We start from the raw sequence: 227,332 nt of genomic DNA, 5'->3' as shown, positions 1-227,332 counted from the left end.
ATGAACATTTTGCGCTTGAGGAATATACAGTACCTGCCAATTATAGAAGTGTAAACATCTGGACGTCTAAATAACGAATTTCACAAGGGGCATACCATGACAATCCGCAATCACACTCTCGGTTTCCCTCGCGTTGGCCTGCGTCGCGAGCTGAAAAAAGCGCAAGAAAGCTACTGGGCGGGGAACGCCACCCGTGAAGAACTGCTGGCGGTGGGGCGCGAGCTGCGCGCCCGTCACTGGGCGCAGCAGAAGCAGGCGGGGATTGACCTGCTGCCGGTGGGCGATTTCGCCTGGTACGACCATGTTCTGACGACCAGCCTGCTGCTTGGCAACGTGCCGGCTCGTCATCAGAACAACGATGGATCGGTAGATATCGATACCCTGTTCCGTATCGGCCGTGGCCGTGCGCCAACGGGTGAGCCAGCGGCAGCGGCGGAAATGACCAAGTGGTTTAACACTAACTATCACTATATGGTGCCGGAGTTCGTAAAAGGTCAGCAGTTCAGGCTGACCTGGACGCAGCTTCTGGATGAAGTGGACGAAGCGCTGGCGCTGGGCCACCAGGTGAAACCCGTACTGTTGGGGCCGGTGACCTATCTGTGGTTGGGGAAAGTCAAAGGCGAGCCGTTTGACCGGCTCAGCCTGCTGAAGGACATTCTGCCGGTCTACAAACAGGTGCTGATTGAACTGGGCAAACGCGGCATTCAGTGGGTGCAAATCGACGAGCCCGCGCTGGTGCTCGAGCTGCCTCAGGTTTGGCTTGATGCTTTCAAACCGGCTTACGATGCACTCAACGGACAGGTGAAGCTGTTGCTTACCACCTACTTTGAAGGTGTGACGCCGAACCTCAGCACCATCACCAGATTGCCGGTGCAGGGTCTGCACGTTGACCTGGTGCACGGCAAAGATGACGTCGCAGAACTGCACAAGCGCCTGCCGGCAGACTGGCTGCTCTCCGCCGGTCTGGTCAACGGCCGTAACGTCTGGCGTGCCGATCTGACCGAGAAATACGCGCAGATCAAGGACATCGTCGGCAAACGTGAGCTGTGGGTGGCCTCGTCCTGCTCCCTGCTGCACAGCCCGATCGATTTGAGCGTGGAAACCCGTCTTGATGCTGAGGTGAAAAGCTGGTTTGCCTTCGCCCTGCAAAAATGTGAAGAGCTGGCGCTGCTGCGCGATGCGCTGAACAGCGGCGACACGGAGGCGATTAACGCATGGAGTGCACCGATCCAGGCACGTCGTCACTCGGCGCGCGTGCATAACCCGGCAGTGGAAAAACGCCTGGCGGCCATCACCGCCCGGGACAGCCAGCGTCAGAGCCCGTATGAAGTCCGTGCCGAAGCCCAGCGCGCCCGGTTCAACCTGCCCGCGTGGCCAACCACCACTATCGGTTCCTTCCCGCAGACCACCGAAATCCGCGGCCTGCGTCTGGACTTCAAAAAGGGAAATCTGGATGCGAATCACTACCGCACCGGGATTGCCGAACACATCAAGCAGGCGATTATCGAGCAGGAGCGGCTGGGGCTGGACGTGCTGGTGCACGGCGAGGCCGAGCGTAACGACATGGTGGAATACTTCGGTGAACACCTGGACGGGTTCGTCTTTACCCAGAACGGCTGGGTGCAAAGCTATGGCTCCCGCTGCGTCAAGCCGCCGGTGGTCATCGGTGACGTCAGCCGTCCGGAGCCGATCACGGTTGAGTGGGCGAAGTACGCCCAGTCCCTGACCGACAAGCCGGTAAAAGGCATGCTCACCGGTCCGGTGACCATTCTTTGCTGGTCCTTCCCGCGTGAGGACGTAACCCGCGAGACCATCGCGAAGCAAATCGCGCTGGCGCTGCGTGATGAAGTGTCGGATCTGGAAGCCGCAGGCATAGGCATCATCCAGATTGACGAACCGGCCCTGCGCGAAGGTCTGCCGCTGCGCCGCAGCGACTGGGATGCCTACCTGAAGTGGGGCGTGGAGGCATTCCGCATCAACGCCGCGGTGGCGAAGGACGACACGCAGATCCACACCCACATGTGTTACTGCGAATTCAACGACATCATGGATTCGATAGCCGCGCTGGACGCTGACGTGATCACCATCGAGACCTCGCGTTCAGACATGGAGCTGCTGGAGTCGTTTGAAGAATTCGACTACCCGAACGAAATCGGTCCGGGGGTGTACGACATCCACTCTCCGAACGTGCCGAGCGTGGAGTGGATTGAGTCGCTGCTGAAAAAAGCGGCCCAGCGCATTCCGGCAGAGCGTCTGTGGGTGAACCCGGACTGCGGCCTGAAAACTCGCGGCTGGCCGGAGACGCGTGCCGCGCTGGCGAACATGGTGAAGGCGGCGCAAAACTTGCGTCAGGCTTGATGATGCGTAGGCCCGGTAAGGCGTAGACGCCACCGGGCTTTTTTTTACGCTTTTTTACCGCCGTACTGGCTGAACCACGCCAGCATTCTCTGCCAGCCGTCTTTGGCTGATTCCGCGTGATAGCTCGGACGATAATCCGCGTTAAACGCGTGCCCGGCATCCGGATACACCACGATCTCCGCCTTCGCATTGGCCGCACGGAGCGCATGGCGCATGGTCTCTACCGAATCCAGCGAAATACCGGTGTCCTGACCGCCATAAAGCCCTAACACAGGCGCATTTAACTCCGTGGCGATATCCACGGGATGTTTCGGTGAATTGAGCGTTTTTTCACCTACCAGTTTACCGTACCAGGCCACAGCGGCTTTAAGCTGCGGGTTATGCGCGGCATACAGCCAGCTGATGCGTCCGCCCCAGCAGAAACCGGTGACCAGCAGACGATGGGGATCGCCCCCGTTGCGCGCCGCCCAGCTGGCGACGTGGTCGAGATCGGCCAGCACCTGCGCGTCCGGGACTTTGCTGACCAGGTTGCTGAGCAAGGTGGGAATATCGCTGTAATCGTTCGGATCGCCCTGGCGAAAGTAGAGCTCTGGCGCAACGGCCAGATAGCCTTCCAGCGCCAGCCGGCGGCAGAGGTCGCGAATGTGTTCGTGAACGCCGAAAATTTCCTGAACCACGATCACGATGGGCAGCGGACCGTCTGCCGATTTTGGTCGTGCGTGGTAAGCAGGCATATTCTCTCCCTGCGAGGGAATAGAGGTCTCACCCGCCGTGATGGCCTCTTCAGACGTTGAGACGATGGTTGAGGCATGCGGGGCCGCAGCAGGTGCAAAACCGGTTTTTTCAGTCATGGCATTCTCCGTACCAATGAGTTAGCGCAAAGGTAAATATAGTCACCAGGTTAACAACTCACAGTGCCTTAAACGGTCTATCTTTTGTGCAGCACCTGACGATATAACTTGTTAATGTGATGTAAATCACCTTTTTATGGAAATTCAATGCAATCATTTTCATTCATGGTGAGATGTGTCACGAAATTATGCTTTCCGCTTCTGTAAAGTACCGTTTTACTTCTTCTGACTAACCGACCCACAGAGGAGTCACCTATGTCTAAGTCTGATGTTTTTCATCTCGGCCTCACTAAAAACGATTTACAAGGGGCTACGCTCGCTATCGTCCCTGGCGATCCGGAGCGTGTGGAAAAGATCGCCGCGCTGATGGATAAGCCGGTTAAGCTGGCAGCCCATCGTGAATTCACCACCTGGCGCGCAGAGCTGGATGGTAAAGCCGTGATCGTGTGTTCTACCGGTATCGGTGGCCCGTCTACGTCTATTGCTGTTGAAGAGCTGGCACAGCTGGGCATTCGTACTTTCCTGCGTATCGGTACGACCGGTGCTATTCAGCCGCACATCAACGTGGGCGACGTGCTGGTCACGACCGCGTCCGTGCGTCTGGATGGCGCAAGCCTGCACTTTGCGCCGATGGAATTCCCGGCAGTAGCAGACTTTGAATGTACCACCGCGCTGGTTGAAGCCGCGAAATCCGTTGGCGCGACCACTCACGTGGGTGTAACCGCTTCGTCCGATACCTTCTATCCCGGTCAGGAGCGTTACGACACCTTCTCTGGCCGCGTGGTAAGCCGCTTCAAAGGCTCTATGGAAGAGTGGCAGTCCATGGGCGTGATGAACTACGAAATGGAATCCGCCACGCTGCTGACCATGTGCGCAAGCCAGGGCCTGCGTGCCGGTATGGTGGCGGGCGTTATCGTCAACCGTACTCAGCAGGAAATCCCGAACGCTGAAACCATGAAGCAGACCGAAAGTCATGCGGTGAAAATCGTGGTTGAAGCCGCGCGTCGCCTGATCTAATCCTCTCCTTTCGAAATCAAAGGCCGACACGTTCGGCCTTTATTTTTTGCGTAGCGCCTCGCAGGAAAACCCTTTCAAACTGGACGTTTATACAGCACAATCTTATTTTGTGCGGGTAATACGTTGATGCAGGGGGCATTGTGGATATCTCAGTCCTGATTTATGCGGTGATTGCGCTGGCGGGCGTGGCGATAGGCTGGCTCATTTCCAGCTATCAGCATGCACAGCAGAAGGCCGATCAGCTGGCTGAACGCGAAGAGATCGTCGCCGAATTAAGCGCGGCAAAGCAGCAGCTTGCGCTGAGTGATCACTGGCGAGAGGAGTGCGAGTTACTCAACAACGAGCTGCGCAACCTGAGAGATATCAACACCTCGCTGGAGGCCGATCTCCGCGAAGTGACCACCCGGCTGGAATCCACTCAACTGCATGCGGAAGATAAAATCCGCCAGATGATCAACAGCGAGCAGCGCCTCAGCGAACAGTTTGAAAACCTCGCGAACCGTATTTTTGAGCACAGCAACCGCCGCGTTGACGAGCAGAACCGCCAGAGCCTGAACAGCCTGCTGACGCCCCTGCGTGAACAGCTGGACGGCTTCCGCCGCCAGGTACAGGACAGCTTTGGTCAGGAAGCCCGAGAGCGGCACACCCTGGCGCATGAAATCCGCAATCTCCAGCAGCTGAATGCCCAGATGGCGCAGGAGGCGGTCAACCTCACCCGCGCGCTTAAAGGGGATAACAAAACCCAGGGCAACTGGGGAGAAGTGGTGCTGACCCGCGTCCTGGAAGCCTCTGGCCTGCGGGAAGGGTATGAATACGAAACCCAGGTGAGTATCGAAAACGATGCCTGCTCGCGAATGCAGCCGGATGTGATTGTGCGGCTGCCGCAGGGCAAAGATGTGGTGATTGACGCCAAAATGACGCTGGTGGCGTATGAGCGTTACTTCAATGCGGAGGATGACTACACCCGAGAATCGGCGCTGCAGGAGCACATTGCCTCGGTGCGTAATCATATTCGCCTGCTCGGCAGGAAAGACTATCAGCAGCTACCGGGGCTGCGCTCGCTGGACTATGTCCTGATGTTTATTCCGGTCGAGCCCGCGTTTCTGCTGGCACTCGACAGGCAGCCTGAACTCATCACCGAAGCGCTCAAAAATAATATTATGCTGGTCAGCCCCACCACGCTGCTGGTGGCATTACGCACGATTGCGAACCTGTGGCGCTACGAGCACCAGAGCCGCAACGCGCAGCAGATTGCCGACCGCGCCAGCAAGCTGTACGACAAAATGCGCCTCTTCGTGGACGACATGTCCTCAGTCGGGCAGAGCCTGGACCGCGCGCAGGATAACTACCGTCAGGCGATGAAAAAACTCGCCTCAGGACGTGGCAATCTTCTGGCGCAGGCCGAATCATTCCGCAGCCTGGGGGTTGAGGTGAAACGCGAGATTAATCCGGAATTGGTTGAACAGGCTACCGCCCAGGATGACGAGTTTCGCCTGCGTGAAGGGGCAGAAGAACAAAAGACAAACAGTGAAGACAATGCGTTAGCGGCCGATTTATCACCGAACGAACCCCCGGCGCGTTTCTTTCGCGGTGGTTGAAACGTAGGGCAATTGCGCCCAATCTGTTACACTTCACGAACATTTTACTGATAAGCAGGCTCTGAGATGGTTGACGATTCACAAGACACAACGCACTTTGGCTTTCAGACTGTCGCCAAAGCGCAGAAAGCTGACATGGTGGCCCACGTATTTCATTCCGTGGCGGCGAAGTACGATGTGATGAATGACCTGATGTCGTTCGGCATTCATCGCTTGTGGAAGCGCTTCACTATCGACTGTAGCGGCGTGCGTCGTGGACAAACGGTGCTGGATTTAGCCGGTGGTACGGGCGATTTAACCGCGAAATTCTCTCGTCTGGTGGGCGAAACCGGGCGCGTTGTTCTGGCAGACATTAATGACTCCATGCTCAAAATGGGCCGCGAAAAGCTGCGTAACATCGGCGTGGTGGGGAATGTGGAATATGTGCAGGCCAACGCCGAAGCGCTGCCGTTCCCGGATAATACCTTTGACTGCATCACGATCTCCTTCGGTCTGCGTAACGTGACCGATAAAGAAAAAGCGCTGCGCTCCATGTATCGTGTGCTGAAGCCGGGTGGACGCCTGCTGGTGCTCGAATTCTCCAAACCGATTATCGAGCCGCTGAGCAAAGCTTACGACGCCTATTCCTTCCACGTGCTGCCGCGCATCGGTGAGCTGGTGGCTAACGACGCGGAAAGCTATCGCTATTTGGCGGAATCTATCCGTATGCACCCGGATCAAGACACCTTAAAAGCCATGATGCAGGATGCTGAATTCGAGAACGTTGAATATTTCAACCTGACGGCGGGTGTCGTCGCGCTGCATCGCGGTTACAAGTTCTGAGTGGAGGTGTCCCGTGCCCTTTAAACCCTTAGTCTCCGCAGGTATCGAAAACGTACTGAATGCCTTTCTCTATCGCGCACCAGCGTTGAAAGCTGCGCGTCAGCGGCTAAACGGGAAGGTATTACGCATTGTTTTAAAAGAGTTCTCGACGCCGCTTGTGCTGGTCTTCAGCGAACGCCAGCTTGACGTTCTGGGGGCGTGGGAAGGTGACGCCGACTGCTCGGTCATCACGCACATGAGTGTGCTGCCAAAACTGCGCGATCGCCAGCAATTAACGGCACTTATCCGCAGCGGTGAGCTGGAAGTGGAAGGCGACATTCAGGTCGTGCAGAACTTCGTTGCGCTTACCGATCTGGCGGAGTTTGATCCGGCAGAGCTGCTCGCGCCGTTTATCGGTGACATTGCCGCGGAAGGCATCGGGAAGGTTCTTCATGGTGGCGCGTCCTTTGCGCGTAAAAGCCTGCTACGTCAGCAACGCTATGCGGCGGAAGTACTGACTGAAGAGTGGCGAATGGCCCCCGGACCGCTGGAAGTGGCATGGTTTGCGGAAGAAACCGCTGCTGTTGAACGTGCGGTTGATGCGTTAACCAAACGGCTGGAAAAACTGGAGGGCAAATGACGCCTGGTGAAATTCGGCGCCTCTACTTCATTATTCGTACCTTTTTGAGCTACGGGCTCGACGAGCTGATCCCTAAAATGCGTATCACGCTGCCGCTTCGTATCTGGCGGCGGATGCTGTTCTGGATGCCTAACCGCCATAAAGGTCAGCCGCTGGGCGAACGCCTTCGCCTGGCGCTGCAGGAGCTTGGCCCGGTATGGATTAAGTTCGGGCAGATGCTGTCGACCCGCCGCGATCTCTTTCCGCCGCACATTGCCGATGAACTGGCGATGCTGCAGGACCGTGTTGCCCCGTTTGACGGGGTGAGGGCGAAGAAACAGATCGAAGAGGCGATGGGTAATCTTCCCGTTGAAACCTGGTTTGACGATTTCGAAATAGAACCGCTGGCGTCGGCTTCTATTGCTCAGGTGCACACTGCGCGTCTGAAAGAAAACGGCAAAGAGGTGGTAATTAAGGTGATCCGCCCGGATATTCTGCCGATCATCAAAGCCGACATGAAGCTGATTTACCGTCTGGCCCGTTGGGTTCCGCGTTTATTACCTGATGGCCGCCGACTGCGCCCGATGGAAGTGGTGCGGGAATATGAAAAAACACTGATTGATGAGCTAAACCTGCTGCGCGAATCGGCAAACGCTATTCAGCTGCGTCGCAACTTTGAAAACAGCCCGATGCTTTATGTCCCTGAAGTCTATTCTGACTACTGCAGCCAGAACATGATGGTGATGGAGCGTATCTACGGTATTCCGGTTTCGGATGTGGTGGCCCTGGAGAAGCAGGGAACGAACATGAAGCTGTTGGCCGAGCGTGGCGTGCAGGTCTTCTTCACCCAGGTGTTCCGCGACAGCTTTTTCCATGCGGACATGCACCCGGGCAATATCTTCGTGAGCTACGAGCACCCTGAGGATCCGAAGTATATCGGTATCGACTGCGGGATTGTGGGGTCGCTGAATAAAGAAGATAAACGGTATCTGGCCGAGAACTTTATCGCGTTCTTCAACCGCGACTACCGTAAGGTGGCCGAGCTGCACGTCGATTCCGGCTGGGTGCCGCCGGACACCAACGTCGAAGAGTTCGAGTTTGCGATCCGGACCGTTTGCGAACCGATTTTTGAAAAACCGCTGGCGGAAATCTCCTTCGGACATGTGCTGTTGAACCTGTTCAACACGGCTCGCCGCTTTAATATGGAAGTTCAGCCACAGCTAGTTTTACTTCAGAAAACACTACTTTACGTTGAGGGTGTAGGCCGACAGCTCTATCCTCAGTTAGACTTGTGGAAGACCGCGAAACCCTTCCTGGAATCCTGGATTAAGGATCAGGTTGGCATTCCGGCGCTGGTGCGCTCGCTGAAAGAGAAAGGCCCGTTCTGGATAGAAAAAATGCCTGAAATTCCTGAACTGGTTTATGACAGTTTGCGTCAGAGCAAGAACCTTCAGCACAGCATGGATAAAATCGCTCGCGAACTTCAGTCCAGCCGTGTTCGCCAGGGCCAGTCACGCTATCTCTTTGGGATTGGCGCAACGCTGCTGCTGAGCGGCACGCTGCTGCTGATCAACCGCCCGGAGTGGCAGATGATGCCCGCCTGGCTGATGGCCGCCGGGGTGGTTGTCTGGCTTGCCGGATGGCGAAAAACGCGCTGAGTTTGCGTCGCTATCGACAGGTCGCATACGTATAATGCGACCTGACTTATTAATCATCTATCCCTGAGGAACATGTATGGGTGGTATCAGTATCTGGCAATTGTTGATCATTGCCGTCATCGTCGTGCTGCTGTTTGGCACCAAAAAGCTCGGTTCTATTGGTTCCGATCTGGGCGCGTCTATCAAAGGCTTCAAAAAAGCGATGAGCGATGATGAGAGCAAGCAGGATAAAACCAGCCAGGACGCTGACTTTACTGCTAAATCCATCACCGACAAGCAAGAAGAAGCCAAAAAGGAAGACGCTAAACGCCACGATAAAGAGCAGGTGTAAGTCGTGTTCGACATTGGTTTTAGTGAGCTCCTGCTGGTCTTTGTGATTGGCCTGATCGTGCTGGGGCCTCAGCGTCTGCCGGTGGCGGTGAAAACCGTTGCGGGCTGGGTTCGTGCGCTGAGATCGCTGGCATCGACCGTTCAGAATGAACTGGCCCAGGAGCTTAAGCTGCAGGAATTTCAGGAAAGCCTGAAAAAGGTTGAGAAGGCGAGCATGGATAACCTGACGCCGGAACTGAAAGCGTCAATGGATGAGCTGCGCGAAGCGGCGGAATCCATGAAGCGCTCCTATAGCATCAACGATCCTGAAAAAGCGAGCGATGAAGCGAACACCATCCATAACCCGGTGGTGAAGGGCAGCGAAGAACAGCGTGAGGGCGTCACGCCTGCCAGCGCTGAACATCAGGCTGCTGCGCCTGAACAGACGCCTCAGGAAACCGAAGTGAAAAAGCAGGTGCAGCCGGAAAAGCCCGTGGTTAACGCTGCCGAGGCAAAACCCGCCGCGCCCGTTTCCGAATCATCCCCCTCGTCGAGTGATAAAGCGTAAACATGGCTGTAGATGATACTCAACCGCTGATTACGCACCTCATAGAGCTGCGTAAGCGTCTGTTAAACTGCATTATTGCGGTTCTCGTTATTTTTCTATGCCTGGTCTATTTCGCCAACGATATCTACCAGGTGGTTTCTGCGCCGCTGATCAAGCAGATGCCGCTGGGCGCAACGATGATTGCAACAGACGTTGCTTCTCCGTTCTTTACCCCTATCAAGTTGACCTTTTGGGTGTCGTTGATTGCCTCTGCGCCCGTGATTCTGTACCAGGTGTGGGCCTTTGTGGCGCCGGCACTGTATAAGCACGAACGCAAGCTGGTCATTCCGCTGCTGGTATCCAGTTCGCTGCTGTTCTATATCGGCATGGCGTTTGCCTATTTCGTTGTCTTCCCGCTGGCCTTCGGCTTCCTGACGCATACCGCGCCGGAAGGCGTCCAGGTGTCGACGGATATCGCCAGCTATCTTAGCTTTGTGATGGCGCTGTTTATGGCGTTTGGCGTGGCATTCGAAGTGCCGGTGGCCATTGTGCTGCTCTGCTGGGTAGGGGTAACCACACCGGATGACCTGCGTAAGAAGCGTCCGTATATCCTGGTCGGCGCCTTCGTGGTCGGCATGCTGTTGACCCCGCCGGATGTATTCTCCCAGACGCTGCTGGCCATACCGATGTACTGCCTGTTTGAGGTCGGCGTCTTCTTCTCACGTTTCTACGTGGGTAAAGGGCGTCGGTCGGATGATGAAGACGATAACTCCGACAAGACCACTGAAGAGTAAAACCAGCCGCCCGTCAGGGCGGTTGTTACATGGGGATTCGCATGTTTGATATCGGACTCAACCTGACCAGCTCGCAGTTTGCGAAAGATCGTGATGAGGTGGTTGCGCGCGCGTTTGCCGCTGGGGTGAAAGGGCTGCTGCTGACGGGCACCAACCTGCATGAGAGCGAGCAGGCACAGCAGCTGGCGCAACGCTACGAATGCTGTTGGTCTACCGCTGGCGTGCATCCTCACGACAGCAGCCAGTGGACCCCGGAAAGCGGGGAAACCCTGCGCAGGCTGGCGAAGACACCAGAAGTGGTGGCGATTGGCGAATGCGGCCTCGATTTCAACCGTAACTTTTCCACGCCTGAAGAGCAGGAAAAGGCATTCACTGCCCAGCTTGCGCTGGCGGCAGAGCTTGAAATGCCCGTATTTATGCACTGCCGCGACGCGCATGAGCGTTTCCTGGCGCTTCTGGATCCGTGGCTCGAGAAACTGCCCGGCGCGGTGCTGCACTGCTTCACCGGCTCACGGCAGGAGGCGCTGGAGTGCCTGGAACGCGGGCTTTATCTGGGCATTACCGGCTGGGTTTGCGATGAGCGCCGCGGGCTTGAGCTTCGGGAGCTGCTACCGGCGATCCCTGCTGACCGGTTGCTCCTTGAAACGGATGCGCCCTATCTGCTGCCGCGCGATATGCAACCCAAACCGGCATCGCGACGCAATGAGCCCGCTTATCTGGGGCACATAGTTGAGCGCGTCGCGACGTGGCGCGGAGAGGATCCGCACTGGCTTTCCGCACAGACGGATGACAACGTGCGTAATCTGTTTGGGATAAACGTTTAAAGTTTGCGGAAGTCGGTGTTTTTAACGCTCTGCAGCACCTGCTTGTTCAGCAGATTAAGCAACAGCATAGAGCGCGCTTCCCCGTCCGGCTCGGCAAAAATCGCCTGCAGGCCTTCGAAAGCCCCTTCGGTAATCACGACGCTGTCGCCCGTGTAGGGCGTTTCCGGGTCGGTAAGGTCTTCGGGCTGCTGATAAATCGACAGCTGGTGGATGACCGATGAGGGAACCGTCGCGGGGTGAGCGCCGAAGCGAACAAAATGGCTGACGCCGCGCGTGGCGCTGATGGTGGTGGTGTGGATCACCTCCGGATCGAACTCCACGAACAGGTAGTTCGGGAACAACGGCTCGCTAACGGTTGTGCGCTTCCCGCGCTGCATTTTTTCAAGCGTGATCACGGGCGTCAGGCAATTGACTGACTGACGTTCAAGATGTTCCTGCGCGCGCTGAAGTTGCCCGCGTTTGCAATACAGTAAATACCAGGCCTGCATAATCACTCTTTCCCTTAGTTCGGGGCGCAAGCATATCAAAACCCTGGCGGGATCGCTAAGTTGATTATAATGGGCGAAAATGGGACAGAACGCATAACTTCACGCTAATTTAACAAAATTACAGCATCAAGCAGTCTTACGCCGTATAATGAAGCGCTTACAGAGAGGCCATGATTAACTGCATGAAATACCACGATCTCCGCGACTTCCTGACGCTGCTGGAAAAGCAGGGTGAACTCAAACGTATTACCCTTCCTGTCGATCCTTATCTGGAGATGACAGAAATTGCTGATCGCACCCTGCGTGCCGGTGGCCCCGCATTACTGTTTGAAAATCCGAAAGGGTACGCCATGCCGGTGCTGTGCAACCTGTTTGGTACACCGCGTCGCGTCGCACTGGGGATGGGGCAGGAAGACGTCACGGCCCTGCGCGAAGTCGGTAAGCTGCTGGCCTTCCTGAAAGAGCCGGAGCCGCCGAAAGGCTTCCGCGATCTGTTCGACAAGCTGCCGCAGTTTAAGCAGGTGCTAAACATGCCCACCAAACGCCTGCGCGGCGCGCCCTGCCAGCAGAAGGTGCTGGAAGGCGATGCGGTTGATTTGACTAAAATCCCTATCATGCAGTGCTGGCCGGAAGATGCCGCGCCGCTGATCACCTGGGGACTGACCGTCACGCGCGGTCCGCACAAAGAGCGCCAGAATCTTGGTATTTACCGCCAGCAGTTGATTGGCAAGAATAAGCTCATCATGCGCTGGCTGTCGCATCGCGGCGGCGCGCTCGATTTCCAGGAGTGGTGTGCTGCGCGTCCGGGTGAACGTTTCCCGGTCTCCGTTGCGCTGGGCGCCGATCCGGCCACCATTCTCGGGGCCGTCACGCCTGTACCGGATACGCTCTCGGAATATGCCTTTGCAGGCCTGCTGCGCGGAACGAAAACGGAAGTCGTGAAGTGTATCTCTAACGATCTCGAAGTTCCGGCCAGTGCAGAAATTGTGCTGGAAGGTTACATTGAGCAGGGTGAACTGGCGCCAGAAGGCCCTTACGGCGACCACACCGGCTATTACAACGAAGTGGATAACTTCCCGGTGTTTACCGTGACGCACATTACGCAGCGTGAAGATGCGATTTATCACTCCACGTATACCGGGCGTCCACCGGATGAACCGGCAGTACTGGGCGTGGCGCTGAATGAAGTGTTTGTGCCGATCCTGCAAAAGCAGTTCCCGGAAATTGTTGATTTTTATCTGCCGCCTGAAGGATGCTCGTATCGCCTGGCAGTGGTCACGATGAAGAAGCAGTATCCTGGTCACGCGAAACGCGTGATGATGGGCGTGTGGTCTTTCCTGCGCCAGTTTATGTATACCAAATTTGTTATTGTCTGCGATGATGACGTTAACGCCCGCGACTGGAATGACGTAATCTGGGCTATTACCACGCGAATGGACCCGGCGCGCGATACGGTGTTAGTCGAAAACACGCCGATAGATTACCTGGATTTTGCCTCGCCGGTTTCCGGCCTTGGCTCAAAAATGGGACTGGATGCCACAAATAAATGGCCTGGCGAAACCGATCGTGAATGGGGTCGCCCGATCAAAAAAGATCCTGCTGTGACCGCGCGCATTGATGCGATCTGGGACGAACTGGCCATAATGAATAACGGTAAACCCTGAGCTGACCGTTAAGCCCTATAGACTTCCCGACAGAGAGAGCGAATGACAACCTTAAGCTGTAAAGTGACCTCGGTAGATGCCATCACCGACACCGTATATCGCGTCCGTTTAGTGCCAGAAGCGCCATTCTCTTTCCGCGCGGGTCAGTATCTGATGGTCGTGATGGATGAGCGTGATAAGCGTCCTTTCTCTATGGCCTCAACGCCAGCGGAGCAGGAATTTATTGAGCTTCATATTGGTGCGTCAGAGCTTAACCTGTATGCGATGGCCGTCATGGACCGCATTCTGAAAGAGCGCGAGATCGTGGTCGATATTCCTCACGGCGAGGCATGGTTACGTGATGATGAAGACCGTCCGCTGATCCTGATTGCCGGTGGTACAGGTTTCTCCTACGTGCGTTCCATTCTGCTGACTGCCCTGGCGCGTAACCCGGATCGTGATATCACCATCTACTGGGGTGGCCGTGAAGAGAAACACCTGTATGACCTGTCCGAACTCGAAGCGCTGAGCGTCACCCATCCTAACCTGCGCATTGAGCCGGTTGTTGAGCAGCCGGAAGAGGGCTGGCGCGGGCGTAGCGGTACGGTACTGACGGCAGTGCTGCAGGATCACGGTACGCTGGCAGGACATGACATCTATATTGCAGGGCGTTTCGAGATGGCGAAAATCGCCCGCGATCTGTTCTGTAACGAACGTGATGCGCGTGAAGACCGCCTGTTTGGCGATGCGTTTGCCTTCATTTAAATAAAAAACCCGCCCCTGACAGGCGGGAAGAACGGCAACTAAACTGTTTCTCTTCGCCAGTGACACGACTGGCGGCGAGGTACCTCTCGTAGGCCGGGAAAGCGCAGCGCCTCCCGGCAAAAGCCCGATGGCGCGATGCTTATCGGGCCTACGTTATAGCCTTACACTCTCTCAAACACCGTCGCGATACCCTGACCCAGACCGATACACATCGTTGCCAGACCAAACTGGGCATCTTTGCGTTCCATCAGGTTGATCAGCGTCGTGCTGATACGCGCCCCGGAACAGCCCAGCGGGTGTCCGAGGGCAATCGCGCCGCCGTTGAGGTTAATCTTCTCGTCGATCTGCTCCATCAGCCCCAGATCTTTAATGCACGGCAGGATCTGCGCGGCGAACGCTTCGTTCATCTCAAAGAGATCGATGTCGCTGGCGGTTAAGCCCGCTTTTTTCAGCGCCAGCTTTGAAGCCGGAACCGGGCCGTAGCCCATGATCGACGGATCGCATCCCACGACCGCCATCGAACGCACGCGGGCGCGAGGCGTTAACCCCAGCTCGCGGGCGCGACTTTCGCTCATCACCAGCATCGCGGCGGCGCCGTCGGACAACGCCGACGAGGTCCCTGCCGTGACCGTACCGGTGACGGGGTCAAACGCCGGACGCAGGGTGGAAAGCGCTTCGACGGTGGTTTCCGGGCGAATGACTTCATCGTAGCTGAACTGCTTCAGAACGCCGTCTGCATCGTGGCCGCCGGTCGGGATGATCTCGTTCTTAAAGGCACCGGACTGCGTGGCGGCCCAGGCGCGAGCGTGAGAGCGCGCGGCAAAGGCATCCTGCATTTCGCGGCTGATGCCGTGCAGGCGGGAGAGCATCTCGGCGGTCAGGCCCATCATCCCCGCAGCTTTCGCCACGTTGCGGCTCATGCCGGGATGGAAGTCGACCCCGTGACTCATCGGGACGTGACCCATGTGCTCGACGCCGCCCACCAGGCAAGCCTGCGCATCGCCGGTCATGATCATGCGGGCCGCGTCGTGCAGCGCCTGCATTGACGAACCGCACAGGCGGTTGACGGTGACGGCCGGAACCGAATGCGGGATCTCCGCCAGCAGCGACGCGTTGCGGGCGATGTTGAAGCCCTGCTCCAGGGTCTGCTGCACGCAGCCCCAGTAGATATCGTCCAGCGCAGCCGGATCCAGCGCCGGGTTACGCGCCAGCAGGCTACGCATCAGATGCGCGGAGAGGTCTTCCGCACGCACGTTACGGAACGCGCCGCCTTTTGAACGGCCCATCGGGGTGCGAATCGCATCAACAATGACAACCTTTTCCATTGTGACTCCTTAAGCCGTTTTCAGCTCGCCAACCGGACGGGCTGGCTCAACTGCGGGATAGTAGGGTTCGTTATGGCGCGCTTTGTTACGCAGCCCTTCCGGCACTTCATACAGCGGGCCGAGGTGCTGATACTGCTGGGCCATATCGAGATAGCGGGCGCTGCCGAGCGTGTCCAGCCAGCGGAACGCGCCGCCGTGGAACGGAGGGAAGCCGAGGCCATACACCAGCGCCATGTCGGCTTCTGCCGGGCTGGCGATAATGCCTTCTTCGAGGCAACGCACCACTTCGTTAATCATCGGGATCATCATCCGGGCGATGATTTCATCGTCGGTGAAGTCGCGTTTTGGCTGACTGACGTCGGCCAGCAGCCCATCCACCGCCGGATCTTCTTCTTTCTTCGGTTTGCCCTTGCTGTCTTCTTTATAGCGCCAGAAGCCCAGACCGTTTTTCTGACCGAAGCGGTTAGCGTCAAACAGCGCGTCAATGGCGTCGCGATAGTCTTTCTGCATGCGCTGCGGGAAACCTGCCGCCATCACCGCCTGGGCGTGGTGGGCGGTATCAATGCCCACAACGTCCAGCAGATACGCCGGGCCCATCGGCCAGCCGAACTGTTTTTCCATCACTTTGTCGATTTTGCGGAAGTCCGCGCCGTCGCGCAGCAGCTGGCTGAAACCGGCGAAGTAAGGGAACAGCACGCGGTTGACGAAGAAGCCCGGGCAGTCGTTAACGACGATCGGCGTTTTGCCCATCTTGCTGGCCCATGCCACCACTTTAGCGATGGTGTCGTCAGAGGTTTTTTCCCCGCGGATCACTTCGACCAGCGGCATACGGTGTACCGGGTTGAAGAAGTGCATACCGCAGAAGTTTTCCGGACGCTTCAGCACGCTCGCCAGTTCGCTGATTGGAATGGTGGAGGTGTTAGAGGCCAGAACGGTACCCGGGCGAACCTTGTCTTCCGTTTCCGCCAGCACCGCTTTTTTCACTTTCGGGTTCTCGACGACGGCTTCGACCACCACGTCGACACGGTCGAAACCGCTGTATTCCAGCACGGGCTGAATGGTGGAGATCACGCCTGCGAGCTTCAGTCCGTCAATTTTTCCGCGTTCCAGCTGTTTATTCAGCAGCTTGGCCGCTTCGGTCATGCCCAGCGTCAGGGATTTCTCGTTGATGTCTTTCATCACCACCGGCACGCCTTTCCAGGCAGACTGGTAGGCGATGCCGCCACCCATAATGCCCGCGCCGAGTACCGCCGCATGTTTTGGCGTCTCAACGTTTTTGGTCAGCTGTTTGGCTTTCCCTTTTACGAACTGATCGTTCAGGAAGATACCGACCAGCGCGCGCGCTTCATTGGTGTGCGCCAGCGGGACAAAGCTCTGATTTTCGAGCTTCAGCGCTTCATCGCGCCCGAGACGAGCTGCCGCTTCGATGGTTTTCACCGCCGCGATCGGCGCCGGGTAGAGTTTACCCGCCGTCTGCATCACCATGCCTTTGGCGATGGTGAAGCTCATGGTGGCTTCAATCTTGCTGAGTTTTAACGGTTCCAGCTTCGGCTGGCGTTTGGCCTTCCAGTCGAGCTCGCCGTTAATGGCCTGACGCAGAATGGCGAGTGCGCCTTCAACAAGCTTCTCAGGTTTTACAACGCCGTCGACCAGGCCAATTTTCTGCGCCTGTTCTGCGCCGACGTCTTTACCCGCGGCAATGATCTCCAGTGCGCTGTCGGCGCCCAGCATGCGCGGCATACGGACGGAGCCGCCAAAGCCCGGCATAATGCCCAGCTTGGTTTCCGGCAGGCCGATGCGCAGATCCGGCGTCGCCAGGCGGTAGTCGGTCGCCAGCACGCACTCACAGCCGCCGCCCAGCGCGTAGCCGTTAACGGCGGAAATGGTCGGGACAGGCAGATCTTCCAGACGATTAAAGACGCTATTGGCAAAGTGCAGCCACTGGCTCAGCTGTTCTTCAGGCACCAGGAAGAGCGAAAGGAATTCGGTGATATCGGCACCGACGATAAAGGCCGCTTTGTTCGAGCGCAGCAGCAGCCCTTTTAATTCAGTTTGTTTTTCCAGAACATCCAGCGCCTGGCCAAGACTGGCCACCGTCGCGGTATCGAGCTTATTGACTGAGCCGGGGGCATCGAACACGAGTTCGGCAATGCCATCTTCCAGCCAGTTGAGGTACAGGGTGTCGCCTTTGTAGAGCATGTCAGTCTCCTGAATCCAGCAAGTGGATCTGGTCATACCAGATGAGTCGGAGTGTGGGATTTATGTTAATAAAATGCAAATTACTCATTAAGAAATTGCTGCATTGATCACGGTCGGTGGAAATCACGCAGGCGGAGTGAGGTGTGCTAAGATGCGATGACTTGAGGTCAAAAAACGAAAGGAATAATGATGGACTCACTGGCTTCGCTTTATAAAAATCATATCGTTACCCTACAGGAACGTACCCGCGATGTACTGGCCCGCTTTAAGCTGGATGCGCTGCTGATCCACTCCGGCGAGCTGATGAATACCTTTCTGGATGACCACGCTTATCCGTTTAAGGTGAACCCACAGTTTAAGGCCTGGGTGCCGGTGACGCAGGTTCCCAACTGCTGGCTGCTGGTGGATGGTGTGAACAAGCCGAAACTGTGGTTCTACCTGCCGGTCGATTACTGGCACAACGTTGAGCCGCTGCCGACCTCTTTCTGGACGGAAGAAATTGAGGTCATTGCGCTGCCAAAAGCGGACGGCATTGGCGGCCAGCTGCCTGCCGCGCGTGGCAACATCGCTTATATTGGCCCTGTTCCGGAGCGTGCATTAAGCCTGGATATTGCGGCAGACAAGCTCAACCCGAAAGGGGTGCTGGATTACCTCCACTATTACCGCGCGTATAAAACCGACTACGAACTTTACTGCATGCGTGAAGCGCAAAAGACCGCGGTAAACGGTCACCGTGCGGCGCATGAAGCCTTCCAGTCCGGCATGAGCGAGTTCGACATCAACCAGGCGTACCTGACCGCCACCGGTCATCGCGATACCGACGTGCCGTACAGCAACATTGTCGCGCTCAACGAGCACGCGTCCGTCCTGCACTACACCAAGCTGGATCACCAGGTTCCTTCAGAAATGCGCAGCTTCCTGCTGGACGCAGGGGCAGAGTACAACGGCTACGCGGCCGATCTGACCCGTACCTGGGCGGCAAATGCGGATACCGATTTTGCACAGCTGATCAAAGATGTGAACGATGAACAGCTGGCGCTGATTGGCACCATGAAGGCGGGAACCAGCTATGTGGACTACCACATCCAGTTCCATCAGCGCATTGCTAAACTGCTGCGTAAGCATCAGATTGTGAAAGACATGAGCGAAGAGGCGATGGTCGAGAACGATCTGACCGGGCCATTTATGCCGCACGGTATCGGCCACCCGCTGGGCCTGCAGGTGCACGACGTTGCGGGCTTTATGCAGGATGATACCGGTACGCACCTGGCGGCACCGTCTAAATATCCTTACCTGCGCTGCACCCGTATTCTGGAGCCGCGCATGGTGTTGACGATTGAACCGGGGATCTACTTTATCGAATCCCTGCTGGCGCCGTGGCGTGAAGGCCAGTTCAGCAAGCACTTCAACTGGGCAAAAATTGACGCGCTGAAGCCGTTTGGCGGCATTCGTATCGAAGATAACGTGGTGATTCACGAAAACGGTATCGAGAATATGACGCGAGACCTGAAGCTGGCCTGATGGAAAGCTGGCTGATACCGGCTGAACCGGTCACCTTTGTTGAGGAAATCAAGAAAAGCCGCTTCATTACCCTGCTGGCGCATACCGACGGCGTAGAGGCGGCAAAAGCGTTTGTCGAGTCCGTCCGGGCTGAGCATCCTGACGCCCGTCACCACTGCGTGGCGTGGGTAGCAGGGCCGCCGGACGATTCGCAGCAGCTGGGGTTTTCCGATGACGGTGAACCGGCGGGCACGGCCGGTAAACCCATGCTCTCGCAGCTGATGGGTAGCGGCGTGGGTGAAATTACCGCCGTGGTGGTGCGCTACTACGGCGGCATCCTGTTAGGTACGGGTGGGCTGGTAAAAGCGTATGGCGGCGGCGTTCAGCAGGCACTGAATACCCTGAAGACCACCCGCAAAACGCCTCTCACCGAATATACTTTGTTATGCGATTACGCCCAGCTCTCGGGTATTGAAGCGCTGCTGAGGCAGTTTAACGGTGTCATCGCACACAGTGAATATCAGGCGATGGTGCAATTACGCGTGGCGCTTCCTCAGGCGGAACTGGCTGCTTTTTCAGCAAAACTGGCTGATTTTAGTCGTGGTTCGTTGCAATTGCTGCCGATTGAAGAATAATCCCCACCTCACTTTTGAATACCAAAGGAAGCGGCAGAGATGCATTTTCGTGCCATAACCCGAATCGTTGGACTGCTGGTCATACTCTTTTCCGGGACGATGATTATCCCTGGACTGGTGGCGCTTATCTACCGGGACGGGGCGGGGCGGGCATTTACCCAGACCTTCTTTGTCGCGCTGGCGATCGGCTCCCTGCTGTGGTGGCCGAACCGTCGTCAGAAAGGTGAGCTGAAATCTCGCGAAGGCTTTCTGATTGTGGTCCTGTTCTGGACGGTGCTGGGGAGCGTCGGTTCGCTGCCCTTTATCTTCTCTGAACAGCCTAACCTGAGCATCACGGATGCCTTCTTTGAATCCTTCTCCGGCTTAACGACGACCGGGGCCACGACGCTGGTGGGGCTGGATTCGCTGCCGCACGCGATTCTCTTTTATCGCCAGATGCTGCAGTGGTTCGGCGGTATGGGGATCATCGTCCTGGCGGTGGCCATCCTGCCGATTCTGGGCGTCGGGGGGATGCAGCTCTATCGCGCCGAAATGCCAGGACCGCTGAAAGATAACAAGATGCGGCCGCGTATTGCCGAGACGGCGAAAACCCTGTGGCTGATTTATGTCTTGCTGACGGTAGCCTGTGCGCTGGCGCTATGGTTTGCCGGGATGCCTGCGTTTGATGCTATCGGACACAGTTTTGCGACGATTGCCATCGGCGGGTTCTCCACCCACGATGCCAGCGTGGGCTATTTCGACAGCCCAACGATTAACACTATCATTGCCATTTTCCTGCTGATCTCCGGCTGTAACTACGGCCTGCACTTCTCTTTACTGAGCGGGCGCAGCCTGAAGGTGTACTGGCGTGACCCTGAGTTCCGCATGTTCATTGGGGTCCAGCTGACGCTGGTGATCATCTGTACGCTGGTGCTGTGGTTCCATGATGTCTATAACTCCGCGTTGACCACGCTAAACCAGGCCTTCTTCCAGGTGGTGTCGATGGCGACGACCGCCGGGTTTACCACGGACAGCATCGCCCGTTGGCCGCTGTTCCTGCCGGTGCTTCTGCTCTGTTCCGCGTTTATCGGCGGCTGTGCGGGGTCGACGGGCGGTGGTCTGAAGGTGATCCGTATTCTGCTGCTGTTCAAGCAGGGCAACCGTGAGCTGAAGCGTCTGGTCCACCCCAATGCGGTCTACAGCATTAAGCTGGGGAACCGCGCGCTGCCGGAACGTATCCTCGAAGCGGTGTGGGGATTCTTCTCGGCGTATGCGCTGGTCTTTATCGTCAGTATGCTGGCGATTATCGCGACGGGAGTGGATGATTTCTCCGCCTTTGCGTCCGTCGTCGCAACATTGAATAACCTCGGGCCTGGCCTGGGCGTGGTGGCGGATAACTTTGCCAGTATGAACCCGGTCGCGAAATGGATCCTCATCGCCAATATGCTGTTTGGTCGTCTTGAGGTCTTTACGCTGCTGGTGCTGTTCACCCCTACATTCTGGCGCGAGTAAGGAGCCGTTGATGAAAACATTGATTCTTTTCTCTACGCGAGACGGACAAACGCGTGAGATTGCCGCATACCTTGCATCGGAATTAAAAGAGCTGGGGATATACTCGGACGTGGTGAACCTGAACCGTGCGGAACAGATTGCCTGGCAGGATTACGATCGCGTGGTGATTGGCGCATCAATTCGTTACGGGCATTTCCATCCGGCGCTGGATCGCTTTGTGAAAAAGCACACGGCAATACTCAACAAAATGCCAGGCGCGTTTTACTCGGTCAATTTGGTTGCGCGTAAAGCGGAGAAGCGCACGCCACAGACCAACAGCTACACGCGCAAGTTTTTACTCAGCTCGCCGTGGCAGCCAGACCTGTGCGCCGTTTTTGCCGGCGCGCTGCGCTACCCTCGCTACCGCTGGTATGACCGCTTTATGATCCGTCTAATTATGAAGATGACGGGGGGAGAAACCGATACGCGTAAAGAAGTGGTTTATACCGACTGGTCGCAGGTAGCCAGTTTTGCGCGGGAAATCGCACATTTAACGGGCGATTCGCGACTTAAATAAGCGTTAAGTTTGAAAAGTGAGCGAACGAAAAGTTTTTTGTATTTTGTGCTTGTCACTTCAGAATAACTCCCTATAATGCGCCTCCACTGACACGGAACAACGGCACACACGCCGCCGGGTCAGCAGAGAATAGCGAAAATAAACGCTTGACTCTGAAGCGGGAAAGCGTAATATGCACACCCCGCGCCGCAGCGAAAACGAAGCGGCACTGCTCTTTAACAATTTATCAGACAATCTGTGTGGGCACTCAAAGTGACATGGATTCTTAACGTCCTCGGACGAAAAATGAATACCAAGTCTCTGAGTGAACATACGTAATTCATTACGAAGTTTAATTCACGAGCATCAAACTTAAATTGAAGAGTTTGATCATGGCTCAGATTGAACGCTGGCGGCAGGCCTAACACATGCAAGTCGAGCGGTAACACAGGGAGCTTGCTCCTGGGTGACGAGCGGCGGACGGGTGAGTAATGTCTGGGAAACTGCCTGATGGAGGGGGATAACTACTGGAAACGGTAGCTAATACCGCATAACGTCGCAAGACCAAAGAGGGGGACCTTCGGGCCTCTTGCCATCAGATGTGCCCAGATGGGATTAGCTAGTAGGTGGGGTAACGGCTCACCTAGGCGACGATCCCTAGCTGGTCTGAGAGGATGACCAGCCACACTGGAACTGAGACACGGTCCAGACTCCTACGGGAGGCAGCAGTGGGGAATATTGCACAATGGGCGCAAGCCTGATGCAGCCATGCCGCGTGTATGAAGAAGGCCTTCGGGTTGTAAAGTACTTTCAGCGGGGAGGAAGGTGTTGAGGTTAATAACCTCAGCAATTGACGTTACCCGCAGAAGAAGCACCGGCTAACTCCGTGCCAGCAGCCGCGGTAATACGGAGGGTGCAAGCGTTAATCGGAATTACTGGGCGTAAAGCGCACGCAGGCGGTCTGTCAAGTCGGATGTGAAATCCCCGGGCTCAACCTGGGAACTGCATTCGAAACTGGCAGGCTAGAGTCTTGTAGAGGGGGGTAGAATTCCAGGTGTAGCGGTGAAATGCGTAGAGATCTGGAGGAATACCGGTGGCGAAGGCGGCCCCCTGGACAAAGACTGACGCTCAGGTGCGAAAGCGTGGGGAGCAAACAGGATTAGATACCCTGGTAGTCCACGCCGTAAACGATGTCGACTTGGAGGTTGTGCCCTTGAGGCGTGGCTTCCGGAGCTAACGCGTTAAGTCGACCGCCTGGGGAGTACGGCCGCAAGGTTAAAACTCAAATGAATTGACGGGGGCCCGCACAAGCGGTGGAGCATGTGGTTTAATTCGATGCAACGCGAAGAACCTTACCTACTCTTGACATCCAGAGAACTTAGCAGAGATGCTTTGGTGCCTTCGGGAACTCTGAGACAGGTGCTGCATGGCTGTCGTCAGCTCGTGTTGTGAAATGTTGGGTTAAGTCCCGCAACGAGCGCAACCCTTATCCTTTGTTGCCAGCGGTTAGGCCGGGAACTCAAAGGAGACTGCCAGTGATAAACTGGAGGAAGGTGGGGATGACGTCAAGTCATCATGGCCCTTACGAGTAGGGCTACACACGTGCTACAATGGCGCATACAAAGAGAAGCGACCTCGCGAGAGCAAGCGGACCTCATAAAGTGCGTCGTAGTCCGGATTGGAGTCTGCAACTCGACTCCATGAAGTCGGAATCGCTAGTAATCGTAGATCAGAATGCTACGGTGAATACGTTCCCGGGCCTTGTACACACCGCCCGTCACACCATGGGAGTGGGTTGCAAAAGAAGTAGGTAGCTTAACCTTCGGGAGGGCGCTTACCACTTTGTGATTCATGACTGGGGTGAAGTCGTAACAAGGTAACCGTAGGGGAACCTGCGGTTGGATCACCTCCTTACCTTAAAGAACCTGCCTTTGTAGTGCTCACACAGATTGTCTGATGAAAAACAGCAGTAAAAATCTCTGCAGGCTTGTAGCTCAGGTGGTTAGAGCGCACCCCTGATAAGGGTGAGGTCGGTGGTTCAAGTCCACTCAGGCCTACCAAACTCCTTTTAAAGGATGAGCGGTACAGAGATTGCAAAACGATGGGGCTATAGCTCAGCTGGGAGAGCGCCTGCTTTGCACGCAGGAGGTCTGCGGTTCGATCCCGCATAGCTCCACCATCTTTTACTGCGAACCCAAGAAAACTTCAGAGTGAACCTGAAAAGGTGCACTGCGAAGTTTTGCTCTTTAAAAATCTGGATCAAGCTGAAAATTGAAACGACACATCTTTAAGGTGTGTTCGAGTCTCTCAAATTTTCGCAATCAGAAGTGAAACATCTTCGGGTTGTGAGGTTAAGCGACTAAGCGTACACGGTGGATGCCCTGGCAGTCAGAGGCGATGAAGGACGTGCTAATCTGCGAAAAGCGCCGGCGAGGTGATATGAACCTTTGACCCGGCGATGTCCGAATGGGGAAACCCAGTGTGTTCCGACACACTATCGTTAACTGAATACATAGGTTAACGAGGCGAACCGGGGGAACTGAAACATCTAAGTACCCCGAGGAAAAGAAATCAACCGAGATTCCCCCAGTAGCGGCGAGCGAACGGGGAGCAGCCCAGAGTCTGAATCAGCTTGTGTGTTAGTGGAAGCGTCTGGAAAGTCGCACGGTACAGGGTGACAGTCCCGTACACGAAAATGCACAGGTTGTGAACTCGAAGAGTAGGGCGGGACACGTGGTATCCTGTCTGAATATGGGGGGACCATCCTCCAAGGCTAAATACTCCTGACTGACCGATAGTGAACCAGTACCGTGAGGGAAAGGCGAAAAGAACCCCGGCGAGGGGAGTGAAATAGAACCTGAAACCGTGTACGTACAAGCAGTGGGAGCACCTTCGTGGTGTGACTGCGTACCTTTTGTATAATGGGTCAGCGACTTATATTCTGTAGCAAGGTTAACCGTATAGGGGAGCCGAAGGGAAACCGAGTCTTAACTGGGCGTTAAGTTGCAGGGTATAGACCCGAAACCCGGTGATCTAGCCATGGGCAGGTTGAAGGTTGGGTAACACTAACTGGAGGACCGAACCGACTAATGTTGAAAAATTAGCGGATGACTTGTGGCTGGGGGTGAAAGGCCAATCAAACCGGGAGATAGCTGGTTCTCCCCGAAAGCTATTTAGGTAGCGCCTCGTGAACTCATCTTCGGGGGTAGAGCACTGTTTCGGCTAGGGGGCCATCCCGGCTTACCAACCCGATGCAAACTACGAATACCGAAGAATGTTATCACGGGAGACACACGGCGGGTGCTAACGTCCGTCGTGAAGAGGGAAACAACCCAGACCGCCAGCTAAGGTCCCAAAGTCATGGTTAAGTGGGAAACGATGTGGGAAGGCACAGACAGCCAGGATGTTGGCTTAGAAGCAGCCATCATTTAAAGAAAGCGTAATAGCTCACTGGTCGAGTCGGCCTGCGCGGAAGATGTAACGGGGCTAAACCATGCACCGAAGCTGCGGCAGCGACACTATGTGTTGTTGGGTAGGGGAGCGTTCTGTAAGCCGTTGAAGGTGGCCTGTGAGGGTTGCTGGAGGTATCAGAAGTGCGAATGCTGACATAAGTAACGATAAAGCGGGTGAAAAGCCCGCTCGCCGGAAGACCAAGGGTTCCTGTCCAACGTTAATCGGGGCAGGGTGAGTCGACCCCTAAGGCGAGGCCGAAAGGCGTAGTCGATGGGAAACAGGTTAATATTCCTGTACTTGGTGTTACTGCGAAGGGGGGACGGAGAAGGCTATGTTAGCCGGGCGACGGTTGTCCCGGTTTAAGCATGTAGGCGGAACGATTAGGTAAATCCGGTCGTTTATTAACGCTGAGGTGTGATGACGAGGCACTACGGTGCTGAAGTAACAAATGCCCTGCTTCCAGGAAAAGCCTCTAAGCATCAGGTAACATCAAATCGTACCCCAAACCGACACAGGTGGTCAGGTAGAGAATACCAAGGCGCTTGAGAGAACTCGGGTGAAGGAACTAGGCAAAATGGTGCCGTAACTTCGGGAGAAGGCACGCTGATATGTAGGTGAAGCCCCTGCGGGTGGAGCTGAAATCAGTCGAAGATACCAGCTGGCTGCAACTGTTTATTAAAAACACAGCACTGTGCAAACACGAAAGTGGACGTATACGGTGTGACGCCTGCCCGGTGCCGGAAGGTTAATTGATGGGGTTAGCGGCAACGCGAAGCTCTTGATCGAAGCCCCGGTAAACGGCGGCCGTAACTATAACGGTCCTAAGGTAGCGAAATTCCTTGTCGGGTAAGTTCCGACCTGCACGAATGGCGTAATGATGGCCAGGCTGTCTCCACCCGAGACTCAGTGAAATTGAACTCGCTGTGAAGATGCAGTGTACCCGCGGCAAGACGGAAAGACCCCGTGAACCTTTACTATAGCTTGACACTGAACACTGGTCCTTGATGTGTAGGATAGGTGGGAGGCTTTGAAGCGTGGACGCCAGTCTGCGTGGAGCCGTCCTTGAAATACCACCCTTTAATGGCTGGTGTTCTAACGTAGACCCGTAATCCGGGTTGCGGACAGTGTCTGGTGGGTAGTTTGACTGGGGCGGTCTCCTCCCAAAGAGTAACGGAGGAGCACGAAGGTTAGCTAATCCTGGTCGGACATCAGGAGGTTAGTGCAATGGCATAAGCTAGCTTGACTGCGAGAGTGACGGCTCGAGCAGGTGCGAAAGCAGGTCATAGTGATCCGGTGGTTCTGAATGGAAGGGCCATCGCTCAACGGATAAAAGGTACTCCGGGGATAACAGGCTGATACCGCCCAAGAGTTCATATCGACGGCGGTGTTTGGCACCTCGATGTCGGCTCATCACATCCTGGGGCTGAAGTAGGTCCCAAGGGTATGGCTGTTCGCCATTTAAAGTGGTACGCGAGCTGGGTTTAGAACGTCGTGAGACAGTTCGGTCCCTATCTGCCGTGGGCGCTGGAGAATTGAGGGGGGCTGCTCCTAGTACGAGAGGACCGGAGTGGACGCATCACTGGTGTTCGGGTTGTCATGCCAATGGCACTGCCCGGTAGCTAAATGCGGAAAAGATAAGTGCTGAAAGCATCTAAGCACGAAACTTGCCCCGAGATGAGTTCTCCCTGAGACTTTAAGTCTCCTGAAGGAACGTTGAAGACGACGACGTTGATAGGTCGGGTGTGTAAGCGCAGCGATGCGTTGAGCTAACCGATACTAATGAACCGTGAGGCTTAACCTTACAACGCCGAAGATGTTTTGGCGAAGAGACAGATTTTCAGCCTGATACAGATTAAACAGAATTTGCCTGGCGGCTTTAGCGCGGTGGTCCCACCTGACCCCATGCCGAACTCAGAAGTGAAACGCCGTAGCGCCGATGGTAGTGTGGGGTCTCCCCATGTGAGAGTAGGGAACTGCCAGGCATCAAACAAGTGAAGAGGCCATCCGGAAGGATGGCCTTTTTGCGTTTCTGCGCTGCACAAACAGATCCCCCAACGCCCTGCTTATACGGTAAACTACCTGCGTTTTTGCATCAGGATAGCGTCTATGAACCACTCCCTTAAGCCCTGGAATACCTTTGGCATTCAACGCAATGCTAATCAAATTGTACGTGCCGATACTGCACAGCAGCTGCTGGATGCATGGCAAAGCGCAACAGAAAATAACGAACCCGTACTGATTTTGGGCGAAGGAAGTAATGTCCTGTTTCTCGACGATTTTGCGGGAACGGTGATTATTAACCGCATCATGGGAATTGGTGTGGAAGAGCATGCCGATAGCTGGCATCTGCACGTGGGTGCCGGAGAAAACTGGCATCACCTGGTGCAATTTACCCTCGAAAAAGAGATTCCGGGTCTGGAAAACCTTGCGCTTATTCCAGGCTGCGCCGGCTCGTCACCCATTCAAAACATCGGCGCCTACGGCATCGAACTGAAGCACGTCTGTGACTATGTCGACTGCATCGAGCTGGCGACCGGAACGGCCACGCGTTTAACGGCAGAACAGTGCCGTTTTGGCTATCGTGACAGTATCTTCAAGCATGAATATCAGGATCGCTACGTGATTGTCGCCGTGGGCCTGCGTCTGTCGAAGAACTGGCAGCCCGTATTGACCTACGGGGATTTAACGCGTCTCGATCCGGCTACCGTTACCGCACGCGACGTTTTTGACTCGGTTTGCCATATGCGGATGACCAAGCTTCCCGATCCCAAAGTTAACGGAAATGCAGGAAGCTTCTTCAAAAACCCGGTGATCGGCGGCGAAAATGCCCGACGTTTTCTGGAGGAGTGGCCAACCGCGCCACATTACCCTCAGGCGGATGGCAGCGTGAAGCTGGCAGCAGGATGGCTTATCGATCAATGCCAGCTAAAAGGCACTTCAGTCGGCGGGGCAGCCGTTCACCGACAGCAGGCTCTGGTGCTGATTAACCAGCGCGATGCAACCAGCGACGATGTGGTACAGCTGGCTCATTATGTTCGTCAGCGTGTGGGCGAAAAATTTAACGTCTGGCTGGAGCCAGAAGTCCGCTTCATTGGTCGCACAGGTGAAGTCAACGCCGTGGAGACTATCGCATGAAGGACAATACGGTCCCGTTAACCCTGATTGGTATCCTGGCGGATGGTGAATTCCATTCCGGCGAGCAACTGGGTGAACAGCTCGGCATGAGCCGCGCCGCCATTAATAAACATATCCAGACGCTTCGCGACTGGGGGGTTGATGTGTTCACGGTTCCCGGAAAAGGGTACAGCCTGCCGGAGCCGATACAATTATTGAATGAAGACACGATCCGCAGCCAGATTGGATACGGTAATGTGGCGGTGCTGCCGGTGATTGATTCGACGAACCAGTATCTGCTGGATCGTCTGCCTGAGCTGAAATCCGGCGATGCCTGCGTTGCTGAGTATCAGCAGGCCGGTCGCGGCCGTCGTGGCCGCAAGTGGTTTTCCCCCTTTGGTGCCAACCTCTATCTGTCTATGTACTGGCGACTCGATCAGGGCCCGGCCGCTGCCATTGGCCTGAGTCTGGTCATCGGTATCGTTATGGCGGAGGTGCTTCACGATCTGGGGGCGGATCAAGTGCGTGTTAAATGGCCTAACGATCTGTACCTCAACGATCGTAAACTTGCCGGCATTCTGGTCGAACTGACGGGCAAAACGGGCGATGCGGCGCAAATCGTCATTGGCGCGGGCCTCAATATGGTGATGCGCAATGTCCAGAATGATGTGGTGAATCAGGCCTGGACTAACCTCCAGGAGGCGGGGATCGTCATCGATCGTAACACCCTTGCCGTACGTATGATTAAAGAGCTGCGCAGCTCGCTCACGCTTTTTGAGCAGGAAGGGCTGGCACCGTTCCTGTCTCGTTGGGAAAAACTGGATAACTTCATCAACCGCTCGGTGAAATTGCTGATTGGGGATAAAGAAATCTACGGCATTTCCCGCGGTATTGACGCTCAGGGCGCGCTGCTCCTGGAGCAAGATGGTGTGATCAAACCCTGGATGGGCGGTGAGATTTCCCTGCGGAGTGCCGAATAATCGGATGGAGTGAATGATGCGAAAAACCGTCTGCGCGACGCTGGCCGTCATGATGAGCGTGTTGTTCTCACCCCTCTCTCAGGCGGGTCAGGCCTGGGAGAGTTATAAGGCACGCTTTTTCAAACCGGAAGGCCGCATTGTCGATACCGGCAATGGCGGCGTGTCGCATACGGAAGGTCAGGGATTTGCCATGCTGATGGCAGTGGCCAACGACGATAAGGCCACGTTCGATAAGCTCTGGCAATGGACAAACCGTGAGCTGAAGAACAAAGAGAACGGTCTGTTTTACTGGCGCTATAACCCCGCAGAGTCCAACCCGGTCGCGGACAAAAACAATGCCGCCGATGGCGATGTGCTGATTGCCTGGGCGCTGCTTAAAGCCGATGCCCGCTGGCACGAAAAACGCTACGGTGCCGCATCGGATGCCATCACAAAAGCGCTGGTTGCCCATAGCGTCATCCGCTATGCGGGTTACCGCGTGATGCTGCCCGGCGTCCAGGGATTTAAGCTTGACGGTGAAATAGTCCTTAATCCTTCCTACTTCGTGTTTCCGGCCTGGCAGGCCTTCGCCGGACGCAGTCATTTGCCTGTCTGGCGCGATTTGATTAAGGATGGCAAACGTCTGCTGGGGAAAATGGGCTCGGGAAAAGCGAATCTGCCCGCTGACTGGGTTTCACTGGCATCTGATGGCAAGCTGGCACCCGCTACAGGCTGGCCGCCGCGAATGAGCTATGACGCGATTCGTATTCCGCTGTATCTTGCCTGGTCTGATAAGCAAAGCCCGCTGCTGGCGCCGTGGAAAGCCTGGTTTGGGCAATTCCCCCGGGAACAAACGCCCGCCTGGGTTAACGTCATGACCAACGAATATGCGCCCTACATGATGGAAGGCGGCCTGTTGGCTGTACGCGATTTAACGATGGGACAGTCTTCCGGAGAACCCGAAATCACCTCTAAAGACGACTACTATTCGGCAAGTCTGAAAATGCTGGCGTGGATTTCGGCGCAATAACAACGCACTGACTATCCCCTCTCCCTAATGGGGAGAGGGTTAGGGGTAAATCAGTTACTGCGGATACGGTACCCAATCCCCGCCGTTCAGGCGAACGTACGGTTTGTTCTGATACTGAATGACGACCGCGTTGGCGTTCTCGGAGACTTCTGCCGTTTGCGGCAGGTTGCTGGTGAGCTGATCCCAGTTCACGCTATCTTCCACAAACAGCTTCCCGTCAACGGCACGGGCAACCAGTTCTGAGATTGCCAGATAGCTGGTCGGCTGGGTGATTTCAATCGGTGCGCCCTGATGGGGTGCTTTCATACCAAAGAATTTAATGCCAGCAGGCACGTTGGTGATGGACGGGCTTGGGATATCACGCAGACCCGACACCTGCATTCTGTCGCCTTTCAGCGCGCCGCCGTGCTCAGGTACCACAACCACCATCACTTTACGGCCTGATTTTTCCAGCTCCGTGAAGAACGCGTCCAGCTCGTCGAAGAATTTCTGCGCACGCACTTTATAATCTGCCGTTTTGCTCACGCCCGGGAAATGGTTACCGTCGTGGAGCGGCAGGGTGTTAAAGAAGGTCGCACTGCGCGGATTACTGTCTTTCTCGATGGTCTGAAGCCAGCGCTGCAGCACGGCGGTATCGTCATAAACCGGCGAGCCGTCGAAGCCCAGCAGAGTAACGGGAAGACCAGTTTGATCCATCAACGGTGCCTGCATACCACCCTGTTCACGCACCTCTTTCAGGAAGTTACCGAACTGGCCGTTATGTCCCAGCATCAGATGCTGCGTAAAGCCCAGTTTGGCGAGGTTATCAAACAGATAACACTGATTGCCGGCAGGCTGATACAGATTCTTATGCGATGCCTGACCGCAGCTTGCACGCAGCAGACGGATTGCTGCCGGGCCGCTGTACGAGGTGGCAGAGTTAAAATCTTTAAACTGAATGTCGAAATGCGACCACAGCGGATGGGACATCAAACCGGCTGCATCCACGTCGGCCCATGAGAGAGAGCAGATGTTGATCACCAGCAATTCAAACGGCTGAGCATCCGCCGGCAGCGCGTCCGGGAATTTAGTCTGTCGCTTGTCTTCCGCAGTGTAGAAGCTGGAGAGCCAGGCGTTCAGATTTGTGGAGGTCGGCGGTGCGGTCTGGGTTGGGATATCGCCCACTACAGGCGTATCGCCAGCCGTGGTAACGGTTGCTGCTGCGCTTCCCCCTGTGGTGGTCACCGTGGTGGTCGGTTGACCAGCAGGCCACAGCGAAAAGCCCGGGCCAGCCAGCGTCAGCACGTTCAGCCAGATCATAATCGCGACGACAAACACCGTGATGCGGATCCACTGTGACAGGAACAGCCAGGCAACCAGCAGCACAAATACCGCGCCAATCATCTGCCAGTTAATAAACCGCTCGGTCAGATCGAGGACATAGCTGGCGCTAAAGCCTGCCACCTGCGACCCCTGGCTCATAATGCTGTCCGGCCCCGGTAACCAGGTATCATGCCAGAACAGCGCAAAGCCGACAGGGATGGCTATCCAGTGACGCAAGCGATGCAGCCTGATATTCGGCAGGGGCATCAGCAGGAAGGCCATAAACACCAGGTTAAGAAGGGGATGGAAATTCAGATAGCCTGCCCACAGCAGACCAAACTTCACGAGAAAGTAGAAGTTCCAGCCGGAAAGGCCGCGCCAGTATTGCCAGAGCGGCGAGGGTGACGAAGCGGTATAGGTAGAATTAGTCATGTTTTCGGTCTGCCTTGACGTGTGATGCCCGTGTCAGTGTTCCGGCTGGTTTTACATAGCGAGGTTTTATAAACAGCACTCTGGCCGTATCACGAATACGACGTATGGAATGGCGTGCATAGTAGCCAAGCGGGAAAAAAATCAGCGCACAGAATATAACCAGTTGGATGATATCGCTGATATTCATGATGGTGCGTTCTCCGCGTTGTCCGTTAATAAGCGAAGGGGCTCCGGAACCCGGCGCCAGATATGGCCATCATGTCTGGCATTGAGGATCGGTTTCGCATCGCTCTTAATTGCGAGCGGTTTAGCCCATTGTTCAGGCTGGAGCGCACGCATCTGTACCAGCTCCGCGCTGATCGTATTATCTTCGAACCAAATCATACGGTTCGAGAAAATATCCCCGGTAGGCAGGGGGAAGATATGGTTTAGCGCCGTATCGAGATCGTTGACCCGGCAGAAGGACAAAAACAGTACCAGGCGATTGTCGCCAATGGTCATGATATCTCCCGTACGGTTGGGGCGACACAAGGTGAGCGCCTGTTCAACGCGGATACCCGGTACAGGACGCAGGGCAACCATAACCCCTTTTCCGTCTGCAGGAAGAAGCGTATTGCTCATCATATTGCCGACGGCGTCGCAGAAGGTATCCCATTTTTGATATCCACGCAGCTTCATCGGCTGCGTCATAGAGAGCAGTGTGGAAATGTCTTCCGGTACATGGCGGCTAAACTGCTGGCCCTGAACGCTTTCGATCAGCGTCAGGCAGCGTGACAGCGGCGCATTCCACGGAATAACCATATTTGCCCCGCAGCCAAGAAGCAGGCGCTCATCGGTGGCGCGCAGGCTGGTATTGTTTTCGCGCACGATGATTTTTAACGCGCTTCCGCGCTGGCGGCGCAGGGTGTGGATTTGCCTTGCCAGCGTCTCAATCTGGTTATTCTGCATCAATGAGAAAATAAGGGTCGCCGCCTGGGTTGTGCGGGCTTCGTGGAAAAGGTCTTCGTTAGATTCAAACAGCGACCAGTTTTCCGACAGGGCCGGTGCCCCCTCTAAAACCGCGATATGGCTCAGGATACGTTTTTCATCACTGCGCGGTTGCACCACGGTTTCTTCCTGCTGTGCCAGGTGCCACTTACCCTCGATATGTTTCAGCGTAAGTTGTTGTCTGGCGCTCACGCCTTTTTCATTACACCAGAATGCAATATCGTAGAGATAGCTGCCCACCTGGTCACGAACGCTTGCCAGACCGAACAGAGAACGATATTCACCCATTAAAAGTGAGAACAACTTGTCATTATTACTGCCGGGATTGACTATCAGTAGCGTGCAATTTTGAAATTTTGCCCATTTATTGATTTTTTCCAGCCAGGGCAGCAGTTTTTCAGCAGGGATATTTTGCAGGACGTTATTTGCACATTTAAGAATCACTAAATAGTGATCCGGATCAATAGTGCACTGAACGTCGCGGGACAAAAAGTATAGACTATCGGCTTCCGATGTCATGGAAAATAATCGCACCGTCTGAGGGCCGCGATCGTTTTCCAGCGTGATAATTTTCTTCGGATCTTCGCCCATGCTAATGACAGCCACGCGGGAATCCTTATCCTGGGCAGCAATTGTCTGGTTTACCAGACTGATAGCATCTTCATTACGGTCCGTATTAATCCACCAGACTCCTCCGACTGGCATGTGGCTCAATTCGTCCCATAATGACTGGATGCCAATAGAAAATATGGAGTCCACGGTGTCCCTCTTTTCGTCTAATTTATCTGTATCTCAGTTTACTAGCGAAAGCGTAGAAATAAACCTAACATTGAAATTAAAGAACATCAGATTTAGCATGTAAATGAAATTTCATAGGGCAGGATGCCTCGCTACTTCTGAACTGGCGATTTTACGCAAAGGGATGGAAAAAGAATGGATAATAACGCACCCGGAACCCCAGTCGACTCGACCCTGGGTTACACATTCCAAAACGATTTTCTGGCGCTGACGCAGGCCTTTTCTTTACCTGAAATAGATTACACCGATATTTCCCAGCGGGAACAGTTGGCTGCGGCTATTAAACGCTGGCCGTTATTAGCTGAATTCGCCCATCAACAATAAGGGAGCCATTGATGGCCATACTCGGATTACAGGGTGTCCGTGGGGGTGTGGGTACCACATCTGTTACCGCGGCGCTGGCGTGGTCATTACAGCTTTTAGGTGAATCGGTGCTGGTTATTGACGCCTGCGCCGATAATTTGCTGCGTATGTCGTTTAACGTCGACTTTACTCGCGAAGAGGGCTGGGCCCGCGCGCTGCTTGACGATAAAGACTGGCAGGATGCAGGTATGCGCTATACCTCCCTTCTTGACCTGCTGCCGTTTGGTCAACTGACCACCACGGAACGCGAGAATGAAGCCGCGTACCAGCGCCTGTTTTCACAGTTCACGCTGGCGCTGCAGAGCCTGAGGGAAAAGGGGCACTACAAGTGGATCTTGCTGGATCTGCCGCACGGTGCCGGCACGCTGACACGACAGCTTATCGCCCAGTGCGATCATGTCCTCTCGATCGTTAACGTCGATGCGAACTGCCATATCCGCCTGCACCAGCAGGGACTGCCTCAAAATGGCCATATCCTGATTAACGATTTGCGCATTGGCAGCCAGATCCAGGACGATCTCTATCAAGTCTGGCTGCAAAGCCAGCGCCGCCTGCTTCCGATTGTCATCCATCGTGATGAGGGAATGGCGGAATGCCTTGCGTCGAAGCAACCGCTCGGTGAATACCGCAGCGATTCACTGGCGGCAGAAGAGATCCTGACGCTGGCTAACTGGTGTCTGCTGAACTTCGCCAACAGGGCGGAGCATGCAGGGAGTGCTGTATGAGTCGTCTCGCCAGCTGGTTACTCATCCCACCGGTCAGTTCGCGTTTGAGCGAACATTACCGGCATTTTCGCCGTCACGGTGCGTCGGCATTTAGCGCCGCGCTCGGCTGTTTCTGGATGATTCTGGCCTGGATGTTTATACCGCTTGAACACCCGCGCTGGCAGCGCATACGTGCACGGCACAGCGAGCTATATCCGCACATTAATCCTGACCGGCCGCGTCCACTGGATCCGGCGCGCTATCTCATTCAGGCCATCTGGCTGGTGGCGACCTCATCCCGCGCGGAGACAAAAACGCCGCACTGGCGGAGCTTCTCCCGCGTGCAGCAGTTACGTGAACGCTATCATCAGTGGCTGGACAGACTGCCCGACAGCGTAAGCGATAAGACCAGCCATCTGGATAACCATAAAGAGCTCGGGCATCTTCACCCGGGCTTGCGGCGTTTTATCCTCGGCGTAATCGTCGTGTTCTCGCTCATTCTGGCGCTGGTCTGTATTACGCAGCCTTTCAACCCTCTGGCGCAGTTCACTTTCCTGATCCTGCTGTGGGGCGTGGCGCTGCTGGTGCGCCGAATTCCGGGTCGCTTCTCGGCGCTGATGCTGATCGTGTTGTCGCTGACCGTCTCCTGCCGCTACATCTGGTGGCGTTATACCTCGACGCTGAACTGGGACGACCCGGTGAGTCTGGTGTGCGGCCTGGTGCTGCTGTTTGCTGAAACCTATGCCTGGATTGTGCTGGTGCTGGGCTATTTCCAGGTGATTTGGCCGCTCAACCGCCAGCCGGTTCCGCTGCCAAAGGACACCACCCAGTGGCCAACCGTCGATCTCTTCGTGCCGACCTACAACGAAGACCTGAGCGTGGTGAAGAACACCATCTATGCCGCGCTGGGCATCGACTGGCCGAAAGACAAGCTCAAGGTCTGGATCCTGGATGACGGCAACCGTCCGGCGTTCCGCCAGTTCGCGGAGGAGGTCGGCGTCGAATACATCGCCCGTCCGACGCACGAACACGCTAAGGCGGGGAACATCAACAACGCGTTGAAGTATGCCACCGGGGAGTTTGTTTCGATTTTTGACTGCGACCACGTGCCGACGCGCTCGTTCCTGCAGATGACCATGGGCTGGTTCCTGAAGGAGAAAGAGCTGGCGATGATGCAGACGCCGCACCACTTCTTCTCGCCGGACCCGTTTGAACGTAACCTTGGCCGCTTCCGCAAAACCCCGAACGAAGGCACGCTGTTCTATGGGCTGGTACAGGACGGAAACGACATGTGGGACGCCACCTTCTTCTGCGGCTCATGCGCCGTTATCCGCCGTAAGCCGCTGGATGAAATTGGCGGTATCGCCGTCGAAACGGTCACTGAAGATGCGCACACCTCACTGCGCCTGCACCGTCGTGGCTATACCTCTGCCTATATGCGTATCCCGCAGGCGGCCGGTCTGGCAACCGAGTCACTGTCGGCGCACATTGGTCAGCGTATTCGCTGGGCGCGCGGCATGGTGCAGATCTTCCGTCTTGATAACCCCCTGATCGGGAAAGGACTCAAGCTGGCGCAACGTCTTTGCTACGTCAATGCCATGTTCCACTTCTTGTCCGGCATTCCGCGGCTGATCTTCCTGACCGCGCCGCTGGCGTTCCTGCTTCTTCACGCTTATATCATCTACGCTCCCGCGCTGATGATTGCGCTGTTTGTTCTGCCGCACATGATCCACGCGAGCCTGACGAACTCGAAGATACAGGGGAAATACCGCCACTCCTTCTGGAGTGAAATCTACGAAACGGTGCTGGCCTGGTACATCGCGCCGCCGACGATGGTGGCGCTGATTAACCCGCACAAAGGGAAATTCAACGTCACCGCGAAGGGCGGGCTGGTGGAGGAGGAGTACGTCGACTGGGTGATCTCCCGGCCGTATATCTTCCTGGTGCTGCTGAATATCGTGGGCGTCATTGCGGGTATCTGGCGCTACTTCTACGGTCCGGAAAACGAAATCCTGACCGTCTTCGTCAGTATGGCGTGGGTCTTCTACAACCTGATTATCCTCGGCGGCGCGGTGGCGGTGTCGGTGGAGAGCAAACAGGTTCGTCGCGCGCATCGCGTGGAAATCTGCATGCCAGCGGCGATCGCCCGTGAAGATGGCCATCTGTTCTCCTGTACCGTGCACGACTTCTCTGACGGCGGTCTGGGGATCAAAATCAACGGCCAGGCGAAGGTGCTGGAAGGGCAAAAAGTTAACCTGCTGCTTAAGCGCGGCCAGCAGGAGTATGTCTTCCCGACACAGGTCGTTCGCGTGGTGGGCAATGAAGTCGGCCTGCAGCTGATGCCGTTGACCAAAAAGCAACATATCGATTTTGTGCAGTGTACGTTTGCCCGCGCGGATACGTGGGCTCTCTGGCAGGACAGCTTCCCGGAGGATAAGCCTCTGGAAAGCCTGCTGGATATTCTGAAGCTGGGGTTCCGTGGCTATCGTCACCTTGCAGAATTTGCCCCGTCGTCGGTGAAATTAATTTTCCGGTCACTTACTTCGCTGGTTTCCTGGGTCGTGTCGTTCATTCCTCGTCGTCCTGAGCGGGATGAGGCGAAGCAGGCGGACCCGGTTATGGCTCAACAATGATGATAACGCGATGAAAACAAAACTTTCCTGGTTATGTGCAGTGGCAATGGGGATGAATGCGATCCCCGCAACAATGGCTAACGCAGCCCCGGGTAACGCAGCGGCAACGCCTGCGCCAACCGTACCTGTCGTCGCGCAAGCAACCGATCCGGTTGTCACCGCGGCACCGGGTCAAACTGAAAACATCATGCCGAACCAGCCAACGGAGGGGAACACCCTGCCGGTAGACGGTCAGGTCATCGGGCAGGTGATGCCGGGCGTCCGGGGGGCGAATGCGCCCGTCGTTGCGGACAATGCGCCGTCGCGTGACGTGAAGCTGACCTTCGCGCAAATTGCGCCGCCTCCGGGCAGCATGGTGCTGCGCGGCATCAACCCTAACGGCGGCATTGAATTTGGCATGCGCAGCGACGAGGTCGTCTCTAATGCGGTGCTGAATCTCGAATACACGCCGTCGCCGTCGCTGCTGCCGACCCAGTCTCAGCTGAAGGTCTATCTGAATGACGAGCTGATGGACGTTCTGCCGGTCACGAAAGAGCAGCTCGGCAAGAAAACGCAGGCGCAGGTGCCGATCAACCCGCTGTTTATCACCGACTTTAACCGTATTCGCCTGGAGTTTGTCGGCCACTACCGCGATGTCTGCGAAAACCCGGCCAGCAACACGCTGTGGATGGACGTCGGGCGTAACTCCTCGCTGCAGATGACCTACCAGTCGCTGGCGCTGAAAAACGATCTCTCGGCCTTCCCGGTTCCGTTCTTCGATCCGCGTGATAACCGCCCGCTCACGCTGCCGATGGTGTTTGCCTCGTCCCCGGACGTGACCGAGCAGCTGGCGGCCACCATTGTGGCCTCCTGGTTTGGTTCACGCGCGGGCTGGCGCGGTCAGAGCTTCCCGGCGATGTATGACAAGCTGCCGGACAGAAATGCCATTGTGTTTGCCACCAATGCAAAACGTCCGGCCTTCCTGCGCGATCATCCGGACGTCAAAGCGCCGACCGTTGAGATGATAAGCCACCCGGAAAACCCGTACGTGAAGCTGCTGGTGGTCTTTGGTCGTGATGATAAAGATCTGGTTCAGGCAGCAAAAGCCATTGCCCAGGGCAACGTCCTTTTTCGCGGCAACAGCGTCGTGATAGATGAGGTCAAGCCGCTGCTGGCGCGTAAACCTTATGATGCGCCAAACTGGGTACGTACCGACCGTGCGGTCACCTTTGGCGAGCTGAAAACCTATGAAGAACAGCTGCAGGCGACGGGGCTTGAGCCAGCGCCGATTAGCCTGTCGCTGAATCTGCCGCCGGATCTGTACCTGCTGCGTACCAACGGCATTGATATCAATCTGAACTACCGCTATACCGCGCCAGCCACCAAAGACAGCTCGCGCATGGATATCAGCCTGAACAACCAGTTCCTGCAATCCTTCAGCCTGCAAAGCACGCAGGATACGAACCGCCTGATGCTTCGCCTGCCGGTGCTGCAGGGGCTGCTGGACGGTAAAACGGATGTTTCTATTCCGGCACTGAAGCTGGGTGCGATAAACCAGCTGCGCTTTGATTTCCAGTACATGAACCCGATGCCTGGCGGCTCGGCGGAAAACTGCATCACCTTCCAGCCGGTACAGAACCACGTGGTGATTGGCGATGAGTCGACCATCGACTTCTCGAAGTACTATCACTTCCTGGCGATGCCGGACCTGCGCGCCTTTGCTAACGCGGGCTTCCCGTTCAGCCGTATGGCCGATCTCTCTGAGTCCATTGTGGTAATGCCAAAAGCGCCAAACGAAGGTCAGGTTACGACCCTGCTCGACACCATGGCGACCGTTGGAGGACAAACAGGATTACCGGCCATTAACGTCACGTTGACGGACGATGGCAGCCAGATTCAGAACAAAGATGCTGACATCATGGTGATCGGGACCATCCCGGATAAGCTGAAGGATGACAAACGTATCGATCTGCTGGTGAAAGCGGCCCAGTCCTGGGTTAATACGCCGCTGCGACAGACCGAGTTCCCGAGCATTATGCCGGATGTGAACGATCGTCAGGCCAGCGCGCAGACGACGGTAACGTCTCAGGGGGCGATGGCCGCGGTGGTGGGCTTCCAGTCGCCTTACAACGAACAGCGCAGCGTGGTGGCTCTCCTCGCGGACAGCCCGCGCGGCTATGAACTGCTCAATACGGCCATGAACGACAGCGGTAAACGTGCCGCGATGTTTGGTTCCGTGTCGGTGATCCGTGAGTCCGGCGTCAATAGCCTGCGCGTGGGGGATGTGTACTACGTGGGCCATCTGCCGTGGTTCGAACGCCTGTGGTATGCGCTGGCTAACCATCCGGTTCTGCTCGCTATCCTGGCTGCGGTCAGCGTGGTCTTGCTGGCATGGGTGCTGTGGCGTCTGCTGCGAATCATCAGCCGTCGTCGTCTGAACCCGGATGAGTAAGATGTGATGAAAGCCTTTCGCTGGTGTGTATTAGCAGCGGTGATGCTGGCGGCGCTTCCTCTTCGCGCCGCCTGTACCTGGCCTGCCTGGGAGCAGTTTAAAAAGGACTACATCAGTGAAGGCGGGCGCGTCATTGATCCCAGTGACACGCGCAAAATTACGACCTCGGAAGGGCAAAGCTACGCCCTGTTCTTTGCCCTGGCAGCGAACGATCGCAAAGCCTTTGACCTGCTGCTGACGTGGACGCGCGATAATCTCGCCAGCGGCGATCTCAACGCCCATCTGCCTGCCTGGCTATGGGGTCAGAAAGATAAAGACGCCTGGGCGGTGATTGATACCAACTCTGCCTCTGATGCCGATGTCTGGATCGCCTGGTCACTGCTCGAAGCGGGTCGGCTGTGGAAAGATCGGGACTATACCCGCACGGGTAAGGCGCTGCTGAAACGCATTGTCAGCGAGGAAGTGGTCAACGTCCCGGGGCTCGGCGCAATGCTGCTTCCTGGTAGAGTCGGTTTTGCCGATGAGAACGCCTGGCGTTTTAACCCCAGCTATCTTCCTCCGCAGCTAGCGGCTTATTTCACGCGCTTTGGTTCCCCGTGGACCCAGCTTCGTGAAACTAACCTGCGCCTGCTGCTTGAGAGTGCGCCGAAAGGTTTTTCGCCGGACTGGGTGCAGTATCAGAAAAACAAAGGCTGGCGGTTACAGCAGGAGAAAGCGCTGGTGGGCGGCTACGACGCCATCCGCGTGTATCTCTGGGTGGGCATGATGAGTGATAAAGACCCTCAGAAAGCCCGGCTCCTGACGCGCTTCCAGCCGATGGCGGCAAAGACCATGAAACGGGGTGTGCCGCCGGAGAAAGTGGATGTGGCGACGGGGAAACGTACCGGTGACGGCCCGGTCGGGTTCTCTGCCGCTATGCTGCCTTTTTTACAACAACGTGATGCCCAGGCGGTTCAGCGCCAGCGCGTTGCAGACCATTTTCCCGATAACAATGCCTATTACAGCTATGTGCTGACGCTTTTTGGGCAAGGATGGGATCAGCATCGTTTTCGCTTCACCGCAAAAGGTGAATTAATACCGGATTGGGGCCAGGAATGCGCAAGTTCACAGTAAATCTACTCAGTTTATCGCTTGGCCTGGCGCTTATGCCGTGGGCACAGGCCGCCAACTCTCCGCAGCAGAAACAGCTGCTGGAGCAGGTCAGGCTGGGCGAATCGACACAGCGAGAGGATTTGGTTCGTCAGTCGCTCTATCGCCTTGAGCTGATTGACCCCAACAACCCTGACGTCATTGCCGCGCGCTTTCGCTACTTGCTGCGTCAGGGCGATAACGCCGGCGCGCAAAAAGAGCTGGATCGTCTGAAAGGGATCGCCCCGGGTTCGAGCGCTTACCAGTCCTCACGCAACACCATGCTGCTTTCTACTCCGGATGGCCGACAGCAGCTCCAGCAGGCGCGACTGCTCGCCACTACGGGGCACACGCAGGAAGCGATTGCCGCCTATGACAAGCTGTTTGACGGCAACCCGCCGGGTGGCGACGTGGCGACGGAATACTGGAACGTCGTGGCGAAAGATCCAGCTCGCCGCGGTGCGGCCATTAACCAGCTGAAAAAATTAACAGCAGCAGCCCCGGGAATACGCAGCTGCAGACAACGCTGGCCCAGCTTCTGTTCCAGAGCGGACGACGTGATGAAGGCTTTGCGGTACTGCAGGAGATGGCTAAATCCACCAATGGCCGCGGCCAGGCGTCTGATATGTGGTATGACCAAATCAAAGACCAGCCTGCCAGCAGCGCCAGCGTCAGCGCGCTGCAAAAATATCTGAGCGTATTCAGCGACGGGGATAGCGTCGCTGCGGCGCGTGCCCAGCTTGAAGCGCAGCAAAAACAGCTCGCCGATCCGGCGTTCCGCGCGAAAGCGGAAGGGCTCGCGGCGGTGGATGCCGGGCAGGGCAGTAAGGCGGTGGCCGAGCTGCAAAAAGCCGTCAGCGCCAACCATGCCGACAGTGAAGCGGTGGGTGCCCTGGGGCAGGCGTATTCCCAGAAGGGCGACCGTGCCCGCGCGGTAGCCCAGTTTGAAAAGGCGATTGCCCTCGATCCGCAGAGCGATAACCGGGGTAAATGGGACAGTCTTCTGAAGGTTAACCGCTACTGGCTGCTGATCCAGCAGGGCGATGCGGCGCTGAAGGCGAATAACCCGGCGCAGGCAGAGCGTTACTATCAGCAGGCGCGTAACATCGACAATACCGACAGCTACGCGGTGCTGGGGCTGGGCGACGCCGCCGCGGCGCGTAAAGATAACGACGCGGCGGAGCGTTATTACCGTCAGGCGCTGCGAATGGACAGCGGCAACAGCAACGCGGTTCGCGGCCTGGCCAATATTTACCGCGCGCAGTCCCCGGAGAAAGCCTCGCAGTTTATCCAGTCGCTCTCCGCCAGCCAGCGTCGGAGCATTGATGATATCGAGCGTAGTCTGACCAACGAACAGCTCTCCGCCCAGGCCGAACAGCTGGAAAACCAGGGGAAATACGCCCAGGCAGCAGACATTCAGCGTCGTCGTCTGGCGCTCTCTCCTGGCGACGTGTGGATAACCTATCGTCTGTCGCGCGATCTCTACAGCGCGGGTCAGCGCAGCCAGGCAGATACCCTGATGCGTCAGCTTGCCCGCCAGAAACCGTCCGATCCGGATCAGGTCTATGCCAGCGGGCTCTATCTTTCCGGAAACGATCAGGACCGTGCCGCGCTGGCGCATCTGGACACGCTGCCGCGCAGCCAGTGGAACAGCAATATTCAGGAACTTGCCGACCGCCTGCAAAGCAATCAGGTGCTGGAAACCGCCAACCGCCTGCGGGACAGCGGTAAAGAGCAGGAGGCGGAGAATCTTCTTCGCCAGCAGCCAACCTCCACCCGCATCGACCTGACGCTGGCGGACTGGGCACAGCAGCGTGGCGATCTGAACTCCGCGAAAACGACGTACAACGCCGTCCTGCAGCGTGAGCCGCAGAACGAAGACGCGATCCTCGGCCTGACCGAGATTTACAGCGCCCAGGGTAACAAAGATGCCGCGCGCGCGGAGCTGGCGAAGCTGCCCGCCGCGCAGAACGGCCAGCCGCTGTCGCTCAATATGCAGCGCCGCATCGCGATGGCGCAGGCGGGGCTGGGTGATTCCGCCGCGGCAGAACAGACCTTCAGTAAAATCATTCCGCAGGCTAAATCGCAGCCAGGAGCAATGGAAAACGCGCTGGTGCTGCGTGATGCCGCGCGTTTCCAGGCGCAGAACGGGCAGCCTCAGCAGGCGCTGGAAACCTATAAAGATGCGATGGTATCGACGGGTATCACCACGACGCGTCCGGCTGATAACGACAGTTTCACCCGTCTGACGCGTAACGATGAAAAAGACGACTGGCTGAAGCGCGGCGTGCGCAGTGATGCCGGTGAGTTGTACCGCCAGCAGGATGTTAACGTCACGCTGCAGCACGATTACTGGGGCTCCAGCGGCACGGGCGGCTATTCCGATCTGAAAGCGCATACCACCATGCTGCAGGTGGATGCGCCTCTCTCTGACGGGCGCATGTTCTTCAGAAGCGATCTGGTCAATATGGACGTCGGATCATTCGATACCAGGAACGGGACTTACGACCCTAAATGGGGAACCTGCTACGAAACGCCGTGTAGCGGTAACACCCATCAGTCAGACAATGGCGCAAGCGTCGCTGTCGGCTGGCAGAATAAAACCTGGGCGATGGATATTGGCACCACGCCGATGGGCTTTGACGTCGTCGACGTGGTGGGCGGCATCAGCTACAGCAGCGATCTGGGGCCCATCGGCTATACCGTTAACGCCCATCGTCGGCCAATCTCCAGCTCTCTGCTGGCCTTCGGCGGGCAAAAAGACACCAACACCGGCACCACCTGGGGCGGCGTACGCGCGACCGGTGGCGGCGTGAGCATCAGCTATGACAAAGGGGAAGCGAACGGCGTCTGGTCAAGCCTGAACGCGGAAACGCTGACGGGTAAAAATGTAGAGGATAACTGGCGCGTCCGCTGGATGACGGGTTACTACTACAAGCTCATTAATAAAAACAATGAGCGCCTGACGGTCGGCGTCTCCAACATGCTCTGGCACTACGACAAAGACCTGAGCGGTTATACCCTGGGTCAGGGCGGCTATTACAGCCCGCAGGAGTATGTCTCCTTCGCCTTGCCGGTGACCTGGCGTAAGCGCACGGAAAACTGGTCCTGGGAGCTGGGGGGCTCGGTCTCCTGGTCTCACTCTAAAACCAAAGACGAGCTGCGCTACCCGATCCAGAATCTGATCCCGACCGATGAGCCAGACCGCTATACCGATCGGGGCGCAATGGAAACCGGCAGCAGCTCCTCAGGCACGGGTTATACCGCGCGAGCCATTATTGAGCGCCGGGTTACGTCCAACTGGTTTGTTGGCATGGGCGTGGACATTCAGGAAGCGAAAGACTATACCCCAAGCCATGCGCTGATCTATGTGCGCTACTCTGCTGCAGGCTGGCAGGGCGATATGGACTTACCGCCGCAACCGCTCATCCCTTACGCGGACTGGTAATCGGATTTTCCTTAATCCATTTGTAAGTCTCTCTTAACAGCGCAGCAATCGGGTATACTCAGGCGCGCCAGGTTTACACCCTGGCGCGCCCTGCGCTTCGAGTTTTGTGGAGAGTCATTTTGCGTGTCAGCCGTTCCTTAACAATCAAACAGATGGCGATGGTCTCTGCCGTCACCATGCTGTTTGTCCTGCTCTTCTGCGTAATTTTGCTGTTTCATTCCGTACAGCAGAATCGCTATAACACGGCTTCGCAATTAGAAAGTATCGCCCGCTCGGTACGCGGCCCGCTGTCTGCCTCCATCCTGAAAGGGGATATCCCCGAAGCGGAAACCATTCTGAAACGTATTCAGCCAGCCGGTGTTGTGAGCCGGGCGGACGTCGTGCTACCCAATCAGTTTCAGGCGCTGCGGATGAGCTTTATCCCGGAGCGTCCCGTCCCGATGATGGTGATGCGCCTGTTTGAGCTGCCGGTGCAAATTTCGCTTCCCGTTTATTCGCTTGAGCGCCCAGCGAATCCACAGCCTCTGGCCTACCTGGTGTTACAGGCAGACTCCTACCGCATGTATAAATTCGTCATGAGTTGGGTGGTTACGTTAGTGACCACTTGCTTACTTATGACGCTTATTCTCAGCGTGGCGCTGACCTGGTGCATTAACCGGCTGATTGTCCATCCCCTGCGCCGTATCGCCCGCGAGCTGAACACGCTTGCGCCGCAGGATCAGATGGGACACCAGCTTGAGCTGCCGCGTCTGCATCATGACGATGAGATCGGCATGCTGGTGCGCAGCTACAACCTCAACCAGCAGCGCATCCAGCGTCAGCAGGATGAGATGAACAGTAGCGCCACCCGTTTTCCGGTATCGGAGCTTCCCAATAAAGCGTTCCTGATGGCGATGCTGGAGCAAACCGTTGAGCGCCAGCAAACCACCGCGCTGATGGTCATTGCCTGTGAAACCCTGCAGGACACGGCTGGCGTGCTTCAGGAGAGCCAGCGAGAGATGCTGCTGCTCACCCTGGTGGAAAAGATCAAATCTGTCCTTGCCCCGCGCATGGTGCTGACCCAGGTCAGCGGTTACGACCTGGTGGTGATTGCCAACGGCGTAAAAGAACCCTGGCATGCGATCACGTTAGGTCAGCAAGTACTCACTGTCATTAATGAGCGGCTGCCGATTCAGGGTATCCAGCTTCGCCCGAGTGCCAGTATCGGGATTGCCATGTTCTATGGCGACCTGACCGCGGAACAGCTTTATCGCCGCGCCTTCTCGGCGGCCTTTACCGCCCGGCGCAAAGGGAAAAACCAAATCCAGTTCTTCGACCCGGCGCAGATGGAAAAGGCGCAGCAGCGCCTGACGGAAGAGAACGACATCCTGACCGCGCTGGATAACCGCCAGTTTGCCCTCTGGCTGCAGCCGCAGGTGGATCTGCGGACGGGAGAGGTAAAAAGCGCCGAGGCCCTGCTGCGTCTGCAGCAGCCGGATGGCACATGGGAGCTGCCGGAAGGGCTGATTGAGCGCATCGAGTCCTGCGGCCTGATGGTCACCGTCGGCTACTGGGTGCTCGAAGAGTCCTGTCGTCAGCTTGCCGCCTGGCAGGAGCGCGGCATAACGCTGCCGCTGTCGGTCAATTTGTCTGCCATGCAGCTTATGCACCCGACCATGGTTTCTGAGATGCTGGAGCTGATCCATCGTTACCGCATCAAACCGGATACCTTGACCCTGGAAGTGACGGAGAGTCGACGCATTGACGACCCCAATGAGGCGGTCGCGATTCTTAAGCCGCTGCGTAATGCCGGCATTCGCATTGCCCTGGACGATTTTGGCATGGGCTACGCCGGGCTGCGCCAGCTTCAGCACATGAAGACGCTTCCGGTGGATGTACTAAAAATTGACAAAGCGTTTGTCGACGGTCTGCCGGACGACAGCAGCATGGTGCAGGCGATTATCCAGATGGCGCGCAGCCTCAACCTGCACCTTATTGCCGAGGGAATTGAAACCGACGCGCAACGCGCCTGGCTGGCAGAGGCGGGCGTGGAGAGCGGGCAGGGTTTCCTGTTTGCCCCCGCAGTGCCTTCGGATGTCTTTGAAGAACGATACCTTTCTGGTGCTGACAATAACGCAAAAGTGTAATTTTGTTGCTGGCTTGTGCGAGCCAGCTCAAATTTCTTAACATTTGTGTTTCAAATTTGAACTGAGTTTATTTCTGTCCTGTTATGCGGGTGTTATTTTAAAGCCGCAGGTTAACCATAACCTTACAAAGCCTGTGGTTTTTCTTCCCAAGGACACCCTATGAAAACCTCACTCTTCAAAAGTCTTTATTTCCAGGTCCTGACAGCCATCGCCATCGGTATTCTGCTGGGTCACTATTACCCTGAACTGGGCGCGCAAATGAAACCGCTTGGCGACGCGTTCGTTAAGCTCATTAAAATGGTCATCGCTCCGGTGATCTTCTGTACGGTCGTCACGGGCATCGCTGGCATGGAAAGCATGAAGGCGGTTGGCCGTACCGGTGCAGTGGCGCTTCTCTATTTTGAAGTGGTCAGTACCCTTGCGCTGATTATTGGTCTGGTCATCGTTAACGTGGTGCAGCCAGGTGCGGGGATGAACGTCGATCCCTCGACGCTGGATGCCAAAGCAGTTGCGGTCTATGCCGAACAGGCGAAGGATCAGGGCGTGGTGGCCTTCCTGCTGGACGTCATTCCTGGCAGCGTCATTGGCGCGTTCGCCAGCGGAAACATCCTCCAGGTGCTGCTGTTCGCCGTGATGTTTGGCTTCGCCCTGCACCGTCTGGGCAGCAAAGGCCAGCTCATCTTTAACGTGATCGAAAGCTTCTCGCAGGTCATCTTCGGCATCATCAATATGATCATGCGCCTGGCGCCCATCGGTGCTTTCGGTGCGATGGCCTTCACCATCGGTAAGTATGGCGTCGGTACGCTGGTCCAGTTGGGTCAGCTGATTATCTGTTTCTATATCACCTGTATTCTTTTCGTGGTGGTGGTGCTGGGCTCCATCGCCCGCGCGACCGGTTTCAGCATCTTCAAATTTATCCGTTACATCCGCGAAGAGCTGCTGATTGTTCTGGGAACCTCCTCGTCAGAATCGGCGCTGCCGCGCATGCTCGATAAGATGGAGAAACTCGGGTGTCGTAAATCGGTGGTGGGGCTGGTGATCCCGACGGGCTACTCCTTCAACCTGGACGGCACCTCGATATACCTGACGATGGCGGCCGTGTTTATTGCACAGGCGACCAACAGCCATATGGATATTTTCCATCAGATCACCCTGTTGGTGGTGCTCCTGCTCTCCTCTAAAGGCGCGGCGGGCGTAACGGGCAGCGGCTTTATCGTGCTGGCTGCCACTATCTCTGCAGTGGGGCACCTGCCGGTGGCGGGCCTGGCCTTGATTCTGGGTATTGACCGCTTTATGTCAGAGGCGCGTGCGTTAACCAACCTGGTGGGTAACGGCGTGGCAACGGTAGTGGTCGCGAAATGGGTGAAAGAGCTGGATCACAAAAAGCTCGACGATACTCTGAATAATCGTTCAACTGACAGCAAAAATCCTGGCTTATCCTCTTAATCTTGTCACAAATGCCCGTATTCCCTTGTGGGGATGCGGGCTCCTGCGCATAATAACTGTTCATACCTGTCATAATTCGACAAGATTTTTTTTGGGTATATTTCACTTCGGACCGTGACGTTTTGCCGAACGCGCGGTCTAATCGACGTGTTTTCATCGTCATCTTTAAGAGTGAAGCGCGTCGCGAGGCACTCTTTTTTAACCAGGAATGTTGATCAGGGGTTCACATGCAGGGCACAAAAATTCGACTCTTAACCGGCGGTTTGCTGATGATGGCAGCAGCCAGTTATGTGCAGGCAGATGCGCTCCAGCCAGACCCGGCCTGGCAACAAGGGACACTAGCGAACGGTTTTCAGTGGCAGGTGTTAGCCACGCCGCAACGTCCCAGTGACCGTATTGAAATCCGTCTGTCTGTTAATACCGGTTCCCTCACGGAAAGCACCCAGCAAACCGGTTTCAGCCACTTTATTCCCCGGCTGGCGCTCACTCAGAGCGGCAGCCTGCAAGCGGTTCAGGTGCGTTCGCTCTGGCAACAGGCCATCGATCCGAAACGCCCGCTTCCTCCGGCTGTGGTCTCGTATGACTACACTATGTTTAACCTGAGCCTGCCTAATAACCGCAACGATCTGCTTAAAGAAGCCCTGACGTATCTCTCCGATGCCTCCGGCAATCTGGCGATTACGCCGGACACCGTCAACTATGCGTTGAGCAACAGCGACATGGTGGCGACCTGGCCTGGTGATACCAAAGAGGGCTGGTGGCGTTACCGCCTGAAAGGCTCGACGTTGCTGGGACATGACCCTGCCGAGCCGCTAAAACAGCCGGTGGACGCCGAACAGGTGAAATCGTTCTACCAGAAGTGGTACACCCCGGACGCGATGACGCTCATCGTGGTGGGTAACGTGGACAGCCGCGCGGTGGTGGAGCAGATCAACAAAGCGTTTGGCGATCTGAAAGGCAAGCGTGAATCGCCTGCCCCTGTTCCGACACTCTCCCCGCTGCGTGCAGAGCCTGTCAGCATTATGACGGACACCGTGCGTCAGGACCGACTCTCCGTGATGTGGGATAACGCCTGGCAGCCCATCCGTGAGTCCGCGGCGCTGTTGCGCTACTGGCGTGCCGACCTTGCGCGTGAAGCGCTGTTCTGGCACGTTCAGCAGACGCTCAGTAAGAATAACGTGAAGAATATCGGTCTTGGCTTTGACTGCCGCGTGCTGTTCCAGCGTGCGCAATGCGCCATTAACGTTGAATCACCGGGCGATAAGCTGAATGCCAATCTGGGTGTCGTCGCGAAAGAGTTGGCAAAAGTGCGTAAAGAGGGGCTTTCCGAAGAGGAATTCAACGCGCTTGTGGCACAGAAAAAACTCGAGCTGCAGAAGCTGTTTGCGACCTATGCGCGCGCCGATACCGACATTCTGATCAGCCAACGTATTCGTTCCCTGCAGAATCAGGTGGTGGATATTGCGCCGGAACAGTACCAGAAGCTTCGTCAGGATTTCCTGAACGGTCTGACCGTCGAAATGCTCAACCAGGATCTCCGTCAGCAGCTGTCGCAGGAGATGGCGTTGATCCTTCTGCAGCCGAAGGGCGAGCCGGAATATGACATGAAGGAACTTCAGAAGACCTGGGATTCCATCATGGCGACCGCGCCGCAGCCGACGCAGGCCGCGACGGCTGATGATTTACACCCGGACGCGACGGATATCCCGCAAGGGCAGTAAGACGTAGACATTCCCTCTCCCTGTGGGAGAGGGTTAGGGTGCGGGCATCAGCCCGCACCCTACTTAAACAGGCATCGCCTCACGCGGAATAATCGCCCCGCGATACTGAATCACCGTGCTGGCCGTCAGATGTCCACGCTGTGCCGCCGCTTCCGGCGTTCCGCCCGTCAGGCGTACTGCCAGATAGCCCGCGCTGAATGAATCACCCGCCGCCGTGGTATCAATCACTTTCTCTTTGGCAAGCTTCACAGCCGGGACCTCAACCACCGCTTCACCCGTAATCGCGACCAGGCACGACTCCGCACCGCGCTTAATCACCACTTCGCTCACGCCAGCCGCTTGCGTGCGTGCAATCACGTCCTCTACCGGTTTCGCCCCCCAGAGGGCGTCTTCATCGTCGAGCGTCAGGAAGGCGATGTCGGTGCATTGCAGCATCTGCTGATAGACCTGCTGCGTCTCTTCACGGCTGCCCCACAGGCGCGGGCGGTAGTTGTTATCGAAAATGACCTTGCCGCCGTTGGCACGGCATTCGCGCAGCAGCGAGAGCAGCTTTTCACGGCTGGTGGGGCTCAGGATCGCCAGGCTGATCCCGCTCAGATAGAGATAGTCGAAGGTCGCCAGCGCTTCGCAGATGGCCGCGGCATCCTCGCTCTCCAGCCAGAATTTGGCCGCGGCTTCGTTACGCCAGTAATAAAACGTGCGTTCGCCGGTGTCGTCGGTCTCAATGTAATACAAACCCGGCAGGCGGTTTTCCATACGCTGGATCAGCGAGGTATCAATATGTTCACTTTGCCAGGCCTCAAGCATCTGCTGGCTGAAGCTGTCCGTCCCCAGAGCGGTAACGTAGTTCACGGTGAGCGCCTCAGGCGCAACCTGGCGGGCAATATAAACGGAGGTGTTTAACGTATCGCCACCAAATCCGCGGCTCACTTCCGCGCCTTTTTGTGACAGCTCAATCATGCATTCGCCAATCACGGCAATTTTTTTAGACATAATCGTGAACCTGAACAGAAGAATGATCAGCAGTGTGCGCTGAGTGAATTAACAGGTCAACTATATTAAAACAACGTTCCATTATTTTATTTGAGCCAGCGCGTGTTCCTGCGCATTTCTGTCATCTTAATTTCATTTTCCCGGTGAATTGAACATAAAGTTCTCAATTGTCGCGCCGATAATCCTGTGACGAGTCCAGAAAGGCCATCCCAACAACAGGACATCTGAAATGAAGTCAGAGCAGGTTATCCAGCGGCTGAGCACCACGCCTGAGGCAAGTATTGAGAACTTGCAGGAGCATCGCTACTGGCTGCAATGTGAGCGTGCGTATACCTATCAGCCGATATACCGAACAGACGGTCGACTGATGGCCATTGAAATTTTGACCGTCGTGACGCATCCCTCAAACCCTACCCAGCGTATCGCACCGGATCGCTATTTTGCCGAAGTGGCCGTTCGCCAGCGTCTTGACGTGCTGGAAGAGCAGCTCCGTATGCTGGCAACGAAGCAGCCCTTTTTCGAACAGCACGATATCCTCGCTTCAGTGAATGTCGATGGCCCCACTCTGCTGGCGCTGCGTCAGAACACAAAATTGCAGGCGCTGATCGCCACTCTGCCGTGGGTGCGCTTTGAGCTGGTGGAGCATGTCCGCCTGCCGCAGGACTCCTCGTTTGCCTCCATATGCGAATACGGCCCGCTGTGGCTGGATGACTTTGGCACCGGCATGGCGAACTTTTCGGCTCTGAGTGAAGTGCGTTATGACTACATTAAAGTGGCCCGCGATCTGTTCATTATGCTGCGTCAGACCCCGGAAGGGCGGAACCTGTTTACGCTGTTATTACAGCTGATGAACCGCTATTGCCAGGGCGTGATTGTTGAAGGTGTGGAAACGCTGGAAGAGTGGCGTGATGTGCAAAGCTCGCCTGCCGCGGCGGCGCAAGGCTATTTCCTCTCCCGACCGGTACCCATGGATCGCCTCGATAGCGTGATAACAACCCTCTGATAAGCCCGCTTCCCTTTGTCTGGACTATAGTTTTACAGGACAGGTCATCAGGAAAGGGGACAAAAATGACAAGAACAACCAGGGTGATCTCCTGGACAGCAGGGATTTTCTTGTTGTTGATCGTGGTCGTCGCCATCATTATTGCGACGTTTGACTGGAACCGTCTTAAGCCGACCATCAACCAGAAAGTCTCAACCGAACTGAACCGCCCCTTCGCCATACGCGGTGATTTAGGGGTCGTGTGGGAGCGTCAGAAAGAGGAGCCCGGCTGGCGAAGCTGGATCCCCTGGCCGCACGTCCACGCCGACGACATCATTCTCGGTAACCCGCCGGACATCCCGGACGTCACCATGATCCACCTGCCGCGCGTTGAGGCCACGCTGGCCCCGCTCGCGCTGCTGACCAAAACGGTCTATCTGCCGTGGATCAAACTTCAACAGCCCGACGCGCGCCTGATCCGCCTCTCTGAAAAAAACAACAACTGGACGTTCAACCTTGCCAGCGATGGCGAAAAGGATCCGAATGCCCAGCCTTCCTCCTGGTCATTCCGTCTCGACAATATTCTCTTCGATCGCGGGCGGATCGCCATCGACGATAAGGTCAGCAAGGCCGACGTGGAGATCCTGGTCGATCCGCTGGGCAAGCCGCTGCCGTTTAGCGAGGTCACGGGGACGAAAGCCAAAGGTGACACGGCAAGCGTGGGCGACTATGTCTTCGGCCTGACGGCAAAAGGACGCTACAACGACCAGCCGCTCAGCGGCAAAGGGAAAATAGGCGGCATGCTGGCGCTCCGGAGCGAAGGCACGCCGTTCCCGGTGCAGGCGGACTTCCGCTCCGGTAACACCCGCGTGGCGTTCGTGGGAACGGTTAACGACCCGATGAACATGGGCGGCGTCGATCTTCAGCTTAAATTTGCCGGTGATTCGCTGGGCGAGCTGTATGAGCTGACCGGCGTGCTGCTGCCGGATACCCCGCCGTTCGAAACGGACGGGCATCTGGTCGCCAAAATCGATACCGAAAAAGCGTCTGTTTTTGACTACCGTGATTTTAACGGCCGCATCGGCGACAGCGATATCCACGGCTCGCTGACCTACACCACCGGAAAACCGAGACCGAAGCTGGAAGGGGACGTTGAGTCCCGCCAGCTGCGTCTGGCCGATCTCGGCCCGCTGATCGGCGTGGATTCCGGTAAAGGTACGAAGTCAAAAGAGGTGAAAAAGGACATTCAACCTGCGGGAAAAGTGCTGCCTTACGATCGCTTTGAAACCGATAAGTGGAACGTGATGGATGCGGATGTGCGCTTCAAAGGGCGTAAAATTGAGCATGGCAGCACGTTGCCGCTGAGCGATCTCTCGACGCATATCATCCTGAAAAATGCCGATCTGCGCCTGCAGCCGCTGAAGTTTGGCATGGCGGGCGGGACGATTTCCTCCAACATTCACCTGGAAGGCGATAAAAAGCCGATGCAGGGCCGGGCGGAGATTCAGGCCCGCAGGCTTAAGCTGAAAGCGCTGATGCCGAACGTCGAGCTGATGCAGAAGACCCTCGGCGAGATGAACGGCGATGCCGACATCCGCGGCGTGGGGAACTCCGTGGCGGCGCTGCTGGGCAGCGGTAATGGCAACCTGAAGCTGCTGATGAACGACGGGCTGGTGAGCCGCAACCTGATGGAAATCCTGGGCCTGAACGTCGGGAACTACATCATCGGGCAAATCTTCGGTGATGATGAGGTGCGGGTGAACTGCGCGGCGGCCAATCTGGATCTGGTTAACGGCGTGGCGCGTCCGCAGATTTTTGCCTTCGACACGGAAAATGCGGTGATTAACGTGACCGGTACCGCCAGTATGGCGTCCGAACAGCTGGATTTGACCATCGATCCGGAAAGTAAGGGGATCCGTATCATCACCCTGCGCTCGCCGCTGTACGTGCGCGGAACCTTCAAAAATCCGCAGGCGGGCGTGAAGCCCGGACCGCTGATTGCGCGTGGCGCGGTGGCCGCAGCCCTCGCGACGCTGGTTACCCCCGCCGCAGCGCTGCTGGCGTTGATTTCGCCGTCAGAAGGCGAGGCGAATCAGTGCCGGAACATTTTGTCACAGATGAAGAAGTAAAGAGCGGCCTGTTTTTGCCGGGTGGCGGCTACGCCTTACCCGGCCTACATTTGAATCGTAGGCCGGGTAAGGCGTAGCCGCCACCCGGCATTAGCTTACAGAGCCTGGTGTTTCGTCTCGTGCGTCAGCAGCAGCGCAATCAGCGTCAGTGCCGCCATGGCCGCCAGATAAACGCCCACATAGAACAGGCCGTAGTTTGCCTGCAGCCAGGTGGCGATATACGGCGCAACGGAGGCGCCCAGAATAGACGAGACGTTGTAGGAGAACGACGCGCCGGTATAACGCACTTCCGTCGGGAACAGCTCTGGCAGCAGTGCACCCATCGGGCCGAAGGTCAGCCCCATCAGGCTCAGGCCAATCAGCAGGTAGGCCATCACCAGCGCCGGGCTGCCTGAACCCAGCAGCGGCGGGAAGACGAACAGAGCAAACAGAACGATCAGCGTGGTGATGGTGATCATGCTTGCGCGACGACCGAACTTATCCGCGAGCAGGCCCGCAATCGGCACCATCACGCCAAACCCGATCACCGCCATCATCAGCATCCACAGCACTTCGTTACGCGGCAGACCCAGCCCAACCGGCGCGGCGGCGGTACTGAAGGTCATGGAGTAAACGGTCATGATGTAGAACAGCGTGTAGGTGGCCAGCATGATAAACGTGCCCAGTACGGTCACGCGGACGTGCTTGGTCAGCAGCGTGCCCAGCGGTACCTTCACCTGCTTGTTCGCCGCGGCCACTTTCGCGAAAACAGGGGTCTCATGCAGAGAAACACGCACGTACAGGCCAATCAGCACCAGCACGGCTGAGAAGACAAACGGGATACGCCAGCCCCAGCTCATGAACTGTTCATCCGTCAGCAGCCAGGAGAGCAGCAGGAACGTCCCGTTGGCGAAGAAGAAGCCAATCGGTGCGCCAAGCTGCGGGAAGGAACCATACAGCGCGCGCTTGCGCGCCGGGGCGTTCTCGGTGGCCAGCAGCGCCGCGCCACCCCATTCACCACCCAGGCCCAGACCCTGACCAAAACGCGCCAGCGCCAGCAGGACCGGCGCCAGAATGCCGATGGTCTCATACGTCGGCAGCAGGCCGATGGCCACGGTGGAGATCCCCATCGTCAGCAGCGAGGCCACCAGCGTGACTTTGCGTCCGATGCGATCGCCAAAGTGTCCAAACAGCGCGGAGCCAATCGGACGCGCAACAAACGCGATAGCAAAGGTCGCCAGGGACTGCAGCGTGGCCGCCGTCGGATCGCCCTGCGGGAAGAAAATGTGCGGGAAGACGATGACCGCCGCGGTGGCGTAAATGTAAAAGTCGAAGAACTCGATGGCGGTGCCAATCAGCGAGGCGACGACAACTTTATTGCGCGAATTTACCGGAACGTTTTCCGTTTCTGAGTCGAGTGTGGTGGCGGTTGCTTGCATAATATTTTCTTATTTTTGTCGAACGAAAGGCCATATTACGCACAGCAAAAGCGACATTTCAATCTGTAACAAAGCCGCGACCTGGTGATAAAAGCAACAAAAAGCGGATAATTTTCAGGCCAGCCAAAACACGTCTATGAAATGCTTCACAGATTTTAAATATCAGTCAATAAAACTGGTTTTCGGTTAAATAAAAGTTACGGACTGGATTTATATGCTGAAATGATGAATCGGGCTGAAATTTCAGCCCGGGAGAGGGGTTAACGGTGCGTTTTGCCCGGCATTCGTGGGTCGTCTTTGTACTCGGCAGTGGCGATCCACGCGGCGCAGAACAGGGTTAAACGTGCGAAGAAGTAGAAGAACGCCATTAACCCCAGCACCGAGCCGAACGCCGCGCCGGAAGGGGATTTCACCAGCGACGGCAGGGTGTAGGTCATCACGATTTTAATCACCTCAAAGCCTATCGCCGCGATCAGTGTCCCTCTGATCAGCGCCTTCTTGCGCGGGCGATGGCGCGGCAAGCGCCAGAAGATCCAGAAGAACAGCAGGTAGTTGGCGAAGATGGAAATGGCCAGCCCAATGCTGCGCCAGGCGGGCTTCAGCCATTCGATGTAATCAAGGTAGAGCGCGGAGATGATCATCTGCTGCGCCGAGCCCGCCACGGAGGTAATGGACAGCGTCACGATGAGCGCGACGAGCAGGCCAATCAGCGAAACAAAGTCGCGGAGATACTTCACCCAAATTTTCTCCTGATCCTGCGGCTTACGCTCCCAGACATCGCGCGACTGGGCGCGAATGGCCTCGCGCAGGTTGCCCATCCAGTTAACGCCGGAGTAAAGGGCAATCAGCAAACCGACGATACCGACGGTGGTGCGCTGCTGGACGGCGGTATTGATGGTGCTTTTGAGCGTGCTGGCAAGGGTTGGGTCACTGACGTTATTCAGGATCTTATTAAAGATATCCTGCAGCAGCGTCGGGTGCGACGCGAGCACAAAACCGGCCGCCGCAAACGACACCATCAGGATCGGGATCATCGACAGGAAGGAGAAATAGGTGATAGCGGCACCAAACTGGTTTCCCATGCGGTCATTAAAGCGTTCGGTCGCACGTATCAGATGCGCAATCATGGGAAACTGCTGAATTCTGGCGATAATACCGGTGACGGTCCCCAGCGCTTTGCTGGCGGTACCTGTAGACCTGGTCTCTTCCGGCTCGGTCTCCATCTTCTTGATGGGTTCATACTCTAAATGTTGGGTGGGTCGTTGCGGGTTATTTTCCGGCGTCACGCGTCTTTTCCTTTTCGTTTGGCTGGATGTTACTGAATTATAGCTTGCGACTAGTCCACGTAAGCTTTTGTGAGTTCGGTCAGCCACTCCATGAACAGATGTACCCGGCGGGAGAGGTTGCGCCGGTGGGGATAAATCAGGGAAACAGGCATTGGTTCGGCCCGGTATTGCGGGAGAATTTCAATCAGTTTCTTCGCGCGCAGTAAATCTCGCACCCCAACCCGCGGAACCTGAATGATGCCCAGCCCGGCGAGGCAGGCAGCCTGGTAAGTTTCGGTGCTGTTAACAGTTAACACCCCTCCCGTTTTTATCCACTGCGTCGTACTGCCGTTATAAAACTCAAAGCCCTGTGGGCGAGTTCCCAGCGTAGCGGTGTAGTGAATGACGGCGTGGGAGCCTAAATCGTCCAGCGTTTCCGGGTAGCCAAAACGCGCCAGATAATCCGGGCTGGCGCAGTTAATCACCGACAGCTTGCCCAACGGTCGGGCAATAAGCCCTGAATCTTTCAGCGTGCCGACGCGTACCACGCAGTCAAACCCTTCGCGGATCACATCCACCAGACGATCGCTGCTGCTGAGCTCCAGCTCGATGCCCGGATAATGCTGCAGAAAAGCAGGCAGTTTGGGGATGACTAAATTTCGAGCAACGGCGACGGGCATATCCACGCGGAGCCGTCCGCTGATGCTGGAGGGATCGTGCAGAAACATACCGTCCAGCTCATCGAGGTTTGCCAGCAGATCTTTTGCCCGTTCGTAATAGACCATACCGTCCTGCGTCAGGCTGACGCGGCGGGTGGTGCGGTGCAATAGCTGGGTGCCAAGCCGGTTTTCGAGGGCCTGAATCTGTCGTGACACGCTGCCTTTCGGCAGCGTTAATGTTTCTGCCGCGCGGGAAAAACTCTCCAGTTCCGCGACGCGAACAAACAGCTGCATTGCGTGAATTTTATCCATAGATGTAGCTCATTGTTGTTTGTGCTGAAACAGTGAAGCGTTTTAACTCATCTTTATTGATTTTCTATCACCTAATAAGCTCTTACTCAATCTCCATAACAGCCAAAACGAGGTTTATGATGACTGAACGTATCGCATTAGTGACGGGTGGTAGCCGTGGTTTGGGTAAAAACGCTGCCTTAAAGCTGGCGGCAGACGGCACGGGAATTGTGCTGACCTACAACCGCAGCCAGCAGGAAGCGCTGGACGTTGTGCATGAAATTCAGGAAAAAGGCGTCAACGCGGCGGCATTGCAGCTCAACGTCGGGGATATCACGAGTTTTGAGCATTTTGCCCAACAGCTTCAGGAGACCCTTAAGAGCGTCTGGCAGCGTGAAACGTTTGACTATTTATTGAACAATGCCGGGACGGGTTTATATGCGCCTTATACCGACACGACGGAAGCCCAGTTTGACGAGGCGCTGAACGTTCATTTCAAAGGACCTTTCTTCCTGACGCAGCGCCTGCTGCCGCTGCTTAGCGACGGCGGACGGATCCTCAACGTCTCCAGCGGGCTGGCCCGTTTTACCCAGCCGGGGTCGGCGACCTACGCGGCGATGAAAGGAGCAATGGAAGTGTTGACGCGTTATCAGGCGAAAGAGCTGGGCGCGCGCGGCATCTCCGTCAATATCATTGCGCTTGGTGCGATAGAAACCGACTTTGGCGGCGGACACGTGCGCGACAACGCGGAGCTCAACCAGATGCTGGCGTCCCAGACGGCGCTGGGGCGGGTGGGGCTGCCTGACGATATCGGCGATGCCATTGCGGCACTGCTCAGCGACAAACTGGGCTGGATGAATGCGCAACGTATTGAAGTATCAGGCGGTATGTTCCTGTGATGTATGCGCTTGAGTAAATCCTTAAGATAAATGTGTCTAAATACTGACAGATATAAAGAACCCCGGGGATTTGTAACGTATCCATTCGTTGAGTTTTTTCTTAAATAATGCCTCTGTAGAATCCCCCTTCGCTATTCTCAGAGGGGAAAAAACGATGCGAGTAATCATGTTTGACAGGCAGTCACTCTTTATTCACGGAGCGATACACAGTCTTCAGAGGTTGATTCCGGAAATAAATATAACTGGGACCTGTCAGGCAGAAGATTTATGGACTCAGATTTCTGCTTCACCGTCGGCTATCGTCATGATTGATGGGAATTTAATTCAGGACGAAGGGAGCACTTTGCTGGAAGCGATCCTGCATCGCTTTCCGGCAATACGTGTGATTCTGATTTTGGCGAAAAAAGAGGCCAAATGTGCTGAGCAGCTGCGGCAGCGAAACGTCATGGCCATTGTTCCCCGAAACGCCAATCCCGAACGGTTTTCCGCCGTACTGGATTCGGTATCCAGAGGGATGGTCTGTTTTCCCGGAGAGTGGGTCAGAGAGCCGACGTCGCCTCAGGCATTATTATCCTTGAGCGAGCGCCAGCGCGAAGTCTTGAAATTGCTGGCGGCGGGGGAGTCGAATAAAGAGATTGGCCGCAATCTGAACATCAGTGCGGCCACGGTAAAAGCGCACCTCGAGGCGCTTTTCCGGCGGCTGGACGTGAAAAACAGAACGCAGGCAGCCATGTATTATACCCGGGCGACGGCCTGAAAAAGCGCGTTTGGGAGCGACGTTATCTCTCCGAAACTGAATATCATCATCACCAGCGCATCATGCTGCTGTTGGGTTAATGGACGTGTCATATTTTCCCGCAGCAGCGCTTCACACAACCGGATATCTTCGCGCAACAAAGTCTCAGCCTCCAGAGGTGTGACAGGGCCGTGAAAATGCTCCTGATCGCGGATAACGTGGCCATAGCCGATAACCCATAATCCTTTTTCGTCACGATATTTTTCCAGAGAAAGACCCTGATGTTTCTTTATCAACGCGATGGCGGCAGAAGATATTTTCAGCGCATGCTCTTTCATATTCATTTCCTCTTAATGGCGACACTGTAGAGGAAATGAGGTACGAGAAATATCCGCCAAATGGCTATTGATCAGGGATTGTTATTCAGATATTCCTGCCGCAATAAACCAAATAACCAGTCATTATGCCAACGTCCCGCAAGGTAATAGCTCTCGCGTAATTCGCCCTCCAGGCAAAAGCGGGCTTTTTCCAGCAGACGTCGTGAGGCGATATTCCCGGCGGTGACGGTGGCGGTAAGTCGACGTATACCGCCCTGATGAAAAGCGTAATCGCAAAGCGCTTTCAGGGATTCAAAGCCGTAACCTTTCCCCTGTGCCTCGGGAGCGAAAAGAAAACCGACCTCAGCGCAATCCTCCTCCCGATGAATATACCCGGTGACGCCCAACGGAGCCCTGGAAGCGGCGTCACGCACGACGAGGCACAGCCAGTGCGCGCTCCCTGGCGTCCAGGGCGTCAGGCGCGAATCAAACGCCTCGCGGATCGCCGCGACGGGGCGGTCTTCCGCCACAAAGCGCATGACGTCGGGATGCTGCTGTAGCGCCAGAAAAAAGGGCCAGTCTTCTTCTTGTAAAGGCGAGCAGTTCAGGCGAGGGGTAATTAAAACCGGCATTCAGATTCTCCTGAAACATTTTAAATGATTTTAGGGTTGTCACTTTATTTCAACAGAAAGTCAGGTATGGTTAACCGCGTATAAATAAAAAGAAAAAAGGCCGTTACGTGCCAATCCGGATGTCTTCGTTGTCGCTTAAGGAAAACAATGACTCTCAGCACATCACATCATATTCGCGAACAGTTCGAACACTGTCTGGCGGTCATTCGCCATGCGTCGGTGGAAATTTTGCTTCTTCTGAATGTACATGCTTCTGAGGGCAAAGATCCACGCTGGTTTCTGGAACAACTGGACAGCGCGCGATTAGCCCTGGGCGGCTGGGGAGCCGTAGCGAAAAAACTCAACCTGAATGATGCCGAGATGTCGGAATTTACGCTCCAGCTGCGCCTGCTGCAGCAGCGCGTGCCGCAGTATGAAAGCGGACAGGATGTGAGTGAAAACCAGCTGATTGCGGCGATGCGGTTTGTCACCGCGCTGGAGCACCTTCGCCTGCAGCAGCCGCTGTTGACCTACAGCACGGAGCTGACTCCGGGCAGCGAACTTCAGCAGCAGCAGGCGCATAAGCAGGTGCGGGCGATAGAGCTCATGATAAAAGGGCTCATCCAGCAGGCCTGGCCCGATCAGGTAAGGCTGAATAACCATCTCAAGACTTTGTTTAACGCCGACCGCGTACGGCGCTGGCTGAAGTTGGGCGAGATCAACGATGTCCTGAGCGGCATGATGTTCAGCGAACTGGCGCAAATGCTGGTGGATAAAAAAGAGTTCAGCCGCTATTACGCTTCGCTGTTCAGCGACCCGTCCATGCTGACGCTGCTGGTTGAACCGCGTAAAACGCTGCAAACCTTCCTCGATGACATTCGGCAAATTCGCAACAACATCACCGTCCAGAAAACGTTAAGCTCGGCGCAAATCCAGCTGCTGGATAACTACTACGCGCAGATCGCGCGGCCCGTTCAACGCGCGTTTGAAGAGGGGAGAACGCGCGTCAATCCGGCGGGATTCATGGCGGTAGATGCCAGCGAACTGCATACCTTCTGGGAAAAGGCGCAGAAAATGGATCGGGTCACCGGTGGGGATCTGTTTGAAGTCCGTGACACCATTGAAAAGCCGACCCAGCGCGCGCCGCGCACCCCCGAACAACGCGAGCAGCTTATTTCCGGTGCGTTATGGGGGGCGGTTGGCGTTATGGTGATTGCCATCGTGGCGGGAGGCTTCTGGCTGGTGACCAGCAGTAAACCGCAGCCTGCGGCCGTCAGCGCGGCTGAAGCGGCGCCGCCACAGGAAATGCGTGAGACGCCTTCCTCGCGCGAAACGCTCACGCGCATGGGAGTGACCTGGGACGAGAATAATTTCCGCTCGGCCATTAACCGCAACGACACCCGCGTGACCCAGCTCTTTTTGCAGGGCGGTATGGACTGGAAGCTGTCCTGGACCGAAGAGGCGATGTCGGCAGGCTATGACGACGTGCTGGAGCTGATGCTACGCTACCGGCAAAACATGGTGGAAGAGAAGCCGTGTCGGCGCTTCATCAACACGCTCAGCCACGCGATGTCGAACGGCGAGTCTCTGACCTCGGTACGTAAAGAGTACCTCAAAGCTTTCTGCACCGTGCCAGCGGTGGTGAAACGCCAGCAGCACGATCTCGACATGGCCACACGCCGTGCGAAGTCACAGCCGGATGCCACCACCAAAAAATGGCAGTCTATTCAGAGCGCCATTTATGAGGTGATTCGCTGATTTCTCCTCCCTCTCCCCGTGGGAGAGGGTCGGGGTGAGGGCACCAGACCGCACCCTATTCAAGGCTCCCCATACAACCCAATCAGACGCCGCACCACGCCGTTCGTCCAGCCGAAACCATCCTGCAGCGGATACTCACCCCCGCCCCCTTCGCGCGGCGTGCTGCTGGCGATGTGGTACTTCTCAATCAGCTTATGATGCGTCTGATAAAAATGGTTCACCGTATGCAGCCAGCTCCAGGCGATTTCATCCCCCAGCGAGTCGTTGCCGTACTGCTTGAACCCCTGGATCGCCATCCACTGCAGCGGCGCCCAGCCGTTGGGTTTATCCCACTGCTCGCCGGTTTCGTACTCGGTCGCCAGAATCCCGCCCGGCGTCAGCAGTCGCGCTTTGACCGCATCCGACAGACGCTCGGCCTGCTCATGGGTCGCCATGCCGACATACAGCGGCACAATGCTGGCGGCAGAAAACAGCGCCAGCTCTTCGCGTCGCCAGTCGTAATCGCGGTAACAGCCGCTCTCCTCGTCCCACAGATAGCGGTTCACCGCCTCGCGGCGATCGCTGGCTTTCTGGCGGAACAGGTCGGCCGTCTCTTTGTCCCCTTTCGACGCCGAGATGTTGGCGATGGCGCTTTCCAGCTTGAACAGGAAGGCGTTCAGATCGATGGGGATAAACTGCGTCGTGCGGATGCTGGCGAGCCGCGACGGATCGCGCAGCCAGCGGGAGGAATAGTCCCAGCCGGACGCCGCCCCGGCGCGCAGGTCGCGATACACCTCGTTTGGCGGACGGCCCGAATGGCGGGCAGTTTCCACATCCTCAATCCACGATTCATCGCGCGGGGTATCACGGTCATCCCAGTAGCGGTTGAGCAACGAGCCGTCCGGCATACGCACGGCGCTGCGGTAGGCTTGGTTAAGCAGGAGCGACTCCGCGCCGTCCATCCAGAAGGCGTACTCCATTTTGAGGTGTTCCAGATAGCGTTTCGCACCGCGCACGCCGTCCTCCTCAAACAATTCCACCATCAGCGCAAAGACCGGCGGCTGGGAGCGGCTGAGATAATAGGTACGGTTGCCGTTGGGAATATGCCCGTAGCGTTCAATCAGCCAGGCGAAGTTATCCGCCATACATTTCAGCAGATCGTTACGACCGCTCTCCGCCAGCCCCAGCATGGAGAAATAGGAATCCCAGTAGTAGGTCTCGCTGAATCGTCCGCCGGGAACGATATAGGCTTGGGGCAGCGCCAGCAGGGAAGACCAGGGAATATGATCCTGCGGCTCGCGCGTCAGCACTGGCCACAGGCTGTCAATGTGCTCTTTGAGGGACAGACCGGGGTCGGAGACATATTCCGTACTGTAGGTCTCCGGCAGCCAGAAGTGGTTTTCCACAAACTGGCGCAGGTCGAAATCCCGGTGGCGTCTGACCTTGCGGTAGCGGATCAGGATATCCAGCGGATCCATCTTCGGCGCGCAGTCGGGAAAGGTTTTGCTGTCCGTGAACAGGCGCGAGGACTGCACGTGCTCAAACAGTTCAAGATAGCGGTCTGCGGGCGTCAGTGCATCGGAGGCGGGTAGCCCCTCGATCATCTCGGGTTCCGGCTCCGCCTCAATCATTTCATCCAGTTTCAACTCGCAGGGATCGGTCTCGTAGCGCAGCTCTTCTGCAATCTCGAATTCGATGTTCTCGGTAGCCTGTAGTTTCTGGTTGAACATGGTGATAGGGACCTCCGGTTGTGTGTTCAAAAGACAGGTTTATCCGGGCGTCTTATAAGCGTAGACATTCGCTTCGGCAGATGTGGAGGGATATGTGCGGTAGATCACTCTTTTCGGAGCATTCGTTTTGCAACGATTTATGAATGTGAATAAAAAAAGCCCCTCCGGAGAGGGGCTTATGCATTAACGCATGGTGACAAACTCTTCGGCGGCCGTTGGGTGGATCGCCACGGTATTGTCGAAGTCTTTCTTGGTCGCGCCCATCTTCAGCGCTACCGCAAAGCCCTGCAGGATCTCATCCATGCCGAAGCCAATGCCGTGGATACCGACAATCTTCTCGTCCGGGCCGACGCAGACCAGCTTCATGCGGCACGGCTGACGGTGCGAGGTGACGGCGGTGTACATGGCGGTAAACGCCGATTTATACACTTTCACCTGGTCGTCGCCGTACTGCTCACGCGCCTGCGGCTCGGTTAAGCCGACGGTGCCGATTGGCGGGTGGCTGAAGACCACGGTCGGGATGTTGCTGTAGTCCAGATGCTCGTCCGGCTTGTTATTGAACAGGCGCTCGGAGAGACGGCGGCCCGCCGCAACGGCAACCGGGGTCAGCTCAACGGCACCGGTATTGTCGCCGACCGCGTAAATGCCCGGTACGCTGGTGTTCTGGAATTTATCGACGACGATATAGCCTTTTTCGTCGGTTTTCACGCCGGTCACGCCCAGGTTGAAATTATCGTTCGCCGGTTCACGGCCAATCGCCCAGATCAGGCAATCGACGGTCTGACTGCGGCCATCTTCCAGCTCCAGGGTCAGGCTGCCGTCTGCGTTTTTCACGACCGCTTTCGGCACGGCGTTGGTATGCAGGGTTGGGCCTTCGGTGTTCATCACTTCAACCAGCGTATCAACGATCAGCGGATCGAAGCTGCGCAGCGGCGCGTGTTTACGCACGAACAGGTGCGCTTCGGCACCCAGACCGTTAATCACGCCAGCCAGCTCCACCGCGATGTAACCCGCGCCCACCACGGCAACGCGTTTTGGCAGGGCAGGCAGTTCGAAGAAACCGTCAGAGTCGATGCCGTATTCCACGCCCGGGATGTTCGGGTGGCTCGGACGGCCGCCGGTGGCGATCAGGATGTGATCGGCGGTGATCGTCTCACCGTTCACTTCGATCGTTTTCGCGTCCACAAAGCGGGCGAAACCGTGGATAACGTCGACGTTATTTTTACCCAGCACGTTGTCGTACGAGGTGTGAATACGGTCGATGTAGGCGGTACGGCTGGCGATCAGTTTGTCCCAGTCGAAGTGGTTGATGGTGGTGTCAAAGCCGTAGTCCGGGCCATACATATGGATAGCTTCACGGATTTGCGCCGCATGCCACATCACCTTTTTCGGTACACAACCCACGTTCACGCAGGTGCCGCCCAGCGCTTTGGCTTCAATCAGCGCACACTTCTGGCCGTACATGGCCGCGCGGTTGATGGAGGCGATGCCGCCGCTGCCACCGCCGATGGCGATGTAGTCATAATGCTTAGTCATAGCTTTTGTCCTTAATCGTGAATTGCCGCGATTGTATACCTGAAATCAATAGTTTCCACCGATGGCTGCGATTACTCCGGCACGATCCAACTGACGGAGGTATGACCCGTACCGGCTGGCACCAGCGTTTTGTGCAGCCACGGCAGCACGTTGTTCATCTGCGCTTCGAGCTTCCACGGCGGGTTAATGACGATCATGCCCGAGGCGGTCATGCCGCGCTGGTCGCTGTCCGGACGCACGGCCAGCTCGATCTGCAGGATTTTGCGGATGCCGGTGGCTTCCAGGTCTTTGATCATGCGCTTGATTTGCGCACGCAGCACCACCGGATACCACAGGGCGTATGTCCCGGTGGCGAAGCGTTTGTAGCCTTCGTGGATACCGGTCACCACCGCCTGATAGTCGGTTTTGATTTCGTACGGCGGGTCGATCAGTACCAGACCGCGACGGGAAACCGGCGGCAGCTTGGCTTTCAGCTGCTGATAGCCGTCGGCTTTTTCCACGCGGGCGCGGCTGTCTTTCTGGAATTCAGAACGCAGCAGCGGGAAGTCGCTCGGATGCAGCTCGGTCAGCTGGATGCTGTCCTGCTCGCGCAGCAGCTGGCGGGCAATCAGCGGGGATCCCGGGTAGTAACGCAGCTGGCCGTTGCGGTTGAAGTGGTTCACCACGCCGATGTACGGCTCCAGCTCGGCAGGCAGGTCGTCCTGCTGCCAGATGCGGGCGATCCCTTCCAGATATTCACCGGTACGCTCGGCATGCTCGCCGCTCAGCTGATAACGGCCCGCGCCCGCGTGCGTGTCCAGATAGAGAAACGGCTTTTCTTTCTCTTTGAGCGATTCGATGATCAGGCTCTGAACGGTGTGTTTAAGGACGTCGGCGTGGTTGCCTGCGTGGAAGCTGTGGCGATAACTGAGCATGGGTAATGATATTCCGCTGAATTGACGATTTGCCACAGTTTACAGCAGAACGGCGCAGATTACCCGTAGGCCCGGTAACCGCAGCGCCACCGGGCTCTTTTCCGCCACGTCTGGCATTGAAATCCTCTACACTTAACCCCATTCTAGATCGCATATGCACAGCGCCGGATGCGCGCTTCATTCACCTCTTTCAACAGGACAGCGTTTATGACCAATCCATTACTGACGCCTTTTTCGTTGCCACCGTTTTCTAAAATCCTCCCCGAGCATGTGGTTCCAGCGGTTACGCAATCGCTGGACAACTGCCGCGCGGCGGTAGAAAGCGTGGTCGCGCAGGGCGGGCCGTACACCTGGGAAAATCTGTGTCAGCCGCTGGCCGAAGTGGACGACGTGCTGGGGCGTATCTTCTCCCCGGTGAGCCACCTGAACTCGGTAAAAAACAGCCCGGAGCTGCGTGAAGCCTACGAGCAAACCCTGCCGCTGCTCTCTGAGTACAGCACCTGGGTCGGCCAGCACGAAGGGCTCTACAAAGCCTACCGCGACCTGCGCGACGGCGATCACTACGCCGAGCTGAATACCGCGCAGAAAAAATCGGTCGATAACGCCCTGCGTGATTTTGAGCTGTCCGGGATTGGCCTGCCAAAAGAGAAGCAGACCCGCTACGGTGAAATCGCCGCGCGCCTGTCCGAGCTGGGCAACCAGTACAGCAACAACGTCCTTGACGCCACCATGGGCTGGACGAAGCTGATTACCGACGAAGCTATGCTTTCCGGCATGCCGGAAAGCGCGCTGGCGGCGGCAAAAGCGCAGGCCGAAGCGAAAGAGCAGGACGGCTTCCTGTTAACGCTGGATATCCCGAGCTATCTGCCGGTGATGACCTACTGCGACAACCAGGCGCTTCGCGAAGAGATGTACCGCGCGTATAGCACCCGCGCCTCCGATCAGGGGCCGAATGCCGGTAAGTGGGACAACAGCCCGGTGATGGCGGAAATCCTCGCCCTGCGCCACGAGCTGGCCCAGCTGCTGGGCTTTGAAAACTACGCCGACAAATCTCTCGCCACCAAAATGGCGGAAAACCCGCAGCAGGTGCTCGACTTCCTGACCGATCTGGCGAAACGCGCCCGTCCGCAGGGTGAAAAAGAGCTGGCCCAGCTGCGCGCCTTCGCGAAAGCGGAGTTCGGCGTGGACGAGCTGCAGCCGTGGGACATTGCTTACTACAGCGAAAAACAGAAGCAGCACCTCTACAGCATCAGCGACGAGCAGCTACGCCCGTACTTCCCGGAAAACAAAGCCGTTAACGGCCTGTTTGAAGTGGTGAAGCGCATCTATGGCATCACTGCCAAAGAGCGTACCGATATCGACGTCTGGCATCCGGACGTGCGCTTCTTCGAGCTGTATGACGAGAAAAACGAACTGCGCGGCAGCTTCTACCTCGATCTCTACGCGCGTGAGAACAAGCGCGGCGGGGCGTGGATGGACGACTGCGTGGGCCAGATGCGTAAAGCAGACGGTTCTCTGCAGAAGCCAGTCGCCTACCTGACCTGTAACTTCAACCGTCCGGTGAACGGCAAACCTGCGCTCTTTACCCACGACGAAGTGATCACCCTGTTCCACGAGTTCGGTCACGGCCTGCACCACATGCTGACCCGCATCGAAACCGCAGGCGTGGCAGGCATCAGCGGTGTGCCGTGGGATGCGGTCGAGCTGCCGAGCCAGTTTATGGAAAACTGGTGCTGGGAGCCGGACGCGCTGGCGTTTATCTCCGGCCACTACGAGACCGGCGAACCGCTGCCGAAAGAACTGCTGGATAAAATGCTGGCGGCGAAGAACTACCAGGCGGCGATGTTTATCCTGCGCCAGCTGGAGTTCGGCCTGTTCGACTTCCGCCTGCACGCCGAGTTCAGCCCGGAGCAGGGGGCGAAAATCCTTGAAACCCTGGCCGAGATTAAAAAGCAGGTCGCGGTTATTCCAGGGCCAACCTGGGGCCGCTTCCCGCACGCGTTCAGCCACATCTTCGCAGGCGGCTATGCGGCGGGGTACTACAGCTACCTGTGGGCCGACGTGCTGGCGGCGGATGCCTTCTCTCGTTTCGAAGAAGAGGGGATTTTCAACCGCGAAACCGGCCAGTCGTTCCTCGACAACATCCTGACCCGCGGCGGTTCCGAAGAGCCAATGGTGCTGTTCAAACGCTTCCGCGGGCGCGAGCCGCAGCTGGACGCGATGCTTGAGCATTACGGGATCAAAGGCTGATTGTTACGTGAAGATCTGCTTAGTGGATGAAACAGGCGCCGGAGACGGCGCCTTATCTGTTCTGGCCGCCCGCTGGGGGCTGGAACATGATGAAGATAACCTGATGGCGCTGGTGATGACACCAGAACATCTCGAATTACGTAAGCGCGACGAACCGAAGCTCGGCGGGATTTTTGTCGATTTTGTCGGCGGGGCCATGGCGCACCGGCGCAAGTTCGGCGGCGGTCGCGGCGAAGCGGTGGCGAAAGCGGTTGGGATTAAAGGAAGCTATCTGCCGGACGTGGTGGATGCCACGGCGGGGCTGGGGCGCGATGCGTTTGTGCTGGCGTCTGTCGGCTGTCATGTGCGGATGCTGGAGCGCAATCCGGTGGTGGCAGCCCTGCTCGACGACGGTCTGAGCCGTGGCTACGCGGACCCGGAAATCGGGCCGTGGTTGCAGGAGCGATTGCAGCTGATCCATGCCTCGAGCCTGACGGCGCTGACCGATATCACCCCGCGCCCGCAGGTCGTCTATCTCGACCCGATGTTTCCACACAAGCAGAAAAGCGCGCTGGTGAAGAAAGAGATGCGGGTGTTTCAGTCTCTGGTGGGGCCTGATCTGGATGCGGATGGCCTGCTGGAACCGGCTCGTCAGCTGGCGACGAAGCGGGTGGTGGTGAAGCGCCCTGACTATGCGCCGCCCCTGGCGGACGTTGCCACGACCAATGCGGTGACCACCAAAGGGCACCGGTTTGATATTTATTCGGGGACACCGGAATAAAAAAAGCCGGGTGGCGGCTTCGCCTTACCCGGCCTACATTTCGGGCCGCCTGTAGGCCCGGTAAGCGTTAGCGCCACCGGGCTTTTTTGCACTTACTCGTCTTCTTCGTCACGCAGCGGAACAATCAGCATATCTACGTGAACGGTATTAATCAGCTGGCGAGCGGAAGACATCAGCTTGCTCCAGAAGTCCTGATGGTGACCGCACACCACCAGATCCATGTCGTATTTCTTGATCGCATCAACCAATACCTGGCCCAGGTCGCCGCTGCCGCTCAGGGTTTCGGTAATCGGGTAGCCCGCGTTGGTGGACAGTTCGCTCAGGGCGTGGTGCGTCTCTTCGGAGATACGCTTCTGCATATCGCCCAGATTGACGTCGATCAGACCGGTGTAAAGGTCGGAGTAATTCACATCAACGTGAATCAGCGAAACTTTCGCGTTGTAGGGACGTGCCATGGATACCGCTTTATCAACCAGCACTTTGCTCTCGGGGGAGAGGTCTACCGCGATGAGAATGTGTTTGTAAGCCATAGTGTTACTCCTTCCTTAAGTTATCGATGACTAAATGGGAAAGCCGTCGTCTGATGCTTTCATTACGGCCCAGTTAAACATATTTTTCAAGCTTTGGTGTTGATAACGATTAACCTTGTGGCAAAAAAATTAACGGATCTCCTACACTATTAAATGAGCCGTTCGGATATTAAAACGCGAACCGGATCGACTTTTGGTCATTCTTTCACTGAACTGTCTGTCAGGGCATTGGGGTGCGGTAGCTCAGAAGCCTTGCTTCGTGGGCGGACGCCGGGGAGGATGTATGATTAGCACCGTCGCATTGTTTTGGGCGTTATGCGTAGTTTGCATAGTGAATATGGCGCGCTACTTCTCATCGTTACGTGCGCTGTTAGTGGTACTTCGTGGTTGCGATCCGTTGCTTTATCAGTATGTGGACGGTGGAGGGTTCTTCACCTCGCATGGACAGCCCAGCAAACAGATGCGTCTGGTGGGATATATCTACTACCAGCGCTACCGCGATCATCACGATGAAGAATTTATCCGTCGCTGCGAGCGCCTGCGTCGTCAGTTCATTTTGACCAGTGCCCTGTGCGGGCTGGTCGTCGTCAGTATGATTGCATTGATGATTTGGCACTGAGCATAAAAAAAGCGGGTCAGTTTCCTGACCCGCTTTTTTGTCGCCTTTACCGATTAAATCAGCTTCAGCGAAATCCAGTACAACCCGCCAGACAGCAGGATGGACGCCGGAAGGGTGAACACCCAGGCCATCAGAATGTTGGTCACGGTTTTGCGCTGCAGGCCGCCACCGTCAACAATCATGGTACCTGCCACGGACGAGGAGAGTACGTGGGTGGTGGATACCGGCATACCGGTGTAGCTCGCCAGACCGATAGACACTGCCGCCGTCATCTGCGCGGACATACCCTGCGCATAGGTCATGCCTTTCTTACCGATCTTCTCGCCGATGGTGGTCGCCACGCGGCGCCAGCCAATCATCGTACCGATACCGAGTGCCAGTGCGACCGCCATGATGATCCAGATTGGCGCGTACTCAATGGTATTGAGCATATCGCCTTTCAGTTTCTTCAGGAGACGCTGGTCGTCAGCATTCACGTCTGGCAGCTTCGCCACTTTATCCGTCACATCAGAGATGCACAGCATAATGCGACGCAGCTGACCACGCTGCTCAACGGTCAGTTTGTCATAACTTTCGATATTGCCCAGCATGCCTTTGGCACGTTCCAGCGCGTTAATCGCGTTAGCCGGATGGCAGTGGAATTCGCCAGGTGCAGTCGTGGCACCGGCTGCCGGAGACGGGATTAACTGGTCAACGCCGGTCGCTTTTTTCAGCAGCTCAGGGTGCTGCTGGAAATAAGTTTCAACGTTGTTGACCGCATCGCGGGTACGGGTGATTTCGTAGCCGGAGGCGTTCATGTTAACCACGAAGCCTGCCGGAGCAACACCGATCAGTACCAGCATCACCAGACCAATGCCTTTCTGACCATCGTTCGCGCCGTGTGAGAAAGCCACGCCGATAGCGGAAATGATCAGGGCAATACGCGTCCAGAATGGCGGCTTTTTCTTGCCGTCTTTCTTTTCACGCTCTGCCGGCGTCAGGTGAATACGGGAGCGTTTTTTGGTATTGCTCCAGTAACGACGCAGGATGAAGATCAGCCCGCCCGCCACCACCAGACCCACGATAGGGGAGACGATGAGAGAGGCAAAGATCCCCAGTACTTTCGGGATATTTAACGCATCAACAACCGATGTACCGGTCATGAGGGCGTTGGTTAACCCGATACCGATAATCGCGCCGATGAGGGTGTGAGAACTGGATGCAGGCAGGCCGAAATACCAGGTACCGAGGTTCCAGATAATTGCAGCAAGCAGCATTGAGAACACCATAGCGAGGCCATGGCCAGAACTTACGTTAAGCAGCAGATCTGTTGGCAGCATATGCACAATCGCATACGCAACGCTCAGTCCGCCCAGGAGGACACCAAAAAAGTTAAATACCGCCGCCATGACAACCGCAAGCTGCGATCGCATTGCGCGAGTGTAGATAACCGTCGCTACTGCGTTTGCAGTGTCGTGGAAGCCGTTGATCGCTTCGTAAAACAGTACAAAAACCAGAGCAAGCAAGAGTAAAAGCCCGGTATGTAAATCCAGGCCGGCAAACAAATGTAGCATAGGACGTTACGCCATTTTGAGGACATGAACGCGGCGCATTATCCAGGACAAATGCGCAACGGGCAAAGTGAAATATAGACTTTTTTTGACATACCACCTGATTTGAGAAAAGTGCCTGAAAGGATATTCTTTAAATTTCAATGGAATGGCTTTGTAATATCTTTTTACGCTGGTGTGACCACAGAGGAAACTTTACAATCCGCGGCAGTTAACAACGAGGGTTTTGACGTGGAAAGGTTTGATGCCGTGGTAATTGGCGCCGGTGCGGCGGGTATGTTTTGTTCGGCAATGGCCGGACAGGCGGGTCGTCGCGTGCTGCTGCTGGATAACGGTAAAAAGCCAGGCCGCAAGATCCTGATGTCCGGCGGCGGGCGCTGCAATTTTACTAACCTGTATGTTGAACCCGCGGCCTATTTGAGCCAAAACCGTCATTTTTGTAAATCTGCGCTGGCGCGTTACACCCAGTGGGACTTTATCGACCTGGTGGGTAAGCACGGTATCGCATGGCATGAGAAGACGCTGGGCCAGCTGTTCTGCGACGACTCCGCCCAGCAGATTGTCGATATGCTGGTGGCCGAGTGCGAGAAGGGCGGCGTGGTCATGCGCCTTCGCACCGAAGTGCTGGACGTTTCCCGCGATGACCAGGGCTACACGCTGCAGCTCAACGGTGAAACCGTCAGCGCCGATAATCTGGTGATTGCCAGCGGCGGCCTGTCTATGCCGGGGCTGGGCGCTTCCCCGTTCGGCTATAAAATCGCCGAGCAGTTTGGCCTGAAAGTCCTGCCTACGCGCGCCGGGCTGGTGCCGTTCACGCTGCATAAACCGCTTCTGGAACAGCTTCAGACGCTGTCTGGCGTGTCCGTTCCCGCCGTTATCACCGCCGAAGACGGCACGGTGTTTCGCGAAAACCTGCTCTTTACCCATCGCGGCCTCTCCGGCCCGGCGGTCCTGCAAATCTCCAGCTACTGGCAGCCGGGGGAGTTTGTCACGGTTAACCTGCTCCCCGATTGCGATCTGGATGCCTTCCTCAACGAGCAGCGTGCGGCGCACCCGAATCAGAGCCTGAAAAACACCCTGGCAATGCAGCTGCCGAAGCGTCTGGTAGAATGTTTGCAGGTGCTGGGGCAGATCCCCGACGTGTCGCTCAAGCAGCTTAACAGCCGCGAGCAGGAAACGCTGGTCGAGACGCTAACAAACTGGCGCGTGCAGCCAAACGGCACGGAAGGCTACCGCACGGCGGAAGTCACGCTGGGCGGAGTCGACACGAATGAACTCTCTTCCCGTACCATGGAAGCGCGCAACGTGCCGGGGCTCTACTTCATCGGTGAAGTGATGGACGTCACCGGCTGGCTCGGCGGGTACAACTTCCAGTGGGCATGGGCAAGTGCCTGGGCGTGTGCTCAGGCGCTGGCAGAAGACAAATGACACCAGCGCGCTGCCACTCGTCACGCTTGGCTTTACGGGCTGACGGTGGTGGCGTCCGTCACGGCCAGAATATTGCCCGCGGCCACGGTCCCCATCTTGATGTATGACGCGGCGGTAACGCCGCCGATATGCGGTGAAATAACCACGTTTTCTACGGACTGCCAGAGATGCGGCGCCGTCAGCGGCTCCTGGGTAAAGCTGTCCAGCGCTGCGCTGTGCAGCGTGCCATCCCGGAGTGCCGCCAGTAACGATTCACTGTGGATCAGTCCACCGCGTGCCGTATTGACCAGAATGGCGTTCCGTTTGCAGTGTGCGAGCGCCTCGCTATTGATCATTCCCCGATTCTCATCGGTTAGCGGACAGTGCAAAGAGATGACATCGGAACGGGAAAGAAGTCCGGTCAGCGTCTCTGCACGTTCGCACAGGGCAGGCATCGATTTAGCATAGGGATCGTAAGCCAGCACCTTCATGCCGAAGGCATGACCAATAGTTGCCACGCGCGAGCCGATAGCGCCCAATCCGATTAGCCCCAGGGTTAATCCCTCCAGCTCAATGGATTTATGCGTCGCCTTATCCCAGTGCCCGTCTCGTAACCGCTTGTCCAGAGGCACCACGGACTTTGCGCAGGCGAGGATCAGCGCCCAGGTATGTTCAGCCACTGCCGCCGCGTTTGCGCCTGGGGCCGCGCGGACGGCGATATTGCGCTCGGCCGCTGCCGTCTGGTCTATCACATCGATCCCGCTTCCGTGCTTGGAAATAACCTGCAGAGCCGGGGCGGCATCCATGACTTTCGCGGTGATCCGGCCGTAACGAACCAGAATCGCCACGGGATTGTGTCGTTTACACAGCGCGATCAGGTCATCTTCTGTCGGCTGGCGGCCCGCAAACACCACCTCAAAGCCCTGCAGCATCACCATGGCCTGCTCCGCCAGGTCGCTTCCGGTAACCAGAATTACGTCTTTGCCCCCCATCACAGCGTCTCCCCGTCAGCTAACATACCTGCCTTACGAAGCGCGTCATCAAGCCAGTGTGGACGCAAATCGCCTTCACGGATGGCGGCAAGACGCCGGGTCTCCATCTCCAGCTTTTCTTTTGCCAGCGCGATAACCTGCTGAACCTCATCACGCGGGATGACGACCACGCCGTCGATATCCGCGACAACCAGATCCCCGGCCTGAACCGTCGCCCCGGCGACTGAAATGGGATGATTAACCCGGCCAGAAATTAACTTTGTCGGGCCGCAGGGGTTCAGACCGGCAGAAAAGACAGGGTAGTGGCCTTTGCTCAGGGAATCGGCGTCACGTACAGCGCCGTCAATGATGATGCCCGCAATGCCGCTCGCCTGAGCCTGGGTGGCCATGATTTCGCCCAGCAGCGCGCAGCTCAGGTCGCCTTTGCCATCGACGACCAGGACATCGCCGGGTTGCGCAACCGCCATCGCGGCATGAATCGCCAGATTATCACCCGGACGGACTTCCACGGTGATGGCCGGACCCGCAACGGACATGTGAGGAGCCAGCGGTTTGATGCGGCCGTGAAGCGTACCGCGGCGACCGGCCACGTCGGCCAGAATGGCTGCCTGATACTCGGCAGCCCGACGAACGTCCTCGGCAGAAACGCGTTCGAACTGGCGATTAATCGCTTTTTTTTCAGAAACGGACATGAATGCCTCCATATTGTTTTACTAAGTACAACGCAGGTGTACAGAACAAAACAACTATAGCGGTGTTGCTTTCCTTTTAGCCAGACCCGAGGTGGCGTTTGTGATGTAAACACGAAGTGACTCACAAAATTTGAGGTACACTCACTGCCGGGCTAACAAGGAGATAATGATGGGGAATGAAGGCGTTGTAGCGGTTGAAAAAGCGCTGGCTTTACTGGATTGCTTCCGTCCTGGAGAGGAGAGCCTGACGCTGACCGCGCTGGCACAGCTGTCGGGTTATCACAAAACCACGGTTTACCGCTTGATGAATTCTCTTGAACGGATGAATTACGTCGTCAGGCATGAAGACGGCAATTATGCGCTTGGCCCACGCCTGCTTTACCTCGGCAAGCTGTATGAACAATCTTTCCATCTTTCGCGGGTGGTTCAGCCAGAGCTTCAGGCCTTATCCCTGGCGTCTCAGGAGAGCGCCAGCTGGTATGTGCTGGAGGGCGGGCAGCGCCTTTGCCTGTTTCGCGCGGAAGCGTCGCACGGCCTGCGACACAGCAATCTTCCCGGCAGCCAGTTCCCGCTCGATAATTCGGCCATCAGTAAGGTCTTGCGCCACTGGGGGCTCAATGAGAGCCTGCCGGAGGGCGACGCTGAACTCCCTTTCTACACGTCAGGCGCACGCGATCCCCACACCGCGGCGTTTGCGATGCCTGTCTTCGGCGTTCACGACAAGCTGGTTGCGGCGTTAGCCCTGACCGGCCCCATCTCACGGCTGACGGAAGATCGTCGTGAGAAGGAGATAGGCCCGTTGATGAAGGCGGCGGCCAGCCGTCTGTCGCAGAAAATGGGAGCCAGTAAGCCCTTCTGTCAGCAGTTCTTTGGTGAAACGAGCGACGCGGCGGAAGAAAATCTTTAAACGCAGAAGCGGGACATGTGTCCCGCTTCTGTCATCACGAATGTGTGACCTGTTTTTCGTGTAGCTGAGCGTTGCGGGCCTGCCGTCCCATAATGAGTACCGCGATACCCCCGGCCAGGCACAGCACGGCCAGCGGAAGCATAGCCAGCGTGTAGCTGCCCGTTTGCTCGCTGATCATGCCGTAGGCATTTACCATGACCGCCCCGCCAATCAGGTTCGCGATGGCGCCAATCGCGGCCAGCCCTGCCGCCGCCGAGGAGCTGCTCATCCAGCCGGACGCCAGCGCCCAGAAAGGCCCTTTCATCGAATACGCGCCCGTCAGGATAATGCTCAGGATCGCGAGAGTGGCAAAGAGCGAGACGCTGACAAAGGCAGCGAACACGCCGGCGGCAATCATGAACAGCGTCAGCGCAGTATGCCAGCGGCGTTCATTGGTGCGATCGGAGTGTCGTCCCCAGACAATCATCAGAACCGATGCCAGACCGTAAGGAATGGCGTTAAACAGACCGGTTTGCAGATTATCAAGATGGAAGGATTTCAGCAGCTGAGGAGACCAGACGCTAATAGTGGTGCCCGCGGACGATGCGCCCGCGTAAATCAGCGCCATCAGCCAGATTTGGCGATGCTTCAGCAGCTGCCACGTCGTCTGGTGTCCAATGTTCTTTTGCTGGCTACGCTCGGTCTCAAGGGTGGTTTCCAGCCACTTTTTCTGTTCATCGCTGAGCCATTTCGCCTGATGAGGGCGATCCCGGAGAATAAACCAGGCCGCAATACCCAGCAGCACCGCAGGTAAGCCTTCAATAATGAACAGCAGATGCCAGCCGCGAAGACCCAGCCAGCCATCCAGCGACAGTATCAATCCGGAAAGCGGGGAGCCGATGAAGTTAGCGAGCGGGATGGCAACCATAAAGGACGCAATAATGCGCGCGCGGTAGCGGGCAGGGATCCACCAGGTCAGATACAGCACGACGCCCGGGAAGAAGCCTGCTTCCGCTGCTCCGAGAAGAAAACGGACGATATAGAGCGACGTGGTGTTTTGAACCAGCGCCATGCCCATGGAGACGATGCCCCAGCTGATCATAATGCGCGGGATCCACAGCCGGGCGCCGACTTTCTGCATGGCCAGGTTACTGGGAACCTCAAACAAAAAATAGGCCACGAAGTAGAGGCTGCTGGCGAAGCCAAACGCCGCTTTGCTGAGGCCAAGGTCCTCATTCATCTGCAGCGAAGCCATGCCGATATTCCCGCGATCGATAATCGAGACCAGGTAACTGACAATCAGAAACGGGAGAATACGCCAGATCACCTTCCGCATCGTCTCTCTTTCTATGTCCTCGGTGGCGGTCGCGCCGTTACGTAAATGTTCTGTCATTGTATCCTCGCAGGGTGTGTTCTTTGTTTTATTAAGTACAACTTAGTTTTATTAAACAAAACCACTATAGCGACGGTGCGTTCTTTTTATCCAGTTAATGGAAGGTTTAAATGATGTAAATAAGAGGTGACTCACAGATAGTGCGCTGCGGATATCGCTCAAGGCTGCTGACCAGCCGCAAGCATGACGTGCTGGCAGAGAAATAATCACGTAACGCAATTATTGCACCAACTTTTCCTCTCCATTCAACTAAGCTTCGACCAGATGCCCCGCCGCGTTCGCGGGGCCATATCCCTTTTGGTCAGAGCACGTACCATGCAGCTACTCAGCATTATTATTTTGCTTACCCTAACCGTGGTCATTCATTCGCTGTGGATGTTTGGTGTTTTAAAATTCATCACGTTAGACGTCGATTCTGCGGTACGCATTGTTTTACGCAATGTCGGTATCGTGATCTCTATGATTTTCGCCCATCTTCTGGAGGCCGGGCTGTTTGCTGCCTTTTATTTTGTCATCGACGCGTTTAATGACTGGAACACCAGCTTCTACTTTTCGCTGGTGAGCTATGCGACGGTAGGGTACGGCGACGTCACGTTACCCCAGCACTGGCGGCTCATCGGCGGGGTGGAAGGACTGGTGGGCGCATTGATGGTAGGCTGGTCTGTGGCGGTTCTGGTCGCAGTGCTGCAGCGTTTGCGTGGCATGAGCGCCTAAACGGTAGATGTGCAATCCCCATCTGGTAAGGTAAAGTACACCCCTTACGCGGCCGTCGCGCTGCGGTTTTGAGGGTGGATGTGATAAACAGCCCACCCTTTTTCTCTGCTGGTTTACGCCAGTCTGCATGGCGCTGTGCTTTGCCTCTATAAAAGGGTTTTGTATGTCTGCTGCTCATCTCGGTTTCCCGACGGAAACCGTTGTTGTCTTTGTAGTGATGGCCGTTGGGGCGATGTTTATCGACCTCTTTATGCACCGTCACGATAAACCGATCTCGCTGAAAAGCGCCGCAATGTGGTCCCTCTTCTGGGTCATGATGGCGATGGCCTTCGCCGGGTTCCTGTACGTTCACCATGGCGCCGAGATGGCGAGCCTGTTCCTCACCGGTTATGCGCTGGAGGAGGTGCTCTCCGTCGATAACCTGTTTGTGATGATGGCGATCTTCGCCTGGTTCGGCGTGCCGGATAAGTACCGTCACCGCGTGCTCTACTGGGGCGTGCTGGGGGCGATTGTCTTCCGCGGTATTTTCGTGGCTATCGGCACCAGCCTGTTAAGTCTGGGGCCTTACGTCGAGGTGATTTTCGCGCTGGTCGTCGGCTGGACGGCGGTAATGATGCTCCGACGCAATGAAGAGAGTGACGAAGTGGAAGATTACTCGGGTCATCTCGCCTATCGCCTGGTAAAACGCTTCTATCCGGTCTGGCCGAAAATCAGCAGCAACGCCTTTATTCTGACGCAGAAAGAGGTGGATGCGGAGCTTGAAAAGCCGGAAAACCAGGACGTGATGGTTGGGCGCGTGAAGAAGGCGAAGCGCTATGCGACCCCGCTGCTGCTCTGCGTGGCGGTGGTGGAACTCTCAGACGTGATGTTCGCGTTTGACTCCGTGCCGGCCATTATCGCCGTCAGCCGCGAGCCGCTGATTATCTACAGCGCCATGATGTTCGCTATTCTCGGCCTGCGTACCCTTTACTTCGTGCTGGAAGCGCTGAAGCAGTATCTGGTGCATCTCGAGAAAGCGGTGGTGCTGCTGCTGTTCTTCGTGGCGTTCAAGCTGGGGTTAAATGCCACCGATCACTTCTGGCATCACGGTTACAGCATTGGCGCGACCGCCAGCCTGTTTGTGGTATTGGGCGTGCTGGCGCTGGGAATTATTGCGAGCGTGATGTTCCCGGGGAAACGAGAAGCCTGATGTACCGCCCGGTGGCGCTTCGCTTACCGGACCTACAGTTCGAATGTAGGCCGGGTAAGGCGCAGCCGCCACCCGGCAAAAAGGCTACTTGATGGGTGAATTCCGGCGCTTGCGCGGCGGGTGGAAGTGCCGCCAGTGCGGATCCTGCGCCGCCGCCAGCAGCTCGTGGTCGCCACGGGTGTCCCCCCAGGCGCGCAGGTGATAGGCGTTCAGATCGCCATACACTTTTTCCAGCCTGGCCACCTTCTGGGCGCAGCGGCAGTTGTGGCCCGTGATGCGCCCCGTCAGCTTGCCGTCTTTCACTTCCAGCTGCGTGCCAATCAGCTTAATGCCCAGTTTGTCAGCCCACGGCTGAAGCACCAGCGCCGGAGACGCGGAACAGATGGTCACCTCCGCACCGGAATTCACCTCTGCCGCCACGGCCAGAACCCCTTCGGGGCGCATCAGCTTGCTCCAGTATTTTTCGCAAAACGCTTCCGCCTGCTGGCGCAACCAGCGTTCATCCACGCCCGTAAGGAACGTTTTGATCAGCACTTCCTTTAGCTCATCGCGCGTCAGCTTGCGACGCACGCAGTGGAGCGTAGGCAGCGCCATACGCACCAGACGGCCCGCGAAGTAGCGTTTCCCGAAGGCAAAGCGCAGGAAAGGAATAAAGCTGTCGTGGTGTGTTAACGTCCCATCAAAGTCAAAGACAGAGAGCACGCTGGATTTCGCCACCGTCTCGTCGGCAATCATATTGGTCATAAATACGTCTTAGCTGAAATACACATTCTGTGGATCAGTTTACCTGCTTTACCAGGACAGTCCTTACATCACCACCATTTTTTTCTCGATCTTGCGATCTCAAAGTGAGTCCATTTTTGGCCTCGATAAGAATTGGTGAAAAAACGATCTGTCTATATTATCGCCACATCGCACGATATTCAGGGGAACCCTTTGGCCCCACAGGTAAGGAAAAACTCACTCACTACTGCTTTCTTGATATGACTCTTAGATCGTTTATTTCAATCCTGACGTTAAGTTTTGCTTCGTTTTCTGCATTCAGTTTTCAACTCCCCGCGTCGATGCTATCGATGAACAGTGACCTGGCCGTCTCGCCAGCGAAATCTGCACTGATGCAACAGGATACGGGCCCGCTGCGCGCACGCATCCTTGATCAATACCAAAAGTGGAAGGGGACCCAGTACCAGTGGGGTGGAACCACGCGCCGCGGGGTGGACTGCTCCGCGCTGATGCAGAACCTGTTCAGCGATGTGGCGCATCTTAATTTACCGCGCACGACCGGCGAGCAGATCCACCGCGGGGTGCAGGTGACGCAATACCGCCTGAGGCCCGGAGATCTGGTGTTCTTCCAGACGGGTCCGAACCGCAGGCATGTCGGCGTGTATATTGGCAATAGCCAGTTTATTCATGCCTCAAGCAGCCAGGGCGTCACGGTCTCAACCCTGACGGATGCTTACTGGCAGGCGCACTACATTACTGCCCGTCGGGTTGCAGGCAGTGCGGCCTGACAGCCTCAGATGATGTCATCTACCACGCCGCCATCGACGCGCAGCGCCGCGCCCGAGGTGGCGGAAGCCTGGGGCGAACAGACATAAATCACCATATTGGCCACCTCTTCTACCGTGGCCGCGCGCTGGATCACCGAGCTGGGGCGGTTGGCCATCACAAACTCTTTCGCCAGCTGCTCCAGCGATTTACCGGTTTTTTCGATTTCATCCTTCATCATCTCTGCGAAACCGTCCGACATCGTTGGCCCCGGCAGTACGCTGTTGACCGTCACGCCGCTTCCCGCCACGAACTTCGCCAGCCCGCGCGCCAGGGAGAGCTGCGCCGTTTTGGTCACGCCGTAGTGGATCATATCCGCCGGGATATTGCAGGCCGACTCGGAGGAGATAAACACCACCCGCCCCCAGCCTTTTTGCACCATGCCTGGCAGCAGGGCGCGGGACAGACGCACGCCGGACATCACGTTGGTCTGCCAGTAACGCTCCCAGGTTTCATCGTCGGTGGAATAGAAATCCTGCGGTCCGTAAATCCCGGCATTGTTAACCAGAATGTCGACGTTATTCGCTACCTTGAGCAGCGACTCGACCCCTTCCGCCGTGCTGAGATCGGCAATCGCGGCGCGCACCTGTACCCCCGGCACCACCTGCTGCAGCTGCTGAATGCCTTTATTCACCGATTCCGTGCTGCGGCCATTGACGATCACCTCGGCACCGCTTTCTGCCAGCCCTCTGGCGATGGCGAACCCGATCCCGCCGGTTGAGGCGGTCACCAGCGCCACTTTCCCCGTAAAGTCGATTTTCATCATCCGCTCCTTATCGTTTTAACGTTCGGACCTTAAAGCGTAGCAGGTGAGGATGAGGGCTCCTGGCTAAAAAGGCGCAGCAGCGTCTCCACCTGCTCGTCAAGCGGGGCGAGGGAGCGCTTAACAATCAGGTGAAGCGGCGTCGCTCTGCGTGCACCGTGGCTCAGCGGCAGGCGTTTCAGGATGCCTTGATCCAGCTGGGTCTGGATGCGTTCCTCCGGCAGCCAGCCGTAGCCGACCTGAGAGAGGACGGCCTCAATGGCGGCATCGATGGTGGAGAAGGTCCATGACTCACCGGCCGCGCGCGCGGCGGGCTGGCTGTCCGCAATCTGAATGAGCGGCCACGGGCGTAGCATGTCGTCGTTAAGCGGCGCGTCGAGGTGAAAGAGAGGATGCTGATGGTGGGCCACGGCAACAAAGTCGATATTCATCAGCCATTCGCCGAGCCCGGTCATGTCCTGGCGGCGGGTGAGGACCATCACATCGGCTTCGTCGTTAATGGCATCGTCCCGGGTGTTTTCCAGCACCTCGGTGAGGCGTACCTGGGTTTGCGGATACTGCTGCTGGAACTGGCGCAGAATGGCAAACAGGCGGCAGCGAGGGAAAATGGAATCCACCACCAGATCCAGCCGCGTGCGCATCCCGTTGCGAAGGGTCGCTGCGCGCGTCTCAACGTACGAAAAGGCTTTCAGCAGCGGTTTAACCTGGTTGAGCAGCAGTTCTCCTGCCGGCGTTAACACCGCCCGTCGTCCTTCCGGCACCAGGAGGGCCACGCCCAGCCGCTCCTGCAGCAGCGACAGGTTATAGCTCACCGAGGACTGGCTGCGGTGGGTTTCTTCTGCGGCTTTGGCAAAGCTGCCCGCCTCGACCACTCTTTCCAGTAAAGACCATTGTTCCAGCGTCGTCTTATGCATAATTTATCTAAAATTTGGATGAATTTGATTAAAATATAGCGTTATTCATTCAATTTTTGAAGGGGTACGATCGTCTCATCAAAACAAAGGAGACATCTTATGAACACCTTCGACAAACACGACTTAAGCGGCTTCGTTGGCAAACACCTTGTTTACACCTACGACAACGGCTGGAACTACGAAATTTACGTCAAAAACGAGACGACCCTGGATTACCGTATTCACAGCGGTCTGGTGGCAAACCGTTGGGTGAAAGATCAGCAGGCTTACATCGTGCGGGTAGGGGAGAGCATCTATAAAATTTCCTGGACCGAGCCAACCGGTACCGACGTCAGCCTGATTGTGAACCTGGGCGACAAACTGTTCCACGGCACCATCTTCTTCCCGCGCTGGGTCATGAACAACCCGGAAAAAACCGTCTGCTTCCAGAACGATCATATTCCGCTGATGAACAGCTACCGAGATGCGGGCCCGGCGTATCCAACGGAAGTGATTGATGAATTTGCCACAATCACCTTTGTACGCGACTGCGGTGCCAATAATGAAAGCGTGATCGCCTGTGCGGCCAGTGAATTACCGAAAAACTTTCCAGATAACCTGTAATAAGCGCGACAATTAACTAAATAGAAAAGTTCCCGGCTATTTCATATTATTTTGAAATAGCCGGGATTTTTTTTGTTTGTTGAGGATTGGTTTAAATGTTTCCATTTCAAAATGTTGCGGAAGATCACATCAAAAATATTTAATATAAAATTAACTTGTTGTTTTTCAATTGGCTGCTAGTTGTCTTATAGCGTTGTAAACGCTGTCTTAATTTTTCCCTAAGGAAAGAGAGCTACTTTGATATGAGTTTATGGTTCGTTGAAATAAGCGGGCTGGCATTTGGTTAATATCAAAAACATGCCATTTTGATTGCAAGGAAATTAATAATGAGTGATTTTCTGCCTTTTTCGCGGCCGTCGATGGGCGCTGAGGAAATTGCGGCGCTTCAGGACGTTTTGATGTCGGGCTGGATCACCACAGGGCCTAAGAATCAGCAACTTGAAGAGGCATTCTGTCAACTTACCGGGAATCAGCATGCGATTGCCCTCTGTTCCGCCACCGCGGGCATGCACGTTACGCTGATGGCGCTGGATATTGGCCCGGGCGATGAAGTTATTACCCCTTCCCAGACCTGGGTCTCCACGCTGAATATGATCGTATTGCTAGGCGCCACGCCGGTCATGATTGATGTGGATAAAGATACATTAATGGTGACGCCAGAAGCCGTGGAAGCCGCTATTACTCCGCGCACTAAAGCCATTATTCCCGTTCACTATGCCGGCGCGCCGTGTGATATCGACGCAATTCATGCCATCGGTGAACGTCACGGTATTCCGGTGATTGAAGATGCGGCCCATGCCGCCGGAACGTATTACAAAAACCGTCACGTGGGCTGGAAAGGAACGGCAATTTTCTCCTTCCACGCCATTAAAAACATGACCTGCGCGGAAGGCGGCCTGGTGGTCACCGATAACGCGCAGCTGGCACAGCGGATCCGCAGTCTGAAATTCCATGGCCTCGGCGTAGATGCCTATGATCGCCAGACGCACGGTCGCGCGCCGCAGGCGGAAGTGATCGCGCCGGGCTATAAATACAACCTGGCGGACATCAACGCCGCGCTGGCGCTGGTGCAGCTAGGCAAACTGAAAGAGGCCAACAGGCGCCGTGAGGAAATAGCGCAACGCTACCTGCGGGAGCTTGCCGATACGCCGTTCCAGCCGCTCACCATTCCATCATGGCCGCACGTGCACGCCTGGCATCTGTTTATTATTCGCGTGGATGAAGCGCGCTGCGGGATCTCACGCGACATCCTGATGGCGGCGCTGAAAGAGAAAGGCATCGGTACCGGCCTCCATTTCCGCGCGGCCCACACGCAAAAATACTACCGCGAGCGTTTTCCTGATGTATCGCTCCCGAATTCTGAATGGAATAGCGCGCGTATTTGTTCTCTCCCTCTTTTCCCGGACATGACTCATGACGACACAACCCGCGTCATTACCGCACTCCATCAGCTTGCAGGACATTGATATGTTCAGTGCACCGCCTGTACAAAAAGTATCCGTGGTCATCCCGGTTTATAACGAGCAGGAGAGCCTGCCCGAACTGATCCGCCGCACAACGGCCGCCTGCGACACGATGGGCAAGGCCTACGAAATTCTGCTGGTGGATGATGGCAGTAGCGATAATTCCGCGCTGATGATGACCGAAGCCGCGCAGGCCGAAGGCAGCCACATCGTTGCCGTGCTGCTCAACCGTAACTACGGCCAGCACTCGGCGATTATGGCGGGGTTTAGCCACGTCACGGGCGATCTGATCATCACCCTGGACGCGGACCTGCAAAACCCGCCGGAAGAGATCCCGCGCCTGGTGGCCAAAGCCGACGAAGGCTATGACGTGGTCGGCACGGTACGTCAGAACCGCCAGGACAGCCTGTTCCGCAAGCTGGCCTCGCGCACCATCAACCGTCTTATCCAGCGCACGACCGGTAAAGCGATGGGCGATTACGGCTGCATGCTGCGTGCCTACCGCCGCCATATTGTCGACGCCATGCTGCATTGCCACGAGCGCAGCACCTTCATTCCGATTCTGGCGAATACCTTTGCCCGTAAGGCAACGGAAATCCCGGTCCTGCACGCCGAGCGCGAGCACGGGGAGTCGAAGTACAGCTTTATGCGCCTCATCAACCTGATGTACGACCTCATCACCTGCCTGACCACCACGCCGCTGCGTCTGCTGAGCGTGTTCGGCAGCATCATCGCCGTGGCCGGTTTCGCGCTGTCCGTTCTGCTGGTGGTGCTGCGACTGGTCTTTGGCCCGCAGTGGGCGGCGGAAGGGGTCTTCATGCTCTTTGCCGTGCTGTTTATGTTCATCGGCGCCCAGTTTGTCGGGATGGGGCTCCTCGGTGAATACATTGGCCGAATCTATAACGACGTTCGCGCGCGTCCGCGCTACTTTATTCAACGTGTTGTCCGTCAGGAACACAAAGCATCTCAAGAGGAAATTCACCCATGAAAGCTGTTGTATTTGCCTATCACGATATGGGGTGCACGGGCACGCAGGCCCTGCTGGAAGCGGGCTATGACATTGCGGCAATCTTTACCCATCCGGACACGGCTGGAGAGAATAACTTTTTCGGCTCCGTGGCGCGTATCGCCGCCGAGCGTGGTATTCCGGTTTATGCGCCAGACGACGTCAACCACCCGCTGTGGGTGGAGCGCATCCGCGCCCTCGCGCCTGACGTCATCTTCTCGTTTTACTATCGCAACCTGCTCTCCGACGAGATCTTAGGCCTGGCTGCAAAAGGCGCCTTTAATCTTCATGGTTCTCTGCTGCCTGCCTACCGTGGCCGCGCCCCGCTGAACTGGGTGCTGGTGAACGGTGAAACGGAAACGGGCGTGACGCTGCACCGCATGGTGCGCCGTGCGGATGCGGGCGCTATCGTGGCGCAGCAGAAGGTCGCTATTGATGCGGACGATACCGCGCTGCAGCTGCATCAAAAGCTGAACGCGACGGCACAGACGCTGCTGCGCGATGCGCTGCCGGGCATCCTTAACGGCACCTTCAGCGAGACCGCGCAGGACGAGAGCAAGGCAAGCTGCTTTGGCCGCCGCGCGCCGGAAGATGGTCGTCTGGACTGGAACAAACCGGCCCGCCAGCTGCACAACCTGGTGCGCGCCGTGACCGACCCGTGGCCGGGCGCCTACAGCTTTGCGGGCGTCAGCAAGTTCATCGTCTGGAAATCCCGCGTGCGTGACGACATTCCGGCGGCAAAACCGGGCACCGTCGTCTCCGTCTCCCCGCTGATTGTGAGCTGCGGCGAGCAGGCACTGGAGATCGTTACTGGCCAAACCGACAACGGCCTGTACGTTCAGGGCACCCAGCTGGCGCAGTCGCTGGGGCTGGTGGCCGGGGCGCTGATCACCAGCGCGCCGGTGGTGGCCATCAAACGCCGTACCCGCGTGCTGATCCTCGGCGTGAACGGTTTTATCGGTAACCACCTGACCGAACGTCTGCTCAAAGACGATAACTACGAAATCTACGGCCTGGATATTGGCGCGGATGCGATCAGCCGTTTCCTCGACAACCCGCGCTTCCACTTCGTGGAAGGGGACATCAGCATCCACTCCGAGTGGATTGAATACCACATTAAGAAATGCGACGTGGTGCTGCCGCTGGTCGCTATTGCCACGCCAATCGAGTACACCCGTAACCCGCTGCGCGTGTTCGAGCTGGACTTCGAAGAGAACCTGAAGATCATCCGCGACTGCGTGAAATACGACAAGCGCATCATCTTCCCGTCCACCTCTGAAGTGTACGGCATGTGTACCGATAAGAACTTCGATGAAGACACCTCCAACCTGGTGGTCGGGCCGATCAACAAGCAGCGCTGGATTTACTCCGTCTCCAAACAGCTGCTGGACCGCGTGATTTGGGCCTACGGTGAGAAAGAGGGCCTGCGCTTTACCCTGTTCCGTCCGTTCAACTGGATGGGTCCGCGTCTGGATAACCTGAACGCAGCGCGTATCGGCAGCTCCCGTGCGATCACCCAGCTGATCCTGAACCTGGTGGAAGGCTCGCCAATCAAGCTTATCGAAGGCGGGAAACAGAAACGCTGCTTTACGGATATCAGCGACGGTATCGAAGCGCTGTTCCGCATCATCGAAAACAAAGATAATCGCTGCAACGGTGAAATCATTAACATCGGCAACCCGGACAACGAAGCGAGCATTCGCGAACTGGCCGAGATGCTGCTGGCCAGCTTTGAGCGCCACCCGCTGCGCGATAAATTCCCGCCGTTTGCCGGCTTCCGCGAAGTGGAAAGCAGCAGCTACTACGGTAAAGGGTATCAGGACGTTGAGCACCGTAAGCCAAGCATTCGCAATGCGAAGCGCTGCCTGAACTGGACGCCGACGGTGAAGATGGAACAGACCATTGATGAAACGCTTGATTTCTTCCTGCGCACCGTGGAGCTGTCGGAACAGGTCTCATGAAAAAAGTCGGTTTACGCATTGATGTCGACACCTTCAGGGGAACGCGTGACGGCGTACCCAAACTGCTGGAACTGCTGAGCAAGCACGGCGTGCGCTCCAGCATTTTCTTCAGCGTGGGGCCTGACAACATGGGACGCCATTTATGGCGTCTGGTTAAACCGGCATTTCTGTTCAAAATGCTGCGCTCGCGCGCAGCATCCCTCTACGGCTGGGATATTTTGCTGGCCGGCACCGCCTGGCCCGGCAGACGCATCGGCGCGGGTAATGAAGCGGTTATCCGTGAGGCGGCACAGCATCATGAGGTGGGTCTGCACGCCTGGGATCACCATGCCTGGCAAGCCTGGGCGGGCGTCTGGGATATCCCGCGCCTGTCCCGTGAGGTCGAGCGTGGGATGCTGGAGCTGGAGGCCATTATCGGTCAGCCCGTGTGCTGCTCCGCCGTGGCGGGATGGCGTGCGGATCAGCGCGTCGTGAAGGCCAAAGAAGCCTTTGCGTTTCGCTACAACAGCGATTGCCGCGGAACCGAGCCCTTTTTGCCGCTGTTGGGCGAAAATCGCTACGGTACGGTGCAAATTCCGGTCACGCTTCCCACCTGGGATGAAGTGGTCGGGCGCGAGGTCAAAGCTGATGAGTTCAATCGCTACATCCTGGACCGCATTCATCGTGACGCCGGTACGCCGGTGTATACCATCCATGCCGAAGTGGAAGGGATTGCGTATCAGCATGATTTCGACGAACTGCTGACGATGGCCGCTCAGGAAGGCATTGCGTTTTGCCCGTTAAGCGAGCTGCTGCCAGACGACCTCAGCACCCTGCCCGTGGGCAAAGTGGTCCGCAATGAACTGGCTGGCCGGGAAGGCTGGCTTGGCTATCAACAAACCGTGAGTCCGGTCCAATGAAAACAGCCCGTTATGGCTTAGCGCTTCTCGCACTGTTTATCGTTTACTACCTCATCCCGGTTGATATTCGCCTGCTTTGGCAGCCTGATGAAACGCGCTATGCGGAAATCAGCCGCGAAATGCTGGCCTCCGGAGACTGGGTTGTCCCGCATTTTTTGGGGCTGCGTTACTTTGAAAAGCCGATTGCTGGCTACTGGATCAACAGCATCGGGCAGATGCTGTTCGGGCACACGAACCTCGCCGTGCGCGCCGGGTCTATCTTCTCCACCGGTTTAGCGGCGCTGCTGGTCATCTGGATGGCCTGGCGTCTCTGGCGGGATAAGCGGACAGCCATTTTCTCCGGCCTGATCTTCCTGACCCTGTTCCTGGTGTATGGCATCGGCACGTATGCGGTGCTGGATCCCATCATCACCCTGTGGCTGGTGGCGGCGATGTGCAGCTTCTGGCTGGCGTCACAGGCCCAAACCGTTGCCGGAAAAGCGGGCGGCTATGTGCTGCTTGGGCTGGCCTGCGGGATGGGGGTGATGACCAAAGGCTTCCTGGCGCTGGCGGTACCGGTGATTGGCGTGCTGCCGTGGGCGATCGTCCAGAAGCGCTGGAAAGAGGTGCTGATTTTTGGCTGGCTCGCGATCCTGAGCTGCGTGCTGATTGTTCTGCCATGGGGGCTGGCGATTGCGCAGCGTGAGCCTGACTTCTGGCGTTACTTCTTCTGGGTTGAGCATATTCAGCGTTTTGCCCAGAGCGACGCGCAGCACAAAGCCCCGTTCTGGTACTACGTGCCGTTCCTGATCGCGGGTAGCCTGCCGTGGCTGGCGCTGCTGCCCGGCGCGTTTCGTCTCGGCTGGCATGACAGACAAAACGCGGGCGGTGGGTTCTATCTGCTGGGTTGGGTGGTGATGCCGCTGCTGTTCTTCAGCATCGCCAAAGGCAAGCTGCCGACCTATATCCTGCCGTGCTTTGCCCCGCTGGCGATCCTGATGGCGCGCTATGCCTGCCTCGCGGCGGAGAAGGGCGCCAGAGCGTTACGCATTAACGGCGGGATCAACCTGGCGTTTGGCGTTATCGGCATGGTGGCGGCGCTGGTGGTCTCTCCGTGGGGGCTGGCTAAGCATCCGGTCTGGTCCTCGGTTGAACTGTATAAAGTGTTCTGCGCGGTGGTCGCGTTCCTCATCTGGGCCGCGGTCGGCTGGTTTACGTTCAGGCAGAGTCAGCAGCGCTGGTGGCTTGCGGCGCTCTGCCCTGCGGGCCTGGCGCTGCTGATCGGTTTTGCCATTCCTAACCTGGTGGTGGATTCCAAACAGCCGCAGTCGCTGGTCGACACCGTGCGCGAGCCGCTTCAGGACAGCCGATTTGTCTTGGCCAATAACGTCGGCCTGGCTGCGGGCCTGGCGTGGGAGCTGAAGCGCAATGACATCACGCTGTTTGGTCAGAGCGGCGAACTGCGCTACGGGCTGGATTATCCTGATGTGAAAGATCGTTTTGTCGGTAAAGATGACTTCGCGCAGTGGCTGGCTGAGCACCGTCAGCAGGGACGCGTATCGCTGGTTATCCTGCTGTCAAAACGCGATGACCTTTCGCGGGCGAATCTGCCAGAACCGGACAGCCTGTATATCCAGGGCCGTCTGGCCTACCTGCAGTATCTGCCGAAGTGATGACCTGGATCTGGCTGATACTGGCAAGCCTGCTCAGCTGTGCGGGACAGCTGTGCCAGAAACAGGCTACCCGTCCGGCGAAAGCCGGGCGGCGTGGCGTGCATATCGCGCTATGGCTTGGCCTGGCTCTGCTGGCGCTGGGCAGCGGGATGCTGGTCTGGCTGGTGGTGCTGCAGCGCCTGCCTGTCGGCATTGCCTACCCCATGCTGAGCCTCAATTTTGTCTGGGTGACGCTGGCGGCGAAGGTATTCTGGCGCGAAAACGTCGCCTGGCATCACTGGCTGGGGGTGGGGTTGATCATCATTGGGATTGTTATCCTGGGAGGGAGCCTGTGAAAGGGGCGTTCTGGGCCTTATGCAGCGTGCTGTTAGTCAGCGCCGCGCAGCTGCTGCTGCGCGAGGCCATGCAGGCTCTGCCTCCGGTCAGCGAGATTATGACGTTTATTTCCGCGCTGTGGCACGTCTCGTCCGGCACGGGCGCGCTGCTGCTGGGGTTGATGGGGTATGTGGCTTCTATGGGCTGCTGGTACCTGGCGCTGCATCGCATGGCCCTCAGCAAAGCGTATGCCTTGCTGAGTCTTAGCTATATCCTGGTGTGGGGCGCCGCGATCCTGCTGCCGGGCTGGGGAGAAAGCTTCTCCTGGCACGGGCTGGTCGGCGTTGTGTTTATTATGTTGGGTGTACTGGTGATTTTCCTGCCCCGACGTGGATAATCGACTCGGTGGTCAGGGTGTAAGGGGTCGACGTACAGACGGCCAGGCTGAGTGAGCCGATCTGCACCTGGCTGACCGAGTGCGACGGCGCCGTGCTGTCAATGCTGACAATCTGCCAGGCGCTACCGCCACGCTGTTTGATGATCGCCTCTTTTCGCGTCCAGATACGCCAGAAGGCGGCAAGCCGTTCCTCTGGCGCTTCGCGCTCAAGCTCATCATGCTCCGTCATGCTGAAGACGGCATTCGCCAACGCCTGCCAGTTCTTCCTGGGGCGAATCACTTCGATATCACAGCCGACTTCGCCTTCATCGCTCATCAGCAAGGCGATATCGTCACCGCTGTGGCTCAGGTTGAACCACAGCGGATGGCCCTCCGCAAAGGCCGGTTTCCCCTGCTCGCCGTAAATAATGTCGGGGAGCGGATGAGGGGATAACGCTCTGGCGAGCAGCATCCTGCCAGCCAGCCATGAGGCATTGCGAGCACCCTGAGGTGCGCTGTCTGCGAGCGTTGACGCCAGCGGGTCCGCGCAAAGGGTGGATATTTTTCCCAGTACAAACTGGTACATAGTTACGCCCAGCGTTTAATGATAATCGAGGTGTTGATGCCGCCAAACGCGAAGTTATTGCTCTGCAGGTACTCGCAATCGATCTGGCGGGCTTCTCCCATAATATAATCTAAAGCACCACATTGCTCATCCGGTTGCCTTAAATTGAGTGTCGGGGCAAACCAGCCTTCACGCATCATCTGTAAACTCATCCACGCTTCCAGCGCGCCGCAGGCTCCGAGCGTGTGGCCAAAATAGCTCTTCAGCGATGAAATCGGCACGTTGTCACCATAGATAGCGGCAGTGGCCTGGCTTTCAGCAATATCACCGCGATCGGTGGCAGTACCGTGTGCGGAGATATACCCCATATCCAGGGCGCTTAATCCCGCCATGGCCAGCGACTGCTCCATACAAATCTGCATGGTTTCACGCTGAGGCTGGGTGATATGGGCCGCATCACAGTTAGTGGCAAAGCCCACGATTTCGCCGTAGATAGTGGCTCCGCGCGCTTTGGCATGCTCCAGCTCTTCGAGTATCAGGGTACCCGCGCCTTCCCCAATCACCAGACCATCGCGCTGCGTATCAAATGGCGAAGGGGTGGTTTTGGGTTCATCGTTACGCTGGCTGGTGGCAAACAGCGTGTCAAACACCGCCGCTTCAGACGGGCACAACTCCTCAGCGCCCCCCGCAACCATAACGGTCTGATAGCCGTGGCGAATCGCCTCCCAGGCGTAGCCAATTGCCTGGCTGCCTGACGTACAGGCGCTTGAGGTCGGGATGACGCGGCCACGTAATCCAAAGAACAGTCCGGTATTCACCGCGGTGGTGTGCGGCATCATCTGCACGTAGGTTGTGCCGGTGATGTTATTGGTGTGCTTTTCGGTGAGCATAGTGGCGAATTCGCTGACGGGCCCGGTACTGCCTGTGGATGAGCCATACGCGATACCCGTTTGCCCATTGGTGAGCACCGCCTCGCCAATCAGCCCCGCCTGCTCCAGCGCCAGCTCGGTGGCGCGGGTCGACATCAACGACACGCGGCCCATGGCGCGGATCCGTTTGCGGGTATAATGTTCCGGCAGCGTGAAGTCATCAATCGGCGCGCCCAGCAGGGTGTGCAGGCCATCATAGACCTGCCATTCCGGCATTTTACGCACCGCGTTTTCATACGCCAGCAGCCTGCTGGACACGGATTGCCAGTTTTCGCCAAAGGCGGTCACGCCGCCCATGCCCGTAATCACCACGCGACGCGTCATAGCATTCCTCCGTTAATGGAAATGACCTGGCGGGTGACGTAACCCGCAATATCTGACATCAGATAGCTTGCCAGCCCGGCGACCTCCTCAGCCTGGCCCATGCGTTTCATTGGAATGATGGACATCGCTTCTTTCAGCGCGGCCTCTTCCATTTCAATCATTCCGGTATCAATCAGCCCCGGCGCAATGCAGTTCACGGTGATTTTGCGTTTTGCCAGCTCAATCGCCAGCGCTTTGGTGGCACCGATAATGCCCGCTTTTGCCGCGCTGTAGTTCACCTGCCCGCGGTTACCCATCACGCCGGACACGGACGATAGGGTGATAATGCGTCCCCCTTTACGGGTGCCAATCATCGGCATAATGCAGGGGTGAATGACGTTATAAAAACTGTCGAGATTGGTGTGGATCACGCTGTCCCAGTCGTCTTCACTCAATGCCGGAAAGGCGCCATCGCGGGTGATACCCGCGTTGCTGACCACGCCATACCATGCGCCATGGGCTTCAATGTCCTGTTCCAGCACCTCGCGGCACTGTTCGCGGTTGCCCACATCAAACGAGAGTAAACGGCCGTTGCCGCCCGCCTGCGTGATGGCGTCCAGCGTCTCCTGCGCGCCTGCGGCATCACGATGGTAATGCACGCCTACGGTAAACCCGTCGGCGGCAAGCTGGCGGGCGATGGCGCGCCCTATGCCTTTGCTGGCCCCGGTGACCAGTACGGAACGACTCATGCGTTAGATCCCTGATTAAAAAGCGAGGTTAATTCTTCTGCGCTTGGCTGGAAGGTGTTGACCCGGCCCGTGGCCAGCGTCTCTTCATTAGCGGAAATTGCGCATTCAAAACTGCCGAAGCGTTCGTCCTGCATCAGCAGCTTAACGGTGATGTCCAGCGTCAAGCCTGCGGCGAAACGCCCGCTGGCGCAGATCAGTTCACGCGCGCCGAGCACCATGCCCAGCGCAATATGCTCCTGCCCCTGCTGCTGGCGATGCCAGCCGGACCAGACGCCGACGGTCTGCGCCATCAGCTCGAGCGCGTACCAGCCCGGCAGGTCGCCATCGGCATTCAGAAATGGTGCCAGCACGCTTTGTCTGTCTATCGCGACGCGGCATACCGCCATGTCGTCCGTCACATTCTCAACGGACTCCAGCAACATCATGGGCGCATCGTGCGGCAAATAGGCTTCGGGTGATAAGTAGCTCATGACGCTCTCCCCAGCAGAATGCTGGCGTTGTTGCCGCCAAACGCGAACGAGTTAGACAGAATGACCGGCTTTGTCAGCGCGGTGCGCTGGTGCAGCAGACCGCACGGCGCCAGCGTGTCGTCCGGTGCGTAGCGGGCGAAGTCCTGCGGCGGTAAGGGCAGATCGCGCGTCAGAATCAGCCAGCTCAGGGCCGCTTCGGTGATACCGGCAGCGCCCAGCGTATGGCCGGTAAGGTGTTTGGTAGAGCTACAGGGCACGCTTTCCCCAAAGAGATCGTGTACCACCTGAGATTCAATCTGATCGTTAAGCGGCGTGGCCGTGCCGTGCAGGTTGATGTAGCCGATATCTCCGGGCTGCATACCCGCTTCGTTGAGCGCCTGCGTGATGGCCCTGATCGCCCCTTCGCCCTGCGGATGCGGAGCGGAGATATGGTACGCATCGCTGGATTCCCCCGTCCCGAGCAGCGCCACGTCCGCGGGCTCACGGCTAAGCACCATCAGCGCGGCGGCTTCACCGATGGTGATCCCCCGACGGTCGCGACCAAAAGGCTCGCAGAGCGTAGGGGAGAAGGATTCAAGGCTGTTAAACCCGTTGACGGGCATCCGGCTCAGGGTATCTGCTCCGCCAACAATGGCGATGTCCACCAGCCCGGCTTCAATCAGACGTTTGCCGCCGATCATCGCCCGCGCGCTGGAAGAGCAGGCTGTCGAGATCGTATAGGCCGGGCCTTCGAGCTGAAGCCAGTTGGTGAGGAAGCGGGACGGATCGCCGAGCTCCTGCTGCGGGTACTGCCAGTGCGTGCTCGCTTCGCCATGGGTCATGCGCTGCACGTGCTCATCGCCTTCATCCAGCCCAGAGGTGCTGGTCCCCAGCACCACGGCCACCCGATCGCGGCCGACGCGGGCGATAGCCTCGTCGACGGTCGACTGAATCTGCGCCAGCGCGGCCAGCAGAAGCTGGTTATTGCGGGTGCGGTGTGCGGACAGCGTTTCCGGGATGGGCGGCAGTTCGCCTTCCACACCGCCCAGCACGGCGTCGGGTGAACCCTGTAACCAGCCGGTTCGGGCATGCATACCCGGCGCTACGCCCGTCACCAGGTTAGCAGCGATTTCATCATGCGAGTTGCCCAGCGCGTTGACCATGCCAACAGCGGAAATATAAATCATCTCAGTCACCCAGATATTGAATGGTGATGTGGTATTTAAAAACGTGTTGCTCGATGCTGATCGGCTCGCGCTTGCCTTTACGCTGCAGGTAGACAATCTCCGTCACCAGCTTGCCGCTGGCGTTACGCAGTTCGCGCCGATCGCCCGTGTCAGTCAGCGTCCAGCCCTTCGGCAACTGCGGCTGCCAGGCGCTAATCGGCCAGTGGCTGAGCATCACGTCGGCCAGCACCTGGCTGGCGGGCGGCAACTGCGGCACAACGATCGACTGCTCGGTATGAATACCGGTCTCATCGTACGTCGCCAGGAACAGACGAATGCCCACGGAAGAGAGCCCGGCCAGCGTCACTTTATGCGCATCCGCGTTGAGCATCACCAGCAGGGACTGCGTTTGCCCGTTAAAGCTGCCGGTCAGCAGCTGCTGGGAGCTTACCGCCGGGCTAATGCCGGGCGGCGGGAGCGTAACGCGGGTTCCCGGCTGGAGCCAGGCCTGGGGACGCGTCTCTTGGGTATCGGTCGAATGGCTGCAGCCTGCCAGCAGCAGCGCCGCGGTTAGCGCGACGGCGCGGTAAAAAGCGTTCATTTACGTTTTCTCTCTTTCTTATCCGGCATCGCCAGCGGCGCCAGCAGGAAGGCGGTAAAAATACCGCTCACCAGCACGATACCAAAGCTGCTAATGGCCTGCGTGGCGCTGAAGACGAGCATGCCCAGCGTCAGCAGCGTGGTCATCATGGCCAGCGTAATCGCCAGCATCGAGGTCAGCGGCGTGCCGCGCGGGTTGCTGAAAAACAGCGTGTAGTTAATGCCAATGCCGAGCACCAGCACCAGCGCAAGCAGTGAAAACAGGTTTACCGGGTGGCCCGTTGCGGCCAGTACCGCCAGCCCGCAGCTCAGCGACAGCACGGACGGCACCAGGCTTATCAGCCCCTTACGCCAGCCGAGGCGCACCATCGCCCCGCAGGCAATCACCCCCAGCGCGGCAAACAGGAGCCCCGTCATCAGCGTGCGGTAGAGGGCAAACAGGGTGTCAAAACTGGCTTTGCGATCGACCCAGACGACGCCGTCATGGCGCGCGGCCAGCTCGCCGAGGGCCGCGCTGTTTTTTGCGCCGTCCACCGGTACGAGCACGCCGCTTTGACCGTCGGGCAGGGTCAGCCAGAGCAGACGCCAGCCTTCGCTGGCCGGGCTTTTAAGCCACGCGTCCACGCTGACCGGCATGGCGTCCAGATTCGGGGAGACGGCGTTGAGCCCTGCGCTTTTCAGCACGTTCGTTACCGCAGGCGCGGCGTTCTGCAGCAGCGTAAGGTCGCTTTTCTGGCGGGCCAGCGAGTTCAGCGGCAGGGTGCGCCAGCGGGTAATTTCTCCCGCTTTCTGCGCCTCTGCCAGCGCCGGGGTAAAGGCTTCCAGCCGCTCCAGCGTTTGCTGAGGCGAAGCGCCATGAACCACAAACCATTTCTGATCCACACTCTGTCCGGTCAGGGCGGTAATGGCCTTCTCCTGCGCCAGAATATCTTTCGGCAGCGCCTGCAGCTGGGCGATGTCGTCGTCCACCTTCAGCGTGCTTATTCCCACAGCGGAGAGCAGCGCCAGCGCGACGGGAAGACCAATTGACAGTTTTTTACTGCGTCGCCAGGCGGCCAGCCAGCGCAACATCAGGACCATAAAGGGAACCGGGCGCACCGGTAACCCGCGGCACAACCACGGATGCCAGAAAATCACCGTCAGGCAGGAGGCGCTGAGTCCCACGGCAGCGAACACCGCCATCTGGCGGATCCCGGGGAAGGGGGCCAGCATCATAATCAGGTAGGCGGCGACGGTCGTCAGCAGCGCCAGCAGCAGCGCATTGCGAACTTTGGCCAGGCTTTGCCAGGGAGAATGCTCCGCGCCGTGTACCATCCGTTCGGTCAGGTAGTAAAGCGTGTAGTCTGCCGAAATTCCGATGATGCTCATGCTCATCACCAGCGTCATCAGGTGCAGCTCGCCAAAGAGCAGCAGCGTCACCACCGTCCCCGCCAGCGCGCCGATGGCAATGGAGAGCACGCTCAGCAGCAGCGGGCGCAGAGAGCGGAACACCGCCACGATGAGCAGGAACACGCCAAGCAGGGTGACGATACCCAGCGTCGAAACATCACGTTTGGCCTGCTGGCTGGCGTAATCGCTGTAGAACACGGTCCCGCGGGAAAGCAGCTGTGCCTGAGGGTAGCGGGCTTTCAGCGTCTCCTGCAGCGCGTTAAGCGTCGCCACAAGCCGGTGGGTCTGCTGCATATCAAATGATGAGCCCGCCAGCTCGCCGTGGAGCAGATACCAGTAGTTTCCCGCCTCATCTTTTGCGACCAGCCAGCCGTCCATCAGCCGCAGCTTCTGGCCGTTTTGCGCCAGAGCGAGCTGCGAGCCGCGCATCAGCATCAGGGGATCGTTTTGCAGCTCTTTGCCGCTGACGCCGGAAAAGGCCGAGTAGAGCTGAGATAAAATCCACTGCGCCTGCGCTTCTCCGCCGTTTTGCAGGCGGGCGCGGGTGGCGGGGTCAATCAGGCCATTTCGGTGCTGCCAGAAGAACTCTCCCCAGGCCTTTTGCCCGGCGGCGTCCATCGGGCCTTTGACCTCGCTGAGCGAATCAGTGCTTTGCAGCAGCGCCAGCCACTGCTGTGCCACGCGCGGATCCGGCTCTTTGCCGGGGCTGACCAGCCAGACCAGCTGGCGGTCGAGGCGCTGCATAAACCCGTCGTTGAGCGCCGGCGGGATAGCCCCCAGCGTCTGCTTCGGCAGCATGGCCAGCACGCTGCTGTTCAGTCGCGCGCCGGGCAGCAGCGACAGCAACACGCCCAGCAGAATCAGGCATAGCGTGGCCCACAGCAGCGCCGGGCGCAGGGATTTACGGTGCGGCAAAGCGTTGGCGTTCGTCATCGGTCAGGCTGGCGGGCGTCAGTTGGTGGCGAGAAAGGGCGATATCGGTACGGTCGCCCTGTTTGTCGTTGAGGCGAATCGTTTCCAGATAGGTCGCGCCGCCCAGATCGAGGGTGGCGAAAATCTTGTCCAGCGGCGTCGTTTTTGGCGTAAGCACCAGCGACCAGCGGCCCGCTCCCAGGTCTTTAAAATCGATGCGGAAGTTCTCTTCCAGCACCTTGCGGTCCGCCTGGAACAGGGCGCGCAGAAGATGGTTGAACTGGAACATCTGCGGATTATTGTCGGCAGTGATGGTTTGCGGCGGCTGGCCGTTAATCGCCTGAACCATCCGCTTGTCGTCCAGCAGGAGCGTCATCGGAAACGGCGCTTTTTGATCCCACAGCAGGCCGCTGTCGCGGGCGATCAGCATTTCGCCCTGCGAGCGCAGCGGCTGCGGCATATCTTTTATCGTGCGAACCTGTTCGAAGTGCGCGCGCACCACGGGCTGCTCGGTGAAGCGCTGCTGCAGCTCATCCAGCGTCACGGCGCTGACCAGCGGGCTGACGATCAGCGCCAGTAAAGGCAACCATTTCATGGTGTTACTCCCATACGTTCAAACAGTATTGCCGGGCTTACAAAGCACATTTCGCGGGTCGCTTCTTCCACCGCCACCTGAATGGTGTAACCGGTGGTCGTGCGTTTGCCGGTCTGCGCATCGAAAATTTGATAGGCAATGCGCAGGCGGTTTTCATACTCTTCAATGTGCGCGCGGACGCGAATACGCTGCTCAAAGGTCACCGCATCGCGGTATTTCACCCGGGTGTCGACGACGGGCCAGACGTAGCCGGAGGCCTTCATCTGGCGATAGCCATAATCAAACTGATTGAGCAGCGCCTCGCGGGCGATCTCAAAGTAGCGGAAATAGTTACCGTGCCAGACCACGCCCATCATATCGACGTCGTGGAACGGAACGGTGATCTCGACTTCAGTCGTAAAGCGGGGATCGGTCAGCACCCTTTACTCCTTCTCACTGGACTCTGGCAGATGCCAGAAATCGAAAAAATTAAACCAGTCGAGCGGCGACATGAGGGCGTAATGTTCCAGCCGCTGCGCATAGCGATCGACGGTATCTTGCAGTGCCTGCTGGCGTTCACCGCGCGGCAGGCGCAGCGGGTCGGCAAACGGCTCGCAGTGCAGGACGAGCTTACCCTGCTGGCGCAGGGCGAAAATCAGCACCACCGGGCAGCGGAGGATGGAGGCCAGGATAAACGGCCCCTGTGGGAACGGTGCAGGCTGGCCCATGAATCGGCTCCAGATCACGCGCCATTCGCCGCCGCGCTGCGGATTCACCGCGATGCGATCCCCCACAATCGCGACCCATTCACCGCGCTCAAGCTTCTCTTTGATGGCAATGGCGGTGTCCGGGCCGATGTCGGTGACCGACATCAAATTCACGCCAGCTTCGGGCGCCATTTCGCTCATGATTTGCTTAAAGCGCTGGGCGTTCTCGCTGAAAACCAGGGCGTTGATGATTTTACTGCCTTCCAGCTGAGCCAGGGCCCGGCAGGCCTCTACGTCGCCAAGGTGCGAGGCCAGCAGCAGTTTGCCTTGTGGAGCCGCGATGTTTAACGCTTCGCTCGCGCCGGGGGCAAAGACAATATCGCGATGAAGCTTCAGTTCGCCGCGCCAGCTGGCGACTTTATCCAGCATCGCGTTGCCGAAGCGCATGAAATGGAAAAAGCTGTTAAGCCGTGAGGGAACAGGCATGCTCCGCTGACGCAGTTCTTGCTTCACTCTCGCCATCCACTGCCGCGAGGCCTGCCGCGCCGGACGCGCGATAAGCCAGTACACGCCGATAACCGGCCACAACAGCACGGTAAAGGCCCGCCGACCCAGTAGTTCCCAGACGCGCAGCATCAGGCGCATCCCCCACAGACCCTTGACCTCGTCCTGCTGCGCCCAGTGCTGGCGGCGTCGACGGAAAAGCAGGCCGGGCATGCGGGGCAGCATGCCGAAGAAGAGCCGGGTATGCATCAGGGAGATCCGCACGTTATCTTTTAGCGCGTCGAAGTGGGACAAACCGTCCTGCGGATAGGTCACGCGCGTGGGCAGAAAGACGCTGGTGTTGCCCTGCCAGTAGAGACGAACCATCACTTCGGTGTCAAAGTCCATCCGCTTGCCGAGCGGTTCGCGCGCGGCCAGCCGCAGCGTGGGTGAAACCGGATAGACCCGAAAGCCGCACATGCTGTCTTTAAGCTGCAGCGATAAGGTTTCAATCCACACCCAGACGTGGGTTACCCAGCGCCCGTAAAGTCGGGAGCGCGGAATAGAGTCATCGTAAATGGGCTGGCCGGAAATCAGCGCGTCCGGGTGGCGCTCCGCCAGCGCCAGCAGTTTGGGGATATCTTCGATGGCGTGTTGACCGTCCGCATCCACCTGCACGGCGTGGGTGTAGCCCGTCCGCGCGCACTCCTCCAGCCCTCTGATGACCGCGGCACCTTTTCCGGCGTTTTGCGCCAGACGAACCAGCGTCATCTGCGGCTGCTCCGCCGCCAGGCGCTCAAGCTCCTGACGGGTGACTGCGTCGCTGCCGTCATCCACCACCAGGCACGGCAGGCCGAACGGCGCGAGACGTGACAGCACGCGGGCAATCATCGCGCCGTGGTTGTAGCACGGGATCAGCACGCAGGGACGAAAGATTACTGACATAGACGAATTTTCCCGCTGCTGGCGGTGTGGCGCTCAGCCCCGGCATGGCGTTGATAGCTGAAGGTCAGCATCTGACGTTCGGCATGCCACTCAAGCATCAGCGTCACCGTGGTTTCCGGCAGCAGTGGTGCCTGAAACTTCACGTTTTGAATGCTGTGAAAGCGATAGCCCGGTGCCAGTAACGTCGTGGCGTAGTGCATCACCCAGTCAAGCTGCGCAACGCCGGGCAGCAGCGGTTGTACGGCGAAATGGCCCTGAAACCAGAACAGCGTTGCGTCGAGATGCAAAACGATCTCCAGCTTCTCCGGCTGTGTCTGGTGGCGCTCAATTTCATGAATTTTCATGAAATAACTCCTCTAACTGCGCATAGACACGCTTGTTCATACTGTTTACCGGCATTTCATCAACGATGCGCCAGTAGCGCGGCACCGCGACAGGTTCAAGCCACGGCAGCAGGGCGCGACGCCAGGCGAACTCCTGCGCTTTTTTATCCTGCACATACCCGCGCTGACGGGCCGTTTCATCCAGAACCAGCAGGGCGCCAATCCCCTGACGACCCCCGCGCGTGACCGGCAGGGCGGCCGCTTCGCAAATACCGTCGAGCTCCAGCAGGCGGCGTTCGATCTCGTTAAGCGAGATGCGTTTTTCTTCAATTTTGACCACCCGCCCGCGGCGACCGGCGATGCTGAAAAGCCCCTCGCTGTCGAAGTGCAGGATATCGTCGAGCTGGAGCCCTTCTGGCTCATGGATCAGTGGCGACGTAACGCGACAGGCGTCATCTTCCTGATGGAAGATCACGCCGGGGAACGGTAGCCAGGGCACGTTATCCTCCTGACGATGGCGCCAGGCGAGGATCCCGGTTTCGGTACTGCCATAAATTTCATCCGGCCAAAGGTTAAGCCAGCCAGAGGTGGTCGAGACGTCACGCCAGGGCAGCATTCCACCTGCTGAAATCAGCATCCTGACGGGCGGCGCGGCAAGCTCGGTATCCAGGCGCTTCAGGAACGCCGGGCTGCTGATGAACAGGTATTGCCTGTCAGGAGGCAGGGCGGCCAGTTGTTCTGCGTAATAGAGCATCGCGGCATGCAGCGGCAGGCCCAGCGCCATCGGCAAGACGATACGGAATGTCAGGCCATACAGGTGTTGCGGTACGACCGAGGCCACAATGCTGCATCCGGCCAGACGCTCACCAAAGCGGTTAGCCAGCAGGCGGGCTTCGCGATCCAGACTGACGATGTGCTTAACCACCCGGCGCGGGGTGCCCGTGGAGCCTGAGGTGAACAGTTCAACGAAGCGGTTTTCGTCAATGATCGGCAGAGGCACCCAGTGGCTGGCTGTCTGGTGGCTGGAGGCCACCACAATCTGTTTCCCATGAAAACCAAGAGTCCGATCGCTCAGAACGCCGCTAAACAAAGATTGCTGTTCTTCAAGCTGCGAGACGCGGCTATGGCCGGGAATGACCGGTGTTTTACCGGCGTGCAGCGAGGCCAGCAGCGCAACAATAAACAGGTAGCTGTTTTCAAAGCACAGCGCCCAGCGCTCGCCTTCCTGCTGACGCAGGGTCTCGACCAGTAAGGTTACGTCGTGGCGCAACTGGCCCAGCGTCCAGGTACGATCGTCAAGCCAGGCAACAGGCGTGTCGTCAGGGCGCGGCGCATTTAACCACTGGCCCAGCGGAAGGGGGTTAGTCATTGTGCATCTCTTTTTTTATCACCCGCTGGCGCACCAGCCACTCTGCTGCCATCAGCATCCCCATCAGGATGTAAGCCACCATACCGTTCCATAGCGTCCACAGATGCATGTCGCCGTGGAGGACGGTAAACAGCGCCATCGTGCCGTTGCCGACGAAAAAACCGCACCAGACGAGGGTCACCTTACGGGTATAGCGCACGCCCTCCGGGGGCAAGTTTGGCTCGCGCAAGCGCGCCAGTCGTTCGACAAGCGGCATCGCTGTCCACAGCGAACCGCCAAACACGGCCAGCATGATAAGGTTGACGACCACCGGGTAGAGCAGCAGCCACTGGTGGGCTTTCAGCAGGTAGCTTGCCGTGCAGAGGGCGATCCCCGCCAGCGCCACGCACTGCACCACATACCGCATCGGGCTTGTGTTCCGCTGCGCCTGACGCAGCCGCAGCAGTAACACCAGAGCCATCACGGGTAATAGCCACTGCAGGCTGTTATGCGCCAGCCCAAATCCAATCAGGAAGGGCCACGCCAGCAGCATCAACCCCGTCAGAAGTGGGATGATCGGGAATGTCCGTCCGCCGCGCACGACGTCTTACTCTTCGCGCAGAAGCTGTTCGACGGCGTCTACCACATCCTGAACGGTACGAACCGATTTGAAGGTTTCCGGCTTGATTTTCTTGCCCGTTTTCTTCTGCAGATGAACAATCATGTCCACCGCATCAATGCTGTCCAGCTCCAGGTCTTCGTAAAGACGGGCTTCAGGGGTAATATCCTGCGGGTCGATTTCAAACAGTCGGGTCAGAAGGCCACAGACTTCCTGATAAATGGTTTCTTGTTCGGTCATCGTGATCACATCTCAGGCGCGTTGAGCGTTGATAAAGGACGCCAGCGTGGCGACGGAAAAGAAGTGCTGGCGCATCTCTTCGCTTTCAGCAGAAAGCACCACGCCATACTGGTTTTTCACGGCCAGACCCAGTTCCAGCGCGTCGATAGAGTCGAGACCCAGCCCATCGCCAAACAGCGCGGCATCGGTATCAATATCCTCTGCGGTAAGCTCGTCCAGATTCAGCGTGGTGATAATGAGATTCTTAATTTCAAGATAAAGCGCTTGCATCATTAATTCCTGACAAAGATTGAAGGCCTGATGTTAATCGATGCTGTAGATGCCGGTTTAACTGCCTTGCCGCCAGCGCCGGTTCTTGTTCATTTGCATCGTAAAATTCGTCGATGTTCACGCGGTCGCGGACATCCACGGTGAAGACAGGTTTTTCTGGCGGCACATCATACCAGCGACTTTTTTTATCCAGCAGATGTTCGCTACAGTGGATCAGCACCACCCGCAGATCGCTGTTACAGCGCACGGCGATATTTGCTGCGCCGCGCTGGAGGGAAATAGCTTCACCAGACCGGGTACGTGTGCCTTCCGGGAAGATTAACAGCGTGTCGCCCTGAGCCAGACGCTGCTGGCTTGCAGCCAGCAGAGGCTCGGCTTCGCTGTTAATGAGGTAATCCGCCGCGCGGATGACGCCGCTGACAAACGGATTGCGCAGCAGCGCGCTTTTCACCAGACAGTCGGTTTCTGGCATCACCGATGCCAGAATCACGTAGTCAATTAACGTGGGGTGGTTAGCCACCACCAGACAACCCCGATCGTTGCGCAGGGCGTCAAGATTGTGAATGCGATAGTCCAGTACCCCGAGGCCACGGGCAACGGTCAGGAAGAAGCGGAAGCTGGCCGCAATGCTGCGCCGCGCAAGGCGACGGCGGTTGGTGCGGTCGCGCTGGACGATCAGCAGCAGGTTGAACCATACCAGTGACAGCAGCAGCCCGCCCACGCCAAACAGCACGAAGCAGAATCCGGTCATCACCAGACGCCATAACCAGTTAATTCGGGCAGTCAGGCGGTTCATGCGCGCGTCCATTGCCACAGCAAACGTTCGCCGGGTACCACAAACTGGCGTGCCTCGCTGAGATAGCGTTGCAGGAACACCAGGCTTTGCGGAAGGGCGGGTTCATCCCCCGTGCTGCCGCTGCGGGTTTCACACTGCAATTCCTTGCCGGATTCAATCACCAGCGCCAGCGCGTAGGGCCAGTTGGGCATCTGGTGCGGTAACGCTGGGTGGTAAAATTCCGGCAGTGCGCCGTCAAAATCGACCAGCAAGACGCGGGAGTAGCCCGCCTGCAGCAGGCTCAGGACTTCACATAATGCCTGCTGGAAGGTGTCCAGCCCGGCAGAAATGGATGACGAGACGATAGCCTGGCGTGCGGTAATCGTGAGATTGCCCACCGCCGAATTGTGCACGGACATGGCGAAGTCGGTAGGCGATACGGATTGCCCCGTCGCCAGAGCATGCAGAATACGGTAGTTGCGCTCCAGCTCGCCGTGGCGGCTGGAATAGACGACGGCATCAATGGCGTGGTGTTGCAGCATAGCGAGACCAATGTCCACCGCCAGCTTACTGCCTGAATTGAGGCGGCGCGCGGTCATCATCGGTAAAGCGGTCAGCCGGGGAAGCGGGGCCGCTGGATCGACGGGCAGCTGCAGGCGTGACCACGCCTGCCACTCTGTGGCATCGCTGAGTCCTGGGGCTCTCGCCTGCCAGTCGATAATGTTCAGTGAAAATTTCATCTACGCGCGTCCGCGAAAAAAAACCGTATTCAAAGGGCAGACCTGGCCACCCGGGCAGCTAAGCTGCTCTATTGTTCACGTTTGGTGCATATCAACAGGGTATGACCGACCCCAAGGTTATCCAGACGCTGTTCAACGCTGAAACCTGCGCTCTCCAGGTAACGATAAAACGCCTCTACGCTGTAAAACCGGCTATTGCCATTCGCCATACAGGTGAAATAGAGCGAGGTGGCATTCAGGCTGAAAGAGGCCGCTTCAAACTTCTGGGCATCCCAGAAAAGCTCCATGATGCATAAACGTGCGCCTGGCTTCATGACCTGTGCGACGCGCGTCAGCATGGCGACAATCTGATCCGGAGAGAAACAATCCAGAAACTGGCTCATCCACCAGACGTCGGCCTCACCCGGCAAGGCTGCTGGGCTAAGCATATCGACAGCATGGAATCCAATACGATGAGAAAAACCTGCTTTTGCGATGTTTTCCTGCGCCAGCGCTATCTGCTGCGGCAGGTCGAGGATCGTCACGGCAACATTTTCGTCATAGCGGCAGCAGCGTAACGCCCATTTACCCGTATTTCCGCCCACATCGTACAATTTTGTCGGCGAGCTTGCGAATATATATGGCAAAGCGGCGTCAAACGCGGCGTCGGAATAGTAATGATCAAAGGCGAACCAGCTCTCTTTCGCCTGTGCCGGTAATTGGGATAATGCCGGATAGATGGTTGGCCAGTTGCCAAACACCGCTAAGCCCGCAGGTTTTTCTTCCTTCAGGGCGTCCGCCAGGTGAAATAGCCCTTTGTAACAAACGTCCTGAGTGAAATCCATATTTACGCGGGTCATTTCATCGTGCAGTAAAAAGTGGCCCACTTTCGCCAGAAAATAACGTCCATGCTGTTGGGTAACGATCCGCCCGCTTAATCCCATATCCAGCAGTACGCTGACGCCATAGCTGCCGAGCGTGCTGTGTTCGGTTATTTCCTCGAGGCTGGCACCCTCTTTACCTTGTTTATCGAGCCAGGCGAGAATGCCTGAGTTACGCAGACAAAGCGCGGTCTGAAATAACATCGGAGCAAAAGCGATGCGTTGCGCTTCGGTAATGGCATCCAGTGCGCTGAGCGTATCCTTTTCGTACATTGCTGCGTAACCTTTCAGGGCAAGAAATAAGGGTTATCGGGCCAAATGCGGCCCGACTTTAGAAAAATATTACAGTGCGGCGCCCGCGGAGAGGTTCAGCTGAATATCGTGGTCGAGGTTATTCACCCAACGGTTATAATTTTTGTGAATTTTACCGTCAGCCGCTTTCAGGTTCATACTGCTTTCGTAGTTAATGGAATAGCTTGTTGCGGAATAAGGAATACGAACGTCGACCGAGTGGTCGCGCGCCTGCAGACGACCTTTGATAACGCCCGGACCGGCTTCCGTCATGATCCAGTCACGTTTTTGTCCTGCTTTCAAAATCGCTGTTTTTACCTGGTCGGCGGTATGACCCGCGCTCACAGTAGAGTGAACCTGAGCGATTGGGGCAGTACGCGCACAGCCTGCCAGTGCGCCAACGAATACGGCGGCAGCACACCATTTAACGATCTTTTTCATCAACAACTCCATATCAATAATAACAATTAAAGGTAGTGGTTTTTACAAATAATATTCATCCGGCGTTTCTTTTGTGCCAGATGTTTTTTTAATCAATATTAAGGTTTGCATTACGTTGACGCGAAGGCGGGCATAATAACATGGAAAATAATTAACAATTTCATTTTTTTTAATTTGCGTTAAATCATGATTTGCGTTTCAACGTAATGCGACTGACGTAAACAAAAACAGAATTAATATTTCCTTAACGCAAATAAAAATACCGCGACAGGTTATGAACGCGGTAATTTAAGGCGGATTATTGGCGGTTTAAACCTACCTATACAGGTAGGTCAGCTACCCAGGCAACCGGCTTTTCGGCCTTCCCGGCCCGAGCAAAATGGCCAGCTTGCTGCCGCCTTTGGTGGTCTCCATCCAGATCTTACACACGCTGGTCAGGGGGACCGAGAGCAGCATACCGACCGGGCCCAGCAGCCATCCCCAAACCAGTAAGGATAAAAAGACGACCAGCGTCGACATGCCGAGCCGGTGCCCCATCATGCGTGGTTCGAGAATATTGCCCAGCACCATGTGCACGACGAGGAATAACGCGCCGACCAGCATACATTCGTAGAAACCGTTAAACAGAAACGCCTGAATCATCGGCGGCACGGCGGAAAGCACCGCGCCAATGTTGGGCACGTAGTTCAGCAGAAACGCCAGCACGCCCCACATCAGCGCGAACTGCACGTTCATCAGCATCAGCCCCAGCCAGACGATGATCCCGGTCCAGACGCTCAGCAGCGTTTTCAGCGCCAGATATTTAGAGACGCCCTTCAGCGCCCGGTGTAAGCCAGCAATGTGAATTTGTGGGTTATTCAGTGCAAAGCGCAGCTTATACGGGACGTGGCGGACTTCAAACAGCATAAACACCACCGTCATGACCAGCAGCAGAATGCTGGCCATCGCGCCGGAAAGCCCCGTCATCAAGGTGGTGGCGTAGGTCATGACCTTCTCGGAGTCCATCCTGCGCAGCATCCGTTCGGGAGAGATATGCAGATTAAGGAAAGGCACCATCTCCTGGAGTGCGACGATCTTACGCGTCAGCTCTTTGTTGTACTGCGGCAGCATGGTGGAGAATTCACTCAGCGAGGCCGCCAGCACGCCGAAGAGCGCCGTCAGGGCAATCAGCATCACGATGACGACGATAGTGATGGCGACCGGGCGGCTAACGCCCCGGCGCAGAAACCAGGTGACCAGAGGATTAAGCACAATGGCAAAAAAGAGCGCCAGCAGGAGCTGAACTATGATGTCGGCGGCCGCATGGATACCCGCAAGGATAACCACCAGACAGGCGAGTTTTAATAAGATGTGGAGTCCTGCTTTGTCGGACGGGTTAGCGATCATGCGCGTTCCTTAATGTGATGACCCGGTAAGTGTAGTGCCCGGGCCTCGCTTCGTCTGGCACCGTTAATCTGAAAGTCGCTGCTGATTTTCTTATTGGGGCGTGGTAATAGTGAAACACTGTTGTAAAAAATCCAGGTAGAACCCCATGCCCGAACCTGCCGCTGAACCGGCACTGAGCGGACTGCGCCTCAATCTGCGCATCGTTTCCGTTGTGATTTTTAACTTTGCCAGCTATCTCACCATCGGCCTGCCGCTGGCGGTTCTGCCGGGCTATGTCCATGACGTGATGGGCTTCAGTGCCTTCTGGGCGGGGCTGGTGATTAGCCTGCAGTATTTCGCCACGCTCCTGAGCCGCCCACATGCCGGGCGCTACGCGGACACGTTCGGTCCAAAAAGCATCGTGGTGGTGGGATTGTGCGGCTGCTTCCTCAGTGGCCTGAGCTATCTGCTGGCTGCCTCAGCCAGCCACTGGCCGCTGGTCAGCCTGGCGCTGCTCTGCCTGGGCCGCGTCATCCTCGGTATCGGGCAAAGCCTGGCGGGAACCGGCTCGACACTCTGGGGCGTGGGGGTTGTCGGGACGCCACACATTGGTCGGGTGATCTCCTGGAACGGGATTGTCACCTACGGCGCGATGGCGCTCGGCGCGCCGCTTGGCGTGGCCTGCTATGCGTTTGGCGGGCTGTATGGCCTGGCCGTCACCATTATGGCGGTCGCGCTTGTGGCGATACTGTTTGCGCTGCCGCGCCCGACAGTGAAGGCCAGCAAGGGCAAACCGCTGCCGTTTCGGGCGGTGCTGGGGCGCGTCTGGCCGTACGGCATGGCACTGGCGCTGGCGACCACCGGCTTCGGGGTCATCGCCACCTTCATTACCCTGTTCTATGACGCCAAAGGCTGGGACGGCGCGGCCTTTGCGTTAACCCTGTTCAGCTGTGCGTTTGTTGGTGCGCGCCTGCTTTTCCCTAACGGCATAAACCGTCTGGGCGGGCTGAACGTGGCGACGATCTGCTTTGTGGTAGAGATTGTCGGGCTGCTGTTGACCGGCGTAGCCAGCGCGCCCTGGATGGCGAAAATGGGCGTATTTCTCGCGGGAGCCGGTTTTTCACTGGTCTTCCCGGCGCTGGGCGTGGTCGCGGTAAAAGCGGTACCGCAGCAGAACCAGGGGGCGGCGCTGGCGACCTATACGGTATTTATGGATATGTCGTTGGGCATTACCGGGCCGCTGGCAGGGCTGGTAATGGCCTGGGCGGGGGTACCGGTGATCTATCTTGCCGCGGCGGGTCTGGTCATGATGGCATTGCTGCTGACGTGGCGGCTAAAAAAATGGCCCCCGGTGCAGGCACCGGAGGCCACATCATCATCGTGAAACGTTACTGGATTACGATGGTGTTAATGATGTTTTCAGCAGCCGTCTGCGCTTTCTGCTGATCTTCCGCTGGCAGGGTGATCTGCAGGGTCAGGAGTTTGTTATCGACCTTGCCCAGCACAACAGAGGAGTAAGCGGTCTGGCCTTTCGCAGAGATGATGCTGTCCAGCTGCTGCAGCTTATGGCCTTTCAGCTCGATGGATTTGTTGGTCACGACCTGCAGCTGCGGGTCGCGGCCGCGCTGCTGATCTTCCAGACGTTTGGACAGGACCGCCAGATCTTCGCTGGTGTCGTCGCCCACAATCACAATGACCGCTTTCTGCCCGGTTGCGTCGGAGTAAACGTGCATGTTATTCGCCTGAGTGCCCAGCTTGCCGCTCTGGTCAGTCATATCGGCTGGCAGAGAGAAGCTAAGTTTGCCATCCATCAGATTCACCGGCTGGCCGGTCGCATTGCTTTCTGCGGATGCGCCCTGAGCAGGCGTTTTCGTGTCGCTGTTATCACAGGCTGCAAGACCCACAACCAGCAGGCCAATCCCGACATATTTAACCAGATTGCGCATTGACTTCTTCCTTTCGATAAACGGCCATAACGGCTCATTCGCTCATCTTATCACAACTGATAAAGCGAACCCTTAACCAGCCTGCAATGCCGTGATTTCAGATTTATCTGCCAGCCTTTTCAGCAGCATATTCAGCAGCACGCCGTACATGGGCAGGAAGAACACAATGCTGATGAGCACCTTGAAGCAGTAGTCCACCAGCGCGATTTCCATCCAGTGTTCGGCCATGAACGCATCCGGGCTACGCCAGAAGGCGATGAAGAAGAAGGCCAGCGTATCGCTCACGTTACCGAACAGCGTGGAGGCGGTGGGTGCCATCCACCAGCGATGATTCTGACGCAGGCGGTTAAACACGTGCACGTCCAGAATCTGCCCCAGCGCGTAGGCCATAAAGCTTGCTGCGGCGATACGGGCGACAAACAGGTTGAAGTGGGTTAACGCCTCAAAGCCCTGCCAGCTTCCCATATAAAACAGGGACGACACCCCGTACGAGATGAACAGCGCCGGGAGCATGACCGCAAAAATAATGCGGCGAGCCAGCGGTGCGCCAAAAATACGCACGGTCAGATCGGTGGCGAGGAAAATAAACGGAAAACTGAACGCGCCCCAGGTGGTATGAAAACCAAAGATGGAGATAGGGAGCTGCACCAGATAGTTGCTGGAGGTGATCACCAGCAAATGGAAAAGCGAAAGCCAGAACAACGCTTTTACGCGCTGTGATTCAGAAAACTGCGTCATATTGTGACCTTTTTATACGTTGGGGTGAGGGAACCCAATAAAAACCGCAGCATGATACTGCTTTGGCGGGACATTGCAATGGTTAGTTTTTACGCAATCGTTAACCTGGTTTGCATTGACCGCAACGGGGCGTAAACTACAGCCGTTTTTACCTGACCGAGAAGATCATGACCGACCTGTTTTCCAGCCCAGACCACACTCTTGATGCCCAGGGCCTTCGCTGCCCGGAACCGGTAATGATGGTACGTAAAACCGTGCGCAACATGCAGACCGGTGAAACGCTGCTGATCGTTGCCGACGACCCTGCCACCACGCGCGACATTCCCGGTTTTTGTACCTTTATGGAGCATGAGCTGGTGGCACAGCAGACGGAAACGCTGCCGTACCGGTATTTGATTCGTAAGGGGTAGCCCTCACTTATTTGGGGGGAGGTTGAGGGTATCAGGCCGCACCCATGCTTGAACCTGTTCCTGAATATTTAAAAGCGAGTTTAACGGTAGATGACCTGCCTCTGGACGTCCCTGCCTTCGAACCGGAAGTTGAACAGTTGGGAAGCTATTGCCCGCTATTAACGCAGTTGCTGTTGGCTCGTTCACTTTCAGAAAGTGATGAAAGAGTGGCTGGAGATTTTTTGCAAGGCTTAGTTGGGCTGTATAGCGGTATGTTGAAAGCACCGCGCTGGTTGCGTACAAATGAAGGCATCTTGCCACTGTGAAAAAAGTCGGGTGGCGCTAACGCTTACCCGACCTACGGGACTAGAGCCGTTGTAGGCCGGGTAAGGCGAAGCCGCCACCCGGCAAGAATACGGCCTCTGCGGCCTGATGCCCTCTCCCACAGGGAGAGGGAGAACGTCATCCTTTCATCCACGCCCTGATCCCATCCAGGAACATCTGCGTTGCCATCATCACCAGAATGAGCCCCATCAGGCGCTCCAGCGCGTTTACCCCTTTTTCGCCCAGCAGGCGCAGGAACAGGGACGACTGCAGCAGGATGATAAACGTCCCGCCCCAGGCAATCAGCAGGGCAATGACCAGATGGCTCATCTGGTTCGGATACTGGTGCGACAGCAGCATCAGCGTCGCCAGAATGGTTGGCCCCGCGACGAGCGGGATCGCCAGCGGCACAATAAACGGTTCTTCACCCGCAGGCAGGCCGCTGCTGCTGCCTTCCGCGCTCGGGAAAATCATCTTAATCGCAATCAGGAACAGAATAATCCCGCCGGAAATCGACACGGTTTCAGCCCGCAGGTTCAGGAAGGCGAGGATTTTTTCACCCGCAAACAGGAAGATAAACATCACCAGCAGGGCGATGAGCAGCTCGCGGATCATGATCGCCCGGCGGCGCTTCGGCTCGGTGTGCTTCAACACCGACATGAAGATCGGCAGGTTACCCAGGGGATCCATTATCAGGATCAATAAAACCGCGGCGGAAATGATTTCACTCATGTAAATTATCCCTGAAACTCTCTAAGGTTATTATGATAATTAGCTGTATTTCTGATTGCCGGGCAATCATCGATTAATTTCGCTTGCGACTTTGGCTGCATTTTGTAATGTGAAGCATATCCCAGTTCAATACTGGCTTGCACAATCAGCACACACCCTCAGCAGGAAAAAAATGCTATGAAAAACGTTGGTTTTATCGGCTGGCGCGGTATGGTCGGCTCTGTACTCATGCAACGCATGGTTGAAGAGCGCGATTTCGACGCTATCCGCCCGGTCTTCTTCTCCACTTCCCAGCTCGGCCAGGCTGCTCCGTCCTTTGGTGGTACCACAGGCACGTTGCAGGATGCTTACGATCTGGAAGCGCTGAAGGCACTCGACATTATTGTGACCTGCCAGGGCGGCGATTATACCAACGAAATCTATCCAAAGCTGCGTGAAAGCGGCTGGCAGGGCTACTGGATTGACGCGGCCTCGTCGCTGCGCATGAAAGACGATGCCATTATCATTCTCGACCCGGTTAACCAGGGCGTGATCGCCGATGGCCTGAACAACGGCGTAAAAACCTTTGTTGGCGGCAACTGCACCGTCAGCCTGATGCTGATGTCCCTCGGCGGCCTGTTCGCGCAGGATCTGGTGGAGTGGGTCTCCGTGGCGACCTACCAGGCGGCGTCCGGCGGCGGCGCGCGTCATATGCGCGAGCTGCTGACCCAGATGGGCCAGCTGCACCAGAGCGTTGCGACCGAGCTGGCAAACCCGGCGTCGGCTATTCTCGATATCGAGCGTAAAGTGACCGAGCTGACCCGCAGCGGCGAGCTGCCGGTGGATAACTTTGGCGTACCGCTGGCCGGCGGCCTGATCCCATGGATCGACAAACAGCTGGATAACGGCCAGACCCGCGAAGAGTGGAAAGGCCAGGCCGAGACCAACAAAATCCTCAATACCGCGAACACCATTCCGGTTGACGGTCTGTGCGTGCGTATCGGCGCGCTGCGCTGCCACAGCCAGGCTTTCACCATTAAACTGAAAAAAGATGTGTCTATTCCGACCGTGGAAGAGCTGCTGGCCGCGCACAACCCGTGGGCGAAAGTGGTGCCAAACGATCGCGATATCACCATGCGCGAGCTGACCCCGGCAGCGGTGACCGGCACGCTGACCACGCCGGTTGGCCGTCTGCGTAAGCTGAACATGGGGCCGGAGTATCTCTCCGCGTTCACCGTTGGTGACCAGCTCCTGTGGGGCGCCGCTGAGCCGCTGCGCCGCATGCTGCGCCAGCTGGCGTAATAATTTGTTAAATACCGGGGGTGATTTTCACCCCTTTTTTTTGCGTACTACATGGAGTAACACGCGTATGTCTTATTTTTTATCAGGAGTCATTTAGAGCGTTGGCTATGCTTTAAGGAAGAGTCATTTCTTACCTGAGGTTCGAACGGAGCAGAATGGATGCACATTTTTGTGCTGTCCCGTTCAGGTCACATTAAAAGTCGTCCCGGAGCGCTTAAAAAGGACGACATAAAAACAGGATGAATACCATGTCCGATCGTGTGGATAGAGACGTGATTAATGCGCTTATTGCGGGTCATTTCGCTGACCCCTTTTCTGTGCTTGGGATGCACCGTACTGAGGCAGGTCTGGAAGTTCGGGCACTGTTACCGGATGCCACAGAAGTCTGGGTGATTGAACCCAAAACCGGCCGCAAGGTCGGTAACCTTGAATGCCTCGATTCCCGTGGCTTCTTCTCGGGCGTGATGCCCCGTCGTAAAAATCCTTTTCGCTATCAGCTCGCCGTTCTCTGGCACGGCCAGCAGAACCTGATTGACGATCCCTACAGCTTTGGCCCTCTGCTTAAAGAGATGGATGCCTGGCTGCTTTCCGAGGGGACCCATCTGCGTCCTTATGAAACGCTGGGCGCTCATGCCGATACCATGGACGGCATCACCGGCACGCGGTTCTCCGTGTGGGCGCCCAATGCCCAGCGCGTCTCCGTTGTCGGCCAGTTCAACTACTGGGACGGCCGCCGTCACCCGATGCGCCTGCGTCGGGAAACCGGCATCTGGGAGCTGTTTATCCCAGGGGCACACCACGGGCAGCTTTATAAGTTCGAGATGATCGACGCCCACGGCAAGCTGCGCATTAAAGCCGACCCGTATGCCTTCGAAGCGCAGATGCGCCCGGATACCGCGTCGCTGATCTGCGGCCTGCCGGAGAAGGTTCTCCAGTCGGAGGAGCGTAAGCAGGCCAACCGCTTTGATGCGCCGATCTCCGTCTATGAAGTCCATCTTGGCTCCTGGCGCCGCCATACCGATAACAACTTCTGGCTGAGTTACCGGGAGCTTGCCGACCAGCTGGTGCCATACGCCAAATGGATGGGCTTTACCCACCTTGAGCTGCTGCCGGTCAACGAGCATCCGTTCGACGGCAGCTGGGGCTATCAGCCCACCGGGCTGTATGCGCCGACCCGCCGCTTCGGCACCCGCGACGACTTCCGCTATTTCATTGATGCCGCGCACGCCGCCGGGCTGAACGTGATCCTCGACTGGGTGCCGGGCCATTTCCCGGCGGATGATTTTGCGCTGGCAGAGTTTGACGGCACGAAGCTGTACGAGCATAGCGATCCGCGCGAGGGCTATCACCAGGACTGGAACACGCTGATTTACAACTACGGTCGCCGTGAAGTGTCGAACTACCTGGTCGGGAATGCCCTGTACTGGATCGAGCGGTTTGGCATTGACGCCCTGCGCGTGGATGCGGTGGCGTCAATGATCTACCGCGACTACAGCCGCAAAGAGGGGGAGTGGATCCCGAACGAGTTTGGCGGCCGCGAAAACCTGGAAGCCATTGAATTCCTGCGTAATACCAACCGCATTATCGGCGAGCAGGTGGACGGTGCCGTGACCATGGCGGAAGAGTCCACCGACTTTGCGGGCGTCTCCCGTCCGCCGTCATCAGGCGGCCTGGGGTTCTGGTATAAGTGGAACCTGGGCTGGATGCACGACACGCTCGACTACATGAAGCTGGATCCGGTTCACCGTAAGTATCATCACGACAAGCTGACGTTCGGGATGCTCTACAACTACACCGAAAACTTCATGTTGCCGCTGTCGCACGATGAAGTGGTACACGGTAAAAAATCGATTCTCGACCGCATGCCGGGCGACGCGTGGCAGAAGTTTGCCAACCTGCGCGCCTATTACGGCTGGATGTTTGCCTTCCCGGGCAAGAAACTGCTGTTCATGGGCAATGAGTTCGCCCAGGGTCGCGAGTGGAACCACGACGCCAGCCTCGACTGGCATCTGCTGGAAGGCGGCGACAACTGGCACCACGGCGTGCAGCGTCTGGTGCGCGATCTGAACCTGACCTATCGCCACCACAAAGCGCTGCACGAGCTCGACTTCGATCCGTACGGCTTTGAATGGCTGGTGGTGGACGACCACGAGCGCTCGGTGTTTGTCTTTGTGCGTCGTGACAAAGCGGGTAACGAGATCATCGTCGCCAGCAACTTTACGCCGGTGCCGCGCGAACACTACCGCTTCGGCATTAACCAGCCGGGCAAATGGCGCGAAATTCTGAATACCGACTCGATGCACTACCACGGCAGCAACGCCGGTAACGGTGGGCTGGTACAGAGCGACGCCATTGAAAGCCACGGGCGACCCAACTCCCTGAGCCTGACGCTGCCGCCGCTTGGCACCATCTGGCTGATGCGGGAGGGCGAATGACGCAGCTTACGGCAGGTAAACCCGAACCGCTCGGGGCGCATTTTGACGGAAAAGGGGTGAACTTCACCCTCTTTTCCGCTCACGCCGAGCGGGTTGAACTGTGCGTGTTTGACGGGGAAGGTAACGAGCACCGTTACGATTTACCCGCGCGCACGGGGGATACCTGGCACGGCTACCTGGCCGGAGGACGGCCCGGTATGCACTATGGCTTTCGCGTTCACGGTCCGTGGGATCCCGCGCAGGGGCACTGGTTTAACCCGGCGAAGCTGCTGATTGACCCGTGCGCGCACCGCGTGGACGGTGAATTTAAAGATGACCCGCTCTTCCACGTGGGCTACGGCGAGCCCGACCACCGCGACAGCGCGCCCGTCGCGCCAAAAAGCGTGGTGGTGAACGATCTTTATGACTGGGAAGACGATGCCCCGCCGCAGACGCCGTGGGGCAAGACCGTTATTTATGAAGCCCACGTCAAAGGGCTGACGTACCTGCATCCGTCGATCCCCAAAGAGATGCGCGGCACCTACAAGGCGCTCGGGCATCCCACCATGATCGCCTACCTGAAACACCTCGGCATCACCGCCCTGGAACTGCTCCCCGTCGCCCATTTTGCCAGCGAGCCGCGTCTGCAGCGGCTGGGGCTGAGCAACTACTGGGGCTATAACCCGCTGGCGATGTTCGCGCTCGAGCCGCGCTATGCCGTCCATCCGGAAAAGGCGCGGGACGAGTTCCGCGATGCGGTGAAGGCGCTCCACGCGGCGGGCATTGAGGTCATTCTGGACGTGGTGCTGAACCACAGCGCAGAAAGCGATCTCGACGGCCCGACGCTCTCCATGCGCGGAATTGATAACCGTAGCTATTATTGGATCAGGCACGATGGCGATTATGAGAACTGGACCGGCTGCGGTAACACGCTCAATCTCAGCCATCCGGCGGTCACGCATTTTGCGTATGAATGCCTGAAATACTGGGTGGAGACGTTCCACGTCGACGGTTTTCGTTTCGACCTGGCGCCGGTGATGGGACGCACGCCGGCGTTCAGCCAGCAGGCGCCATTGTTTGAGGCGATAAAAAACTGTCCGGTGCTCTCGCAGGTGAAGCTGATTGCCGAGCCGTGGGACATTGGTGAAGGCGGTTATCAGGTCGGGAATTTCCCGCCGCTGTTTGCCGAGTGGAACGACCACTACCGCGACGCCGTACGCCGCTTCTGGCTGGAGCGGAACCTGTCGCTGGGGGAATTTGCCGGGCGCTTTGCCGCGTCGAGCGATCTCTTTAAGCGCGACGGCAAACGCCCGTCGGCCACCGTTAATCTGTTGACGGCGCACGACGGTTTTACGCTCAGGGACTGCGTTTGTTTCAATCAGAAACACAATGAGGCGAACGGCGAAGAGAATCGCGATGGCACTAACAATAACCATAGCTTTAATCATGGTATAGAAGGGTTAGGCGGAAGTCTGGATGTGATAGAGCGGCGACGCGCCAGCGTTCATGCGCTGCTGACAACGCTTTTACTGTCGCAGGGCACGCCGATGCTGCTGGCAGGCGACGAGCATGGTCACAGCCAGCACGGTAACAACAACGCCTATTGCCAGGACAACACCTTAACCTGGCTCGACTGGGGTGAAGCCAACAGCGGCCTGATTCATTTTACCGCTGCGCTGATCCATCTTCGCCAGCAGATCCCCGCGCTGACCGCCAACAGCTGGTGGGAAGAGGGTGACGGCAACGTTCGCTGGCTGAATAAAGACGCGCAACCGTTAAGCGCGCAAGAGTGGCAACACGGCGTACCACGCCTGCAAATCCTGCTGTCGGATAAATGGCTGGTCACGCTGAACGCGACGGATGACGTCGCAGAGATTGTTTTACCTGACGGGGAGTGGCGAGCCGTTCCCCCCTTTGCCGGAGCGGATAATCCGGTAGTAATGGCTGTCTGGCACGGGCCTGCGCACGGAGTGTGCGTATTCCAAAGATGATAAAAAAGGAGTTAGTCATGGTTAGATTAGAGAAGAACGATCCCTTAATGTTGGCACGCCAGCTACCATTAAAAACGGTTGCCCTGATACTTGCGGGCGGGCGTGGTACCCGTCTGAAAGATTTGACCATCAAGCGCGCCAAGCCGGCCGTTCACTTTGGTGGTAAGTTCCGTATTATCGACTTTGCGCTCTCCAACTGCCTGAACTCGGGCATTCGCCGCATTGGCGTCATCACGCAGTATCAGTCGCACACCCTGGTGCAGCATATTCAGCGCGGCTGGTCATTCTTCAGCGAAGAGATGAACGAATTTGTCGATCTCCTTCCTGCGCAGCAGCGCGTTCACGGCGAGAACTGGTATCGCGGAACGGCGGATGCGGTCACCCAGAACCTCGACATCATTCGTCGCTATAACGCGGAATATATCGTGATCCTCGCCGGGGACCACATTTACAAGCAAGATTACTCCCACATGCTCATCGACCACGTCGAAAAAGGGGCGCGCTGCACCGTGGCGTGTCTGCCTGTGCCCGTTGCTGAAGCGACGGCGTTTGGCGTCATGCACGTGGATGCCGACGACAAAATTATCGACTTCGTTGAAAAACCGGCTAACCCGCCAACCATGCCGGGCGATGACACCAAATCGCTCGCCAGCATGGGGATCTATGTCTTTGACGCAGATTATCTTTATGAGCTGCTGGAAGAAGACGACAAAGACGAAAACTCAAGCCACGACTTCGGTAAAGACATCATTCCGAAAATCACCAAAGCTGGCATGGCGTATGCACATCCTTTCCCGCTGTCCTGCGTGCAGTCCGACCCGAATGCGGAACCGTACTGGCGCGATGTGGGCACGCTGGAAGCGTACTGGAAAGCGAACCTCGATCTGGCATCGGTCACGCCTGAACTGGATATGTACGACCAGAACTGGCCGATTCGTACCCATATGGAGTCGCTGCCGCCAGCCAAATTCGTGCAGGACCGCTCCGGCAGCCACGGTATGACGCTGAACTCGCTGGTGTCCGGCGGGTGCATCATCTCCGGTTCGGTCGTGGTGCAGTCGGTGCTGTTCCCGCGCGTGCGGATAAATTCATTCTGTAATATCGATTCGGCAGTCTTGTTGCCGGACGTCTGGGTAGGGCGTTCGTGTCGTCTGCGTCGCTGCGTGATCGACCGTGCCTGCGTCATCCCTGAAGGGATGGTCATTGGGGAGAATGCGGAAGAAGACGCGCGTCGTTTCTACCGTTCGGAAGAGGGGATCGTGTTAGTCACACGGGAAATGTTGCGGAAGCTGCAAATCAAACAGGAGCGATGATGCAGGTTTTACACGTATGTTCTGAGATGTTCCCGTTATTAAAAACGGGCGGTCTGGCAGATGTGCTTGGCGCATTACCGGCGGCGCAAATCGCCGGAGGCGTGGATACCCGAGTCCTGCTGCCCGCCTTTCCGGATATCCGGCGCGGTATACCTGATGCAAAAGTGGTGACCCGCCGTGAAACGTTTGCCGGACGCATTACCCTGCTGTTTGGACATTACAATGGCGTAGGGATTTACCTGATCGACGCGCCGCATTTATACGATCGCCCGGGTAGCCCGTATCACGATACGAACCTGTTCGCCTACACCGACAACGTGCTGCGCTTTGCGCTCCTCGGCTGGGTTGGAGCAGAAATGGCGACGGGGCTGGATCCGTTCTGGCGGCCGGATGTGGTGCACGCGCACGACTGGCACGCCGGGCTTGCTCCGGCGTATCTCGCGGCGCGCGGCCACCCGGCGAAATCGGTCTTTACTGTGCATAACCTGGCCTATCAGGGGATGTACTACGCCCATCACATGAATGACATCGATCTGCCATGGTCGTTCTTTAACATGCACGGTCTGGAGTTTAACGGGCAGATCTCGTTCCTGAAGGCGGGGCTGTACTACGCCGATCACATCACGGCGGTGAGCCCAACCTACGCGCGTGAGATCACCCAGCCGGCATTTGGCTACGGCATGGAAGGGTTGCTGCAGCAGCGCCACCGCGAAGGCCGCCTGTCGGGCATTCTGAACGGCGTGGATGAACAGATCTGGAGCCCGGAAACCGATCTCCTGCTGGCGGCGCGCTACGGTCGTGATTCCGTGGAAGACAAAGCGGAAAACAAACGCCAGCTGCAGATTGCGATGGGCCTGAAGGTTAACGACAAAGTGCCGCTGTTCGCCGTCGTAAGCCGCCTGACCAGCCAGAAAGGGCTGGATCTGGTGCTGGAGGCGCTGCCCGGTTTACTGGAGCAGGGCGGGCAGCTGGCGCTGCTCGGCGCGGGCGACCCGGTATTGCAGGAAGGTTTCCTTGCCGCCGCCGCGGAACATCCGGGGCAGGTGGGCGTACAGATTGGCTACCACGAGGCATTTTCGCACCGCATTATGGGCGGCGCGGACGTCATCCTGGTGCCGAGCCGTTTCGAACCCTGCGGCCTGACGCAGCTTTACGGCCTGAAATACGGCACCCTGCCGCTGGTGCGCCGCACGGGCGGGCTGGCGGATACGGTATCGGATAGCTCACTGGAAAACCTGGCGGACGGTATCGCCAGCGGGTTTGTCTTTGAGGACAGTAATGCCTGGTCGCTGCTTCGGGCGATTCGGCGTGCTTTCGTCTTGTGGTCCCGTCCATCGCTGTGGCGCTACGTCCAACGCCAGGCGATGTCCATGGACTTTAGCTGGCACGTTGCGGCGCAGTCATACCGCGATCTCTATCAACGCTTGATGTAACGAGGCGAAGTTACTGATATGAACGCTCCATTTAGCTACTCTTCACCCACGCTCAGCGTTGAGGCGTTAAAGCACTCCATCGCCTACAAGCTGATGTTCACCATCGGGAAAGATCCGGTTATTGCCAACAAGCACGAGTGGCTGAACGCCACCCTGTTTGCGGTGCGCGACCGCTTAGTTGAACGCTGGCTGCGCTCAAACCGCGCCCAGCTCTCGCAGGAGACGCGTCAGGTTTACTATCTGTCGATGGAATTTTTGATTGGCCGCACGCTGTCCAATGCGCTGTTGTCGCTCGGTATTTATGACGACGTCAAAACCGCACTGGAAGAGATGGGGTTAGATTTAGAAGAACTGATCGACGAAGAGAACGACCCGGGCCTCGGTAACGGCGGTCTGGGACGTCTTGCCGCCTGCTTCCTCGACTCGCTGGCGACGCTGGCGCTGCCGGGCCGCGGCTACGGTATTCGCTACGATTACGGCATGTTCAAACAGAACATCGTTGACGGGCGCCAGAAAGAGTCCCCGGACTACTGGCTGGAGTACGGCAACCCGTGGGAGTTCAAGCGCCACAACACGCGCTACAAGGTGCGCTTTGGCGGGCGTATTCAGCAGGAAGGAAAAAAATCCCGCTGGGTGGAAACGGAAGAGATCCTGGCCGTGGCCTACGACCAGATTATCCCCGGCTACGACACCGATGCCACCAACACGCTGCGCCTGTGGAGCGCTCAGGCCAGTAGCGAAATTAACCTCGGTAAATTTAACCAGGGTGACTACTTCGCGGCGGTGGAGGATAAAAACCACTCCGAGAACGTATCCCGCGTGCTGTACCCGGATGACTCGACCTACTCAGGCCGCGAGCTGCGCCTGCGTCAGGAGTATTTCCTCGTTTCGGCGACCATTCAGGACATCCTCAGCCGCCACCATCAGCTGCACAAAACCTACGCCAACCTGGCGGAGAAAACCGCGATCCACCTTAATGACACCCACCCGGTGCTCTCTATTCCGGAGCTGATGCGCCTGCTGATCGACGAGCATAAGTTCAGCTGGGACGACGCCTTTGAGGTGACCTGCCAGGTGTTCTCGTACACCAACCACACGCTGATGAGCGAAGCGCTGGAGACGTGGCCGGTGGACATGCTTGGCAAAATCCTGCCGCGCCATCTGCAGATTATCTTTGAGATTAACGACTACTTCCTCAAGACGCTGCAGGAGCAGTATCCGAACGATACCGGCCTGCTGAGCCGCGCGTCCATCATTGATGAGTCGAACGGCCGCCGCGTGCGCATGGCCTGGCTGGCGGTTGTCATCAGCCACAAGGTCAACGGCGTGTCCGAGCTCCACTCGAACCTGATGGTGCAGTCGCTGTTTGCGGACTTCGCGAAGATCTTCCCGACGCGGTTCTGCAACGTGACCAACGGCGTCACCCCGCGCCGCTGGCTGGCGCTGGCCAACCAGCCGCTCTCGGAGGTGCTGGACGAGAATATCGGCCGCACCTGGCGTACCGATTTGAGCCAGCTGAGCGAGCTGGAACAGCATATTGATTTCCCGACGGTGAACAAAGCCGTGCGCGAAGCCAAGCTCCTGAACAAAAAGCGTCTGGCGGTCTGGCTGGCGATGCATCTGAACGTGGTGGCAAACCCGAAAGCGCTGTTCGACGTTCAGATCAAACGCATCCACGAATACAAGCGTCAGCTGATGAACGTGCTGCACGTGATCACCCATTACAACCGCATTAAGGCCGACCCGACGGCCGAATGGGTGCCGCGCGTGAAGATCTTCGCCGGTAAGGCGGCGTCGGCCTACTACATGGCGAAGCATATAATTCATCTCATCAACGACGTGGCGAAGGTGGTTAACCAGGATCCGGACATTGGCGACAAGCTGAAGGTGGTGTTCATTCCGAACTACAGCGTCAGCCTGGCGCAGCTAATCATCCCGGCAGCGGATCTCTCTGAGCAGATTTCTACGGCGGGCACGGAGGCATCCGGCACCAGTAACATGAAGTTTGCCCTTAACGGCGCGCTGACCATCGGCACGCTGGACGGGGCGAACGTCGAGATGCTGGAGCACGTGGGCGAAGAGAATATCTTTATCTTCGGTAATACGACGGAAGAGGTAGAGGCGCTGCGCAGGAAAGGCTACTCGCCGCGTCAGTATTACGAAGAGGATGAAGAGTTGCGTCAGGTGCTGACGCAGATTGCAACCGGCGTGTTTAGCCCTGATGAACCGAGCCGCTACCGCGATCTGGTGGATTCGCTGATTAACTTTGGCGATCACTATCAGGTGCTGGCGGATTACCGCAGCTACGTCGACTGTCAGGATAAGGTGGACGAACTGTATCGCCAGCCTGAGAAGTGGACCAGCGCCGCGATGTACAACATCGCCAATATGGGCTATTTCTCGTCAGACAGGACCATCAAGGAGTATGCCGAGACGATCTGGCATATTGATCCGGTGAGGCTGTAAAAACAAAGCCCGGTGGCGGCTTCGCCTTACCCGGCCTACTTGATCCCGTAGGCCCGGTAAGCGTAGCGCCACCGGGCGTTTTTTTGCATCAAGACGCCAGCGACAGCTCACGTTTCGCCGCATGTTGCAGCAACCACTGCGCCACGCGAGACTGCTGTTCGGCGTTGAGCCACATCCCTTCTTTGGTACGGCGCCAGATAGCATCATCCAGACGACGCACCCACTCGTGCTCAACCAGATAACGCAGCTCGGCTTCGTACAGCTCGTGGCCGAAATGCTCGCCCAGATCGGCAATCTCTTTTGCATCACCCAGGATCAGCTCGGTATTGCTGCCGTAGGTGCGGGCATAGTGGCGCGCCATCCCTTCGGTGATGAACGGGAAGCGACGGCGCAGCTTCGCGGCGTAATCATCGCGGTTATCGCCGATATCACCGCCAGGCAGTACCGCGCCTTTGGTCCATGCCGGGCCAATGCCTTTATAGTACGGCGCCAGTTTTTCCAGCGCGTGCTCGGCCAGCTTGCGGTAGGTGGTGAGCTTGCCGCCAAACACGGACAGCAGCGGCGCCTGACCGTCTACGTCGTGAATATCGAGCGTATAGTCGCGGGTGATGGCCTGCGGTGAGTCGGATTCGTCATCGCACAGCGGACGCACGCCGGAGTAGGTCCAGACCACGTCGTCGCGCGACAGCTGTTTCTTAAAGTGCGCGTTATACACTTTGAGCAGGTAGTTCACTTCGCTCTCGTCGATCTCGACGTTCTTCGGATCGCCTTTGTACTCCACGTCGGTGGTACCGATGATCGAGAATTCGTCCATCCACGGGATGACGAACACGATGCGCTTGTCTTCGTTCTGCAGGATGTACGCCTGCTTCTGGGTATGCACGCGCGGCACCACAATGTGGCTGCCCTTTATCAGGCGGATGCCGTACGGGGATGGCAGATGCATGCCGTCGTCAAAGAACTGCTTCACCCACGGGCCGGTGGCGTTCACCAGGCCGCGCGCTTTCCAGCTGAACTTCTCGCCGGTATCGATATCTTCCGCTTCGACAATCCACAGGCCGTTTTCACGACGGGCAGCGGTCGCGCGGGTGCGGGTTTTCACCTCGCCGCCTTTCTTCTCAACCATCTGCGCGTTCGCCAGCACCAGGCGGGCATCGTCCACCCAGCAGTCGGAATATTCGAATCCGCGCACGATTTCCGGCTTAAGGACCGATTCTGAGCCAAAACGCAACCCTTTCGAACCCGGGAGGCTGGTGCGTTTACCCAGATGATCGTACATAAACAGACCAATTCGGATCATCCATGCCGGACGCAGATGTGGGCGATGGGGCAGGCGGAAGCGCATCGGAATCGCCAGATGCGGGGCCATTTTCAGCAGCACTTCACGTTCGGCCAGCGCTTCGCTGACCAGGCGGAATTCGTAGTGTTCCAGGTAGCGCAGGCCACCGTGAATCAGTTTGGAGCTGGCGGACGACGTCGCGCAGGCGAGATCGTTAGCTTCCAGCATCAGTACGGATAAACCGCGTCCTGCGGCATCGACCGCAATACCGGCACCGTTGATGCCACCGCCTATCACAATCAGATCTTTGGTTTCCATAACACCCTCATGCACTTTCGTTAAAGCTCAGAAATGTTCGATATCGCTCATAATAGCAAAGGAACGCGCTTTTGGTAACATCAAAAAAACAATTTAGAGTGATATGGATAACATAATGGCGTTTACCCGCCGCCAGGACGTACACTACGGGGTAAAATCTTGTCGTTGACCACTGTTAAGAGAACACCATGGATCAGTTTGAATGTATTAACGTAGAAGAAGCCCACCAGAAGATGCACCAGGGAAAAGCGGTGCTGGTGGACATCCGCGATCCGCAGAGTTTTGCGATGGGCCATACGCCGGGCGCGTTTCATCTTACCAACGACACGCTCGGCGCATTTATGCGCGATAACGACTTCGACACGCCGGTGATGGTCATGTGCTACCACGGCAACAGCAGCAAAGGCGCGGCGCAGTATCTGCTTCAGCAGGGTTACGACGCGGTTTACAGCGTCGACGGCGGTTTCGATGCCTGGCATCGTCATTTCCCGGCGGAAGTGGAATACGCGTTTGAGCGCTGATCCCGCTATACTGTCCCCTTTTGTGTGGAAATAAGCGACCGCTGCCCATGTTGATGATCACCTCTTTTACCAACCCGCGCGTCGCCCAGGCGTTTGTCGACTATATGGCGACGCAGGGCGTTATTCTTACTATTCAGCAACATACGCAGACCGACGTCTGGCTGGCCGATGAGAGCCAGGCCGGGCGGGTAAACGAGGAGCTGGCGCGTTTTCTTGAGAACCCTGGCGACCCGCGCTATCTCGCGGCCAGCTGGCAATCCGGACAGACCGGCAGCGGATTGCACTACAGCCGCTTTCCCTTCCTTGCCACCCTTCGCGAGCGCGCGGGCCCGTTTACGCTGCTGCTGATGGCGGCCTGCATCATCGTCTTTATTATTATGAACGTGGTCGGCGACCAGAGCGTGATGATTGCCCTGGCGTGGCCCTATGATCCGTCGCTTGAGTTTGACGTATGGCGCTACTTTAGCCACGCGCTGATGCACTTCTCGGTGATGCATATCCTCTTTAACCTGCTCTGGTGGTGGTATCTCGGCGGTGCCGTTGAAAAGCGTCTGGGCAGCGGCAAGCTGATCGTTATCACCCTCATCAGCGCCCTGTTGAGCGGCTACGTACAGCACAAGTTCAGCGGCCCGTGGTTTGGCGGGCTGTCGGGTGTCGTCTATGCCCTGATGGGCTACGTCTGGCTTCGCGGGGAGCGCGATCCGCAAAGCGGCATCTATCTGCAACGCGGATTGATAACCTTTGCGTTAATATGGCTAATTGCCGGATGGTTTGATCTGTTTGGTATGTCTATCGCCAACGGTGCGCACGTCGCCGGGCTGGCCGTGGGGCTGGCGATGGCCTTTGCCGACACGCTCCATGCGCGAAAACGAACATAATTCTCAGGGATAATTGATGAAACAAACACAACGTCATGACGCCATTATCGAACTGGTAAAAAAACAGGGATACGTCAGCACCGAAGAGCTGGTGGAGCAGTTTGCCGTCAGCCCACAAACCATCCGTCGTGACCTGAACGACCTGGCCGATCAGAACCGCATCCTTCGCCACCACGGCGGCGCGGCGCTGCCGTCCAGCTCGGTCAACACCTCCTGGCACGACCGAAAAGCGACGCAGACGGCGGAGAAAGAGCGCATTGCCCGCAAGGTCGCCAGCCAGATCCCGAACGGGGCGACGCTGTTTATTGATATCGGCACCACGCCGGAAGCGGTCGCCCATGCGCTGCTGGATCACGAGAACCTGCGCGTGGTCACCAACAACCTGAACGTCGCCAATACCCTGATGCAAAAAGACGATTTCCGCATCATCCTCGCGGGCGGCGAGCTGCGCAGCCGCGACGGCGGGATTATCGGTGAAGCGACCCTCGACTTTATCTCTCAGTTCCGCCTCGACTTCGGCATTCTGGGCATCAGCGGCATCGACAGCGACGGCTCGCTGCTGGAGTTTGATTACCACGAGGTGCGCACCAAGCGCGCGATCATTGAAAACTCACGCCACGTGATGCTGGTGGTGGATCACTCGAAGTTTGGCCGTAACGCGATGGTGAACATGGGCAGCATCAGCATGGTGGATGCGGTCTATACCGACGTGATGCCGCCAGCGGGCGTGATGCAGGTGATTAAAGATAATAATTTGCAGCTGGAACTGTGCTAACGGTTGTGTCGGGTGGCGCTGCGCTTACCCGACCTACAAATTGTTCTCCCTCTCCCTGTGGGAGAGGGCGGGGTGAGGGCATCAGGCCGCACAAAACTAAACGCCGTACCCCATCATCTTCAACAGCTGCTGCGCATGCTGCACCGCATCCTGTCGATGCGCCACGCCCAGCTTCTGGTACAGGTTGCGGATATGCGTTTTGATGGTGGTCGCCGCCACCGCCAGCTCGCCGGCAATCTGCTCGTTGCTGTAGCCTGAATAGATCAGCCCCAGAACCTGCCATTCGCGCTGGGTAAGCGGACTGGTGCGGATAAGCTCCGGCACTTCCGGGTGGTTTAGCAGACGTTCAACGAAGTTCTCATCGAAATGCGCAAACTTGTGGCGATGATGCTGGTTAATCTCGCGCAGAATACGCTGGGCGCGATGCTGATCCAGCTCCGGCAGCGTGTTGAGCTGAATAAGCTGGCGCAGCTGCTGCGCCATCACTTCCCCTTCAATCACAAAGTGGCTGATAAACCCGGTGCGGTTTGCCAGCTGTAGCGCCTCCAGCAGCACGCGCTGGGCATCGTTTTTACGGCCCGCCTGCCAGTAGAGCTGATTTTGCAGCAGCAGGTTGCGGTTCAGGTCGCTCATCAGGCGCAGGCTGCGCGCGTTTTCGTTCAGCTCTTCCAGCACAATCTCTGCGGGCTCTAATTCACCGAGCAGGATCTGCGCGCGGGCAATGTTGCGCCACTGGCTCTGCAGGAAGTGGTTGTTGGCAAATTCCGGTTTTGGCGTCTGACGCAGCCAGTTGGCGGCGGATTTTTTATCGCCGGTCATCTGCCAGTAAATCACCCGGACCTTGTCGGCGTTTGACACCCAGTCGCTATGATACTGGCCGTTGCCGAGCAGGTTTTCCAGGCGGTTAAGATGGTTGCGGGCGTTATCGAGATCGCCGCGCGCCAGCGAGCACTGCACCAGCAGCGCCAGGCACTGCAGCTGCTGCTGAGGCTGGAAACTGGAAAGAACATCCACACCCTGGCGGGCGCAGCTTTCTGCTTCATCCAGACGCGACCATGCCCACAGTAATTGAGCGCGAATACGCAGCAGGAACTCGTGCATCGGCAGCTGTTCCAGATGCTGCTCGCGAATCAGCTGGAACGCTTTTTCCTGATTTTCCCAGGCGGCCTGCAGGAACCCCTGCGCGAATAAAATCTCGCTCTGCTGGATCAGGCTCCACAGCGCGTAGTGCCAGACATCATGACGACGCGCCATCTGTTCGGTTTGCTGCATCAGTGAAAGCGAGCGCGTGAGGTCGCCCTTGCAGTGCAGTACTTCGCCGTGTACGGAGGTCGCAACGATGCGGCTGTAGAAGTTGGCCAGCGGCAGTTCATCCAGCGCGACCATCGCCAGCCGTTCCGCTTCGTCCGGGTCGCCATCGTTAATGGCCACCTGAGCGCGCAGCGCGTTGAACTCGCCGTGCAGGGTGGTATCCATCTCGCTTTCCATCTCCTGCTCGGCGCGCGCCAGCAGGGTGTTCACTTCGCTGTAGCGATGCTGGCTCTGCATCAGCCAGGCCTGCAGCAGCACCAGACGCGGATTCTCCAGCAGGCTTTCCCACGGCAGGGCTTTCAGGGACTCTTCCAGCAGGGTCAGCTCGCTGTGGTTAAACAGGCCCCACGCGTGATTGAGGAGGATATCGCGCAGCATGCTGGCGTCACCGGCGGCGAGCGCGTGGTGGATGGCCTCGCTCGGGAAGCCCTGTGCCATCCAGCTTTCGGCAGCGGCACGGTGGATCTCCGGCAGTTCAACCGCCAGCTCCCACTGACAGCGCTGGCGCAGGAAGCTGCCAAACAGCGGATGATAGCTAAACCACTCGCCGGGATCGTCCATGCGCGTCAGGAAAAGGCCCTGACGTTCAATCTCTTCGAGCTGAAGCTGACCGTTTTCACAGCCCGTCACCCGCACGATCAGCGCATCGTTCATGGAGCGCAGCAGCGAGCTTTTCAGCAGGAAATTACGCGTCGAGGGATCGACGCTGTCCAGCACCTCATCCACCAGGTAATCAGAGAGGTGGCTGGCGTTGATGCCGGCCAGACGGCGCGCTGACTGGTGCGCCGGACTGTTGTTTTGCCGGGCAGAGAGGGCAATCAGCTGCAGCGCCGTTGCCCAGCCTGCGACGTCATCACACAGACGGCTGCTTTCGGCGGCCTCAATCGGTGAGTTCAGGCGGCAGTCGAAGAACTGTTTCGCTTCCTGGTGGGTAAAAGCAAGCTGTTGGCTACCCACTTCCAGAAGCTGATCGCGCACGCGCAGGTTGGCAATACCCAACTGCGGCAGGTTGCGTGACAGCACCACTAACGTCAGGTTTTCCGGCTGATGGCGCAGGAAGAAACGCATCGATTCATGAATCACCGGGTTAGTGATGAGATGGTAATCATCAATCACCACGTAAAGCGGGCGATGCCATTCAGCCAGTTCGATAAACAGCTGAGAGAAAAGGGAGGACAGGCTGGCGTACTGGCGCTTTTGCACCATCACCTCACTGGCGACGCAGTGTCCATGGGTGGCTTGCTGTATGGCGGCAATCAGATAGCTGGCAAAACGTTCTTGCTGGTTATCGCCCTCATCAAGGGAGTACCAGCCAAGATCGCTCTTACCTGCGGCCCATTGCGAGATGAGCGTTGTTTTTCCATAACCTGCAGGGCTCGTAACCAGCGCCAGTCGGAAATTATGCGCGCCGGAAAGTTTAGCCAACAGACGCTCGCGGACCACTGTATGGTCAAGACGAACCGGGCGACTTAATTTAGACGGAATCAACATAGGTTTCACTTCACTGTGGGGAACGAGAGATTTTATTTTTTTTGCGCTTCGTAATTAATACGATATAAGGTCGGTCAGAAAGAGAACTATTGCAAGTTATGTCTGGATTTGGTGGCTCTGAATTTGCACTCTGTCACAAAACATTCAGGCAGATGATGGAACTTTCTGGAAAGGGCTTTAATGCCGCGTCAATGCTGGCTTGTATGGTTGTGCTGCGGCTGCGCTGAAACTGGTTTCAGGAAGGGATAGTGACGTCAAATTTAATAAAGTGTGGGTAAAGTTCAGCGAGAATAATACCTTTCCTGGTCATGACATCCTGTTGCAAAAATATTATTCCAGGTAAGTAATTATTTCGGCAGGGTTTAATTTCATCCGAAACTGCATTTCATTTCTTTGACATTCTCCTCGGTTACTTTTTTATCTTCCGGGCACACTCGAACTATGCTCTGAGAGTGGCCTTGATCACACTTTTCTGCTCATCCCCGCTACTCCTCCCTGTCTAATCCCCTACGGGAGGAGGAAGAGGTGAAATGAGCCAGGCACACTAGCGCCAACTTGTGTTTTCTTTCTAAAGGATGCCGATCCCCTATGTCACAGCCTACCTTCAACAAAGCTCAATTCCAGGCTGCCCTGACGCGTCAGTGGCAGCGTTTTGGCCTTCATGCTGCAAACGAGATGACGCCTCACCAGTGGTGGCAGGCAGTGAGCGGTGCGCTCGCAGAGCAGCTGGATGCTCAACCTCTGGCAAAACCGGCAAACGGGCAGCGCCATGTAAACTACATTTCAATGGAGTTCCTGATTGGCCGTCTGACGGGCAACAACCTGTTGAACCTCGGCTGGTATCAGGAGGTTGGTGACGTTCTTAAAGAACACGACATTAACCTGACCAATCTGCTGGAAGAAGAGATTGACCCGGCGCTGGGCAACGGTGGCCTGGGTCGTCTGGCGGCCTGTTTCCTGGATTCCATGGCGACCGTCGGCCAGTCGGCGATTGGTTACGGTCTGAACTACCAGTACGGCCTGTTCCGTCAGTCCTTCGCTGACGGCCATCAGATGGAAGCGCCGGACGACTGGCATCGCAATACCTACCCGTGGTTCCGTCATAACGCGCAGCTGGACGTGCAGGTTGGCATTGGCGGGAAAGTGACGAAGCAAGGCCTCTGGGAACCTGCGTTCACCATTACCGGCGAAGCCTGGGATCTGCCGGTGCTTGGCTACCGTAACGGCGTGGCGCAGCCGCTGCGTCTGTGGCAGGCGAAGCACGCCCATCCGTTTAACCTGACCAAATTTAACGACGGCGATTTCCTGCGTGCCGAGCAGCAGGGCATCGACGCCGAGAAGCTGACCAAAGTTCTCTACCCGAACGACAACCACCTGGCCGGAAAAAAGCTGCGCCTGATGCAGCAGTACTTCCAGTGCGCCTGCTCCGTGGCGGACATTCTGCGTCGCCATCACCTGGCGGGCCGCAAGCTGGCGCAGCTGCCGGACTTCGAAGTCATTCAGCTCAACGACACGCACCCGACCATTGCCATCCCGGAACTGCTGCGCGTGCTGATTGACGAGCATCAGCTGAGCTGGGACGACGCCTGGGCCATCACCAGCCGTACCTTTGCCTACACCAACCACACCCTGATGCCAGAAGCGCTTGAGTGCTGGGATGAGAAGCTGGTGAAAGCGCTGCTGCCGCGCCACATGCAGATCATCAACAAGATTAACGACCAGTTTAAAACCCTGGTGGATAAAACCTGGCCGGGCAACAAAGCGGTCTGGGCGAAGCTGGCGGTGGTTCACGATAAGCAGGTACGCATGGCGAACATGTGCGTAGTGAGCGGCTTTGCGGTGAACGGCGTGGCGGCGCTGCACTCGGATCTGGTGGTTAAAGATCTGTTCCCGGAATACCACCAGCTGTGGCCGACCAAATTCCACAACGTGACCAACGGCATTACGCCGCGTCGCTGGATCAAGCAGTGCAACCCGCTGCTGGCTGGCCTGCTGGACAAGACCCTGAAGAAAGAGTGGGCCAACGATCTGGACCAGCTCATCAACCTGGAAAAATACGCTGACGACGCGAAATTCCGCGAACAGTACCGCGCGATCAAGCTGGAGAACAAAGTTCGCCTGGCGGCGTTCGTGAAAGCGCGCACCGGGATTGAGATCAACCCAAATGCGATTTTCGATATCCAGATCAAACGCCTGCACGAGTACAAACGTCAGCACCTGAACCTGCTGCACATTCTGGCGCTGTACAAAGAGATCCGCGAGAACCCGCAGGCTGACCGCGTGCCGCGCGTGTTCCTGTTCGGCGCGAAGGCGGCGCCGGGCTACTATCTGGCGAAAAACATCATCCTCGCCATCAATAAAGTGGCGGCGGCGATCAACAGCGATCCGAACGTGGGCGACAAGCTGAAAGTGGTATTCCTGCCGGATTACTGCGTCTCGGCGGCTGAAATGCTGATCCCGGCGGCGGATATCTCCGAGCAGATCTCAACCGCAGGAAAAGAAGCCTCCGGTACCGGCAACATGAAGCTGGCGCTGAACGGCGCGCTGACCGTCGGCACGCTGGACGGGGCGAACGTCGAAATCGCCGAGAAGGTGGGCGAAGAGAATATCTTTATCTTCGGCCACACCGTGGAAGAGGTGAAAGCCATCAAGGCCAAAGGCTACGACCCGGTGAAATGGCGTAAGAAAGACAAAGTGCTGGACGCGGTGCTGAAGGAGCTGGAGAGCGGCAAATACAGCGACGGCGACAAGCACGCGTTTGACCAGATGCTGCACAGCATGGACAAACACGGCGGTGACCCGTATCTGGTCATGGCGGACTTCTCGGCCTACGTTGAAGCGCAAAAACAGGTTGACGTGCTGTATCGCGACCAGGACGCGTGGACCCGGGCGTGCATTCTGAACACCGCCCGCTGCGGTATGTTCAGCTCTGACCGCTCAATCCGTGATTATCAGGCCCGTATCTGGCAGGCAAAACGCTAAGGAAGCGCGATGGAGAGTAAACGTCTGGACAGTGCCGCGCAGGCGGCGGGAATTAGCCTCAGTTACATTAATGCTCACGGCAAACCACAGTCTATTGGCGCCGACACCAAAAGACGTTTGCTGGATGCCATGCACAAAACCGACGCGAAAGCGTCGGCTGCGCCGGTGCCGAACGTGAAGGTATTCACCGCAGGTAAAAAGATGCCGCTCGCGGTGGAAGGGCGCGGCGAGTTTAGCTGGCTGCTCACGACCGAAGAGGGGCATCAGCACAAAGGCCACGCCACCGGCGGCAAAACCCTTAACCTTCCGGCGAAGCTGCCGGAGGGCTACCACACCCTGACGCTCACCCAGGACGATCGGCGTTTCCACTGCCGGGTGATCGTCGCGCCAAAACGCTGCTACGAGCCGCAGGCGCTGCTCGAAGGGAAAAAGCTGTGGGGCGCCTGCGTGCAGCTCTACACGCTGCGCTCCGACAGCAACTGGGGGATCGGTGATTTTGGCGATCTGAAGAACATGCTGGCATCCGTGGGCGAGCGCGGCGGCGCGTTTATCGGCCTCAACCCGATCCACGCCCTCTATCCGGCCAACCCGGAGAGCGCCAGCCCGTACAGCCCGTCCTCCCGTCGCTGGCTGAACGTGATTTATATCGACGTTAACGCCTTAGATGACTTCAAAAACAGCCAGGAGGCGCAGGCCTGGTGGAAACTCAGTACCACGCAGCAGGCGCTGAAGCAGGCGCGCGAAGCCGACTGGGTGGATTACTCCACCGTCACGGCGCTGAAAATGGCCGCGCTGCGTCTGGCGTGGAAAGGCTTTTCGCAGCGCGATGACGAGCAGATGGCGGCGTTCCGCCAGTTCGTGACGCAGGAGGGCGAGAGCCTGTACTGGCAGGCGGCGTTCGATGCGCTGCACGCGTATCAGGTGAAAGAGGACGAAATGCGCTGGGGCTGGCCGGTCTGGCCTGAAGCGTATCAATCCGTCGACACGCCGGAAGTGAAAGCGTTCTGTAAAAAATATGCCGATGAAGTGGACTTCTACCTGTGGCTGCAGTGGCTGGCGTACAGCCAGTTTGCCGCCTGCTGGCAGGTGAGCCAGGGCTACAAGATGCCGATTGGCCTGTATCGTGACCTGGCCGTCGGCGTGGCGGAAGGCGGTGCGGAAACCTGGTGTGACCGCGAGCTTTACTGTCTGAAAGCCTCCGTCGGCGCGCCGCCGGATATCCTTGGCCCGCTCGGCCAGAACTGGGGCTTGCCGCCGATGGATCCGCACGTCATGGCGGCGCGCGCCTACGAGCCGTTTATCGACCTGCTGCGCGCCAACATGCAGAACTGCGGGGCGCTGCGTATCGACCACGTGATGTCCGTGCTGCGTCTGTGGTGGATCCCGTACGGTGAAACGGCGGATCACGGCGCATACGTGCAGTACCCGGTTGACGATCTGCTGTCGATCCTGGCCCTGGAAAGCAAGCGTCACCAGTGCATGGTGATCGGTGAAGATCTCGGTACCGTGCCGGTGGAGATTGTCAGCAAGCTCCGCGACAGCGGCGTCTACTCCTATAAAGTGCTCTATTTTGAAAACGACCATGAGAAAACCTTCCGCGCGCCGCAAGCGTACCCTGAACAGTCAATGGCAGTCGCGACGACGCATGACCTTCCTACGCTTCGTGGCTATTGGGAAAGCGGCGATCTGACCCTTGGCAAAACGCTGGGCCTGTATCCTGATGAAGAGGTGTTACGCGGCCTGTATCAGGATCGCGAGCTCTCCAAGCAGGGGCTGCTGGATGCGCTGCATAAGCATGGCTGTCTGCCGAAGCGCGCCGGGCATAAAGCGTCGCTGATGGCGATGACTGCGACACTCAACCGCGGTTTGCAGCGCTATATTGCCGACAGCAACAGTGCCCTGCTGGGCCTGCAGCCGGAAGACTGGATTGATATGGCGGAGCCGGTGAACATTCCGGGTACCAGCTATCAGTACAAGAACTGGCGTCGCAAGCTGTCCACCACGCTTGAGGCGATGTTTGCCGATGATGGGGTGAACAGGCTGATCAAGGATTTGGATAAGCGGCGAAAAGCTGCTGGTAAGAAGTAATAAAAAACCCGCCAGTGGCGGGTTTTTTATTATCAGGTGGTGCTCATGTAGGTCGGGTAAGGCGTAGCAGCCACCCGACTTAGGGCATCAGACCACCATATTCAGCAGCAGCACCCCGACCAGACCGCACACCGAAATAATGGTTTCCAGCGCGGACCAGGACTTGATGGTTTCACCGATCGTCAGGTTGAAGTACTCCTTGAACAGCCAGAAGCCCGGATCGTTTACGTGAGAGAAAATCACGCTACCGGAACCGACGGCGATAACCATCAGCTCAGGGCTCACGCCCGTGGTGGCAATCAGCGGCGCAACGATGCCGCCTGCGGTGATCGCTGCAACGGTCGCAGAACCCAGCGCAATACGCAGAACCGCGGCAATAGACCAGGCCATCAGGAGTGGCGACACGTTGGTTTCATGCATCATGGCAGCGATGTATTTGTCCACGCCGCTGTCGACCAGAACCTGTTTGAACGCACCGCCACCGCCGATGATCAGCAGCATCATGGCAATGATTTTGATGGAAGAGGTCAGCGTGTCGTTGATCTGATCCATGGAGCGGCCGCGGTTCAGACCGAAAGTGAACATCGCGATCAGCACGGCAATCAGCGTTGCCATCACCGGGTCACCCAGGAATTCTGCAACGGACAGGAACGCATGACCTTTTGGCAGAACCATCTCTGCCACGGCGCGCATCGCCATCAGGATCACCGGTACCAGAGAGGTCCAGACGCTGACGCCAAAGCCAGGCATCTCTTCTTCGGTGAAGGTTTTGGCGCTGTACAGACCTTCCGGAATCGGCTTATCAATGCCTTTCAGGAAGCGGGCATAAACCGGGCCTGCCAGAATCACCGTTGGGATCGCCAGAATCGTACCGAACAGCAGGGTTTTACCCATGTCGGCGTGGAAGATGGTCGCGATAGCGGTTGGGCCCGGGTGCGGCGGCAGGAAGCCGTGGGTCACGGACAGCGCCGCGGCCATTGGCACACCGACATACAGCAGCGGGATGCTCGCGGCAGCCGCAATGGTGAACACCAGCGGCAGCATCAGCACGAAGCCTACTTCATAGAACAGCGCGAAACCAACGGTAAAGCCGGTTAACACCACTGCCCACTGAATGTTCTTCTTACCAAATTTGTCGATAAGCGTGGTAGCAATACGCTGCGCGCCACCGCAGTCCGCCAGCATTTTACCGAGCATGGCGCCGAAGCCCATGATCAGCGCCAGGCTGCCGAGCGTGCCGCCGACACCGGCTTTAATCGAGCTGATAACTTTTACCAGCGGCATCCCCTGCATCAGACCGACTGCAAGTGCCACCAGAACCAGAGCGATAAATCCGTTCATTTTGAAGCGGATCATCAAGAGCAGTAATAACACAACACCGATAGCAACGATGACTAATGGCATGATTTACCTGGCCTTTGAATTGTTATGGGTAACGTCATTGTTTCAACGACAAATTCCGGTTGTCCCAACTGGGAACAGAGAAGTAACGGCACTAATACTGATGCCTTTTAAACGATTAAGTTTAGTCGGCTGTTATGAGTGTGCTTAGTGCCCATGAGAATGATACGGGTAACATGGCGTGATTGAGAATCACCCTGGAAGGCAAAATGTGAATTATGAGACGCAGGTCAACATATAAAGGGGAGCGAAGAGGGGGAGCAGGGTTTTGTAGGCCCGGTAAGCGCAGCGCCACCGGGCAATACAGACGGGCAATGAATCAGTAGTAAGAGTGCTCGCCGCGCTGGTGTTCGGTCAGGTCACGCACGCCTTTCAGTTCCGGGAACTCGTTCAGCAGCTGCTTCTCGATCCCTTCTTTCAGGGTGACATCGACCATTGAACAGCCGTTACAGCCGCCGCCAAACTGCAGAATGGCAAAACCTTCGTCGGTAATTTCCATCAGGGAAACACGACCGCCATGGCCAGCCAGCTGCGGGTTAATCTGGGATTGCAGTAGATACTCAACGCGCTCCATCAGCGGGGCATCGTCAGACACTTTACGCATTTTCGCGTTCGGTGCTTTCAGGGTCAGCTGAGATCCCAGCTGATCGGTGACGAAGTCGATCTCCGCATCTTCAAGATACGGTGCGCTCAGCTCATCAACATAGGCGGTGAGCTGTTCAAATTTAAGGGCAGTGTCGGTGGCTTCCACGGCGTCCGGAGGACAATAAGAAACACCACATTCTGCATTCGGCGTGCCTGGATTGATCACAAACACACGGATCTGCGTCCCTTCTTCCTGATTTGCCAGCAGTTTGGCAAAGTGCGCTTGTGCAGAATCGGAAATACGGATCATAGCTTTGGCCTAATAGTTGACTAAATTACCTGGGTATAATCATACGCCCATTGAAGAAGGGCTACAAGGTACGGCACAGACACCATACCTGAACCGACGCGGCGCCGCTTTGCAAAAGCAGTCGGGAAAGTTCAGCAACGGTACTGCCTGTGGTGACGACATCATCCACAATCGCGATATGGAGACCGTCGACCGGCAATTCAAGGCGAAAGGCATTTTTGAGGTTTCTTTTGCGAAGCCGGGCGCTGAGCTGATGCTGGATGGCGGTGGCATGAACACGCGTCAGCGCGCGGGCATCATACTGACAGCCAAGCCACCGGGCGAGGGGACGGCAGATCAGGTCGCTCTGATTGTAACCGCGTCGCCAGTGGCGGCGTCGGTAGAGGGGGACATTCACCAACCTGTCGATTTTCGGCAATGCGCGGTGGCGCCGCGCCTGCAAAACCGCCAGCAGTAGCAGTCGCGCAAGGGGCTGTGCCAGGGAACTTTGACCGGAAAACTTCAGCGCGTGAATCAGCCTGCTCAGCGGCGGAACATAATCATCCACCGCCACCAGCGCGCTCCACGGCGGGGATTTTTTCAGGCACCGGCCACAGGGCAAAGAGGGATTTGTGGCCGGTAAACCACATTGTGGACAGCTCCCGATACGCCATTGCAGCGATCGCGTACAGACGGAGCAGATGCCCCACCTGCTGAGTGCCAGCGGCATTCGGCATAGCCAGCACAACCCAGGTACTGTTAGCATGTGCAACCTCCATGTGAAAAAGAGAACAGTAACTGATGAAGACGCTGTGGTGGCAGACCGTCGGAACGGGAAATTGCCATCTTGTGCTGCTGCACGGATGGGGACTGAATGCTGAAGTGTGGCGTTGCGTAAGCGAGGAACTTGCCTCGCAATTTACGCTGCATCTGGTGGATTTGCCGGGTTATGGCCGCAGCCGCGGCTTTGGCGCGATGTCGCTTGATGAGATGGCGCAGCAGGTTCTGGACACCGCGCCGCAAAACGCTGTCTGGCTGGGCTGGAGCCTGGGCGGGCTGGTGGCAAGCAAGATTGCGCTGGATAACCCCGGGCGCGTAAGCGCGCTGGTTACCGTTGCCTCGTCACCCTGCTTTAGCGCGCAGGACGCGTGGCCGGGGATCAAGCCTGAAGTGCTGGCAGGATTCCAGCAGCAGCTAAGCGACGATTTCCAGCGGACGGTGGAGCGTTTTCTCGCGCTGCAGACGATGGGTACAGAAACCGCGCGTCAGGACGCGCGCACGCTGAAGCAGACCGTGCTGTCGCTGCCGATGCCTGACGTTGAGGTGCTTAACGGGGGGCTTGAGATACTCAAGACGATCGATCTGCGTGAACCGCTGGCGTCGCTGGCGCTTCCGCACCTGCGTATGTATGGCTATCTGGACGGGCTGGTTCCGCGTAAGGTGGTGCCACTGCTGGATAACCTGTGGCCGGAAAGCCAATCAATGGTGGTCGCTAAAGCGGCACACGCGCCATTTATTTCACATCCTGGCGAGTTTTGTTCGGCGCTGTCCGCCTTTATTCGCGCAGTGCCCACCACTCCCTGAGGCAGGCTTTTCCTTCCGGGCAATGTTTACAGCTGCCGGACAGACAACCGTCCGGCTCTTCCTGAATGCGCACCGCTTTCCCCATGGCTTCCAGTCTTTCCAGCATGGCGTCGATCATCGGCTGCGGCGTATGCAGGCTGAGGCTCAGCTGTTTCGCCTCCATTCGCCCCTGCAGTGCCAGCAGGTCACGAACCTGAATCAACGATGCCATGGGGTGTGCTCCTTAGTGACAGTCGCCTGCCGGGCTGTTGCAGCAGGTCGCCGCGGTTTTACGGTTTGCCAGCAGGTCGATGTCGACGCGGCTGCGTGCCCGCCGCAGCAGGCCGAGAACGATCACGTTAAACAGCACAACCGCGAGAATGCAGACCAGGCTGTAGCGCGGGTGCTGGCTGAAATTGACGGTTTGATAAAACAGCGTCGCCAGCGAATACGCGATGTTTAATCCCCACAGGATGGAGAAGCCCATCCAGCCGCGGCTGGACTCGCGAGCAATCGCCCCCATCACGGAGATGCATGGAATATAGAGCAGAACGAAGATGAGGTAGCTGTAGGCCGCGGACGCGCTGCCAAACTTCTCGCCCATCACGCCCATGGCACCGGTCGCCATCTCGCCGTCGCCTTTGCTCGCCTCAATCGGGTTCGCCAGCACGCTCAGGCTGAAGGTGTCCTTCAGGCTCTGCCAGGTTTCCTCTACGGCACCCAGCAGTTCGTCACCGAGGTGAAACTCCGCCGGGTTAAATTCCTGCTCCTGAATGTTCTCGGCGGTGTAGAGCGTGTTCAGGGTACCGACAACCACCTCTTTTGCCATCGCGCCGGTAAACAGCCCGACGGTTGCCTGCCAGTTATCCTCATGCACGCCAATCGGTTTGAAGACCGGCGTGATGACGCGGCTGACGGAGGCGAGGGCAGAGTCGTTAATGTTATCCGCTGCCTGTCCACTCAGGGTAAAGCTGTTCAGGGCGCTCAGGAAAACGCTGACGATGACAATCACCTTACCGGCGCGCAGGACGAAGCCTTTCAGACGCTGCCAGGTCTGGATCGCCAGGCTTTTCAGATGGGGGACGTGGTACACCGGCAGCTCCATCACGAACGGCGACGCTTCACCGCGCATGATGGTGTGTTTCAGCATTAAGCCGGTCAGGATCGCCATCACGATGCCCAGCACGTACAGCGAGAAGACCGCCAGCGCGCCCTGCTGGCCAAAGAAGGCTGCCGCAAAGACCGCAAAGATCGCCAGTCGGGCACCGCAGGACATAAACGGCGCCATCATGATGGTCATCAGACGCTCGCGCGGTGCATCCAGCGTGCGCGCGCCCATCACCGACGGCACGTTACAGCCGAAGCCGACGATCAGCGGGACGAAGGATTTGCCCGGCAGGCCCAGCGCCTGCATCAGACGATCCATCACGAACGCCGCGCGCGCCATGTAGCCGGAATCTTCCAGGAACGAGAGGAACAGGTACATCATGCCGATCTGCGGCACCAGCGGCAGAACGGTATTGATACCGCCGCCGATCCCCTGCGCGAGGAAGATGGTGAGCCATTCCGGGAAGTGCAGGGTGTAGCCCACCCACTGAATGCCGTGCACGAAGACCGCGACGGAACCGGCGTCAAAAATCGGCTGCAGCGCGCCACCGATGTTAATGGCGAGCAGGAACATCACGTACATCACCAGCAGGAAGATGGGCAAACCGAGGAAGCGGTTGAGCACAATCTTATCCACCGCCGCCGTAAAGCGGCTGGGTTCCGCCGTCAGCGCGTTACTGACCACGTCGCAAATCGAGGCGATAGCCTGGTAACGGGCATCGGCGATGTGCAGCGCCGGGTCGTCCAGCTCGTCGCTAAGACGGGCCACCGTCACGTCCAGCTTATCGGCCGCATGACCGGCATAAGCGCGGCTGTAAATATCCCCTTCCAGCATCTGCAGGCCAAGCCACAGGCGCTGTTTCGCAGGCATGGCTTTGTCCATCTCCTGCGCCAGCACGTTGGCTTCGCGCAGGAGAGGCTGGGCGTAATGCACCAGCTCAACGTCGCGATTTCCCGCGTGACGGTCAATGGCCAGCTTCAGCGCATCAATACCGCGCGCGCGCGTCGAGACCAGCGGAACGACCGGGCACCCGAGGCGCGCGGAGAGGGCATCAACGTCGATGCGTAGCTTTTGTTTCTCTGCGATGTCGAGCATGTTGAGCGCCACGATGCAGGGGATACCCAGCTCCAGCAGCTGCAGCGTCAGATAGAGGTTACGCTCGAGGTTTGAGGCATCGACCACGTTGATCAGCAGATCCGCGTCGCCGCCAAGAATGTAGTGACAGGCGATTTGCTCATCGAGCGAAGTTTGCGACGAAATGGTGGTTAAGGAGTAGGTGCCGGGAAGGTCAACCAGCGTCACCTGGTTGTCTGTCGTCGTGAACTGGCCCTCTTTACGTTCAACCGTTACGCCCGCCCAGTTGCCCACGCGCTGGCGAGCCCCGGTCAGCTGGTTAAAAAGCGTAGTCTTGCCGGAATTAGGATTGCCAATTAAGCCAATAGTTAACTTTTTCATTTTTCTGGACTCACTGAAACCGCTGGCTTGTTATCGGGATAAGGCTTCGACTTCTATTAACGCGAGGTCTTTTTTACGCAGGACCAGATTCACGCGTCGGGTTTCGATATGAACCGGATCGCCTAACGGCGCCACGCGTACGACCTGGAATGACGAGCCGGGCAGCATGCCAAGCGACAGCAGCTTTTGCCGATAGGCCGGGCTAATTTCGCGGGTAAAACCGGTAATCTTCCATGCACTGTCTGGAGTGAATTGCATAACGCCTGATTCCACGAAAGGTTAAATTATCTACTATGCGATGATAATGAGAATAGTTTTTATCAGCAATATTAAAACTGTGACGGAATGTTGTTTACGGTTTTAATTTACGGCCTGTTTGACCTTGCTCAATATTTGCTGAAATGCCGGGAAAACGAAAAGAGAGGTATTTGTTAACGGGGTGATAATTCGTGGTTTAAATATGGCTACACGCTATTTATTTTAATTCCCTGTGGCCTGCTTGCCGGGCGGCACTGCGTTTGCCCGGCCTACAAAACCGTAGGCCCGGTAAGCGTAGCGCCACCGGGCATGTACAACCTTAGCGTTTTTTACCCATCGCGGCCGCCAGCGCATCCATCATCGCGCTGTTGCCTGCAGGCTGGGCGTCACGTCCACGCGGTTTTGCCGCTTTCGCGGCCGGACGCTGCTGCTCGCGGCCCCCGCCGTTGCCGCCGCGGCGCGCGCTGGTGTCACCCGGCTGCTCGTCCAGACGCATGGTCAGGGCGATACGCTTGCGCTGCAGATCCACTTCCAGCACTTTGACCTTCACGATGTCGCCCGCTTTGACCACGGTGTGCGGGTCTTCAACGAACTTGTCGGCAAGGGATGAGATATGGACCAGGCCATCCTGATGCACGCCGATATCCACAAACGCGCCAAAGTTGGTGACGTTGGTCACCGCACCTTCCAGCACCATCCCTGGCAGCAGGTCGTTCATGGTCTCGATACCGTCAGCAAAGGTCGCCGTTTTGAACTCAGGACGCGGATCGCGGCCCGGTTTTTCCAGCTCTTTAATAATGTCGGTAACGGTTGGCACACCAAATTTGTCGTCAGTGAAATCAACGGCTTTCAGGTTGCGCAGGGCGCTGCTGTCGCCCATGAGATCCTTCAGCGCCTGCTGGGTGGCGGCCAGGATGCGTTCCACCACCGGGTACGCTTCCGGGTGAACGGTGGAGGCATCGAGTGGGTTATCGCCGTGGTTGATGCGCAGGAAGCCCGCGCACTGCTCAAACGCTTTTGGCCCCAGACGGCTTACCTTCAGCAGCTGCTGACGGTTCTGGAACTGGCCGTTCTCATCGCGCCAGGCGACGATGTTTTGCGCCATCATGCGGGTTAAGCCCGCTACGCGGGTCAGCAGAGGGACGGAGGCGGTGTTCAGGTCAACGCCAACGGCGTTTACACAGTCTTCCACCACCGCGTCCAGCTTGCGCGCCAGCTGAGTCTGGCTCACGTCATGCTGATACTGGCCCACGCCGATCGATTTCGGGTCGATCTTCACCAGTTCCGCCAGCGGATCCTGCAGGCGGCGAGCGATCGAGACTGCACCGCGCAGGGAAACGTCCAGATCCGGAAACTCCTGGGCCGCCAGCTCGGACGCGGAGTAGACGGATGCCCCGGCCTCGCTGACGATCACTTTCTGCGCCGTCACTTTCGGGAACTGCTTCTGCACGTCGAGGTAGAAACGTTCGGTTTCGCGGGACGCCGTACCGTTGCCAATGGCGACAAGTTCGACGTTGTATTTTTCGCACAGCGCCGCCACCACGACGGCCGCTTTCGCTGCCTGGCCGGTGTGCGGATAGATGGTGTCGGTGGCGACCAGCTTGCCGGTGCCGTCAACGACAGCGACTTTTACACCGGTACGCAGACCCGGATCGAGACCCATGGTCGCGCGCAGGCCAGCAGGGGCGGCCATCAGCAGGTCGTGCAGGTTGCGGGCGAACACGTTAATCGCTTCATCTTCGGCGCGTTCGCGCACGGTGCCCATCAGCTCGGTTTCGAGGTGCATCAGCACCTTGATGCGCCAGGTCCAGCTCACCACGCCTTTGCGCCAGCTGTCAGCCGGGGCGTTGTTCAGGCGCAGGCCAAGATGGTCGATGATGATCTGCTCGCAGTGGCTCTCTTTCGGCGGCTCGTCAAACTGCGGGTCGGCGTTCAGGGAGAGCTGCAGCACGCCTTCGTTGCGGCCGCGGAACATTGCCAGCGCGCGGTGGGAAGGGGTGGTGGAAATCGGTTCGTGGTGATCGAAGTAGTCGCGGAATTTCGCGCCTTCTTCCTCTTTACCCGCGACGACGGTAGAGACGATGTGGGCGTTCTTCCACAGGTAATCACGCACTTTAGCGAGGAGGGCGGCATCTTCAGCGAAGCGCTCCATCAGAATGTAGCGTGCGCCGTCGAGGGCGGCCTTGGTGTCCGCTACGCCTTTGTCGGCGTCGATGAATTTCGCCGCTTCGGTATCCGGATCGTGGGACGGCTCGTTCCACAACAGGTCGGCCAGCGGCTCAAGACCCGCTTCAATTGCAATCTGTCCGCGCGTGCGGCGCTTCGGCTTGTACGGCAGATAGAGGTCTTCGAGTTCGGTTTTGCTCAGGGTGCCGTTAATGGCGCTTTCCAGCTCGCTGGTCAGCTTGCCCTGTTCGCCGATGGATTTGAGGATCGCCTGACGACGTTCTTCCAGCTCGCGCAGATAGCCCAGACGGGTCTCCAGGTTACGCAGCTGCGTGTCATCCAGACCGCCGGTGACTTCCTTACGATAGCGTGCAATAAACGGCACGGTGTTCCCTTCATCAAGCAGGCGAACGGCAGCTTCTACCTGTTCGGCTCTGGCCTGAAGTTCACCCGCAATAATGCGGCAGAGCGAATCTTTCATCATGGCTTTATCATCTGTTGAGTCGAAAAAATCAGGGGATAGTTATACGGGCTGACACGGCAAAATGCCAGCCGGGGAGGGCGCTCTCGGACTATTTTACGTAGACGATCTCATTAACGTACCAGCTGGCTTCACCGGCTGGGGTTTGCACGACGGCCAGATCGCCCACTTCCTTTTTCAGCAGCGCGCGGGCCATCGGGGAGTCGATGGAGATGTAATCCTTACGACCAAAAATTTCATCGTAGCCGACGATGCGAAAACGCAGGGTGTCACCGTCGTCGTTTTCAATCTCCACCCACGCGCCGAAGAAGACCTTGCCCTCCTGCTGCGGGGAGTAATCGACGATTTTCAGGTTCTCAAGGCACTTCGTCAGATAGCGTACACGGCGGTCAATTTCGCGCAGCCGCTTCTTGTTATACTGGTAGTCAGCGTTTTCGCTGCGATCGCCCAGGCTCGCGGCCCAGGTCACCTTTTTGGTCACCTCAGGACGCTCTTCGCGCCAGAGGAAATCCATCTCTTTTTTGAGCTTCTCGTACCCTTCGCGGGTGATCAGGGGCGTTTTCATGGTGCTGCCTTTGCTGCCGGTTCTCTGTTTTGCGCACAATACGTACCACACAGTGTAACAGACAGGATTAATAATAATTTATGTGGTGAAATGAAAAGATAAGCTGCTGTTAAATATGCTTTGTAACAATTTCGACTAGAATTTATACCAGAATTAACTGGTCGAATACGTGCACTTTTTTAGAATACGCTGTTACAAAGACTATCCGAACCTTTGGGAGTACACACAATGCAAGAAAACTATAAAATTCTGGTCGTGGATGACGACATGCGCCTGCGTGCGCTGCTGGAGCGTTATCTGACCGAGCAGGGCTTCCAGGTTCGCAGCGTCGCGAACGCTGAGCAAATGGATCGTCTGTTGACCCGTGAATCTTTCCATCTGATGGTTCTCGACCTGATGCTGCCAGGCGAAGACGGGCTCTCTATCTGCCGCCGTCTGCGCAGCCAGAGCAACCCGATGCCGATCATTATGGTAACGGCGAAGGGCGAAGAAGTTGACCGTATCGTGGGCCTCGAAATCGGCGCCGACGACTACATTCCAAAACCGTTTAACCCGCGTGAACTGCTGGCGCGCATTCGCGCCGTGCTGCGCCGTCAGGCGAACGAGCTGCCGGGCGCACCGTCGCAGGAAGAAGCCGTTATTGCCTTCGGCAAGTTCAAGCTGAACCTCGGCACGCGCGAAATGTTCCGTGAAGACGAGCCAATGCCGCTCACCAGCGGCGAGTTCGCGGTGCTGAAAGCGCTGGTTAGCCACCCGCGTGAGCCGCTCTCCCGCGACAAGCTGATGAACCTGGCGCGTGGTCGCGAATACTCCGCAATGGAACGCTCTATCGACGTGCAGATCTCCCGTCTGCGCCGCATGGTGGAAGAAGATCCGGCGCATCCTCGTTATATTCAGACCGTATGGGGTCTGGGCTACGTGTTCGTCCCGGACGGCTCTAAAGCATGAGGCGAATGCGCTTCTCGCCGCGAAGCTCGTTTGCCCGCACCCTGTTACTGATCGTCACCCTGCTGTTCGTCAGCCTGGTGACGACCTACCTGGTGGTGCTGAACTTTGCGATCCTGCCGAGCCTCCAGCAGTTTAATAAAGTCCTGGCCTACGAAGTGCGTATGCTGATGACCGATAAGCTGCAGCTGGAGGACGGCACGCAGCTGGTTGTTCCCCCGGCGTTTCGTCGTGAAATCTACCGTGAACTGGGCATCTCGCTCTACTCGAATGAAGCGGCGGAAGACGCGGGTCTGCGCTGGGCGCAGCACTACGAATTTCTCAGCCAGCAGATGGCGCAGCAGCTGGGTGGCCCGACGGAAGTGCGCGTCGAGGTCAACAAAAGCTCGCCCGTTGTCTGGCTGAAAACCTGGCTGTCACCCAACATCTGGGTGCGCGTCCCGCTGACCGAAATCCATCAGGGCGATTTCTCGCCGCTGTTCCGCTATACCCTGGCGATTATGCTGCTGGCGATAGGCGGAGCCTGGCTGTTTATCCGAATACAAAACCGACCGCTGGTCGACCTGGAGCACGCTGCGCTGCAGGTCGGTAAAGGCATTATTCCTCCTCCGCTGCGCGAGTATGGTGCCTCGGAAGTCCGCTCGGTGACGCGTGCGTTTAACCATATGGCGGCAGGCGTGAAGCAGCTGGCGGATGACCGTACGCTGCTGATGGCGGGCGTGAGCCATGACCTGCGCACCCCCCTGACGCGTATTCGTCTGGCGACGGAGATGATGGGGGAAGAGGATGGTTACCTTGCCGAGTCCATCAACAAGGACATCGAAGAGTGCAATGCCATCATCGAGCAGTTCATCGACTACCTGCGCACCGGCCAGGAGATGCCGATGGAAATGGCGGACCTGAACGCGGTGCTGGGTGAAGTGGTTGCGGCAGAAAGCGGCTACGAGCGTGAAATTGATACTGACCTTCAGGCCGGTGAAATTCAGGTTCGTATGCACCCGCTCTCCATTAAGCGCGCGGTGGCGAACATGGTGGTCAACGCGGCGCGCTACGGCAACGGCTGGATTAAGGTCAGCAGCGGCTCTGAGCTCAACCGCGCCTGGTTCCAGGTGGAAGACGACGGTCCGGGCATCAAGCCCGAGCAGCGTAAGCATCTGTTCCAGCCGTTTGTGCGCGGCGACAGCGCACGCAGCACCAGCGGTACGGGCTTAGGCCTGGCGATTGTGCAGCGTATTGTGGATAACCATAACGGGTTGCTGGAGATTGGTACCAGCGAGCGGGGCGGGTTGAGCATTCGCGCCTGGTTGCCGGTTCCGGTCACGCGGGGGCAGGTGAAAGAGAGTTGAAAAAAGGGTGGCACGAGCCACCCTTTTTTGCAGGTCGGGTAAGGCGAAGCCGCCACCCGACATGGACTACAGTTTTGGACCCGCGCTCACCAGCGCAGCACCCGCCGGGGTATCGGTATACTTCTCGAAGTTCTCGATAAACAGCTTCGCCAGCGATTCCGCTTTCTCGCGCCACTGTTCAGGCGAACCGTACGTATTGCGCGGGTCGAGGATATGCGTATCCACACCCGGCAGCGACGTTGGGATCGCCAGGTCAAACATTGGCAGCGTGAAGGTTTCGGCGTCGTCCAGAGAACCATCCAGAATGGCGTCGATAATGGCGCGGGTATCTTTGATGGAGATACGTTTGCCGGTACCGTTCCAGCCGGTGTTCACCAGGTATGCCTGCGCGCCGGATGCCTGCATGCGTTTCACCAGCACTTCAGCGTACTGCGTCGGGTGCAGCGACAGGAAGGCTGCGCCGAAACAGGCGGAGAAGGTTGGGGTTGGCTCCGTCACGCCGCGCTCGGTACCCGCCAGCTTGGCGGTAAAGCCGGAGAGGAAGTGGTACTGCGTCTGGCTGGCCGTCAGGCGAGACACCGGCGGCAGCACGCCAAACGCATCCGCCGTCAGGAAAATGACCTTCGTGGCATGACCCGCTTTTGACACCGGCTTCACGATGTTGTCGATGTGGTAGATGGGGTAAGAGACGCGGGTGTTTTCCGTTTTCGACGCATCGTCGAAGTCGATGGAGCCGTCGGCACGCACGGTGACGTTTTCCAGCAGCGCATCGCGACGGATCGCGTGGAAGATATCCGGCTCGGCCTCTTCAGACAGGCGAATGGTCTTCGCGTAGCAGCCGCCTTCAAAGTTGAATACGCCGTCGTCATCCCAGCCGTGTTCGTCATCGCCAATCAGGCGACGTTTTGGATCGGTAGACAGGGTGGTTTTCCCGGTGCCGGACAGGCCGAAGAAGACCGCCACGTCGCCTTTTTCACCGACGTTAGCCGAGCAGTGCATGGAGGCGATGCCCCGCAGCGGCAGCAGGTAGTTCATGACCGAGAACATCCCTTTCTTCATTTCGCCGCCGTACCAGGTACCGCCGATCAGCTGGATACGCTCGGTCAGGTTGAAGGCAACAAAGTTTTCGGAGTTCAGACCCTGCTCTTTCCACTGTGGGTTGGTACATTTCGCGCCGTTCATCACGATGAAATCAGGGGTGAAGTCCTGCAGCTCTTCGTCGGTTGGACGAATAAACATGTTTTTCACGAAATGCGCCTGCCAGGCCACTTCGGTGATAAAACGTACGGAGAGACGGGTGTCGGCATTAGCGCCGCAGAAAGCGTCGACAATAAACAAACGCTTGCCGGAAAGTTGATGGGTGACGAGCCCTTTCAGGTGCTGCCAGGTTTCCGGAGAGAGCGGTTTGTTGTCGTTCTTCCCTTTGCCCTTGTCAGCCCACCACAGCGTATCGCGGGTGGTTTCGTCTCGGACGATATACTTATCTTTCGGCGAACGACCGGTAAAAATACCGGTATCGACGGCGATAGCACCAAGGTTCGTCAACACACCGCGCTCGTATCCTTCCAGTGCTGGATTGAGCTCTTCCTGATACAGCGTATCGTAGTCGGGGTTGTAGACGACTTCCTGGACGTCGTGAATACCATAAGCCTTGAGATCTTGCGGGGTTAAACCAGTAACACGCATATCACTGCTCCTTAGCCAATATGTACTGCCTGAAATTGTAGGGTTTTTCTGAGGTTGTTTACCGCGACGGGGCTCATAGATTCACGCATCTGGACAAAACCCTTACTAACGGAAAACGCTGCGACTCCAGTCACAGCGCAGGCGGATTATCGCAGGAATCGCTTTTTTGTTGGGGAAAATGTTCCGAAAAGGTTAAAGGCTGGTGATTTTATCGGAAAGAATGTGAATGTAATCGCATACACGTAAGAAAATTACGTAAGAGTTACATTGGGAAAACGATTCAGCTTGGGGGGTGTTTTATCCCTCAACCCAGCCCTCTTCCCAAACGGAAGAGGGTGAGGGGAAAGAAGTTTAGTGAACCTGCGGATCCGCCGGGGAGGCGTTGTTGCGGATCTCAGCGATATCCATCGAATTGAACACATAGTGCGTACCGCAGTAGTCACAGTGCATATCAATTTCGCCGTCTTCCGCCATGATGCTGTCGATCTCTTCATCCGGCAGGGTTTTCAGTGCGCCAGCGCAGCGCTCGCGGGAGCAGGTGCACTTAAACTCCACGGACTGCGGGTCGTAGACGGTCACTTCTTCTTCGTGGTACAGACGCCACAGCACGTCGGTCGCCGACAGGTTGAACAGCTCTTCCGCCTTGATGGTTTCGGTCAGCGTCGCCAGGTGCTCAAAATCATTGGTCTGCGCGTCCTGCGCAGGCAGAACCTGCAGCAGCATGCCGCCAGCAGCAGGCTGACCATCCACTTCACCGGTGCGGATGAAGAGACGCGTCGGCAGCTGTTCAGAACGCATGAAGTAATCTTCCAGGCAGGCTGCCAGGGTATCGCCTTCCAGACCGACCACGCCCTGATAGCGTTCACCTTCCTCCGGGGAGATGGTGATCACCAGGTAGCCATTACCTACCAGCGTTTTGAGGTCAGCATTTTCAGGCACGTCGCCCTGAACGCGCGCCACGCCGCGCATCTGCTGCTGGTTATTGCCGTTGATCACCGCCAGCGACATTGGGCCGTCACCCTGCAGCTGCACGGTGATATCCCCGGCAAACTTCAGCGTTGCGGTCAGCAGGCTGGTGGCAACCAGCAGTTCGCCCAACAGGGTCTTCACCGGCAGCGGGTAGTTGTGGTTTTCCAGAATCTGTTTCCAGGTTTCGGATACGGTGACCAGTTCGCCGCGCACGGCGAATTGTTCAAACAGATAGCGGTGTAATTGGTCGTGTTGGGCCATTTTCATCTCTCGTGCGGGTGAGGGTTACTCGCTCTCACCGTGTTTAAATTTCATCAGATCGCGGCGCTCTTTTTTGTCCGGTCGCCGGTCCGGGTGGGGCATGGTCAGCGCATTCATTTTGCGCGCCAGCGCGGTCTTCTCGCGCTTTTCAATGCTTTCCGCCGTCTCTTCATAAAGCAGGACGGCTTCCGGGGCGGGCCGTCGTTGTTCGGTAATGGCTTTAATCACTACCGTACGTTCATCGTTGCCCTGACGCAGCGTTAAGGTGGCATTCAGCTCAACCAGCTTGCTTGGTTTGCTGCGCTGGCCGTTGTAATGCACCTTTCCGCCGTCAATCATCTCGCGGGCAAGGGCGCGCGTTTTATAAAAACGCGCCGCCCACAGCCATTTATCCAGTCTTACCCCGTCAGAGGGTTTATCTTTCATGGCCTCTCCTTCACGGTCAGTGAGGGGATCATCTGGCGGTAGTCGTTCAGTCCCGGGTGGCGCAGATAGCTTTTTTCAGCCAGGCCAGAGTCAGGATTGGTGACGCCCAGACAATAGCGAATGCCAAACCTTGCCGCGGAATCCAGAATGGGCTCGCTGTCGTCAATGAACAGCGTACGTTCCGGCTGCAAGCCCGTCTCTTCCTTCACCGCATGCCACAACCGCTGATCCTCTTTCGGATAACCAAATGTGTGGGTGGAAAGTAATAAATCAAGGTGTGATGCCAGACCCGTATGCTCCAGCTTCACGGCCAGGTTATGGGGATGCGCATTGGTCAGCAAAATACGGCGTTTGCCGCTTGCTTTCAGCGCATCCAGGAACGGAACCGTATCCTCGCGCAGCACGGCGCGTGGACCCTGGGCGGTGGTCATGGCACAAATATCCAGACCGAGGCGCTCGCTCCAGTAGTCCAGACAGTACCAGTTTAGCGTATGTTGCACGGCGCTATATTGCGAACGAATGAATGCCTGCGCTTCTGCCGGGGAGATTCCCTGCTGCTCGCCATAGGTTTCCGGCACCAGCGTTTGCCAGAAATAGTTGTCAAAGGCGAGATCGAGCAGCGTGCCGTCCATATCCAGCAGAACGGTGTCGACCTGCTGCCAGTCGATATCAAGATGCATAGGGGGGGAACTCCAGCCAGAAGAAACGTGCGCGACAGGGTAGCACATCTTGTCGCGCAACGACGTTATCAGATCAGGCTCTCAGAGGAGGGGATCAGCTTAGGATTGAGGCAATTTTCATAATATTGCTGGATCTCTGCAAGCCGGGTGCGCGAGCGCTGGTAGCGTCGCAGGGCCATAAAGCCGTTCCAGAAAATGGCGATCAGCATCGCGGTCATCAGCAGAGAGGTGCCGATGTAGCGCCATAAACCTGCGCTATCCGGCATCCGGTGCAGGCCGATATGGCGCGTGCCGTTGGCGTCGGTATAAACACTCGTGACAATCCCTTCTGCGCTGAACGGCGTTTGCATCAGCATCTGCGCCAGGCGCTGGAACTGGCTCCACTGCTCCTGCGCCGGGTAGTCATAAAGCGCCACCTGCGGGTAAGGCTGATCGACCAGGTCGCTGCCTTCATCGCTTGCAATCACAAAGCCGCCCGGTGCCGGGCTGTTCAGCGCCTGAGCCGCCCGGGTGGTTTCGCGCATCATAAACGGTGATGTGGAGGTGGCGACCAGGTTATCCAGCGATTCAGCACTCACCGGACGCAGCAGCACGTTGACACCATCCAGTCGTCCCGCTTCGGCGCGCTTTACCAGCGAGTCCCAGTCTTTACTGTTCCCCAGGTTGACCAGGGCATTTTTAAGACGTATGCACTCATCCTGCGAAGAACAGAGATCCTGCGTTTTCAGAACGATGTCACCAAAATCATCCAGCAGAACCATGCCTGATTTTTGAATGGCCGAACGCAGTGCGGGACTAACGCGTGAATCATCGTCCGGTTTCGGGTGCAGCTGGCGGTTAACCGTCTGGGTAAGCGCCGTGGCTTTATTCACCACTTCGGATTCCGGCAGCGGCAGCGGCGGTGCGTCGTTCCAGATAATTTGCGAGCAATCGAAAGGCATAAACGGCGAGTTCTGACGCGTGTTCCATGCCCCCGGCGTGTGAATATTACACATCCCGGTTCCCTTCAGGCGCAGCGTGTCTCCCACGCGTACACCGGCTTCATCCAGTTTGTTGACGCTGGTCGCTTCAATGGTTTGCGCCCCTTTGATCCACGACAGGGTGAATTTGATGGGCATATCCAGCGGCACGAAAAGCAGCAGCATGACTAAGACCAGCGCCGCGCCCCCGGCAATGACCGTGCTGCGAAGCCAGTGCTGAAGCGGGAAATTTTTCACTTCATCATGCAGGGATAAGAAGCGTCCCTGACGCACGACGTGGCGGTCAAGGTAGATATCAATATCGGTTTTCTGGCCTAAATCCTGCGCGATCCACGGTTGCCAGTGGCGCGGGTAAATCAGGTCAATAATCCCGAGCGAGATATTGTTGAGGTGTTCCTGATCGTTTTCACCGAACAGACCCCAGCGCTTTGGCGTCCCGCGCAGGCAGTGGATCTCGCGCAAAGAGGTTTTGGCCGGTGGAGCAAAGAGCCCCCAAAGCCCGCCCGCCAGCAGCAGCACCGCACCGCCCGCCAGCCAGGGGACAAACACATCCGGCGTCAGCAGGCAGAAAAAAAAGAGCAGGAAGGCGGCGACGATCAGCAGGGCTTCACGAATGCCGTCCGGGCGGCTCAGGGCGTACTCTTCATGCGTCTCCTGACGAATGTTCAGCAGTTCAATCTGCTCTGTCTCTTCACCACGAATAGAAGCCTGCGTCGAACTGGCGCGCTCCAGCGCAAAACGCGGGGCTTCCTGAAGATATTCATTCAGCGTGTGGCCGTTAAGCGAGATAACCAGAGGCAATGAATCGGTGTGAATCAGCTCAACGCTGTTTTCGTCATTAATGTATTGCTCCCAGGACGGAGGGAGATGCACTTCGACGGAATCCAGGTAATAGCGCCACTTGTTGGGGTCATCAGTCGTGATGCCATAGCGCGTGATGGAGCGCGTCACGCAGAGCACGGTATCACTCTGCGCATTAAGCTTTAACGCCACGGGCGCAGCGGTGGCACCCGTTGGCCCAGGCGTGAGCTGAGTACGGTTCAGGATTTCGAGATAGTTTTCAACCGCATCGCGCTCGTCTTGCGTGAGTTTACGCGTGGTCGCGCCCGCAAATGCAGTTAAAAAAGGCAGGCGATAACGGCGCTGTATGCGGCGCCTGTACAACCACCCTGCAACCAATGCGCCGGCCAGCATAGCAGCGAGAACAATCAAAATGGTGCTCATGCTTTCCCCATCTTACTTATCTTCTTACAGGTGTAGTCAGTAGCACCTTTACATTGAATGAGAGTCTGTGGCTGGCTATCGGCAAGTATGGAGTCGAACTTGAGCATTCTGAAGCGCATCCCAGTGACCGGTGATGATAGCAAAGCCTGTTATGGCGCGATATCAGCAAATTCCTGGAAACATTTCAACCTCTTGACATTTGTTTTGAATTGAGGATTGATCCCTGCTACGTTGCATAAATGTAAATAAAGAACGATTGACATTGCCGAAACCGTGCGGCGTATCGCACAATAACGCCAGTTCTCACTGCTAAGACCCATCACGATGAGCAAACCACTACAAAAACCCACCATTCTGAATGTTGAAACAGTCGCCAAATCGCGCCTGTTTAATGTCGAAAGTGTGGATCTGGAGTTCAGCAACGGTGTGCGTCGCGTTTATGAACGTATGCGCCCCTCGTCGCGCGAAGCGGTGATGATTGTGCCGATTGTCGACGATCATCTGATTTTGATCCGCGAATACGCTGTGGGAACGGAATCTTACGAGCTTGGGTTCTCGAAAGGGCTGATCGACCCGGGCGAAACCGTCTTTGAAGCGGCAAACCGCGAGCTGAAAGAAGAGGTGGGGTTCGGGGCGAATGAGCTTTCATTCCTGAAAAAACTGAGCATGGCGCCGTCCTATTTTTCCAGCAAAATGAATATCGTGGTGGCTGAAGATCTCTATCCTGAATCGCTGGAAGGGGATGAGCCGGAGCCGCTGCCGCAGGTTCGCTGGCCGCTGGCGCATCTGATGGACCTCCTGGAAGACCCTGACTTTAATGAGGCTCGCAACGTGAGCGCGCTGTTCCTGGTACGGGAGTGGCTGAAGGGGCAGGGGCGGCTGTAGGCCATAAAAAAAGCCGGGTGGCGGCTTCGCCTGACCCGGCCTACGCTTGTTGCCCGGTTTTTACCGGGCATTTTTACATTTAGAACAGCTCGTGCGTTTCGCCGTTATCGATAATCTCTGTACCCACCTCATGCACCGCCTGTGTGGTTGGCTGTGTGCCCTCGATGAAATACTCCTCGCGACTATTACCGCCGTTGGCGAGCTGGCCCGTGCTGCGGTCGATATTGACCGTCACCACGCCAGGCGGTGGCGTCAGCGGCTGCTCCGGCACGCCTTCAAGAACGGCCTTCATGTAGGCGTCCCAGGCTGGCTGCGCGCTTTTCGCGCCGCCTTCATAGCCGGAAATCTGATCTTTAATCGCGCCGGAGGCCGTGGTACGCCCTAAATCGCGGCGGTGATCGTCGAAGCCGATCCAGACCGAGGTCACCACGCCCGGACCGTAACCGGAGAACCACGCGTCTTTCGAGCTGTTGGTTGTCCCCGTTTTACCGCCGATATCATGGCGCTGCAGATCGCGTCCTGCGCGCCAGCCGGTACCCTGCCAGCCTGGCTCACCGAAGATGTTGGTGTTCAGCGCGCTTTTGATCAGGAAAGACAGCGGCGTGTTGATCACATGCGGGGCGTATTCCTGCGCGCCGGTCTGCGCCACCAGCGCCTGGTTCGCCTGCTCGAGCTGCGGCTGCGGCACCACGCCGCTCTGCTGCTCCTGCGACACGGCAGGGTCTTCCATGTCCTTGTTTTCAAGTACTTCAGATTTCGGCGTATTGCCATAAATGACCGGAATATCGCAGTCAGGGCAGGCAATTTTCGGCTTCGCCTCGAACAGCACGCCGCCCTGATCGTTCTCGATCTTGCTGATGAAGTACGGGTCAATCAGGAAGCCGCCGTTGGCCATCACCGAGTATCCACGCGCGACCTGAAGCGGCGTAAAGGAGGCTGAGCCTAACGCCAGCGACTCGGTGCGAACGATGTTCTGCGCCGGGAAACCGAAGCGCTGCAGATACTCTGCGGCATAGTCGACGCCCATGGCGCGCATGGCACGCACCATCACCACGTTTTTCGACTGTCCCAGACCCTGACGAAGACGAATCGGGCCGGCATATTCCGCAGGGGAGTTTTTCGGCTGCCAGTCGGAACCCGCCCCCGCATCCCAGCGGGAGATTGGCACGTCGTTGAGGATGCTGGCGAGGGTCAGGCCCTTATCCATCGCGGCCGTGTAGAGGAATGGTTTGATATTGGAACCGACCTGACGCAGCGCCTGGGTGGCGCGGTTAAATTTGCTCTGGTTGAAATCGAACCCGCCGACCAGAGCCAATACAGCACCGTTCTGCGGATTGATAGAAACCAGGGCCGAGTTGACGTCCGGTACCTGCGCCAGCCACCAGGATTCGCCAACCTTGCGCACCCAGATTTGCTGCCCGGTCTGTACCGCATCGGTCACTTTACGCGGCGTGGCGCCCTGCAGGGTATCCGAGCGGTACGGACGCGCCCAACGGATACCGTCCATGCGCAGGGAGACGGACGTACCGTCCGCCAGCGTCGCAACGGCTTCCTGAGGATCGGCCTGCGTCACCACGGCAGGAAGGAGCGGACCGTAGGTAGGCAGTGCTCTCAGCGTACTGATGATTTTTTTGCTGTCCCACGCGCTTTCGCCCACCTTCCAGAGCACGTTTGACGGGCCGCGATAGCCGTGACGCATATCGTAGTCCATCACGTTGTTGCGTACCGCGTCCTGCGCCGCCTGCTGCACTTTACGGGTGACGGTGGTGTACACGCGATAGCCATCTTCATAGGCCTTGTCGCCATAACGGTTCACCATCTCCTGGCGAACCATTTCGGTCAGGTAAGGCGCAGAGAAGGCGATCTCCGGGGCGTGGTAGTTAGCGTCAATGACGTCGTTGCGCGCCTGGTCGTACTCGCTCTGGCTGATATAGCCTTCGCTCAGCATACGTGACAGGACGACGTTACGACGTGCGGTGGCGCGATCGAGCGAGTAGAGCGGGTTAAATGTGGACGGCGCTTTTGGCAGACCGGCGATGGTGGCCATTTCGCTTAAGGTGAGTTGCTCCACAGGCTTACCGAAGTACACCTGCGCGGCCGCCCCCACGCCATAGGCACGGTAGCCCAGGTAGATTTTATTGAGGTACAGCTCAAGGATCTCGTCTTTGCTCAGCAGCTGTTCAATACGGATCGCCAGGAACACCTCTTTGATCTTACGGGTCAGCGTCTTTTCAGGGCTGAGGAAGAAGTTACGCGCCAGCTGCTGCGTAATGGTACTCGCCCCCTGAGAGGCGTGACCAGAGAACAACGCAATGCTCGCGGCACGGAAAATCCCCACCGGATCGACACCGTGGTGCTCGTAAAAACGGCTGTCCTCCGTGGCGATAAAGGCTTTCACCATCACGGGTGGAATTTGGTTTAAGGTCAGCGGGATACGACGCTTCTCGCCATACTGCGCCATGAGCTCGCCATCGGCGCTATAGACCTGCATCGGGATCTGGAGACGCACATCGCGAAGCGTGGCGACATCAGGTAGCTGTGGCTCAATATATTTGTACAAACCGTAAATCGAGCCTGCTCCCAGCAGAATGCAACAGACTGCAAGGATGAATAAATACTTTACGAACTTCACCGGAGATTTCCCATTTGGTTTCACTTGGGCAGTTTCTAAACAATCGCGCGGTAGTATAAAGGCAAGCCTGATTCATTGATATAGCCGTCAGGGCGACGGGCGATAAGGAGATCGTGAAGCATGGCCTTCAAAACATGGCAAACGGGCGTTCATATTCAACAGGATAGGGTGCTGATCGTGGCGCTGGACCGGGAGAAGTCCGGCTGGCGTCTGCGACGCTGGTGGGCAATCCCGCTGGCCGAAGGCATCATTCGTGACGGCAAAATTTGTCAGCCAGAACAGCTGGTTGATGCGTTGCGCGACTGGCGAAAAACGCTGCCGCACGCCCATCGGGTGTTCCTCTCTTTCCCGGCAGCACGCACTCTGCAGCGGTCGCTTCCCCGTCCGACCGTTGCGCTGCGCGACAGCGAGCAGCTCTCATGGCTGGGTAGCGCGCTCGCCCGCGAACTGGAGATGTCTGCCGATACCCTCTGTTTCGACTACGCCCAGGATACCTTCAGCAATACCTTTCACGTGACGGCCGCACAAAACAACGAGGTCGATACCCTTCTGGCGCTGGCGAAAACGCTGCGTTTGCGGCTGGTGACCATTACCCCGGATGCCAGCGCGCTGACGAATCTTCTTCCCGCAGTGGCGCCAGCGAAGTGCGTCGCCTGGCGGGACGATCGGCAGTGGCTCTGGGCGATGCGCCACCAGTGGGGACGCCGCTTAACTACCGACGCAGAAAACGTGGCTGAGCTGGCGGCGCTGCTGGCGCTTGGTCCGGATGACATCGCGCTGTTTGATTGCCGACATGATCCGTGGGAAATCCTGGAACGCTGCCATGCTCCGCTGCCGGAATGCGGGGCTGATTATACCGTCGCGCTGGCGTTGGCCATGAGCGAGGTGCCCGGATGAGCATCCTGAATTTTCTGCCCTGGCGACAGCAGCGGCGCGCGCGATGCCTGCGCTTCTGGGGCGCAATGTGTATCGGCACAGTACTGTTGATGTTCGTAGTCATTGTTTGTCTGCGGATGAACCAGTTCGTGAAACTGCGCGCGCTGCAAACGGATCTGACGGGAATGCAGTCCGTGCAGCACGCGCTTGTCGCCCGGCAAAAACTGGCCGCACAGGCGCAGCTCCCCGTGCAAACCAGGCAACGACGCGCATGGCAACCGGTGCTGGCCTCCCTTTCCCGCGCCATTCCTTCACAGGTCTGGCTGACAGAGCTGCGCTATCAGCCGCCTGCGCTGATTTTGACCGGTTACGCCATCACCCTGCCGGCCCTCTCTGCCCTGCGCGATGGGCTGGGACAACTCGCGGGCTTTACGCCCGGGACGCCGGGCGAGCTTCGTCAGGATAGCCGGGGGCACTGGATGTTTACGCTTCATCTCAAAAGTGAGGGGTAACGCGTGAATACCTTGTTAGAACGCTGGTGCGAAAGCCGTCCCTGGCATCGGGTACTCTGCTGGTGCCTGGGGAGTCTCCTGGCAGGGCTGGTCGCGTGGGGCGCGTTGCTCAGACCGGTAGACAGGCAGTGTGCTGAACAACAACGCCAGCTGATTGAGAATGTAAGCACTAATGCATCGTTATGGCCTGTTGTCAGAAAGGGGCCGTTTCTTCCGGACGCTGCAAAGGCACGGGAGCTGGCGCCATTCTCCCCGCTCGATTTTCAGAACGATGAGACGACGCTGGTTCACTGGAAGCCGCTGCAGAATGGAGGGGAACTGACGCTGGATACGGAGTGGCAGGCCATTCCGGAACTTTTTTCCCGTCTGGCACAGCAGGATGTGCAGATCGCCGCTTTCGCGATTGCGCCACAAGGTACGGCGTTACGCCTGCAGCTGGAGCTGGAACATGCGAAATAGCGCGCGATGTTTGCTGGTTTGCTCAGTGCTGCTATTGACCGGTATGCGCGATCCGTTTCGTCCCCCAGACGATCCTTGCGCCATTGGCGAGCTGGCGCAGTGGCGCTTTCGCGGCCTGGTGGAAGGGCAGGAGACTATCGGCATTTTACAGGATGGGGAAAAGCGCTGGCACCGGCTGAAAATGCATGAGCGCTTCCCGGCTGGCTGGAGGATAACCGCCGTCAATGCAGCGGAGCTGGCGGTTGATGTGGGTGACACCTGTGACCCGGGAAAATGGACGTGGCAACGAGAAGGAACGGACAAAAATGAATTTACGGATAATGCTGTGGCTGCTGGCGTTCAGCCAACCGCTGTGGGCCGCCGCGCCAAAACCGGTCACGCTGGTGGTGGATGACGTGCCTGTGGTCCAGGTGTTACAGGCCCTGGTCGCACAGGAGAACCGTAATCTGGTGGTATCGCCTGATGTCAGCGGTACGCTTTCGCTTAACCTGACGCACGTTCCCTGGAGGCAGGCGTTACGGACGGTCGTCTCCAGCGCCGGGCTCGTCTTGCGCGAGGAGGGCGGTATTTTTTATGTGCATACCGCGGCCTGGCAGCGTGAACAGCGGGAGCGTTCAGAACAGGAACAGGCGCGTCGACAGCTTGATGCCCCGCTGGTCACTCAGGGCATTCCCTTTTTTTATGCGGATGCCGGGGAGCTGCAAAAAGCCGCGGAAAAACTCCTGAGCCCAAAGGGGAGTTTATCCGTCGACAAACGTACTAACCGTCTGCTGATTCGGGATAACCAGGCTGCGGTGGATACGCTGCAGCGCTGGGCCGCGGAGATGGATATTCCCGTCGAGCAGGTCGAACTGGCGGCGCATATTGTGACCATTAACGAAAAAAGCCTGCGTGAGCTGGGGGTGAAGTGGAATCTCGCCGACGCTACCGATGCGGGCAAGGTGGGACAACTGACGACGCTGGGCAGCGATCTTTCTGTTGCCAGCGCCACCAGCCACGTGGGGTTTAATATCGGTCGGATTAACGGCAGGTTGCTTGATCTGGAACTTTCAGCGCTGGAGCAAAAACAGCAGGTCGATATTATCGCCAGCCCGCGGCTGTTGGCCTCGCATATGCAACCTGCCAGCATTAAGCAGGGCAGTGAGATCCCGTATCAGGTCTCAAGCGGGGAAAGCGGCGCCACCTCCGTTGAGTTTAAAGAGGCGGTTCTCGGAATGGAGGTCACACCGGTGGTGTTGCCGGGGGGACGCGTGCGCCTGAAATTACACATCAGCGAAAATATGCCGGGACAGGTTCTGCAGCAGGCCGATGGCGAAACGCTGGCTATCGACAAGCAGGAGATAGAAACCCAGGTGGAGGTAAAAAGTGGAGAAACGCTTGCGTTGGGCGGAATATTTTCCCAGAAGAACAAAACCGGCAGTGACAGCGTACCCGGTCTGGGAAGCATCCCCTGGATTGGGTCGCTTTTTCGTCATGACGGGAAAGACAACGAACGGCGTGAATTAGTGGTGTTTATTACACCACGTCTGGTCGGTATTCGCTGACGGGTAACGATCCCCGCAATGATTTTGCATTCAGTTTGTTGCAGATGTTTGACGTGGGGCATGAATTAGCATACAAGGAGTACCGATTTGAGTTGGACTTACGTCTTATTACCTTATGCGCCCGGCGCGGTGATTTAATCAGTTGCCAAACAAGCCGGAGTATTGAGATAATTTTTAGTCTGACTCTCGCTCTATTGCATATGAGGTTTCAGTTCATGTCCTGCTACGCCGGGTGTCTGCGAAGCGGGGATTACCATTAACGAATAGTCTTAGTAGTACCGATAAAATGGCAGAGAAACGCAATATCTTTCTGGTTGGGCCTATGGGTGCCGGCAAAAGCACTATTGGGCGTCAGTTAGCTCAACAACTCAATATGGAATTTTACGATTCTGATCAAGAGATTGAGAAACGAACCGGAGCTGATGTGGGCTGGGTTTTCGACGTAGAAGGCGAAGAAGGTTTCCGTGACCGAGAAGAAAAAGTGATCAACGAACTCACGGAAAAACAGGGCATCGTTCTGGCAACAGGCGGCGGCTCTGTGAAATCTCGCGAAACCCGCAACCGTCTCTCCGCCCGTGGCGTAGTGGTTTATCTTGAGACGACCATTGAGAAACAGCTGGCACGTACGCAGCGCGATAAAAAGCGCCCGCTGCTGCAGGTTGAAACGCCACCACGCGAAGTTCTGGAAGCGTTGGCCGATGAACGCAATCCGCTGTATGAAGAGATTGCCGATGTGACCATTCGTACCGACGACCAGAGCGCTAAAGTGGTTGCAAACCAGATTATTCATATGCTGGAAAGCAACTGATTCTGGCTTTATATACACTCGCCTGCGGGTAAAAGCATTAAAGGTGGATGTCGCGTCATGGAGAGGATTACAGTTACTCTCGGGGAACGTAGTTACCCTATCACCATCGCGGCTGGTTTGTTTAACGACCCAGCTTCCTTTTTACCACTGAAAGCGGGTGATCAGGCGATGCTGGTCACCAACGAGACGCTGGCTCCGCTTTATCTCGACCGCGTACGCCACCTGCTTGAGCAGGCGGGCGTAAAAGTCGACAGTGTGATTCTCCCCGATGGCGAGCAGTATAAAAGCCTGACGGTACTGGATACCGTCTTTACCGCATTGCTGCAAAAACCGCATGGTCGCGATACAACACTGCTTGCCCTGGGCGGCGGTGTTGTGGGCGATCTGACCGGCTTTGCGGCCGCAAGCTATCAGCGTGGTGTCCGCTTTATTCAAATCCCAACCACGTTGCTGTCCCAGGTCGACTCCTCTGTCGGTGGTAAAACGGCAGTGAACCATCCGCTCGGCAAAAACATGATTGGCGCGTTCTACCAGCCCGCATCGGTGGTGGTGGATCTCGACTGTCTGAAAACCCTGCCGAAGCGCGAGCTGGCTTCGGGTCTGGCGGAAGTGATCAAATACGGCATTATTCTGGACGGCGAGTTCTTTAGCTGGCTTGAAGAGAATATGGATGCGCTGCTGGGCCTCGATGAGGCAAAACTGGCATACTGCATTCGTCGTTGCTGTGAGCTGAAAGCAGAAGTTGTTGCCGCAGACGAGCGTGAAACGGGCTTACGTGCTTTACTGAATCTTGGGCATACGTTTGGTCACGCGATTGAAGCCGAAATGGGTTACGGCAACTGGCTGCACGGTGAAGCCGTCGCGGCCGGCATGGTGATGGCTGCCCGCACCTCTGAACGCCTTGGGCAGTTCAAACCGGAAGAGACGGCACGTATCATTGCGCTGCTTGAGCGTGCAGGTTTGCCGGTGAACGGGCCGCAGGAGATGTCGGCGCAAGCGTATTTACCCCACATGATGCGCGATAAAAAAGTATTGGCAGGTGAGATGCGTCTTGTACTCCCACTTGCAATAGGGAAGAGTGAAGTGCGCGGCGGAGTGCCGCACGATGTCGTTCTTGGCGCTATCGCTGACTGTCAGCAGGCGTAACAACTAGAAAGGTCAGGCCACTGTCGCAGGTGGTCGTTTAGCTTCAGGTGAAATGCAAAGTCGTTGGCATAAGCCTTTGAGTGGGGTGTTAAATGGATGAATTCAAACCAGAAGACGAGCTGAAACCCGATCCCAGCGATCGTCGTACTGGTCGTTCTCGTCAATCTTCAGAACGTGATAACGAGCCGCAGATCAACTTTGACGATGTTGATCTGGATGCAGACGATCGTCGCCCTTCGCGCAGCCGCAACGCGCACGAAGAGCGAGCAGAAGAGGATTATGAGTCCGAAGAAGATTCAATGGACGAACAGCCTGTAGAGCGTCGCCCGCGTAAACGTAAAAAAGCCGCTGCGCCAAAACCGGCGTCCCGCCAGTACATTATGATGGGCCTTGGCGTTCTGGTGCTTGTGCTGCTGATTGTCGGCATTGGCTCCGCGCTTAAAGCACCGTCAACGAACTCAACCGAGCAAACGGCTTCCGCTGAGAAGAGCATCAACCTTTCCGGTAACGATGCGTCCAATCAGGCGAATGGCGCACAGCCAGCGCCGGGTGCTACTTCCGCAGAGCAGACCGCCGGTAACACCACAGCGCCGCAGGATGTTTCTCTGCCGCCCGTTTCTTCAACCCCAGCTCAGGGTCAGGCACCTGTTGCGCCAGAAGGTCAGCAGCGTGTGGAAGTTCAGGGAGACCTGAACAATGCGCTGACGCAGCCGCAGAACCAGCAGCAGGTTGATAACGTCGTGGTTAACTCTACGCTGCCAACTGAACCTGCAACCGTTGCCCCGATTCGCGGCGGTAACGCTCAGCCGCAAACGGCCGCGACGGAAACCAAACCGCACCAGACGCAGACTACAACACGTCCTGAGCGTAAGCAGGCAGTGATTGAGCCTAAGCGTGAAACCAAACCTCAGGCAGTGGTAAAAGCGCCTGAAGTGAAAGCCGTACCGGCCCAGCCGAAACGCACGGAAACGGCTGCGGTGAGCGAGCCTGCTAAAGCGCCCGTCACGCAGACTGCGCCGAAAGCCACGGCGACCACCACGGCACCGGCTGCCACAGCGGCACCAGCCGCGACGGCAACCGCATCCAGCAGCGCGGCAGGTAAAACGGCAGGTAACGTCGGTTCGCTGAAGTCTGCGCCTTCCAGCAACTACACGCTGCAGCTGAGCAGTTCGTCTAACTACGACAACCTCAACAGCTGGGCGAAGAAATCAAATCTGAAAAACTATGTTGTTTATCAGACGACCCGTAACGGTCAGCCGTGGTATGTGCTGGTGAGCGGTGTTTATTCGTCAAAAGATGAAGCAAAACGTGCCGTAGCGGCGCTGCCAGCTGACGTTCAGGCGAAGAACCCATGGGCGAAGCCGATTCATCAGGTTCAGGCCGATCTGAAGTAATGTTTAAAGCGCAGGATGCTGTCGGAGCTTTCTCCACAGCCGGAGAAGGTGTAATCAGTTAGTCAGCATGAAAAAAAATCGCGCTTTTCTGAAATGGGCAGGGGGGAAATACCCCCTGCTCGATGATATTAAAAAGCACCTGCCTGAAGGCGAGTGTCTTATCGAACCTTTCGTGGGTGCGGGATCGGTGTTCCTCAACACCGATTTTTCTCGTTATATCCTGGCGGATATCAACAGCGACCTTATCAGCCTCTATAACATCGTTAAGCTCCGTACCGATGAGTATGTCGCAGAGGCGCGCAAGCTGTTTACGCCCGAGAACAATAATCCGGACGTTTACTACCAGTTCCGCGCGGAGTTTAACCAGAGCCAGGATCCGTTCCGCAGAGCCCTGCTGTTCCTCTATCTTAATCGTCATGGTTACAACGGCCTGTGCCGGTATAACCTGCGCGGGGAATTTAACGTGCCGTTTGGTCGCTACAAGCGCCCGTATTTCCCACAGGACGAGCTTTATCACTTTGCTGAAAAAGCGCAGAACGCGGAGTTTCATTGCCTCTCCTATGAAGAGTGTATGGAACTGGCAGGCGTCAATTCGGTGGTTTACTGTGACCCGCCATACGCGCCGCTGTCTGCGACGGCGAACTTCACCGCCTACCACACCAACAGCTTCAGCCCTGCCGAGCAGGCGCGTCTGGCGGAGATGGCGGAAAAGCTGGTCAGCAAAAGAATTCCGGTGTTAATTTCGAATCACGACACGCCTGATACGCGCGAATGGTACAAAGCCGCGAAGCATTTTCAGGTAAAGGTGCGGCGTAGCATTAGCAGCAACGGCGGCACACGTAAAAAGGTGGACGAACTCCTGGCTCTTTATCGCCCCTGAGCCGTTTTGCCCGCCGGTAAACACATTTCAAGGAGAAGCGGATGAAACAGTTTTTGATTGCTCCCTCAATTCTGTCGGCCGATTTTGCCCGCCTGGGTGAAGATACCGCCAACGCACTGGCGGCTGGCGCGGATGTCGTCCATTTCGACGTGATGGATAACCACTACGTTCCTAACCTGACCATCGGTCCGATGGTGCTCAAGGCGCTGCGTAACTATGGCATTACCGCCCCGATCGACGTTCACCTGATGGTGAAACCGGTTGATCGCATCGTGCCTGACTTCGCCGCGGCGGGTGCCAGCATCATCACCTTCCATCCGGAAGCCTCTGAACATGTGGATCGCACGCTGCAGCTGATCAAAGAGAACGGCTGTAAAGCGGGTCTGGTGTTTAACCCGGCCACGCCGCTGAGCTATCTCGACTATGTCATGGATAAGCTGGACGTGATCCTGCTGATGTCCGTTAACCCCGGTTTTGGCGGCCAGTCATTCATTCCTCACACGCTGGATAAGCTGCGTGAAGTCCGCCGTCGTATCGACGAGTCAGGCTACGACATTCGTCTGGAAGTAGACGGCGGCGTGAAAGTGAATAACATTGGTGAAATTGCGGCGGCAGGCGCGGATATGTTCGTTGCTGGTTCAGCCATTTTCGACCAACCGGATTATAAAAAAGTCATTGATGAAATGCGCCGCGAGCTGGCGAAGGTAAGTCATGGATAAATTACAGGCTATTCGGGGTGTGGCATTCGACCTCGACGGCACGCTGGTTGACAGCGCGCCGGGCTTAACGAGCGCCGTCGACCAGGCGCTGTATGCACTTGAACTCCCCGTTGCGGGTGAAGAGCGCGTCGTCACGTGGATTGGCAACGGCGCCGATGTTCTGATGGCGCGCGCGTTGACGTGGGCGCGTCAGGAGCGTGCGTCGCAGCGTTCCGCCCAGGGTAAACCGAGCGTCGATCACGCTGACATCCCGCAGGAAGAGCAGCTGCGTATTCTGCGCAAACTGTTCGATCGTTTCTATGAAGAGACCGTCGAGGAGGGCAGCTTCCTGTTCCCGGACGTTCAGGAAACGCTGAGCGCGCTGCACGCGAAGGGCATCCCGCTGGGTCTGGTGACCAACAAACCCACGCCGTTTGTCGCACCGCTGCTGGAAGCGCTCAATATCGCGAAGTATTTCTCCGTGATTGTGGGCGGCGACGACGTGCAGAACAAAAAGCCCCATCCGGAACCGCTGCTGCTGGTGGCAGGAAAATTATCCTTAACGCCTGCGGAGCTGCTCTTTGTCGGCGATTCCCGCAATGATATTCTGGCTGCCCGCGCGGCCGGGTGTCCTTCCGTGGGGTTAACCTATGGCTACAACTACGGTGAGGCCATTACGCTGAGTGAGCCGGACGTCGTTTTCGACCACTTCAAAGATTTGTTGCCCGCACTCGGGCTTTCGCACAGTGAACATCAGGAATTGAACAATGACTAAGCCCATCGTTTTTAGTGGCGCACAGCCTTCAGGTGAATTGACCATTGGTAACTACATGGGCGCGTTACGTCAGTGGGTCAGCATGCAGGATGACTACCATTGCATTTACTGCATCGTCGATCTCCATGCGATTACCGCCCGTCAGGATCCTGAGAAGCTGCGCAAAGCCACGCTGGACACCCTGGCGCTGTATCTGGCCTGCGGCATCGATCCGGAGAAGAGCACCATCTTCGTTCAGTCTCACGTGCCGGAGCACGCGCAGCTGGGCTGGGCGCTGAACTGCTACACCTATTTCGGCGAGCTGAGCCGCATGACGCAGTTCAAGGATAAATCCGCGCGCTACTCTGAAAACATCAACGCCGGCCTGTTTGACTATCCGGTGCTGATGGCGGCAGACATTCTGCTGTACCAGACAAACCAGGTCCCTGTGGGCGAAGATCAGAAGCAGCACCTGGAGCTGAGCCGCGATATCGCCCAGCGCTTTAACGCGATCTACGGCGATGTGTTTAAAGTACCAGAGCCATTTATTCCGAAGTCCGGCGCACGCGTGATGTCGCTGCTGGAGCCGACCAAGAAGATGTCCAAGTCTGACGATAACCGCAACAACGTTATCGGCCTGCTGGAAGATCCGAAATCGGTGGTGAAAAAACTCAAGCGTGCCGTGACCGACTCCGACGAGCCGCCAGTCGTGCGTTACGACGTGCAGAACAAAGCGGGCGTCTCCAACCTGCTGGATATCCTCTCGGGCGTCACCGGCCAGAGCATCCCTGAGCTGGAAAAACACTTCGAAGGCAAGATGTACGGCCACCTGAAAGGCGAAGTGGCAGATGCCGTTTCCGGCATGCTGACCGAGCTGCAGGAGCGTTATCACCGCTACCGTAACGACGAAGCGTTCCTGCAGAAAGTGATGAAAGAGGGCGCGGAAAAAGCCAGCGCGCGCGCGTCCGAAACCCTGAAAGCGGTGTATGAAGCGATTGGGTTTGTGGCGAAACCTTAAGCCGCTGTGCCGGGTGGCGGCTTCGCCTTACCCGGCCTACGGGACCGTGTAGGTCGGGTAAGCGTCAGCGCCACCCGACAAAAAAACGCTCCGCATCAACAAAAAAACCGGGACATCCCGGTTTTTTTACGCCTGTAAAACGCTTACTGCTGTGCCGCCGTGACCTGCCCCCACGATTAGATACAACACTCAGTTAGTAACGTCGGAATCTTCATTCTCAGAATGACCCTTTCTCCAGCCCGCTGCAAATTCAGACGGTGTCTGATAATTCAGCGTGGAGTGCGGGCGGCATTCGTTATAATCCTGCCGCCAGTCATTAATAATTTTCCTGGCATGAACGATATCGCTGAACCAGTGCTCATTCAAACATTCATCGCGAAATCGTCCGTTAAAGCTCTCAATAAATCCGTTCTGCGTTGGCTTGCCCGGCTGGATTAAGCGCAACTCAACACCATGCTCAAAGGCCCATTGATCCAGTGCACGGCAAGTGAACTCCGGCCCCTGGTCAGTTCTTATCGTCGCCGGATAGCCTCGAAACAGTGCAATGCTGTCCAGAATACGCGTGACCTGAACGCCTGAAATCCCAAAGGCAACAGTGACCGTCAGGCATTCCTTTGTGAAATCATCGACGCAGGTAAGACACTTGATCCTGCGACCGGTGGAAAGTGCGTCCATGACGAAATCCATCGACCAGGTCAGATTGGGCGCCGCCGGACGGAGCAGCGGCAGACGTTCTGTTGCCAGCCCTTTACGACGTCTTCTGCGTTTTACGCCCAGGCCACTGAGGTGATAAAGCCGGTACACGCGCTTATGATTAACATGAAGCCCTTCACGGCGCAGCAACTGCCAAATACGACGGTAGCCAAAACGCCTGCGCTCCAGTGCCAGCTCAGTGATGCGCCCTGATAAATGCGCATCAGCAGCCGGACGGTGAGCCTCATAGCGGCAGGTCGACAGGGATAAACCTGTAAGCCTGCAGGCACGACGTTGCGACAGACCGGTCGCATCACACATCAACATCACGGCTTCCCGCTTCTGGTCTGTCGTCAGTACTTTCGCCCAAGAGCCACCTGAAGCGCCTCTTTATCCAGCATGGCTTCGGCAAGCAGCTTCTTGAGTCTGGTGTTCTCTTCCTCAAGCGACTTCAGGCGCTTAACTTCAGGCACCTCCATACCGCCATACTTCTTACGCCAGGTGTAAAACGTGGCATCGGAAATGGCATGCTTGCGGCAGAGTTCACGGGCGGGTACCCCAGCTTCGGCTTCGCGGAGAATACTGATGATCTGTTCGTCGGAAAAACGCTTCTTCATGGGGATGTCCTCATGTGGCTTATGAAGACATTACTAACATCGGGGTGTACTAATCAACGGGGAGCAGGTCAGCCGGGCCGCAACCACCGATGATCTTCGAAATGGAGATCGCCGGGTGCAGCAGGTAATCGTAGCTGCAGTTATTTTTGGTGTTTTGAACGTGACCGGTGCAGGCCGTCAGAGTCGATAACAGGCCAACCAGAACGGCGGCCTTTGCCAGTTTGAACATACGCATTCCTTGTCTTTAAAACGAAAATTGGATGTAACTCAAGGGAATAAAGGGAAAAGTTCCACTTCGGGGCGGTATGTTATCGGTAGCGGTAAGAGGGGAGTAGTCCGCTTAAGGACTACTCCGGGGAGGAGGAATATGCGTTAGTGATTGGAGAACCAGTTCAGCCTGTCGCGCAGTTCAACCACGCGGCCCACCACGATCAGCGCCGGGCTTTCGACCTGCTGCGCCAGCTCGCCTAACTGCGTCAGCACGCCATCCACCACGCGCTGCGTAATGGCGGTGCCGTTTTCGACCAGCGCGACGGGCATATCCGCATTCATACCGTGCTCCAGCAGCTTCGCCTGAATCGTGGCGGCCTGGTTTAGCCCCATGTAGAACACCAGCGTCTGCTTTTCGGCGGCCAGGTTATGCCAGTCCAGCTCGCTGCCGGTCTTCAGGTGGCCCGTCACCAGACGCACGCTCTGAGCGTAGTCGCGGTGGGTCAGCGGAATGCCAGAGTACGCTGAACAGCCGGACGCCGCCGTAATGCCGGGCACCACGGAGAACGGAATACCCGCGTCGCACAGGGTTTCCAGCTCCTCGCCGCCGCGTCCAAAGATAAACGGATCGCCCCCCTTCAGGCGGACCACGCGTTTTCCCTTTTGCGCTTCGCGCAGCAGGATCTGGTTAATCTCCTCCTGCGGCACGCAGTGGTAGCCCGCGCGCTTGCCCACGAAAACGCGGTCGGCGTCGCGGCGCACCAGGTTCATGATGTCATCGGAGACCAGACGGTCGTACACCACGATATCCGCCTGCTGGATCTGCTGTAGCCCTTTCAGCGTCAGCAAACCCGCATCTCCGGGGCCTGCGCCTACCAGCACCACTTCGCCGCGATGGTCCAGCGGTTCGCTCAGCAGCTGTTCGGTCGTCTCTTCAACGGCTTTGGTGTCCTGATTCGCCAGCGACTGCGCCAGCCTGTCGTTCACAAAGAATTTTTCCCAGAAGCGACGGCGCTCGCCCACGGTCGCGAAGGTTTGCTTCACGCGTGAACGCAGCTGACCGGCATAATGCGCAATCTGGCCAAGGTGTTGAGGCAACAGGGCTTCCAGTTTTTCCCGCAGCAGACGCGCGAGAACCGGCGAACGTCCCCCGGACGATACCGCAATCATCAGCGGCGAGCGGTCGATAATCGACGGCATGATAAAGCTGGCCTCTTTCGGCGCATCCACCACGTTGCAGAAGATACGGCGCGCTTCGCAGGCGTCGCTCACGCGCTGGTTCACTTCATCGTCATCCGTCGCGGCAATGGTCAGCCAGCAGGTGTCCAGCAGGGATTCATTAAACGCACCCTGTTCCAGCGTGAGCATCCCTTCCTGGGCCCAAACCTCAAACTGGGGGGCGAAGGAAAGGGCATTCACGGTCAGGCGGGCGCCAGCCTCTAACAGCAGGCGCGCTTTGCGCTCGGCCACGTCGCCGCCGCCCACGAGCAGGCAGTCGCGGTTGCGTAATTGACAAAAAATCGGCAGGTGATCCACGACGTTACCTCACAGCATTCATGGCGGGGGAAGAATTGACGTCAGGATAACAGCAGGAATCGTACAGAACATACGGTTTTTCCTGCCGTTACCCATAAGGGGTCATAAGCCTTTCCTATTGAAAAGGCGAGGGGTTACGCTTTCAGCTGTACCTCGCCGTCCTTCACGCGGACGTCGTAGTGTTTGACCGAGAAGCTTTCATCTTCCATGCAGAGTCCGTCGGTTAAGCGGAAACGCTGCTTTTTCAACGGGCTGGCGACCCACAGTTCCCCCTGGTGCTCGGCAATCAGGCCGCGGGAGAGCACGCTGGCCTCAAAGAACGGGTCAATATTGCTGATGGCAAAAACCTGTTCATCGTGGCGAGGGCGGAAAATCGCCACCTGCTCGTTGCCCAGCAGCGCACAGACGCCGGTGGCGGGGAGAATGTCGTTAATATTGCAGATGTTTACCCACTGGCTCATGCGTTTTCCTCCACCAGCGTGACCGGAATACGTTCATACGGCGTGGCCGGACGATGCTGTTCGCGCTCCGGCACAACCTGTACGTTCGGGTCGCGCTGGGTGCTGTTGATAAAGTGTTTGAAGCGCGTCTGCGCCGCCGGGGTGTTGACGGTTTCCGTCCACTCGCAGATCACCGCCTCGCGCAGGCGCGCCATCTCCGCTTCCAGATGTTCGTTCAGGCCCAGCTTGTCGTCGATAATGACCGATTTCAGGTAGTCGATGCCGCCCTCGAGGTTATCGAGCCAGGAGGCGGTACGGGTCAGCTTATCGGCGGTACGGATGTAGAACATCATGAAGCGGTCGAGATACTGAATCAGCGTGTCGCGATCGAGATCCGCCGCCAGCAGGTCCGCATGGCGCGGTTTCATCCCGCCGTTGCCGCACACATACAGGTTCCAGCCTTTTTCGGTGGCAATAATACCCACGTCTTTACCCTGCGCTTCCGCACATTCGCGGGTACAGCCGGAGACGCCGAACTTCATTTTGTGCGGGGTACGGATGCCTTTGTAGCGGTTTTCCAGCTCAACGCCGAAGCCCACGCTGTCGCCGACGCCGTAGCGGCACCAGGTGCTGCCCACGCAGGTTTTCGCCATGCGCAGCGCTTTGGCGTACGCGTGGCCGGTTTCGAAGCCCGCTTCAATCAGCTGACGCCAGATTTCCGGCAGGTCGTCCTTCTGCGCGCCAAACAGGCCGATACGCTGGGAGCCGGTAATTTTGGTGTAGAGGTTAAATTCACGCGCGATACGGCCCACCGCGACCAGCCCTTCCGGCGTGATTTCGCCACCAGCGGAACGTGGGATAACGGAATAGGTCCCGTCTTTCTGAATGTTCGCCAGGAAGTTGTCGTTAGTGTCCTGCAGCGGCGTGTGTTCCGGCTTGAGCACGTACTCGTTCCAGCAGGAGGCCAGCAGGGAGCCGACGGTGGGTTTACACACCTCACAGCCGTAGCCCTGGCCGTGCTTCGCCAGCAGTTCGTCGAAGGACTTGATGCCTTCCACGCGGATCAGGTGATACAGCTCCTGACGAGAATACGCAAAGTGTTCGCACAGGTTGTTGTTCACTTCGATGCCCTGTTTCGCCAGCTCGGCGTTCAGCACCTGGGTGACCAGTGGAATACAGCCGCCGCAGCCGGTACCGGCTTTGGTTTCCGCTTTCAGCGCCGCAACGGTGTGGCACCCTTTGTTGATCGCGGAGATCAGCATGCCTTTGGTCACGTCGAAGCAGGAGCAAATCTGCGCGCTGTCCGGCAGTTTATCCACGCCGATGGACGGCTTGCCGCTGGAGGCGTGCGCCGGGAGGATCAGCGCGTCCGGGTTTTCCGGCAGCTCGATGGCGTTGAGCACCAGCTGGAGCAGGTTACCGAAGTCGCTGGTGTCGCCCACCAGCACCGCCCCGAGCAGGGTTTTGTTGTCCTGGCTGACGATGAGACGTTTGTAGACTTCTTTGCTTTCGTCGAGGTAGACATAGCTGCGCGCGCCGGGCGTGCGGCCGTGCGCATCGCCAATACCGCCTACGTCCACGCCCAGCAGCTTCAGCTTGGCGCTCATGTCTGCGCCGGTGAAGGCGTTTTCGCTGCCCAGGATATGATCCACGGCGACCTGCGCCATTTTGTACCCAGGCGCGACCAGGCCGAATACGCGGTTGTTCCAGCTGGCGCATTCGCCGATGGCGTAAATATCCGGGTCGGAGGTCTGGCAGGTGTCGTTAATCATGATCCCACCGCGCTGCGCGACGGCCAGACCGCATTGCGTTGCCAGCTTGTCGCGCGGGCGGATGCCGGTGGAGAAGACGATGAAGTCCACTTCCAGCTCGCTGCCGTCGGCAAAGCGCATGGTTTTACGCGCTTCAGTCCCTTCCTGAACGATCTCTTTGGTGTTTTTGCTGGTGTGAACTTTCACGCCCATGCTTTCGATCTTACGGCGCAGCTGATCGCCACCCATGTGGTCGAGCTGTTCGGCCATCAGCATTGGCGCAAATTCGATAACGTGGGTTTCAACCCCGAGGTTTTTGAGCGCGCCAGCCGCTTCCAGACCCAGCAGACCGCCGCCGACCACCGCGCCGCGTTTGCTTCGACGCGCGCAGGATTCGATGGCGTTGAGGTCCTCAATCGTGCGATAAACGAAGCAATCCTGCGTTTCCGAGCCTTTAATGGGTGGGATCCACGGATACGAGCCCGTCGCCATGATCAGCTTGTCGTAAAAAACCGTACGGCCGGCGCTGGAGTGGATCACTTTTTCCTGACGGTTGATGGTGATAGCGCGTTCGCCCACCAGCACTTTTACGCCATGCTTCTCGTAGAAACCTTCGCGCACCAGAGAGAGCTCTTCGGCGGTATGATGGGAGAAGTAGGAAGACAGGTGCACACGGTCGTATGCCTTGCGGGGTTCTTCACAGAACACGGTAATATCGAACTGCTCAGCATCGGCTTTATCGAGAAGATCCTCAATAAAGCGGTGGCCGACCATGCCGTTACCGATGATAGCGAGTCTGACTTTGCTCATTATTGCCTCGATTTCTTTTCTATTATTGCCTACCTTAACGATTCAGCAGGGGCGCTTATTGATGCAAATCAAATACGCCTTCGCCTACTCCTTAGGTGGTACATGACTGATTTGTCAGGATTTTTATAAGTGGCGGAAATCGCAGGCTTTTCGTGTTCGTTGAATTTGTGTACAAATCAGGGGCGGTTTTGCAAAAATCGATACGCCTGAATATCAGCTGCGTTTATGAGGGGAAAGGTATGTCTACATCACCGTTATGGCTTGTTCAGAATGTGCGTTTACCGGGTCGGGATGGGCTGTGGCAACTTGCCATCGAGAACGGGCGATTTGGTGACATCACCCCGATGGACGACACCCACGCCGAAAGTTATGAGGTACTGAACGCGCGCGGTGGGCTTGCTCTCCCGCCGTTCATCGAGCCGCATATTCATCTTGATACCACCCAGACGGCGGGTGAGCCGAACTGGAACCAGTCCGGCACGCTGTTCGAAGGCATTGAACGCTGGGCGGAGCGCAAAGCGCTGCTCAGCCACGAGGATGTGAAAGCACGCGCCTGGAAAACGCTGAAGTGGCAAATCGCTAACGGCATTCAGTTTGTCCGCACCCATGTGGATGTCTCTGACCCAACGCTTACCGCCCTGAAGGCGATGCTGGAGGTGAAGCAGGAGGTGGCCCCGTGGGTAACGCTGCAAATCGTCGCGTTTCCGCAGGAAGGTATTCTCTCTTACCCGAACGGCGCGGCGCTGCTGGAAGAGGCGTTAAAACTGGGGGCCGACGTGGTGGGGGCGATCCCACATTTTGAGTTCACCCGTGAGTACGGCGTCCAGTCGCTGCACATCGCTTTTGAGCTGGCGAAGAAGTATGACCGCCCGCTGGATATCCACTGCGATGAAATTGACGACGAACAGTCGCGGTTTGTCGAGACGGTGGCCACGCTGGCGTATGAGGCCGGCATCGGCCCGCGCGTGACGGCCAGCCACACCACCGCCATGCACGCCTACAACGGCGCTTACACCTCGCGGCTTTTCCGTCTGCTGAAGATGTCGGGGATTAACTTCGTTGCGAACCCGCTGGTCAACATCCACCTGCAGGGGCGCTTTGATGACTATCCGAAGCGTCGCGGTATCACCCGGGTGAAAGAACTGCAGGAAGCGGGCATTAACGTCTGCTTTGGTCATGACGACGTCTTCGACCCGTGGTACCCGCTCGGCACCGGCAACATGCTGCAGGTGCTGCATATGGGGCTACACGTCTGCCAGATGATGGGCTATCCGCAAATCGACAGCGGCCTGAACCTGATTACCCATAACAGCGCCCGCACCTTTGGCCTGAGCGATTACGGTATTGAAACGGGAAATCCGGCAAACCTGATTATTCTGCCTGCGGAGAGTGGGTTTGAAGCGGTGCGCTGTCAGGTGCCGGTGCGCTGGTCGATTCGTCAGGGGCGGATTATTGCCACTACGCAGCTGGCGCAGACCTGGATCCAGATGGATACCGGAGGAGAAGAGGTCAGTTTCGCCAGAAACAGCCCCTCTGCGTAATGCAAAGGGGCGCAGGGTTTAGTGCGATGCCGCTGCCGCGTTGTGCTGGCGGTGGCGGGTCACAAAGCCCAGGATGAAGCACATGATGAACACCACGGCGTACAGACCGTTCGCGGTGTGCAGTGCGGCCAGCGGGCCGCTGTGGGCAACGATCGGGCCCGTCACCACGAAGGTCAGCATGGTGCCGATGGTGCCGCAGGTCAGAACGAAGTTAACCAGCTTCGGCGAGGCCACTTTGGTCTGCAGGGAGCCCAGGGTGATGATCGAGGTGTAAATCGCGCTGGAGAAGAAGCCCAGGGTCAGAATGAACCATGGCATATGCTCCGGGGAACCGTTGATGAACAGATACATCAGCACGGTCGCCAGGCCCGCCAGCACGGTCAGAATGCGCTGCAGGTCGAAGAAGCGCAGGATGAAGCTAAACGCCCACATGCCGAACATGTAAGACATCCAGAAATCGCTCACCAGTTTACCCGCGTCGTTCAGGCTCATGCCCAGACCTTTGGCATATTCCGGTACCCAGGAGATAAAGCCCAGCTGGCCCAGGATGTAGCACAGGGCGGCGATGGAGAGGAACAGCACGCCGATACCCCATTTCTCTTTCGCCACAGGCTCTGCCGTGGTTTGCGCTTTTTTACCCAGAACCGGGAAGTCGCAGCCGAAGGTCAGAATGAAAATAGCAACGTAGACCAGACCGATGCAGGCGTAGACCCAGTACCACTCAATGCTGCGCGCCAGCAGAACGGCAGCGACCATCGGGAAGATCATTCCGGCCATGCTGAAGAAGGAGTCGGTAAACAGCAGGCGCGCGCCGCGCTGGCGGCCTTCATACATATGGGTAATCAGGAACGTCCCGATCGACATGGTGATCCCGCTGACCAGGCCGAGCACGAACATGGCGGCTGAGAACAGGGCGATGCTGTGGCTGAGCATCAGACCCGCCACGGCGGCGACCATCAGCACGAAGCCGAAGCGAAGCTGGGTTTTCAGCGGCACGATTTCCATCAGCCAGGCATTCAGGAAGATAGAGATCAGGATCCCTGCGTTGAGGAAGGTGAAGGTGTTGCTCATGCTGGAAACGGGCAGCTGGAAGTAGTCTGCGATATTCCCCATCACCATCCCGGTGACGATCACCAACGCGCCGGTCAGGGCGTAGGAGAAGAAGCTGATCCATGTGAGCTTGATGCGATTGCTGTTAGTCATGTCTGGCCTGTTCAAAAAAAGAAAAGCGCCGAAGGGGCGCTGAGAGCGGGCAGATTTTAGTCGCTAAAGTGATCCATTCCTATCTTTTAAGGGTAATGATTATGTCATTGCAGGTTTTAATGTGATCTAAATCACATTAAGTGGCGGTCTAACCAATCGTTTGCGCAGTAATAATTGTTTCAATTTCGTAAAATTAGGTAAAAGGCTGGTCTACGTTCATACTGCTCTTTAGAATCAAGCCATTCGCTTTTTATACTGCGCTTTGTTAAGGAATTCTCATGCTCAAATCAACACTGGCGGCTGTCGCAGCTGTGTTTGCTCTTTCTGCCGTTTCCCCTGCTGCGCTGGCAGCAAAAGGGGACCCTCACGTTCTGCTGACCACCTCCGCCGGGAATATTGAGCTGGAACTGAATAGCCAGAAAGCTCCGGTTTCTGTGAAAAACTTCCTCGACTATGTGAACAGTGGTTTCTATAACAACACCACCTTCCACCGCGTGATCCCGGGCTTCATGATTCAGGGTGGCGGCTTCAACGAGCAGATGCAGCAGAAACAGCCGAACCCGCCAATCAAAAACGAAGCGGACAACGGCCTGCTGAACAAACGCGGCACGATCTCTATGGCGCGTACCGCAGACAAAGATAGCGCGACCAGCCAGTTCTTCCTCAACGTGGCGGATAACGCCTTCCTCGACCACGGCCAGCGCGACTTCGGCTATGCGGTGTTCGGTAAAATCGTGAAAGGGATGGACGTGGCCGATAAGATTTCTCAGGTGCCTACCCATGACGTCGGTCCGTATCAGAATGTGCCGTCCAAACCTGTCGTGATCCTCTCCGCAAAAGTTCTGCCGTAACGTTCTTCGACGCGGGCGATGCTCGCCCGTGTTGTGACCCCTCCCTGCGAAAGCGCGTTTTGCTGCTTATACTTGTGGCAAACGGACTATTCAGGGAGGCGTTAAGTGAAAAAACTCACCGACAAGCAAAAATCCCGTCTTTGGGAGCAGCAGCGTAGCGTCAACTTTCAGGCCAGTTGTCTCCTTGAGAAAGGTAATGGTCCATCGGATCCCGACATTGAGAGCCTGGCGCTTGGGCCTTCCGCGCCCGGGTTACCTCATCTGTGCCTTATTCACCGCCATCTCTACCGCAGAGAGATGAAGCGGGCAGGTGAGTTCCGGACCGACGATATTTTCAAAGGTGATATTCCCTTCTGCCATTTCGAATACATCGAAAAGATGGGTAATGAACTGATGGCGGCGCTGGAAAGCGAAAAGTATCTGGCTGGCCTTGAGAAAGCGGCGTTCATTGAAAAAATTAGCCATTATTATTGTGAAATCAACATGCTGCATCCTTTTTCGAGTGGTAACGGTATTGCTCAGCGCGTTTTCTTTGAGCAGCTGGCGATCCATGCGGGCTATTCACTGGACTGGCGCGATATCGATCCCGAGGAGTGGGTGTCCGCTAACCGCAGCGGCGCAACGGGGGATTTAACCGCGCTAAACGCTATCTTTGCCAAAGTAGTGAGCGAAGCGCGGGAATCTGAGTAGAATAGGGCGGCATTTTTTTCGGGAGCCGCCATGATTCTGCTGATTGATAACTACGATTCCTTCACCTGGAACCTTTACCAGTATTTTTGCGAACTGGGTGCAGAGGTGGTTGTCCGACGTAACGACGAGATTGGCCTGGCCGATATCGAGACGCTGGCTCCGCAGAAAATCGTGATTTCACCCGGCCCCTGCACGCCGTCGGAATCAGGTATTTCGCTGGAGGTTATCCAGCACTATGCCGGCAAGCTGCCGATCCTCGGCGTTTGTCTGGGCCATCAGGCGATTGCCCAGGCCTTTGGTGCCACCATCGTGCGCGCCGCCAAAGTCATGCACGGTAAAACCTCGCCGGTCACCCACACGGGCACCGGAGTGTTCACGGGGCTCAATAATCCGTTAACCGTGACGCGCTACCATTCGCTGGTGATTGACCCGTCGACGCTGCCCGACGGCTTTGAGGTGACCGCCTGGAGCGATACGCAGGAGATCATGGGGATTCGTCACCGCGAATGGGATCTCGAAGGCGTGCAGTTCCATCCGGAAAGCATCCTCAGCGAGCAGGGGCACGCGCTGCTGGCAAATTTCCTCCATCGCTGAATATCTGTTGCCTTGCTATGATTTTTTATGCATATTTTGTGATTATATTTTCACAATCAATGTGACATAAATGGATGGGCATGACATGGCAACTGAACAACCAGCAATTACCCGCGCGACATTCGATGAAGTGATTCTGCCGATTTATGCACCGGCTGAATTTATCCCTGTGAAGGGGAAAGGCAGCCGCGTCTGGGATCAGCAGGGCAAGGAGTATGTGGATTTCGCGGGCGGTATTGCGGTCACGGCGCTGGGTCATTGCCATCCCGCGCTGGTGGAGGCGCTGAAAACCCAGGGCGAAACCCTGTGGCACACCAGCAACGTCTTCACCAACGAACCGGCGCTGCGCCTGGGCCGTAAGATCATTGATGCCACGTTTGCCGAGCGCGTGCTGTTTATGAACTCCGGCACCGAAGCCAACGAAACCGCCTTTAAGCTGGCGCGCTACTACGCGACCACGCGCCACAGCCCGTACAAAACCAAAATCATCGCCTTCCACAATGCCTTCCACGGACGCTCCTTCTTTACCGTCTCCGTTGGCGGTCAGCCAAAGTATTCCGACGGGTTTGGCCCGAAACCGGCCGACATCGTCCACGTGCCGTTTAACGATCTGCACGCGGTGAAAGCGGTGATGGACGACCACACCTGCGCGGTGGTGGTCGAGCCTATTCAGGGGGAAGGCGGCGTGACCGCGGCAACCCCGGAATTCCTGAAAGGGCTGCGCGCGCTGTGCGACGAACATCAGGCGCTGCTGGTGTTTGATGAAGTGCAGTGCGGGATGGGGCGTACCGGGGACCTGTTTGCCTATATGCACTACGGCGTGACGCCGGATATTTTGACCAGCGCGAAAGCGCTCGGCGGCGGTTTCCCGGTGAGTGCGGTCCTGACGACGCAGGAGATCGCCTCCGCGTTCCACGTCGGTTCTCATGGCTCTACCTACGGCGGTAACCCGCTGGCGAGCGCCGTAGCGGGGGCCGCGTTCGACATCATCAACACGCCAGAGGTGCTAAACGGCGTTAGCGCGAAGCGCGAGCTGTTTGTGAAGCACCTGAAGCAGATTGACGAGCAGTACGACGTGTTCAGCGAGATCCGCGGGATGGGGCTGCTGATTGGCGCCGAGCTGAAGCCGCAGTACAAGGGCCGCGCGCGTGATTTCCTGCACGCCGCCGCTCGCGAAGGGGTGATGGTGCTCAACGCCGGGCCGGACGTGATGCGCTTTGCGCCGTCGCTGGTGGTGGAAGACAAAGACATCGAAGACGGCTTAACCCGCTTTGCCGCGGCGGTTGCAAAGATCGTTAAAGGCTAATATTCGGTTCGTTTCAACCTTCGCGTTAACCAAACCCCATGATGCGGACGCTGACGCCATGCCACCGACGAAATGGTGTGCATGGTGTTCAGATGCCCCAGCACGCGCTGCAAGTGTTGCTCCAGGGTGCTCATTGGCCCGTGGGTTAACGTCTCCGGCGCTTCCAGAATATTTAAATCCCCCGACTCGCCCGGTGAGTCATACTCCAGACGCTGCTGGCAGCGCTGCAACGCAATTTCACACGACTGCAGGTAGCGCTGCGCCAGATCCGGCGTCAGCATCGTGTGCTCGCGCGCCAGCGTCGTCATGGCGTTAATGTGCTCAACGATAAACTGACTGTGCGTTACCCAGAGCTTCATGTCCGCCAGATAGTGCGAATTAAAGCCCGGCTCCTGCATCGCCTGGTTGAGCGAGTTGAACAGAGCGTTGTGCGCCTGGTTGACCTTCATGCGCTGATACGCCAGCGGGGAGGGCTGCGGGTCGTCGCTCAGGATGAGGCGAATGGCCTGCTGGTCGGCCTCCAGCGCGTCGTGGGCGTTCTGCCTGAGCAGCCCGCTCTGCCACTGCGGCCACAGCCAGACCATGCCGCCGAAGGCAATCAGGCAGCCGATCAGGGTATCAATCAGCCTGGCGATAATAAACTGTTCGCCGTTCAGCGTAAGCAGCTGCAGGGTGTATACCGCCGTCACCGTAAAGCCCACCATCGCCCAGCCGTAATTTTTGCGGATAATCAGGTAGCTCACCAGCGTGATCGCCAGCATGCCTGCCAGGGTATAGCCTTCCGGCACGTGGAAGTGCAGCGTTACGCCTGCAATGATCAGCCCGGCCATGGTGCCGCCCGCCCGGTGCAGAATACGCACCCGCGTGGCGCCGTAGCCGTTCTGGGTGACGAACAGCACGGTCATTAAGATCCAGTAGGGCTTCGGCAGATGCAGCGCCATGCCCATCAGGCTGGCGATACTGAGCATCACGCTAATTCGTGCGGCATTGCGCAGGGCGGACGATTTGAGAGACAGATAGCTTTTGAGCGCGGGCAACAGGGGAAGCCGTTTTTGTTTATCCGCCATCAGGTCGCGGGAATAAAGCGGGCGCTGGGTGCGCAGCACGCGGGCGATGCGGCTGAAGTGCCAGGCGGCAAACTGGCCGACCGGGTTATCCGGATGCTGACGGGCAATTTTCTCCAGCGCACCGAGCTGTTTTTCCATGTTAAAGCGCGTGGGATAGCGGTGGTAGAGAATATCGTCAGCCAGCACGCGCAGGCGTGCCGAGACGGTCTGCGCGTTCCAGCGGATCACCGCTTCGGCGTGGCTGCGCTCAACCAGCTTTTGCACCTCCTGCGGGTGGTGCAGGCTAACGGAGATATGCTCCTGCAGATCCAGGCCTACCTGGAAGGTGCGCAGCAGCCGTTTGTACTCATGGTTCTTGTTGGCGGCGAGCATGTGCAGCTGCTGATAGCACTGGCTTATCAGATCCACCACCTTCTGCTGGCGCGTCAGCAGCGGCGGTAAGGCTTTTTCCGGATCGGTATGCTGGGTGAGCAGGGTGTATTTGGCTTCGCAGTATTCCGCCAACTGCACATAGAGCAGGCTCAGGGATTCGCGCAGCGGCTGTTCCCGCCACAGCCAGAACCAGAACCAGTTAAACAGCCCGTACCACAGTGTCCCCAGCGCGTAGATCAGTAGCGGCTCCCACACCGGCATATTCCCGGCGAGGCTCAGCGTGAAGATGGCCGCAATCAGCGAGGCGGGTAGCAGGCGGGCGTGCAGCGAGCTGATTTCCGCCGTGACGCCGAGCGTCATCGCCAGCACCGTCAGGATCAGCGGCAGCGGGATATCCCGGGCCAGTAAAAGCTGTACGGCAAGGCTACAGCCAGCAAACAGGCAGCCGCCCACGATCAGACGTTTGAAAAAGCGCTTATGCGGTGTGTCCAGGCCAGCAATGTTGCAGCAGGCGGGCACGAGGGAAAAGAGCAGGCCTTGCTGAAGGTGTCCGAGGATCAGGCCGATGGCCACGGGTAGACACAACACCAGCGTTTGTCGCAGTGCGTAGTTAACTTCCGGGTGATAGATCAGCCTGCGCCACATGAGGAGTAGAGACAAAAACGGCGTGACACCTTGCGATGGCACGCCGTTTAAGCGGAATTAACGCGTTCCGTAGACCACGATGGTTTTACCGTGGGCGGAGATCAGGTTTTGATCTTCCAGCATTTTCAGGATACGGCCCACTGTTTCACGGGAGCAACCGACGATCTGACCAATTTCCTGACGGGTAATTTTAATTTGCATGCCGTCCGGGTGGGTCATGGCGTCCGGCTGTTTCGCCAGGTTCAGCAGCGTCTGCGCGATACGACCGGTTACGTCCAGGAAGGCGAGGTTGCCCACTTTCTCTGAGGTGACCTGCAGACGGCGCGCCATCTGGGAAGAGAGACGCATCAGAATGTCAGGGTTAACCTGAATCAGCTGACGGAACTTCTTGTAAGAAATTTCAGCCACTTCACATGCTGTCTTTGCACGAACCCAGGCGCTACGTTCCTGGCCCTCTTCAAACAGGCCCAGTTCACCGATGAAATCGCCCTGGTTCAGATAAGAAAGGATCATCTCTTTCCCTTCTTCATCTTTGATCAGCACTGCCACCGAGCCTTTAACGATGTAATACAACGTTTCCGCTTTTTCACCCTGGTGAATCAGCGTGCTCTTTGATGGGTACTTATGAATGTGGCAATGAGACAAGAACCATTCGAGAGTCGGGTCTGTTTGCGGTTTGCCAAGCACCATGCGCTGTTATCCTCTGTTATAAGCTGTCACCAGAGTCATCAGATGCATCCGGACTCTGGGGTTGCAATCGAATTCTTACCCATACCCTGGGAAGTCGGCTACCGTAACGTTTCGCAGCCAGTAAAGTTTGATGTCCTCTGCATACATGTGTAACGTCAATGTATTACTGTAGCATCCTGAGTGTTTTAGCATAGCTTTCGCCGCGTGTCTCCTGGTGTCTCGCTTCAGCATGATGCAGGTCGCCTTCCATTGCGAGAAATGTAACGCACGCGTAATCTGTCACCAAAAATGCAACGTTGGAGTTTAAGAATATGCAAGCGCGCGTGAAGTGGGTTGAAGGTTTAACGTTCCTGGGCGAGTCCGCGTCAGGACATCAGATTTTGATGGATGGTAACTCCGGCGATAAAGCGCCCAGCCCAATGGAAATGGTGCTGATGGCGGCAGGGGGATGCAGCGCCATTGACGTGGTGTCGATTCTGCAAAAAGGCCGTCATGACGTGACGGATTGTGAGGTCAAACTCACGTCAGAACGCCGCGAAGAGGCGCCACGCCTGTTCACCCACATCAATCTGCACTTTGTGGTCACCGGTAAAGAACTGAAAGACGCGGCGGTTTCACGTGCGGTGGACCTGTCTGCGGAGAAGTACTGCTCTGTGGCGTTAATGCTGGAGAAAGCGGTAAAAATCACCCATTCGTATGAAGTGATCGAGGCTTAATGTTTTGGCGGGTGGCGCTTCGCTGACCCGCCCTACAAAAGCACGACCGTAGGCCCGGTAAGCGCAGCGCCACCGGGCAAAAAACTCACGCGATCTGTTTCCCTTCCATCAACCGCTCCACCAGCGGCGTCATGATGAGCTCCATCGCCAGCCCCATTTTTCCGCCCGGTACAACTAATGTATTCATGTGAGAAATAAACGAGCCCTGCAGCATTGCCAGCAGCCAGGGGTAGTCAATGCCTTCGAGATTGCGGAAATGGATCACCACAAAGCTCTCATCCAGGGATGGGATACTTTTGGCCGCGAACGGGTTGGAGGTGTCCACCGTCGGCACGCGCTGGAAGTTGATATGGGTGCGGGAAAACTGCGGCGTCAGGAAGTTGATGTAGTCTTCCATGGAGCGCACCACCGAATCCATCACTGCTTCGCGCGAGTGGCCGCGCTCGCTCATGTCACGCGTCAGCTTCTGGATCCACTCCAGGTTAACGATAGGCACCACGCCAACCAGCAGATCCACGTGGCGCGCCACGTCGTGCTGCGGCGTGACCACGCCGCCGTGTAATCCTTCGTAGAACAGCACGTCGGTAGGTTCCGGCAGGGGCTGCCAGGGGGTAAAGGTGCCAGGCACCTGATTCCAGGGAACGGCTTCATCATAGGTATGCAGATACTTGCGGGACTGCCCTTTACCGCTCTGGCCGTACTCAATAAAGGTTTGTTCCAGCAGGCCGAAGTCATTGGCTTCCGGACCGAAGTAGCTGATGTGTTTACCCAGATCGCGCGCCTTACGGATGGCCATGTCCATCTCCGGGCGCGTGTAGCGGTGAAAGCTGTCGCCTTCGACCTCCGCCGCACGGAGATTCAGCTGGGCGAAAATCTTGCGAAATGCGAGGCTGGTGGTGGTGGTTCCCGCACCACTCGACCCCGTAACGGCAATAACCGGATGTCTGGCAGACATAGCAACTCCCTGACTGAAAAGGGTGGAAGATCAGCCGTGAAACGCGTTGCGGGGCATGATATTCACCGTCTCATGCAGTTCTGACCACACCAGCACCACGTCGCCGCTTTTCAGCTGGCGCTTTACATCGTTGACCTTTTGCTCAAGCGAGCGTTCCTGTTCACCATAATCGGTGCCTTCGCGTAATACAAAGCTTTCAATCAGATTATCGAGCGTTTCGGGAGCCAGATCCTGCCAGGGAATAATCATGTTGCACCGTCCAGATAAGGGGTTAGCCAGTCAGGAATACGCGCCTCAAGCCACATTTTCGGGCGGCGCAGCGTGCCGCCGATAAACCCGACGTGGCCGCCGTGCTCGGTCAACTGATAGTGAACATTGTCGGGCAGGAATTCCTGAGCGGGAATCGAGTGATGATCCATAAAAGGGTCATCTTTGGCGTGAATGATCAGCGTCGGCTGCGTGATCTTGCTGAGCAGCGGCATGGCGCTGCATTGACGATAATAGTCAATTGCATCGGCGAAGCCGTGGATTTTCGCGGTGATCAGATCGTCGAATTCGCGTATGCGGCGCACTTTTTTCAGCTGGCGCAGGCTGACCGGGAGGGTGTCCGGGTAGGCTTTCAGCTTACGCGCCGCGTTGGCCTTCAGCAGGTTGAGCAGGTAGCGCTGATAGACGCGGGAAAAGCCTTTGTCCATGTGGTAGCTGCACTGCTCCAGCATGAACGGGGCGGAGACGATGACGGCGGCATCCAGCGGGACGCTTTCCCCTTCTTTAGCTAACAGGCAGGCCAGCATATTTCCGCCCAACGAGTAGCCTACGGCCGCGGTGGGCACGGTGCCAAAGTTGTCCCGCAGCCAGTGTAAAAACCACGTGCCGTCTTCTGTTTCACCCGAGTGATAGATACGCTTCTGCCGGTTCGGCTCGCCGCTGCAGCCGCGAAAATGCATCACCACGCCGAGCCAGCCGCGCGCTTTGGCCGCCTCAATGAGCCCGTGTGCATACGGGCTGTGCAGGCTGCCTTCCAGACCGTGAAAGACCACCAGCCGCGGCTTATGGCGAGCCTGCTCCGGCGCTTCGCTCCAGGCAAGATCCAAAAAGTCACCGTCTGGCAGATCTAGCCGCTGCCAGTGTGGGGTGAACTGAACCTTGCGGCGGATCAGTCGCGGCAGCATGGTCTGCAAATGGCGATTGGCGACGCCGCGCATAGGCACGAACTCAGTGCTGTCTTCGGCGGCAATGTCGAAGCCTGATGGAATGATTTGGGTCATAGGCGCGATGCTGATTCTTGTCGGAAATTTACGATACTTTCCGAATTGTACCCCGTTTAGCCTGGATTTCCGAACCAGGCAAAACGGAGCAATGAATTCAGTCAGCCTGCAGCATTGTTTCCAGCTGTTCCTGCGCGTCCAGCCACGCCATCTCACACTCTTCAAGGCTCGATTTGGTCTTCGCCTGCGTTTGCAGGCAGTCCGTCAGTTCCGCTTTACGGCTCTGGTCATACAGACCGCTGTCGCCCAGCTTCTCTTCAACGGTAGCAAGCGTGGCGTTGAGCTTTTCCATCTCTTTTTCGAGACGGGCAATCTCTTTACGCAGCGGCTGCGTCTGGGTGCGCAGCTCCGCTTCACGGCGCTTCTGGTCTTTACGCGCCTGCGCGCTGTTGGCGTTGTCTTTCGCCGACTCTTCCGGCTGGTTCTCCTGCTTCTGCACGTCCGTCAGCCACTGCTGGTAGTCTTCCAGATCGCCGTCGAACGGTTCGACTTTGCCGTCGTGCACTAAGTAGAGATCGTCCGTGGTGGAGCGGATCAGGTGACGATCGTGCGAAACGACAACCAGCGCCCCTTCGAATTCAATCAGCGCTTCGGTCAGCGCCTGACGCATGTCGAGATCCAGGTGGTTGGTCGGTTCATCGAGCAGCAGCAGGTTCGGGCGCTGCCAGACGATCAGCGCCAGCACCAGACGGGCCTTTTCGCCGCCGGAGAAGCGCTCGGTGTTTTCGGTGACCTTATCGCCCTGGAAGCCGAAGCCGCCGAGATAGTCGCGCAGCTTCTGCTCCATCTCCTGCGGCGCCAGACGCGCAAGGTGCTGAATCGGGGATTCATCCGCGCGTAAATATTCCAGTTGATGCTGGGCGAAGTAACCCAGCTTGATGCCCTTCGCCAGGCCGATTTCACCCTTGACCGGATTAAGCTCGCCCGCCAGCAGTTTGATCAGCGTGGATTTACCGGCACCGTTGCGCCCGAGCAGACCAATACGTGAACCCGGCACCAGGTTGAGCTTGATGGAGTCGAGAATAATGCGGTCGGCATAGCCCGCACTGACTTTTTCCATTTTCAGCAGCGGATTTGGCAGGCTTTCCGGGGCACGGAAGCTGAAGTGGAACGGGTTGTCGACGTGCGCCGGGGCGATCATCTCCATGCGCTCCAGCATCTTGATGCGGCTCTGGGCCTGCTTTGCTTTTGACGCCTTGGCCTTGAAGCGATCAACAAAGCTCTGCAGGTGCGCCACGCGCTGCTGCTGGCTTTCGTACATGGACTGCTGCTGGGCAAGACGCGTCGCGCGCTGGCGCTCGAAGGAGCTGTAGTTGCCGGTGTACTCGAACATCGTTTGCTGTTCGATATGAATGATTTTATCCACCACCGGGTCGAGGAAGTCTCGGTCGTGGGAGATCAGAATCAGAGTGCCCTGATAGCTCTTGAGCCACTTCTCCAGCCAAATAACCGCATCGAGATCGAGGTGGTTAGTCGGTTCATCGAGCAGCAGCAGGTCAGAGCGGCAGATCAGCGCCTGCGCCAGGTTGAGGCGCATGCGCCAGCCGCCGGAGAAGTCGCTGACCGGGCGTTCCAGCTGTTCGTTGCTGAAGCCCAGGCCGTGCAGCAGGCTGGAGGCGCGGGAGCGAATGGTCCACGCGTCGATGGCGTCCAGCTTGCCGTGAACGGTGGCGATGGCGTGGCCGTCGTTGCGCTCGTTTGCGGCATTGAGTTCCGCTTCGAGTTTTCGGTACTCACGATCGCCGTCGATAACATAGTCGAGTGCCGGTTCGCTCAGCGCGGGCGTCTCCTGGTTTACCCAGGCGAGCTGCCAGTTCCCCGGGAAGGTGAAGTTACCGCCATCCGCGCTAATCTCGTTTTTCAGCAGCGCCAGCAGCGTGGATTTACCACAGCCGTTTTTGCCGACCAGACCCACTTTCTGGCCCGGGTTGATGGTAGCAGTGGCGTTATCCAGCAGGACGCGCACGCCGCGACGAATTTGTAACGAGGAGAAAACAATCATAGAAGCGCCGTATGTTCCGACTATGTTAATTTATCATTATGATAATGTAAGGTGTGGGCCGTTTTCCGCACCGGGCCGCCATGGTAGCCCAAAACAGCGACGATACACAAAAACAGAAACAAGACCGGGAGGGGAATGATGTCTCAGACAGCAAAAGTGCTGCTGCTGTATGCCCATCCGGAATCTCAGGACTCGGTGGCAAACCGGGTGCTGCTTAAGCCGGCTACTCAGCTCAGCAACGTGACGGTGCACGATCTCTACGCGCACTATCCTGATTTCTTTATTGATATTCCTTACGAGCAGGAACTGCTGCGTCAGCATGACGTGATTGTGTTCCAGCATCCGCTTTATACCTACAGCTGTCCGGCGCTGCTCAAAGAGTGGCTGGACCGCGTGCTTAGCCGGGGCTTCTCCAGCGGGGTGGGGGGCAACCAGCTGGCGGGAAAGTACTGGCGTAGTGTGATTACGACCGGTGAACCCGAAAGCGCCTACCGCCACGACGGGCTGAACCGCTATCCGATGAGCGACATTCTGCGGCCTTTTGAGCTGACGGCGGCCATGTGCCGTATGCACTGGATGAGCCCGATTATTGTCTACTGGGCCCGTCGTCAGGATCCGAAAGAGCTGGCCAGCCACGCCAGAGCCTACGGTGAATGGCTGGCGTCACCGATTCCGGCAGGAGGGCGTTAATGGAAGGATCGAATTTGCTCCTCGCCGGGGTGCTGTTTTTATTTGCGGCCGTCGTCGCGGTGCCGCTTGCTGCACGTATTGGTATCGGTGCGGTGTTGGGTTATCTGCTGGCGGGGATCGCGATTGGCCCCTGGGGACTGGGATTCATCAGCGATGTGGATGAAATACTCCATTTCTCCGAGCTGGGCGTGGTGTTCCTGATGTTCATCATCGGCCTGGAGCTGAATCCTTCGAAATTGTGGCAACTCCGACGCTCCATATTTGGCGTGGGCGCCGCGCAGGTGGTGTTCAGTGCCGCTATCCTGGGCGGCCTGCTAATGCTGACGAATTTCTCCTGGCAGGCGGCGGTGATTGGCGGGATAGGCCTCGCGATGTCGTCGACGGCGATGGCCCTGCAGCTGATGCGCGACAAAGGGATGAACCGTAACGAAGCCGGTCAGCTGGGTTTTTCGGTGCTGCTGTTCCAGGATTTGGCGGTCATCCCGGCGCTGGCGCTGGTGCCGCTGCTGGCGGGCTCCGGGGACGATCATTTCGACTGGGCTAAAATCGCCATGAAGGTGCTGGCCTTCGCGGGGATGCTGATTGGCGGACGTTTCCTGTTACGTCCCGTATTCCGCTTTATTGCCGCGTCCGGCGTGCGCGAGGTGTTTACCGCCGCGACGCTGCTGCTGGTGCTGGGGTCTGCATTGTTTATGGACGCGCTGGGGCTGTCGATGGCGCTCGGGACCTTTATCGCCGGGGTGCTGCTGGCGGAGAGCGAGTATCGGCACGAGCTGGAAATTGCCATCGATCCCTTCAAAGGACTGCTGCTAGGTCTGTTCTTTATTTCGGTGGGGATGGCGCTCAACCTTGGCGTGCTCTATACCCATCTGCTGTGGGTTGTGGTGAGCGTCGCTATCCTGGTGGGGGTGAAAACGCTGGTGCTGTACGTCATGGCGCGCATATACGGCCTGCGCAGTTCGGAGCGCATGCAGTTTGCGAGCGTGTTGAGCCAGGGAGGAGAGTTCGCGTTTGTGCTGTTCTCTACCGCCTCGTCCCAGAAGCTGTTTAAAGACGATCAGATGGCGCTTTTGCTGGTAACGGTCACGCTGTCCATGATGACCACGCCGCTGCTGATGAAGATGGTGGATAGACTGCTGTCGCGCCGCCTGAACCCGGCAGACGACGAAGACGAAGCGCCGTGGGTGGAAGACGATAAGCCCCAGGTGATCGTGGTGGGCTTTGGCCGCTTTGGACAGGTAATCGGCCGTTTGCTAATGGCGAACAAAATGCGCATTACGGTGCTGGAGCGGGATATCAGCGCGGTCAACCTGATGCGCAAATATGGCTACAAGGTTTACTACGGCGACGCGACCCAGCTTGAGTTACTGCGCTCGGCGGGGGCAGAAGCGGCAGAATCCATCGTCATTACCTGTAACGACCCGGAAGACACGATGAAGCTGGTGGATCTTTGCCAGCAGCATTTCCCGCATCTGCATATTCTGGCGCGTGCGCGGGGACGTGTTGAAGCTCACGAATTATTGCAGGCGGGTGTGAAACACTTCTCCCGTGAGACGTTCTCCAGTGCGCTGGAGCTGGGGCGCAAGGCGCTGATCTCGCTTGGCATGCATCCGCATCAGGCGCAGCGCGCCCAGATGCATTTCCGCCGGCTGGATATGCGGATGCTGCGCGAGCTGATGCCGGTACATACCGATACGGCGCAGATCTCCCGCGTGCGGGAAGCGCGTCGCGAGCTGGAGGAGATCTTCCAGCGCGAGATGCAGCAGGAACGACGCCAGCTCGATGGCTGGGATGAATTTGAATAAAGGGTAACGAAAGATGGCTGTACGTAAACGCTTTATCGCGGGTGCAAAATGCCCGACCTGCCAGGCGCAAGATACCCTGGCGATGTGGCGGGAAAATAATATTGATGTTGTTGAGTGTGTTAAGTGCGGTCACCAGATGCGTGAGGCCGACAAAGAGGCGCGCGAGCACGTTCGCAAAGAAGAGCAAGTTATCGGGATTTTTCATCCGGACTAGCGATATGCCCTGAGTTTTTTTAAGCTAAAGGGTACACAGGTGCAGATTTCCGCTACAATCTGCGCCAGCAATTTTCCCACGCTCAGGAGATATCATGAAAGTAGCAAAAGACCTGGTGGTCAGCCTGGCCTATCAGGTACGTACAGAAGACGGTGTGTTGGTTGATGAGTCTCCGGTGAGTGCGCCGCTTGACTACCTGCATGGTCACGGTTCCCTGATTTCCGGCCTGGAAAACGCGCTGGAAGGTCATGAAGTTGGCGACAAATTTGACGTTGCTGTAGGCGCGAACGACGCTTACGGTCAGTATGACGACAACCTGGTTCAGCGCGTTCCTAAAGACGTGTTCATGGGCGTTGACGAACTGCAGGTTGGCATGCGCTTCCTGGCGGAAACCGACCAAGGCCCGGTTCCAGTTGAAATCACCGAAGTGGAAGATGACCACGTCGTGGTTGACGGCAACCACATGCTGGCTGGCCAGAACCTGAAGTTCAACGTAGAAGTTGTTGCGATCCGCGAGGCGACCGAAGAAGAGCTGGCTCATGGCCACGTTCACGGTGCGCACGGTCACGACCATGACCACGATCACGGCCACGACGGCTGCTGCGGTGGTCACGGCCACGACCATGGTCATGACCACGGCCACGGTAAAGGTGGTTGCGGTAACGGCGGCTGCGGCTGCCACTAATTCCGTCATGCGGAAAATAAAAAAGCGGGAGAATCCCGCTTTTTTTACGTCTCAATAATGAGGCGGTGGCGTCTCTTCCGACTGAGAGGCAATGTTCGACGGCTGCGTAGCCTTCAGCTTTTCCGTCAGCAGGCGCATATGATCCCGCAGTTTCGCCATTTCGAGCTCATGTGCGGTCACGGTCTGGTTTAGCTCTTCGATGGTGATGTCCTGAAAAGCCAGGCGGCTTTCCAGCTCAGCCATTCTCGCTTCTATCGTTGTATCCTTCATCATTCACCTCGTTTATTTCAGATTCGCCATAATGGCCCAGCGGCGGCGCAGTTTAACTGAGTTTATCCTTAAGTACAGTTCGCATCCCTCTGGCAAGAAACTTATTTAAACAAAAATAGTCTGAAAAGTGGCGAGAATTGGACGTGTCTGTCTGTAGATTTCTTCTGCAACGTTTTATAGTACGTCACTCATTTACGTTTAACGCTGGGGTGAGAGTCCCCAGGCCCTGGAGATATGGATGAAATCACTGTTTAAAGTAACGCTGCTGGCGACGACGATGGCTGTTGCGCTGAACGCGCCGCTGTCATTCGCTGCTGATACTGCTGCGAAGCCTGCTGCCACTGCAGACAGCAAAGCAGCGTTCAAAAATGACGACCAGAAATCCGCCTACGCACTGGGCGCATCTCTGGGTCGTTACATGGAAAACTCTCTGAAAGAACAAGAGAAACTGGGCATCAAACTGGATAAGGCTCAGCTGATCGCAGGCGTTCAGGACGCATTTGCCGATAAGAGCAAGCTGTCCGACCAGGAAATTGAACAGACTCTGCAGGCGTTCGAAGCGCGTGTGAAGGGCGCCGCGCAGACTAAGATGGACGCGGACGCTAAAGACAACGAAGCGAAAGGCAAAGCCTACCGCGATGCCTTCGCTAAAGAGAAGGGTGTGAAAACCTCTTCGACTGGCCTGGTATACAAAGTTGAGAAAGAAGGCACCGGCGATGCGCCTAAAGACAGCGACACGGTTGTCGTGAACTACAAAGGTACGCTGATCGACGGTAAAGAGTTCGATAACTCTTACACCCGTGGTGAGCCGCTCTCCTTCCGTCTGGATGGTGTGATCCCTGGCTGGACTGAAGGCCTGAAAAACATCAAGAAAGGCGGCAAGATCAAGATGGTCATCCCACCGGATCTGGCCTATGGCAAAACCGGCGTTCCGGGGATCCCTGCCAACTCTACGCTGGTCTTTGACGTAGAGCTGCTGGACATCAAACCGGCACCGAAAGCGGATGCCAAGGCAGACGCACCGGCTGACGATAAAGCCGCTGCTGCTAAGAAGTAATGCTGAAAAAAAACCGCCGCCTTTAAGGCGGCGGTTTTTTATTGTGGGGCAGATATAATTAACACTGGAAAGCGTTAGGCACGCTGTATTAATTTAGTTGTCCGTGTAGATAATGAGCCTGCCCTGAAAACCTAACGACAGGCTCCTGAAAAGGAGTGTTTTTTTCATGTCCAGGTCGCTTTTAACCAACGAAACCAGTGAACTTGATTTGCTGGATCAACGTCCTTTTGACCAGACCGACTTCGATATTCTGAAATCCTATGAAGCGGTAGTGGACGGGTTAGCGATGCTCATTGGCTCCCACTGCGAAATCGTATTGCACTCCCTGCAAGATCTGAAGTGTTCCGCCATCCGCATTGCGAATGGTGAGCATACTGGCCGTAAAATTGGCTCGCCAATTACCGACCTTGCATTGCGTATGTTGCATGACATGACCGGCGCGGACAGCAGCGTCTCCAAATGCTATTTCACCCGCGCCAAAAGCGGCGTGCTGATGAAATCAGAAACCATCGCGATTCGAAACCGCGAGCATCGTGTAATTGGGCTGCTGTGCATCAACATGAACCTTGATGTGCCTTTCTCGCAGATCATGAGCACCTTTATTCCACCCGAAACGCCGGATGTTGGCTCTTCTGTTAACTTTGCCTCTTCCGTCGAAGATCTCGTCACGCAGACGCTTGAGTTCACCATTGAAGAGGTGAATGCCGACCGCAACGTCTCGAACAACGCCAAGAATCGCCAGATCGTGCTCAATCTCTATGAAAAAGGGATTTTTGATATTAAAGACGCTATCAACCAGGTGGCCGATCGTCTCAACATCTCCAAGCACACGGTCTACCTCTATATTCGCCAGTTCAAAAGCGGTGATTTCCTGGGACAAGACAAGTAATGCGTTATGCGTTAATGGTGACAGGCCCGGCGTACGGGACTCAGCAGGCCAGCAGCGCGCTGCAGTTTGCGCATGCGCTGCTGGCAGCCGGACATGAGCTGGCGAGCGTCTTCTTCTATCGGGAAGGGGTGTATAACGCGAACCAGTTTACGTCGCCGGCGAGCGATGAGTTTGATGTGGTGCGCGGCTGGCAGGCATTAAACGAAAAGCAGGGCGTAGAACTGCACATCTGCGTGGCGGCGGCACTGCGCCGCGGCGTGACCGATGCAACCGAAGCCGCCCGTCTTGGTTTGTCGGGTTCTAACCTGCAGCCCGGTTTTTCGTTAAGCGGTTTGGGCGCGCTGGCACAGGCGGCGCTCACCTGCGACAGAGTGGTGCAATTCTGATGAAGCGCGTGGCATTTGTTTTTGCGTCTGCGCCGCACGGGAGCGCTTCTGGCCGCGAAGGGCTGGATGCGTTACTTGCGACGTCCGCGCTGACCGAAGATATCGGCGTCTTCTTTTTAGGGGACGGTGTGTTTCAGCTTCTGGCGGGTCAGCAGCCACAGGCCATTCTGGCGCGGGATTACATCGCTACGTTTAAAGTGCTGCCGCTGTATGACATTGAAACCCTTTATGTCTGCGCCGACTCGCTGGCCGCTCGCGGTTTGGATGAGAAGACGCCTTTCGTGCTGGATGTGACCGTCGTCTCTTCTGCGGCATTGCGCGAACACCTTTCCCACTACGACACCGTTCTGACTTTCTGAGGCTGCCATGCTCCATACTCTGAGCCATTCACCATGGCAATGTGATATCGACGCGTTACTGAGTATGCTGCGCGACGGTGATGACCTGCTGCTGATTCAGGACGGCGTGCTTGCCGCACTTGAAGGCAGTCGCTTCGTTGAAATGCTCACGAATGCCCCCATAACAGTTTCTGCGCTGAAAGACGATCTGGATGCGCGGGGTCTTTCTGGTCAAATTTCAGCCAAAATTGACGTGGTTGGCTATACTGATTTCGTCAATCTTACTGTGACGCACGCCAGTCAAATGAACTGGTGATTTGAGATCGCTGTATATTTCTTGACACCTTTTCGACGTAGCCCTAAAATTTCGCGTCCTCATATTGTATGAGGTCGTTTTATTACGTGTTTACGAAGCAAAAGCTAAAACCAGGAGCTATTTAATGGCAACAGTTAACCAGCTGGTACGCAAACCACGTGCACGCAAAGTTGCGAAAAGCAACGTGCCTGCGCTGGAAGCCTGCCCGCAGAAACGTGGTGTATGTACTCGTGTATATACCACCACTCCTAAAAAACCAAACTCCGCACTGCGTAAAGTATGCCGTGTGCGTTTGACTAACGGTTTCGAAGTGACTTCCTACATCGGTGGTGAAGGTCACAACCTGCAGGAGCACTCCGTGATCCTGATCCGTGGCGGTCGTGTTAAAGACCTTCCGGGTGTTCGTTACCACACCGTTCGTGGTGCGCTGGACTGCTCAGGTGTTAAAGACCGTAAGCAGGCTCGCTCCAAGTACGGCGTGAAGCGTCCTAAGGCTTAATGGTTCTCCGTTAAGTAAGGCCAAACTGATTTATCTTAATGTCATACTAAACTCTTTGAGTTTTGGACAATCCTGAATTAACAACGGAGTATTCCCATGCCACGTCGTCGCGTCATTGGTCAGCGTAAAATTCTTCCAGATCCGAAATTCGGATCAGAACTGCTGGCAAAATTTGTAAATATCCTGATGGTAGATGGTAAAAAATCTACTGCAGAAGCAATCGTATACAGCGCGCTGGAGACCCTGGCTCAGCGTTCTGGTAAAAATGAACTGGAAGCTTTCGAAGTCGCTCTCGACAACGTTCGCCCAACTGTAGAAGTTAAGTCCCGCCGCGTTGGTGGTTCTACTTATCAGGTTCCAGTTGAAGTTCGTCCGGTTCGTCGTAATGCCCTGGCAATGCGTTGGATCGTTGAAGCTGCTCGTAAACGCGGTGATAAATCCATGGCTCTGCGTCTGGCGAACGAACTTTCTGATGCTGCAGACAACAAAGGTACTGCAGTTAAGAAACGTGAAGACGTTCACCGTATGGCAGAAGCCAACAAGGCGTTCGCACACTACCGTTGGTAATCCCTTCGGAGTCTTAGTCACCAGGCGGGCGCTTCAGAGAAGCCGCCCGCTCTGGGTAACTTAACTGAACGCCTAAAGATATAAACGAGGAATCAAATGGCTCGTACAACACCCATCGCACGCTACCGTAACATCGGTATCAGTGCGCACATCGACGCCGGTAAAACCACTACTACCGAACGTATTCTGTTCTACACCGGTGTAAACCACAAAATCGGTGAAGTTCATGACGGCGCAGCCACCATGGACTGGATGGAACAGGAGCAGGAGCGTGGTATCACTATCACCTCCGCAGCGACTACTGCATTCTGGTCAGGTATGGCTAAGCAGTACGAACCGCATCGCGTAAACATCATCGACACCCCAGGGCACGTTGACTTCACCATCGAAGTAGAACGTTCCATGCGTGTTCTTGACGGCGCGGTAATGGTTTATTGCGCAGTTGGTGGTGTTCAGCCACAGTCTGAAACCGTATGGCGTCAGGCGAACAAATATAAAGTTCCACGCATCGCGTTCGTTAACAAAATGGACCGTATGGGTGCTAACTTCCTGAAAGTTGTTGGTCAGATCAAAACCCGTCTGGGCGCGAACCCTGTTCCGCTGCAGCTGGCAATTGGTGCTGAAGAAGGCTTCACCGGCGTTATCGACCTGGTGAAAATGAAAGCCATCAACTGGAACGATGCAGACCAGGGCGTTACCTTCGAATACGAAGATATCCCAGCTGCAATGCAGGACCTGGCTGACGAATGGCACCAGAACCTGATCGAATCCGCTGCTGAAGCTTCTGAAGAGCTGATGGAGAAATACCTGGGTGGTGAAGAACTGACTGAAGAAGAGATCAAAAAAGCTCTGCGTCAGCGCGTTCTGAACAACGAAATCATCCTGGTAACCTGTGGTTCTGCGTTCAAGAACAAAGGTGTACAGGCGATGCTGGATGCGGTAGTTGACTACCTGCCATCCCCGGTTGACGTTCCTGCGATCAACGGCATCCTGGACGACGGTAAAGATACCCCGGCTGAGCGTCACGCAAGCGACGAAGAGCCATTCTCTGCACTGGCGTTCAAAATTGCTACCGACCCATTCGTGGGTAACCTGACCTTCTTCCGCGTTTACTCTGGTGTGGTTAACTCCGGTGACACCATCCTGAACTCCGTGAAAGCGGCGCGTGAGCGTTTTGGCCGTATCGTACAGATGCACGCTAACAAACGTGAAGAGATCAAAGAAGTTCGTGCGGGCGACATCGCTGCAGCTATCGGTCTGAAAGACGTGACCACTGGTGACACCCTGTGTGACCCGGATCACCCGATCATTCTGGAGCGTATGGAATTCCCAGAGCCGGTAATCTCCATCGCAGTTGAACCAAAAACCAAAGCTGACCAGGAAAAAATGGGTCTGGCTCTGGGCCGTCTGGCGAAAGAAGACCCATCATTCCGCGTATGGACTGATGAAGAATCTAACCAGACCATCATCGCTGGTATGGGTGAACTGCACCTGGACATCATCGTTGACCGTATGAAGCGTGAATTCAACGTTGAAGCGAACGTGGGTAAACCTCAGGTTGCTTACCGCGAAGCGATTCGCGCGAAAGTTACCGATATTGAAGGTAAACACGCTAAGCAGTCTGGTGGTCGCGGTCAGTACGGTCACGTTGTGATCGACATGTACCCACTGGAGCCGGGCTCTAACCCGAAAGGTTACGAGTTCATCAACGACATCAAAGGTGGTGTAATTCCTGGCGAATACATCCCAGCCGTTGATAAAGGCATCCAGGAACAGCTGAAAGCGGGCCCTCTGGCTGGCTATCCGGTTGTTGACATGGGTATCCGTCTGCACTTCGGTTCTTACCACGACGTTGACTCCTCTGAACTGGCGTTTAAACTGGCTGCGTCTATTGCCTTTAAAGAAGGCTTTAAGAAAGCAAAACCAGTTCTGCTTGAGCCAATCATGAAGGTTGAAGTAGAAACTCCTGAAGAGAACACCGGTGACGTTATCGGTGACTTGAGCCGTCGTCGCGGTATGCTGCGTGGTCAGGAATCCGAAGTAACTGGCGTTAAGATCCACGCTGAAGTTCCGCTGTCTGAAATGTTCGGATATGCAACTCAGCTGCGTTCTCTGACCAAAGGTCGTGCATCATACACCATGGAATTCCTGAAGTATGATGATGCGCCTAACAACGTTGCTCAGGCCGTTATTGAAGCCCGGGGTAAGTAATCCACAGGATTAAAACCTAAGTCCCGTGCTCTCTCCAGAGGGGAGAGCACTATAGTAAGGAATATAGCCGTGTCTAAAGAAAAATTTGAACGTACAAAACCGCACGTCAACGTTGGTACTATCGGCCACGTTGACCATGGTAAAACTACCCTGACTGCTGCAATCACTACCGTTCTGGCTAAAACCTACGGTGGTTCTGCTCGTGCATTCGACCAGATCGATAACGCACCAGAAGAAAAAGCTCGTGGTATCACCATCAACACTTCCCACGTTGAATACGACACCCCGACTCGCCACTACGCACACGTAGACTGCCCAGGCCACGCCGACTATGTTAAAAACATGATCACCGGTGCTGCGCAGATGGACGGCGCGATCCTGGTTGTTGCTGCGACTGACGGCCCAATGCCTCAGACTCGTGAGCACATCCTGCTGGGTCGTCAGGTAGGCGTTCCTTTCATCATCGTGTTCCTGAACAAATGCGACATGGTTGATGACGAAGAGCTGCTGGAACTGGTAGAGATGGAAGTTCGTGAACTGCTGTCTCAGTACGATTTCCCAGGCGACGATACTCCAATCGTTCGTGGTTCTGCTCTGAAAGCGCTGGAAGGCGAAGCTGAGTGGGAAGCGAAAATCATCGAACTGGCTGGCTTCCTGGATTCTTACATCCCAGAACCAGAGCGTGCGATTGACAAGCCATTCCTGCTGCCAATCGAAGACGTATTCTCCATCTCCGGTCGTGGTACCGTTGTTACCGGTCGTGTAGAGCGCGGTATCATCAAAGTTGGTGAAGAAGTTGAAATCGTTGGTATCAAAGAGACTGCGAAGTCTACCTGTACTGGCGTTGAAATGTTCCGCAAACTGCTGGACGAAGGCCGTGCTGGTGAGAACGTTGGTGTTCTGCTGCGTGGTATCAAACGTGAAGAAATCGAACGTGGTCAGGTTCTGGCGAAGCCAGGCTCAATCAAGCCACACACCAAGTTCGAATCTGAAGTGTACATCCTGTCCAAAGACGAAGGCGGCCGTCATACTCCGTTCTTCAAAGGCTACCGTCCACAGTTCTACTTCCGTACTACTGACGTGACCGGTACCATCGAACTGCCAGAAGGCGTTGAGATGGTAATGCCAGGCGACAACATCAAGATGGTTGTGACGCTGATCCACCCAATCGCGATGGACGACGGTCTGCGTTTCGCAATCCGTGAAGGCGGCCGTACCGTTGGCGCGGGCGTTGTTGCTAAAGTTCTGGGCTAATTAATTATCCCTGAATTAAAAAAGGACGCTTCGGCGTCCTTTTTTGTTTTCTACCGCTCAGGCGTCGTCACAAAATTTCGCATTTTTTGCCTGCTCCCGCCCCGCATTCTGGCGTTTGTGCTATTGTAATCATAACCATTCTCACTTACACTTTGCGCATAATTTGAACGGGAGTTTCTATGTACGTTTGTTTATGTAATGGTGTAAGCGACAAAAAAATACGTCAGGCCGTTCGCCAGTTTCAGCCCCAGTCATTCCAGCAGCTTCGCAAATTTGTTCCGGTGGGAAATCAATGCGGTAAATGCGTACGTGCTGCGCGAGAGATCATGCAGGACGAGCTGATGCAGATCCCGGAATACAAAGAGATCGCGTAAGCGCCCATCTTTTCTTTGACATCCCTGTAGCCCGATCTACGCTTCAATGAGTGGAAGCGGAGGGACTATATAATGAAAGGTGATGTTAAAATCATAAGTTATCTCAATAAATTATTGGGAAATGAGCTTGTCGCAATCAACCAGTATTTTCTTCACGCGAGAATGTTCAAAAACTGGGGACTCAAACGTTTAAACGACGTTGAGTACCATGAATCTATCGATGAGATGAAACACGCTGATAAATATATCGAGCGTATTTTATTCCTTGAAGGCATTCCAAACCTGCAGGATCTCGGCAAGCTGGGCATCGGAGAAGATGTCGAAGAGATGCTGCGTTCCGACCTCAGGCTAGAACTTGAAGGTGCCAAAGATCTCCGTGAAGCCATTGCCTATGCTGACAGCGTACATGACTACGTCAGCCGAGATATGATGATTCAGATCCTGGCCGATGAAGAAGGGCATATTGACTGGCTGGAAACAGAGCTGGATCTCATTGCTAAAATCGGCCTGCAAAACTATCTTCAGTCACAGATTAAAGTGGAAGAATAACCAACGTCTTCCAGCCTACGCATAAACCCGCTGCTGCCAGAAATGGCCCAAAAGGCAGCGGGTTTTTTATTGCCTTCTTATCAGGGCGGATTACCGAAAAAACAAGAATACAAAGAAGCGCCATCAGCGCCGCGAGCAACGCCAGCGCAGGCAGTACGCACCAGCCATGCCATGCACCCAGTGCCGCCAGGTACTTCACATCACCATATCCCATTCCTTCACGCCGGCAGATAAACCAATAGCCCCAGTAAATAACGGCAAAGGCAATATATCCGGCCATCGCACCCGCCACCGCACTCGGCAGAAAATCAGGTTGGATACAAAGCTGGAAGAGCAGCCCCGCCCATAGCAGCGGGCAGAGAAATTTATCGGGAAGCAGACCGTAGCGAATATCGGCATGTACCAGTAAGGCAGTCAGTGAAAGATAGATCAGCAGAAAGGGGAGGGTGGTTAGCATGTAAAAGGCCTCAAACGGGTTTGAGCGCATAGTCGTTATAATCGGCCTGTCCGGCAATGCACAAAAAACGGAGATGCGTAGCGGCTCGAAACAAAGCATCGCCGCAGAATACATTGCATAAAACGTTGCGCGCTCTTACACACCCTGCGACATTGGCGCTTAATTTCTAAACGGCACTTGCGTCTTGCCCAGATTTACGTATAATGCGCGGGCTTGTCGTAATTGACGGCGGGTTCAATCAGAACCAGAGTAGCTCATTTTGTTACTCAACAATGCTCCCAATTGGGGAGCTACGTAAGAACGGTTACACTCTCCCATCAATCGTAATGGGTTTGAGGAGTAATCATTTTCGTTTATAAAATAATTGGAGCTCTGGTCTCATGCAGAACCAAAGAATCCGTATCCGCCTTAAAGCGTTTGATCATCGTCTGATCGATCAATCAACCGCGGAAATCGTCGAGACTGCTAAGCGCACTGGTGCGCAAGTCCGTGGTCCGATCCCGCTGCCGACCCGCAAAGAGCGCTTCACCGTTCTGATTTCTCCGCACGTTAACAAAGACGCGCGCGATCAGTACGAAATCCGCACTCACAAGCGTCTGGTTGACATCGTTGAGCCAACTGAGAAAACCGTTGATGCTCTGATGCGTCTGGATCTGGCTGCCGGTGTAGACGTGCAGATCAGCCTGGGTTAATCAGGTCATCGAGCGATTGAGAGGTTGAAACAATGATTGGTTTAGTCGGTAAAAAAGTGGGTATGACCCGCATCTTCACTGAAGATGGCGTTTCTATCCCAGTAACCGTAATCGAAGTTGAAGCAAACCGCGTTACTCAGGTTAAAGATCTGGCTAACGATGGCTACCGCGCTATTCAGGTTACCACTGGTGCTAAAAAAGCTAACCGTGTAACCAAACCAGAAGCGGGTCACTTCGCTAAAGCTGGCGTAGAAGCTGGCCGTGGTCTGTGGGAATTCCGTCTTGCTGAAGGCGAAGAGTTCACCGTAGGTCAGGACATTAGCGTTGAGCTGTTTGCTGACGTTAAAAAAGTTGACGTAACCGGTACCTCTAAAGGTAAAGGTTTTGCTGGTACCGTTAAGCGCTGGAACTTCCGTACCCAGGACGCTACCCACGGTAACTCCTTGTCTCACCGCGTTCCGGGTTCTATCGGTCAGAACCAGACTCCGGGCAAAGTGTTCAAAGGCAAGAAAATGGCAGGTCAGCTGGGTAACGAACGTGTAACCGTTCAGAGCCTGGACGTAGTACGTGTTGACGCTGAGCGCAACCTGCTGCTGGTTAAAGGTGCGGTCCCGGGTGCAACCGGTAGCGACCTGATCGTTAAACCAGCTGTGAAGGCGTAAGGGGATAGCAATGGAATTAGTATTGAAAGACGCGCAGAGCGCGCTGACTGTTTCCGAAACTACCTTCGGTCGTGATTTCAACGAAGCGCTGGTTCACCAGGTTGTTGTTGCTTATGCAGCTGGTGCTCGTCAGGGTACTCGTGCTCAGAAGACTCGTGCTGAAGTAACTGGTTCTGGCAAAAAGCCATGGCGCCAGAAAGGTACCGGCCGTGCGCGTTCAGGTTCTATCAAGAGCCCGATCTGGCGTTCAGGTGGCGTGACCTTCGCTGCGCGTCCACAGGACCACAGTCAAAAAGTTAACAAAAAGATGTACCGCGGCGCGCTGAAAAGCATCCTGTCCGAACTGGTACGTCAGGATCGTCTGATCGTTGTCGAGAAGTTCTCTGTTGAAGCGCCTAAAACTAAGCTGCTGGCACAGAAACTGAAAGACATGGCTCTGGAAGATGTGCTGATCATCACCGGTGAGCTGGACGAGAACCTGTTCCTGGCCGCACGTAACCTGCACAAGGTTGACGTACGCGATGCGACTGGTATCGACCCGGTTAGCCTGATCGCCTTCGACAAAGTCGTAATGACTGCTGATGCTGTTAAGCAAGTTGAGGAGATGCTGGCATGATTCGTGAAGAACGTCTGCTGAAGGTGCTTCGCGCACCGCACGTTTCTGAAAAAGCGTCTACTGCGATGGAAAAAACAAACACCATCGTTCTCAAAGTTGCTAAAGACGCGACCAAAGCAGAGATCAAAGCTGCTGTGCAGAAACTGTTTGAAGTCGAAGTCGAAGTCGTTAACACCCTGGTAGTTAAAGGGAAAGTTAAACGTCACGGACAGCGTATCGGTCGTCGTAGCGACTGGAAAAAAGCTTACGTCACCCTGAAAGAAGGCCAGAATCTGGACTTCGTTGGCGGCGCTGAGTAAGTCGGAGGAGTAATACAATGGCAGTTGTTAAATGTAAACCGACATCTCCGGGTCGTCGCCACGTAGTTAAAGTGGTTAACCCTGAGCTGCACAAGGGCAAACCTTTTGCTCCGTTGCTGGAAAAAAACAGCAAATCCGGTGGTCGTAACAACAATGGCCGTATCACCACTCGTCACATCGGTGGTGGCCACAAGCAGGCTTATCGTATTGTTGACTTCAAACGCAACAAAGACGGTATCCCAGCAGTTGTTGAACGTCTTGAGTACGATCCGAACCGTTCCGCGAACATCGCGCTGGTTCTGTACAAAGACGGCGAACGCCGTTACATCCTGGCCCCTAAAGGCCTGAAAGCTGGCGACCAGATTCAGTCTGGCGTTGATGCTGCAATCAAAGCAGGCAACACCCTGCCGATGCGCAATATCCCGGTTGGTTCTACCGTTCATAACGTAGAAATGAAACCAGGTAAAGGCGGTCAGCTGGCGCGTTCCGCGGGTACTTACGTTCAGATCGTTGCGCGTGATGGTGCTTATGTCACCCTGCGTCTGCGTTCTGGTGAAATGCGTAAAGTCGAAGCAGACTGCCGCGCTACTCTGGGCGAAGTTGGCAATGCTGAGCATATGCTGCGCGTTCTGGGTAAAGCAGGTGCTGCACGCTGGCGTGGTGTTCGTCCTACCGTTCGCGGTACTGCGATGAACCCAGTCGACCACCCACATGGTGGTGGTGAAGGTCGTAACTTTGGTAAGCACCCGGTATCTCCGTGGGGCGTTCAGACCAAAGGTAAGAAGACCCGCAGCAACAAGCGTACTGATAAATTTATCGTACGTCGCCGTAGCAAATAATTTTAGAGGATAAGCCATGCCACGTTCTCTCAAGAAAGGTCCTTTTATTGACCTGCACTTGCTGAAGAAGGTAGAGAAAGCGGTGGAAAGCGGAGACAAGAAGCCCCTGCGCACTTGGTCCCGTCGTTCAACGATCTTTCCTAACATGATCGGTTTGACCATCGCTGTCCATAATGGTCGTCAGCACGTTCCAGTCTTTGTTACCGACGAAATGGTTGGTCACAAACTGGGTGAATTCGCACCGACTCGTACTTATCGCGGCCACGCTGCTGATAAAAAAGCGAAGAAGAAATAAGGTAGGAGGAAGAGATGGAAACTTTAGCTCAACATCGCCATGCTCGTTCTTCTGCACAGAAGGTTCGCCTTGTTGCTGACCTGATTCGCGGTAAGAAAGTGTCGCAGGCCCTGGACATCCTGACCTATACCAACAAGAAAGCTGCGGTATTGGTCAAGAAAGTACTGGAATCTGCCATTGCTAACGCTGAACACAACGATGGCGCTGACATCGACGATCTGAAAGTCGCGAAAATTTTCGTAGATGAAGGCCCAAGCATGAAGCGCATTATGCCGCGTGCGAAAGGTCGTGCAGATCGCATCCTGAAGCGCACCAGCCACATTACTGTGGTTGTGTCCGATCGCTGAGACTCTGGAGACTAGCAATGGGTCAGAAAGTACATCCTAATGGTATTCGCCTGGGTATTGTAAAACCATGGAACTCTACCTGGTTTGCGAACACCAAAGAATTCGCTGACAACCTGGACAGCGATTTTAAAGTACGTCAGTACCTGACTAAGGAACTGGCTAAAGCGTCTGTATCTCGTATCGTTATCGAGCGTCCAGCGAAGAGCATCCGTGTGACTATTCACACTGCTCGTCCTGGCATCGTTATCGGTAAGAAAGGCGAAGACGTAGAAAAACTGCGCAAGGTCGTAGCGGATATCGCTGGCGTTCCTGCACAGATCAATATCGCTGAAGTTCGTAAGCCTGAACTGGACGCTAAATTGGTTGCTGACAGCATCACTTCACAGCTGGAACGTCGTGTTATGTTCCGTCGTGCTATGAAGCGTGCTGTACAGAACGCAATGCGTCTGGGCGCTAAAGGTATCAAAGTTGAAGTTAGCGGCCGTCTGGGCGGCGCGGAAATCGCACGTACCGAATGGTACCGTGAAGGTCGCGTACCGCTGCACACTCTGCGTGCTGACATCGACTACAACACTTCTGAAGCGCACACCACTTACGGTGTAATCGGCGTTAAGGTATGGATCTTCAAAGGTGAGATCCTGGGTGGTATGGCTGCTGTTGAACAACCGGAAAAACCGGCTGCTCAACCTAAAAAGCAGCAGCGTAAAGGCCGTAAATAAGGAGCGTCGCTGATGTTACAACCAAAGCGTACAAAATTCCGTAAAGTGCACAAAGGCCGCAACCGTGGTCTGGCGCAGGGTACGGATGTTAGCTTCGGCACTTTCGGTCTGAAAGCTGTTGGCCGTGGTCGTCTGACTGCACGTCAGATCGAAGCAGCACGTCGTGCAATGACCCGTGCAGTTAAGCGTCAAGGTAAGATCTGGATCCGTGTATTCCCGGACAAACCGATCACCGAGAAGCCGCTGGAAGTTCGTATGGGTAAAGGTAAAGGTAACGTGGAGTACTGGGTTGCCTTGATCCAACCGGGCAAAGTCCTGTATGAAATGGACGGTGTTCCGGAAGAGCTGGCCCGTGAAGCCTTCGGCCTGGCAGCAGCGAAACTGCCTATCAAAACCACCTTTGTAACTAAGACGGTGATGTAATGAAAGCAAAAGAGCTGCGTGAAAAAAGCGTTGAAGAGCTGAACGCTGAGCTGCTGAACCTGCTGCGTGAGCAGTTCAACCTGCGTATGCAGGCTGCAAGTGGCCAGCTGCAACAGACTCACCTGCTGAAGCAAGTGCGTCGCAATGTTGCACGCGTTAAGACTTTACTGACTCAGAAGGCGGGTGCGTAATGACCGATAAAATCCGTACTCTGCAAGGTCGTGTTGTTAGCGACAAAATGGAGAAATCCATTGTTGTAGCTATCGAACGTATTGTGAAACACCCGATCTACGGTAAATTCATCAAGCGTACGACCAAACTGCACGTACATGACGAGAACAACGAATGTGGTATCGGCGACAAGGTTGAAATCCGTGAATGCCGTCCACTGTCCAAGACTAAGTCCTGGACGCTGGTTCGCGTTGTAGAGAAAGCGGTTCTGTAATACAGTACGCCTTCTCAATACGAATAAACGGCTCAGCGATGAGCCGTTTATTTTTTCTACCCATATTGCAGAAGCGGTGTTATAATGCCGCGCCCTCGATATGGGGCTTTTTAACGGCTCTGATTTTAGAGTCTCAGGTAGTAGTTGACATTAGCGGAGCACTAAAATGATCCAAGAACAGACTATGCTGAACGTCGCCGACAACTCCGGTGCACGTCGCGTAATGTGTATCAAGGTTCTGGGTGGCTCGCACCGTCGCTACGCAGGCGTAGGCGACATCATCAAGATCACCATCAAAGAAGCAATTCCACGTGGTAAGGTCAAAAAAGGTGATGTGCTGAAGGCGGTAGTGGTGCGCACCAAGAAGGGTGTTCGTCGCCCTGACGGTTCTGTCATTCGCTTCGATGGTAATGCATGCGTTATTTTAAACAATAACAGCGAGCAGCCTATCGGCACGCGTATCTTTGGGCCGGTAACTCGTGAACTTCGTACTGAGAAGTTCATGAAAATTATCTCTCTGGCACCAGAAGTACTCTAAGGAGCGAATCATGGCAGCGAAAATCCGTCGTGATGACGAAGTTATCGTGTTAACCGGTAAAGATAAAGGTAAACGCGGTAAAGTAAAAAATGTTCTGTCTTCCGGCAAACTTGTCGTTGAAGGTATCAACCTGGTTAAGAAACATCAGAAGCCGGTTCCGGCCCTGAACCAACCAGGTGGCATCGTTGAAAAAGAAGCTGCTATTCAGGTTTCTAACGTTGCAATCTTCAATGCGGCTACCGGCAAGGCTGACCGTGTAGGCTTTAGATTCGAAGACGGTAAAAAAGTCCGTTTCTTCAAGTCTAACAGCGAAACTATCAAGTAATTTGGAGTAGTACGATGGCGAAACTGCATGATTACTACAAAGACGAAGTAGTTAAGAAACTCATGACCGAGTTTAACTACAATTCTGTCATGCAAGTCCCTCGGGTCGAGAAGATCACCCTGAACATGGGTGTTGGTGAAGCGATCGCTGACAAGAAACTGCTGGATAACGCAGCAGCTGACCTGACAGCAATCTCCGGTCAAAAACCGCTGATCACCAAAGCACGCAAATCTGTTGCAGGCTTCAAAATCCGTCAGGGCTATCCGATCGGCTGTAAAGTAACTCTGCGTGGCGAACGCATGTGGGAGTTCTTTGAGCGCCTGATCACTATTGCTGTTCCACGTATCCGTGACTTCCGTGGCTTGTCCGCTAAGTCTTTCGACGGTCGTGGTAACTACAGCATGGGTGTCCGTGAGCAGATCATCTTCCCAGAAATCGACTACGATAAAGTCGACCGCGTGCGTGGTTTGGATATTACCATTACCACTACTGCGAAATCTGATGAAGAAGGCCGTGCTCTGCTGGCTGCCTTTGACTTCCCGTTCCGCAAGTAAGGTAGGGTTACTGAATGGCTAAGCAATCAATGAAAGCACGCGAAGTAAAGCGCGTAGCTTTAGCTGATAAATTCTTCGCTAAACGCGCTGAACTGAAAGCGATCATTTCTGATGTGAACGCTTCCGACGAAGATCGTTGGAATGCGGTTCTCAAGCTGCAGTCTCTGCCGCGTGATTCCAGCCCGTCTCGTCAGCGTAACCGCTGTCGTCAAACAGGTCGTCCACATGGTTATGTGGGCAAGTTTGGGTTGAGCCGTATCAAACTGCGTGAAGCCGCCATGCGCGGTGAAGTGCCAGGCTTGAAAAAGGCTAGCTGGTAATTACCAATTGAATCACGGGAGTAAAGACAGATGAGCATGCAAGATCCGATCGCGGATATGCTGACCCGTATCCGTAACGGTCAGGCCGCGAACAAAGTTGCGGTCACCATGCCTTCCGCCAAGCTGAAAGTGGCAATTGCCAACGTGCTGAAGGAAGAAGGTTTTATCGAAGATTTTAAAGTTGAAGGCGACACCAAGCCGGAACTGGAACTTACTCTCAAGTATTTCCAGGGTAAAGCTGTTGTAGAAAGCATTCAGCGTGTCAGCCGCCCAGGCCTGCGCATCTATAAGAAAAAAGATGAGCTGCCAAAAGTTATGGCTGGTCTTGGTATCGCAGTTGTTTCTACCTCTAAAGGTGTTATGACTGATCGTGCAGCGCGCCAGGCTGGTCTTGGTGGCGAAATTATCTGCTACGTAGCCTAATCGGAGGAAAGAATGTCTCGTGTTGCTAAAGCACCGGTCGTTATTCCTGCCGGCGTTGATGTAAAAATCGACGGTCAGGTTATTACGATCAAAGGTAAAAACGGCGAGCTGACTCGTACCCTCAACAAAGCTGTTGAAGTTAAACATGCAGATAACGCTCTGACCTTCGGTCCACGTGATGGTTTCGTGGATGGTTGGGCTCAGGCTGGTACCGCGCGTGCCCTGCTGAACTCAATGGTTGTTGGTGTTACCGAAGGCTTCACTAAAAAGCTTCAGCTGGTTGGTGTAGGTTATCGTGCAGCTATCAAAGGGAATGCAGTAGGCCTGTCTCTGGGCTTCTCACACCCTGTTGAGCATCCGCTGCCGGCCGGTATCACTGCAGAATGCCCGACTCAGACTGAAATCGTGCTGAAAGGCGCTGATAAACAGCTGATCGGTCAGGTTGCAGCAGATCTGCGCGCCTACCGTCGTCCTGAGCCTTACAAAGGCAAGGGTGTTCGTTACGCCGACGAAGTCGTGCGTACCAAAGAGGCTAAGAAGAAGTAAGGTAACACTATGGATAAGAAATCTGCTCGTATCCGTCGTGCGACCCGCGCACGCCGCAAGCTCAAAGAGCTGGGTGCAACTCGCCTGGTGGTACATCGTACCCCGCGTCATATTTACGCACAGGTAATTGCACCGAACGGTTCTGAAGTTCTGGTAGCTGCTTCTACTGTAGAAAAAGCTATCTCAGAACAATTGAAGTACACCGGTAACAAAGACGCCGCTGCAGCTGTAGGTAAAGCTGTTGCTGAACGCGCTCTGGAAAAAGGCATCAGCAATGTTTCCTTTGACCGTTCCGGGTTCCAATATCATGGTCGTGTCCAGGCACTGGCAGATGCTGCCCGTGAAGCTGGCCTTCAGTTCTAAGGTAGAGGTGTAAGATGGCTCACATCGAAAAACAGGCTGGCGAACTGCAGGAAAAGCTGATCGCGGTAAACCGCGTATCTAAAACCGTTAAAGGTGGTCGTATTTTCTCCTTCACAGCTCTGACTGTAGTAGGCGATGGTAACGGTCGCGTTGGTTTTGGTTACGGTAAAGCGCGTGAAGTTCCAGCAGCGATCCAGAAAGCGATGGAAAAAGCCCGTCGCAACATGATTAACGTCGCGCTGAACAACGGCACCCTGCAGCACCCAGTTAAAGGTGTTCACACGGGTTCTCGTGTATTCATGCAGCCAGCTTCAGAAGGTACCGGTATCATCGCCGGTGGTGCAATGCGCGCCGTTCTGGAAGTTGCTGGGGTTCATAACGTTCTGGCTAAAGCATATGGTTCCACCAACCCGATCAACGTGGTTCGTGCAACTATTGATGGCCTGGAAAATATGAATTCTCCAGAAATGGTCGCTGCCAAGCGTGGTAAATCCGTTGAAGAAATTCTGGGGTAATTGACCATGGCAAAGACTATTAAAATCACTCAAACCCGCAGTGCAATCGGTCGTCTGCCGAAACACAAGGCAACGCTGCTTGGCCTGGGTCTGCGTCGTATTGGTCATACCGTTGAGCGCGAGGATACTCCTGCTGTTCGTGGTATGGTCAACGCGGTTTACTTCATGGTTAAAGTTGAGGAGTAAGAGATGCGTTTAAATACTCTGTCTCCGGCCGAAGGCTCTAAAAAGGCGGGTAAACGCCTGGGTCGTGGTATCGGTTCTGGCCTCGGCAAAACCGGTGGTCGTGGTCACAAAGGTCAGAACTCTCGTTCTGGCGGTGGCGTACGTCGCGGTTTCGAGGGTGGCCAGATGCCACTGTACCGTCGTCTGCCGAAGTTCGGCTTCACCTCTCGCAAAGCAGCGATCACGGCGGAAATCCGTCTGTCTGACCTGGCGAAAGTTGAAGGCGGCGTTGTAGACCTGAACACGCTGAAAGCAGCAAACATTATCGGTATCCAGATCGAGTTCGCGAAAGTGATCCTGGCTGGTGAAGTTTCTACTCCGGTAACTGTTCGTGGCCTGCGTGTTACTAAAGGTGCTCGTGCTGCTATCGAAGCTGCTGGCGGTAAAATTGAGGAATAAGTAGCAGATGGCTAAGCAACCGGGATTAGATTTTCAAAGTGCCAAAGGTGGATTTGGCGAGCTGAAACGCAGACTGCTGTTTGTTATCGGCGCGCTGATTGTGTTCCGTATTGGCTCTTTTATTCCGATCCCTGGTATCGATGCCGCTGTACTTGCCAAACTGCTTGAGCAACAGCGAGGCACCATCATTGAAATGTTCAACATGTTCTCTGGTGGTGCTCTCAGCCGTGCTTCTATCTTCGCACTGGGTATTATGCCGTACATTTCGGCATCGATTATTATCCAGCTGCTGACGGTCGTTCATCCGGCCCTGGCAGAGTTGAAGAAAGAAGGGGAGTCTGGACGTCGTAAGATTAGTCAGTACACCCGTTACGGTACTCTGGTGCTGGCAATATTCCAGTCGATCGGTATTGCTACCGGTCTGCCGAATATGCCTGGTATGCAGGGCCTGGTGTTAAACCCGGGCTTTGCATTCTACTTCACCGCTGTTGTAAGTCTGGTCACAGGGACAATGTTCCTGATGTGGCTCGGCGAACAGATTACTGAGCGCGGTATCGGTAACGGTATCTCAATCATTATCTTCGCCGGTATTGTTGCGGGCCTCCCGCCAGCCATCGCCCACACTATCGAGCAAGCGCGTCAAGGCGACCTGCACTTCCTCCTGTTGCTGTTGGTTGCAGTATTAGTATTTGCAGTGACGTTCTTTGTTGTCTTCGTTGAACGTGGTCAACGCCGCATTGTGGTGAACTACGCTAAGCGTCAGCAAGGTCGTCGTGTCTATGCTGCACAGAGCACACATTTACCGCTGAAAGTGAACATGGCGGGGGTTATCCCGGCTATCTTCGCTTCCAGTATTATTCTGTTCCCGGCAACCATCGCGTCATGGTTCGGGGGCGGTACTGGTTGGAACTGGCTGACAACAATTTCGCTGTATTTGCAGCCTGGGCAACCACTTTATGTGTTACTCTATGCGTCTGCGATCATCTTCTTCTGTTTCTTCTACACGGCGTTGGTCTTCAACCCGCGTGAAACAGCAGATAACCTGAAGAAGTCCGGTGCATTTGTACCAGGAATTCGTCCGGGAGAGCAAACGGCGAAGTATATCGATAAAGTAATGACCCGCCTGACTTTGGTTGGTGCGCTCTATATTACTTTTATCTGCCTGATCCCGGAGTTCATGCGTGATGCAATGAAAGTACCGTTCTACTTCGGTGGGACCTCACTGCTTATCGTTGTTGTCGTGATTATGGACTTTATGGCTCAAGTGCAAACTCTGATGATGTCTAGTCAGTATGAGTCTGCATTGAAGAAGGCGAACCTGAAAGGCTACGGCCGCTAATTGGTCGCCTGAGAAGTTACGGAGAGTAAAAATGAAAGTTCGTGCTTCCGTCAAGAAATTATGCCGTAACTGCAAAATCGTTAAGCGTGATGGTGTCATCCGTGTGATTTGCAGTGCCGAGCCGAAGCATAAACAGCGCCAAGGCTGATTATTTCGCATATTTTTCTTGCAAAGTTGGGTTGAGCTGGCTAGATTAGCCAGCCAATCTTTTGTATGTCTGTACGTTTCCATTTGAGTATCCTGAAAACGGGCTTTTCAGCATGGTGCGTACATATTAAATAGTAGGAGTGCATAGTGGCCCGTATAGCAGGCATTAACATTCCTGATCAGAAACATGCTGTGATCGCATTAACTTCGATCTACGGCATCGGCAAGACCCGTTCTAAGGCCATTCTGGCTGCAGCGGGTATCGCTGAAGATGTTAAGATCAGTGAGCTGTCTGAAGAACAAATCGACACGCTGCGTGACGAAGTTGCCAAATTTGTCGTTGAAGGTGATCTGCGCCGTGAAATCAGCATGAGCATCAAGCGCCTGATGGATCTTGGTTGCTATCGCGGTTTGCGTCATCGTCGTGGTCTGCCAGTGCGCGGTCAGCGTACTAAGACCAACGCACGTACCCGTAAGGGTCCGCGCAAACCGATCAAGAAATAATCGGGGTGATTGAATAATGGCAAAGGCACCAGTTCGTGCACGTAAACGTGTAAGAAAACAAGTCTCTGACGGCGTGGCTCATATCCATGCTTCTTTCAACAACACCATCGTTACTATTACTGATCGTCAGGGTAACGCATTGGGTTGGGCAACAGCCGGTGGTTCCGGTTTCCGTGGTTCTCGCAAATCCACTCCGTTCGCAGCTCAGGTTGCAGCAGAGCGTTGCGCAGAAGCCGTAAAAGAATACGGCATCAAGAATCTGGAAGTTATGGTTAAAGGTCCGGGTCCGGGTCGTGAATCTACTGTTCGCGCTCTGAACGCCGCTGGTTTCCGCATCACTAATATTACTGATGTGACTCCGATCCCTCATAACGGTTGTCGTCCGCCGAAAAAACGTCGCGTATAACGCTCGTTTTTTAGGTTAGTTGGAGATAGAAAATGGCAAGATATTTGGGTCCTAAGCTCAAGCTGAGCCGTCGTGAGGGCACCGACTTATTCCTTAAGTCTGGCGTTCGCGCGATCGATACCAAGTGTAAAATTGAACAAGCTCCTGGCCAGCACGGTGCGCGTAAACCGCGTCTGTCTGACTATGGTGTGCAGTTGCGTGAAAAGCAAAAAGTTCGCCGTATGTACGGTGTGCTGGAGCGTCAGTTCCGTAACTACTATAAAGAAGCAGCACGTCTGAAAGGCAACACAGGTGAAAACCTGCTGGCTCTGCTGGAAGGTCGTCTGGACAACGTTGTATACCGTATGGGCTTCGGCGCTACTCGTGCTGAATCACGTCAGCTGGTTAGCCACAAAGCAATCATGGTAAACGGTCGTGTTGTTAACATCGCTTCTTATCAGGTTAAAGCGAATGACGTTGTTAGCATTCGTGAGAAAGCGAAAAAGCAATCTCGCGTGAAGGCCGCTCTGGAGCTGGCTGAGCAGCGTGAAAAGCCAACCTGGCTGGAAGTTGATGCTGGCAAGATGGAAGGTACGTTCAAGCGTCAGCCAGAACGTTCTGATCTGTCTGCGGACATTAACGAACACCTGATCGTCGAGCTTTACTCCAAGTAAAGCTTAGTACCAAAGAGAGGACACAATGCAGGGTTCTGTGACAGAGTTTCTAAAACCGCGCCTGGTAGATATCGAGCAAGTGAGTTCGACGCACGCCAAGGTGACCCTTGAGCCTTTAGAGCGTGGCTTTGGCCATACTCTGGGTAACGCACTGCGCCGTATTCTGCTCTCATCGATGCCGGGTTGCGCGGTGACCGAGGTTGAGATTGATGGTGTACTTCATGAGTACAGCACCAAAGAAGGCGTTCAGGAAGATATCCTTGAAATCCTGCTCAACCTGAAAGGGCTGGCGGTGAGAGTTCAGGGTAAAGATGAAGTTATTCTTACTCTGAATAAATCTGGCATTGGCCCTGTGACTGCAGCCGACATCACCCACGACGGTGATGTTGAAATCGTCAAGCCGCAGCACGTGATCTGCCACCTGACCGATGAGAACGCAGCTATTAGCATGCGTATCAAAGTTCAGCGCGGTCGTGGTTATGTGCCGGCTTCTGCCCGAATTCATTCGGAAGAAGATGAGCGCCCAATCGGCCGTCTGCTGGTCGACGCATGCTACAGCCCTGTAGAGCGTATTGCCTACAATGTTGAAGCAGCGCGTGTAGAACAGCGTACCGACCTGGACAAGCTGGTCATCGAAATGGAAACCAACGGCACAATCGATCCTGAAGAGGCGATTCGTCGTGCGGCAACCATCCTGGCAGAACAACTGGAAGCTTTCGTTGACTTACGTGATGTTCGTCAGCCGGAAGTGAAAGAAGAGAAACCAGAATTCGATCCGATCCTGCTGCGCCCTGTTGACGATCTCGAATTGACTGTCCGCTCTGCTAACTGCCTCAAGGCAGAAGCTATCCACTATATCGGTGATCTGGTACAGCGTACCGAGGTTGAGTTGCTGAAAACGCCGAACCTGGGTAAAAAATCTCTTACCGAGATTAAAGACGTGCTGGCTTCACGTGGTCTGTCTCTGGGCATGCGCCTGGAAAACTGGCCACCGGCAAGCATTGCTGACGAGTAACCGGATCACAGGTTAAGGTTTTACTGAGAAGGATAAGGTCATGCGCCATCGTAAGAGTGGTCGTCAACTGAACCGCAACAGCAGCCATCGCCAGGCTATGTTCCGCAACATGGCAGGTTCACTGGTTCGTCATGAGATCATCAAGACGACCCTGCCTAAAGCGAAAGAGCTGCGTCGCGTAGTTGAGCCGCTGATTACTCTTGCCAAGACTGACAGCGTTGCTAATCGTCGTCTGGCATTCGCCCGTACTCGTGATAACGAGATCGTGGCAAAACTGTTTAACGAACTGGGCCCGCGTTTCGCGAGCCGTGCCGGTGGTTACACTCGCATTCTGAAGTGTGGCTTCCGTGCAGGCGACAACGCGCCGATGGCTTACATCGAGCTGGTTGATCGTTCAGAGAAAGCAGAAGCTGCTGCAGAGTAATCTGCAGTAACGTAAAAAAACCCGCTCCGGCGGGTTTTTTTATATCCGCGATATCCCCACTTCTCTACAATATCTGTATCAATTCTGTTCATCCTCTGGAGCGGGTAATGTGGCTGCTTGACCAGTGGGCAGAACGCCATATTCGTGATGCCCAAAAAAAAGGTGAATTCGACGATCTTCCGGGACGCGGCGAACCCCTTATGCTTGACGATGACTCGCATATTGCGCCTGAATTACGCGCGGGATACCGTTTACTAAAGAATGCAGGCTGTCTCCCTCCTGAGCTCGAACAGCGCAGAGAGGCTGTTGAACTTGTCGATCTGCTAAAAGGGATCCGTCAGGACGATCCGCGACATTCTGAACTTAGCCGCCGTCTCGCCGTGCTTGAACTTAAACTGCGTCAGGCAGGAATGAATACTGACTTTCTGCACGGTGAATACGGTGAACGCTTGTTGCGGAAAATAAACGAGGAGTAGTTATGTACCGTATCGGTGAACTTGCGAAGCTCGCGAACGTCACACCGGATACCATCCGATATTACGAAAAGCAGCAGATGATCGATCATGAAGTTCGTACTGAAGGTGGCTTCCGACTTTATACCGATAACGATCTGCAGCGCCTGCGGTTTATTCGTTATGCGCGCCAGCTCGGTTTCACATTAGACTCGATCCGCGAGTTATTATCGATCCGCATCGATCCGGCACATCACACCTGTCAGGAGTCAAAAAGCATTGTGCAGGCCCGGTTGGATGAAGTTGAAGCACGCATTCAGGAATTGCAAACCATGCAGCGCTCTCTGCAAAGGCTGAATGATGCTTGTTGTGGCACGGCCCACAGCAGTATTTATTGTTCCATTCTGGAAGCCCTTGAACAGGGGGCCAGTGGGGAAACCGAGGACTGTTGATTTTTAGTCCAACCGGGTCTAGACTCCCGTCGACATAAACCATGCTCAGGAGAATTTATGAGCCGCTATCAGCACACGAAAGGGCAGATTAAAGACAATGCCATTGAGGCACTACTTCATGACCCGCTATTCAGACAGCGCGTTGAGAAGAATAAAAAAGGGAAAGGAAGTTATCTGCGTAAAGGCAAGCATGCAAAACGGGGTAACTGGGAGGCCAGTGGCAAACAAGCGAATCGCTTATTTACCACTGGCCTTCCTGCTTTAAGCTTCTGATTAAACGCGCTTGTTCTGCTCTTTTAACAGATCGCGAATCTCACTCAGCAGCACTTCTTCTTTTGTCGGTGCAGGCGCTGCTGCCGGCTCTTCTTTTTTACGGTTGAGTTTATTGATCAGCTTGATAGCCATAAAAATGGCAAACGCCACAATCACGAAATCAAATACGTTCTGAATAAATACGCCGTAGTGCATCACGACTGCCGGCACATCCCCCTGTGCTTCACGCAACGTGAAAGCGAACTGTTTGAAATCAATGCCCCCGATTAGCAACCCTAAAGGTGGCATGATAATGTCGGCCACTAATGATGAAACAATCTTGCCGAATGCTGCACCAATAATGACACCCACTGCCAAATCCACCACGTTTCCGCGCATCGCAAATTCGCGAAATTCTTTAATAAAACTCATTTTGTTCTCCTTGTGCCAGCTGACGACTATAAGTTTAACAAATGATTAGCTAATTGCCATTCGTGATAATTAAACGTTATGCAAAATAAAAGGCACAGAAATGAGAAGGATAAAGAGCGGGTACCCCATTTGAGAGCACCCGACACATTAAAGGAAGAATGGGCTTGGCTGGAATAAACGTTCGACGTCGGTAATAAACTTTTTATCGGTAAGGAACATAATAACGTGATCGCCTTGCTCAATGCGCAAATTATCATTGGCAATCATGACATCATTCCCGCGCACGACAGCACCAATAATGGTGCCCGGTGGCAGCTTAATTTCGTCTATCGAACGGCCCACGACGCGTGATGTGGTTTCATCTCCGTGCGCTACGGCTTCAATGGCTTCCGCTACCCCGCGACGAAGCGATGATACCCCAACAATATCCGCTTTACGCACATGGCTCAGTAACGCGGAAATTGTCGCCTGCTGCGGCGAAATGGCAATATCAATGACGCTGCCCTGAACCAGATCAACATAGGCTTTGCGCTGGATAAGCACCATGACCTTCTTTGCCCCCATACGTTTCGCGAGCATGGCAGACATTATATTCGCCTCGTCGTCGTTGGTGATGGCAATAAAAAGATCAACTTGATCAATATGCTCTTCAGCCAGCAACTCCTGATCTGACGCATCGCCATAAAATACGATCGTATTTTGCAGTTTTTCCGCCAGTTCAGCCGCTCGCTGCTGATCGCGTTCGATCAATTTTACGCTGTAATCTTTTTCCAGCCGGTGTGCCAGACCGGCACCAATATTGCCGCCGCCGACCAGCATAATGCGTTTATAGGGTTTTTCGAGACGCTGAAGTTCACTCATCACCGCACGAATATGCTGTGAAGCCGCAATAAAGAAGACTTCGTCCCCGGCTTCGACAATCGTAGAGCCCTGCGGGCGGATAGGTCTGTCGTGGCGGAAAATAGCCGCGACGCGCGTATCAATATGCGGCATATGCTCGCGCATGGTGGACAACGCGTTGCCAATCAACGGGCCGCCGTAATAGGCCTTAACGACGGCCAGGCTCACTTTACCTTCGGCAAAGTTCACCACCTGCAGGGCGCCCGGATATTCGATCAGACGGTAGATATTGTCGATCACCAGCTGTTCTGGCGCGATAAGATGGTCAATAGGAACTGCTTCTGAATTAAACAGTTTCTCAGCATCGCGAACATAGTCCGGAGAGCGGATGCGCGCGATTCGGTTTGGCGTGTTAAAAAGCGAGTAGGCCACCTGACAGGCCACCATATTGGTTTCGTCAGAACTGGTCACCGCAACCAGCATGTCGGCATCGTCAGCACCCGCCTCACGAAGAACGCGCGGGTGCGAACCATGACCCTGCACAACGCGCAGGTCAAATTTGTCCTGTAAAACACGCAGGCGATCGCCGTTGGTATCCACGATGGTGATATCGTTGTTTTCGCCAACCAGATTTTCCGCCAGCGTTCCACCAACCTGTCCTGCGCCCAGAATGATAATCTTCATCTCTCGTGACCTGTTCTCAACATCACTCTTTGATTAGCTTAGCGTAAAAGAAGCCATCACCCTCTTCTGCACCCGGCAGATTCTGCTGACCCGGGCATTCAGGCGTTCCCGTATCGTGCAGCGCCGCGTCCGGGGTTCGTTTAAGGAAGGCCGCGATTTGCTGACTGTTTTCTTCCGGCAGTACTGAACAGGTTGCATAGACCAGCGTGCCGCCGGGTTTGAGATGCGGCCAGATGGCGTCAAGGATGTCGGATTGCAGTTGGGCAAGCTCACTAATATCACGATCGCGACGCAGCCACTTGATATCCGGATGACGACGAATCACACCGGTTGCAGAGCAGGGGGCATCCAGCAAAATGCGATCGAATTGTGCTTCGCCACACCATTCTGCGGGTTTGCGTCCATCGCCTTGCTTAACCTGTGCCTTCATGCCCAGGCGCTTGAGGTTGTCGTAGACGCGTGAAAGACGTTGCTCATCAACGTCCACTGCCATCACGCTGGCCTGCGGAGCCACTTCAAGAATATGCGTCGTTTTGCCCCCTGGTGCGGCGCAAAGATCGAGGATCTGCTCACCGTTTTGGGGTTTAAGCCAGGTCATGCAACCCTGAGCAGAAGCATCCTGTACCGTTACCCAACCCTCTTCAAAGCCGGGTAATGCATGTACCGGTGCAGGCGATGCTAAGCGCACGGCATCAGGGTATGCGTCATGGGTGAAGCCGCTCATTCCAGCTTCTTCGAGTAATGCCAGCCATGCGTCACGGGTGTGGTGATTACGATTCACGCGTAACCACATTGGCGGACGCTGGTTGTTGGCATCGGCAATGTCCTGCCACTGCTGCGGATAAGCTTTTTTCAGGCGCTTCAACAGCCAGTCCGGATGCAGGAAGCGCGCTTCGTTTTGGGCAAATTCAGCCAGAAGCTCATCCTGCTGTCGCTGGAACTGACGCAATACGCCGTTGATCAGCCCTTTCAGCTGAGGACGTTTAATCGCAACGGCACCTTCCACCGTCTCTGCCAGCGCGGCATGAGGTGGGATGCGGGTATGAAGAAGCTGATAAAAACCCACCATAATTAAATAATGTACGGTGCGCTGCTTGCCCGTCATTGGGCGGGACATCAGCTTGTTAATCAACCACTCAAGCTGAGAGAGTGTGCGCAGGACGCCAAAGCAGAGCTCCTGAAGCAGGGCTTTATCTTTATCAGAGACTTTTTGCTGCAGGGGAGGCAGGACGTTGCTCAGTGACTGGCCCTGCTCGATAACCTGCTCGACGGCCTGGGCCGCCATGCTGCGTAGATTTTGTTTTTTCATAACCGTAAAAATAAAAATGCCCGGAAACACCGGGCCTTAAGAATAAATTTGCTCAGGCAAGGCGATTGCCAGGGATAAACCATTCGCGACGGGAATTTAGTAGATCCTGAGCACTCATGGCTTTCTTACCGGCCGGTTGGAGCGATTCAAGATTCAAAATCCCTTGCGCAGTCGCCACCTGGATGCCGTTCTTGCTGGCATCAATAATCGTACCGGGTTCCACCGTGGTAGCGCTGCTAATGACGGAGGCTTTCCAGACTTTTACTGGCTGCCCATCAATTTCCAACCAGCTCATCGGCCACGGATTAAAAGCGCGAATGCAACGTTCAAGCTGAGCGGCTGACAGGGACCAGTCGATCCGCGCTTCTTCTTTGCTCAGCTTTTCGGCGTAGGTTACCTGCGCGTCGTCCTGAACTTCTGGTTTTACCGTATTGTCAGCAAGCTGCTGAAGCGTCTCGATGAGCCCTTGTGGGCCAAGGTCTGCCAGTTTGTCATACAGCGTGGCGCTGGTATCGTCTGACGTAATGGGGCAGGCCAGTTTATAGAGCATGTCGCCGGTGTCTAAACCTACGTCCATCTTCATGATGGTAACGCCCGTTTCGGGATCACCCGCCCACAGCGCGCGCTGGATAGGTGCTGCACCACGCCAGCGTGGGAGCAGGGACCCATGCACGTTGATACAACCCAGACGCGGCATATCAAGCACGGCTTTTGGCAGAATTAAACCGTAAGCCACTACCACCATTACGTCGGCATTCAGGTCAGCAACCAGTTGCTGATTTTCCTGCGGGCGCAGCGATGCGGGCTGGAAAACAGGAAGCCCATGCTCTTTTGCCAGCACCTTGACCGGGCTCGGCATCAGTTTTTTGCCGCGACCAGCAGGACGGTCCGGTTGGGTAAAGACGCCAACAATCTGGTGACCAGACGATAACAGCGCGTCAAGATGACGCGCTGCAAAATCAGGGGTTCCCGCGAAGATAATACGTAGTGATTTAGACACGATGATCCTTGTATCCGGTGGGACGTTATGCGCGAGAACGCAAACGATCCAGTTTCTCTACTTTCTGACGAATACGCTGCTGTTTCAGCGGCGAGAGATAATCGATAAACAGTTTACCGACCAGGTGATCCATCTCATGCTGAATACAAATCGCCAGCAGGTCATCTGCCTCCAGTTCGAACGGATTACCGTCACGATCCAGAGCGCGAATTTTCACTTTCTCAGCACGCGGCACTAACGCACGCTGTTCAGGAATGGAGAGACAGCCTTCCTCAATACCGGTTTCGCCACTCTTTTCAAGCAGCTCTGGGTTGATCAGCACCAGACGACCATCGCGATTCTCAGAAACGTCGATCACGATAATACGCTTGTGAATGTCCACCTGCGTTGCCGCCAGGCCAATGCCTTCTTCGGCGTACATGGTATCGAACATATCATCAACGATACGCTGGATTTCTGCATTCACTTCTTTAACCGGTTCAGCGACGATGCGAAGGCGCTCGTCCGGAATATGTAATACTTGCAAAACTGCCATAAATTTCCAGAGTCGTGTTCAGGAGTTGATAAGAATACTCCCTCTATTCTAGACAAATCCCCCATCGATTGACAGCATCAGTGACCAATCGCAATGATTGCGGAGACCGCTTATGGCAGGGGAAAGGATGACATCTACCGAGATTTGGCTACGGCTCATGCACACAGGTTCTTTGTGTGGTGATGTCATGGTGGAAGCGGCTGCACGACTGCAGAGGCAGGAAGGCATCGACACGCTTGTTCTGAGAAACGCTGGATTGACAGCTAAGCAGGCTGAACGATTCGTTGCGTTCGATGAGAGTGAGCTGGAACGTAGCCTGATATGGCTTGAGCAGCCGGGTCATCATTTATTAACGGCCAACCATCCCCTTTATCCCCCTTTGCTCCGCACGATCCCTGATTATCCCGGAGCATTATTCATAAAAGGTAACCCTGAGGCGCTTAATACCGTTCAGCTGGCGGTGGTAGGCAGTCGTGCGCCGTCATGGTACGGCGAGCGGTGGGGGAAAATCCTGTGCGAACAACTTTCACAAAGTGGTTTCACGATCACCAGCGGGCTGGCCTGTGGTATTGACGGCGTTGCCCACAGCGCGGCGCTGTCAGTAAAAGGACGAAGTGTCGCGGTGCTGGGGAACGGTCTTTTTAGCATTTACCCACGCCGGCATCAGGCATTGGCGATGCGGCTTATTGAGTCTGACGGCGCGATAGTATCTGAGTTTCCGCTTTCCGCGCAGCCCCGACCGGCAAACTTTCCGCGTCGTAATCGCATCATCAGCGGCCTTAGCAAAGGCGTGCTGGTCGTTGAAGCCGCGCGGCGAAGCGGTTCGCTGGTCACGGCACGGTGCGCGCTCGAACAGGGGCGAGAAGTCTTCGCCTTGCCAGGCCCGATAGGTAATCCCGGATGCGAGGGACCGCACTGGCTGATTAAGCAGGGGGCAACACCGGTAACGGAAGTCGGGGACATTCTTGAAAATTTGCAATATGGGCTGCAATGGCTGCAGGAAGATCCCGAAAAGCGACAATATTCATCAGATCAGGGAAAGGTGGCATTGCCATTTCCCAAGCTCCTGGCTAACGTAGGAGATGAGGTAACACCTGTTGACGTTGTCGCTGAACGTGCCGGCCAACCTGTGCCAGTAACGGTAGCACAGCTACTCGAACTGGAGTTAGCAGGGTGGATCGCAGCTGTACCCGGCGGCTATGTCCGATTAAGGAGGGCATGCCATGTTCGACGTACTGATGTATTTGTTTGAGACTTACATCCATAACGAAGCAGAAATGCGAGTGGATCAGGACAAGTTGACACAGGATCTTACCGATGCGGGATTTGAGCGGGAAGATATCTACAATGCGTTGATGTGGCTGGAAAAACTGGCTGATTATCAGGAAGGCCTTGCCGAACCGATGCAGCTTGCTTCTGACCCATTGTCAGTACGCATTTATACCGCTGAAGAGTGTGAACGGCTGGACGCCAGCTGCCGGGGGTTCATTTTATTCCTTGAGCAGATTCAGGTGCTAAACCTCGAAACGAGAGAAATGGTGATAGAGCGCGTCATGGCGCTGGATACCGCAGAATTTGAACTGGAAGATCTCAAATGGGTGATCCTGATGGTTCTGTTTAATATCCCGGGCTGTGAAAATGCCTATCAGCAAATGGAAGAATTACTCTTTGAAGTGAATGAAGGTATGCTGCACTAATTCAATGTGCAGCACCAAGAGTTGTTATGGCCAAATCAGCACTATTCACGGTGCATAAAAACGAGCCCTGCCCGCAGTGCGGGGCTGAACTTGTTATTCGGTCCGGGAAACACGGCCCGTTTCTCGGTTGTTCTCACTATCCGGAATGCGATTATGTTCGTCCTCTGAAAAGCCAGGCGGATGGACATATCGTTAAAATTCTGGAGGGGCAGCTTTGTCCTCTTTGCGGTGGCGAACTCGCGCTACGTCAGGGGCGTTTCGGCATGTTTATTGGATGTAGCCGCTACCCGGAATGTGAACATACGGAACAAATTGATAAGCCTGATGAAACGGCAATTGCCTGCCCTCAGTGTCAGCGAGGTCAGCTGGTACAGCGCCGCTCCCGTTATGGTAAGACTTTCCATTCGTGCGATCGCTACCCTGAATGCCAGTTCGTTATCAATTTTAAGCCGGTAGCGGGAATCTGCCCTCATTGCAATTATCCGCTACTGATAGAGAAGAAAACCGCGCAAGGCATGAAACGCTTCTGCGCCAGTAAACAATGTGGAAAGCCGGTTACGGCGGATCAAAATAGTGAATAATAACCTGCCATCAGGCTCCATTGCGCATGCCGTGGACGTACTGAAAAATGAAGAAGTCATCGCCTATCCAACTGAAGCTGTTTTTGGGGTCGGTTGCGATCCTGACAGCGAAACGGCTGTGAGCCGTCTGCTTACTCTTAAACAAAGACCCGTCGAGAAAGGGCTGATTTTGATCGCTGCGAATTACGAGCAGCTTAAACCCTATATCGATGATTCTATGCTGACACCGGCACAGCGCGAGACAATCTTCTCCGCATGGCCTGGACCAGTAACCTTCGTCTTCCCGGCTCAGCCTACAACGCCGCGCTGGTTAACCGGACGCTTTGACTCCCTTGCCGTTCGCGTCACTGACCATCCGCTGGTGGTGGAGCTGTGCCTGGCATTTGGTAAACCACTGGTCTCAACCAGCGCCAACCTGACCGGGCAGCCGCCTTGTCGGACAACTGAAGAAGTGCTGGCGCAGTTCGGGAATGACTTTCCTGTCGCTGTCGGTGAAACGGGAGGGCGCCTGAATCCGTCTGAGATTCGCGACGCTTTGACCGGCGAACGTTTTCGCCAGGGGTAATCTCATGGAAACCTATGCTGTTTTTGGTAATCCGATTGCACACAGCAAGTCACCGTGGATTCATCAGCAATTCGCGGAGCAGCTGCAGATAGATCATCCCTATGGGCGCGTACTGGCGCCAGTGGATGCCTTTATCCCAACGCTGGAGGCCTTTTTCGCCGCGGGGGGCAAAGGCGCGAATGTGACGGTCCCGTTTAAAGAAGAAGCATTCGAACGTGCAGATGAGCTGACCGAGCGCGCTTCACTTGCAGGTGCAGTCAATACCCTAAAACGGCTTGAGGATGGACGCCTTCTGGGTGACAACACCGACGGGATTGGTTTACTCAGCGATCTGGAAAGACTCTCCTTTATCAAACCCGGATTCCGGGTTCTGCTGATTGGCGCGGGTGGTGCATCGAGGGGCGTTCTGTTGCCTCTGCTTTCCCTGGACTGTTCAGTGACCATTACTAACAGAACCTTTTCCCGGGCAGAAGCGCTGGCGGCGTTGTTTGCGCATACCGGCAGCGTGAGCGCGGTAGCGCTTGACGATCTTGCTGAACGTGAGTTCGATCTTGTCATTAATGCCACATCCAGCGGCATCAGTGGCGAGATCCCGGCGATCCCCGCTTCGTTGGTCAGTGCGCATATGTACTTCTATGACATGTTCTATCAGAAAGGTAAGACGCCTTTCCTGAACTGGTGTGAACAACACGGCGCGAAACAGTTAGCCGATGGGCTGGGAATGCTGGTGGGGCAGGCTGCGCATGCGGTACTGCTCTGGCACGGAGTGTTGCCTGCTGTCGAGCCGGTCATTGAAAAGCTAAAGCAGGAGCTTTCGGCGTGAATCAGGCTATTCATTTCCCGGACAGAGAGAGCTGGGATGAGCATAAACAAGCGGTCTGTTTTCCTGTGCTGGTGCAGGGTATGCAGCTTACCTGTGCCATCCATGGAGAAACGCTGTTGCATCGTTTTGGCGGCACAGACCCGCTAGCGGTATTTTGCGAAAATCGCTGGGATCTGGAAGAGGAAGCCAGCGATTTAATCCGCGAACAGCAGGAAGACGATCAGGGTTGGGTTTGGTTATCCTGATCCAAATAGTCATTCTTCCATTTTACGTAGTTGTTCGCCGAGTATTTTAATCCTTCGATCTCCGCCTCCTTCAGGGGGCGGATCTGTTTTACCGGGCTTCCCAGATAGAGATAGCCGCTCTCCAGCCGTTTGTTCTGCGGGACCAGGCTACCGGCGCCAATCATCACGTCATCTTCTACTATGACGCCATCCAGTAAAATCGACCCCATGCCAACAAGTACGCGATTTCCGACAGTGCAGCCGTGAAGCATGACTTTATGGCCGACGGTAACATCTTCTCCAATAATGAGGGGATTGCCTTTCGGGTTATAGGACGATTTGTGCGTGACGTGCAGAACGCTACCGTCCTGAATATTGGTTCGCGCGCCAATAGACACATAGTTAACGTCTCCCCTGATGGCAACGAGTGGCCAGATACTAACGTCATCGGCCAGTCGGACATCACCAATGACCACACTACTGGCGTCGATCATTACGCGATCGCCTTGTTTGGGGAACAGATCTTTATAAGGACGTAATACTGCAGACATAACTACCTCTGAGAATGAGCGCTATACAGAAGACTTTGATCGTATTCGTCGATCGAGGCAAGGCAAAATACGTCAATATTTAAGCAGATCGGGCGGGATTTCAGCGAAAAGCGCGGAAAATCAGCAGTCGGAAAAAAAGATCTAAAAAATACTTGTGCTAAAAATTGGGATCCCTATAATGCGCCTCCATCGACACGGCGGATGTGAATCACTTCACAGACAACGCGGTCGGTTGAAGAGAAAAAATCCTGAAATAACGGGTTGACTCTGAAAGAGGAAAGCGTAATATACGCCACCTCGCAACGGTGAGCGAAAGCCGCGTTGCACTGCTCTTTAACAATTTATCAGACAATCTGTGTGGGCACTCAAAGTGACATGGATTCTTAACGTCCTCGGACGAAAAATGAATACCAAGTCTCTGAGTGAACATACGTAATTCATTACGAAGTTTAATTCACGAGCATCAAACTTAAATTGAAGAGTTTGATCATGGCTCAGATTGAACGCTGGCGGCAGGCCTAACACATGCAAGTCGAGCGGCAGCGGAAAGTAGCTTGCTACTTTGCCGGCGAGCGGCGGACGGGTGAGTAATGTCTGGGAAACTGCCTGATGGAGGGGGATAACTACTGGAAACGGTAGCTAATACCGCATAACGTCGCAAGACCAAAGAGGGGGACCTTCGGGCCTCTTGCCATCAGATGTGCCCAGATGGGATTAGCTAGTAGGTGGGGTAACGGCTCACCTAGGCGACGATCCCTAGCTGGTCTGAGAGGATGACCAGCCACACTGGAACTGAGACACGGTCCAGACTCCTACGGGAGGCAGCAGTGGGGAATATTGCACAATGGGCGCAAGCCTGATGCAGCCATGCCGCGTGTATGAAGAAGGCCTTCGGGTTGTAAAGTACTTTCAGCGGGGAGGAAGGCGTTGAGGTTAATAACCTCAGCGATTGACGTTACCCGCAGAAGAAGCACCGGCTAACTCCGTGCCAGCAGCCGCGGTAATACGGAGGGTGCAAGCGTTAATCGGAATTACTGGGCGTAAAGCGCACGCAGGCGGTCTGTCAAGTCGGATGTGAAATCCCCGGGCTCAACCTGGGAACTGCATTCGAAACTGGCAGGCTAGAGTCTTGTAGAGGGGGTAGAATTCCAGGTGTAGCGGTGAAATGCGTAGAGATCTGGAGGAATACCGGTGGCGAAGGCGGCCCCCTGGACAAAGACTGACGCTCAGGTGCGAAAGCGTGGGGAGCAAACAGGATTAGATACCCTGGTAGTCCACGCCGTAAACGATGTCGACTTGGAGGTTGTGCCCTTGAGGCGTGGCTTCCGGAGCTAACGCGTTAAGTCGACCGCCTGGGGAGTACGGCCGCAAGGTTAAAACTCAAATGAATTGACGGGGGCCCGCACAAGCGGTGGAGCATGTGGTTTAATTCGATGCAACGCGAAGAACCTTACCTACTCTTGACATCCAGAGAACTTTCCAGAGATGGATTGGTGCCTTCGGGAACTCTGAGACAGGTGCTGCATGGCTGTCGTCAGCTCGTGTTGTGAAATGTTGGGTTAAGTCCCGCAACGAGCGCAACCCTTATCCTTTGTTGCCAGCGGTCCGGCCGGGAACTCAAAGGAGACTGCCAGTGATAAACTGGAGGAAGGTGGGGATGACGTCAAGTCATCATGGCCCTTACGAGTAGGGCTACACACGTGCTACAATGGCGCATACAAAGAGAAGCGACCTCGCGAGAGCAAGCGGACCTCATAAAGTGCGTCGTAGTCCGGATTGGAGTCTGCAACTCGACTCCATGAAGTCGGAATCGCTAGTAATCGTAGATCAGAATGCTACGGTGAATACGTTCCCGGGCCTTGTACACACCGCCCGTCACACCATGGGAGTGGGTTGCAAAAGAAGTAGGTAGCTTAACCTTCGGGAGGGCGCTTACCACTTTGTGATTCATGACTGGGGTGAAGTCGTAACAAGGTAACCGTAGGGGAACCTGCGGTTGGATCACCTCCTTACCTTAAAGAACCTGCCTTTGTAGTGCTCACACAGATTGTCTGATGAAAAGTAAATAGCAAGGCGTCTTGCGATTGAGACTTCAGTGTCCCTTCGTCTAGAGGCCCAGGACACCGCCCTTTCACGGCGGTAACAGGGGTTCGAATCCCCTAGGGACGCCACTTGCTGGTTCGTGAGTGAAAGTCACCTGCCGTCATATCTCAAAACTGACTTACGAGTCACGTTTGAGATATTTGCTCTTTAAAAATCTGGATCAAGCTGAAAATTGAAACGACACATCTTAAATGGTGTGTTCGAGTCTCTCAAATTTTCGCAATCAGAAGTGAAACATCTTCGGGTTGTGAGGTTAAGCGACTAAGCGTACACGGTGGATGCCCTGGCAGTCAGAGGCGATGAAGGACGTGCTAATCTGCGAAAAGCGCCGGCGAGGTGATATGAACCTTTGACCCGGCGATGTCCGAATGGGGAAACCCAGTGCAATTCGTTGCACTATCGTTAACTGAATACATAGGTTAACGAGGCGAACCGGGGGAACTGAAACATCTAAGTACCCCGAGGAAAAGAAATCAACCGAGATTCCCCCAGTAGCGGCGAGCGAACGGGGAGCAGCCCAGAGTCTGAATCAGCTTGTGTGTTAGTGGAAGCGTCTGGAAAGTCGCACGGTACAGGGTGACAGTCCCGTACACGAAAATGCACAGGTTGTGAACTCGAAGAGTAGGGCGGGACACGTGGTATCCTGTCTGAATATGGGGGGACCATCCTCCAAGGCTAAATACTCCTGACTGACCGATAGTGAACCAGTACCGTGAGGGAAAGGCGAAAAGAACCCCGGCGAGGGGAGTGAAAAAGAACCTGAAACCGTGTACGTACAAGCAGTGGGAGCACCTTCGTGGTGTGACTGCGTACCTTTTGTATAATGGGTCAGCGACTTATATTCTGTAGCAAAGGTTAACCGTATAGGGGAGCCGAGGGAAACCGAGTCTTAACTGGGCGTTAAGTTGCAGGGTATACGACCCGAAACCCGGTGATCTAGCCATGGGCAGGTTGAAGGTTGGGTAACACTAACTGGAGGACCGAACCGACTAATGTTGAAAAATTAGCGGATGACTTGTGGCTGGGGGTGAAAGGCCAATCAAACCGGGAGATAGCTGGTTCTCCCCGAAAGCTATTTAGGTAGCGCCTCGTGAACTCATCTTCGGGGGTAGAGCACTGTTTCGGCTAGGGGGCCATCCCGGCTTACCAACCCGATGCAAACTACGAATACCGAAGAATGTTATCACGGGAGACACACGGCGGGTGCTAACGTCCGTCGTGAAGAGGGAAACAACCCAGACCGCCAGCTAAGGTCCCAAAGTCATGGTTAAGTGGGAAACGATGTGGGAAGGCACAGACAGCCAGGATGGTTGGCTTAGAAGCAGCCATCATTTAAAGAAGCGTAATAGCTCACTGGTCGAGTCGGCCTGCGCGGAAGATGTAACGGGGCTAAACCATGCACCGAAGCTGCGGCAGCGACACTATGTGTTGTTGGGTAGGGGAGCGTTCTGTAAGCCGTTGAAGGTGGCCTGTGAGGGTTGCTGGAGGTATCAGAAGTGCGATGCTGACATAAGTAACGATAAAAGCGGGTGAAAAGCCCGCTCGCCGGAAGACCAAGGGTTCCTGTCCAACGTTAATCGGGGCAGGGTGAGTCGACCCCTAAGGCGAGGCCGAAAGGCGTAGTCGATGGGAAACAGGTTAATATTCCTGTACTTGGTGTTACTGCGAAGGGGGGACGGAGAAGGCTATGTTAGCCGGGCGACGGTTGTCCGGTTTAAGCATGTAGGCGGAACGATTAGGTAAATCCGGTCGTTTATTAACGCTGAGGTGTGATGACGAGGCACTACGGTGCTGAAGTAACAAATGCCCTGCTTCCAGGAAAAGCCTCTAAGCATCAGGTAAC

At 56.2% G+C, this 227,332-nt stretch carries 219 protein-coding genes, 3 tRNA genes, 5 rRNA genes and 1 pseudogene; 145 read left to right on the top strand and 83 right to left on the bottom strand.

Features of this window, described 5'->3' with window-relative positions; genetic code table 11:
• Positions 1-96 precede the first annotated feature (96 nt).
• Positions 97-2,358, top strand: a complete 2,262-nt coding sequence (metE, locus tag PI91_RS23295) for a 5-methyltetrahydropteroyltriglutamate--homocysteine S-methyltransferase (RefSeq protein ID WP_039267197.1) — start codon at positions 97-99, stop codon at positions 2,356-2,358.
• 44 nt (positions 2,359-2,402) lie between these two features.
• Here the strand turns inward: metE and PI91_RS23290 are convergent, their stop codons facing one another.
• Positions 2,403-3,209 carry a dienelactone hydrolase family protein gene (locus PI91_RS23290; RefSeq protein ID WP_021242857.1) on the bottom strand — a complete coding sequence of 269 codons (807 nt, stop codon included), beginning with the start codon at positions 3,207-3,209 and terminating at the stop codon, positions 2,403-2,405.
• 255 nt (positions 3,210-3,464) lie between these two features.
• On the opposite strand from PI91_RS23290, the gene udp reads away from it, so the two are divergent.
• From udp to tatD, 9 genes are all read left to right on the top strand, one after another.
• Complete coding sequence (gene udp / locus PI91_RS23285; RefSeq protein WP_003860792.1) at positions 3,465-4,226, top strand: uridine phosphorylase; 762 nt, start codon at positions 3,465-3,467, stop codon at positions 4,224-4,226.
• Between the two features lie 140 nt (positions 4,227-4,366).
• A complete protein-coding gene (rmuC, locus tag PI91_RS23280) occupies positions 4,367-5,824 on the top strand; it encodes a DNA recombination protein RmuC (protein WP_039267196.1) in 1,458 nt (485 codons plus the stop codon).
• Positions 5,825-5,890: 66 nt separating this feature from the next.
• Positions 5,891-6,646: a bifunctional demethylmenaquinone methyltransferase/2-methoxy-6-polyprenyl-1,4-benzoquinol methylase UbiE gene (gene ubiE, locus PI91_RS23275; RefSeq protein ID WP_008501525.1), complete on the top strand. Its 756-nt coding sequence runs from the start codon at positions 5,891-5,893 to the stop codon at positions 6,644-6,646.
• A 13-nt stretch (positions 6,647-6,659) separates the two neighbouring features.
• The gene (gene ubiJ, locus PI91_RS23270; RefSeq protein ID WP_008501524.1) at positions 6,660-7,265 is read left to right on the top strand and encodes a ubiquinone biosynthesis protein UbiJ; all 606 of its coding nucleotides are present in this window, start codon (positions 6,660-6,662) and stop codon (positions 7,263-7,265) included.
• Complete coding sequence (gene ubiB, locus PI91_RS23265; protein ID WP_008501523.1) at positions 7,262-8,902, top strand: ubiquinone biosynthesis regulatory protein kinase UbiB; 1,641 nt, start codon at positions 7,262-7,264, stop codon at positions 8,900-8,902. Before ubiJ ends, ubiB begins: the two co-directional genes overlap by 4 nt.
• Before the next feature lie 76 nt (positions 8,903-8,978).
• Positions 8,979-9,233, top strand: a complete 255-nt coding sequence (tatA, locus tag PI91_RS23260) for a Sec-independent protein translocase subunit TatA (RefSeq protein ID WP_008501522.1) — start codon at positions 8,979-8,981, stop codon at positions 9,231-9,233.
• A 3-nt stretch (positions 9,234-9,236) separates the two neighbouring features.
• Positions 9,237-9,779: a Sec-independent protein translocase protein TatB gene (gene tatB, locus PI91_RS23255; protein ID WP_008501521.1), complete on the top strand. Its 543-nt coding sequence runs from the start codon at positions 9,237-9,239 to the stop codon at positions 9,777-9,779.
• Between the two features lie 2 nt (positions 9,780-9,781).
• Positions 9,782-10,552 carry a Sec-independent protein translocase subunit TatC gene (tatC, locus tag PI91_RS23250; protein ID WP_039267195.1) on the top strand — a complete coding sequence of 257 codons (771 nt, stop codon included), beginning with the start codon at positions 9,782-9,784 and terminating at the stop codon, positions 10,550-10,552.
• 41 nt (positions 10,553-10,593) lie between these two features.
• Complete coding sequence (gene tatD, locus PI91_RS23245) at positions 10,594-11,376, top strand: 3'-5' ssDNA/RNA exonuclease TatD (RefSeq protein WP_039267194.1); 783 nt, start codon at positions 10,594-10,596, stop codon at positions 11,374-11,376.
• Here tatD and rfaH read toward each other — a convergent pair.
• A complete protein-coding gene (gene rfaH, locus PI91_RS23240; protein WP_008501518.1) occupies positions 11,373-11,864 on the bottom strand; it encodes a transcription/translation regulatory transformer protein RfaH in 492 nt (163 codons plus the stop codon). The two genes, tatD and rfaH, sit on opposite strands and share 4 nt — an antisense overlap.
• Before the next feature lie 170 nt (positions 11,865-12,034).
• On the opposite strand from rfaH, the gene ubiD reads away from it, so the two are divergent.
• Positions 12,035-13,528: a 4-hydroxy-3-polyprenylbenzoate decarboxylase gene (gene ubiD / locus PI91_RS23235; protein WP_008501517.1), complete on the top strand. Its 1,494-nt coding sequence runs from the start codon at positions 12,035-12,037 to the stop codon at positions 13,526-13,528.
• A gap of 42 nt (positions 13,529-13,570) precedes the next feature.
• Positions 13,571-14,272 (top strand): NAD(P)H-flavin reductase, encoded by a 702-nt coding sequence (gene fre / locus PI91_RS23230; RefSeq protein ID WP_032675626.1) that lies wholly within the window; start codon positions 13,571-13,573, stop codon positions 14,270-14,272.
• A 161-nt stretch (positions 14,273-14,433) separates the two neighbouring features.
• On the opposite strand, the gene fadA is transcribed toward fre, so the two are convergent.
• Together fadA and fadB are read right to left on the bottom strand one after the other, a co-directional pair.
• Positions 14,434-15,597: an acetyl-CoA C-acyltransferase FadA gene (gene fadA / locus PI91_RS23225; RefSeq protein WP_008501515.1), complete on the bottom strand. Its 1,164-nt coding sequence runs from the start codon at positions 15,595-15,597 to the stop codon at positions 14,434-14,436.
• A 9-nt stretch (positions 15,598-15,606) separates the two neighbouring features.
• Positions 15,607-17,796 carry a fatty acid oxidation complex subunit alpha FadB gene (gene fadB, locus PI91_RS23220; RefSeq protein ID WP_039267193.1) on the bottom strand — a complete coding sequence of 730 codons (2,190 nt, stop codon included), beginning with the start codon at positions 17,794-17,796 and terminating at the stop codon, positions 15,607-15,609.
• Positions 17,797-17,985: 189 nt separating this feature from the next.
• Here fadB and pepQ point away from each other — a divergent pair, with 189 nt between their 5' ends.
• The 12 genes from pepQ to PI91_RS23160 all read left to right on the top strand — a co-directional run bounded on the left by pepQ (position 17,986) and on the right by PI91_RS23160 (position 30,513).
• Positions 17,986-19,317: a Xaa-Pro dipeptidase gene (gene pepQ / locus PI91_RS23215; RefSeq protein ID WP_008501513.1), complete on the top strand. Its 1,332-nt coding sequence runs from the start codon at positions 17,986-17,988 to the stop codon at positions 19,315-19,317.
• Complete coding sequence (locus tag PI91_RS23210) at positions 19,317-19,931, top strand: IMPACT family protein (protein WP_039267192.1); 615 nt, start codon at positions 19,317-19,319, stop codon at positions 19,929-19,931. Before pepQ ends, PI91_RS23210 begins: the two co-directional genes overlap by 1 nt.
• Before the next feature lie 39 nt (positions 19,932-19,970).
• A complete protein-coding gene (gene trkH, locus PI91_RS23205) occupies positions 19,971-21,422 on the top strand; it encodes a Trk system potassium transporter TrkH (RefSeq protein ID WP_008501511.1) in 1,452 nt (483 codons plus the stop codon).
• A 10-nt stretch (positions 21,423-21,432) separates the two neighbouring features.
• The gene (hemG, locus tag PI91_RS23200; protein ID WP_023345075.1) at positions 21,433-21,978 is read left to right on the top strand and encodes a menaquinone-dependent protoporphyrinogen IX dehydrogenase; all 546 of its coding nucleotides are present in this window, start codon (positions 21,433-21,435) and stop codon (positions 21,976-21,978) included.
• Between the two features lie 353 nt (positions 21,979-22,331).
• A 16S ribosomal RNA gene (locus PI91_RS23195) occupies positions 22,332-23,871 on the top strand.
• Between the two features lie 69 nt (positions 23,872-23,940).
• Positions 23,941-24,017 (top strand) — tRNA-Ile (locus PI91_RS23190).
• Positions 24,018-24,060: 43 nt separating this feature from the next.
• A tRNA-Ala gene (locus tag PI91_RS23185) sits at positions 24,061-24,136 on the top strand.
• A gap of 170 nt (positions 24,137-24,306) precedes the next feature.
• A 23S ribosomal RNA gene (locus PI91_RS23180) occupies positions 24,307-27,211 on the top strand.
• 65 nt (positions 27,212-27,276) lie between these two features.
• Positions 27,277-27,392, top strand: a 5S ribosomal RNA gene (gene rrf / locus PI91_RS23175).
• A 124-nt stretch (positions 27,393-27,516) separates the two neighbouring features.
• Positions 27,517-28,545 (top strand): UDP-N-acetylmuramate dehydrogenase, encoded by a 1,029-nt coding sequence (murB, locus tag PI91_RS23170; protein ID WP_039267191.1) that lies wholly within the window; start codon positions 27,517-27,519, stop codon positions 28,543-28,545.
• On the top strand, positions 28,542-29,504 hold the full coding sequence (gene birA, locus PI91_RS23165; protein WP_039267190.1) for a bifunctional biotin--[acetyl-CoA-carboxylase] ligase/biotin operon repressor BirA: 963 nt from the start codon (positions 28,542-28,544) through the stop codon (positions 29,502-29,504). Before murB ends, birA begins: the two co-directional genes overlap by 4 nt.
• Before the next feature lie 16 nt (positions 29,505-29,520).
• Positions 29,521-30,513, top strand: a complete 993-nt coding sequence (locus tag PI91_RS23160) for a glycosyl hydrolase family 8 (RefSeq protein ID WP_039267188.1) — start codon at positions 29,521-29,523, stop codon at positions 30,511-30,513.
• Between the two features lie 54 nt (positions 30,514-30,567).
• On the opposite strand, the gene bcsG is transcribed toward PI91_RS23160, so the two are convergent.
• Genes bcsG through bcsE form a run of 3 tightly spaced genes read right to left on the bottom strand, consistent with a single transcriptional unit; the run spans position 30,568 to position 33,993 of the window.
• Positions 30,568-32,247 carry a cellulose biosynthesis protein BcsG gene (bcsG, locus tag PI91_RS23155; RefSeq protein WP_008503239.1) on the bottom strand — a complete coding sequence of 560 codons (1,680 nt, stop codon included), beginning with the start codon at positions 32,245-32,247 and terminating at the stop codon, positions 30,568-30,570.
• The gene (bcsF, locus tag PI91_RS23150) at positions 32,240-32,437 is read right to left on the bottom strand and encodes a cellulose biosynthesis protein BcsF (RefSeq protein WP_024908822.1); all 198 of its coding nucleotides are present in this window, start codon (positions 32,435-32,437) and stop codon (positions 32,240-32,242) included. Before bcsF ends, bcsG begins: the two co-directional genes overlap by 8 nt.
• A complete protein-coding gene (bcsE, locus tag PI91_RS23145) occupies positions 32,431-33,993 on the bottom strand; it encodes a cellulose biosynthesis c-di-GMP-binding protein BcsE (RefSeq protein ID WP_023326268.1) in 1,563 nt (520 codons plus the stop codon). The genes bcsF and bcsE overlap by 7 nt, the downstream gene beginning before the upstream one ends.
• Before the next feature lie 174 nt (positions 33,994-34,167).
• Here bcsE and bcsR point away from each other — a divergent pair, with 174 nt between their 5' ends.
• From bcsR to PI91_RS23100, 9 genes and pseudogenes are all read left to right on the top strand, one after another.
• Complete coding sequence (gene bcsR, locus PI91_RS23140) at positions 34,168-34,356, top strand: cellulose biosynthesis protein BcsR (RefSeq protein ID WP_021242135.1); 189 nt, start codon at positions 34,168-34,170, stop codon at positions 34,354-34,356.
• An 11-nt stretch (positions 34,357-34,367) separates the two neighbouring features.
• Positions 34,368-35,120 carry a cellulose biosynthesis protein BcsQ gene (gene bcsQ / locus PI91_RS23135; protein WP_008503236.1) on the top strand — a complete coding sequence of 251 codons (753 nt, stop codon included), beginning with the start codon at positions 34,368-34,370 and terminating at the stop codon, positions 35,118-35,120.
• Positions 35,117-37,732, top strand: a complete 2,616-nt coding sequence (gene bcsA / locus PI91_RS23130; RefSeq protein ID WP_021242136.1) for a UDP-forming cellulose synthase catalytic subunit — start codon at positions 35,117-35,119, stop codon at positions 37,730-37,732. The genes bcsQ and bcsA overlap by 4 nt, the downstream gene beginning before the upstream one ends.
• 10 nt (positions 37,733-37,742) lie before the next feature.
• On the top strand, positions 37,743-40,163 hold the full coding sequence (gene bcsB / locus PI91_RS23125) for a cellulose biosynthesis cyclic di-GMP-binding regulatory protein BcsB (RefSeq protein WP_052232751.1): 2,421 nt from the start codon (positions 37,743-37,745) through the stop codon (positions 40,161-40,163).
• 6 nt (positions 40,164-40,169) lie between these two features.
• Positions 40,170-41,276 (top strand): cellulose synthase complex periplasmic endoglucanase BcsZ, encoded by a 1,107-nt coding sequence (gene bcsZ / locus PI91_RS23120; RefSeq protein WP_039267186.1) that lies wholly within the window; start codon positions 40,170-40,172, stop codon positions 41,274-41,276.
• Positions 41,258-44,739: pseudogene (gene bcsC, locus PI91_RS23115) on the top strand (cellulose synthase complex outer membrane protein BcsC). Before bcsZ ends, bcsC begins: the two are co-directional and overlap by 19 nt.
• A gap of 119 nt (positions 44,740-44,858) precedes the next feature.
• Positions 44,859-46,865: a biofilm formation regulator HmsP gene (gene hmsP, locus PI91_RS23110; protein ID WP_039267185.1), complete on the top strand. Its 2,007-nt coding sequence runs from the start codon at positions 44,859-44,861 to the stop codon at positions 46,863-46,865.
• Positions 46,866-47,024: 159 nt separating this feature from the next.
• Positions 47,025-48,311: a dicarboxylate/amino acid:cation symporter gene (locus tag PI91_RS23105; RefSeq protein WP_021242141.1), complete on the top strand. Its 1,287-nt coding sequence runs from the start codon at positions 47,025-47,027 to the stop codon at positions 48,309-48,311.
• 227 nt (positions 48,312-48,538) lie between these two features.
• Positions 48,539-50,032: a pitrilysin family protein gene (locus PI91_RS23100; RefSeq protein ID WP_008503229.1), complete on the top strand. Its 1,494-nt coding sequence runs from the start codon at positions 48,539-48,541 to the stop codon at positions 50,030-50,032.
• Between the two features lie 63 nt (positions 50,033-50,095).
• Here PI91_RS23100 and PI91_RS23095 read toward each other — a convergent pair whose 3' ends face one another.
• On the bottom strand, positions 50,096-51,025 hold the full coding sequence (locus PI91_RS23095; protein ID WP_039267184.1) for a sugar kinase: 930 nt from the start codon (positions 51,023-51,025) through the stop codon (positions 50,096-50,098).
• A 229-nt stretch (positions 51,026-51,254) separates the two neighbouring features.
• On the opposite strand from PI91_RS23095, the gene pdeH reads away from it, so the two are divergent.
• A complete protein-coding gene (pdeH, locus tag PI91_RS23090; RefSeq protein ID WP_039267183.1) occupies positions 51,255-52,028 on the top strand; it encodes a cyclic-guanylate-specific phosphodiesterase in 774 nt (257 codons plus the stop codon).
• Between the two features lie 65 nt (positions 52,029-52,093).
• Positions 52,094-54,136, top strand: coding sequence for an AsmA family protein (locus tag PI91_RS23085; RefSeq protein WP_039025251.1), 2,043 nt, complete (start codon positions 52,094-52,096; stop codon positions 54,134-54,136).
• Between the two features lie 95 nt (positions 54,137-54,231).
• Here the strand turns inward: PI91_RS23085 and PI91_RS23080 are convergent, their stop codons facing one another.
• From PI91_RS23080 to PI91_RS23070, 3 genes are all read right to left on the bottom strand, one after another.
• Positions 54,232-55,554 carry an MFS transporter gene (locus PI91_RS23080; RefSeq protein WP_008503129.1) on the bottom strand — a complete coding sequence of 441 codons (1,323 nt, stop codon included), beginning with the start codon at positions 55,552-55,554 and terminating at the stop codon, positions 54,232-54,234.
• A gap of 260 nt (positions 55,555-55,814) precedes the next feature.
• A complete protein-coding gene (gene yhjD / locus PI91_RS23075) occupies positions 55,815-56,840 on the bottom strand; it encodes an inner membrane protein YhjD (protein WP_023345067.1) in 1,026 nt (341 codons plus the stop codon).
• Positions 56,841-56,890: 50 nt separating this feature from the next.
• A complete protein-coding gene (locus tag PI91_RS23070; RefSeq protein ID WP_008503127.1) occupies positions 56,891-57,790 on the bottom strand; it encodes a LysR family transcriptional regulator in 900 nt (299 codons plus the stop codon).
• 119 nt (positions 57,791-57,909) lie between these two features.
• Here PI91_RS23070 and PI91_RS23065 point away from each other — a divergent pair, with 119 nt between their 5' ends.
• Positions 57,910-58,668 carry an SDR family NAD(P)-dependent oxidoreductase gene (locus PI91_RS23065; RefSeq protein ID WP_039267181.1) on the top strand — a complete coding sequence of 253 codons (759 nt, stop codon included), beginning with the start codon at positions 57,910-57,912 and terminating at the stop codon, positions 58,666-58,668.
• 154 nt (positions 58,669-58,822) lie between these two features.
• The gene (locus PI91_RS23060; RefSeq protein WP_023294761.1) at positions 58,823-59,425 is read left to right on the top strand and encodes a response regulator transcription factor; all 603 of its coding nucleotides are present in this window, start codon (positions 58,823-58,825) and stop codon (positions 59,423-59,425) included.
• Here the strand turns inward: PI91_RS23060 and PI91_RS23055 are convergent.
• Complete coding sequence (locus PI91_RS23055) at positions 59,404-59,742, bottom strand: lysozyme (RefSeq protein WP_008503124.1); 339 nt, start codon at positions 59,740-59,742, stop codon at positions 59,404-59,406. The two genes, PI91_RS23060 and PI91_RS23055, sit on opposite strands and share 22 nt — an antisense overlap.
• A gap of 71 nt (positions 59,743-59,813) precedes the next feature.
• Complete coding sequence (locus tag PI91_RS23050) at positions 59,814-60,353, bottom strand: GNAT family N-acetyltransferase (RefSeq protein WP_023294760.1); 540 nt, start codon at positions 60,351-60,353, stop codon at positions 59,814-59,816.
• A gap of 147 nt (positions 60,354-60,500) precedes the next feature.
• Between PI91_RS23050 and PI91_RS23045 the strand changes: the two genes are divergently transcribed.
• On the top strand, positions 60,501-62,090 hold the full coding sequence (locus tag PI91_RS23045) for an STY4199 family HEPN domain-containing protein (protein WP_021242148.1): 1,590 nt from the start codon (positions 60,501-60,503) through the stop codon (positions 62,088-62,090).
• Positions 62,091-62,149: 59 nt separating this feature from the next.
• Here PI91_RS23045 and PI91_RS23040 read toward each other — a convergent pair whose 3' ends face one another.
• The 3 genes from PI91_RS23040 to PI91_RS23030 all read right to left on the bottom strand — a co-directional run bounded on the left by PI91_RS23040 (position 62,150) and on the right by PI91_RS23030 (position 66,249).
• Positions 62,150-63,799 (bottom strand): alpha,alpha-trehalase, encoded by a 1,650-nt coding sequence (locus PI91_RS23040; RefSeq protein WP_021242149.1) that lies wholly within the window; start codon positions 63,797-63,799, stop codon positions 62,150-62,152.
• Positions 63,800-63,982: 183 nt separating this feature from the next.
• Positions 63,983-65,335 carry a glutathione-disulfide reductase gene (gorA, locus tag PI91_RS23035; RefSeq protein ID WP_008503120.1) on the bottom strand — a complete coding sequence of 451 codons (1,353 nt, stop codon included), beginning with the start codon at positions 65,333-65,335 and terminating at the stop codon, positions 63,983-63,985.
• Between the two features lie 71 nt (positions 65,336-65,406).
• Positions 65,407-66,249 (bottom strand): 23S rRNA (adenine(2030)-N(6))-methyltransferase RlmJ, encoded by an 843-nt coding sequence (locus tag PI91_RS23030; protein ID WP_008503119.1) that lies wholly within the window; start codon positions 66,247-66,249, stop codon positions 65,407-65,409.
• A 207-nt stretch (positions 66,250-66,456) separates the two neighbouring features.
• Between PI91_RS23030 and prlC the strand changes: the two genes are divergently transcribed.
• Positions 66,457-68,499: an oligopeptidase A gene (gene prlC / locus PI91_RS23025; RefSeq protein WP_021242152.1), complete on the top strand. Its 2,043-nt coding sequence runs from the start codon at positions 66,457-66,459 to the stop codon at positions 68,497-68,499.
• 7 nt (positions 68,500-68,506) lie between these two features.
• Positions 68,507-69,259 carry a 16S rRNA (guanine(1516)-N(2))-methyltransferase RsmJ gene (rsmJ, locus tag PI91_RS23020; RefSeq protein ID WP_032675612.1) on the top strand — a complete coding sequence of 251 codons (753 nt, stop codon included), beginning with the start codon at positions 68,507-68,509 and terminating at the stop codon, positions 69,257-69,259.
• A gap of 92 nt (positions 69,260-69,351) precedes the next feature.
• Here the strand turns inward: rsmJ and uspA are convergent, their stop codons facing one another.
• Positions 69,352-69,789: a universal stress protein UspA gene (uspA, locus tag PI91_RS23015; protein WP_003861223.1), complete on the bottom strand. Its 438-nt coding sequence runs from the start codon at positions 69,787-69,789 to the stop codon at positions 69,352-69,354.
• Between the two features lie 283 nt (positions 69,790-70,072).
• On the opposite strand from uspA, the gene uspB reads away from it, so the two are divergent.
• Positions 70,073-70,408, top strand: a complete 336-nt coding sequence (gene uspB, locus PI91_RS23010; RefSeq protein ID WP_003861224.1) for a universal stress protein UspB — start codon at positions 70,073-70,075, stop codon at positions 70,406-70,408.
• 53 nt (positions 70,409-70,461) lie between these two features.
• Here the strand turns inward: uspB and pitA are convergent, their stop codons facing one another.
• Positions 70,462-71,961, bottom strand: coding sequence for an inorganic phosphate transporter PitA (gene pitA / locus PI91_RS23005; RefSeq protein ID WP_039267179.1), 1,500 nt, complete (start codon positions 71,959-71,961; stop codon positions 70,462-70,464).
• Between the two features lie 228 nt (positions 71,962-72,189).
• Here pitA and PI91_RS23000 point away from each other — a divergent pair, with 228 nt between their 5' ends.
• Positions 72,190-73,386 (top strand): NAD(P)/FAD-dependent oxidoreductase, encoded by a 1,197-nt coding sequence (locus PI91_RS23000; RefSeq protein ID WP_039267221.1) that lies wholly within the window; start codon positions 72,190-72,192, stop codon positions 73,384-73,386.
• 32 nt (positions 73,387-73,418) lie between these two features.
• Here PI91_RS23000 and PI91_RS22995 read toward each other — a convergent pair whose 3' ends face one another.
• Positions 73,419-74,357, bottom strand: a complete 939-nt coding sequence (locus tag PI91_RS22995; RefSeq protein ID WP_039267178.1) for an NAD(P)-dependent oxidoreductase — start codon at positions 74,355-74,357, stop codon at positions 73,419-73,421.
• Complete coding sequence (locus PI91_RS22990; protein WP_039267176.1) at positions 74,357-75,049, bottom strand: RraA family protein; 693 nt, start codon at positions 75,047-75,049, stop codon at positions 74,357-74,359. The genes PI91_RS22995 and PI91_RS22990 overlap by 1 nt, the downstream gene beginning before the upstream one ends.
• A gap of 169 nt (positions 75,050-75,218) precedes the next feature.
• On the opposite strand from PI91_RS22990, the gene PI91_RS22985 reads away from it, so the two are divergent.
• A complete protein-coding gene (locus PI91_RS22985) occupies positions 75,219-75,956 on the top strand; it encodes an IclR family transcriptional regulator (RefSeq protein ID WP_039267175.1) in 738 nt (245 codons plus the stop codon).
• 34 nt (positions 75,957-75,990) lie between these two features.
• On the opposite strand, the gene PI91_RS22980 is transcribed toward PI91_RS22985, so the two are convergent.
• Complete coding sequence (locus PI91_RS22980; RefSeq protein WP_008503111.1) at positions 75,991-77,328, bottom strand: MFS transporter; 1,338 nt, start codon at positions 77,326-77,328, stop codon at positions 75,991-75,993.
• A gap of 315 nt (positions 77,329-77,643) precedes the next feature.
• Here PI91_RS22980 and PI91_RS22975 point away from each other — a divergent pair, with 315 nt between their 5' ends.
• Together PI91_RS22975 and PI91_RS22970 are read left to right on the top strand one after the other, a co-directional pair.
• Positions 77,644-78,042: a potassium channel family protein gene (locus tag PI91_RS22975; protein ID WP_008503110.1), complete on the top strand. Its 399-nt coding sequence runs from the start codon at positions 77,644-77,646 to the stop codon at positions 78,040-78,042.
• Between the two features lie 163 nt (positions 78,043-78,205).
• The gene (locus tag PI91_RS22970; RefSeq protein WP_008503109.1) at positions 78,206-79,231 is read left to right on the top strand and encodes a TerC/Alx family metal homeostasis membrane protein; all 1,026 of its coding nucleotides are present in this window, start codon (positions 78,206-78,208) and stop codon (positions 79,229-79,231) included.
• Positions 79,232-79,315: 84 nt separating this feature from the next.
• On the opposite strand, the gene PI91_RS22965 is transcribed toward PI91_RS22970, so the two are convergent.
• Positions 79,316-79,975, bottom strand: a complete 660-nt coding sequence (locus PI91_RS22965) for an HAD family hydrolase (RefSeq protein WP_023294747.1) — start codon at positions 79,973-79,975, stop codon at positions 79,316-79,318.
• A 320-nt stretch (positions 79,976-80,295) separates the two neighbouring features.
• Here PI91_RS22965 and PI91_RS22960 point away from each other — a divergent pair, with 320 nt between their 5' ends.
• Complete coding sequence (locus tag PI91_RS22960; protein ID WP_198527873.1) at positions 80,296-80,742, top strand: NlpC/P60 family protein; 447 nt, start codon at positions 80,296-80,298, stop codon at positions 80,740-80,742.
• A 5-nt stretch (positions 80,743-80,747) separates the two neighbouring features.
• On the opposite strand, the gene PI91_RS22955 is transcribed toward PI91_RS22960, so the two are convergent.
• Both PI91_RS22955 and PI91_RS22950 read right to left on the bottom strand, forming a co-directional pair.
• Positions 80,748-81,542 (bottom strand): SDR family NAD(P)-dependent oxidoreductase, encoded by a 795-nt coding sequence (locus tag PI91_RS22955; protein WP_039267173.1) that lies wholly within the window; start codon positions 81,540-81,542, stop codon positions 80,748-80,750.
• Positions 81,543-81,574: 32 nt separating this feature from the next.
• Positions 81,575-82,456 carry a LysR family transcriptional regulator gene (locus tag PI91_RS22950; protein ID WP_039267172.1) on the bottom strand — a complete coding sequence of 294 codons (882 nt, stop codon included), beginning with the start codon at positions 82,454-82,456 and terminating at the stop codon, positions 81,575-81,577.
• Positions 82,457-82,555: 99 nt separating this feature from the next.
• On the opposite strand from PI91_RS22950, the gene PI91_RS22945 reads away from it, so the two are divergent.
• From PI91_RS22945 to arnF, 8 genes are all read left to right on the top strand, one after another.
• On the top strand, positions 82,556-83,059 hold the full coding sequence (locus tag PI91_RS22945) for a phenolic acid decarboxylase (protein WP_008503103.1): 504 nt from the start codon (positions 82,556-82,558) through the stop codon (positions 83,057-83,059).
• Between the two features lie 326 nt (positions 83,060-83,385).
• Positions 83,386-84,525 (top strand): UDP-4-amino-4-deoxy-L-arabinose aminotransferase, encoded by a 1,140-nt coding sequence (gene arnB, locus PI91_RS22940; protein ID WP_039267171.1) that lies wholly within the window; start codon positions 83,386-83,388, stop codon positions 84,523-84,525.
• 1 nt (position 84,526) lies between these two features.
• Positions 84,527-85,510, top strand: a complete 984-nt coding sequence (gene arnC, locus PI91_RS22935) for an undecaprenyl-phosphate 4-deoxy-4-formamido-L-arabinose transferase (RefSeq protein WP_008503101.1) — start codon at positions 84,527-84,529, stop codon at positions 85,508-85,510.
• A complete protein-coding gene (gene arnA / locus PI91_RS22930) occupies positions 85,507-87,489 on the top strand; it encodes a bifunctional UDP-4-amino-4-deoxy-L-arabinose formyltransferase/UDP-glucuronic acid oxidase ArnA (RefSeq protein ID WP_008503100.1) in 1,983 nt (660 codons plus the stop codon). The genes arnC and arnA overlap by 4 nt, the downstream gene beginning before the upstream one ends.
• A complete protein-coding gene (gene arnD, locus PI91_RS22925) occupies positions 87,486-88,388 on the top strand; it encodes a 4-deoxy-4-formamido-L-arabinose-phosphoundecaprenol deformylase (protein ID WP_039267170.1) in 903 nt (300 codons plus the stop codon). Before arnA ends, arnD begins: the two co-directional genes overlap by 4 nt.
• Positions 88,385-90,040, top strand: coding sequence for a lipid IV(A) 4-amino-4-deoxy-L-arabinosyltransferase (arnT, locus tag PI91_RS22920; protein WP_039267169.1), 1,656 nt, complete (start codon positions 88,385-88,387; stop codon positions 90,038-90,040). The genes arnD and arnT overlap by 4 nt, the downstream gene beginning before the upstream one ends.
• Positions 90,040-90,375, top strand: coding sequence for a 4-amino-4-deoxy-L-arabinose-phosphoundecaprenol flippase subunit ArnE (arnE, locus tag PI91_RS22915; protein ID WP_039267168.1), 336 nt, complete (start codon positions 90,040-90,042; stop codon positions 90,373-90,375). The genes arnT and arnE overlap by 1 nt, the downstream gene beginning before the upstream one ends.
• The gene (gene arnF, locus PI91_RS22910) at positions 90,372-90,752 is read left to right on the top strand and encodes a 4-amino-4-deoxy-L-arabinose-phosphoundecaprenol flippase subunit ArnF (protein WP_023345052.1); all 381 of its coding nucleotides are present in this window, start codon (positions 90,372-90,374) and stop codon (positions 90,750-90,752) included. Before arnE ends, arnF begins: the two co-directional genes overlap by 4 nt.
• On the opposite strand, the gene acpT is transcribed toward arnF, so the two are convergent.
• The 20 genes from acpT to PI91_RS22810 form a co-directional block, all read right to left on the bottom strand.
• Positions 90,709-91,317: a 4'-phosphopantetheinyl transferase AcpT gene (acpT, locus tag PI91_RS22905; RefSeq protein WP_023326249.1), complete on the bottom strand. Its 609-nt coding sequence runs from the start codon at positions 91,315-91,317 to the stop codon at positions 90,709-90,711. The genes arnF and acpT overlap by 44 nt on opposite strands.
• 2 nt (positions 91,318-91,319) lie before the next feature.
• Positions 91,320-92,549, bottom strand: a complete 1,230-nt coding sequence (locus PI91_RS22900) for a beta-ketoacyl-ACP synthase (RefSeq protein ID WP_021242168.1) — start codon at positions 92,547-92,549, stop codon at positions 91,320-91,322.
• The gene (locus PI91_RS22895) at positions 92,546-93,277 is read right to left on the bottom strand and encodes a 3-ketoacyl-ACP reductase FabG2 (protein ID WP_008503093.1); all 732 of its coding nucleotides are present in this window, start codon (positions 93,275-93,277) and stop codon (positions 92,546-92,548) included. The genes PI91_RS22900 and PI91_RS22895 overlap by 4 nt, the downstream gene beginning before the upstream one ends.
• Entirely contained in the window at positions 93,274-93,747 is a 474-nt protein-coding gene (locus tag PI91_RS22890) for a 3-hydroxy-fatty acyl-ACP dehydratase (RefSeq protein ID WP_008503092.1), read from the bottom strand. Before PI91_RS22890 ends, PI91_RS22895 begins: the two co-directional genes overlap by 4 nt.
• Complete coding sequence (locus PI91_RS22885) at positions 93,744-94,913, bottom strand: beta-ketoacyl-[acyl-carrier-protein] synthase family protein (protein ID WP_039267167.1); 1,170 nt, start codon at positions 94,911-94,913, stop codon at positions 93,744-93,746. Before PI91_RS22885 ends, PI91_RS22890 begins: the two co-directional genes overlap by 4 nt.
• A gap of 1 nt (position 94,914) precedes the next feature.
• Positions 94,915-95,493 carry a DUF3261 domain-containing protein gene (locus tag PI91_RS22880; RefSeq protein ID WP_008503090.1) on the bottom strand — a complete coding sequence of 193 codons (579 nt, stop codon included), beginning with the start codon at positions 95,491-95,493 and terminating at the stop codon, positions 94,915-94,917.
• A complete protein-coding gene (locus PI91_RS22875; protein WP_039267166.1) occupies positions 95,490-97,814 on the bottom strand; it encodes an MMPL family transporter in 2,325 nt (774 codons plus the stop codon). Before PI91_RS22875 ends, PI91_RS22880 begins: the two co-directional genes overlap by 4 nt.
• A complete protein-coding gene (locus PI91_RS22870; protein ID WP_008503088.1) occupies positions 97,783-98,388 on the bottom strand; it encodes an outer membrane lipoprotein carrier protein LolA in 606 nt (201 codons plus the stop codon). Before PI91_RS22870 ends, PI91_RS22875 begins: the two co-directional genes overlap by 32 nt.
• On the bottom strand, positions 98,385-98,807 hold the full coding sequence (locus PI91_RS22865; protein WP_008503087.1) for a thioesterase family protein: 423 nt from the start codon (positions 98,805-98,807) through the stop codon (positions 98,385-98,387). Before PI91_RS22865 ends, PI91_RS22870 begins: the two co-directional genes overlap by 4 nt.
• Before the next feature lie 3 nt (positions 98,808-98,810).
• Positions 98,811-100,502 carry a glycosyltransferase gene (locus tag PI91_RS22860; protein ID WP_039267165.1) on the bottom strand — a complete coding sequence of 564 codons (1,692 nt, stop codon included), beginning with the start codon at positions 100,500-100,502 and terminating at the stop codon, positions 98,811-98,813.
• Positions 100,493-100,846: a hydroxymyristoyl-ACP dehydratase gene (locus PI91_RS22855; RefSeq protein ID WP_008503085.1), complete on the bottom strand. Its 354-nt coding sequence runs from the start codon at positions 100,844-100,846 to the stop codon at positions 100,493-100,495. Before PI91_RS22855 ends, PI91_RS22860 begins: the two co-directional genes overlap by 10 nt.
• Complete coding sequence (locus PI91_RS22850; protein WP_039267163.1) at positions 100,833-102,194, bottom strand: acyl-CoA synthetase; 1,362 nt, start codon at positions 102,192-102,194, stop codon at positions 100,833-100,835. Before PI91_RS22850 ends, PI91_RS22855 begins: the two co-directional genes overlap by 14 nt.
• Positions 102,187-102,774 (bottom strand): hypothetical protein, encoded by a 588-nt coding sequence (locus PI91_RS22845; RefSeq protein WP_032623084.1) that lies wholly within the window; start codon positions 102,772-102,774, stop codon positions 102,187-102,189. The genes PI91_RS22850 and PI91_RS22845 overlap by 8 nt, the downstream gene beginning before the upstream one ends.
• A gap of 6 nt (positions 102,775-102,780) precedes the next feature.
• Entirely contained in the window at positions 102,781-103,032 is a 252-nt protein-coding gene (locus PI91_RS22840) for an acyl carrier protein (protein WP_008503082.1), read from the bottom strand.
• 12 nt (positions 103,033-103,044) lie between these two features.
• Positions 103,045-103,302, bottom strand: coding sequence for a phosphopantetheine-binding protein (locus tag PI91_RS22835; protein WP_008503081.1), 258 nt, complete (start codon positions 103,300-103,302; stop codon positions 103,045-103,047).
• Positions 103,283-104,098, bottom strand: a complete 816-nt coding sequence (locus PI91_RS22830; RefSeq protein WP_008503080.1) for a 1-acyl-sn-glycerol-3-phosphate acyltransferase — start codon at positions 104,096-104,098, stop codon at positions 103,283-103,285. Before PI91_RS22830 ends, PI91_RS22835 begins: the two co-directional genes overlap by 20 nt.
• On the bottom strand, positions 104,095-104,817 hold the full coding sequence (locus tag PI91_RS22825; protein WP_039267162.1) for a beta-ketoacyl synthase chain length factor: 723 nt from the start codon (positions 104,815-104,817) through the stop codon (positions 104,095-104,097). Before PI91_RS22825 ends, PI91_RS22830 begins: the two co-directional genes overlap by 4 nt.
• A 68-nt stretch (positions 104,818-104,885) precedes the next feature.
• Entirely contained in the window at positions 104,886-105,950 is a 1,065-nt protein-coding gene (locus PI91_RS22820) for a class I SAM-dependent methyltransferase (RefSeq protein WP_008503077.1), read from the bottom strand.
• Between the two features lie 69 nt (positions 105,951-106,019).
• Positions 106,020-106,409, bottom strand: a complete 390-nt coding sequence (locus PI91_RS22815; protein ID WP_008503076.1) for a hypothetical protein — start codon at positions 106,407-106,409, stop codon at positions 106,020-106,022.
• A 336-nt stretch (positions 106,410-106,745) separates the two neighbouring features.
• A complete protein-coding gene (locus tag PI91_RS22810) occupies positions 106,746-107,795 on the bottom strand; it encodes an AI-2E family transporter (RefSeq protein ID WP_008503075.1) in 1,050 nt (349 codons plus the stop codon).
• A gap of 145 nt (positions 107,796-107,940) precedes the next feature.
• Between PI91_RS22810 and PI91_RS22805 the strand changes: the two genes are divergently transcribed.
• Positions 107,941-109,158 (top strand): MFS transporter, encoded by a 1,218-nt coding sequence (locus PI91_RS22805; protein ID WP_039267161.1) that lies wholly within the window; start codon positions 107,941-107,943, stop codon positions 109,156-109,158.
• Positions 109,159-109,162: 4 nt separating this feature from the next.
• Here the strand turns inward: PI91_RS22805 and PI91_RS22800 are convergent, their stop codons facing one another.
• Both PI91_RS22800 and PI91_RS22795 read right to left on the bottom strand, forming a co-directional pair.
• A complete protein-coding gene (locus tag PI91_RS22800) occupies positions 109,163-109,720 on the bottom strand; it encodes a DcrB family lipoprotein (protein ID WP_008503073.1) in 558 nt (185 codons plus the stop codon).
• 72 nt (positions 109,721-109,792) lie between these two features.
• The gene (locus PI91_RS22795; protein WP_008503072.1) at positions 109,793-110,458 is read right to left on the bottom strand and encodes a 7-cyano-7-deazaguanine/7-aminomethyl-7-deazaguanine transporter; all 666 of its coding nucleotides are present in this window, start codon (positions 110,456-110,458) and stop codon (positions 109,793-109,795) included.
• Positions 110,459-110,625: 167 nt separating this feature from the next.
• Here PI91_RS22795 and tusA point away from each other — a divergent pair, with 167 nt between their 5' ends.
• Positions 110,626-110,868, top strand: coding sequence for a sulfurtransferase TusA (gene tusA / locus PI91_RS22790; protein ID WP_017693840.1), 243 nt, complete (start codon positions 110,626-110,628; stop codon positions 110,866-110,868).
• 44 nt (positions 110,869-110,912) lie between these two features.
• Complete coding sequence (locus PI91_RS22785; RefSeq protein ID WP_039267160.1) at positions 110,913-111,173, top strand: hypothetical protein; 261 nt, start codon at positions 110,913-110,915, stop codon at positions 111,171-111,173.
• Positions 111,174-111,309: 136 nt separating this feature from the next.
• Here the strand turns inward: PI91_RS22785 and yhgN are convergent, their stop codons facing one another.
• Positions 111,310-111,903, bottom strand: a complete 594-nt coding sequence (gene yhgN, locus PI91_RS22780; RefSeq protein ID WP_003861574.1) for an NAAT family transporter YhgN — start codon at positions 111,901-111,903, stop codon at positions 111,310-111,312.
• Between the two features lie 177 nt (positions 111,904-112,080).
• Between yhgN and asd the strand changes: the two genes are divergently transcribed.
• The 6 genes from asd to glgP all read left to right on the top strand — a co-directional run bounded on the left by asd (position 112,081) and on the right by glgP (position 122,801).
• The gene (asd, locus tag PI91_RS22770) at positions 112,081-113,184 is read left to right on the top strand and encodes an aspartate-semialdehyde dehydrogenase (protein WP_021242179.1); all 1,104 of its coding nucleotides are present in this window, start codon (positions 112,081-112,083) and stop codon (positions 113,182-113,184) included.
• A gap of 248 nt (positions 113,185-113,432) precedes the next feature.
• Positions 113,433-115,619: a 1,4-alpha-glucan branching enzyme gene (gene glgB, locus PI91_RS22765; RefSeq protein ID WP_039267157.1), complete on the top strand. Its 2,187-nt coding sequence runs from the start codon at positions 113,433-113,435 to the stop codon at positions 115,617-115,619.
• Positions 115,616-117,589 (top strand): glycogen debranching protein GlgX, encoded by a 1,974-nt coding sequence (gene glgX, locus PI91_RS22760; RefSeq protein WP_023326238.1) that lies wholly within the window; start codon positions 115,616-115,618, stop codon positions 117,587-117,589. Before glgB ends, glgX begins: the two co-directional genes overlap by 4 nt.
• A gap of 17 nt (positions 117,590-117,606) precedes the next feature.
• Positions 117,607-118,902, top strand: coding sequence for a glucose-1-phosphate adenylyltransferase (gene glgC / locus PI91_RS22755; RefSeq protein ID WP_008503066.1), 1,296 nt, complete (start codon positions 117,607-117,609; stop codon positions 118,900-118,902).
• A complete protein-coding gene (gene glgA, locus PI91_RS22750; RefSeq protein WP_008503065.1) occupies positions 118,902-120,335 on the top strand; it encodes a glycogen synthase GlgA in 1,434 nt (477 codons plus the stop codon). The genes glgC and glgA overlap by 1 nt, the downstream gene beginning before the upstream one ends.
• Before the next feature lie 18 nt (positions 120,336-120,353).
• Positions 120,354-122,801 carry a glycogen phosphorylase gene (glgP, locus tag PI91_RS22745; protein WP_008503064.1) on the top strand — a complete coding sequence of 816 codons (2,448 nt, stop codon included), beginning with the start codon at positions 120,354-120,356 and terminating at the stop codon, positions 122,799-122,801.
• An 88-nt stretch (positions 122,802-122,889) separates the two neighbouring features.
• On the opposite strand, the gene glpD is transcribed toward glgP, so the two are convergent.
• A complete protein-coding gene (glpD, locus tag PI91_RS22740) occupies positions 122,890-124,398 on the bottom strand; it encodes a glycerol-3-phosphate dehydrogenase (RefSeq protein WP_021242183.1) in 1,509 nt (502 codons plus the stop codon).
• A 188-nt stretch (positions 124,399-124,586) separates the two neighbouring features.
• Between glpD and glpE the strand changes: the two genes are divergently transcribed.
• Genes glpE through PI91_RS22720 form a run of 3 tightly spaced genes read left to right on the top strand, consistent with a single transcriptional unit; the run spans position 124,587 to position 126,572 of the window.
• Positions 124,587-124,919, top strand: coding sequence for a thiosulfate sulfurtransferase GlpE (gene glpE / locus PI91_RS22730; RefSeq protein WP_008503062.1), 333 nt, complete (start codon positions 124,587-124,589; stop codon positions 124,917-124,919).
• Positions 124,920-124,966: 47 nt separating this feature from the next.
• Positions 124,967-125,797, top strand: a complete 831-nt coding sequence (gene glpG, locus PI91_RS22725; RefSeq protein WP_023326236.1) for a rhomboid family intramembrane serine protease GlpG — start codon at positions 124,967-124,969, stop codon at positions 125,795-125,797.
• A 16-nt stretch (positions 125,798-125,813) separates the two neighbouring features.
• Entirely contained in the window at positions 125,814-126,572 is a 759-nt protein-coding gene (locus PI91_RS22720) for a DeoR/GlpR family transcriptional regulator (RefSeq protein ID WP_008503060.1), read from the top strand.
• Positions 126,573-126,668: 96 nt separating this feature from the next.
• Here the strand turns inward: PI91_RS22720 and malT are convergent, their stop codons facing one another.
• Complete coding sequence (gene malT / locus PI91_RS22715) at positions 126,669-129,374, bottom strand: HTH-type transcriptional regulator MalT (protein ID WP_008503059.1); 2,706 nt, start codon at positions 129,372-129,374, stop codon at positions 126,669-126,671.
• A gap of 588 nt (positions 129,375-129,962) precedes the next feature.
• Here malT and malP point away from each other — a divergent pair.
• The gene (gene malP / locus PI91_RS22710; protein WP_039267156.1) at positions 129,963-132,356 is read left to right on the top strand and encodes a maltodextrin phosphorylase; all 2,394 of its coding nucleotides are present in this window, start codon (positions 129,963-129,965) and stop codon (positions 132,354-132,356) included.
• Between the two features lie 9 nt (positions 132,357-132,365).
• Positions 132,366-134,444: a 4-alpha-glucanotransferase gene (gene malQ, locus PI91_RS22705; protein ID WP_023294726.1), complete on the top strand. Its 2,079-nt coding sequence runs from the start codon at positions 132,366-132,368 to the stop codon at positions 134,442-134,444.
• An 87-nt stretch (positions 134,445-134,531) separates the two neighbouring features.
• Here the strand turns inward: malQ and gntT are convergent, their stop codons facing one another.
• The 3 genes from gntT to gntX form a co-directional block, all read right to left on the bottom strand.
• The gene (gntT, locus tag PI91_RS22700; protein WP_013099097.1) at positions 134,532-135,848 is read right to left on the bottom strand and encodes a gluconate transporter; all 1,317 of its coding nucleotides are present in this window, start codon (positions 135,846-135,848) and stop codon (positions 134,532-134,534) included.
• A 316-nt stretch (positions 135,849-136,164) separates the two neighbouring features.
• Complete coding sequence (gene nfuA, locus PI91_RS22695; protein WP_008503055.1) at positions 136,165-136,740, bottom strand: Fe-S biogenesis protein NfuA; 576 nt, start codon at positions 136,738-136,740, stop codon at positions 136,165-136,167.
• A gap of 61 nt (positions 136,741-136,801) precedes the next feature.
• On the bottom strand, positions 136,802-137,485 hold the full coding sequence (gntX, locus tag PI91_RS22690) for a DNA utilization protein GntX (RefSeq protein ID WP_021242187.1): 684 nt from the start codon (positions 137,483-137,485) through the stop codon (positions 136,802-136,804).
• A gap of 35 nt (positions 137,486-137,520) precedes the next feature.
• Here gntX and bioH point away from each other — a divergent pair, with 35 nt between their 5' ends.
• Positions 137,521-138,303, top strand: coding sequence for a pimeloyl-ACP methyl ester esterase BioH (gene bioH / locus PI91_RS22685; RefSeq protein WP_039267155.1), 783 nt, complete (start codon positions 137,521-137,523; stop codon positions 138,301-138,303).
• Here the strand turns inward: bioH and feoC are convergent.
• From feoC to greB, 5 genes are all read right to left on the bottom strand, one after another.
• Positions 138,275-138,514, bottom strand: coding sequence for a [Fe-S]-dependent transcriptional repressor FeoC (gene feoC, locus PI91_RS22680; RefSeq protein WP_008503052.1), 240 nt, complete (start codon positions 138,512-138,514; stop codon positions 138,275-138,277). The genes bioH and feoC overlap by 29 nt on opposite strands.
• Positions 138,515-138,526: 12 nt before the next feature.
• Positions 138,527-140,845 carry a Fe(2+) transporter permease subunit FeoB gene (gene feoB, locus PI91_RS22675; RefSeq protein ID WP_021242189.1) on the bottom strand — a complete coding sequence of 773 codons (2,319 nt, stop codon included), beginning with the start codon at positions 140,843-140,845 and terminating at the stop codon, positions 138,527-138,529.
• Between the two features lie 30 nt (positions 140,846-140,875).
• Positions 140,876-141,103, bottom strand: coding sequence for a ferrous iron transporter A (gene feoA, locus PI91_RS22670; RefSeq protein WP_008503050.1), 228 nt, complete (start codon positions 141,101-141,103; stop codon positions 140,876-140,878).
• A gap of 319 nt (positions 141,104-141,422) precedes the next feature.
• Complete coding sequence (locus PI91_RS22665) at positions 141,423-143,753, bottom strand: Tex family protein (RefSeq protein ID WP_021242190.1); 2,331 nt, start codon at positions 143,751-143,753, stop codon at positions 141,423-141,425.
• 88 nt (positions 143,754-143,841) lie between these two features.
• Positions 143,842-144,315, bottom strand: a complete 474-nt coding sequence (greB, locus tag PI91_RS22660; protein ID WP_008503048.1) for a transcription elongation factor GreB — start codon at positions 144,313-144,315, stop codon at positions 143,842-143,844.
• A 228-nt stretch (positions 144,316-144,543) separates the two neighbouring features.
• Between greB and ompR the strand changes: the two genes are divergently transcribed.
• Both ompR and envZ read left to right on the top strand, forming a co-directional pair.
• The gene (gene ompR, locus PI91_RS22655; RefSeq protein WP_001157751.1) at positions 144,544-145,263 is read left to right on the top strand and encodes a two-component system response regulator OmpR; all 720 of its coding nucleotides are present in this window, start codon (positions 144,544-144,546) and stop codon (positions 145,261-145,263) included.
• On the top strand, positions 145,260-146,606 hold the full coding sequence (gene envZ / locus PI91_RS22650; RefSeq protein WP_008503047.1) for a two-component system sensor histidine kinase EnvZ: 1,347 nt from the start codon (positions 145,260-145,262) through the stop codon (positions 146,604-146,606). The genes ompR and envZ overlap by 4 nt, the downstream gene beginning before the upstream one ends.
• A gap of 66 nt (positions 146,607-146,672) precedes the next feature.
• Here envZ and pckA read toward each other — a convergent pair whose 3' ends face one another.
• From pckA to PI91_RS22625, 5 genes are all read right to left on the bottom strand, one after another.
• Positions 146,673-148,292, bottom strand: coding sequence for a phosphoenolpyruvate carboxykinase (ATP) (gene pckA / locus PI91_RS22645; RefSeq protein ID WP_021242192.1), 1,620 nt, complete (start codon positions 148,290-148,292; stop codon positions 146,673-146,675).
• A gap of 351 nt (positions 148,293-148,643) precedes the next feature.
• On the bottom strand, positions 148,644-149,528 hold the full coding sequence (hslO, locus tag PI91_RS22640; protein ID WP_161958630.1) for an Hsp33 family molecular chaperone HslO: 885 nt from the start codon (positions 149,526-149,528) through the stop codon (positions 148,644-148,646).
• An 18-nt stretch (positions 149,529-149,546) separates the two neighbouring features.
• Positions 149,547-149,948 (bottom strand): ribosome-associated heat shock protein Hsp15, encoded by a 402-nt coding sequence (hslR, locus tag PI91_RS22635; protein WP_025910302.1) that lies wholly within the window; start codon positions 149,946-149,948, stop codon positions 149,547-149,549.
• Complete coding sequence (yrfG, locus tag PI91_RS22630; RefSeq protein ID WP_008503043.1) at positions 149,945-150,628, bottom strand: GMP/IMP nucleotidase; 684 nt, start codon at positions 150,626-150,628, stop codon at positions 149,945-149,947. The genes hslR and yrfG overlap by 4 nt, the downstream gene beginning before the upstream one ends.
• A 68-nt stretch (positions 150,629-150,696) precedes the next feature.
• The gene (locus PI91_RS22625) at positions 150,697-152,832 is read right to left on the bottom strand and encodes an intracellular growth attenuator family protein (RefSeq protein ID WP_008503042.1); all 2,136 of its coding nucleotides are present in this window, start codon (positions 152,830-152,832) and stop codon (positions 150,697-150,699) included.
• A 324-nt stretch (positions 152,833-153,156) separates the two neighbouring features.
• Between PI91_RS22625 and nudE the strand changes: the two genes are divergently transcribed.
• Complete coding sequence (gene nudE / locus PI91_RS22615) at positions 153,157-153,717, top strand: ADP compounds hydrolase NudE (protein ID WP_008503041.1); 561 nt, start codon at positions 153,157-153,159, stop codon at positions 153,715-153,717.
• Positions 153,718-153,796: 79 nt separating this feature from the next.
• Here the strand turns inward: nudE and mrcA are convergent, their stop codons facing one another.
• On the bottom strand, positions 153,797-156,349 hold the full coding sequence (gene mrcA, locus PI91_RS22610; protein ID WP_023294724.1) for a peptidoglycan glycosyltransferase/peptidoglycan DD-transpeptidase MrcA: 2,553 nt from the start codon (positions 156,347-156,349) through the stop codon (positions 153,797-153,799).
• A gap of 120 nt (positions 156,350-156,469) precedes the next feature.
• Between mrcA and pilM the strand changes: the two genes are divergently transcribed.
• From pilM to trpS, 12 genes are all read left to right on the top strand, one after another.
• The gene (gene pilM / locus PI91_RS22605) at positions 156,470-157,246 is read left to right on the top strand and encodes a pilus assembly protein PilM (RefSeq protein ID WP_023294723.1); all 777 of its coding nucleotides are present in this window, start codon (positions 156,470-156,472) and stop codon (positions 157,244-157,246) included.
• Entirely contained in the window at positions 157,243-157,737 is a 495-nt protein-coding gene (locus tag PI91_RS22600) for a PilN domain-containing protein (protein ID WP_023294722.1), read from the top strand. The genes pilM and PI91_RS22600 overlap by 4 nt, the downstream gene beginning before the upstream one ends.
• A 3-nt stretch (positions 157,738-157,740) precedes the next feature.
• Complete coding sequence (locus PI91_RS22595; protein WP_023294721.1) at positions 157,741-158,196, top strand: hypothetical protein; 456 nt, start codon at positions 157,741-157,743, stop codon at positions 158,194-158,196.
• A complete protein-coding gene (locus tag PI91_RS22590; RefSeq protein ID WP_032664745.1) occupies positions 158,186-158,590 on the top strand; it encodes a HofP DNA utilization family protein in 405 nt (134 codons plus the stop codon). The genes PI91_RS22595 and PI91_RS22590 overlap by 11 nt, the downstream gene beginning before the upstream one ends.
• Positions 158,502-159,740: a DNA uptake porin HofQ gene (gene hofQ, locus PI91_RS22585; protein ID WP_039267154.1), complete on the top strand. Its 1,239-nt coding sequence runs from the start codon at positions 158,502-158,504 to the stop codon at positions 159,738-159,740. Before PI91_RS22590 ends, hofQ begins: the two co-directional genes overlap by 89 nt.
• Positions 159,741-160,026: 286 nt before the next feature.
• A complete protein-coding gene (gene aroK, locus PI91_RS22580; RefSeq protein ID WP_003861630.1) occupies positions 160,027-160,548 on the top strand; it encodes a shikimate kinase AroK in 522 nt (173 codons plus the stop codon).
• 57 nt (positions 160,549-160,605) lie between these two features.
• Entirely contained in the window at positions 160,606-161,694 is a 1,089-nt protein-coding gene (gene aroB / locus PI91_RS22575) for a 3-dehydroquinate synthase (protein ID WP_023326225.1), read from the top strand.
• A gap of 92 nt (positions 161,695-161,786) precedes the next feature.
• On the top strand, positions 161,787-163,088 hold the full coding sequence (gene damX, locus PI91_RS22570) for a cell division protein DamX (RefSeq protein WP_023294719.1): 1,302 nt from the start codon (positions 161,787-161,789) through the stop codon (positions 163,086-163,088).
• Positions 163,089-163,155: 67 nt separating this feature from the next.
• Positions 163,156-163,968 (top strand): adenine-specific DNA-methyltransferase, encoded by an 813-nt coding sequence (gene dam / locus PI91_RS22565; protein WP_008503033.1) that lies wholly within the window; start codon positions 163,156-163,158, stop codon positions 163,966-163,968.
• Positions 163,969-164,009: 41 nt separating this feature from the next.
• Positions 164,010-164,687: a ribulose-phosphate 3-epimerase gene (rpe, locus tag PI91_RS22560; RefSeq protein ID WP_008503032.1), complete on the top strand. Its 678-nt coding sequence runs from the start codon at positions 164,010-164,012 to the stop codon at positions 164,685-164,687.
• The gene (gene gph / locus PI91_RS22555; RefSeq protein ID WP_023326223.1) at positions 164,680-165,441 is read left to right on the top strand and encodes a phosphoglycolate phosphatase; all 762 of its coding nucleotides are present in this window, start codon (positions 164,680-164,682) and stop codon (positions 165,439-165,441) included. Before rpe ends, gph begins: the two co-directional genes overlap by 8 nt.
• Positions 165,434-166,438, top strand: coding sequence for a tryptophan--tRNA ligase (gene trpS / locus PI91_RS22550; RefSeq protein ID WP_024907925.1), 1,005 nt, complete (start codon positions 165,434-165,436; stop codon positions 166,436-166,438). Before gph ends, trpS begins: the two co-directional genes overlap by 8 nt.
• A gap of 189 nt (positions 166,439-166,627) precedes the next feature.
• Here the strand turns inward: trpS and PI91_RS22545 are convergent.
• The 5 genes from PI91_RS22545 to nirB all read right to left on the bottom strand — a co-directional run bounded on the left by PI91_RS22545 (position 166,628) and on the right by nirB (position 172,495).
• Positions 166,628-167,748, bottom strand: a protein-coding gene (locus tag PI91_RS22545) for an IS3-like element ISSen4 family transposase (RefSeq protein ID WP_085950818.1) whose coding sequence is annotated in 2 segments (ribosomal slippage) — positions 166,628-167,490 and positions 167,490-167,748 — 1,122 coding nt in all. Because the reading frame shifts where the segments join, the coding sequence is not laid out codon by codon here.
• 49 nt (positions 167,749-167,797) lie between these two features.
• Positions 167,798-167,977, bottom strand: a complete 180-nt coding sequence (locus PI91_RS22535; protein ID WP_039267153.1) for a YhfL family protein — start codon at positions 167,975-167,977, stop codon at positions 167,798-167,800.
• Between the two features lie 143 nt (positions 167,978-168,120).
• Entirely contained in the window at positions 168,121-169,494 is a 1,374-nt protein-coding gene (gene cysG / locus PI91_RS22530; RefSeq protein ID WP_008503028.1) for a siroheme synthase CysG, read from the bottom strand.
• Positions 169,495-169,628: 134 nt separating this feature from the next.
• On the bottom strand, positions 169,629-169,955 hold the full coding sequence (gene nirD, locus PI91_RS22525) for a nitrite reductase small subunit NirD (RefSeq protein ID WP_008503027.1): 327 nt from the start codon (positions 169,953-169,955) through the stop codon (positions 169,629-169,631).
• Complete coding sequence (gene nirB / locus PI91_RS22520; RefSeq protein WP_021242204.1) at positions 169,952-172,495, bottom strand: nitrite reductase large subunit NirB; 2,544 nt, start codon at positions 172,493-172,495, stop codon at positions 169,952-169,954. Before nirB ends, nirD begins: the two co-directional genes overlap by 4 nt.
• A gap of 239 nt (positions 172,496-172,734) precedes the next feature.
• On the opposite strand from nirB, the gene PI91_RS22515 reads away from it, so the two are divergent.
• Positions 172,735-174,036: a cytosine deaminase gene (locus tag PI91_RS22515; RefSeq protein WP_039267219.1), complete on the top strand. Its 1,302-nt coding sequence runs from the start codon at positions 172,735-172,737 to the stop codon at positions 174,034-174,036.
• Positions 174,037-174,054: 18 nt separating this feature from the next.
• Here the strand turns inward: PI91_RS22515 and tsgA are convergent, their stop codons facing one another.
• The gene (gene tsgA / locus PI91_RS22510; protein WP_023326220.1) at positions 174,055-175,239 is read right to left on the bottom strand and encodes an MFS transporter TsgA; all 1,185 of its coding nucleotides are present in this window, start codon (positions 175,237-175,239) and stop codon (positions 174,055-174,057) included.
• Positions 175,240-175,517: 278 nt separating this feature from the next.
• Between tsgA and ppiA the strand changes: the two genes are divergently transcribed.
• From ppiA to PI91_RS22490, 4 genes are all read left to right on the top strand, one after another.
• On the top strand, positions 175,518-176,090 hold the full coding sequence (gene ppiA / locus PI91_RS22505; RefSeq protein WP_014885514.1) for a peptidylprolyl isomerase A: 573 nt from the start codon (positions 175,518-175,520) through the stop codon (positions 176,088-176,090).
• 105 nt (positions 176,091-176,195) lie between these two features.
• The gene (locus PI91_RS22500) at positions 176,196-176,780 is read left to right on the top strand and encodes a putative adenosine monophosphate-protein transferase Fic (protein ID WP_039267150.1); all 585 of its coding nucleotides are present in this window, start codon (positions 176,196-176,198) and stop codon (positions 176,778-176,780) included.
• A gap of 30 nt (positions 176,781-176,810) precedes the next feature.
• A complete protein-coding gene (gene pabA, locus PI91_RS22495; RefSeq protein WP_008503021.1) occupies positions 176,811-177,374 on the top strand; it encodes an aminodeoxychorismate synthase component 2 in 564 nt (187 codons plus the stop codon).
• 85 nt (positions 177,375-177,459) lie between these two features.
• The gene (locus PI91_RS22490; protein ID WP_023294715.1) at positions 177,460-178,680 is read left to right on the top strand and encodes an aspartate aminotransferase family protein; all 1,221 of its coding nucleotides are present in this window, start codon (positions 177,460-177,462) and stop codon (positions 178,678-178,680) included.
• Here the strand turns inward: PI91_RS22490 and PI91_RS22485 are convergent.
• Together PI91_RS22485 and crp are read right to left on the bottom strand one after the other, a co-directional pair.
• Complete coding sequence (locus PI91_RS22485) at positions 178,677-180,764, bottom strand: YccS/YhfK family putative transporter (protein WP_008503019.1); 2,088 nt, start codon at positions 180,762-180,764, stop codon at positions 178,677-178,679. The two genes, PI91_RS22490 and PI91_RS22485, sit on opposite strands and share 4 nt — an antisense overlap.
• 57 nt (positions 180,765-180,821) lie before the next feature.
• On the bottom strand, positions 180,822-181,454 hold the full coding sequence (gene crp, locus PI91_RS22480) for a cAMP-activated global transcriptional regulator CRP (protein WP_000242758.1): 633 nt from the start codon (positions 181,452-181,454) through the stop codon (positions 180,822-180,824).
• Positions 181,455-181,765: 311 nt separating this feature from the next.
• On the opposite strand from crp, the gene PI91_RS22475 reads away from it, so the two are divergent.
• Positions 181,766-182,170 carry an OsmC family protein gene (locus PI91_RS22475; protein ID WP_008503018.1) on the top strand — a complete coding sequence of 135 codons (405 nt, stop codon included), beginning with the start codon at positions 181,766-181,768 and terminating at the stop codon, positions 182,168-182,170.
• An 85-nt stretch (positions 182,171-182,255) separates the two neighbouring features.
• Here the strand turns inward: PI91_RS22475 and PI91_RS22470 are convergent, their stop codons facing one another.
• From PI91_RS22470 to PI91_RS22455, 4 genes are all read right to left on the bottom strand, one after another.
• Positions 182,256-183,125, bottom strand: a complete 870-nt coding sequence (locus tag PI91_RS22470) for a phosphoribulokinase (RefSeq protein WP_008503017.1) — start codon at positions 183,123-183,125, stop codon at positions 182,256-182,258.
• A 30-nt stretch (positions 183,126-183,155) separates the two neighbouring features.
• A complete protein-coding gene (locus tag PI91_RS22465) occupies positions 183,156-183,374 on the bottom strand; it encodes a YheU family protein (protein ID WP_008503016.1) in 219 nt (72 codons plus the stop codon).
• Positions 183,371-184,393 carry a hydrolase gene (locus tag PI91_RS22460; protein ID WP_039267149.1) on the bottom strand — a complete coding sequence of 341 codons (1,023 nt, stop codon included), beginning with the start codon at positions 184,391-184,393 and terminating at the stop codon, positions 183,371-183,373. Before PI91_RS22460 ends, PI91_RS22465 begins: the two co-directional genes overlap by 4 nt.
• A gap of 97 nt (positions 184,394-184,490) precedes the next feature.
• Complete coding sequence (locus PI91_RS22455) at positions 184,491-186,395, bottom strand: ABC transporter ATP-binding protein (RefSeq protein ID WP_039267147.1); 1,905 nt, start codon at positions 186,393-186,395, stop codon at positions 184,491-184,493.
• Between the two features lie 135 nt (positions 186,396-186,530).
• On the opposite strand from PI91_RS22455, the gene kefG reads away from it, so the two are divergent.
• The 4 genes from kefG to slyD all read left to right on the top strand — a co-directional run bounded on the left by kefG (position 186,531) and on the right by slyD (position 189,789).
• Positions 186,531-187,085, top strand: coding sequence for a glutathione-regulated potassium-efflux system ancillary protein KefG (gene kefG / locus PI91_RS22450; RefSeq protein ID WP_021242220.1), 555 nt, complete (start codon positions 186,531-186,533; stop codon positions 187,083-187,085).
• Complete coding sequence (gene kefB / locus PI91_RS22445) at positions 187,085-188,890, top strand: glutathione-regulated potassium-efflux system protein KefB (RefSeq protein WP_039267145.1); 1,806 nt, start codon at positions 187,085-187,087, stop codon at positions 188,888-188,890. The genes kefG and kefB overlap by 1 nt, the downstream gene beginning before the upstream one ends.
• A gap of 13 nt (positions 188,891-188,903) precedes the next feature.
• Positions 188,904-189,104, top strand: a complete 201-nt coding sequence (locus PI91_RS22440) for a YheV family putative zinc ribbon protein (RefSeq protein WP_008503011.1) — start codon at positions 188,904-188,906, stop codon at positions 189,102-189,104.
• Positions 189,105-189,198: 94 nt separating this feature from the next.
• Positions 189,199-189,789: a peptidylprolyl isomerase gene (gene slyD, locus PI91_RS22435; protein ID WP_008503010.1), complete on the top strand. Its 591-nt coding sequence runs from the start codon at positions 189,199-189,201 to the stop codon at positions 189,787-189,789.
• Positions 189,790-189,840: 51 nt separating this feature from the next.
• Here slyD and PI91_RS22430 read toward each other — a convergent pair whose 3' ends face one another.
• Positions 189,841-190,059 carry a protein SlyX gene (locus PI91_RS22430; RefSeq protein WP_008503009.1) on the bottom strand — a complete coding sequence of 73 codons (219 nt, stop codon included), beginning with the start codon at positions 190,057-190,059 and terminating at the stop codon, positions 189,841-189,843.
• A 238-nt stretch (positions 190,060-190,297) separates the two neighbouring features.
• On the opposite strand from PI91_RS22430, the gene fkpA reads away from it, so the two are divergent.
• From fkpA to bfr, 11 genes are all read left to right on the top strand, one after another.
• Positions 190,298-191,116 (top strand): FKBP-type peptidyl-prolyl cis-trans isomerase, encoded by an 819-nt coding sequence (gene fkpA, locus PI91_RS22425; RefSeq protein WP_008503008.1) that lies wholly within the window; start codon positions 190,298-190,300, stop codon positions 191,114-191,116.
• A gap of 166 nt (positions 191,117-191,282) precedes the next feature.
• Positions 191,283-192,005, top strand: a complete 723-nt coding sequence (locus tag PI91_RS22420; RefSeq protein WP_003861697.1) for a transcriptional regulator — start codon at positions 191,283-191,285, stop codon at positions 192,003-192,005.
• Positions 192,005-192,391 carry a sulfurtransferase complex subunit TusD gene (gene tusD, locus PI91_RS22415; protein WP_023345014.1) on the top strand — a complete coding sequence of 129 codons (387 nt, stop codon included), beginning with the start codon at positions 192,005-192,007 and terminating at the stop codon, positions 192,389-192,391. The genes PI91_RS22420 and tusD overlap by 1 nt, the downstream gene beginning before the upstream one ends.
• The gene (gene tusC, locus PI91_RS22410; protein WP_008503006.1) at positions 192,391-192,750 is read left to right on the top strand and encodes a sulfurtransferase complex subunit TusC; all 360 of its coding nucleotides are present in this window, start codon (positions 192,391-192,393) and stop codon (positions 192,748-192,750) included. Before tusD ends, tusC begins: the two co-directional genes overlap by 1 nt.
• A 7-nt stretch (positions 192,751-192,757) precedes the next feature.
• A complete protein-coding gene (tusB, locus tag PI91_RS22405) occupies positions 192,758-193,045 on the top strand; it encodes a sulfurtransferase complex subunit TusB (RefSeq protein ID WP_008503005.1) in 288 nt (95 codons plus the stop codon).
• Positions 193,046-193,169: 124 nt separating this feature from the next.
• The gene (rpsL, locus tag PI91_RS22400; protein WP_000246815.1) at positions 193,170-193,544 is read left to right on the top strand and encodes a 30S ribosomal protein S12; all 375 of its coding nucleotides are present in this window, start codon (positions 193,170-193,172) and stop codon (positions 193,542-193,544) included.
• Between the two features lie 96 nt (positions 193,545-193,640).
• Positions 193,641-194,111, top strand: coding sequence for a 30S ribosomal protein S7 (gene rpsG, locus PI91_RS22395; protein ID WP_004106370.1), 471 nt, complete (start codon positions 193,641-193,643; stop codon positions 194,109-194,111).
• Positions 194,112-194,207: 96 nt separating this feature from the next.
• Positions 194,208-196,322, top strand: coding sequence for an elongation factor G (gene fusA, locus PI91_RS22390; RefSeq protein WP_021242224.1), 2,115 nt, complete (start codon positions 194,208-194,210; stop codon positions 196,320-196,322).
• Between the two features lie 69 nt (positions 196,323-196,391).
• Positions 196,392-197,576 (top strand): elongation factor Tu, encoded by a 1,185-nt coding sequence (tuf, locus tag PI91_RS22385; RefSeq protein ID WP_014068448.1) that lies wholly within the window; start codon positions 196,392-196,394, stop codon positions 197,574-197,576.
• A gap of 179 nt (positions 197,577-197,755) precedes the next feature.
• Entirely contained in the window at positions 197,756-197,950 is a 195-nt protein-coding gene (gene bfd, locus PI91_RS22380; RefSeq protein ID WP_008503493.1) for a bacterioferritin-associated ferredoxin, read from the top strand.
• A 72-nt stretch (positions 197,951-198,022) separates the two neighbouring features.
• Positions 198,023-198,499 (top strand): bacterioferritin, encoded by a 477-nt coding sequence (bfr, locus tag PI91_RS22375; protein WP_008503492.1) that lies wholly within the window; start codon positions 198,023-198,025, stop codon positions 198,497-198,499.
• On the opposite strand, the gene PI91_RS22370 is transcribed toward bfr, so the two are convergent.
• Positions 198,483-198,956 carry an A24 family peptidase gene (locus PI91_RS22370; protein WP_039267218.1) on the bottom strand — a complete coding sequence of 158 codons (474 nt, stop codon included), beginning with the start codon at positions 198,954-198,956 and terminating at the stop codon, positions 198,483-198,485. The two genes, bfr and PI91_RS22370, sit on opposite strands and share 17 nt — an antisense overlap.
• Before the next feature lie 380 nt (positions 198,957-199,336).
• Here PI91_RS22370 and rpsJ point away from each other — a divergent pair, with 380 nt between their 5' ends.
• The 31 genes from rpsJ to PI91_RS22215 all read left to right on the top strand — a co-directional run bounded on the left by rpsJ (position 199,337) and on the right by PI91_RS22215 (position 214,166).
• Positions 199,337-199,648 carry a 30S ribosomal protein S10 gene (rpsJ, locus tag PI91_RS22365; RefSeq protein WP_001181005.1) on the top strand — a complete coding sequence of 104 codons (312 nt, stop codon included), beginning with the start codon at positions 199,337-199,339 and terminating at the stop codon, positions 199,646-199,648.
• A 32-nt stretch (positions 199,649-199,680) separates the two neighbouring features.
• Entirely contained in the window at positions 199,681-200,310 is a 630-nt protein-coding gene (gene rplC, locus PI91_RS22360) for a 50S ribosomal protein L3 (RefSeq protein WP_003863274.1), read from the top strand.
• A 10-nt stretch (positions 200,311-200,320) separates the two neighbouring features.
• Complete coding sequence (gene rplD, locus PI91_RS22355) at positions 200,321-200,926, top strand: 50S ribosomal protein L4 (protein WP_000424395.1); 606 nt, start codon at positions 200,321-200,323, stop codon at positions 200,924-200,926.
• Entirely contained in the window at positions 200,923-201,225 is a 303-nt protein-coding gene (gene rplW / locus PI91_RS22350; RefSeq protein WP_000617546.1) for a 50S ribosomal protein L23, read from the top strand. Before rplD ends, rplW begins: the two co-directional genes overlap by 4 nt.
• Positions 201,226-201,242: 17 nt before the next feature.
• A complete protein-coding gene (gene rplB / locus PI91_RS22345) occupies positions 201,243-202,064 on the top strand; it encodes a 50S ribosomal protein L2 (RefSeq protein WP_008457150.1) in 822 nt (273 codons plus the stop codon).
• A gap of 16 nt (positions 202,065-202,080) precedes the next feature.
• The gene (gene rpsS / locus PI91_RS22340) at positions 202,081-202,359 is read left to right on the top strand and encodes a 30S ribosomal protein S19 (protein ID WP_001138117.1); all 279 of its coding nucleotides are present in this window, start codon (positions 202,081-202,083) and stop codon (positions 202,357-202,359) included.
• Positions 202,360-202,373: 14 nt separating this feature from the next.
• Entirely contained in the window at positions 202,374-202,706 is a 333-nt protein-coding gene (gene rplV / locus PI91_RS22335; RefSeq protein ID WP_002919773.1) for a 50S ribosomal protein L22, read from the top strand.
• A 17-nt stretch (positions 202,707-202,723) separates the two neighbouring features.
• Positions 202,724-203,425 (top strand): 30S ribosomal protein S3, encoded by a 702-nt coding sequence (gene rpsC / locus PI91_RS22330; protein WP_000529945.1) that lies wholly within the window; start codon positions 202,724-202,726, stop codon positions 203,423-203,425.
• Positions 203,426-203,437: 12 nt separating this feature from the next.
• Positions 203,438-203,848, top strand: a complete 411-nt coding sequence (gene rplP / locus PI91_RS22325; protein ID WP_002919759.1) for a 50S ribosomal protein L16 — start codon at positions 203,438-203,440, stop codon at positions 203,846-203,848.
• Positions 203,848-204,039 (top strand): 50S ribosomal protein L29, encoded by a 192-nt coding sequence (rpmC, locus tag PI91_RS22320; protein ID WP_003863282.1) that lies wholly within the window; start codon positions 203,848-203,850, stop codon positions 204,037-204,039. Before rplP ends, rpmC begins: the two co-directional genes overlap by 1 nt.
• Positions 204,039-204,293: a 30S ribosomal protein S17 gene (gene rpsQ / locus PI91_RS22315; protein ID WP_008503489.1), complete on the top strand. Its 255-nt coding sequence runs from the start codon at positions 204,039-204,041 to the stop codon at positions 204,291-204,293. Before rpmC ends, rpsQ begins: the two co-directional genes overlap by 1 nt.
• A gap of 166 nt (positions 204,294-204,459) precedes the next feature.
• Entirely contained in the window at positions 204,460-204,831 is a 372-nt protein-coding gene (gene rplN / locus PI91_RS22310) for a 50S ribosomal protein L14 (protein ID WP_002919748.1), read from the top strand.
• 10 nt (positions 204,832-204,841) lie between these two features.
• Positions 204,842-205,156 carry a 50S ribosomal protein L24 gene (rplX, locus tag PI91_RS22305; RefSeq protein ID WP_003863287.1) on the top strand — a complete coding sequence of 105 codons (315 nt, stop codon included), beginning with the start codon at positions 204,842-204,844 and terminating at the stop codon, positions 205,154-205,156.
• Between the two features lie 14 nt (positions 205,157-205,170).
• Positions 205,171-205,710, top strand: a complete 540-nt coding sequence (rplE, locus tag PI91_RS22300) for a 50S ribosomal protein L5 (RefSeq protein WP_001096202.1) — start codon at positions 205,171-205,173, stop codon at positions 205,708-205,710.
• Positions 205,711-205,724: 14 nt separating this feature from the next.
• The gene (rpsN, locus tag PI91_RS22295) at positions 205,725-206,030 is read left to right on the top strand and encodes a 30S ribosomal protein S14 (RefSeq protein ID WP_003863291.1); all 306 of its coding nucleotides are present in this window, start codon (positions 205,725-205,727) and stop codon (positions 206,028-206,030) included.
• A 30-nt stretch (positions 206,031-206,060) separates the two neighbouring features.
• Positions 206,061-206,453: a 30S ribosomal protein S8 gene (gene rpsH, locus PI91_RS22290; RefSeq protein WP_006178918.1), complete on the top strand. Its 393-nt coding sequence runs from the start codon at positions 206,061-206,063 to the stop codon at positions 206,451-206,453.
• A 12-nt stretch (positions 206,454-206,465) separates the two neighbouring features.
• Positions 206,466-206,999 (top strand): 50S ribosomal protein L6, encoded by a 534-nt coding sequence (gene rplF, locus PI91_RS22285; protein ID WP_003863296.1) that lies wholly within the window; start codon positions 206,466-206,468, stop codon positions 206,997-206,999.
• A 9-nt stretch (positions 207,000-207,008) separates the two neighbouring features.
• Entirely contained in the window at positions 207,009-207,362 is a 354-nt protein-coding gene (gene rplR / locus PI91_RS22280; protein WP_003863297.1) for a 50S ribosomal protein L18, read from the top strand.
• Positions 207,363-207,376: 14 nt separating this feature from the next.
• On the top strand, positions 207,377-207,877 hold the full coding sequence (rpsE, locus tag PI91_RS22275) for a 30S ribosomal protein S5 (RefSeq protein ID WP_003863299.1): 501 nt from the start codon (positions 207,377-207,379) through the stop codon (positions 207,875-207,877).
• A 6-nt stretch (positions 207,878-207,883) separates the two neighbouring features.
• Positions 207,884-208,063: a 50S ribosomal protein L30 gene (rpmD, locus tag PI91_RS22270; protein ID WP_003863301.1), complete on the top strand. Its 180-nt coding sequence runs from the start codon at positions 207,884-207,886 to the stop codon at positions 208,061-208,063.
• Positions 208,064-208,066: 3 nt separating this feature from the next.
• On the top strand, positions 208,067-208,501 hold the full coding sequence (gene rplO, locus PI91_RS22265; protein WP_003863304.1) for a 50S ribosomal protein L15: 435 nt from the start codon (positions 208,067-208,069) through the stop codon (positions 208,499-208,501).
• Positions 208,502-208,508: 7 nt separating this feature from the next.
• Positions 208,509-209,840 (top strand): preprotein translocase subunit SecY, encoded by a 1,332-nt coding sequence (secY, locus tag PI91_RS22260; protein WP_003863305.1) that lies wholly within the window; start codon positions 208,509-208,511, stop codon positions 209,838-209,840.
• A gap of 31 nt (positions 209,841-209,871) precedes the next feature.
• Entirely contained in the window at positions 209,872-209,988 is a 117-nt protein-coding gene (gene rpmJ, locus PI91_RS22255) for a 50S ribosomal protein L36 (RefSeq protein ID WP_000868187.1), read from the top strand.
• A 146-nt stretch (positions 209,989-210,134) separates the two neighbouring features.
• Positions 210,135-210,491: a 30S ribosomal protein S13 gene (rpsM, locus tag PI91_RS22250; RefSeq protein ID WP_008503488.1), complete on the top strand. Its 357-nt coding sequence runs from the start codon at positions 210,135-210,137 to the stop codon at positions 210,489-210,491.
• 16 nt (positions 210,492-210,507) lie between these two features.
• A complete protein-coding gene (gene rpsK / locus PI91_RS22245; RefSeq protein ID WP_003863312.1) occupies positions 210,508-210,897 on the top strand; it encodes a 30S ribosomal protein S11 in 390 nt (129 codons plus the stop codon).
• A 32-nt stretch (positions 210,898-210,929) separates the two neighbouring features.
• Complete coding sequence (gene rpsD, locus PI91_RS22240) at positions 210,930-211,550, top strand: 30S ribosomal protein S4 (protein WP_004868345.1); 621 nt, start codon at positions 210,930-210,932, stop codon at positions 211,548-211,550.
• 25 nt (positions 211,551-211,575) lie between these two features.
• A complete protein-coding gene (rpoA, locus tag PI91_RS22235) occupies positions 211,576-212,565 on the top strand; it encodes a DNA-directed RNA polymerase subunit alpha (protein ID WP_002919219.1) in 990 nt (329 codons plus the stop codon).
• Positions 212,566-212,605: 40 nt separating this feature from the next.
• Complete coding sequence (rplQ, locus tag PI91_RS22230; RefSeq protein WP_001216368.1) at positions 212,606-212,989, top strand: 50S ribosomal protein L17; 384 nt, start codon at positions 212,606-212,608, stop codon at positions 212,987-212,989.
• A 107-nt stretch (positions 212,990-213,096) separates the two neighbouring features.
• On the top strand, positions 213,097-213,465 hold the full coding sequence (locus tag PI91_RS22225; RefSeq protein ID WP_021242971.1) for a DUF1992 domain-containing protein: 369 nt from the start codon (positions 213,097-213,099) through the stop codon (positions 213,463-213,465).
• A gap of 2 nt (positions 213,466-213,467) precedes the next feature.
• The gene (zntR, locus tag PI91_RS22220; RefSeq protein ID WP_021242972.1) at positions 213,468-213,893 is read left to right on the top strand and encodes a Zn(2+)-responsive transcriptional regulator; all 426 of its coding nucleotides are present in this window, start codon (positions 213,468-213,470) and stop codon (positions 213,891-213,893) included.
• Between the two features lie 57 nt (positions 213,894-213,950).
• On the top strand, positions 213,951-214,166 hold the full coding sequence (locus PI91_RS22215) for an alternative ribosome-rescue factor A (protein ID WP_021242973.1): 216 nt from the start codon (positions 213,951-213,953) through the stop codon (positions 214,164-214,166).
• On the opposite strand, the gene mscL is transcribed toward PI91_RS22215, so the two are convergent.
• The 5 genes from mscL to def form a co-directional block, all read right to left on the bottom strand.
• Entirely contained in the window at positions 214,167-214,577 is a 411-nt protein-coding gene (gene mscL, locus PI91_RS22210; RefSeq protein WP_008503483.1) for a large-conductance mechanosensitive channel protein MscL, read from the bottom strand.
• Between the two features lie 147 nt (positions 214,578-214,724).
• Positions 214,725-216,101, bottom strand: a complete 1,377-nt coding sequence (gene trkA / locus PI91_RS22205) for a Trk system potassium transporter TrkA (RefSeq protein WP_039267144.1) — start codon at positions 216,099-216,101, stop codon at positions 214,725-214,727.
• Between the two features lie 22 nt (positions 216,102-216,123).
• Complete coding sequence (gene rsmB / locus PI91_RS22200) at positions 216,124-217,410, bottom strand: 16S rRNA (cytosine(967)-C(5))-methyltransferase RsmB (RefSeq protein WP_039267217.1); 1,287 nt, start codon at positions 217,408-217,410, stop codon at positions 216,124-216,126.
• A 52-nt stretch (positions 217,411-217,462) separates the two neighbouring features.
• Complete coding sequence (gene fmt / locus PI91_RS22195; RefSeq protein ID WP_039267143.1) at positions 217,463-218,410, bottom strand: methionyl-tRNA formyltransferase; 948 nt, start codon at positions 218,408-218,410, stop codon at positions 217,463-217,465.
• Between the two features lie 25 nt (positions 218,411-218,435).
• Complete coding sequence (gene def / locus PI91_RS22190; protein WP_008503479.1) at positions 218,436-218,945, bottom strand: peptide deformylase; 510 nt, start codon at positions 218,943-218,945, stop codon at positions 218,436-218,438.
• A 127-nt stretch (positions 218,946-219,072) separates the two neighbouring features.
• Between def and dprA the strand changes: the two genes are divergently transcribed.
• Genes dprA through PI91_RS22160 form a run of 6 tightly spaced genes read left to right on the top strand, consistent with a single transcriptional unit; the run spans position 219,073 to position 222,856 of the window.
• The gene (gene dprA / locus PI91_RS22185; protein WP_039267215.1) at positions 219,073-220,197 is read left to right on the top strand and encodes a DNA-protecting protein DprA; all 1,125 of its coding nucleotides are present in this window, start codon (positions 219,073-219,075) and stop codon (positions 220,195-220,197) included.
• Complete coding sequence (gene smg, locus PI91_RS22180; RefSeq protein ID WP_008503477.1) at positions 220,169-220,642, top strand: DUF494 family protein Smg; 474 nt, start codon at positions 220,169-220,171, stop codon at positions 220,640-220,642. The genes dprA and smg overlap by 29 nt, the downstream gene beginning before the upstream one ends.
• Before the next feature lie 26 nt (positions 220,643-220,668).
• Positions 220,669-221,223 (top strand): type I DNA topoisomerase, encoded by a 555-nt coding sequence (locus PI91_RS22175; protein ID WP_023294698.1) that lies wholly within the window; start codon positions 220,669-220,671, stop codon positions 221,221-221,223.
• The gene (gene tsaC, locus PI91_RS22170) at positions 221,216-221,788 is read left to right on the top strand and encodes an L-threonylcarbamoyladenylate synthase type 1 TsaC (protein WP_008503475.1); all 573 of its coding nucleotides are present in this window, start codon (positions 221,216-221,218) and stop codon (positions 221,786-221,788) included. The genes PI91_RS22175 and tsaC overlap by 8 nt, the downstream gene beginning before the upstream one ends.
• A gap of 4 nt (positions 221,789-221,792) precedes the next feature.
• Positions 221,793-222,611, top strand: coding sequence for a shikimate dehydrogenase (gene aroE, locus PI91_RS22165; protein WP_023345008.1), 819 nt, complete (start codon positions 221,793-221,795; stop codon positions 222,609-222,611).
• Positions 222,608-222,856, top strand: a complete 249-nt coding sequence (locus tag PI91_RS22160; RefSeq protein WP_023345007.1) for a DUF1488 domain-containing protein — start codon at positions 222,608-222,610, stop codon at positions 222,854-222,856. The genes aroE and PI91_RS22160 overlap by 4 nt, the downstream gene beginning before the upstream one ends.
• On the opposite strand, the gene PI91_RS22155 is transcribed toward PI91_RS22160, so the two are convergent.
• The gene (locus PI91_RS22155; RefSeq protein WP_025912249.1) at positions 222,832-223,386 is read right to left on the bottom strand and encodes a gamma carbonic anhydrase family protein; all 555 of its coding nucleotides are present in this window, start codon (positions 223,384-223,386) and stop codon (positions 222,832-222,834) included. The genes PI91_RS22160 and PI91_RS22155 overlap by 25 nt on opposite strands.
• Before the next feature lie 471 nt (positions 223,387-223,857).
• On the opposite strand from PI91_RS22155, the gene PI91_RS22150 reads away from it, so the two are divergent.
• The 3 genes from PI91_RS22150 to PI91_RS22140 all read left to right on the top strand — a co-directional run.
• Positions 223,858-225,398: ribosomal RNA gene (locus PI91_RS22150) — 16S ribosomal RNA — on the top strand.
• A gap of 85 nt (positions 225,399-225,483) precedes the next feature.
• Positions 225,484-225,557, top strand: a tRNA-Glu gene (locus tag PI91_RS22145).
• Positions 225,558-225,740: 183 nt separating this feature from the next.
• Positions 225,741-227,332, top strand: a 23S ribosomal RNA gene (locus PI91_RS22140); the annotation flags it as partial.

The sequence above is a fragment of the Enterobacter sp. FB genome (genome assembly GCF_000805795.1).
Classification (GTDB): Bacteria; Pseudomonadota; Gammaproteobacteria; order Enterobacterales; family Enterobacteriaceae; genus Enterobacter; species Enterobacter roggenkampii.
Note: the sequence above shows the minus strand (reverse complement) of the source record. Positions and strands in the feature narration are given on the sequence as shown.

What these genes read in the sequence shown, in the direction of transcription:
- metE (WP_039267197.1), top strand. Translation starts at nt 97, where the DNA reads ATGACAATCCGCAATCACACTCTCGGTTTCCCTCGCGTTGGCCTGCGT.
- PI91_RS23290 (WP_021242857.1), bottom strand. Translation starts at nt 3,209, where the DNA reads ATGACTGAAAAAACCGGTTTTGCACCTGCTGCGGCCCCGCATGCCTCA.
- udp (WP_003860792.1), top strand. Translation starts at nt 3,465, where the DNA reads ATGTCTAAGTCTGATGTTTTTCATCTCGGCCTCACTAAAAACGATTTA.
- ubiE (WP_008501525.1), top strand. Translation starts at nt 5,891, where the DNA reads ATGGTTGACGATTCACAAGACACAACGCACTTTGGCTTTCAGACTGTC.
- ubiB (WP_008501523.1), top strand. Translation starts at nt 7,262, where the DNA reads ATGACGCCTGGTGAAATTCGGCGCCTCTACTTCATTATTCGTACCTTT.
- tatA (WP_008501522.1), top strand. Translation starts at nt 8,979, where the DNA reads ATGGGTGGTATCAGTATCTGGCAATTGTTGATCATTGCCGTCATCGTC.
- tatC (WP_039267195.1), top strand. Translation starts at nt 9,782, where the DNA reads ATGGCTGTAGATGATACTCAACCGCTGATTACGCACCTCATAGAGCTG.
- tatD (WP_039267194.1), top strand. Translation starts at nt 10,594, where the DNA reads ATGTTTGATATCGGACTCAACCTGACCAGCTCGCAGTTTGCGAAAGAT.
- rfaH (WP_008501518.1), bottom strand. Translation starts at nt 11,864, where the DNA reads ATGCAGGCCTGGTATTTACTGTATTGCAAACGCGGGCAACTTCAGCGC.
- ubiD (WP_008501517.1), top strand. Translation starts at nt 12,035, where the DNA reads ATGATTAACTGCATGAAATACCACGATCTCCGCGACTTCCTGACGCTG.
- fre (WP_032675626.1), top strand. Translation starts at nt 13,571, where the DNA reads ATGACAACCTTAAGCTGTAAAGTGACCTCGGTAGATGCCATCACCGAC.
- fadA (WP_008501515.1), bottom strand. Translation starts at nt 15,597, where the DNA reads ATGGAAAAGGTTGTCATTGTTGATGCGATTCGCACCCCGATGGGCCGT.
- fadB (WP_039267193.1), bottom strand. Translation starts at nt 17,796, where the DNA reads ATGCTCTACAAAGGCGACACCCTGTACCTCAACTGGCTGGAAGATGGC.
- pepQ (WP_008501513.1), top strand. Translation starts at nt 17,986, where the DNA reads ATGGACTCACTGGCTTCGCTTTATAAAAATCATATCGTTACCCTACAG.
- PI91_RS23210 (WP_039267192.1), top strand. Translation starts at nt 19,317, where the DNA reads ATGGAAAGCTGGCTGATACCGGCTGAACCGGTCACCTTTGTTGAGGAA.
- trkH (WP_008501511.1), top strand. Translation starts at nt 19,971, where the DNA reads ATGCATTTTCGTGCCATAACCCGAATCGTTGGACTGCTGGTCATACTC.
- hemG (WP_023345075.1), top strand. Translation starts at nt 21,433, where the DNA reads ATGAAAACATTGATTCTTTTCTCTACGCGAGACGGACAAACGCGTGAG.
- murB (WP_039267191.1), top strand. Translation starts at nt 27,517, where the DNA reads ATGAACCACTCCCTTAAGCCCTGGAATACCTTTGGCATTCAACGCAAT.
- birA (WP_039267190.1), top strand. Translation starts at nt 28,542, where the DNA reads ATGAAGGACAATACGGTCCCGTTAACCCTGATTGGTATCCTGGCGGAT.
- PI91_RS23160 (WP_039267188.1), top strand. Translation starts at nt 29,521, where the DNA reads ATGCGAAAAACCGTCTGCGCGACGCTGGCCGTCATGATGAGCGTGTTG.
- bcsG (WP_008503239.1), bottom strand. Translation starts at nt 32,247, where the DNA reads ATGACTAATTCTACCTATACCGCTTCGTCACCCTCGCCGCTCTGGCAA.
- bcsR (WP_021242135.1), top strand. Translation starts at nt 34,168, where the DNA reads ATGGATAATAACGCACCCGGAACCCCAGTCGACTCGACCCTGGGTTAC.
- bcsQ (WP_008503236.1), top strand. Translation starts at nt 34,368, where the DNA reads ATGGCCATACTCGGATTACAGGGTGTCCGTGGGGGTGTGGGTACCACA.
- bcsA (WP_021242136.1), top strand. Translation starts at nt 35,117, where the DNA reads ATGAGTCGTCTCGCCAGCTGGTTACTCATCCCACCGGTCAGTTCGCGT.
- bcsB (WP_052232751.1), top strand. Translation starts at nt 37,743, where the DNA reads ATGAAAACAAAACTTTCCTGGTTATGTGCAGTGGCAATGGGGATGAAT.
- bcsZ (WP_039267186.1), top strand. Translation starts at nt 40,170, where the DNA reads ATGAAAGCCTTTCGCTGGTGTGTATTAGCAGCGGTGATGCTGGCGGCG.
- PI91_RS23105 (WP_021242141.1), top strand. Translation starts at nt 47,025, where the DNA reads ATGAAAACCTCACTCTTCAAAAGTCTTTATTTCCAGGTCCTGACAGCC.
- PI91_RS23100 (WP_008503229.1), top strand. Translation starts at nt 48,539, where the DNA reads ATGCAGGGCACAAAAATTCGACTCTTAACCGGCGGTTTGCTGATGATG.
- PI91_RS23095 (WP_039267184.1), bottom strand. Translation starts at nt 51,025, where the DNA reads ATGTCTAAAAAAATTGCCGTGATTGGCGAATGCATGATTGAGCTGTCA.
- pdeH (WP_039267183.1), top strand. Translation starts at nt 51,255, where the DNA reads ATGAAGTCAGAGCAGGTTATCCAGCGGCTGAGCACCACGCCTGAGGCA.
- PI91_RS23085 (WP_039025251.1), top strand. Translation starts at nt 52,094, where the DNA reads ATGACAAGAACAACCAGGGTGATCTCCTGGACAGCAGGGATTTTCTTG.
- PI91_RS23080 (WP_008503129.1), bottom strand. Translation starts at nt 55,554, where the DNA reads ATGCAAGCAACCGCCACCACACTCGACTCAGAAACGGAAAACGTTCCG.
- PI91_RS23070 (WP_008503127.1), bottom strand. Translation starts at nt 57,790, where the DNA reads ATGGATAAAATTCACGCAATGCAGCTGTTTGTTCGCGTCGCGGAACTG.
- PI91_RS23065 (WP_039267181.1), top strand. Translation starts at nt 57,910, where the DNA reads ATGACTGAACGTATCGCATTAGTGACGGGTGGTAGCCGTGGTTTGGGT.
- PI91_RS23060 (WP_023294761.1), top strand. Translation starts at nt 58,823, where the DNA reads ATGCGAGTAATCATGTTTGACAGGCAGTCACTCTTTATTCACGGAGCG.
- PI91_RS23055 (WP_008503124.1), bottom strand. Translation starts at nt 59,742, where the DNA reads ATGAAAGAGCATGCGCTGAAAATATCTTCTGCCGCCATCGCGTTGATA.
- PI91_RS23050 (WP_023294760.1), bottom strand. Translation starts at nt 60,353, where the DNA reads ATGCCGGTTTTAATTACCCCTCGCCTGAACTGCTCGCCTTTACAAGAA.
- PI91_RS23045 (WP_021242148.1), top strand. Translation starts at nt 60,501, where the DNA reads ATGACTCTCAGCACATCACATCATATTCGCGAACAGTTCGAACACTGT.
- PI91_RS23040 (WP_021242149.1), bottom strand. Translation starts at nt 63,799, where the DNA reads ATGTTCAACCAGAAACTACAGGCTACCGAGAACATCGAATTCGAGATT.
- gorA (WP_008503120.1), bottom strand. Translation starts at nt 65,335, where the DNA reads ATGACTAAGCATTATGACTACATCGCCATCGGCGGTGGCAGCGGCGGC.
- PI91_RS23030 (WP_008503119.1), bottom strand. Translation starts at nt 66,249, where the DNA reads ATGCTCAGTTATCGCCACAGCTTCCACGCAGGCAACCACGCCGACGTC.
- prlC (WP_021242152.1), top strand. Translation starts at nt 66,457, where the DNA reads ATGACCAATCCATTACTGACGCCTTTTTCGTTGCCACCGTTTTCTAAA.
- uspA (WP_003861223.1), bottom strand. Translation starts at nt 69,789, where the DNA reads ATGGCTTACAAACACATTCTCATCGCGGTAGACCTCTCCCCCGAGAGC.
- uspB (WP_003861224.1), top strand. Translation starts at nt 70,073, where the DNA reads ATGATTAGCACCGTCGCATTGTTTTGGGCGTTATGCGTAGTTTGCATA.
- pitA (WP_039267179.1), bottom strand. Translation starts at nt 71,961, where the DNA reads ATGCTACATTTGTTTGCCGGCCTGGATTTACATACCGGGCTTTTACTC.
- PI91_RS22995 (WP_039267178.1), bottom strand. Translation starts at nt 74,357, where the DNA reads ATGGGGGGCAAAGACGTAATTCTGGTTACCGGAAGCGACCTGGCGGAG.
- PI91_RS22990 (WP_039267176.1), bottom strand. Translation starts at nt 75,049, where the DNA reads ATGTCCGTTTCTGAAAAAAAAGCGATTAATCGCCAGTTCGAACGCGTT.
- PI91_RS22985 (WP_039267175.1), top strand. Translation starts at nt 75,219, where the DNA reads ATGGGGAATGAAGGCGTTGTAGCGGTTGAAAAAGCGCTGGCTTTACTG.
- PI91_RS22980 (WP_008503111.1), bottom strand. Translation starts at nt 77,328, where the DNA reads ATGACAGAACATTTACGTAACGGCGCGACCGCCACCGAGGACATAGAA.
- PI91_RS22975 (WP_008503110.1), top strand. Translation starts at nt 77,644, where the DNA reads ATGCAGCTACTCAGCATTATTATTTTGCTTACCCTAACCGTGGTCATT.
- PI91_RS22970 (WP_008503109.1), top strand. Translation starts at nt 78,206, where the DNA reads ATGTCTGCTGCTCATCTCGGTTTCCCGACGGAAACCGTTGTTGTCTTT.
- PI91_RS22965 (WP_023294747.1), bottom strand. Translation starts at nt 79,975, where the DNA reads ATGACCAATATGATTGCCGACGAGACGGTGGCGAAATCCAGCGTGCTC.
- PI91_RS22960 (WP_198527873.1), top strand. Translation starts at nt 80,296, where the DNA reads ATGCTATCGATGAACAGTGACCTGGCCGTCTCGCCAGCGAAATCTGCA.
- PI91_RS22955 (WP_039267173.1), bottom strand. Translation starts at nt 81,542, where the DNA reads ATGAAAATCGACTTTACGGGGAAAGTGGCGCTGGTGACCGCCTCAACC.
- PI91_RS22950 (WP_039267172.1), bottom strand. Translation starts at nt 82,456, where the DNA reads ATGCATAAGACGACGCTGGAACAATGGTCTTTACTGGAAAGAGTGGTC.
- PI91_RS22945 (WP_008503103.1), top strand. Translation starts at nt 82,556, where the DNA reads ATGAACACCTTCGACAAACACGACTTAAGCGGCTTCGTTGGCAAACAC.
- arnB (WP_039267171.1), top strand. Translation starts at nt 83,386, where the DNA reads ATGAGTGATTTTCTGCCTTTTTCGCGGCCGTCGATGGGCGCTGAGGAA.
- arnC (WP_008503101.1), top strand. Translation starts at nt 84,527, where the DNA reads ATGTTCAGTGCACCGCCTGTACAAAAAGTATCCGTGGTCATCCCGGTT.
- arnA (WP_008503100.1), top strand. Translation starts at nt 85,507, where the DNA reads ATGAAAGCTGTTGTATTTGCCTATCACGATATGGGGTGCACGGGCACG.
- arnD (WP_039267170.1), top strand. Translation starts at nt 87,486, where the DNA reads ATGAAAAAAGTCGGTTTACGCATTGATGTCGACACCTTCAGGGGAACG.
- arnT (WP_039267169.1), top strand. Translation starts at nt 88,385, where the DNA reads ATGAAAACAGCCCGTTATGGCTTAGCGCTTCTCGCACTGTTTATCGTT.
- arnE (WP_039267168.1), top strand. Translation starts at nt 90,040, where the DNA reads ATGACCTGGATCTGGCTGATACTGGCAAGCCTGCTCAGCTGTGCGGGA.
- acpT (WP_023326249.1), bottom strand. Translation starts at nt 91,317, where the DNA reads ATGTACCAGTTTGTACTGGGAAAAATATCCACCCTTTGCGCGGACCCG.
- PI91_RS22900 (WP_021242168.1), bottom strand. Translation starts at nt 92,549, where the DNA reads ATGACGCGTCGCGTGGTGATTACGGGCATGGGCGGCGTGACCGCCTTT.
- PI91_RS22895 (WP_008503093.1), bottom strand. Translation starts at nt 93,277, where the DNA reads ATGAGTCGTTCCGTACTGGTCACCGGGGCCAGCAAAGGCATAGGGCGC.
- PI91_RS22890 (WP_008503092.1), bottom strand. Translation starts at nt 93,747, where the DNA reads ATGAGCTACTTATCACCCGAAGCCTATTTGCCGCACGATGCGCCCATG.
- PI91_RS22885 (WP_039267167.1), bottom strand. Translation starts at nt 94,913, where the DNA reads ATGATTTATATTTCCGCTGTTGGCATGGTCAACGCGCTGGGCAACTCG.
- PI91_RS22880 (WP_008503090.1), bottom strand. Translation starts at nt 95,493, where the DNA reads ATGAACGCTTTTTACCGCGCCGTCGCGCTAACCGCGGCGCTGCTGCTG.
- PI91_RS22875 (WP_039267166.1), bottom strand. Translation starts at nt 97,814, where the DNA reads ATGACGAACGCCAACGCTTTGCCGCACCGTAAATCCCTGCGCCCGGCG.
- PI91_RS22870 (WP_008503088.1), bottom strand. Translation starts at nt 98,388, where the DNA reads ATGAAATGGTTGCCTTTACTGGCGCTGATCGTCAGCCCGCTGGTCAGC.
- PI91_RS22860 (WP_039267165.1), bottom strand. Translation starts at nt 100,502, where the DNA reads ATGTCAGTAATCTTTCGTCCCTGCGTGCTGATCCCGTGCTACAACCAC.
- PI91_RS22855 (WP_008503085.1), bottom strand. Translation starts at nt 100,846, where the DNA reads ATGAAAATTCATGAAATTGAGCGCCACCAGACACAGCCGGAGAAGCTG.
- PI91_RS22850 (WP_039267163.1), bottom strand. Translation starts at nt 102,194, where the DNA reads ATGACTAACCCCCTTCCGCTGGGCCAGTGGTTAAATGCGCCGCGCCCT.
- PI91_RS22840 (WP_008503082.1), bottom strand. Translation starts at nt 103,032, where the DNA reads ATGACCGAACAAGAAACCATTTATCAGGAAGTCTGTGGCCTTCTGACC.
- PI91_RS22835 (WP_008503081.1), bottom strand. Translation starts at nt 103,302, where the DNA reads ATGCAAGCGCTTTATCTTGAAATTAAGAATCTCATTATCACCACGCTG.
- PI91_RS22830 (WP_008503080.1), bottom strand. Translation starts at nt 104,098, where the DNA reads ATGAACCGCCTGACTGCCCGAATTAACTGGTTATGGCGTCTGGTGATG.
- PI91_RS22825 (WP_039267162.1), bottom strand. Translation starts at nt 104,817, where the DNA reads ATGAAATTTTCACTGAACATTATCGACTGGCAGGCGAGAGCCCCAGGA.
- PI91_RS22820 (WP_008503077.1), bottom strand. Translation starts at nt 105,950, where the DNA reads ATGTACGAAAAGGATACGCTCAGCGCACTGGATGCCATTACCGAAGCG.
- PI91_RS22815 (WP_008503076.1), bottom strand. Translation starts at nt 106,409, where the DNA reads ATGAAAAAGATCGTTAAATGGTGTGCTGCCGCCGTATTCGTTGGCGCA.
- PI91_RS22810 (WP_008503075.1), bottom strand. Translation starts at nt 107,795, where the DNA reads ATGATCGCTAACCCGTCCGACAAAGCAGGACTCCACATCTTATTAAAA.
- PI91_RS22805 (WP_039267161.1), top strand. Translation starts at nt 107,941, where the DNA reads ATGCCCGAACCTGCCGCTGAACCGGCACTGAGCGGACTGCGCCTCAAT.
- PI91_RS22800 (WP_008503073.1), bottom strand. Translation starts at nt 109,720, where the DNA reads ATGCGCAATCTGGTTAAATATGTCGGGATTGGCCTGCTGGTTGTGGGT.
- PI91_RS22795 (WP_008503072.1), bottom strand. Translation starts at nt 110,458, where the DNA reads ATGACGCAGTTTTCTGAATCACAGCGCGTAAAAGCGTTGTTCTGGCTT.
- tusA (WP_017693840.1), top strand. Translation starts at nt 110,626, where the DNA reads ATGACCGACCTGTTTTCCAGCCCAGACCACACTCTTGATGCCCAGGGC.
- PI91_RS22785 (WP_039267160.1), top strand. Translation starts at nt 110,913, where the DNA reads ATGCTTGAACCTGTTCCTGAATATTTAAAAGCGAGTTTAACGGTAGAT.
- yhgN (WP_003861574.1), bottom strand. Translation starts at nt 111,903, where the DNA reads ATGAGTGAAATCATTTCCGCCGCGGTTTTATTGATCCTGATAATGGAT.
- asd (WP_021242179.1), top strand. Translation starts at nt 112,081, where the DNA reads ATGAAAAACGTTGGTTTTATCGGCTGGCGCGGTATGGTCGGCTCTGTA.
- glgB (WP_039267157.1), top strand. Translation starts at nt 113,433, where the DNA reads ATGTCCGATCGTGTGGATAGAGACGTGATTAATGCGCTTATTGCGGGT.
- glgX (WP_023326238.1), top strand. Translation starts at nt 115,616, where the DNA reads ATGACGCAGCTTACGGCAGGTAAACCCGAACCGCTCGGGGCGCATTTT.
- glgC (WP_008503066.1), top strand. Translation starts at nt 117,607, where the DNA reads ATGGTTAGATTAGAGAAGAACGATCCCTTAATGTTGGCACGCCAGCTA.
- glgA (WP_008503065.1), top strand. Translation starts at nt 118,902, where the DNA reads ATGCAGGTTTTACACGTATGTTCTGAGATGTTCCCGTTATTAAAAACG.
- glgP (WP_008503064.1), top strand. Translation starts at nt 120,354, where the DNA reads ATGAACGCTCCATTTAGCTACTCTTCACCCACGCTCAGCGTTGAGGCG.
- glpD (WP_021242183.1), bottom strand. Translation starts at nt 124,398, where the DNA reads ATGGAAACCAAAGATCTGATTGTGATAGGCGGTGGCATCAACGGTGCC.
- glpE (WP_008503062.1), top strand. Translation starts at nt 124,587, where the DNA reads ATGGATCAGTTTGAATGTATTAACGTAGAAGAAGCCCACCAGAAGATG.
- glpG (WP_023326236.1), top strand. Translation starts at nt 124,967, where the DNA reads ATGTTGATGATCACCTCTTTTACCAACCCGCGCGTCGCCCAGGCGTTT.
- PI91_RS22720 (WP_008503060.1), top strand. Translation starts at nt 125,814, where the DNA reads ATGAAACAAACACAACGTCATGACGCCATTATCGAACTGGTAAAAAAA.
- malT (WP_008503059.1), bottom strand. Translation starts at nt 129,374, where the DNA reads ATGTTGATTCCGTCTAAATTAAGTCGCCCGGTTCGTCTTGACCATACA.
- malP (WP_039267156.1), top strand. Translation starts at nt 129,963, where the DNA reads ATGTCACAGCCTACCTTCAACAAAGCTCAATTCCAGGCTGCCCTGACG.
- malQ (WP_023294726.1), top strand. Translation starts at nt 132,366, where the DNA reads ATGGAGAGTAAACGTCTGGACAGTGCCGCGCAGGCGGCGGGAATTAGC.
- gntT (WP_013099097.1), bottom strand. Translation starts at nt 135,848, where the DNA reads ATGCCATTAGTCATCGTTGCTATCGGTGTTGTGTTATTACTGCTCTTG.
- nfuA (WP_008503055.1), bottom strand. Translation starts at nt 136,740, where the DNA reads ATGATCCGTATTTCCGATTCTGCACAAGCGCACTTTGCCAAACTGCTG.
- gntX (WP_021242187.1), bottom strand. Translation starts at nt 137,485, where the DNA reads ATGCTAACAGTACCTGGGTTGTGCTGGCTATGCCGAATGCCGCTGGCA.
- bioH (WP_039267155.1), top strand. Translation starts at nt 137,521, where the DNA reads ATGAAGACGCTGTGGTGGCAGACCGTCGGAACGGGAAATTGCCATCTT.
- feoC (WP_008503052.1), bottom strand. Translation starts at nt 138,514, where the DNA reads ATGGCATCGTTGATTCAGGTTCGTGACCTGCTGGCACTGCAGGGGCGA.
- feoB (WP_021242189.1), bottom strand. Translation starts at nt 140,845, where the DNA reads ATGAAAAAGTTAACTATTGGCTTAATTGGCAATCCTAATTCCGGCAAG.
- feoA (WP_008503050.1), bottom strand. Translation starts at nt 141,103, where the DNA reads ATGCAATTCACTCCAGACAGTGCATGGAAGATTACCGGTTTTACCCGC.
- PI91_RS22665 (WP_021242190.1), bottom strand. Translation starts at nt 143,753, where the DNA reads ATGATGAAAGATTCGCTCTGCCGCATTATTGCGGGTGAACTTCAGGCC.
- greB (WP_008503048.1), bottom strand. Translation starts at nt 144,315, where the DNA reads ATGAAAACGCCCCTGATCACCCGCGAAGGGTACGAGAAGCTCAAAAAA.
- ompR (WP_001157751.1), top strand. Translation starts at nt 144,544, where the DNA reads ATGCAAGAAAACTATAAAATTCTGGTCGTGGATGACGACATGCGCCTG.
- envZ (WP_008503047.1), top strand. Translation starts at nt 145,260, where the DNA reads ATGAGGCGAATGCGCTTCTCGCCGCGAAGCTCGTTTGCCCGCACCCTG.
- pckA (WP_021242192.1), bottom strand. Translation starts at nt 148,292, where the DNA reads ATGCGTGTTACTGGTTTAACCCCGCAAGATCTCAAGGCTTATGGTATT.
- hslO (WP_161958630.1), bottom strand. Translation starts at nt 149,528, where the DNA reads ATGAAAATGGCCCAACACGACCAATTACACCGCTATCTGTTTGAACAA.
- hslR (WP_025910302.1), bottom strand. Translation starts at nt 149,948, where the DNA reads ATGAAAGATAAACCCTCTGACGGGGTAAGACTGGATAAATGGCTGTGG.
- yrfG (WP_008503043.1), bottom strand. Translation starts at nt 150,628, where the DNA reads ATGCATCTTGATATCGACTGGCAGCAGGTCGACACCGTTCTGCTGGAT.
- PI91_RS22625 (WP_008503042.1), bottom strand. Translation starts at nt 152,832, where the DNA reads ATGAGCACCATTTTGATTGTTCTCGCTGCTATGCTGGCCGGCGCATTG.
- nudE (WP_008503041.1), top strand. Translation starts at nt 153,157, where the DNA reads ATGAGCAAACCACTACAAAAACCCACCATTCTGAATGTTGAAACAGTC.
- pilM (WP_023294723.1), top strand. Translation starts at nt 156,470, where the DNA reads ATGGCCTTCAAAACATGGCAAACGGGCGTTCATATTCAACAGGATAGG.
- PI91_RS22600 (WP_023294722.1), top strand. Translation starts at nt 157,243, where the DNA reads ATGAGCATCCTGAATTTTCTGCCCTGGCGACAGCAGCGGCGCGCGCGA.
- PI91_RS22590 (WP_032664745.1), top strand. Translation starts at nt 158,186, where the DNA reads ATGCGAAATAGCGCGCGATGTTTGCTGGTTTGCTCAGTGCTGCTATTG.
- hofQ (WP_039267154.1), top strand. Translation starts at nt 158,502, where the DNA reads ATGAATTTACGGATAATGCTGTGGCTGCTGGCGTTCAGCCAACCGCTG.
- aroK (WP_003861630.1), top strand. Translation starts at nt 160,027, where the DNA reads ATGGCAGAGAAACGCAATATCTTTCTGGTTGGGCCTATGGGTGCCGGC.
- aroB (WP_023326225.1), top strand. Translation starts at nt 160,606, where the DNA reads ATGGAGAGGATTACAGTTACTCTCGGGGAACGTAGTTACCCTATCACC.
- damX (WP_023294719.1), top strand. Translation starts at nt 161,787, where the DNA reads ATGGATGAATTCAAACCAGAAGACGAGCTGAAACCCGATCCCAGCGAT.
- dam (WP_008503033.1), top strand. Translation starts at nt 163,156, where the DNA reads ATGAAAAAAAATCGCGCTTTTCTGAAATGGGCAGGGGGGAAATACCCC.
- rpe (WP_008503032.1), top strand. Translation starts at nt 164,010, where the DNA reads ATGAAACAGTTTTTGATTGCTCCCTCAATTCTGTCGGCCGATTTTGCC.
- gph (WP_023326223.1), top strand. Translation starts at nt 164,680, where the DNA reads ATGGATAAATTACAGGCTATTCGGGGTGTGGCATTCGACCTCGACGGC.
- trpS (WP_024907925.1), top strand. Translation starts at nt 165,434, where the DNA reads ATGACTAAGCCCATCGTTTTTAGTGGCGCACAGCCTTCAGGTGAATTG.
- PI91_RS22535 (WP_039267153.1), bottom strand. Translation starts at nt 167,977, where the DNA reads ATGTTCAAACTGGCAAAGGCCGCCGTTCTGGTTGGCCTGTTATCGACT.
- nirD (WP_008503027.1), bottom strand. Translation starts at nt 169,955, where the DNA reads ATGAGCCAGTGGGTAAACATCTGCAATATTAACGACATTCTCCCCGCC.
- nirB (WP_021242204.1), bottom strand. Translation starts at nt 172,495, where the DNA reads ATGAGCAAAGTCAGACTCGCTATCATCGGTAACGGCATGGTCGGCCAC.
- PI91_RS22515 (WP_039267219.1), top strand. Translation starts at nt 172,735, where the DNA reads ATGTCTACATCACCGTTATGGCTTGTTCAGAATGTGCGTTTACCGGGT.
- tsgA (WP_023326220.1), bottom strand. Translation starts at nt 175,239, where the DNA reads ATGACTAACAGCAATCGCATCAAGCTCACATGGATCAGCTTCTTCTCC.
- ppiA (WP_014885514.1), top strand. Translation starts at nt 175,518, where the DNA reads ATGCTCAAATCAACACTGGCGGCTGTCGCAGCTGTGTTTGCTCTTTCT.
- pabA (WP_008503021.1), top strand. Translation starts at nt 176,811, where the DNA reads ATGATTCTGCTGATTGATAACTACGATTCCTTCACCTGGAACCTTTAC.
- PI91_RS22490 (WP_023294715.1), top strand. Translation starts at nt 177,460, where the DNA reads ATGGCAACTGAACAACCAGCAATTACCCGCGCGACATTCGATGAAGTG.
- PI91_RS22485 (WP_008503019.1), bottom strand. Translation starts at nt 180,764, where the DNA reads ATGTGGCGCAGGCTGATCTATCACCCGGAAGTTAACTACGCACTGCGA.
- crp (WP_000242758.1), bottom strand. Translation starts at nt 181,454, where the DNA reads ATGGTGCTTGGCAAACCGCAAACAGACCCGACTCTCGAATGGTTCTTG.
- PI91_RS22475 (WP_008503018.1), top strand. Translation starts at nt 181,766, where the DNA reads ATGCAAGCGCGCGTGAAGTGGGTTGAAGGTTTAACGTTCCTGGGCGAG.
- PI91_RS22470 (WP_008503017.1), bottom strand. Translation starts at nt 183,125, where the DNA reads ATGTCTGCCAGACATCCGGTTATTGCCGTTACGGGGTCGAGTGGTGCG.
- PI91_RS22465 (WP_008503016.1), bottom strand. Translation starts at nt 183,374, where the DNA reads ATGATTATTCCCTGGCAGGATCTGGCTCCCGAAACGCTCGATAATCTG.
- PI91_RS22460 (WP_039267149.1), bottom strand. Translation starts at nt 184,393, where the DNA reads ATGACCCAAATCATTCCATCAGGCTTCGACATTGCCGCCGAAGACAGC.
- PI91_RS22455 (WP_039267147.1), bottom strand. Translation starts at nt 186,395, where the DNA reads ATGATTGTTTTCTCCTCGTTACAAATTCGTCGCGGCGTGCGCGTCCTG.
- kefG (WP_021242220.1), top strand. Translation starts at nt 186,531, where the DNA reads ATGATGTCTCAGACAGCAAAAGTGCTGCTGCTGTATGCCCATCCGGAA.
- kefB (WP_039267145.1), top strand. Translation starts at nt 187,085, where the DNA reads ATGGAAGGATCGAATTTGCTCCTCGCCGGGGTGCTGTTTTTATTTGCG.
- PI91_RS22440 (WP_008503011.1), top strand. Translation starts at nt 188,904, where the DNA reads ATGGCTGTACGTAAACGCTTTATCGCGGGTGCAAAATGCCCGACCTGC.
- slyD (WP_008503010.1), top strand. Translation starts at nt 189,199, where the DNA reads ATGAAAGTAGCAAAAGACCTGGTGGTCAGCCTGGCCTATCAGGTACGT.
- PI91_RS22430 (WP_008503009.1), bottom strand. Translation starts at nt 190,059, where the DNA reads ATGAAGGATACAACGATAGAAGCGAGAATGGCTGAGCTGGAAAGCCGC.
- fkpA (WP_008503008.1), top strand. Translation starts at nt 190,298, where the DNA reads ATGAAATCACTGTTTAAAGTAACGCTGCTGGCGACGACGATGGCTGTT.
- PI91_RS22420 (WP_003861697.1), top strand. Translation starts at nt 191,283, where the DNA reads ATGTCCAGGTCGCTTTTAACCAACGAAACCAGTGAACTTGATTTGCTG.
- tusD (WP_023345014.1), top strand. Translation starts at nt 192,005, where the DNA reads ATGCGTTATGCGTTAATGGTGACAGGCCCGGCGTACGGGACTCAGCAG.
- tusC (WP_008503006.1), top strand. Translation starts at nt 192,391, where the DNA reads ATGAAGCGCGTGGCATTTGTTTTTGCGTCTGCGCCGCACGGGAGCGCT.
- tusB (WP_008503005.1), top strand. Translation starts at nt 192,758, where the DNA reads ATGCTCCATACTCTGAGCCATTCACCATGGCAATGTGATATCGACGCG.
- rpsL (WP_000246815.1), top strand. Translation starts at nt 193,170, where the DNA reads ATGGCAACAGTTAACCAGCTGGTACGCAAACCACGTGCACGCAAAGTT.
- rpsG (WP_004106370.1), top strand. Translation starts at nt 193,641, where the DNA reads ATGCCACGTCGTCGCGTCATTGGTCAGCGTAAAATTCTTCCAGATCCG.
- fusA (WP_021242224.1), top strand. Translation starts at nt 194,208, where the DNA reads ATGGCTCGTACAACACCCATCGCACGCTACCGTAACATCGGTATCAGT.
- bfd (WP_008503493.1), top strand. Translation starts at nt 197,756, where the DNA reads ATGTACGTTTGTTTATGTAATGGTGTAAGCGACAAAAAAATACGTCAG.
- bfr (WP_008503492.1), top strand. Translation starts at nt 198,023, where the DNA reads ATGAAAGGTGATGTTAAAATCATAAGTTATCTCAATAAATTATTGGGA.
- PI91_RS22370 (WP_039267218.1), bottom strand. Translation starts at nt 198,956, where the DNA reads ATGCTAACCACCCTCCCCTTTCTGCTGATCTATCTTTCACTGACTGCC.
- rpsJ (WP_001181005.1), top strand. Translation starts at nt 199,337, where the DNA reads ATGCAGAACCAAAGAATCCGTATCCGCCTTAAAGCGTTTGATCATCGT.
- rplC (WP_003863274.1), top strand. Translation starts at nt 199,681, where the DNA reads ATGATTGGTTTAGTCGGTAAAAAAGTGGGTATGACCCGCATCTTCACT.
- rplD (WP_000424395.1), top strand. Translation starts at nt 200,321, where the DNA reads ATGGAATTAGTATTGAAAGACGCGCAGAGCGCGCTGACTGTTTCCGAA.
- rplW (WP_000617546.1), top strand. Translation starts at nt 200,923, where the DNA reads ATGATTCGTGAAGAACGTCTGCTGAAGGTGCTTCGCGCACCGCACGTT.
- rplB (WP_008457150.1), top strand. Translation starts at nt 201,243, where the DNA reads ATGGCAGTTGTTAAATGTAAACCGACATCTCCGGGTCGTCGCCACGTA.
- rpsS (WP_001138117.1), top strand. Translation starts at nt 202,081, where the DNA reads ATGCCACGTTCTCTCAAGAAAGGTCCTTTTATTGACCTGCACTTGCTG.
- rplV (WP_002919773.1), top strand. Translation starts at nt 202,374, where the DNA reads ATGGAAACTTTAGCTCAACATCGCCATGCTCGTTCTTCTGCACAGAAG.
- rpsC (WP_000529945.1), top strand. Translation starts at nt 202,724, where the DNA reads ATGGGTCAGAAAGTACATCCTAATGGTATTCGCCTGGGTATTGTAAAA.
- rplP (WP_002919759.1), top strand. Translation starts at nt 203,438, where the DNA reads ATGTTACAACCAAAGCGTACAAAATTCCGTAAAGTGCACAAAGGCCGC.
- rpmC (WP_003863282.1), top strand. Translation starts at nt 203,848, where the DNA reads ATGAAAGCAAAAGAGCTGCGTGAAAAAAGCGTTGAAGAGCTGAACGCT.
- rpsQ (WP_008503489.1), top strand. Translation starts at nt 204,039, where the DNA reads ATGACCGATAAAATCCGTACTCTGCAAGGTCGTGTTGTTAGCGACAAA.
- rplN (WP_002919748.1), top strand. Translation starts at nt 204,460, where the DNA reads ATGATCCAAGAACAGACTATGCTGAACGTCGCCGACAACTCCGGTGCA.
- rplX (WP_003863287.1), top strand. Translation starts at nt 204,842, where the DNA reads ATGGCAGCGAAAATCCGTCGTGATGACGAAGTTATCGTGTTAACCGGT.
- rplE (WP_001096202.1), top strand. Translation starts at nt 205,171, where the DNA reads ATGGCGAAACTGCATGATTACTACAAAGACGAAGTAGTTAAGAAACTC.
- rpsN (WP_003863291.1), top strand. Translation starts at nt 205,725, where the DNA reads ATGGCTAAGCAATCAATGAAAGCACGCGAAGTAAAGCGCGTAGCTTTA.
- rpsH (WP_006178918.1), top strand. Translation starts at nt 206,061, where the DNA reads ATGAGCATGCAAGATCCGATCGCGGATATGCTGACCCGTATCCGTAAC.
- rplF (WP_003863296.1), top strand. Translation starts at nt 206,466, where the DNA reads ATGTCTCGTGTTGCTAAAGCACCGGTCGTTATTCCTGCCGGCGTTGAT.
- rplR (WP_003863297.1), top strand. Translation starts at nt 207,009, where the DNA reads ATGGATAAGAAATCTGCTCGTATCCGTCGTGCGACCCGCGCACGCCGC.
- rpsE (WP_003863299.1), top strand. Translation starts at nt 207,377, where the DNA reads ATGGCTCACATCGAAAAACAGGCTGGCGAACTGCAGGAAAAGCTGATC.
- rpmD (WP_003863301.1), top strand. Translation starts at nt 207,884, where the DNA reads ATGGCAAAGACTATTAAAATCACTCAAACCCGCAGTGCAATCGGTCGT.
- rplO (WP_003863304.1), top strand. Translation starts at nt 208,067, where the DNA reads ATGCGTTTAAATACTCTGTCTCCGGCCGAAGGCTCTAAAAAGGCGGGT.
- secY (WP_003863305.1), top strand. Translation starts at nt 208,509, where the DNA reads ATGGCTAAGCAACCGGGATTAGATTTTCAAAGTGCCAAAGGTGGATTT.
- rpmJ (WP_000868187.1), top strand. Translation starts at nt 209,872, where the DNA reads ATGAAAGTTCGTGCTTCCGTCAAGAAATTATGCCGTAACTGCAAAATC.
- rpsK (WP_003863312.1), top strand. Translation starts at nt 210,508, where the DNA reads ATGGCAAAGGCACCAGTTCGTGCACGTAAACGTGTAAGAAAACAAGTC.
- rpsD (WP_004868345.1), top strand. Translation starts at nt 210,930, where the DNA reads ATGGCAAGATATTTGGGTCCTAAGCTCAAGCTGAGCCGTCGTGAGGGC.
- rpoA (WP_002919219.1), top strand. Translation starts at nt 211,576, where the DNA reads ATGCAGGGTTCTGTGACAGAGTTTCTAAAACCGCGCCTGGTAGATATC.
- rplQ (WP_001216368.1), top strand. Translation starts at nt 212,606, where the DNA reads ATGCGCCATCGTAAGAGTGGTCGTCAACTGAACCGCAACAGCAGCCAT.
- PI91_RS22225 (WP_021242971.1), top strand. Translation starts at nt 213,097, where the DNA reads ATGTGGCTGCTTGACCAGTGGGCAGAACGCCATATTCGTGATGCCCAA.
- zntR (WP_021242972.1), top strand. Translation starts at nt 213,468, where the DNA reads ATGTACCGTATCGGTGAACTTGCGAAGCTCGCGAACGTCACACCGGAT.
- PI91_RS22215 (WP_021242973.1), top strand. Translation starts at nt 213,951, where the DNA reads ATGAGCCGCTATCAGCACACGAAAGGGCAGATTAAAGACAATGCCATT.
- mscL (WP_008503483.1), bottom strand. Translation starts at nt 214,577, where the DNA reads ATGAGTTTTATTAAAGAATTTCGCGAATTTGCGATGCGCGGAAACGTG.
- trkA (WP_039267144.1), bottom strand. Translation starts at nt 216,101, where the DNA reads ATGAAGATTATCATTCTGGGCGCAGGACAGGTTGGTGGAACGCTGGCG.
- rsmB (WP_039267217.1), bottom strand. Translation starts at nt 217,410, where the DNA reads ATGAAAAAACAAAATCTACGCAGCATGGCGGCCCAGGCCGTCGAGCAG.
- def (WP_008503479.1), bottom strand. Translation starts at nt 218,945, where the DNA reads ATGGCAGTTTTGCAAGTATTACATATTCCGGACGAGCGCCTTCGCATC.
- dprA (WP_039267215.1), top strand. Translation starts at nt 219,073, where the DNA reads ATGACATCTACCGAGATTTGGCTACGGCTCATGCACACAGGTTCTTTG.
- smg (WP_008503477.1), top strand. Translation starts at nt 220,169, where the DNA reads ATGTTCGACGTACTGATGTATTTGTTTGAGACTTACATCCATAACGAA.
- PI91_RS22175 (WP_023294698.1), top strand. Translation starts at nt 220,669, where the DNA reads ATGGCCAAATCAGCACTATTCACGGTGCATAAAAACGAGCCCTGCCCG.
- aroE (WP_023345008.1), top strand. Translation starts at nt 221,793, where the DNA reads ATGGAAACCTATGCTGTTTTTGGTAATCCGATTGCACACAGCAAGTCA.
- PI91_RS22155 (WP_025912249.1), bottom strand. Translation starts at nt 223,386, where the DNA reads ATGTCTGCAGTATTACGTCCTTATAAAGATCTGTTCCCCAAACAAGGC.